At 45.0% G+C, this 230,686-nt stretch carries 217 protein-coding genes, 1 tRNA gene and 3 pseudogenes (2 of these 221 cut by a window edge); 100 read left to right on the forward strand and 121 right to left on the reverse strand.

Features of this window, described 5'->3' with window-relative positions:
* Nucleotides 1-608 carry the 3' portion of a mechanosensitive ion channel family protein gene (locus tag QH73_RS08175; RefSeq protein WP_039716811.1) on the forward strand. It extends 199 nt beyond the left edge of the window, so only the last 608 of its 807 coding nucleotides appear in the window; its start codon lies off the left edge, out of view; the stop codon is at nucleotides 606-608.
* Between the two features lie 39 nt (nucleotides 609-647).
* Here QH73_RS08175 and hisB read toward each other — a convergent pair whose 3' ends face one another.
* The 4 genes and pseudogenes from hisB to QH73_RS08195 form a co-directional block, all read right to left on the reverse strand.
* Nucleotides 648-1,280, reverse strand: coding sequence for an imidazoleglycerol-phosphate dehydratase HisB (hisB, locus tag QH73_RS08180; protein ID WP_039716810.1), 633 nt, complete (start codon nucleotides 1,278-1,280; stop codon nucleotides 648-650).
* Nucleotides 1,281-1,481: 201 nt separating this feature from the next.
* Nucleotides 1,482-3,221, reverse strand: coding sequence for an SLBB domain-containing protein (locus tag QH73_RS08185; protein WP_039716809.1), 1,740 nt, complete (start codon nucleotides 3,219-3,221; stop codon nucleotides 1,482-1,484).
* Nucleotides 3,222-3,521: 300 nt separating this feature from the next.
* The gene (locus QH73_RS08190; RefSeq protein ID WP_132866822.1) at nucleotides 3,522-5,579 is read right to left on the reverse strand and encodes a sensor histidine kinase; all 2,058 of its coding nucleotides are present in this window, start codon (nucleotides 5,577-5,579) and stop codon (nucleotides 3,522-3,524) included.
* A gap of 8 nt (nucleotides 5,580-5,587) precedes the next feature.
* Nucleotides 5,588-6,136, reverse strand: a pseudogene (locus QH73_RS08195) (YdeI/OmpD-associated family protein).
* Between the two features lie 167 nt (nucleotides 6,137-6,303).
* On the opposite strand from QH73_RS08195, the gene QH73_RS08200 reads away from it, so the two are divergent.
* From QH73_RS08200 to QH73_RS08210, 3 genes are all read left to right on the forward strand, one after another.
* Complete coding sequence (locus QH73_RS08200) at nucleotides 6,304-6,528, forward strand: hypothetical protein (protein WP_039716808.1); 225 nt, start codon at nucleotides 6,304-6,306, stop codon at nucleotides 6,526-6,528.
* A gap of 38 nt (nucleotides 6,529-6,566) precedes the next feature.
* Nucleotides 6,567-8,741, forward strand: a complete 2,175-nt coding sequence (ppk1, locus tag QH73_RS08205; RefSeq protein ID WP_039716807.1) for a polyphosphate kinase 1 — start codon at nucleotides 6,567-6,569, stop codon at nucleotides 8,739-8,741.
* Between the two features lie 162 nt (nucleotides 8,742-8,903).
* Nucleotides 8,904-9,314, forward strand: a complete 411-nt coding sequence (locus tag QH73_RS08210; protein ID WP_039716806.1) for a response regulator transcription factor — start codon at nucleotides 8,904-8,906, stop codon at nucleotides 9,312-9,314.
* A 114-nt stretch (nucleotides 9,315-9,428) separates the two neighbouring features.
* Here the strand turns inward: QH73_RS08210 and QH73_RS08215 are convergent, their stop codons facing one another.
* From QH73_RS08215 to nfi, 4 genes are all read right to left on the reverse strand, one after another.
* A complete protein-coding gene (locus QH73_RS08215) occupies nucleotides 9,429-9,611 on the reverse strand; it encodes a hypothetical protein (protein WP_039716805.1) in 183 nt (60 codons plus the stop codon).
* Between the two features lie 79 nt (nucleotides 9,612-9,690).
* Entirely contained in the window at nucleotides 9,691-10,200 is a 510-nt protein-coding gene (locus QH73_RS08220) for a hypothetical protein (RefSeq protein WP_039716804.1), read from the reverse strand.
* Nucleotides 10,201-10,304: 104 nt separating this feature from the next.
* Complete coding sequence (locus tag QH73_RS08225) at nucleotides 10,305-12,452, reverse strand: cation:proton antiporter (protein ID WP_039716803.1); 2,148 nt, start codon at nucleotides 12,450-12,452, stop codon at nucleotides 10,305-10,307.
* 126 nt (nucleotides 12,453-12,578) lie between these two features.
* Entirely contained in the window at nucleotides 12,579-13,247 is a 669-nt protein-coding gene (gene nfi, locus QH73_RS08230) for a deoxyribonuclease V (RefSeq protein ID WP_039716802.1), read from the reverse strand.
* A 250-nt stretch (nucleotides 13,248-13,497) separates the two neighbouring features.
* Between nfi and QH73_RS08235 the strand changes: the two genes are divergently transcribed.
* Both QH73_RS08235 and QH73_RS08240 read left to right on the forward strand, forming a co-directional pair.
* On the forward strand, nucleotides 13,498-14,316 hold the full coding sequence (locus QH73_RS08235; RefSeq protein ID WP_039716801.1) for a prohibitin family protein: 819 nt from the start codon (nucleotides 13,498-13,500) through the stop codon (nucleotides 14,314-14,316).
* A gap of 543 nt (nucleotides 14,317-14,859) precedes the next feature.
* Nucleotides 14,860-15,732: a sulfurtransferase gene (locus QH73_RS08240; protein WP_039716800.1), complete on the forward strand. Its 873-nt coding sequence runs from the start codon at nucleotides 14,860-14,862 to the stop codon at nucleotides 15,730-15,732.
* A 106-nt stretch (nucleotides 15,733-15,838) separates the two neighbouring features.
* Here QH73_RS08240 and QH73_RS08245 read toward each other — a convergent pair whose 3' ends face one another.
* Nucleotides 15,839-16,324: a gamma-glutamylcyclotransferase gene (locus QH73_RS08245; RefSeq protein ID WP_236146972.1), complete on the reverse strand. Its 486-nt coding sequence runs from the start codon at nucleotides 16,322-16,324 to the stop codon at nucleotides 15,839-15,841.
* A 332-nt stretch (nucleotides 16,325-16,656) separates the two neighbouring features.
* Complete coding sequence (gene sbcC / locus QH73_RS08250) at nucleotides 16,657-19,683, reverse strand: exonuclease subunit SbcC (protein WP_039716798.1); 3,027 nt, start codon at nucleotides 19,681-19,683, stop codon at nucleotides 16,657-16,659.
* A gap of 413 nt (nucleotides 19,684-20,096) precedes the next feature.
* Here sbcC and QH73_RS08255 point away from each other — a divergent pair, with 413 nt between their 5' ends.
* The 3 genes from QH73_RS08255 to QH73_RS08265 all read left to right on the forward strand — a co-directional run bounded on the left by QH73_RS08255 (nucleotide 20,097) and on the right by QH73_RS08265 (nucleotide 22,280).
* Nucleotides 20,097-20,735 (forward strand): DJ-1/PfpI family protein, encoded by a 639-nt coding sequence (locus QH73_RS08255; protein WP_052290189.1) that lies wholly within the window; start codon nucleotides 20,097-20,099, stop codon nucleotides 20,733-20,735.
* Between the two features lie 440 nt (nucleotides 20,736-21,175).
* The gene (locus tag QH73_RS08260; RefSeq protein ID WP_039716797.1) at nucleotides 21,176-22,117 is read left to right on the forward strand and encodes an ABC transporter ATP-binding protein; all 942 of its coding nucleotides are present in this window, start codon (nucleotides 21,176-21,178) and stop codon (nucleotides 22,115-22,117) included.
* Nucleotides 22,118-22,142: 25 nt separating this feature from the next.
* Complete coding sequence (locus QH73_RS08265) at nucleotides 22,143-22,280, forward strand: hypothetical protein (RefSeq protein WP_165587642.1); 138 nt, start codon at nucleotides 22,143-22,145, stop codon at nucleotides 22,278-22,280.
* 23 nt (nucleotides 22,281-22,303) lie between these two features.
* On the opposite strand, the gene lysS is transcribed toward QH73_RS08265, so the two are convergent.
* The 4 genes from lysS to QH73_RS08285 are packed head-to-tail and all read right to left on the reverse strand — an operon-like array spanning nucleotide 22,304 to nucleotide 25,124.
* Nucleotides 22,304-23,809 (reverse strand): lysine--tRNA ligase, encoded by a 1,506-nt coding sequence (lysS, locus tag QH73_RS08270; RefSeq protein ID WP_039716796.1) that lies wholly within the window; start codon nucleotides 23,807-23,809, stop codon nucleotides 22,304-22,306.
* Nucleotides 23,810-23,811: 2 nt separating this feature from the next.
* On the reverse strand, nucleotides 23,812-23,955 hold the full coding sequence (locus QH73_RS08275) for a hypothetical protein (RefSeq protein WP_165587643.1): 144 nt from the start codon (nucleotides 23,953-23,955) through the stop codon (nucleotides 23,812-23,814).
* A gap of 3 nt (nucleotides 23,956-23,958) precedes the next feature.
* Nucleotides 23,959-24,933, reverse strand: coding sequence for a M48 family metallopeptidase (locus QH73_RS08280; RefSeq protein ID WP_039716795.1), 975 nt, complete (start codon nucleotides 24,931-24,933; stop codon nucleotides 23,959-23,961).
* A 44-nt stretch (nucleotides 24,934-24,977) separates the two neighbouring features.
* On the reverse strand, nucleotides 24,978-25,124 hold the full coding sequence (locus QH73_RS08285) for a hypothetical protein (protein ID WP_165587644.1): 147 nt from the start codon (nucleotides 25,122-25,124) through the stop codon (nucleotides 24,978-24,980).
* Between the two features lie 151 nt (nucleotides 25,125-25,275).
* On the opposite strand from QH73_RS08285, the gene QH73_RS08290 reads away from it, so the two are divergent.
* The 4 genes from QH73_RS08290 (at nucleotide 25,276) to QH73_RS08305 (ending at nucleotide 29,016) form a co-directional block, all read left to right on the forward strand.
* Entirely contained in the window at nucleotides 25,276-26,853 is a 1,578-nt protein-coding gene (locus QH73_RS08290; RefSeq protein ID WP_039716794.1) for a helicase C-terminal domain-containing protein, read from the forward strand.
* A 230-nt stretch (nucleotides 26,854-27,083) separates the two neighbouring features.
* Nucleotides 27,084-27,299 (forward strand): DUF2839 domain-containing protein, encoded by a 216-nt coding sequence (locus tag QH73_RS08295; protein WP_039716793.1) that lies wholly within the window; start codon nucleotides 27,084-27,086, stop codon nucleotides 27,297-27,299.
* A gap of 436 nt (nucleotides 27,300-27,735) precedes the next feature.
* Nucleotides 27,736-28,080 carry a DUF1815 family protein gene (locus tag QH73_RS08300; RefSeq protein ID WP_039716792.1) on the forward strand — a complete coding sequence of 115 codons (345 nt, stop codon included), beginning with the start codon at nucleotides 27,736-27,738 and terminating at the stop codon, nucleotides 28,078-28,080.
* 159 nt (nucleotides 28,081-28,239) lie between these two features.
* On the forward strand, nucleotides 28,240-29,016 hold the full coding sequence (locus QH73_RS08305) for an MBL fold metallo-hydrolase (protein WP_039716791.1): 777 nt from the start codon (nucleotides 28,240-28,242) through the stop codon (nucleotides 29,014-29,016).
* A gap of 99 nt (nucleotides 29,017-29,115) precedes the next feature.
* On the opposite strand, the gene ftsZ is transcribed toward QH73_RS08305, so the two are convergent.
* Together ftsZ and QH73_RS08315 are read right to left on the reverse strand one after the other, a co-directional pair.
* A complete protein-coding gene (gene ftsZ / locus QH73_RS08310) occupies nucleotides 29,116-30,381 on the reverse strand; it encodes a cell division protein FtsZ (RefSeq protein WP_039716790.1) in 1,266 nt (421 codons plus the stop codon).
* Between the two features lie 918 nt (nucleotides 30,382-31,299).
* Nucleotides 31,300-32,130 (reverse strand): cell division protein FtsQ/DivIB, encoded by an 831-nt coding sequence (locus QH73_RS08315; RefSeq protein WP_052290277.1) that lies wholly within the window; start codon nucleotides 32,128-32,130, stop codon nucleotides 31,300-31,302.
* A 204-nt stretch (nucleotides 32,131-32,334) separates the two neighbouring features.
* Between QH73_RS08315 and aroC the strand changes: the two genes are divergently transcribed.
* Complete coding sequence (gene aroC, locus QH73_RS08320; RefSeq protein ID WP_039716788.1) at nucleotides 32,335-33,426, forward strand: chorismate synthase; 1,092 nt, start codon at nucleotides 32,335-32,337, stop codon at nucleotides 33,424-33,426.
* A gap of 69 nt (nucleotides 33,427-33,495) precedes the next feature.
* On the opposite strand, the gene QH73_RS08325 is transcribed toward aroC, so the two are convergent.
* Both QH73_RS08325 and QH73_RS27740 read right to left on the reverse strand, forming a co-directional pair.
* Entirely contained in the window at nucleotides 33,496-34,065 is a 570-nt protein-coding gene (locus QH73_RS08325; protein WP_236146944.1) for a vitamin K epoxide reductase family protein, read from the reverse strand.
* 2 nt (nucleotides 34,066-34,067) lie between these two features.
* Nucleotides 34,068-34,301, reverse strand: coding sequence for an alpha/beta fold hydrolase (locus QH73_RS27740; RefSeq protein ID WP_201278050.1), 234 nt, complete (start codon nucleotides 34,299-34,301; stop codon nucleotides 34,068-34,070).
* A gap of 100 nt (nucleotides 34,302-34,401) precedes the next feature.
* On the opposite strand from QH73_RS27740, the gene QH73_RS08335 reads away from it, so the two are divergent.
* Genes QH73_RS08335 through QH73_RS08345 form a run of 3 tightly spaced genes read left to right on the forward strand, consistent with a single transcriptional unit; the run spans nucleotide 34,402 to nucleotide 47,329 of the window.
* Nucleotides 34,402-37,947, forward strand: coding sequence for a non-ribosomal peptide synthetase (locus tag QH73_RS08335; protein ID WP_039716786.1), 3,546 nt, complete (start codon nucleotides 34,402-34,404; stop codon nucleotides 37,945-37,947).
* On the forward strand, nucleotides 37,944-43,061 hold the full coding sequence (locus tag QH73_RS08340; RefSeq protein WP_039716785.1) for a non-ribosomal peptide synthetase: 5,118 nt from the start codon (nucleotides 37,944-37,946) through the stop codon (nucleotides 43,059-43,061). The genes QH73_RS08335 and QH73_RS08340 overlap by 4 nt, the downstream gene beginning before the upstream one ends.
* Complete coding sequence (locus tag QH73_RS08345; protein ID WP_039716784.1) at nucleotides 43,058-47,329, forward strand: non-ribosomal peptide synthetase; 4,272 nt, start codon at nucleotides 43,058-43,060, stop codon at nucleotides 47,327-47,329. The genes QH73_RS08340 and QH73_RS08345 overlap by 4 nt, the downstream gene beginning before the upstream one ends.
* Before the next feature lie 123 nt (nucleotides 47,330-47,452).
* On the opposite strand, the gene QH73_RS08350 is transcribed toward QH73_RS08345, so the two are convergent.
* Nucleotides 47,453-48,274 (reverse strand): hypothetical protein, encoded by an 822-nt coding sequence (locus tag QH73_RS08350; protein ID WP_236146946.1) that lies wholly within the window; start codon nucleotides 48,272-48,274, stop codon nucleotides 47,453-47,455.
* On the opposite strand from QH73_RS08350, the gene QH73_RS28095 reads away from it, so the two are divergent.
* The 5 genes from QH73_RS28095 to QH73_RS08370 all read left to right on the forward strand — a co-directional run bounded on the left by QH73_RS28095 (nucleotide 48,275) and on the right by QH73_RS08370 (nucleotide 53,650).
* Nucleotides 48,275-48,430, forward strand: a complete 156-nt coding sequence (locus QH73_RS28095) for a hypothetical protein (protein WP_236146947.1) — start codon at nucleotides 48,275-48,277, stop codon at nucleotides 48,428-48,430.
* A 555-nt stretch (nucleotides 48,431-48,985) separates the two neighbouring features.
* Nucleotides 48,986-49,642, forward strand: coding sequence for a Crp/Fnr family transcriptional regulator (locus QH73_RS08355; RefSeq protein ID WP_039716782.1), 657 nt, complete (start codon nucleotides 48,986-48,988; stop codon nucleotides 49,640-49,642).
* A gap of 319 nt (nucleotides 49,643-49,961) precedes the next feature.
* On the forward strand, nucleotides 49,962-51,107 hold the full coding sequence (locus QH73_RS08360; RefSeq protein ID WP_309476474.1) for an IS4 family transposase: 1,146 nt from the start codon (nucleotides 49,962-49,964) through the stop codon (nucleotides 51,105-51,107).
* 286 nt (nucleotides 51,108-51,393) lie between these two features.
* Nucleotides 51,394-52,155 carry a sigma-70 family RNA polymerase sigma factor gene (locus QH73_RS08365; RefSeq protein ID WP_039716781.1) on the forward strand — a complete coding sequence of 254 codons (762 nt, stop codon included), beginning with the start codon at nucleotides 51,394-51,396 and terminating at the stop codon, nucleotides 52,153-52,155.
* 37 nt (nucleotides 52,156-52,192) lie between these two features.
* Complete coding sequence (locus tag QH73_RS08370) at nucleotides 52,193-53,650, forward strand: glycoside hydrolase family 140 protein (protein WP_132866824.1); 1,458 nt, start codon at nucleotides 52,193-52,195, stop codon at nucleotides 53,648-53,650.
* Between the two features lie 552 nt (nucleotides 53,651-54,202).
* On the opposite strand, the gene QH73_RS08375 is transcribed toward QH73_RS08370, so the two are convergent.
* The 5 genes from QH73_RS08375 to QH73_RS08395 form a co-directional block, all read right to left on the reverse strand.
* Nucleotides 54,203-54,604 carry a pentapeptide repeat-containing protein gene (locus tag QH73_RS08375; protein WP_236146948.1) on the reverse strand — a complete coding sequence of 134 codons (402 nt, stop codon included), beginning with the start codon at nucleotides 54,602-54,604 and terminating at the stop codon, nucleotides 54,203-54,205.
* A gap of 81 nt (nucleotides 54,605-54,685) precedes the next feature.
* Nucleotides 54,686-55,342 (reverse strand): fasciclin domain-containing protein, encoded by a 657-nt coding sequence (locus QH73_RS08380; protein ID WP_039716779.1) that lies wholly within the window; start codon nucleotides 55,340-55,342, stop codon nucleotides 54,686-54,688.
* A 59-nt stretch (nucleotides 55,343-55,401) separates the two neighbouring features.
* The gene (locus tag QH73_RS08385; RefSeq protein ID WP_039716778.1) at nucleotides 55,402-56,028 is read right to left on the reverse strand and encodes an SAM-dependent methyltransferase; all 627 of its coding nucleotides are present in this window, start codon (nucleotides 56,026-56,028) and stop codon (nucleotides 55,402-55,404) included.
* A gap of 28 nt (nucleotides 56,029-56,056) precedes the next feature.
* Entirely contained in the window at nucleotides 56,057-56,266 is a 210-nt protein-coding gene (locus QH73_RS27745; RefSeq protein WP_201278051.1) for a hypothetical protein, read from the reverse strand.
* 75 nt (nucleotides 56,267-56,341) lie between these two features.
* Nucleotides 56,342-57,103, reverse strand: coding sequence for a hypothetical protein (locus tag QH73_RS08395; RefSeq protein ID WP_039716777.1), 762 nt, complete (start codon nucleotides 57,101-57,103; stop codon nucleotides 56,342-56,344).
* Nucleotides 57,104-57,481: 378 nt separating this feature from the next.
* On the opposite strand from QH73_RS08395, the gene QH73_RS28705 reads away from it, so the two are divergent.
* Nucleotides 57,482-57,616, forward strand: coding sequence for a hypothetical protein (locus tag QH73_RS28705; RefSeq protein WP_286194074.1), 135 nt, complete (start codon nucleotides 57,482-57,484; stop codon nucleotides 57,614-57,616).
* 4 nt (nucleotides 57,617-57,620) lie between these two features.
* On the opposite strand, the gene QH73_RS08400 is transcribed toward QH73_RS28705, so the two are convergent.
* Entirely contained in the window at nucleotides 57,621-58,910 is a 1,290-nt protein-coding gene (locus QH73_RS08400; protein WP_039716776.1) for a sensor histidine kinase, read from the reverse strand.
* 62 nt (nucleotides 58,911-58,972) lie between these two features.
* A complete protein-coding gene (gene rppA, locus QH73_RS08405) occupies nucleotides 58,973-59,671 on the reverse strand; it encodes a two-component system response regulator RppA (RefSeq protein WP_039716775.1) in 699 nt (232 codons plus the stop codon).
* 224 nt (nucleotides 59,672-59,895) lie between these two features.
* Between rppA and QH73_RS08410 the strand changes: the two genes are divergently transcribed.
* Nucleotides 59,896-60,495 (forward strand): hypothetical protein, encoded by a 600-nt coding sequence (locus tag QH73_RS08410; protein ID WP_039716774.1) that lies wholly within the window; start codon nucleotides 59,896-59,898, stop codon nucleotides 60,493-60,495.
* A 303-nt stretch (nucleotides 60,496-60,798) separates the two neighbouring features.
* On the opposite strand, the gene QH73_RS08415 is transcribed toward QH73_RS08410, so the two are convergent.
* From QH73_RS08415 to QH73_RS08435, 5 genes are all read right to left on the reverse strand, one after another.
* On the reverse strand, nucleotides 60,799-60,954 hold the full coding sequence (locus tag QH73_RS08415; RefSeq protein WP_165587645.1) for a hypothetical protein: 156 nt from the start codon (nucleotides 60,952-60,954) through the stop codon (nucleotides 60,799-60,801).
* Nucleotides 60,955-61,035: 81 nt separating this feature from the next.
* On the reverse strand, nucleotides 61,036-61,470 hold the full coding sequence (locus QH73_RS08420; protein ID WP_039717705.1) for an SRPBCC domain-containing protein: 435 nt from the start codon (nucleotides 61,468-61,470) through the stop codon (nucleotides 61,036-61,038).
* 90 nt (nucleotides 61,471-61,560) lie between these two features.
* Nucleotides 61,561-62,844 carry a ferredoxin reductase family protein gene (locus tag QH73_RS08425; protein WP_165587646.1) on the reverse strand — a complete coding sequence of 428 codons (1,284 nt, stop codon included), beginning with the start codon at nucleotides 62,842-62,844 and terminating at the stop codon, nucleotides 61,561-61,563.
* A 13-nt stretch (nucleotides 62,845-62,857) separates the two neighbouring features.
* Nucleotides 62,858-63,109, reverse strand: a complete 252-nt coding sequence (locus QH73_RS08430) for a hypothetical protein (protein WP_039716773.1) — start codon at nucleotides 63,107-63,109, stop codon at nucleotides 62,858-62,860.
* 112 nt (nucleotides 63,110-63,221) lie between these two features.
* Nucleotides 63,222-63,575 (reverse strand): phage holin family protein, encoded by a 354-nt coding sequence (locus QH73_RS08435; RefSeq protein ID WP_039716772.1) that lies wholly within the window; start codon nucleotides 63,573-63,575, stop codon nucleotides 63,222-63,224.
* 1,701 nt (nucleotides 63,576-65,276) lie between these two features.
* Between QH73_RS08435 and pqqE the strand changes: the two genes are divergently transcribed.
* The 3 genes from pqqE to QH73_RS08450 all read left to right on the forward strand — a co-directional run bounded on the left by pqqE (nucleotide 65,277) and on the right by QH73_RS08450 (nucleotide 67,991).
* Nucleotides 65,277-66,482, forward strand: coding sequence for a pyrroloquinoline quinone biosynthesis protein PqqE (pqqE, locus tag QH73_RS08440; RefSeq protein ID WP_309476463.1), 1,206 nt, complete (start codon nucleotides 65,277-65,279; stop codon nucleotides 66,480-66,482).
* Nucleotides 66,483-66,957: 475 nt separating this feature from the next.
* Nucleotides 66,958-67,320, forward strand: coding sequence for a hypothetical protein (locus QH73_RS08445; RefSeq protein WP_132866826.1), 363 nt, complete (start codon nucleotides 66,958-66,960; stop codon nucleotides 67,318-67,320).
* Between the two features lie 47 nt (nucleotides 67,321-67,367).
* Nucleotides 67,368-67,991 carry an exopolysaccharide biosynthesis protein gene (locus tag QH73_RS08450; protein WP_039716771.1) on the forward strand — a complete coding sequence of 208 codons (624 nt, stop codon included), beginning with the start codon at nucleotides 67,368-67,370 and terminating at the stop codon, nucleotides 67,989-67,991.
* A gap of 255 nt (nucleotides 67,992-68,246) precedes the next feature.
* Here the strand turns inward: QH73_RS08450 and QH73_RS28100 are convergent, their stop codons facing one another.
* On the reverse strand, nucleotides 68,247-68,321 hold the full coding sequence (locus QH73_RS28100; protein WP_236146974.1) for a hypothetical protein: 75 nt from the start codon (nucleotides 68,319-68,321) through the stop codon (nucleotides 68,247-68,249).
* Between the two features lie 77 nt (nucleotides 68,322-68,398).
* Here QH73_RS28100 and QH73_RS08460 point away from each other — a divergent pair, with 77 nt between their 5' ends.
* Both QH73_RS08460 and QH73_RS29135 read left to right on the forward strand, forming a co-directional pair.
* Nucleotides 68,399-68,638, forward strand: a complete 240-nt coding sequence (locus QH73_RS08460) for an FAD-dependent oxidoreductase (protein WP_132866946.1) — start codon at nucleotides 68,399-68,401, stop codon at nucleotides 68,636-68,638.
* The gene (locus QH73_RS29135) at nucleotides 68,628-68,867 is read left to right on the forward strand and encodes a hypothetical protein (RefSeq protein ID WP_165587647.1); all 240 of its coding nucleotides are present in this window, start codon (nucleotides 68,628-68,630) and stop codon (nucleotides 68,865-68,867) included. The genes QH73_RS08460 and QH73_RS29135 overlap by 11 nt, the downstream gene beginning before the upstream one ends.
* A gap of 266 nt (nucleotides 68,868-69,133) precedes the next feature.
* Here the strand turns inward: QH73_RS29135 and QH73_RS08470 are convergent, their stop codons facing one another.
* Together QH73_RS08470 and QH73_RS08475 are read right to left on the reverse strand one after the other, a co-directional pair.
* Nucleotides 69,134-69,517, reverse strand: coding sequence for a hypothetical protein (locus tag QH73_RS08470; protein WP_039716768.1), 384 nt, complete (start codon nucleotides 69,515-69,517; stop codon nucleotides 69,134-69,136).
* Nucleotides 69,489-70,076: a Panacea domain-containing protein gene (locus QH73_RS08475; RefSeq protein WP_039716767.1), complete on the reverse strand. Its 588-nt coding sequence runs from the start codon at nucleotides 70,074-70,076 to the stop codon at nucleotides 69,489-69,491. Before QH73_RS08475 ends, QH73_RS08470 begins: the two co-directional genes overlap by 29 nt.
* 456 nt (nucleotides 70,077-70,532) lie before the next feature.
* Here QH73_RS08475 and QH73_RS08480 point away from each other — a divergent pair, with 456 nt between their 5' ends.
* The 6 genes from QH73_RS08480 (at nucleotide 70,533) to QH73_RS08505 (ending at nucleotide 76,115) form a co-directional block, all read left to right on the forward strand.
* Nucleotides 70,533-71,237 carry a hypothetical protein gene (locus QH73_RS08480; RefSeq protein ID WP_039716766.1) on the forward strand — a complete coding sequence of 235 codons (705 nt, stop codon included), beginning with the start codon at nucleotides 70,533-70,535 and terminating at the stop codon, nucleotides 71,235-71,237.
* A gap of 268 nt (nucleotides 71,238-71,505) precedes the next feature.
* Entirely contained in the window at nucleotides 71,506-72,240 is a 735-nt protein-coding gene (locus QH73_RS08485) for a hypothetical protein (protein WP_039716765.1), read from the forward strand.
* A gap of 291 nt (nucleotides 72,241-72,531) precedes the next feature.
* Nucleotides 72,532-72,708 carry a hypothetical protein gene (locus QH73_RS08490; RefSeq protein WP_165587648.1) on the forward strand — a complete coding sequence of 59 codons (177 nt, stop codon included), beginning with the start codon at nucleotides 72,532-72,534 and terminating at the stop codon, nucleotides 72,706-72,708.
* Nucleotides 72,708-75,281, forward strand: a complete 2,574-nt coding sequence (locus tag QH73_RS08495; RefSeq protein ID WP_052290186.1) for a DUF3854 domain-containing protein — start codon at nucleotides 72,708-72,710, stop codon at nucleotides 75,279-75,281. Before QH73_RS08490 ends, QH73_RS08495 begins: the two co-directional genes overlap by 1 nt.
* Complete coding sequence (locus QH73_RS08500; RefSeq protein ID WP_039716764.1) at nucleotides 75,274-75,501, forward strand: helix-turn-helix domain-containing protein; 228 nt, start codon at nucleotides 75,274-75,276, stop codon at nucleotides 75,499-75,501. Before QH73_RS08495 ends, QH73_RS08500 begins: the two co-directional genes overlap by 8 nt.
* 203 nt (nucleotides 75,502-75,704) lie before the next feature.
* Nucleotides 75,705-76,115, forward strand: coding sequence for a hypothetical protein (locus tag QH73_RS08505; RefSeq protein WP_132866827.1), 411 nt, complete (start codon nucleotides 75,705-75,707; stop codon nucleotides 76,113-76,115).
* Here the strand turns inward: QH73_RS08505 and QH73_RS08510 are convergent.
* From QH73_RS08510 to QH73_RS08520, 3 genes are all read right to left on the reverse strand, one after another.
* Nucleotides 76,101-77,231: a site-specific integrase gene (locus tag QH73_RS08510; RefSeq protein WP_039716762.1), complete on the reverse strand. Its 1,131-nt coding sequence runs from the start codon at nucleotides 77,229-77,231 to the stop codon at nucleotides 76,101-76,103. The two genes, QH73_RS08505 and QH73_RS08510, sit on opposite strands and share 15 nt — an antisense overlap.
* A gap of 134 nt (nucleotides 77,232-77,365) precedes the next feature.
* Nucleotides 77,366-77,438, reverse strand: a tRNA-Phe gene (locus tag QH73_RS08515).
* Between the two features lie 80 nt (nucleotides 77,439-77,518).
* Nucleotides 77,519-78,376: a metal ABC transporter permease gene (locus QH73_RS08520; protein ID WP_039716761.1), complete on the reverse strand. Its 858-nt coding sequence runs from the start codon at nucleotides 78,374-78,376 to the stop codon at nucleotides 77,519-77,521.
* Nucleotides 78,377-78,646: 270 nt separating this feature from the next.
* Here QH73_RS08520 and QH73_RS28110 point away from each other — a divergent pair, with 270 nt between their 5' ends.
* Nucleotides 78,647-78,910, forward strand: a complete 264-nt coding sequence (locus QH73_RS28110) for an ArsR/SmtB family transcription factor (RefSeq protein WP_236146975.1) — start codon at nucleotides 78,647-78,649, stop codon at nucleotides 78,908-78,910.
* Nucleotides 78,911-78,919: 9 nt separating this feature from the next.
* Here QH73_RS28110 and QH73_RS08530 read toward each other — a convergent pair whose 3' ends face one another.
* Entirely contained in the window at nucleotides 78,920-80,071 is a 1,152-nt protein-coding gene (locus tag QH73_RS08530) for a PucR family transcriptional regulator (RefSeq protein WP_236146949.1), read from the reverse strand.
* 356 nt (nucleotides 80,072-80,427) lie between these two features.
* On the opposite strand from QH73_RS08530, the gene QH73_RS08535 reads away from it, so the two are divergent.
* The 9 genes from QH73_RS08535 (at nucleotide 80,428) to QH73_RS08575 (ending at nucleotide 90,595) form a co-directional block, all read left to right on the forward strand.
* Entirely contained in the window at nucleotides 80,428-81,531 is a 1,104-nt protein-coding gene (locus QH73_RS08535; protein WP_039716758.1) for a glycosyltransferase family 4 protein, read from the forward strand.
* A gap of 340 nt (nucleotides 81,532-81,871) precedes the next feature.
* Nucleotides 81,872-82,891: a glycosyltransferase family 9 protein gene (locus QH73_RS08540; RefSeq protein WP_039716757.1), complete on the forward strand. Its 1,020-nt coding sequence runs from the start codon at nucleotides 81,872-81,874 to the stop codon at nucleotides 82,889-82,891.
* A 28-nt stretch (nucleotides 82,892-82,919) separates the two neighbouring features.
* Nucleotides 82,920-83,402: a glycosyltransferase family 9 protein gene (locus QH73_RS08545; RefSeq protein ID WP_039716756.1), complete on the forward strand. Its 483-nt coding sequence runs from the start codon at nucleotides 82,920-82,922 to the stop codon at nucleotides 83,400-83,402.
* A 95-nt stretch (nucleotides 83,403-83,497) separates the two neighbouring features.
* Nucleotides 83,498-84,454 (forward strand): glycosyltransferase, encoded by a 957-nt coding sequence (locus tag QH73_RS08550; protein ID WP_039716755.1) that lies wholly within the window; start codon nucleotides 83,498-83,500, stop codon nucleotides 84,452-84,454.
* Between the two features lie 91 nt (nucleotides 84,455-84,545).
* Nucleotides 84,546-86,447 (forward strand): glycosyltransferase, encoded by a 1,902-nt coding sequence (locus QH73_RS08555; protein ID WP_039716754.1) that lies wholly within the window; start codon nucleotides 84,546-84,548, stop codon nucleotides 86,445-86,447.
* A 24-nt stretch (nucleotides 86,448-86,471) separates the two neighbouring features.
* On the forward strand, nucleotides 86,472-87,221 hold the full coding sequence (locus tag QH73_RS08560; RefSeq protein ID WP_236146950.1) for an SDR family oxidoreductase: 750 nt from the start codon (nucleotides 86,472-86,474) through the stop codon (nucleotides 87,219-87,221).
* Between the two features lie 75 nt (nucleotides 87,222-87,296).
* Nucleotides 87,297-87,884: a D-glycero-alpha-D-manno-heptose-1,7-bisphosphate 7-phosphatase gene (locus QH73_RS08565; protein WP_039716752.1), complete on the forward strand. Its 588-nt coding sequence runs from the start codon at nucleotides 87,297-87,299 to the stop codon at nucleotides 87,882-87,884.
* Nucleotides 87,885-87,989: 105 nt separating this feature from the next.
* Entirely contained in the window at nucleotides 87,990-89,453 is a 1,464-nt protein-coding gene (rfaE2, locus tag QH73_RS08570) for a D-glycero-beta-D-manno-heptose 1-phosphate adenylyltransferase (RefSeq protein ID WP_039716751.1), read from the forward strand.
* A gap of 32 nt (nucleotides 89,454-89,485) precedes the next feature.
* Nucleotides 89,486-90,595, forward strand: coding sequence for a glycosyltransferase family 9 protein (locus tag QH73_RS08575; RefSeq protein WP_039716750.1), 1,110 nt, complete (start codon nucleotides 89,486-89,488; stop codon nucleotides 90,593-90,595).
* Here QH73_RS08575 and QH73_RS08580 read toward each other — a convergent pair.
* Nucleotides 90,567-91,433 carry a DUF4351 domain-containing protein gene (locus QH73_RS08580; protein WP_039716749.1) on the reverse strand — a complete coding sequence of 289 codons (867 nt, stop codon included), beginning with the start codon at nucleotides 91,431-91,433 and terminating at the stop codon, nucleotides 90,567-90,569. The genes QH73_RS08575 and QH73_RS08580 overlap by 29 nt on opposite strands.
* Before the next feature lie 21 nt (nucleotides 91,434-91,454).
* Between QH73_RS08580 and QH73_RS08585 the strand changes: the two genes are divergently transcribed.
* From QH73_RS08585 to QH73_RS28710, 3 genes are all read left to right on the forward strand, one after another.
* Nucleotides 91,455-92,276: a glycosyltransferase family A protein gene (locus tag QH73_RS08585; RefSeq protein ID WP_039716748.1), complete on the forward strand. Its 822-nt coding sequence runs from the start codon at nucleotides 91,455-91,457 to the stop codon at nucleotides 92,274-92,276.
* Between the two features lie 5 nt (nucleotides 92,277-92,281).
* Nucleotides 92,282-94,696 (forward strand): glycosyltransferase family 9 protein, encoded by a 2,415-nt coding sequence (locus tag QH73_RS08590; protein ID WP_039716747.1) that lies wholly within the window; start codon nucleotides 92,282-92,284, stop codon nucleotides 94,694-94,696.
* Nucleotides 94,697-94,939: 243 nt separating this feature from the next.
* Nucleotides 94,940-95,074, forward strand: coding sequence for a response regulator (locus QH73_RS28710; protein ID WP_286194075.1), 135 nt, complete (start codon nucleotides 94,940-94,942; stop codon nucleotides 95,072-95,074).
* A 23-nt stretch (nucleotides 95,075-95,097) separates the two neighbouring features.
* On the opposite strand, the gene QH73_RS08595 is transcribed toward QH73_RS28710, so the two are convergent.
* A complete protein-coding gene (locus QH73_RS08595; protein WP_039716746.1) occupies nucleotides 95,098-95,493 on the reverse strand; it encodes a CAAD domain-containing protein in 396 nt (131 codons plus the stop codon).
* A 694-nt stretch (nucleotides 95,494-96,187) separates the two neighbouring features.
* Here QH73_RS08595 and aqpZ point away from each other — a divergent pair.
* Nucleotides 96,188-96,967 carry an aquaporin Z gene (gene aqpZ / locus QH73_RS08600; protein ID WP_039716745.1) on the forward strand — a complete coding sequence of 260 codons (780 nt, stop codon included), beginning with the start codon at nucleotides 96,188-96,190 and terminating at the stop codon, nucleotides 96,965-96,967.
* 86 nt (nucleotides 96,968-97,053) lie between these two features.
* Here the strand turns inward: aqpZ and QH73_RS08605 are convergent.
* Nucleotides 97,054-97,305 (reverse strand): annotated as a pseudogene (locus QH73_RS08605) (DUF1830 domain-containing protein); the annotation flags it as partial.
* Between the two features lie 190 nt (nucleotides 97,306-97,495).
* The gene (locus tag QH73_RS08610) at nucleotides 97,496-98,359 is read right to left on the reverse strand and encodes a hypothetical protein (RefSeq protein WP_039716743.1); all 864 of its coding nucleotides are present in this window, start codon (nucleotides 98,357-98,359) and stop codon (nucleotides 97,496-97,498) included.
* A gap of 436 nt (nucleotides 98,360-98,795) precedes the next feature.
* On the opposite strand from QH73_RS08610, the gene QH73_RS08615 reads away from it, so the two are divergent.
* Nucleotides 98,796-100,496, forward strand: a complete 1,701-nt coding sequence (locus QH73_RS08615; protein ID WP_309476464.1) for a B12-binding domain-containing radical SAM protein — start codon at nucleotides 98,796-98,798, stop codon at nucleotides 100,494-100,496.
* 79 nt (nucleotides 100,497-100,575) lie between these two features.
* On the opposite strand, the gene QH73_RS08620 is transcribed toward QH73_RS08615, so the two are convergent.
* The 5 genes from QH73_RS08620 to QH73_RS08640 form a co-directional block, all read right to left on the reverse strand.
* The gene (locus tag QH73_RS08620; protein ID WP_039716741.1) at nucleotides 100,576-101,220 is read right to left on the reverse strand and encodes a helix-turn-helix transcriptional regulator; all 645 of its coding nucleotides are present in this window, start codon (nucleotides 101,218-101,220) and stop codon (nucleotides 100,576-100,578) included.
* 59 nt (nucleotides 101,221-101,279) lie between these two features.
* The gene (locus QH73_RS08625) at nucleotides 101,280-101,747 is read right to left on the reverse strand and encodes a hypothetical protein (RefSeq protein ID WP_039716740.1); all 468 of its coding nucleotides are present in this window, start codon (nucleotides 101,745-101,747) and stop codon (nucleotides 101,280-101,282) included.
* A 191-nt stretch (nucleotides 101,748-101,938) separates the two neighbouring features.
* The gene (locus QH73_RS08630; RefSeq protein ID WP_039716739.1) at nucleotides 101,939-102,550 is read right to left on the reverse strand and encodes a superoxide dismutase; all 612 of its coding nucleotides are present in this window, start codon (nucleotides 102,548-102,550) and stop codon (nucleotides 101,939-101,941) included.
* A 267-nt stretch (nucleotides 102,551-102,817) separates the two neighbouring features.
* Complete coding sequence (locus QH73_RS08635; RefSeq protein WP_039716738.1) at nucleotides 102,818-103,579, reverse strand: phosphatase PAP2 family protein; 762 nt, start codon at nucleotides 103,577-103,579, stop codon at nucleotides 102,818-102,820.
* Between the two features lie 176 nt (nucleotides 103,580-103,755).
* Nucleotides 103,756-104,634 (reverse strand): phosphate/phosphite/phosphonate ABC transporter substrate-binding protein, encoded by an 879-nt coding sequence (locus QH73_RS08640; RefSeq protein WP_039717702.1) that lies wholly within the window; start codon nucleotides 104,632-104,634, stop codon nucleotides 103,756-103,758.
* A 146-nt stretch (nucleotides 104,635-104,780) separates the two neighbouring features.
* Between QH73_RS08640 and QH73_RS08645 the strand changes: the two genes are divergently transcribed.
* Nucleotides 104,781-105,683, forward strand: a complete 903-nt coding sequence (locus tag QH73_RS08645) for a c-type heme family protein (protein ID WP_039716737.1) — start codon at nucleotides 104,781-104,783, stop codon at nucleotides 105,681-105,683.
* Nucleotides 105,684-105,963: 280 nt separating this feature from the next.
* Here QH73_RS08645 and QH73_RS08650 read toward each other — a convergent pair whose 3' ends face one another.
* The 3 genes from QH73_RS08650 to QH73_RS08660 form a co-directional block, all read right to left on the reverse strand.
* The gene (locus QH73_RS08650; RefSeq protein ID WP_039716736.1) at nucleotides 105,964-106,302 is read right to left on the reverse strand and encodes a Mo-dependent nitrogenase C-terminal domain-containing protein; all 339 of its coding nucleotides are present in this window, start codon (nucleotides 106,300-106,302) and stop codon (nucleotides 105,964-105,966) included.
* 662 nt (nucleotides 106,303-106,964) lie between these two features.
* Nucleotides 106,965-107,201, reverse strand: a complete 237-nt coding sequence (locus QH73_RS08655; RefSeq protein WP_039716735.1) for a DUF4327 family protein — start codon at nucleotides 107,199-107,201, stop codon at nucleotides 106,965-106,967.
* Nucleotides 107,202-107,210: 9 nt separating this feature from the next.
* Nucleotides 107,211-107,507, reverse strand: a complete 297-nt coding sequence (locus QH73_RS08660) for a hypothetical protein (protein ID WP_015154263.1) — start codon at nucleotides 107,505-107,507, stop codon at nucleotides 107,211-107,213.
* A gap of 211 nt (nucleotides 107,508-107,718) precedes the next feature.
* Between QH73_RS08660 and QH73_RS08665 the strand changes: the two genes are divergently transcribed.
* Nucleotides 107,719-108,057 carry a hypothetical protein gene (locus QH73_RS08665; protein ID WP_309476465.1) on the forward strand — a complete coding sequence of 113 codons (339 nt, stop codon included), beginning with the start codon at nucleotides 107,719-107,721 and terminating at the stop codon, nucleotides 108,055-108,057.
* A gap of 32 nt (nucleotides 108,058-108,089) precedes the next feature.
* Here QH73_RS08665 and QH73_RS08670 read toward each other — a convergent pair whose 3' ends face one another.
* Together QH73_RS08670 and QH73_RS08675 are read right to left on the reverse strand one after the other, a co-directional pair.
* The gene (locus QH73_RS08670; protein ID WP_039716734.1) at nucleotides 108,090-108,770 is read right to left on the reverse strand and encodes a response regulator; all 681 of its coding nucleotides are present in this window, start codon (nucleotides 108,768-108,770) and stop codon (nucleotides 108,090-108,092) included.
* A 2-nt stretch (nucleotides 108,771-108,772) separates the two neighbouring features.
* Complete coding sequence (locus QH73_RS08675) at nucleotides 108,773-110,500, reverse strand: ATP-binding protein (protein ID WP_236146952.1); 1,728 nt, start codon at nucleotides 110,498-110,500, stop codon at nucleotides 108,773-108,775.
* On the opposite strand from QH73_RS08675, the gene QH73_RS08680 reads away from it, so the two are divergent.
* Nucleotides 110,501-111,946, forward strand: coding sequence for a bifunctional orotidine-5'-phosphate decarboxylase/orotate phosphoribosyltransferase (locus QH73_RS08680; RefSeq protein ID WP_039716733.1), 1,446 nt, complete (start codon nucleotides 110,501-110,503; stop codon nucleotides 111,944-111,946).
* Nucleotides 111,947-112,116: 170 nt separating this feature from the next.
* The gene (locus tag QH73_RS08685) at nucleotides 112,117-115,827 is read left to right on the forward strand and encodes a PAS domain S-box protein (protein WP_052290184.1); all 3,711 of its coding nucleotides are present in this window, start codon (nucleotides 112,117-112,119) and stop codon (nucleotides 115,825-115,827) included.
* Here QH73_RS08685 and QH73_RS28715 read toward each other — a convergent pair.
* Entirely contained in the window at nucleotides 115,815-115,943 is a 129-nt protein-coding gene (locus tag QH73_RS28715; RefSeq protein ID WP_286194077.1) for a hypothetical protein, read from the reverse strand. The two genes, QH73_RS08685 and QH73_RS28715, sit on opposite strands and share 13 nt — an antisense overlap.
* Before the next feature lie 190 nt (nucleotides 115,944-116,133).
* Nucleotides 116,134-117,225, reverse strand: coding sequence for an aldo/keto reductase (locus QH73_RS08690; RefSeq protein ID WP_201278052.1), 1,092 nt, complete (start codon nucleotides 117,223-117,225; stop codon nucleotides 116,134-116,136).
* A gap of 283 nt (nucleotides 117,226-117,508) precedes the next feature.
* Between QH73_RS08690 and QH73_RS08695 the strand changes: the two genes are divergently transcribed.
* Complete coding sequence (locus QH73_RS08695) at nucleotides 117,509-118,405, forward strand: LysR family transcriptional regulator (RefSeq protein WP_039716731.1); 897 nt, start codon at nucleotides 117,509-117,511, stop codon at nucleotides 118,403-118,405.
* Here QH73_RS08695 and QH73_RS08700 read toward each other — a convergent pair.
* A complete protein-coding gene (locus QH73_RS08700) occupies nucleotides 118,394-119,314 on the reverse strand; it encodes an SDR family NAD(P)-dependent oxidoreductase (RefSeq protein ID WP_039716730.1) in 921 nt (306 codons plus the stop codon). The two genes, QH73_RS08695 and QH73_RS08700, sit on opposite strands and share 12 nt — an antisense overlap.
* 182 nt (nucleotides 119,315-119,496) lie before the next feature.
* Here QH73_RS08700 and QH73_RS08705 point away from each other — a divergent pair, with 182 nt between their 5' ends.
* A complete protein-coding gene (locus QH73_RS08705) occupies nucleotides 119,497-120,384 on the forward strand; it encodes a LysR family transcriptional regulator (protein ID WP_039716729.1) in 888 nt (295 codons plus the stop codon).
* Between the two features lie 87 nt (nucleotides 120,385-120,471).
* On the opposite strand, the gene metH is transcribed toward QH73_RS08705, so the two are convergent.
* Nucleotides 120,472-124,008: a methionine synthase gene (gene metH / locus QH73_RS08710; RefSeq protein WP_039716728.1), complete on the reverse strand. Its 3,537-nt coding sequence runs from the start codon at nucleotides 124,006-124,008 to the stop codon at nucleotides 120,472-120,474.
* 139 nt (nucleotides 124,009-124,147) lie between these two features.
* On the opposite strand from metH, the gene QH73_RS08715 reads away from it, so the two are divergent.
* Together QH73_RS08715 and QH73_RS08720 are read left to right on the forward strand one after the other, a co-directional pair.
* Nucleotides 124,148-124,360: a hypothetical protein gene (locus tag QH73_RS08715; protein ID WP_132866832.1), complete on the forward strand. Its 213-nt coding sequence runs from the start codon at nucleotides 124,148-124,150 to the stop codon at nucleotides 124,358-124,360.
* Nucleotides 124,347-125,123 (forward strand): class I SAM-dependent methyltransferase, encoded by a 777-nt coding sequence (locus QH73_RS08720; protein ID WP_039716727.1) that lies wholly within the window; start codon nucleotides 124,347-124,349, stop codon nucleotides 125,121-125,123. Before QH73_RS08715 ends, QH73_RS08720 begins: the two co-directional genes overlap by 14 nt.
* Before the next feature lie 73 nt (nucleotides 125,124-125,196).
* Here QH73_RS08720 and QH73_RS08725 read toward each other — a convergent pair whose 3' ends face one another.
* The gene (locus QH73_RS08725) at nucleotides 125,197-126,417 is read right to left on the reverse strand and encodes a hypothetical protein (RefSeq protein WP_132866833.1); all 1,221 of its coding nucleotides are present in this window, start codon (nucleotides 126,415-126,417) and stop codon (nucleotides 125,197-125,199) included.
* A 386-nt stretch (nucleotides 126,418-126,803) separates the two neighbouring features.
* Here QH73_RS08725 and QH73_RS08730 point away from each other — a divergent pair, with 386 nt between their 5' ends.
* From QH73_RS08730 to QH73_RS08740, 3 genes are all read left to right on the forward strand, one after another.
* The gene (locus tag QH73_RS08730) at nucleotides 126,804-128,156 is read left to right on the forward strand and encodes a DUF8173 domain-containing protein (protein ID WP_039717698.1); all 1,353 of its coding nucleotides are present in this window, start codon (nucleotides 126,804-126,806) and stop codon (nucleotides 128,154-128,156) included.
* 229 nt (nucleotides 128,157-128,385) lie between these two features.
* Nucleotides 128,386-130,191, forward strand: a complete 1,806-nt coding sequence (modB, locus tag QH73_RS08735) for a molybdate ABC transporter permease subunit (protein WP_039716725.1) — start codon at nucleotides 128,386-128,388, stop codon at nucleotides 130,189-130,191.
* 121 nt (nucleotides 130,192-130,312) lie between these two features.
* The gene (locus QH73_RS08740; RefSeq protein WP_039716724.1) at nucleotides 130,313-130,666 is read left to right on the forward strand and encodes a tRNA-binding protein; all 354 of its coding nucleotides are present in this window, start codon (nucleotides 130,313-130,315) and stop codon (nucleotides 130,664-130,666) included.
* A gap of 33 nt (nucleotides 130,667-130,699) precedes the next feature.
* Here the strand turns inward: QH73_RS08740 and QH73_RS08745 are convergent, their stop codons facing one another.
* Nucleotides 130,700-130,927, reverse strand: a complete 228-nt coding sequence (locus tag QH73_RS08745) for a MerR family transcriptional regulator (RefSeq protein ID WP_039716723.1) — start codon at nucleotides 130,925-130,927, stop codon at nucleotides 130,700-130,702.
* Nucleotides 130,928-131,052: 125 nt separating this feature from the next.
* On the opposite strand from QH73_RS08745, the gene thrB reads away from it, so the two are divergent.
* Nucleotides 131,053-131,973, forward strand: coding sequence for a homoserine kinase (gene thrB, locus QH73_RS08750; protein ID WP_039716722.1), 921 nt, complete (start codon nucleotides 131,053-131,055; stop codon nucleotides 131,971-131,973).
* Between the two features lie 691 nt (nucleotides 131,974-132,664).
* Here thrB and QH73_RS08755 read toward each other — a convergent pair.
* From QH73_RS08755 to psaB, 3 genes are all read right to left on the reverse strand, one after another.
* Entirely contained in the window at nucleotides 132,665-132,805 is a 141-nt protein-coding gene (locus QH73_RS08755; RefSeq protein WP_015154278.1) for a photosystem I reaction center subunit IX, read from the reverse strand.
* Between the two features lie 72 nt (nucleotides 132,806-132,877).
* Nucleotides 132,878-133,501 carry a Photosystem I reaction center subunit III gene (locus tag QH73_RS08760; RefSeq protein WP_309476466.1) on the reverse strand — a complete coding sequence of 208 codons (624 nt, stop codon included), beginning with the start codon at nucleotides 133,499-133,501 and terminating at the stop codon, nucleotides 132,878-132,880.
* Between the two features lie 282 nt (nucleotides 133,502-133,783).
* Nucleotides 133,784-136,009: a photosystem I core protein PsaB gene (gene psaB, locus QH73_RS08765; protein ID WP_039716720.1), complete on the reverse strand. Its 2,226-nt coding sequence runs from the start codon at nucleotides 136,007-136,009 to the stop codon at nucleotides 133,784-133,786.
* A gap of 701 nt (nucleotides 136,010-136,710) precedes the next feature.
* Here psaB and QH73_RS08770 point away from each other — a divergent pair.
* Nucleotides 136,711-137,064 carry a tetratricopeptide repeat protein gene (locus QH73_RS08770; protein WP_052290183.1) on the forward strand — a complete coding sequence of 118 codons (354 nt, stop codon included), beginning with the start codon at nucleotides 136,711-136,713 and terminating at the stop codon, nucleotides 137,062-137,064.
* Here QH73_RS08770 and QH73_RS08775 read toward each other — a convergent pair.
* Nucleotides 137,018-137,308, reverse strand: a complete 291-nt coding sequence (locus QH73_RS08775) for a hypothetical protein (RefSeq protein WP_132866835.1) — start codon at nucleotides 137,306-137,308, stop codon at nucleotides 137,018-137,020. The two genes, QH73_RS08770 and QH73_RS08775, sit on opposite strands and share 47 nt — an antisense overlap.
* Before the next feature lie 52 nt (nucleotides 137,309-137,360).
* Here QH73_RS08775 and QH73_RS08780 point away from each other — a divergent pair, with 52 nt between their 5' ends.
* The 4 genes from QH73_RS08780 (at nucleotide 137,361) to QH73_RS08795 (ending at nucleotide 141,145) form a co-directional block, all read left to right on the forward strand.
* The gene (locus tag QH73_RS08780) at nucleotides 137,361-138,032 is read left to right on the forward strand and encodes a hypothetical protein (RefSeq protein WP_039717696.1); all 672 of its coding nucleotides are present in this window, start codon (nucleotides 137,361-137,363) and stop codon (nucleotides 138,030-138,032) included.
* Nucleotides 138,029-138,682 carry a hypothetical protein gene (locus QH73_RS08785; RefSeq protein WP_039716719.1) on the forward strand — a complete coding sequence of 218 codons (654 nt, stop codon included), beginning with the start codon at nucleotides 138,029-138,031 and terminating at the stop codon, nucleotides 138,680-138,682. Before QH73_RS08780 ends, QH73_RS08785 begins: the two co-directional genes overlap by 4 nt.
* Nucleotides 138,683-138,821: 139 nt before the next feature.
* Nucleotides 138,822-139,202: a hypothetical protein gene (locus QH73_RS08790; RefSeq protein ID WP_039716718.1), complete on the forward strand. Its 381-nt coding sequence runs from the start codon at nucleotides 138,822-138,824 to the stop codon at nucleotides 139,200-139,202.
* 107 nt (nucleotides 139,203-139,309) lie between these two features.
* Nucleotides 139,310-141,145 (forward strand): ABC transporter ATP-binding protein, encoded by a 1,836-nt coding sequence (locus tag QH73_RS08795; protein WP_039716717.1) that lies wholly within the window; start codon nucleotides 139,310-139,312, stop codon nucleotides 141,143-141,145.
* A 179-nt stretch (nucleotides 141,146-141,324) separates the two neighbouring features.
* Here the strand turns inward: QH73_RS08795 and QH73_RS08800 are convergent, their stop codons facing one another.
* From QH73_RS08800 to QH73_RS08810, 3 genes are read right to left on the reverse strand one after another with little or no spacing between them, the layout of a single operon-like run.
* The gene (locus tag QH73_RS08800) at nucleotides 141,325-141,831 is read right to left on the reverse strand and encodes a hypothetical protein (RefSeq protein ID WP_052290182.1); all 507 of its coding nucleotides are present in this window, start codon (nucleotides 141,829-141,831) and stop codon (nucleotides 141,325-141,327) included.
* A complete protein-coding gene (locus QH73_RS08805) occupies nucleotides 141,825-142,472 on the reverse strand; it encodes a ParA family protein (RefSeq protein WP_039716716.1) in 648 nt (215 codons plus the stop codon). Before QH73_RS08805 ends, QH73_RS08800 begins: the two co-directional genes overlap by 7 nt.
* 48 nt (nucleotides 142,473-142,520) lie before the next feature.
* Nucleotides 142,521-144,527: a serine/threonine-protein kinase gene (locus QH73_RS08810; RefSeq protein WP_039716715.1), complete on the reverse strand. Its 2,007-nt coding sequence runs from the start codon at nucleotides 144,525-144,527 to the stop codon at nucleotides 142,521-142,523.
* Between the two features lie 396 nt (nucleotides 144,528-144,923).
* Here QH73_RS08810 and QH73_RS08815 point away from each other — a divergent pair, with 396 nt between their 5' ends.
* Complete coding sequence (locus tag QH73_RS08815) at nucleotides 144,924-145,274, forward strand: type II toxin-antitoxin system HicB family antitoxin (protein WP_236146953.1); 351 nt, start codon at nucleotides 144,924-144,926, stop codon at nucleotides 145,272-145,274.
* Between the two features lies 1 nt (nucleotide 145,275).
* Here the strand turns inward: QH73_RS08815 and QH73_RS08820 are convergent, their stop codons facing one another.
* The 11 genes from QH73_RS08820 to QH73_RS08870 all read right to left on the reverse strand — a co-directional run bounded on the left by QH73_RS08820 (nucleotide 145,276) and on the right by QH73_RS08870 (nucleotide 153,847).
* Entirely contained in the window at nucleotides 145,276-145,683 is a 408-nt protein-coding gene (locus QH73_RS08820) for a PIN domain-containing protein (protein ID WP_039716714.1), read from the reverse strand.
* The gene (locus tag QH73_RS08825; RefSeq protein WP_039716713.1) at nucleotides 145,680-145,943 is read right to left on the reverse strand and encodes a DUF2281 domain-containing protein; all 264 of its coding nucleotides are present in this window, start codon (nucleotides 145,941-145,943) and stop codon (nucleotides 145,680-145,682) included. The genes QH73_RS08820 and QH73_RS08825 overlap by 4 nt, the downstream gene beginning before the upstream one ends.
* Before the next feature lie 12 nt (nucleotides 145,944-145,955).
* On the reverse strand, nucleotides 145,956-146,876 hold the full coding sequence (locus QH73_RS08830) for an NAD(+) kinase (protein ID WP_039716712.1): 921 nt from the start codon (nucleotides 146,874-146,876) through the stop codon (nucleotides 145,956-145,958).
* A 4-nt stretch (nucleotides 146,877-146,880) separates the two neighbouring features.
* Entirely contained in the window at nucleotides 146,881-147,186 is a 306-nt protein-coding gene (nuoK, locus tag QH73_RS08835; protein WP_015154291.1) for an NADH-quinone oxidoreductase subunit NuoK, read from the reverse strand.
* 28 nt (nucleotides 147,187-147,214) lie between these two features.
* A complete protein-coding gene (locus QH73_RS08840; protein ID WP_039716711.1) occupies nucleotides 147,215-147,862 on the reverse strand; it encodes an NADH-quinone oxidoreductase subunit J in 648 nt (215 codons plus the stop codon).
* Nucleotides 147,863-147,935: 73 nt separating this feature from the next.
* Nucleotides 147,936-148,532 carry an NAD(P)H-quinone oxidoreductase subunit I gene (gene ndhI, locus QH73_RS08845; RefSeq protein ID WP_039716710.1) on the reverse strand — a complete coding sequence of 199 codons (597 nt, stop codon included), beginning with the start codon at nucleotides 148,530-148,532 and terminating at the stop codon, nucleotides 147,936-147,938.
* A 74-nt stretch (nucleotides 148,533-148,606) separates the two neighbouring features.
* Entirely contained in the window at nucleotides 148,607-149,725 is a 1,119-nt protein-coding gene (gene nuoH / locus QH73_RS08850) for an NADH-quinone oxidoreductase subunit NuoH (protein WP_039716709.1), read from the reverse strand.
* A gap of 307 nt (nucleotides 149,726-150,032) precedes the next feature.
* Nucleotides 150,033-151,172, reverse strand: a complete 1,140-nt coding sequence (locus QH73_RS08855) for a citrate synthase (protein ID WP_015154295.1) — start codon at nucleotides 151,170-151,172, stop codon at nucleotides 150,033-150,035.
* 91 nt (nucleotides 151,173-151,263) lie between these two features.
* A complete protein-coding gene (gene sixA / locus QH73_RS08860; RefSeq protein WP_039716708.1) occupies nucleotides 151,264-151,800 on the reverse strand; it encodes a phosphohistidine phosphatase SixA in 537 nt (178 codons plus the stop codon).
* A 51-nt stretch (nucleotides 151,801-151,851) separates the two neighbouring features.
* Nucleotides 151,852-153,138 carry a DHH family phosphoesterase gene (locus QH73_RS08865; RefSeq protein ID WP_039716707.1) on the reverse strand — a complete coding sequence of 429 codons (1,287 nt, stop codon included), beginning with the start codon at nucleotides 153,136-153,138 and terminating at the stop codon, nucleotides 151,852-151,854.
* A 211-nt stretch (nucleotides 153,139-153,349) separates the two neighbouring features.
* Complete coding sequence (locus QH73_RS08870; protein ID WP_015154299.1) at nucleotides 153,350-153,847, reverse strand: HNH endonuclease; 498 nt, start codon at nucleotides 153,845-153,847, stop codon at nucleotides 153,350-153,352.
* Nucleotides 153,848-154,143: 296 nt separating this feature from the next.
* Here QH73_RS08870 and alr point away from each other — a divergent pair, with 296 nt between their 5' ends.
* A complete protein-coding gene (gene alr / locus QH73_RS08875) occupies nucleotides 154,144-155,361 on the forward strand; it encodes an alanine racemase (RefSeq protein WP_039716706.1) in 1,218 nt (405 codons plus the stop codon).
* Nucleotides 155,362-155,421: 60 nt separating this feature from the next.
* Here the strand turns inward: alr and QH73_RS08880 are convergent, their stop codons facing one another.
* The 7 genes from QH73_RS08880 to fabZ form a co-directional block, all read right to left on the reverse strand.
* On the reverse strand, nucleotides 155,422-156,702 hold the full coding sequence (locus QH73_RS08880) for a glycosyltransferase family 4 protein (RefSeq protein WP_039716705.1): 1,281 nt from the start codon (nucleotides 156,700-156,702) through the stop codon (nucleotides 155,422-155,424).
* A 694-nt stretch (nucleotides 156,703-157,396) separates the two neighbouring features.
* Complete coding sequence (locus QH73_RS08885; protein WP_015154302.1) at nucleotides 157,397-157,894, reverse strand: RNA recognition motif domain-containing protein; 498 nt, start codon at nucleotides 157,892-157,894, stop codon at nucleotides 157,397-157,399.
* Nucleotides 157,895-158,493: 599 nt separating this feature from the next.
* Nucleotides 158,494-158,763 carry a hypothetical protein gene (locus QH73_RS08890; protein WP_132866836.1) on the reverse strand — a complete coding sequence of 90 codons (270 nt, stop codon included), beginning with the start codon at nucleotides 158,761-158,763 and terminating at the stop codon, nucleotides 158,494-158,496.
* Complete coding sequence (locus QH73_RS08895; protein WP_052290181.1) at nucleotides 158,741-160,936, reverse strand: M48 family metallopeptidase; 2,196 nt, start codon at nucleotides 160,934-160,936, stop codon at nucleotides 158,741-158,743. The genes QH73_RS08890 and QH73_RS08895 overlap by 23 nt, the downstream gene beginning before the upstream one ends.
* Nucleotides 160,937-161,112: 176 nt before the next feature.
* The gene (gene lpxB / locus QH73_RS08900) at nucleotides 161,113-162,312 is read right to left on the reverse strand and encodes a lipid-A-disaccharide synthase (RefSeq protein WP_039716704.1); all 1,200 of its coding nucleotides are present in this window, start codon (nucleotides 162,310-162,312) and stop codon (nucleotides 161,113-161,115) included.
* Between the two features lie 88 nt (nucleotides 162,313-162,400).
* Nucleotides 162,401-163,234, reverse strand: coding sequence for an acyl-ACP--UDP-N-acetylglucosamine O-acyltransferase (gene lpxA / locus QH73_RS08905; protein WP_039716703.1), 834 nt, complete (start codon nucleotides 163,232-163,234; stop codon nucleotides 162,401-162,403).
* A 161-nt stretch (nucleotides 163,235-163,395) separates the two neighbouring features.
* On the reverse strand, nucleotides 163,396-163,932 hold the full coding sequence (fabZ, locus tag QH73_RS08910) for a 3-hydroxyacyl-ACP dehydratase FabZ (protein ID WP_039716702.1): 537 nt from the start codon (nucleotides 163,930-163,932) through the stop codon (nucleotides 163,396-163,398).
* On the opposite strand from fabZ, the gene QH73_RS08915 reads away from it, so the two are divergent.
* Entirely contained in the window at nucleotides 163,931-164,113 is a 183-nt protein-coding gene (locus QH73_RS08915; protein ID WP_132866837.1) for a hypothetical protein, read from the forward strand. The genes fabZ and QH73_RS08915 overlap by 2 nt on opposite strands.
* Here QH73_RS08915 and lpxC read toward each other — a convergent pair.
* From lpxC to purC, 3 genes are all read right to left on the reverse strand, one after another.
* A complete protein-coding gene (lpxC, locus tag QH73_RS08920) occupies nucleotides 164,074-165,090 on the reverse strand; it encodes a UDP-3-O-acyl-N-acetylglucosamine deacetylase (RefSeq protein ID WP_236146955.1) in 1,017 nt (338 codons plus the stop codon). The two genes, QH73_RS08915 and lpxC, sit on opposite strands and share 40 nt — an antisense overlap.
* 5 nt (nucleotides 165,091-165,095) lie before the next feature.
* Nucleotides 165,096-167,732 (reverse strand): BamA/TamA family outer membrane protein, encoded by a 2,637-nt coding sequence (locus tag QH73_RS08925; protein WP_039716700.1) that lies wholly within the window; start codon nucleotides 167,730-167,732, stop codon nucleotides 165,096-165,098.
* Nucleotides 167,733-167,881: 149 nt separating this feature from the next.
* On the reverse strand, nucleotides 167,882-168,631 hold the full coding sequence (purC, locus tag QH73_RS08930; RefSeq protein ID WP_039716699.1) for a phosphoribosylaminoimidazolesuccinocarboxamide synthase: 750 nt from the start codon (nucleotides 168,629-168,631) through the stop codon (nucleotides 167,882-167,884).
* Nucleotides 168,632-169,013: 382 nt separating this feature from the next.
* Between purC and QH73_RS08935 the strand changes: the two genes are divergently transcribed.
* Nucleotides 169,014-170,795: a polysaccharide deacetylase family protein gene (locus QH73_RS08935; RefSeq protein ID WP_039716698.1), complete on the forward strand. Its 1,782-nt coding sequence runs from the start codon at nucleotides 169,014-169,016 to the stop codon at nucleotides 170,793-170,795.
* 186 nt (nucleotides 170,796-170,981) lie between these two features.
* Here the strand turns inward: QH73_RS08935 and QH73_RS08940 are convergent, their stop codons facing one another.
* From QH73_RS08940 to QH73_RS08960, 5 genes are all read right to left on the reverse strand, one after another.
* On the reverse strand, nucleotides 170,982-171,656 hold the full coding sequence (locus QH73_RS08940; protein WP_181245383.1) for a vWA domain-containing protein: 675 nt from the start codon (nucleotides 171,654-171,656) through the stop codon (nucleotides 170,982-170,984).
* Nucleotides 171,657-171,888: 232 nt separating this feature from the next.
* A complete protein-coding gene (locus tag QH73_RS08945; protein WP_039716697.1) occupies nucleotides 171,889-172,740 on the reverse strand; it encodes an SWIM zinc finger family protein in 852 nt (283 codons plus the stop codon).
* 47 nt (nucleotides 172,741-172,787) lie between these two features.
* Complete coding sequence (locus tag QH73_RS08950) at nucleotides 172,788-176,027, reverse strand: sll1366 family intein-prone helicase (protein WP_039716696.1); 3,240 nt, start codon at nucleotides 176,025-176,027, stop codon at nucleotides 172,788-172,790.
* Between the two features lie 242 nt (nucleotides 176,028-176,269).
* A complete protein-coding gene (locus QH73_RS08955) occupies nucleotides 176,270-176,791 on the reverse strand; it encodes a GNAT family N-acetyltransferase (protein ID WP_052290180.1) in 522 nt (173 codons plus the stop codon).
* On the reverse strand, nucleotides 176,781-177,065 hold the full coding sequence (locus tag QH73_RS08960) for a type II toxin-antitoxin system TacA family antitoxin (RefSeq protein ID WP_039716695.1): 285 nt from the start codon (nucleotides 177,063-177,065) through the stop codon (nucleotides 176,781-176,783). Before QH73_RS08960 ends, QH73_RS08955 begins: the two co-directional genes overlap by 11 nt.
* Nucleotides 177,066-177,315: 250 nt before the next feature.
* Here QH73_RS08960 and QH73_RS08965 point away from each other — a divergent pair, with 250 nt between their 5' ends.
* Nucleotides 177,316-177,597 (forward strand): BrnT family toxin, encoded by a 282-nt coding sequence (locus QH73_RS08965; protein ID WP_039716694.1) that lies wholly within the window; start codon nucleotides 177,316-177,318, stop codon nucleotides 177,595-177,597.
* The gene (locus QH73_RS08970) at nucleotides 177,566-177,808 is read left to right on the forward strand and encodes a hypothetical protein (RefSeq protein ID WP_132866839.1); all 243 of its coding nucleotides are present in this window, start codon (nucleotides 177,566-177,568) and stop codon (nucleotides 177,806-177,808) included. Before QH73_RS08965 ends, QH73_RS08970 begins: the two co-directional genes overlap by 32 nt.
* 164 nt (nucleotides 177,809-177,972) lie before the next feature.
* On the opposite strand, the gene QH73_RS08975 is transcribed toward QH73_RS08970, so the two are convergent.
* From QH73_RS08975 to QH73_RS09010, 8 genes are all read right to left on the reverse strand, one after another.
* Entirely contained in the window at nucleotides 177,973-178,461 is a 489-nt protein-coding gene (locus QH73_RS08975) for a PIN domain-containing protein (RefSeq protein WP_039716692.1), read from the reverse strand.
* Complete coding sequence (locus tag QH73_RS08980; protein ID WP_039716691.1) at nucleotides 178,461-178,742, reverse strand: UPF0175 family protein; 282 nt, start codon at nucleotides 178,740-178,742, stop codon at nucleotides 178,461-178,463. Before QH73_RS08980 ends, QH73_RS08975 begins: the two co-directional genes overlap by 1 nt.
* A gap of 118 nt (nucleotides 178,743-178,860) precedes the next feature.
* Entirely contained in the window at nucleotides 178,861-179,073 is a 213-nt protein-coding gene (locus tag QH73_RS08985; protein WP_132866840.1) for a hypothetical protein, read from the reverse strand.
* Nucleotides 179,070-179,459 (reverse strand): type II toxin-antitoxin system VapC family toxin, encoded by a 390-nt coding sequence (locus QH73_RS08990; RefSeq protein ID WP_039716690.1) that lies wholly within the window; start codon nucleotides 179,457-179,459, stop codon nucleotides 179,070-179,072. Before QH73_RS08990 ends, QH73_RS08985 begins: the two co-directional genes overlap by 4 nt.
* Entirely contained in the window at nucleotides 179,449-179,676 is a 228-nt protein-coding gene (locus QH73_RS08995) for a hypothetical protein (protein ID WP_039716689.1), read from the reverse strand. The genes QH73_RS08990 and QH73_RS08995 overlap by 11 nt, the downstream gene beginning before the upstream one ends.
* A 237-nt stretch (nucleotides 179,677-179,913) precedes the next feature.
* The gene (locus tag QH73_RS09000) at nucleotides 179,914-180,312 is read right to left on the reverse strand and encodes a helix-turn-helix domain-containing protein (RefSeq protein ID WP_039716688.1); all 399 of its coding nucleotides are present in this window, start codon (nucleotides 180,310-180,312) and stop codon (nucleotides 179,914-179,916) included.
* On the reverse strand, nucleotides 180,296-180,595 hold the full coding sequence (locus QH73_RS09005) for a type II toxin-antitoxin system HigB family toxin (protein ID WP_039716687.1): 300 nt from the start codon (nucleotides 180,593-180,595) through the stop codon (nucleotides 180,296-180,298). Before QH73_RS09005 ends, QH73_RS09000 begins: the two co-directional genes overlap by 17 nt.
* 101 nt (nucleotides 180,596-180,696) lie before the next feature.
* Complete coding sequence (locus tag QH73_RS09010) at nucleotides 180,697-180,888, reverse strand: hypothetical protein (protein ID WP_132866841.1); 192 nt, start codon at nucleotides 180,886-180,888, stop codon at nucleotides 180,697-180,699.
* A gap of 270 nt (nucleotides 180,889-181,158) precedes the next feature.
* Here QH73_RS09010 and QH73_RS09015 point away from each other — a divergent pair, with 270 nt between their 5' ends.
* The 3 genes from QH73_RS09015 (at nucleotide 181,159) to QH73_RS09025 (ending at nucleotide 183,443) form a co-directional block, all read left to right on the forward strand.
* Nucleotides 181,159-181,716, forward strand: a complete 558-nt coding sequence (locus QH73_RS09015) for a type IV pilin-like G/H family protein (protein ID WP_039717690.1) — start codon at nucleotides 181,159-181,161, stop codon at nucleotides 181,714-181,716.
* Between the two features lie 361 nt (nucleotides 181,717-182,077).
* Nucleotides 182,078-182,602, forward strand: a complete 525-nt coding sequence (locus tag QH73_RS09020) for a type IV pilin-like G/H family protein (RefSeq protein ID WP_052290178.1) — start codon at nucleotides 182,078-182,080, stop codon at nucleotides 182,600-182,602.
* A gap of 40 nt (nucleotides 182,603-182,642) precedes the next feature.
* The gene (locus QH73_RS09025; protein WP_039716686.1) at nucleotides 182,643-183,443 is read left to right on the forward strand and encodes a hypothetical protein; all 801 of its coding nucleotides are present in this window, start codon (nucleotides 182,643-182,645) and stop codon (nucleotides 183,441-183,443) included.
* 1 nt (nucleotide 183,444) lies between these two features.
* Here the strand turns inward: QH73_RS09025 and QH73_RS09030 are convergent, their stop codons facing one another.
* Entirely contained in the window at nucleotides 183,445-183,834 is a 390-nt protein-coding gene (locus tag QH73_RS09030) for a tetratricopeptide repeat protein (protein ID WP_039717688.1), read from the reverse strand.
* Between the two features lie 252 nt (nucleotides 183,835-184,086).
* Between QH73_RS09030 and QH73_RS09035 the strand changes: the two genes are divergently transcribed.
* From QH73_RS09035 to QH73_RS09050, 4 genes and pseudogenes are all read left to right on the forward strand, one after another.
* Complete coding sequence (locus QH73_RS09035; protein WP_039716685.1) at nucleotides 184,087-184,344, forward strand: nucleotidyltransferase family protein; 258 nt, start codon at nucleotides 184,087-184,089, stop codon at nucleotides 184,342-184,344.
* 38 nt (nucleotides 184,345-184,382) lie between these two features.
* Nucleotides 184,383-184,775 (forward strand): annotated as a pseudogene (locus QH73_RS29315) (HepT-like ribonuclease domain-containing protein).
* Nucleotides 184,776-184,800: 25 nt separating this feature from the next.
* Nucleotides 184,801-185,361: a Uma2 family endonuclease gene (locus QH73_RS09045; protein ID WP_132866843.1), complete on the forward strand. Its 561-nt coding sequence runs from the start codon at nucleotides 184,801-184,803 to the stop codon at nucleotides 185,359-185,361.
* A 326-nt stretch (nucleotides 185,362-185,687) separates the two neighbouring features.
* Complete coding sequence (locus tag QH73_RS09050) at nucleotides 185,688-185,906, forward strand: DUF4327 family protein (RefSeq protein WP_015154334.1); 219 nt, start codon at nucleotides 185,688-185,690, stop codon at nucleotides 185,904-185,906.
* An 89-nt stretch (nucleotides 185,907-185,995) separates the two neighbouring features.
* On the opposite strand, the gene QH73_RS09055 is transcribed toward QH73_RS09050, so the two are convergent.
* From QH73_RS09055 to QH73_RS09070, 4 genes are all read right to left on the reverse strand, one after another.
* Complete coding sequence (locus QH73_RS09055; RefSeq protein ID WP_052290177.1) at nucleotides 185,996-187,267, reverse strand: protein kinase domain-containing protein; 1,272 nt, start codon at nucleotides 187,265-187,267, stop codon at nucleotides 185,996-185,998.
* Nucleotides 187,268-187,271: 4 nt separating this feature from the next.
* Nucleotides 187,272-189,326, reverse strand: a complete 2,055-nt coding sequence (locus tag QH73_RS09060) for a serine/threonine phosphatase (RefSeq protein WP_039716682.1) — start codon at nucleotides 189,324-189,326, stop codon at nucleotides 187,272-187,274.
* Between the two features lie 401 nt (nucleotides 189,327-189,727).
* Nucleotides 189,728-190,327, reverse strand: coding sequence for a pseudouridine synthase (locus QH73_RS09065; protein ID WP_039716681.1), 600 nt, complete (start codon nucleotides 190,325-190,327; stop codon nucleotides 189,728-189,730).
* A 92-nt stretch (nucleotides 190,328-190,419) separates the two neighbouring features.
* Nucleotides 190,420-190,893, reverse strand: a complete 474-nt coding sequence (locus tag QH73_RS09070; RefSeq protein ID WP_052290176.1) for a DUF1824 family protein — start codon at nucleotides 190,891-190,893, stop codon at nucleotides 190,420-190,422.
* A 783-nt stretch (nucleotides 190,894-191,676) separates the two neighbouring features.
* Between QH73_RS09070 and QH73_RS09075 the strand changes: the two genes are divergently transcribed.
* The 3 genes from QH73_RS09075 to QH73_RS09085 all read left to right on the forward strand — a co-directional run bounded on the left by QH73_RS09075 (nucleotide 191,677) and on the right by QH73_RS09085 (nucleotide 196,299).
* Nucleotides 191,677-192,768: a glycosyltransferase gene (locus tag QH73_RS09075; protein WP_039716680.1), complete on the forward strand. Its 1,092-nt coding sequence runs from the start codon at nucleotides 191,677-191,679 to the stop codon at nucleotides 192,766-192,768.
* A 39-nt stretch (nucleotides 192,769-192,807) separates the two neighbouring features.
* A complete protein-coding gene (locus QH73_RS09080; RefSeq protein ID WP_039716679.1) occupies nucleotides 192,808-195,048 on the forward strand; it encodes a GumC family protein in 2,241 nt (746 codons plus the stop codon).
* Nucleotides 195,049-195,162: 114 nt separating this feature from the next.
* On the forward strand, nucleotides 195,163-196,299 hold the full coding sequence (locus QH73_RS09085) for a glycosyltransferase (protein ID WP_039716678.1): 1,137 nt from the start codon (nucleotides 195,163-195,165) through the stop codon (nucleotides 196,297-196,299).
* Nucleotides 196,300-196,362: 63 nt separating this feature from the next.
* On the opposite strand, the gene QH73_RS28720 is transcribed toward QH73_RS09085, so the two are convergent.
* From QH73_RS28720 to QH73_RS09125, 8 genes are all read right to left on the reverse strand, one after another.
* The gene (locus QH73_RS28720; RefSeq protein WP_286194078.1) at nucleotides 196,363-196,485 is read right to left on the reverse strand and encodes a hypothetical protein; all 123 of its coding nucleotides are present in this window, start codon (nucleotides 196,483-196,485) and stop codon (nucleotides 196,363-196,365) included.
* On the reverse strand, nucleotides 196,463-199,288 hold the full coding sequence (locus QH73_RS09090; protein WP_132866845.1) for a hybrid sensor histidine kinase/response regulator: 2,826 nt from the start codon (nucleotides 199,286-199,288) through the stop codon (nucleotides 196,463-196,465). The genes QH73_RS28720 and QH73_RS09090 overlap by 23 nt, the downstream gene beginning before the upstream one ends.
* Before the next feature lie 123 nt (nucleotides 199,289-199,411).
* Nucleotides 199,412-202,435, reverse strand: coding sequence for a methyl-accepting chemotaxis protein (locus QH73_RS09095; protein WP_201278054.1), 3,024 nt, complete (start codon nucleotides 202,433-202,435; stop codon nucleotides 199,412-199,414).
* Between the two features lie 59 nt (nucleotides 202,436-202,494).
* Nucleotides 202,495-202,971 (reverse strand): chemotaxis protein CheW, encoded by a 477-nt coding sequence (locus tag QH73_RS09100; protein ID WP_039716675.1) that lies wholly within the window; start codon nucleotides 202,969-202,971, stop codon nucleotides 202,495-202,497.
* Nucleotides 202,972-203,376: 405 nt separating this feature from the next.
* Nucleotides 203,377-204,069 (reverse strand): TIGR00266 family protein, encoded by a 693-nt coding sequence (locus QH73_RS09110; protein ID WP_201278055.1) that lies wholly within the window; start codon nucleotides 204,067-204,069, stop codon nucleotides 203,377-203,379.
* A gap of 60 nt (nucleotides 204,070-204,129) precedes the next feature.
* Nucleotides 204,130-204,807, reverse strand: a complete 678-nt coding sequence (locus QH73_RS09115; protein WP_039716673.1) for a TIGR00266 family protein — start codon at nucleotides 204,805-204,807, stop codon at nucleotides 204,130-204,132.
* Nucleotides 204,808-204,864: 57 nt separating this feature from the next.
* Nucleotides 204,865-205,527, reverse strand: coding sequence for a TIGR00266 family protein (locus QH73_RS09120; protein WP_039716672.1), 663 nt, complete (start codon nucleotides 205,525-205,527; stop codon nucleotides 204,865-204,867).
* Between the two features lie 171 nt (nucleotides 205,528-205,698).
* The gene (locus tag QH73_RS09125; protein ID WP_132866849.1) at nucleotides 205,699-206,634 is read right to left on the reverse strand and encodes an alpha/beta fold hydrolase; all 936 of its coding nucleotides are present in this window, start codon (nucleotides 206,632-206,634) and stop codon (nucleotides 205,699-205,701) included.
* 758 nt (nucleotides 206,635-207,392) lie between these two features.
* Between QH73_RS09125 and QH73_RS09130 the strand changes: the two genes are divergently transcribed.
* The 3 genes from QH73_RS09130 to QH73_RS09140 are packed head-to-tail and all read left to right on the forward strand — an operon-like array spanning nucleotide 207,393 to nucleotide 208,925.
* Nucleotides 207,393-207,725 carry a DUF6883 domain-containing protein gene (locus QH73_RS09130; protein ID WP_039716669.1) on the forward strand — a complete coding sequence of 111 codons (333 nt, stop codon included), beginning with the start codon at nucleotides 207,393-207,395 and terminating at the stop codon, nucleotides 207,723-207,725.
* Nucleotides 207,726-207,744: 19 nt separating this feature from the next.
* The gene (locus tag QH73_RS09135) at nucleotides 207,745-207,990 is read left to right on the forward strand and encodes a DUF4926 domain-containing protein (RefSeq protein ID WP_132866850.1); all 246 of its coding nucleotides are present in this window, start codon (nucleotides 207,745-207,747) and stop codon (nucleotides 207,988-207,990) included.
* On the forward strand, nucleotides 207,987-208,925 hold the full coding sequence (locus QH73_RS09140; protein ID WP_039716668.1) for a shikimate dehydrogenase: 939 nt from the start codon (nucleotides 207,987-207,989) through the stop codon (nucleotides 208,923-208,925). The genes QH73_RS09135 and QH73_RS09140 overlap by 4 nt, the downstream gene beginning before the upstream one ends.
* Before the next feature lie 31 nt (nucleotides 208,926-208,956).
* Here the strand turns inward: QH73_RS09140 and QH73_RS09145 are convergent, their stop codons facing one another.
* Both QH73_RS09145 and QH73_RS09150 read right to left on the reverse strand, forming a co-directional pair.
* Complete coding sequence (locus QH73_RS09145) at nucleotides 208,957-209,442, reverse strand: hypothetical protein (protein ID WP_132866852.1); 486 nt, start codon at nucleotides 209,440-209,442, stop codon at nucleotides 208,957-208,959.
* A 268-nt stretch (nucleotides 209,443-209,710) separates the two neighbouring features.
* The gene (locus QH73_RS09150; RefSeq protein ID WP_039716666.1) at nucleotides 209,711-209,923 is read right to left on the reverse strand and encodes a hypothetical protein; all 213 of its coding nucleotides are present in this window, start codon (nucleotides 209,921-209,923) and stop codon (nucleotides 209,711-209,713) included.
* Nucleotides 209,924-210,254: 331 nt separating this feature from the next.
* Between QH73_RS09150 and tnpA the strand changes: the two genes are divergently transcribed.
* Complete coding sequence (gene tnpA, locus QH73_RS09155) at nucleotides 210,255-210,698, forward strand: IS200/IS605 family transposase (protein ID WP_039711384.1); 444 nt, start codon at nucleotides 210,255-210,257, stop codon at nucleotides 210,696-210,698.
* Here tnpA and QH73_RS09160 read toward each other — a convergent pair.
* From QH73_RS09160 to QH73_RS09170, 3 genes are all read right to left on the reverse strand, one after another.
* A complete protein-coding gene (locus QH73_RS09160; RefSeq protein WP_132866854.1) occupies nucleotides 210,656-211,936 on the reverse strand; it encodes a TonB-dependent receptor in 1,281 nt (426 codons plus the stop codon). The two genes, tnpA and QH73_RS09160, sit on opposite strands and share 43 nt — an antisense overlap.
* A gap of 15 nt (nucleotides 211,937-211,951) precedes the next feature.
* A complete protein-coding gene (locus QH73_RS09165) occupies nucleotides 211,952-213,292 on the reverse strand; it encodes a TonB-dependent receptor plug domain-containing protein (RefSeq protein ID WP_063777348.1) in 1,341 nt (446 codons plus the stop codon).
* 243 nt (nucleotides 213,293-213,535) lie between these two features.
* The gene (locus tag QH73_RS09170) at nucleotides 213,536-215,020 is read right to left on the reverse strand and encodes a CIA30 family protein (protein ID WP_039716664.1); all 1,485 of its coding nucleotides are present in this window, start codon (nucleotides 215,018-215,020) and stop codon (nucleotides 213,536-213,538) included.
* Between the two features lie 158 nt (nucleotides 215,021-215,178).
* Between QH73_RS09170 and QH73_RS09175 the strand changes: the two genes are divergently transcribed.
* A complete protein-coding gene (locus QH73_RS09175) occupies nucleotides 215,179-215,928 on the forward strand; it encodes a DUF3598 family protein (protein WP_039716663.1) in 750 nt (249 codons plus the stop codon).
* Between the two features lie 2 nt (nucleotides 215,929-215,930).
* Here QH73_RS09175 and QH73_RS09180 read toward each other — a convergent pair whose 3' ends face one another.
* Nucleotides 215,931-216,767, reverse strand: coding sequence for an SDR family oxidoreductase (locus tag QH73_RS09180; protein WP_039716662.1), 837 nt, complete (start codon nucleotides 216,765-216,767; stop codon nucleotides 215,931-215,933).
* Nucleotides 216,768-216,845: 78 nt separating this feature from the next.
* Here QH73_RS09180 and QH73_RS09185 point away from each other — a divergent pair, with 78 nt between their 5' ends.
* The 7 genes from QH73_RS09185 to QH73_RS09220 all read left to right on the forward strand — a co-directional run bounded on the left by QH73_RS09185 (nucleotide 216,846) and on the right by QH73_RS09220 (nucleotide 224,347).
* A complete protein-coding gene (locus tag QH73_RS09185) occupies nucleotides 216,846-217,739 on the forward strand; it encodes an alpha/beta fold hydrolase (protein ID WP_039717685.1) in 894 nt (297 codons plus the stop codon).
* Nucleotides 217,740-217,968: 229 nt separating this feature from the next.
* Entirely contained in the window at nucleotides 217,969-218,634 is a 666-nt protein-coding gene (locus QH73_RS09190; RefSeq protein ID WP_201278056.1) for a DUF502 domain-containing protein, read from the forward strand.
* A gap of 115 nt (nucleotides 218,635-218,749) precedes the next feature.
* Nucleotides 218,750-219,421 (forward strand): transcription antitermination factor NusB, encoded by a 672-nt coding sequence (gene nusB, locus QH73_RS09200; protein WP_201278097.1) that lies wholly within the window; start codon nucleotides 218,750-218,752, stop codon nucleotides 219,419-219,421.
* A gap of 51 nt (nucleotides 219,422-219,472) precedes the next feature.
* Complete coding sequence (ftsY, locus tag QH73_RS09205; protein WP_039716660.1) at nucleotides 219,473-221,095, forward strand: signal recognition particle-docking protein FtsY; 1,623 nt, start codon at nucleotides 219,473-219,475, stop codon at nucleotides 221,093-221,095.
* A gap of 227 nt (nucleotides 221,096-221,322) precedes the next feature.
* On the forward strand, nucleotides 221,323-222,237 hold the full coding sequence (locus tag QH73_RS09210) for an IS982 family transposase (RefSeq protein WP_039711688.1): 915 nt from the start codon (nucleotides 221,323-221,325) through the stop codon (nucleotides 222,235-222,237).
* A gap of 300 nt (nucleotides 222,238-222,537) precedes the next feature.
* Nucleotides 222,538-223,935 carry a PP2C family protein-serine/threonine phosphatase gene (locus tag QH73_RS09215; protein WP_039716658.1) on the forward strand — a complete coding sequence of 466 codons (1,398 nt, stop codon included), beginning with the start codon at nucleotides 222,538-222,540 and terminating at the stop codon, nucleotides 223,933-223,935.
* 229 nt (nucleotides 223,936-224,164) lie between these two features.
* Nucleotides 224,165-224,347, forward strand: coding sequence for a hypothetical protein (locus QH73_RS09220; protein ID WP_039717683.1), 183 nt, complete (start codon nucleotides 224,165-224,167; stop codon nucleotides 224,345-224,347).
* A gap of 170 nt (nucleotides 224,348-224,517) precedes the next feature.
* Here the strand turns inward: QH73_RS09220 and QH73_RS09225 are convergent, their stop codons facing one another.
* Nucleotides 224,518-224,676: an Asl3888 family RNA-binding protein gene (locus QH73_RS09225; protein ID WP_165587649.1), complete on the reverse strand. Its 159-nt coding sequence runs from the start codon at nucleotides 224,674-224,676 to the stop codon at nucleotides 224,518-224,520.
* A gap of 426 nt (nucleotides 224,677-225,102) precedes the next feature.
* On the opposite strand from QH73_RS09225, the gene QH73_RS09230 reads away from it, so the two are divergent.
* The gene (locus tag QH73_RS09230) at nucleotides 225,103-225,594 is read left to right on the forward strand and encodes an NUDIX hydrolase (RefSeq protein WP_015154364.1); all 492 of its coding nucleotides are present in this window, start codon (nucleotides 225,103-225,105) and stop codon (nucleotides 225,592-225,594) included.
* Between the two features lie 105 nt (nucleotides 225,595-225,699).
* On the opposite strand, the gene ilvN is transcribed toward QH73_RS09230, so the two are convergent.
* Nucleotides 225,700-226,224: an acetolactate synthase small subunit gene (gene ilvN / locus QH73_RS09235; RefSeq protein ID WP_039716657.1), complete on the reverse strand. Its 525-nt coding sequence runs from the start codon at nucleotides 226,222-226,224 to the stop codon at nucleotides 225,700-225,702.
* 570 nt (nucleotides 226,225-226,794) lie between these two features.
* On the opposite strand from ilvN, the gene QH73_RS09240 reads away from it, so the two are divergent.
* Nucleotides 226,795-227,133: a phospholipid-binding protein gene (locus QH73_RS09240; RefSeq protein WP_039716656.1), complete on the forward strand. Its 339-nt coding sequence runs from the start codon at nucleotides 226,795-226,797 to the stop codon at nucleotides 227,131-227,133.
* Nucleotides 227,134-227,190: 57 nt separating this feature from the next.
* On the opposite strand, the gene QH73_RS09245 is transcribed toward QH73_RS09240, so the two are convergent.
* On the reverse strand, nucleotides 227,191-228,132 hold the full coding sequence (locus QH73_RS09245) for an alpha/beta fold hydrolase (RefSeq protein ID WP_039716655.1): 942 nt from the start codon (nucleotides 228,130-228,132) through the stop codon (nucleotides 227,191-227,193).
* A gap of 356 nt (nucleotides 228,133-228,488) precedes the next feature.
* On the opposite strand from QH73_RS09245, the gene infC reads away from it, so the two are divergent.
* The 3 genes from infC to QH73_RS09260 form a co-directional block, all read left to right on the forward strand.
* Complete coding sequence (infC, locus tag QH73_RS09250) at nucleotides 228,489-229,025, forward strand: translation initiation factor IF-3 (protein ID WP_015154368.1); 537 nt, start codon at nucleotides 228,489-228,491, stop codon at nucleotides 229,023-229,025.
* A gap of 368 nt (nucleotides 229,026-229,393) precedes the next feature.
* Nucleotides 229,394-230,293, forward strand: coding sequence for a DMT family transporter (locus tag QH73_RS09255; protein ID WP_052290175.1), 900 nt, complete (start codon nucleotides 229,394-229,396; stop codon nucleotides 230,291-230,293).
* A 5-nt stretch (nucleotides 230,294-230,298) separates the two neighbouring features.
* Nucleotides 230,299-230,686 carry the 5' portion of a class I SAM-dependent methyltransferase gene (locus tag QH73_RS09260; protein ID WP_039716654.1) on the forward strand. Its footprint extends 443 nt past the window's final position, so only the first 388 of its 831 coding nucleotides appear in the window; its start codon is at nucleotides 230,299-230,301; the stop codon falls past the right edge of the window.

Consider the following 230,686-nt stretch of genomic DNA (forward strand, 5'->3'; position numbering starts at 1 on the left):
TAAATATTATTTTAGTCGTGGCAATTCTGGGCTTTTTTGGCATTGAAACCACCTCTTTTGCGGCTTTACTAGCGGCGGCTGGTGTGGCGATTGGTGCAGCTTGGAGCGGACTGTTAGCGAATTTTGCCGCAGGCGCGTTTCTCATGATTCTGCGACCCTTCAAGGTAGGTGACTTTATTGCTGCTGGCGGCGTGACGGGAACCGTGCAGGAAATTGGCTTGTTTGCCACTACAATCAACACTCTAGACAACGTACACACGGTTGTAGGCAACAACAAAATCTTTTCCGACAATATTCAAAACTTTTCGGCAAATACTTATCGTCGCGTCGATCTAGTGGCTCAACTCAACCACAACACAGATCATAATGCCGCGATCGCCATGTTAAAAGAACGGCTGAGTCGAATTCCCAACGTCCTCTCTAATCCTGCCCCAGATGTAGAAATCTTAGAATTTAATTTAGCGGGTCCCGTGTTAGCGGTACGTCCTTACTGCAACAATGCCGACTACTGGCAGGTTTATTTTGATACCAACCGCCTGATCCGCGACAGCTTTGGCGAAGCTGGATTTTCTGCCCCAGAACAACTTTACGCGATTCGGAATAATTAGAAATTTGTAGAGACGTTACACGTAACGTCTCTACAATAATTACAACACGCCCTTGGAACTAGGGATATTACCAGCTCGACGCGGATCGATTTCTACAGCCATGCGGAGCGATCGCGCCAAAGCTTTAAAAGTTGCTTCAATAATATGGTGAGAGTTAATCCCATCGAGTTGACGAATATGCAGCGTCATTTGACTGTGGTTAACCAGCGCTACAAAGAATTCCCGCACCAGTTGAGTATCGTAGGTTCCGACTCGTTGGGTGGGAATTTGCAGTCCATAACTGAGATGGGGACGACCGGAAAAATCTAAAGCAACCTGAATTAATGCCTCATCCAGGGGGGCGAGAAAATGCCCAAAGCGGATGATACCCTTGCGATCGCCTAAAGCTTGGTGAAAAGCTTGTCCCAGGGTAATTCCTACATCTTCATTCGTGTGGTGGTCGTCAATTTCAATATCGCCTGTCGCCTTGACTTCCAAATCGAATAGTCCGTGGGAAGCTATTTGATGCAGCATGTGGTCTAAAAATGGGATTCCCGTCGCCGCAGTGCATTTACCCGTTCCATCTAAATTCAGCGTGACTTGGACATCGGTTTCGCCTGTAGTCCGGCGGACAGAAGCAGTCCGTGCGGCAAATGTGAGTTCGTTAATTGAGGGGCGATCGCTAATCTGCATGACTGAAATTTAGGGAGTAGGGAGCGGGAAGTCAATGAAATTCAAATTAGATTCAATTTTTACTTATTTCATCTTACTGTTAATAGCTCTAGCCATTCATTATGTTTAGCGTTGTTGGGTAAATATTGCTACTACCAAAACAAATAGGGTGCGATGTCAGCGCACCCTACCCGCGATCGAACTAAACGTTATCTCAAAACGTTATCTCAATATATTCACGATTCCTAGCACCGGACTTAAGACGGGACCAAATACAGCGCCAATTGCGTCACCAACCCCCGCCGCACTATTACGTCTGACGACGATAATATCGTTGTCACGCATAGTTGGGTTATTTTCGTCGTTGATTCCTTTAGAAAAATCAAGCTTGACTCGGCGACTCGTGACCGTACCGTCAGGATTGAGACGAATTAAATCTGCCGAACCCCTTCTAGCACGGGCGTTATCAAATCCTCCTGCTGTTAACAGCGCTTGGTTAAGCGGTGTATTAGGCTGCAAGTTGACGAGTCCTGGTGTTTTGACTTCTCCCACAACGCTAACTTGAATTGTCGCTGGAGAAAAACTGGCATCTGCTAAGGCAGTAGCATCTGCTGGGCTGATATTTGTTGCCGTTGAAACGACAACAGTGTCACCTTCTTGAACGATCGTGTCTTGGTTGGGATCTCCTTGTAGCAATTTCCAGAAACTCACGGTCATCTTTTGTTCGCCGCCATTTCTGGTCGGACGACGGATTTGAATGTTTCGCACGTCAGCCGCACTTGTAATTCCGCCAGCCAGCTGAATCGCCCGCGATACTGTGGGCAAACCGCCACCAGCACCGCCGCCACCGTCAATCGCTCCGCCTCCACCTCCTTGGGTGTTACCTGGGGTAGTTGCAGCCGCAGCCGCAGTTCCACCCCCAATAATTACGTAAGAACCAGGACGGTTAACTTCACCTACAACTGTGACGGTACGGGGACGGTTGGAAGCCATAGCAAAGCTAGCATTAGAAAAGGCACGAATATCTGCCATATTCACTTCAGTCGCCGTAGGTACGAAGACGGTATCGCCATCCCGTAAAGTGATGTCTTGTGGCAAAGTACCTTTTCTCACCAGTTCCATCAGATCCAGATTAATAATTCGCTCTGGTCCGAGTCCCTGCTTGCGCTTGAGCTGCACTTGCCTCAAATCGGCTGCGAGGGTGACTCCTTCTGCTAAAGTCAACGCGCCAACAATCGTAGGATACTGTACCCCTGGATTATCGCCTGCACCACCTTGCAAACCCACGGTGTACGAGCCAGGACGGACAACTTCACCCGCAATCACAACGTTAATTGGGCGTGGGGAAATTAGACTTACTGTGACTAGAGGACGTTTTAAGTAGCGAGAGTATTTTGCCGCGATCGCATCTGCTGCTTCTGCCTGGGTTAGCCCCAAAATGTCTACAGGTCCAACTAGAGGCAAGAACAACTGACCACCAGGGGGAATCTGATAATCTCCGGTATATTCCGGCACTTCAAACACGTTAATGCGGATGCGATCGCCACCCCCAAGAGCATAATCTACTGGTGTTTGGACGGGTTGGTTGGCTGCTGGAGCTGTCGCCGGAGCGTTTGCTGGAGCCACGTTGGGGAGTGGAGCTGCGTTATTTCCTGGCGCTACCGGGCTAGTGGTTGGAGCCGTATTGTTGCTTGGCGCTACTGGAGTAGTGGTTGGAGCCGTATTATTACTAGGTGCTACATTTGGTTGAGGTACGGGCTTGGTTGTCGGTAAAGACGGACGAGCAGGTGCTGGGCGAGTGGGACTGGTTGTTTCTTGCGCTTTTATTGGCGCTGGGCAAGCCATCGCCACTAGAGCAAAAAGCGTTAAACCTGCAACTGGCTTGGTAATTGCTTTAGACATACGTGTAGATTTCTGTGTGGAAATATAGGCAATTTCTTGCTGTTTTCTAGACTTCACCATTTTATGTTTTGTTGCCAGATATGGAATTTACTAGATATTCAGTATAAGTATGCAAGATCGACATGAGCGAACTTGAGAGTGGATTATGCCACACTTAGGCAAGCTTTGTAAAACTTCATTTAACGTTAGAAAAAAAACCTATAAAAAATACGCTCTTACTAGCTGAGCCAAGGAGTAGTGGCGATCGTACAGCAGAAAGCAGGGCAACAGTTACCAAGTCACAAGTCACAAGTCAGAATTCAACCCTACACCCTACACCCTACACCCCACACCCCATTCTTCACTGATAACTGTTAACTGTTAACTGACCAGAGGAATCGCAACAATAAATTTAGTTCCCATACCAACTTGAGTTTCAAACCAAATTTCTCCCTGGTGAGTTTCGACAGCTTTTTTTACAATTGCTAATCCTAAACCCGTTCCCGCAATATTGCCTACATTTGTAGCACGATGAAACGAGTCAAATAAATTCTCCCGGTCTGAGGCAGGAATGCCAATGCCTCGATCGCGAACTTGAAAGATAATTTGGTTTGGCTCCCAGATCAAATCAAAATTAACTTCAGTTGCACTTGGAGAATATTTAATTGCATTGGATAGTAAATTAGTTAAAATGTGTCGCAATAGTTTTTCATCTAGCCGTACGATTTCTGCTTTTCCTTGAGAATGAAATACAATTTCATGGGTTTTTGTTATGAGTTGAACTTCTTCAACCAAACTCCGACACCACTGAAATAAATCTATTGGAGTGACTTGACATTCGAGTTTTCCCGCTTCGGCTTTACCCATCACTAGCACGTCATTTAATAGAGATGTCATGTGCTTAACCTGAGTTTGAATTCGCTGTAAATGATGGCGCTTTTTCTCTTCGTGCCAAATTGCACCGTAGTCTTCGAGTAGTTCGGCAGAGGATAAAATTGCCGTTAAAGGGGTGCGAAATTCGTGAAAAGTCATGCTGACGAAACGAGATTTAAGTTCGCTCAGCTCTTTTTCTTTCACCAAAGCTTGCTCGACTTCTAAATTTTTCGTAGTAATTTCAGTAAAAGATATTTGTAATTGAGCTGCCATTCGATTAAATGAGTCAGAGAGTACAGCTAGTTCGTCAATGTTTTCTACAGATTGACGGTTCAAATTAGTATGCGTAAACTCTCCGATCGCAGCTTGTTGCGCTAATACCTGACTGGCTCGACTTAAGCGTCGAATTGGAATTGTAATCCAGCGAGATGTAAGCGTACTCAATGCAGTTGTGATAATTAAAGCTGTCAAACATAACACGGCTGTCGTGCGGTTATTATCGTGAATGTCTTGCATGAAATCTGATTCAGGCAAGACGATCGCTATTAACCAATTCAAGCCATAGTTATCTTTCCAAGGTTTAATGCAAACAAATTGCCGCACTCCTTTAATTTTTAGCTCGAAATGTTGTTCGGTTTGAATTCCGTTTAGATTGTTGAATTTTTTGAGCAAAAACTCTGTAGTTTGTTTGATTACTGGATCGGAACTATCGACTGCATGTATTCTTCGTGCTTGGCGATCGACGATCGCAAACGGTCGATCGGAACTAGAACTAGCTACTAATAAACCATTCTGTTCGATAATGAAAATTTGTTCCGACGAACTGACTGGCAATTCATGTAAATAATCGCTAATTTGTGACAGAATCAGATCGACTCCAATCACGCCAATAAATTTCTGTTGGCGATCGCGTACGGGATAGCTAGAAGAAATTGATAAAACTTCGGGTTTATCTCGCCATTGATAAATCGAACTCCACACGGGTTTACCTGCTTTGGCTGCATCAGCATACCAACCCTCCTGTTGCACTGGTTCAATATGACCAATAATTTTCTTTAAACTTTGGCGATTTCCTCGATTGTCTGTGGTGTAAATAGATTGGCGACTAGGTGCTGTTTTCAGAGTTTCATTGATGAGTAAATGACCGTTATTGAGACGTTCCACACCAATAAATTCACCTTGGATGTTGGCATAGTTAATATAACCAACATTGAATACCTGCATTTGTTTCCAGAAGTAATGTCCGGTGCGCTCGAAGTCTTTTAAATCGAGCAAACCTAATTCAACTGCATCTAAATTGATTTGATTAATTTGTTTGGGAATTGCAAAGTAAGCAGAGAGACGATCTTGAATGCGATCGCCAGCTTTATCTATTAAGCGATCGGCAAGGCGATCGACTGCTTGCTGACCGTTTTTGAAAGAAAAATAGCCAACTAATCCAACTGTTGCCATAATATGCAGCATAAACGGCACTGCCAATACTAACTGCATAGGCATTCTTCTAGATGCTGGATGAGATAGTTCGTTTGTGGTTCTCTGCCACCCAAAGTATGAAAGCAGTTTCATGGATAAAATTATGCTAGTTCTAGCTTATTATTCCCCATGTCATCTGGACGTTTTGCACTAGCTATCCAAAATAATATATTCTTTTTTACCGTGTTACTAAAAGCTGCAAAGTATTTGTTAGCAACTTCATTTTCTGCGAGTGCTTGCTGTAAGTCTATTGGAACAATTAATTCTTCAATAGCATCTAAAGTATTCCACGAACCGTCTTGTTTTGCTGCTATAATTTGTGCTAAACCAGCTTCAGTCATTAAATCTTGTTTTGTCAATTCTTGAATATATTGCTTATTTAATTTTGACCATACACTTTTTGGTTTTCGAGGTGTAAATATTTGTCGGTAGCATTCTTTATCTAAAGATTGTACTTTACTATCAATCCAGCCAAAGCATAGAGCTTCTTTTACTGCTTCACTATATCAAATACTAGGCTTACCACTTTTGACTCTATAGTAGATTAGCCAAATACCATTAGAGCTATTATGGTCTTTTTCTAACCATTCTCGCCAAGCTTAACGGTCTTTTTCATAAAGGGTTTCCATTTCGCGATCGAAGTTTGGCATGTATTTGGTATCTCCCATAAATAAAAACCGAGCGCAAAAAAATATAAAAAAACTATGCAGTTAAAAGTTTAATAAAATAATTGCATAAAAGCGATCGCCTCTACGCACTACCATCTCAACAGAGTTAAAAATTTATTACCATTTGGTTAAATTACAATTAAAATCTTATGAATAGTGAAGAACTAGCGCGCTACATCGAAAACACAGATGGTATAACTAAACCCTGGCTGCTACTGCAATTGCGCCTGAAGAAGCTACAAGAACGATCGCACCTACTCACCCCAGAGGAATATGCTAAAGAGTTGGCAGACATACACCAAGGATTGATGAATCTGGGAGAATGGTGGCGGGGGATAGAGGACGAGGCGTTCGGAGTTGACTATCCTCTGTAGAGTAGCACCACCATTCTAGCTTTGCAGCCAAAACTTCTATGCCTAGAACTAAAAAAACAACCACTACAAAAGAAATTGCTACTGAAATTCATCTCACAGATCCGCAGTACTACTTCAACCGCGAGTTAAGCTGGTTGGAGTTTAATAATAGAGTTTTACATGAAGCTTGCGACCCACGATCGCCTTTACTAGAACGATTGAAGTTCTTGGCAATCTTCAGCTCTAACTTAGACGAATTCTTTATGGTGCGGGTAGCAGCTTTACGCCAGCAACTAGCTGCTAAAGTCAGCAAACTCAGTCCTGACGGACGCACCCCAGAAGAACAGCTAGAAGCAATTGCTCAACGCCTGCGTCCCTTGGTATCGCAACAACACCGCCATTTCGAGCAAGTCCTCAGACCTGCCTTAGCCCGAGAGGGAATCTATATTTTAGATTACATGGACTTGAACCAGGAACAGCGGACGTACCTGGAACATTACTTTGACGAACAAATATTTCCCGTCCTCACCCCTCTAGCTGTAGATCCGAGTCACCCCTTTCCCCACATTTCCAACCTCAGCTTGAATTTAGCCGTGGTGATGAAAAATCCAGTGACGGAAGAAGAATTATTTGCACGGGTGAAAGTGCCAAAAGTCTTACCGCGATTTTTGCCGCTTCCAGAAGAACTGCGGGTACAACACCATGACAAACCCGCGCATTGGACGGGAGTACCTCTAGAACAAGCGATCGCCCATAACTTAGAATCCTTGTTTCCAGGGATGAATATTTTAGAATATCACCTGTTTCGGATTACCCGCGACGCTGACATAGAACTGGAAGAGGACGAAGCCGACGATTTATTATTGGCGATCGAACAAGAACTGCGCAAGCGCCGTATTGGTGGATCGACAGTCCGACTGGAAATTCAGTCTCAAATGCCAGACTTGGTACGTAATAGACTGTTACGAGAACTCGATTTAGAAGAAAGAGCAGTTTACGAAATTGATGGCATATTGGGACTAGGAGATTTAATGTCATTTATGGCATTACCGCTACCAGAACTGAAAGATCCGCCTTGGAAATCCGTCGTTCCTCCACGCTTGCAACGCCTCAGTCCTGCTTTAGCAGATACCGAAGAAGGAACCGATTTTTTCAGCCTGATTCGAGAAAAGGATGCTTTAGTTCATCACCCATATCATTCTTTTTCCTCCACCGTACTGCGGTTTATTAGTAGTGCCGCTCACGACCCGGATGTTTTAGCGATTAAAATGACGCTGTATCGCACCTCTGGCGATTCCCCTATTCTTAACGCTTTGATCGCCGCCGCTGAAAACGGTAAACAAGTTGCAGTTTTAATGGAACTCAAAGCGCGGTTTGACGAAGAGAATAACATTTACTGGGCGCGACGGTTAGAAAAAGCTGGAGTTCACGTAGTCTATGGCGTTGTCGGATTGAAAACTCACTCGAAAATCGTTATGGTCGTGCGGCGGGAAACAGATCGCATCCGACGTTACGTCCATATCGGCACGGGTAACTATAATCCCAAAACAGCCAGAATTTATACTGATATGGGACTGTTTAGCTGTCGGGAGGAATTGGGAGCCGATCTGACAGACTTATTTAATTACTTAACTGGATATTCGCGCCAACAATCATATCGCAAGCTATTGGTTGCACCAGTTAATTTGCGCGATCGCATGGTGGCTTTAATTCAGCGCGAAATCGAGTGCTGTAGAAATGGTGGTACTGGTCGGATCGTAGCGAAGATGAATGCTTTGGTCGATCCGCAAATTATTGCTACCCTCTACGAAGCCTCTCGCGCTGGCGTGCAAATCGATTTAATTATTCGAGGAATGTGCTGTTTGCTACCTGGACTTAAGGAAGTAAGCGAGAATATTCGTGTTATAAGTATCGTTGGGCGCTTTTTAGAACACTCCCGTATTTTCTATTTCCACAACAATGGGGAAGAAGAGATTTATATCGGCAGTGCTGATTGGATGCCACGCAATCTCGATCGCAGGGTTGAGGCTGTCACCCCAATTGACGATCGCCATCTTGCCAAAGATTTACAAGAAATTCTCGGAGTCATGCTTGCCGATAATCGCCAAGCTTGGGACTTACAGCCTGACGGACATTACATTCAGCGCCGTCCTGCCGCTAATACTCCCCAATCGAGTTCTCAGAAAATATTTATGGAAATGGCTCTCAACCCAGGAACAACAAGCGAGCAGTGAGTAGCGATCGACAACTAACAACCAACAACTATCAACCATTAACTATCAATAGTCCTCCCTACATTCCATCGTAAGGCAGAGGTGACTTTACCTCGAACAAAAATATACTGTGAAAATCAATAGTATACGCTCGTCCGTCCTGGTAATCTTATTCGGTTTAAAATGCTGATGTTATCTTGCGAACCTTCCATTGTCAGAGTCTTGGTTGTAGACGATCACGAACTTACTCGTCTCACTCTGAAGCTAGCGATCGCTCACCAGGAAAATTTAGAACTAGTAGGATTAGCCAGTAACGGCAAAGAAGCTATAGAAATGACGCAGCGCTTTCATCCAGATGCGGTTGTGCTTGACTTGCAAATGCCAGTTATGGATGGTTGGAGTGCCGCTGCCAAGATTAAAGATATGCAGCCAGAGACTCAAATTATTGCCTATTCTTCTGTAGAAGATCCAAAACTTCACGATCGTCAAGCAATTGCCTGCTTTGATGCAGTTTGTAGGAAAGATATTGCCACTCCAGAATTGATGAATATTATTAAAGAATTAAAACAACAACAAGAAATAAATCGCTCGTAAACAATGGTTTGAACAAGATGAGTTCGTAGTGGGCAATACGATTTGTTAGCACTGGAAAGCGATTCTAGAAATCGGCTTCCGGTGCTTTTCCTTTAGAGCGCAGGAAATAATAGATTAGTTAGTCGCGTTGTCAGGAAAAGTGCGCTTAAATTCATCAAGTAAGTCGTCCATTTCTTCTAAAGCTTGATTGACATCTATTCTTAGCGTGCCTAAGTTAGGTTGTTCTAACAAGCGCAACAATGATTCGCGTTTTTCTTCAAGTACGACAATTCTTGCTTTCAAAGTTTCAATATCCATCGTTGAGTCCTTGTTTGATTCTGCCCTTATTGTAGTAGAAATCAAAAGTTAAAAGTCAAAAGTTATAACAGATCGCTGTTCACTCCTCACTATTATTGGATTCACCAGATTCTAGTCGTTTAGCAGTAAAGGCAATTTCTCTAGCTGTCTCACCTATGCTGAGTTTACCCGCAATCTTTTCTGGTTGAATCTGACTAGAAATCGCGATCGCATTTACAACTGCTGCTACAGGTCGGCGACAAATTGTCGCTAAAGGAACATTGCCAGTGAACTGCAAGGTGCGATCGCTTAGTTTTCCTGTGAGAGTCGGTCTTTTTTCTCCAACTCTAGCCTTGTGTGAGCTACTTTCTGCTAATAATAAAGACCCGTTTAAGTAAATACCAGATTGCTGTATGTCTAACACTAAGTTTGATAGCTCTAGACAATCAGGCAAATTTTGGTCGAGAGACAACAGATAACGTCCTTGAATTGATGGCTGTGCTTTCAGATTAGCCTCCCCGTAGGCAGAAACAACTTTAAACAACAGTAAAACCGAACCAATTGCAATACCGTAAAAAGCTAAAGATTTGAGGTTGAAGTGATTTTTCATGAACGATGGTAATTGTAATTGGTAATTGGATTGTAATTAGTAATTGGGTGGTGCGTGGTGCGTGAATCGCCTCTGGCTCCTGTTCGCTGATAACTGATAACTGTTCACTGATAACTGATAACATCAAGGTGAGAACTGACTTGACTGTGGCGACGGGCAATTAGCAGGGAAGATTGACACTGGATGGCTAATTCATCTGTATATCTGCCAAGAGTTTGTCGTTCGATTCCCCAGGCGCGACTCATGCCAACTATGGTTAAATCGACATGGGCTGATGCTTCTACGACTGCTAAAATCGGTTCGGAAGTTTCTTTTGGTTGAATTATAGAAATGCGATCGCGCATTTTCTGGGGCAGTTGTTGCATAACATTACGTAACTCGTAACTGAACTCGCTTGTTGCTGGTGTTGCTGGTGTTGCTTGCAGCACTGACAAAGATGCCGTGTCGCAATTCGCTAGCAGGCGCAGAGCCATGACTAACGCTAGGTCATCGTGAATATTGCCAATATAAGGCACTAGCAGCGATTCTAAGTTTTGTTTGCCGCGATCGATGTATACTGCTACGTCTACTGGAGCAAGACTGAGAATTTGACCGACACGTCCACCTAAACGATTGTTACTAAAAGCCGGACGATGCCAACCGACGACAATTAAACTAACGCTGTCAAGTTTGGCAATCTCGGTTGTAGCTCTAGCAACGTCGTTGCTGACGCGAACGATGGGATGAATTAGAGAACGAATTGACGGTGGTTCTAGAGTTTGGATCGATTCTTCTAGCTGTTGGTAGCGCTCTTGAATTAACCTGTCAGCGGCTTCTGGCGTACTTTGGAAGGCGTAGTCTTCTTCAATTTCGATCAAACTGAGCGGATGGACGATCGCAGCAGACGATTGCCCGCCAGCGATCGCTGCTGCTAATTGCAACAGTCCTTGTTGAGTACTGGGATTTGCTACTGGGACTAAAATTCTATACGCTGGAGTTACAGGCTCTATATCACCTGCTTGTTGTGGTTCTGGTTCTACCAAATCTAATTTAATCAGTCGTTTTGGATACGTCCATTCCAGCAATGGTGAGGTCATAAACGTTGTCACCAATGCCATAATCACCAACATGGTAAATAGTAAAGGCGAGATCACGCCTAGACTCAAACCAATGTTAAGGACGATCAACTCTGTCAAGCCACGGGTATTCATCAACCAACCCAAGGCTGATGCTTCCCGCTTATCGATGCCACTGACACGCGCCGCTACATAAGTACCGATGTACTTTCCCGCGATCGCCACTACTAGAACCAATAAACACAACAGCCATAATTCCGGGCGGTTGAGCAAACCAATTTGGGTTCTGATCCCGCTGTAGGCAAAAAAGACGGGGAGTAAAAAGATTAAAACGAAGTCTTCTGTCTTTTGGGCAATCTCCCGCACCAGATCGTGATCTTTGGGCATGACTGCACCGACTAAGAACGCCCCAAAAATCAAGTGAATGCCAATGACTTCGGTAATTAAAGCAGAGATCACCACCCCCATGTAAATGCAAGCTAAGAGAAATTGCGTCAAACGTCCGGTACGATGAAACAGTTTGGCAATATACCGTAAACACCAGCGCCCTGCTGTCACCATCAAGCCTATGTAGACGATCGCCGCGATAATTGTCGGAATAGCCTTGACAAAATCACCCTCTTTTGCGACTGCGATCGCCACTGCCAAAACGCACCAAGCCGTGACATCATCCACTGCCGCACACGTTAGCGCTAACGTACCCAAGCGCGATCGCTGCAAGTTATTCTCGGTAATAATCCGCGCTAAGACTGGAAATGCCGTAATTGACATTGCTGCGCCCAGAAACAGGGCAAAGGCAGTGAAGGAAACACTCCCATCAGATACTAAGGGATAAAGAATTATGGCTGAGAGCGTCCCCAAAGAAAAAGGCACTAAAATACTGACGTGAGAAGTAAGGATCGCTATATCTAACTGTCCGCTCAAGTATTTAGGATTTAGCTCTAAGCCAATTAAAAACATGAAAAAGATCAGTCCGATCTGAGACAGCACGTTTAGGTAAGGAAGCGTTTCAGATGGAAACAATGCTGCGGCAAGATCTGGGGCAATTAAACCAAATAGCGAGGGACCAAGCATAATTCCCGCAACGATTTCACCAATGACTAATGGTTGCTTGATCCAGCGACATCCCATTCCCACAATCCGCGAGAGTGCTATGACGATCAGCACTTCAATTAAAACGAGAATAACTGCGTGCATAACTTCCTCCAGCAGCAGATGCCCATATGATGATCTTTTAATCATCTCTGTAGTGTCAACCAATTTTAGATTTTGAATTTTAGATTTTGGATTAACTTTGCGATCGCAACTCAGTAGAGGCGCGGTTTACTGCTTTGCCGAGGCTAATTTGTCGGCAATGCGGGTAGTTTCTGGCAGACGATATTTTGGCGTACATTGCAAAACATAATCGATCGCAGTCATTAAGCTGACTCGATGCCCGCTAGAAATATATAGTGGTTTTGTCCCAGTTCTGGTTCTAAGCACTGCACCAATAGTTTCTCCTTTATCAGTTAATAGTTGCCAACTACCTCGTGCTGCTGGGACTTCTTGATGTTTGCCAATCAGTAAAGACTTGGCTACGCCTATAGTTGGTATATCCACAATTAGCCCTAAATGACAAGCGATCCCGAATCGGCGTGGATGGGCAATTCCTTGACCGTCACACAAGATAATGTCTGGTGTAATGTTAATTTTTTCCAAGGCATCAAGAACGGCAGGAACTTCCCGAAATGATAAGAATCCTGGGATATAGGGAAAACTTGTCGGACGACGCGCGATCGCTGTTTCTTGCAGTTGCAAACTCGGAAAGCTCAGCACGGCAACCGCAGCTCGACTTATCGTACCATTTGCCTCAAAACCCATATCTACGCCTGCAACATACCGTACCGGGGTCTGAATGCGATCTGTAGTAATAATTTCACCTCGTAATTTTTCTTGAATTGCGATCGCTTCTGCTGTAGTTAAAGCCCAAGTATGGCGTTGGTTAATTTTCATGAATCAGTTATCAGTTATCAGTTATCAGTTATCAGTTATCAGTTATCAGCGAATCGCGATCCAGGGATAGGCTTATCTTAAGATTTTTAGCAATTTTCCCCAGATTATATTATTTGAGTGCTTAATACAATTAAAGCTAAACAGTAGAAATTAGCAATGAATGATTGGTATTTAATAACTGAATTAATAAGTAGACAGCAACTTGACTTTTTACCTAACCACTAGCCACTAGCCACTAGCCACTAATTTTATGAGAAACAGCGATTATCTTAAAACAAGTTTACCTTTTGCTGGCGGGATCGTTCTATTGATCGTGGCATTTATCTTTCGCCCTTTTGCGATCGTTAATGCAGGAGAAAGAGGTGTAATGATGCAATTTGGCAAAGTTCAAGAGGGGATTTTAGATGAAGGATTGCACCTAATTATGCCTTTTGTCACCACAGTTAAAAATTTGAGCGTGCGGGTTCAGAAAAATAGTTTTAATGCTGATGCTGCTTCTAAAGACTTGCAAAAAGTTACCACGGAATTAGCTGTTAACTGGCACATCGATCCCGCGCAAGTCAATAAAATTTTTCAACGAGTCGGAGATGAAGAACGAATCGTTGACGGTATCATCACCCCAGCCGTCTCTGAAGTTCTCAAAGCGGCAACTGCAAAAAAAACTGCGGAAGAAATTATTACCAAAAGAACAGAATTGAAGGCAGAAATTGACGAGGCTCTAAAATCTCGTTTAGGAGATTATGGAGTCATGGTAGACGACGTTTCTCTAGTGAATTTTTCCTTCTCGCCAGAGTTTAGTAAAGCTATTGAGTCAAAACAAATTGCCGAACAAGAAGCCAAGCAAGCCGATTTTGTTGCCTTAAAAGCGACAAAAGAAGCACAAGCAGAAGTTAACCGCGCTAAAGGACAAGCAGAAGCGCAAAGATTGCAGCGACTCACTTTGACTCCAGAAATATTGCAAAAACAAGCAATTGAAAAATGGGATGGGCGTTTTCCTACAGTCATGAGCGGCAACAGTAGTCTACCTTTAATAAATATCAATCCTGCCGATCTAAATAATAAAAAATAATTACGAGCGATCGGTTGTTCAAGAGTGGCTGGTGGCTGGTGACTAGTGGTTGGAATATTTTCTAGCTACCAGCGTTGACTAGCCACCCTCTACTGATAACTGATAACTGTTACTTAAATGTTTCGCTTGCATTCATAATATCTCTTGTACTCTTAGTCTAAAATCTCTCAAGCGAGACACTTTTTATACAAATTTTTTTTGCTGAAGTGGCTGTAAGCTCTTACGCTAGTCATTTGTATTTAAAAATCACAGAAAAACATTTATACTTAACTTTCTTGTGTTCTACGTAAAATGAATGCCTATTCCTAAAGATATAAGCCAGCTGGTATAGTGAGACACTTTTTATTTGTGCTAACTACCTTAATACTAGTTAGTGGATAGAACGTTCTATTTAATAGCACCAGTCTTGGTGGAATGCATTAGTTACTGGGTGCGGGTGCTGACTGTTAAGCCCCGCTTGCCCATTTCACTTGACTGTGGTGCTTCAGAGTGAGTCCGTAAGTCCGTAAGATTGTCCAAATCAAATAGGAATAAGGCAAAACAATGAAACCGCTGATTTCCCCAGAAGAACTTGCGACTTTAGTGCAGCAGGAGCCAATAGCGATCGTTGACACTCGCGCTTCAGAAGAGTACGCAATTGCCCATGTTCCTGGTGCAGTCAATATTCGCGAGATTTTTACTTATTTAGCTGCCTCTACACCCGAAGGATTGAATAGCCTGCACGCGGAATTTGCCAAACTTTTAGGCGCAGCTGGTATTTCAGGTAGAGAAAAGATTGTCATCTACGAAGAGGCAATGAATAAAGGCTTTGGACAATCTTGTCGAGGATACTTTCTGCTGAAGTATTTTGGTTGTCAGCAAGTATCTGTATTGCATGGCGGTTATCAAGCTTGGTTAAAGATGGGGTTGCCGACAACTGCTGAAGTTCCTACACCAGAACCAACAACGTTTGTGATGGACATCGATCCGGCAATTATGGTGACTACAGAACAGATGTTGCAATCTTTGGACGACCCAGCCATTATCAAGTTAGACGTGCGCGATCGTGATGAGTGGATGGGTGACAGTTCTTCTCCCTATGGTGTAGATTTCTGCCCCCGCAAAGGTAGGATTCCCGGTGCGGTTTGGATTGAGTGGTATGACTTCATGGTTCCCAACGCTGAAATTCCTACATTTCGTTCTAAAGAAGAAATTTTAGCGATGTGCGAGAAGGTGGGCATTACTCCAGAGTCAACGGTATATGTCTACTGTTTTAAAGGTTCTCGCGCCTCCAACACCTTAATTGCCCTTCAAGAAGCGGGAATTAAAAACGTGAGAAACTATTTTGCTTCTTGGAATGAATGGTCTCGCGATCCATCTTTGCCAATTGAGACAGGCAAACCAGTTATCAGTTATCAGTTAACAGTTAACAGTTAATAGTTATTAGTGGCTAGTGACTGGTGACTGGTGACTAGAAAAGAGTTCAACCATTAGCTACTAACCACTAGCCACTAGCCACCAGCCACTCACCAATTACCAATTATTAATTATTAATTACCAATTGCCTTTGCAGTTGGTACATACGGTTGAATAATTGCCAGCAATACTGTTCTGATAAGCCGCAGGTCACTGCACCTCTGAGAACTACATCAAAATACCAGTCGTTCGGGGGCATTTCTGTTGTTAGTTTATTCACGACAACGTATGTCCTCACGCCTTTGTAGATACGTTCTCGGCTGTGGACGCTGATTCTTTCGTGACGATACCAATTTTCGGAGACTCCCTCACGGCGATCGAGGGCTTGGCTGAGGCGCTTTGGTAGCATGTACAATACCCCTTCTACACTGGCTGTTTCATCGGGGACGACATCCAATACACCAGAGTTTCGCAACGGAGAGTAAGAATAAAAGCCCAACCTGTAACCTTTGAGAGTCGCAGGACCGATCGCATATATGTGAGTTTTTTCACCGAGCGATCGCTTTAAATCTACCGGACACATACAAGAGCCGTAAGCAAAATAGTAAAACATCGGTTCGCGTTGATGTTGCTGACTCACATAAGCATTACCGATCGCGTTCTTACCGATAGTTTCATCAGTGCTTGCTACTTGCAACTGTCCTAGCCTGCTCATAAGCTCATGATATTACTTGCTATTAGCATCATCTTATCAGACTCTCTGGCTTAAAGCAACGTATCTTGATAGTCTAACCGTAGATTAGTCATCAGTTGTCAGTTATCAGTTATCGTAGGGGCGGGTTTAGCAAATAGATTGACAGTCAAAGCTATAAATTTTTGCTCAAAATCCGCCCGTACAAAAGTCAGTTATCAGTTAATTCTGACTTACGACTTACGACTTACGACTTACATTGACAAACTCAACTGCGAGCCATTTTGCGTTTTGACAACTTCGATCCGGGCTTGGAAAGCTTCTTTGAAATAGGGCATGTGCGTTACTGCGAGAATGCAGGAAAAGTCAGCCGCAATCGCGTTTACTGCGGCAATTAGGCGATCGCATCCTTCTTGGTCTTGCGTGCCAAAACCTTCATCGACGATCAACAATTGTAAAGATGCTCCTGCTCTTTGGGCTAACAATCTCGCTAGCGCTAGTCTAATGGCAAAGTTAATCCGAAATGCCTCGCCGCCAGAGTAAGTTTCGTAAGGTCTGGTTCCCCGTGCATCGGCAATTAAGATATCTAAGGTGTCGATCGTTTTGGCATTTTTTTTCGCCGCGCGTCCGCTACGTCCGGTTTTTTGAGTAATAAATTGGACGTGCAACTGGTTGGCAGACAGTCGCGCTAACAATTGATTGGTTTCGGCTTCGAGTTGAGGGAGTAGATTTTCAATCATCAGCGCTTGAATGCCATTTTTGCCAAACGCCTGCCCTAATTCTTGATAAACTCGCTGTTGCCGACGAGCGACTTGGAGCTGTTGCTGCTGTTGTTCGTGTTGAGCCTGCATCGCAGCTAATTGTTGAGATTGCTGCTGCAAGCGTCCTAACTGGCTGAGGCGATCGTCGAGTTGGCGGCGACGAAACGCCAATTGCGATTCTAAAGTTTGACTTTCCGTTGTCGTGTTGGGAGACTGTTCTAGTTTTTGAATTACTTCTTCAATCTGAACGGCAATAACTTGGCGTTCGGCGGTTCTGGCTTGTACTGCTGCCGCTAAATCACGCGATCGCTGCTCTAGTTGAGGATATTGTTCTTGAGCCGAGAGCAGTTGTTGATAGCTCAATTGCCATGCTTGGGCTTGTCGAATTGCCGTTCTGAGGGCGCTGTGTCGATCTGGATCGTAACCGATCCGATCAATCCGACTGGCGATCGCGGCGATTTGTTTGGCACATTCAGACTCAACTTGGTATTGCTCAATTTGCTGAGACAGATCGTCAATTTGCGTTCTCATCTCCGGTTGTCGGGCGATAATTTGTGCCTGTCGCTTTTGAGCATCTTTAATTTGTGCTTGTCGCACTTCTGCCCATCGTAATTTATCAACTTCGCTCCGCGCTAAAGCATGGCTTTCTTCGCTGTAGTTGAGTTGTTGAAGTTGGGAATTGAGTTGATTTAATTCTGTTTGTAAATCGGCGGCGTAGTCTCCCTGAGCTAGCGATCGCTCTAGGTGTTGTTTTTCTGCTGCAATTTGTTCCAAGCGACTTTGCAACTCATCGCTAGCAGATAGTTGCGCGATCACCTGTCCCCGTTGCTCTCGTAAAGCATCGTATTGGGTAAGTTTCTGCGCGACTTCCCGATATCGTCGTCGCAGTTCTTGAATTTCAGTTTCCGTGACTACCAGCTGTTCTCGGACAACTATAAATTGTTCTTCAGTATCCCTTTTCTGTTCTTTAGTTTTGTCTACCACGCGATTCCAATGATGTTCGTCCAAAGGACGCTCGCACAAGGGACACACCGCATCCGGTACGGAGAGCATCTGAATTTTTTGCTCGACTTCTCCTAATTGCTTTTCAAATTCTCGTTGTTGCTCTTGCAGGCGTTCGAGAAAATGGCGGCGTTCCTGTCCTTTTTCCCGTACCCGTTCGATATAGACTTTATCTTTCTCTAGCTGCTCGATTTGGACTGCTACTTCTGTCGCGGTTTGTTGTAACTGTGACTGAGTCGATTGCTGCTGGCTCAAGGTAATTTGTTGCGTTTCCAGTTCTTCTAGTTTCGCAGTTAACCGCGCTTGGACTTTATCAATTTGAGCTTGCAGGGTATTACGCCGCTGGATTAAAGGAGAGACTTGGAGTTGCAGCCGATCTAAATTTGCCAAGCGATCGCGGGCGGCGGCGAGTTGTAAGACTCCTGCTTCTACTTCCGCCGATTTGCTCAGAGCTTGTTGGGTTTCCTGTTCTTGCTGCTGTAAAATAACGAGTTGACCTTCAGCACGTTGTAATTGGCGCTGAAGTTCGTTAACTTGTTGTACGAGTTGCTGCTGTAATTGAGTCCGTTGTTGTTGGGCGTGGGTATATTCCTGAAATTTGGCGCTGAATTCTTCTTCCTGCCCCAAGAGATTTTGGTAATGTTGGTATCCGGCTTTAATTTCTGACTCTCGATCTAAAATCTCTGCTACAGCTGCCAGTTGAGACTCGATCGCTAAATGCTCTTGTTGGAGGCGATCGCGATCTGCCGTTAAATTTTGAGATTGCTGTTTGAGGAAACTTAATTGTTGTTCCCAGTTTTGTTGTTGGCTGCGGATGACTTGTAAGCTTTTGAGTTGAATCTCGTCAAAAGCTTGTTCTTGCTGCAACTGGTTGACTTGAGCTTCAATTTCTGCTAGCTGAGTGGCGATCGCTTCTTGCTGTTGTAATTGGGTGGCGATCGATTGCAAAGTCTGCTCTAGTTGATCGGCTTGAGCGCGAAAAGATTTCGACAGATCTTTTGCCCGTTCTTCTAGTTCGTCATAACGATGCAGTTTGAGTAACTCCGCCAAAATTTCTTTGCGCTCGTTTGGGCGCTTGAGCATGAATTCATCAGCTCGTCCCTGACGCAAGTAAGCTGAGTTAATAAATGTTTCGTAGTCCAGCTTAACGTGTTCTAAAATTAATGACTGAGTGGCTCGGACTCCCTTTTCAGTCAGCGAGCGAAAACCTTGTGGCGTTTCAACTTGAAACTCTAGGGAACTGCTTTGTCCTCGGTAACGGGTACGAATCACGCGATATTTGTGGCGATCGCTGTAAAACAGAAAATCAACCCGTACTTCTTTTGCTCCAGAATGAATGATATCATCTTCGGCGACAGCACGACTCTGACCCCAAACCGCCCAGGTAATCGCTTCCAGTAGAGACGATTTACCCGCGCCATTCGAGCCACATATACAGGCAATATGTAGTCCGCTAAAATCAAGAGTCGTCTCGCGATAACTGAGGAAGTTTTTGAGTATAAGTTGGACTGGAATCATTTAGGCTACTGCACCACACCCTCGATCTAGAAATAACAGTACAGATGCACTGTCACCTAGTTTATTGTAGTAAAAATTAGTCATTAGTAAGTCGTAAGTCGTAAGTCGTAAGTCGGAAATAACTGACAACTGATAACTGGTCACTGCTGGTTATTAGTTATCGGTTATGACACCAACCTACGTCTTATGTTGTAGTAAAAGCAAATACCTCATAGTTCATGACGATTAGAGAGATGCACAACTTGTTTTTACTTTACCTAAGTCAAGCACGCTAACAGATCGCGGATAATAAACGAAAAAAGCAGTCAGAAGTCACAAGTCAAAAGTCAAAAGTTAAAATTTGAGACCGATCGCTTGCCACGAAAGACAAATGACAAATGACCGATGACCGATGACAAAGGAGGACTAAACCAATGACGGCGAAAAAAATTTTGATGCTGGTTGGTGACTATGTAGAAGATTATGAAGTCATGGTTCCATTCCAGGCGCTACAGATGGTAGGGCATACAGTTCATGCTGTTTGTCCTGATAAAAAAGTTGGGGAAAAGGTACGCACGGCGATCCACGATTTTGAAGGCGACCAAACTTACAGCGAGAAGCCGGGACATAACTTTGCCTTAAATGCCTCCTTCGACGAGGTTAAAGCCGAAAACTACGACGCTTTAGTTATACCAGGTGGAAGAGCGCCAGAATATATCCGCCTCAATCAAAAAGTTTTGGATATCACACGCCACTTTGCCCAAACCAACAAACCAATTGCGGCAATTTGTCACGGCTTACAAGTCTTAGCAGCCGCCGATGTTTTACAAGGTAAGAGTTGCACTGCATACCCAGCCTGTGGACCCGATGTAATGAAGACTGGTGGTTTATACGTTCACATACCTCCAGATGAGGCAATGGTGGATGGAAATCTAGTTACAGCACCCGCATGGCTCGCTCATCCTAACTGGTTAGCAGAATTTCTCAAGTTGTTGGGAACCAAAATCGAGCATTTATCAGGGAGCAGGGAGCAGGGAACAGGGAGCAGGGAGCAGTTATCGAGTAAAAGTTAGTAGGTAAAAGTTGGGGATTCTAACTCTCACTAACAAAGTTAAAGAATGATTCTTAGTTCGTGGGAAGTGTCGATCGCGATTCTTGAATAGCAAAAATTGAGCAGTAACAGCGTTATTTATAGCCTCACAATGGAAAAAGCTCCTGGGAGTCTTGCCGTGTTTCGACCCCAAGAGCTTTTTCTTTAATACCACTCCTCACACACAACTTTAGTTTAGGCTACTCCTCTAGGGGAAAACAGTAGCGAGTGACACTTTGCAAATTGGTTATCAGTTATCAGTTATCAGCGATCGGTTAACCGTCAACCGTCTTCACGTAGCTTGCTTCCCCGAAGGGGTAGTGTAGCGCAGTGTTTACCGTCAACCGTCAACCGTCAACCAATGACCAATGACCAATGACCATTTTTACAGTACCCTAGAGCAGCACCATACAACAGCTTGACATGAGTGCTAATGCAATTCGGACTACTCAACTGTGTCGAAGTTTTGGTAGTGTCACGGCTTTGGACAACTTATCGCTGGAAGTCCCTCAAGGAATTGTGTTTGGCTTTTTGGGGGCGAATGGTTCTGGTAAAACTACGACAATTAGGCTTCTACTAGGAATTTTAGAGCCAACGGCTGGTCAAGCTGAAGTGCTGGGTTTTGATTGCCGTACCCATTCCCATGCTATTCGCCAGCGCACGGGTGCTTTGTTGGAACACCCAGGACTTTACGAACGACTCAGTGCAGAAGATAACTTAGAATTTTATGCCCGAGCTTGGCGCATTCCTACAGCCAAAAGGCGATCGCGGATTCAAGAATTACTTTCACACATGGGTTTGTGGCAGCGCCGCCATCAAAGAGTAGGAGAATGGAGTCGGGGCATGAAACAAAAACTCGCGATCGCTAGGGCGATGTTACATTCTCCCCCGTTAATCTTTCTCGACGAACCCACCATCGGACTCGATCCCGTCGCTGCTGCTGCTTTGCGCGACAACATTCAGGAAATGGTAGCGCGAGAAGGAGTGACAGTATTCTTAACGACTCATAACTTGGCAGAAGCCGAAAAATTGTGTCAGCAAGTCGGCGTGATTCGTCAAGGTAAACTTTTAGCAGTGGGACATCCCGATGAATTGCGATCGCAAGCTGGCAATCCCAAACTAGAAATTATCGGACGTGGATTTACAGCAAATGCGATCGATTGGTTAGAGTCTCAACCGCTCATTGCTGAGATTGACATTTCTAAAATTAACAATGAGAGCGATCGCTTAACTATTTCCCTACATCAATTCATCAGTGCTGCTCCCATCGTCAAAATGTTAGTCCAAGCTGGAGTAGAAGTAGAAGAAGTCCGCAAACTCAGCCCTACGCTGGAAGAGGTTTTCTTAAGCTTGATGGAACAGTAGAGGAGCGAGGAGTGAGGCGCGAGGAGTGAGGGGAAGAAGAGAGCTGAGGGAGCTGAGGAGGCTGAGGGAGCTGAGGGAGAGTCGCGGAGAAAGAAATTTAAAATCTCCTACACCCCACACCCCACACCCTACACCCGATTTACCACTAGCCACCAGCCACTAGCCACTGGTTCCACTAACCACTCCCTATTCACTCGCTTCTGGTTTGAGCAAAGGAAAGGCGATCGCATCCCGAATACTGGCACAATCAGTTAAGAGCATCACCAGGCGATCGATCCCGATGCCGACACCGCCCGTAGGTGGCAAGCCATACTCTAAAGCTGTGAGAAAGTCTTCGTCTACTCCGTGAGCTTCTAAATCTCCGGCTGCTTTACGGGCTGCTTGAGCTTCTAATCGCTGTCTTTGATCGATCGGATCGCTCAACTCAGAAAATCCGTTGGCGGTTTCGCGCCCAGCGACAAATAATTCAAATCGCTCTACTAAACCAGGTTTCGAGCGGTGAGGCTTGGAAAGCGGCGAAATTTCCACTGGATAATCAATAACATATGTAGGTTGAATCAGTGTTGCTTCACAAGTTTGTTCAAACGTCTCATTCAAGAGTTTGCCAATCGAAGCACATTCCTCAACCGCTTGAATTCCTGCTTGTTTCGCCGCCGCCTTTGCTTCGTCTAAACTTGAGAAAGCGTTGAAGTCTAACCCTGTTTTCTCCTGTACGAGAGCGTGCATCGTAACCCTGCGCCACGGGGGTGTGAGATCGATCGCCTCACCTTGATAAGTAATTTGCAGCGTGCCTAAGACTTCCTGCGTCACGGTAGTAATGATATTTTCTACCAATTGCATAACGTCGTGATAATCGGCGTAGGCTTGGTAAATTTCAATCGAAGTAAATTCTGGGTTGTGGCGGGTAGAAACGCCCTCGTTACGAAAAATTCGCCCCAATTCAAAGACTTTCTCAAATCCACCCACAACCAACCGCTTGAGATGAAGCTCTGTGGCAATCCGCAGATACAAATCTATCTCTAGGGTGTTGTGATGCGTGATGAAGGGACGAGCATCAGCCCCGCCTGCTTCTGCTTGTAGTACAGGAGTTTCAATTTCAATAAAACCCTGCTGCTCCAAAAAGCGGCGAATGCCTGCCGTAATTTGAGCGCGACGGCGAAAAGTTTGTCGGACTTCTGGATTGACGATTAAATCTACGTAGCGCTGACGATAGCGCTTAGCTACATCAGTCAAGCCATGCCACTTATCAGGTAAGGGAAGTAAAGATTTGGTAAGAATAGCGTATTGGTTAACAAAAACCGATAATTCGCCCTTTTCCGTGCGTTTGATCGTCCCTTTTGCGCCCAAGATGTCCCCTGCGTCTGTCAGTTGCTTCAGATGGTTGAAGGCATCTGAATCGATTTCTGCCATCGCAGTATCGATTCTTTTTTTATCTAGATATAACTGGATCGTGCCAGTCTCATCTTGCAAGCCGAAGAAAGCCAGTTTGCCAAAAACGCGGCGCGCGATGATTCTCCCTGCGATCGCTACTTCTATTTCTACCTCTTCCCCACTGGGTAAGTCGGCATACTTTTCTTGTAATTGAGCTGCATGGTGGGTAGATTCCCAACGATAAGCATAGGGGTTTAAACCCAACTGCCGCAACTGCTCGACTTTCTCTAACCGCGTGGCACGGATATCTTCTTCTGCCATGACTACTTTCCTAAAGGGAACGCACTGATAAAGGGACGCAATCTTTGATTATAAAGAATTTGTCCTTGGTAGTTGGTAGTTGACGGTTGACGGTTGACGGTTGACGGTTGACGGTTGACGCTCCTCTGCTCTCTTCTTCCCCTCACTCCTCACTCCTCACCCCTCTTCTTGATTCGATCGATCTCGCGTTGTAGTTCTTCAATTTGACGGCGTAAATCCTCTGTTGCGGCAGATGGGGATGATTCGGGTTGTACGTTAACTGCGTTTTGGGCAGGCGATCGCGAATAATTTCCTTGGCGAATTTGACCATATTCAGCAGAATTTGCCCATTGTTGCAGATAAGTTATCCGTTCTACCGCAAACGGGTGCGTCAGAAACAAATTTTGGGGAAAGTTATTGTAAAGCAAAAATTTATAAACTTGGTTCAAGCTATCTTGGTCGAGTTCTTGAAATCTTTCTGCTTGTCGGATAAACTCGTCTAAGCTGCATTCGTGACCGTACTGAATGCTACCTCCAGCTAGCTTCATCATCGTTTGCATGACTGGTTTAAGATCGTCCATCACCATCAAGGCTGCTCGATCGGCTGATAACTCGGCTTTCCGCTTCCATTCGTAGAAGGCAAATACCAATCCACTACTGACTAAATTTCCCAACCCTAGAGTTCTAGCTCCAATATAGTTAGCCGTGGAAATCACCCAAGTTGCCATTTGGATCAAAATTGTATGACCGCATTTGAGGTGACCTAATTCGTGTGCTATCACTGTGCGAATTTCTGTAGGAGTCAACAGATCCAACAGTCCAGTGTTGAGAACGATATTAGGCTCCTCCTGACCGAGAGCATAGGCATTGACGACGGGAGTTTGAGACACGAACAAAATAGGTTCTGGAGAAATATCCAAATCGCGAACGCATTCGCGAAAAATTTGGTAGAGGCTAGAATACTGGCGCGCTCCCACTTGAATGCTGTTGCCCATGTGATAGACCATTTGGGGGCGTTCGTAGAAAAATTTGATGAATTGTGTCGCTACCAAATCAAAACCTGGTAAACTCCGTAAGGCTTGTTCCGCTTGACGATCGAGCGGATGGCGAAAAGTTTCGCAAGAAATGTCTGGATAAGTTGGCATAGTAAGAAGTCAAAAGTTAAAAGTCAAAAGTCAAAACTGAGGAGTCAGGAGTCGAGGAAGAAAGCAGAGGAAGCTCCAGGTGCAGAGGGGCAGAGGGGCTTCAGGTGCAGAGGAGAAATATTACTACTCGCACCACTCACTACACTCCACACTTCCCACACTTCCCACACCACGCACCACTCACTCCTCACTCCTCGCTCCTCAAAAGTTAGTAAAATATAAAGACTCTGAGGGTTAAACCTCCAAGCCAGTCGTTGGAGAACAGACAACAAGTAGCTAACAAATACATAATAGGACTGGAATCGGGATGATAACTTCGCGCTAGGTAGAGAATAGAAGTCAGTGATTGAAGTAGAAGTACATTATTCCCTGCATAACTTCCTGCGATCGCAGGCAGAAGCTGCATGGTCGCATCATTTGACGATGGCGCGACTCGTAGCTAGAGCTTTGCGGCTCGGACGTAGTGCTTTGATTCAGGTGGGTGCTGGTTGCGGCTATCAGGGACGTTATCGCCTGAGCTATCTAGCGCCAGCTCTACTTTGGCAATCTCCGGCGGTGATAGTAGCAACAGAGGAAGTGCAACAGCGTCTCTTGCGAGTAGAAATTCCGCCTCTACAGCAATGGCTGCAAACGAATAAAAGTATTATCGTCGGCGATCGCTGGATTCATCCCGATTTTCAAGGTATTTTACTCATTACCCCTGCGGCTTGGCTGCAAGCTCAATGGGCGGGAACGGGCGATTTTCCCCCCAACATTCCGACACTAATTGATGGAGTGGACGATCTAGAAGACTGGGCGCGATCGCAACTAACTGTTAGCATTCATCCTGGTAACTGGGACGAATTGATGCTAGCTTATCCCGATCGGGCAGAAGTCATTCGGGAGGCGCGAGTCCAACTGACAAAAGCCGTTTTCCAACACCCAGCTAACCCCTACGAGAGCTATCTCATCTCCCCAGGGGAGCAAGAGATTTTGACGGAGCTATTTACTAGACTAGGAGACCAGGGAGCAGGGAGCAGGGAGCAGAGGGAGCAGAGGAGCAGGGGAGCAGAGGGAGCAACTACCAATTATCAATTACCTAAAAACTGGTATTTATTCCAACAGCGATCGCAAACACCAGACTGCTTGTTGTGGATGAGTCTAAACCGCTCTCAAGGCTTATTTTCACTCTACTGCGCTCCCGCAGAGGTGGCTTCGGCTCTTGCACCAATTTGGACTCGACAGCCTGTAGTCTTCATGGGTAGTGCCTTAGATCGAGAAACAGAGGCTACGACTTATCGCAAGCGCTTGGGTTTACCAGAAGAACTTACTTGTTTGAAATTTGCTGGCGATCGCCACAACGAATCAATTCAACTCTACACGCCAGAACGTTTTCCTTTACCCAATACCCCCCAATATCAACCCGCTTTGATGCGAGAAATTTATGCTTCGATTGGTGTGACAGTATCGCCAGGATTAACGATGATTTTAGTTGGCGATTTGCCTTTAAAACAGCAAATCGGGGCGCAATTAGCCGCAGAGTTTGGTTCGCGGGTACAGGTAGAAAAAACGAGTTTGGATGAGAATAGCATTCTCGTCAGCGGTTGGGATTTTTGGCAGCAGCATCAAGGTATCTTGCCAGTACCGCAACTCACAATTATTACAACATTACCCATACCATCTCTAGAGCATCCAATTGTGGCGGGTCGAGTCGAATACTATAAGCGATCGCGTCAAGACTGGTTTGCTCTTTATCTATTACCTGCGGCTTTAAATCAATTACAACGAGCGATCGCGCCTATGCGCGATCGTCAAGGAGTCGTAGCTTTACTAGATAGTCGCGTATTACACCGCAGTTACGGACAGCAGGTACTTGCAGCTCTCAGCCCTTCGGCTAGATGTAATTATTTAGATGCTAGTTTGTTTGCGAAAGAGGAGTGAGGAGCGAGGAGCGAGGAGTGAGGGAAAGAGAGTGGTGCGGGGTGTGGGAAGTGTGGGAAGTGTGGGAGGACACAAGGGAGAATTTTTGAGAGCGCTCTCCCTTGTCTTCCTACTCCCTGCTCTCTTGTCTTCCTTGTCCTCCCCCTCACTCCTCGCTCCTCACTCCTAACCCCTCTTTCTACGGTATGATTCAGAAATAAGGGGTTTATAGCTTTGGATGGAAGTGGATTATGGGAGAAGCAAAGCGTCGTAAAGCTGCCTTGGGAGATAAGTATGGTCAAGAAGCACAAATCTTTCCCTGGCTTCCCGTGAGTAAGAGTCAAGCACAGAAACTTACGCAGTGGAGTACTCGCATTAGTTGGATTGGTATTGGACTATTAGTTGCTTCCTGGGTCACAATTCGATTTATTGGACCCGCCTTTGGTTGGTGGCAAACTGTTGATTAGGATACAAATAGTAACTCACTCCTGAGACCGAGGAGTGAAACAACTGAATTCAGAGATATTAAGAGGACAGCTAGAGTATTCAGCTAGATCGAGCTAAATACTTAAGTTGTCCTTATAGTTTTCATAATTTATTCCTTTACGATTGAGAGCGAAGTCTTGCCTAGTTTCTAACATCTATTGCGTCTATTTTTCAGAAGTTGCAGGCATAAATCTTTAGATAATTCAATCTGGAATTTTTCTAAAACAGATTGTTTCAATACTGTAGGAGCGGCGCTTTTACTGTAACCTGTTCGGTACGTCTAGGAGGCAGATGAATTCGATCGCAAAGAAATGTTACAATTTCTCATCGCGATCGCCAAAATGCAGCGAAAATCTAAAGAAATTCTAAAGAAAACGAAAAAGGTTTACAATTAGATGTGGTGTTTGGAGGAAAAAAGTGTTTCTGAGATTGGCAGAGCAACACCGACAATACGTCCAAGATCTGGTAATGAACCTCCAAGCCTTGGCGATTGTACTAGAGCGGCGGGGATATCCTGCCTCTTGTTATACTTGCGGCGGACAAATGAGCAGTGCCTCATTTATGGTCAGTTTGGCAGATAATCATCTGATTCGGTTTTTGGTGTCCGATTACGGTATTACCTGGACTGAAATGAGAGACGATCGCGAACTCATGAAGTTGGAAGGTGCAGAGGCAATTAGTCAGTTACAAGAACTGGCTAATTTAGTCAAAAACTCTATCTCACCCAGTGAGTCGCCTAAGTTGATAACAAAGCGAGCGTAAGGAATTCGGAATTCGGAATTCTGAATTAACTAGTCAGAGATCGTAGTGGGAATTAGCTAACGGTTGAGGGTTGCCAGTTATTAATTATTGATTGTGAGTTGACAGCGTTTAATAACTGATAACTGATAACTGACAACTGACAACTGATAACTATTAAGTATGAAACTGACTAGAATCGATTTAAATAGCTGGTTATTAGAAATTGCTGGGCTGAGAGTGCTGATCGATCCGTGGCTGGTCGATCCGTTAGTTTTTTATGGGCAACCTTGGCTATTTTCCGCTTCTCATCTCCAGCCACTTGTTTACACGCCAGCTACATTACCAAAAATAGATTTAATTTTAATTTCTCAAGGTTTGGACGATCATTGTCACAAGCCCACGTTAGAAAAATTAGATCGTCAAATTCCGGTGGTAGCTTCGCCTACAGCAGCAAAAATCGTCAAGAGCTTGGGTTATACTGCCGTTTGTTCTCTTACACCGGGACAAACTGAGATTCTTGGTGCTTTAAATATCACCGCCGTTACAGGCGCGCCAGTTCAAGGTCAAGTAGAAAATGGCTATTTTCTCAAAGACGTGGAGAGTGGGGAGACAGTTTACTATGAGCCTCACTGGTTCCAGTCCGAGAAAGTTACAGCTCAATTTCAAGGTACGGTAGATGTAGCGATCGCCCCAATTATCGGACAGGTATTTCCACTGCTGGGACAGGTGATTATGGGATCGACAGAGGCAATGCATTTGATTCAAACTTTGCATCCCCGCGTTTTCGTTCCTACATCTTTAGGCGAGATCGAAGCTCGGGGAATTTTGCCGATGTTAATTCGATCGATTGGTAGTGTAGAAGAATTTAGCGATCGCTTAGCAGCTTCTGGCTTGAAAACTCAATTACTTCTACCTGCTGCTGGGGAAACTTTGGCGATCGAACCAATTAAATTGTAGATGTAGTTTCCTGAAACGCTACGCCGATAAGGGCGCACAGTTGTGCGCCCCTACCAAGAAGAATATATTCGATCCATAGAAAAGCAATCGCGATTTCCATCAACGTGAAGGTCGCCGCCGTTGCAAAAACTCGGGAATATCCAAGCCAGGTTTTTCTTTGTTGTCATTAGCTGATGGGGTTGACGGCGCTGGTGCTGTTGGGGATTTTTTAGCAATTGGTATACCTGGAGTCGGGGTAGTTGGTTGAGCATCAGCCTGATTGAACCCGGTAGCAATGACAGTGATTTTCATTTCTCCTTGTAGTTTGTCATCAATCACTGCACCAAAAATGATGTTGGCATTGGGATCGACAACTTCATAAATCGTATCTGCTGCCATATTCACCTCATGCAACGTCATATCGCTCCCACCAGTAATATTGATGACGACTCCTTTTGCTCCTTCAATTGACGACTCCAGTAAAGGAGAAGAAATAGCTGCGTTTGCTGCTTCTTTAGCACGGGTTTTACCAGAGCCGGTGCCGATCCCCATTAGTGCCGATCCTGCATCTGCCATGACTGCTTTCACGTCGGCAAAATCTACATTCACTAACCCAGGGATCGTGATAATATCGGAGATTCCTTGTACCCCTTGACGTAGAACTTCATCAGCAGTCAGAAACGCATCTCGCAACGCGGTCTGCTCGGAGATCACCGATAGCAGTTTATCGTTGGGGATCAAAATCATCGTATCAACTCGGTCTTTCAGTGCGTCTATCCCTTGGTGGGCTTGGTTAGCACGGCGACGACCTTCAAAACCAAAAGGACGGGTGACAACGCCTACAGTTAAAATACCCTTTTCCTTGGCGATTTCCGCCACAGTTGGTGCCGCACCTGTACCAGTACCGCCTCCCATCCCAGCAGTGATAAATACTAGGTCTGCTTCTCCTATAGCGTTAGCAATTTCATCTCGCGACTCCTCTGCCGCTTTCTCTCCCATTGCTGGATTGCCACCTGCTCCTAGTCCTCGCGTCAGCTTTTGTCCGATCTGTAGCTTTCTAGGTGCGGCGCTATGGGTCAGCGCCTGGGCATCAGTATTAATTGACCAAAACTCTACACCAGTCACCCCACTCTCAATCATGCGATTGACAGCATTGCCACCACCGCCACCGACACCGATAACTTTGATATTCGCTACCCGACTCGGAAGAATATTGCTATCGCTCAAGTTGTCCTCCCCAGTAGCAACTTCCCTGATGTAGTTTTGTCCGAGATGCAGCCCTGTACTGTTGAAGTCCCCAGTCGAATTCATGCCTGATGGAAAACTCGACCGCCCTGGAGATTGGGAGGCTTTAAGGGTAACGTCTATTTTACTGTTAAGTGTCATTGGAATCTAGGTGTATACGAACAACTTTTTTTAAGCGTGACGATTTGGATAAGAGTTTACTATAGGTTCGTTTTCCTATGGCTTATCCTCAGCAATTTCAGTTAAGGCATCGATGCTAACCTAACTTTGGCAGCGAACGGGCGAGCCTACTGCTGTTTTAAAGAGATTAGATAATTGGATGCACTATAGTTAACTTGAAATTGTTCTGTATAAACTGCTCGATGTGATACAAAGCAATTGCGACTGCTGATTTCTCGCTGCAAAGTTGTTTTAACTGAGGCTGCGGCAATTGTTGGCATCTTTAAAGCTGTCTCCTTTGTCTAGAACAAATGGTAAATAACACCGTATATTTTTACGCGATCGGGCAATAAACCGAATGCAATGCTTGTATTTCTTAATTTTTTAACAAAATCGAAGTTTTTTTCGGAGATTTTGCTGATATCAGCGAATTTTTCCTTACCTTTTTGCCAAAAAATCCAGCTATTCCACCGCGATCGCGGTGGAATGACTGAACTCTAGCCAGTAAAATCAATCTTTTTCATACTTGCCCCCTATCTGATCGATACATTTTGTGACAGCGAACGAATAAACTCGCGAATGACATCAGTTTTGGTTCTTTGGTGCTTTTTGCAGTATTGCTCCAATATAGACATCTCTGTGGTGGGAATTCTAATACTTAAGTGATTTTCTGACATAGGTGCTGCAACTTGCGCTACTCCGCAAGCAAGGTAATGCCTGCACCCATCTATATTCAAGCGTGATTCTACTGACAAGTTGCACTCAGCTTATTGATGATTCCAATTTACCTCAGTAGAATTACAGAGGATGTCTAAATATATTTAAGTTGTTTATACATATTTCATACATGTTTAAAAAACTTCTAATATATAGCATCAAATCATCTCATAAAAGTGGGAATTACTGTGGATTACTTTTGATTATTTTTGGATTTGTCGGTACGCTCTGGACTGAGCTTTCCTCAGGCTCTTTTTGATACATTTGTACTAAAGGAGCGGCAGGATTTTTCAAGTCTATATAGGCAATTTGGCGAGAATTAATTTGAGTTGAAATCGGACTCATTTGAGCCAAAACATGAAGTTGTTTGGTTAATCGTTCGCTATAAGGACCGAGGTGGACGGTTCCTATTTCAGTTTTGAGAACGAGATTGCGTGGATCTTGACAATCAATTTCCAAAACTTCAATCCCGCTTTGACCGATTTTTTGATAAAGGGAACTCCAGTAGGGGCGATAAGTTTCTGGCGAACCCAAAACTTTTAACTGAGGCTTGAGACGCTGCCGGACTTGGGCAGGGTAAGATTCAAATGGAATCCACGCACCCTGCGAGTCGAGAAAGCCAACAGATGCTTTGGAGTCGGGAGTAGAACTATTGGGAATCAAACGGGCGATCGCTACAGCTACGGGCGTGCGTTCTTGCACTTGGACGATTAAACTAGGAGGAAAGAGTCGGCGAGCCACCTTAGCATCGGCAATCGGAGGGTAGGACTCTAAAGTTTGAGCGATCGCCATTGGCGAAATTTGCAGCAGCGATTGAGGATATGCTAGGGCTAGGCGCGAAACAATAACTGGCTTAGACAACAAACTGTTACCTTCAATCGCCACTTGCCGATTGTCGCGTAACACCCAATTAGGTCGTGTCATTGCCCAAACTGTAATAGCCAAAAGCCCTGATAGAGATAGTGTCTGCCAAATAGCCTTTAGTACCTGCCCAAAATCGCGATCTCGTCTCATTTCGCTCTCCCCGTCAACTCGCGCTGACATATTAGCGCAAGTTAGTGAGTAGTGAGTAGTGGCTAGTGGCTAGCATCTGAGTTCTTCATCTAGTCACCAGTCACCAGCCACTAATCACCGATCGCTGATAAGTGAAAAAAATCTCCTACATCTAAAGCTTCAGAATGTGATACAAAAATCAACAGTTCCTCACAACACAGCATCATGGGCAATACCTTCGGACATTTATTTCGGGTGACGACTTTTGGCGAATCGCACGGTGGCGGTGTGGGAGTCGTCATTGATGGATGTCCGCCACGCTTGGAGATTTCCGTGGAGGAAATTCAGTGGGAACTCGATCGCAGGCGACCAGGGCAAAGTAAAATTACCACACCCCGTAAAGAGGCTGATAGCTGCGAAATTTTGTCGGGGATATTTGAGGGAAAAACACTAGGGACCCCAATCTCGATTTTGGTGCGCAACAAAGATACCCGTCCCCAAGATTATGACGAGATGCAACAAAAGTATCGCCCTTCCCATGCCGATGCTACTTATGATGCTAAATACGGGATTCGTAACTGGCAAGGCGGGGGACGTTCTTCAGCTAGAGAGACAATTGGCAGAGTTGCAGCAGGGGCGATCGCTAAAAAAATCTTACATCAAGTTGCTGGGGTAGAAGTTGTTGCTTATGTTAAGCGCATCAAAGATTTAGAAGGCGTTATCGATCCCAGCAGCGTAACTCTAGAACAGGTAGAAAGTAACATTGTCCGCTGTCCCGATCCCGAATGTGCCGATCGCATGATTGAATCGATCGAGCAGATTGGCAGACAAGGCGATTCTGTTGGTGGTGTTGTCGAGTGCGTGGCGCGAAACGTACCGAAAGGTTTGGGTTCCCCAGTATTTGACAAACTAGAAGCAGATTTAGCTAAAGCTGTCATGTCTTTACCCGCTACCAAAGGCTTTGAAATTGGCTCTGGGTTTGCAGGAACTCTGATGACAGGTAGCGAACACAACGACGAATACTATACAGATGAAAATGGAGAAATTCGCACTGTTACCAACCGTTCTGGTGGGGTACAAGGAGGAATTTCTAACGGCGAGAATATTATTTTACGAATTGCTTTTAAACCAACAGCGACAATTCGCAAAGAACAAAAGACAGTCACAAATGCTGGGGAAGAGACACTATTAGCAGCCAAAGGTAGACACGATCCCTGCGTGTTGCCCAGAGCTGTACCGATGGTAGAGGCAATGGTAGCTTTGGTACTATGCGATCACTTACTGCGACATCAAGGTCAATGTAGCGTATTAAGTTAACAAAAGTCAAAGGTCAAAAGTCAAAAGTCAAAATCAACCACTCACAAATGACCAATGACCAATGACCAACTACCGCGTATTACTTGCCTTTACATCCTCGCGACGACCGAGTAGAGTTCGAGTTGCAGCCATAACTTCTGGTGCGGCAAGTATTATCGATACCAGCGAACAAAATGTTGCCACCTGGCAATATTCGCACAATGCTTTGTTCTCGCTCCATTCTTCCCGCGCTAGTTCGAGCGAAAGGACTCCATCGAATAAGAGTTTAACACCCATTGCGATCGGTAGTAGAGGATTGCGTCTGGCGCGGTCTATACCCCCAGCAGAAGCTATCCAGGCTGTGAGGGCGTAATTAAGTGTCATCAGGGGTCCATCGGGCGAATTGAAGCGACTGTAGGCATAATTAGAAGCATCTACGCGGTCTGCATCAAAAAGCTGTTGTCCTGGAGGATCGGGTAGGTGGCTGACGATTCCAGTTTGGTAGAGTGTAACGAGTTGTCCCATTGCACCACCCAGCGTAGATAAACCAATAATCCAGCGCCGACGAGTCATATCGGGGCTTTGTCCTTGACGCAGTTCTTGACTTAGTTGTTGTGGTTCCATACGGACGCAATCCTCAGCAAATAAATTGCTTCCCATTCTCAGCAAGCAACTTGGTGCGTACCACATACCATAGAGGTAGTTATCATCAGATATTCTGGGAACAAACGACAGAATCTAAGTATGGTCATGCCACCCATGCTGTGTCCCAGCAAAATCGCCCGTTTGTCTCCCGCTAGAGATAAAACTGCTTCTAAGTCACGCGCATATTTGAAGAAGCTTAGCAATATTAGATTTGAGCGCGTATTTTTGCAGTCATGGTAGCTTTTGTTCAAGAAGCTGCATGAAATAGCTCTATCTCTATCTCAGTGCAGATAAATTGTATACTCCATCTTTGTTAGATAGAGTCAGCCGATCGCGCAGGCAGATTCGTCAATGACTTCAATAGGATCGCTCGATAACATTTCTGAGGAAGTCTTTGTTTTTCCGGCATCGTTTGCACAACAACGGCTTTGGTTTCTCGATCGCCTATTTCCTGCTACTTCGTTTTATAATGTGCCGACGACGGTTCGTCTATCGGGCGTGCTTGATTTAAAAGCGTTAGAAGAAAGCTTTAATGAAATTGTCCGCCGTCACGAAATATTGCGTACCAACTTCGGAGTGCAAGAGGGGCAACCCGTACAACTAATTACGCCCCATTCAAAGGTATTCCTGAAGATATCCGATTTACAGCAGTTGCCGGCAAGCGAACGGGAAGCAGCAGCGCAACAGGCGATCGCGCGGGAGATCCAGCAGCCTTTTAACCTGGATCGGGGTTCTCTGCTGCGAGTAATGCTGCTACAACTAGACGAGTCAGAGTATGTTTTGGTCATCAATCTGCACCACATCGTTTTTGATGAGTGGTCGATCGCGATCCTAATTCGAGAACTAGAATTGCTCTACTCTGCTTTTAGTAGGGGTAAACCTTCCCCTTTGCCCGAACTGTCAATTCAATATGCTGACTTTGCCCACTGGCAACGACAATGGTTGCAAGGGGAAGTGCTAGAATCGCAACTATCTTACTGGCGATCGCAGTTGCAGAATTTATCCGTTCTAGAGGTCGAGAGCAATCGTTGCCGTCCAAAAGAACGAGGCGATCGGGGAGCAATTGAGTTAATAGAGTTACCACAAGACTTATCTCAAGCACTTTTGGCACTGAGTCATCAAGAAGGCGTAACGCTGTTCATGACATTACTAGCAGCGTTCCAAGTATTGTTATATCGCTATACAGGGCAGACCGATATAGCTGTAGGATCGCCAATCGCCAATCGCAATCGGCGGGAATTGGAGGATTTAATCGGCTTTTTTGCTAATAGTTTAGTTCTACGCACCGATCTATCAGGTAATCCCAGCTTTCGCGAGTTGCTGGCGAGAGTGCGACAGGTGACGGTAGAAGCCTACGCTCATCAAGATTTACCCTTTGAGAAGTTAGTAGAAGAGTTGCATCCAGAACGTCAAGGAAGCCGCAACCCATTGTTTCAAGTGGTATTTGCGCTGCAAAACGCACCTATAGAACAGCTAACGCTACCTAAACTCTCGCTCTCTTCCTTCAAAGTGGAAACAACAACCGCTCGGTTCGATCTAGAGTTTTATCTATGGGAGTGCGCCGAAAACTTTAGGAGTTTGTGGGGTGACGGGTGGCAGCAGTCGGAGGGATTGCGTGGTGTTTTAGTTTACAACACCGAGCTGTTTGAGCCAAGTGCGATCGCGCGGATGCTCACTCATTTCCAAACGTTATTAACCGGAGTCGTTACCGATCCCGACACAAATTTAGCAGATCTACCGATTTTGAGCGCCGCAGAGCAGCATCAATTAGTAGAGTGGAATCAAACTGGACGTAGTTATCCAGAGCGCTGCATTCACCAATTGTTTGAACTTCAGGTAAAACAAAGTCCAAATGCGATTGCAGTTAGCTTTGGAGAGCGGCAATATACTTATCATGAGTTGAATAGTGGTAGCAACCAACTAGCGCATTATTTGCGAAAACTAGGTGTAGGTTGCGAAACTCTGGTAGGTATCTGCATGGAACCTTCTCCAATGGCGATCGCTTCTTTACTAGGTATCCTCAAAGCCGGAGCAGCTTACGTTCCTCTAGATCCTACCTATCCCCCCGATCGCTTGCAGTTCATGGTGGAGGATGCTCAAGTATCTGTGCTGGTGACGCAACAAGCATTAGCCCCCCTTTTTAAGCTCAGTTGGGGAGATCGGAATTTAAAGATTGTTTGTTTGGAAAAGGATTGGGAAGCGATCGCACTTGAAAGCGAGCAGAACCCAAGCGATCGAACAACCGTAGATAACCTTGCCTACGTAATTTATACTTCTGGCTCCACGGGAACCCCAAAGGGCGTAGCAGTATCCCATCGAGCCGTAAATAGATTAGTATGCAACACCAACTACATCACCTTAGAACCTGGGGATAAAGTCGCTCAATGTGCCAATCTGTCATTTGATGCAGCAACCTTTGAGATTTGGGGCGCACTGCTAAATGGAGCGCAATTAGTGGGGTGCGATCGCGAAGTCATGCTTTCTCCCCAAAAGTTTGCCCAAGAGATTCGACAACAGGAAATTAGCATCCTATTTTTGACAACTGCCTTATTCAATCACATGGCGCGGGAAGTACCTGACTGTTTTCGTTTGCTGCGCTACTTGCTATTTGGGGGTGAAGCAGTTGATGTCAGGTGGGTCAAAGCAGTCAAGCAGCACGGCGCACCCGCACATTTGCTGCACGTATATGGACCGACTGAAAACACTACATTTACTTCCTGGTATGAAGTGCAAGACGTACCAGAAGCAGCAACATCAATTCCGATTGGTCGTCCTGTTGCTAACACTCAAATTTACCTACTAGATGCCCACCTAAAACCCGTACCTATTGGCGTTACAGGAGAAATTTACATTGGTGGCGATGGATTAGCAAAAGAATATTTGAATCGTCCTCAGTTGACGGATGAACGGTTTGTCTGTAAGAGTCGGGAGTCGGGAGTCGTAGGGGCGGTTTTTTTTGAAGATCCCTGTGAAAATCAAAGATTTCTGCAATTAAACCCGCCCGTACAGGAGTCGGGGAACAGAGCAGAGGAGCAGAGGAGCAGAGGAGCAGGGGAGAGTAATAACCAACCACCAACTACCAACTACCAACTACCAATTACCAATCGCCTCTACAAAACCGGAGATCTCGCCCGCTATCTTCCTGATGGCAATCTCGAATTTGTTGGTCGTACTGACGCGCAAATTAAGTTGCGAGGTTTTCGGATTGAGTTGGGCGAGATTGAAACAGTCTTGAAGCAGTATCCAAGTGTAGAAGAAACTGTTGTTGTGGTGCGGGAGGATGGGAGTAGCGATCGCCGTTTGGTTGCTTACATCGTTCTCAACACGAAGAGATCCCCCCAACCCCCCTTAAAAAGGGGGGCTAGCGAATTTTCTCCTTCGCAAGGCGGACTAGGGGGGATCGGGGCAAATGAATTCCCTCCTTCTCAAAGGGGACTAGGGGGGATCGGCGATCTGCGAAGCTTCCTCAAAACAAAACTGCCAAATTACATGATGCCTTCCGCTTTTGTAGTCTTGAAGGCTTTGCCTCTAACACCTAACGGCAAAGTAGATCGGCAGGCACTTCCCTCACCCGATTTTACTTCTGTCGATCTACCAACTCTTGCACCGCGAACGTCGGTTGAAGCTCAGTTAGCGCAGCTTTGGGCGGAAACGTTGGGGCGACAAGTAGGTATAAGCGACGATTTTTTTGAGTTGGGCGGACATTCGCTCTTAGCTACACAATTAGTTTCGAGAATACGCGATCGCCTTGGGGTAGAAGTGCCACTGGGAGTTCTATTTGAAACACCAACGATTGTAGCGATCGCGCAATATATTGATACGATCCGTGGCGCAGATCGGTTACAAACGTCTGAGGCTGAGACATCCGCTCAAAATCGCGAGGAGGTGGAATTTTGACAAGTATTGAGTTCTTAGCCTACCTCCGCTCTTTAGATATTCAGCTTTTCGTTGAGGGAGAAAGCTTGCGCTGTAACGCTCCTGAAGGGGTATTATCCCCCCAGTTACGTGCAAAAATTGTCGATCGCAAATCTGAGCTGATCGCCTTGCTGCACCAAGCAAATGCTCAAATCGATCGCTCTCCCCAGTTGGTAAGAATATCGCGCGATTGCTCTCTACCTCTGTCATTCGCTCAGCAGCGATTGTGGTTTTTGGATCGCTTAGTACCTAACAACCCTTTTTACAACATACCTTTTTCAGTTCGGCTGCAAGGGAAACTTGACTATGTGGCTTTAAAACAGGCTTTTGGGGCGATCGTCGATCGTCACGAAGCCTTGCGTACCAACTTCGTCAAGCTGGACGGGCAACCCGTTCAGATCGTTGCTGAAAAAGTCAATTTATCTCTGCCTGTTGTGGATTTGCGGCATTTACCCCCAAACGAACGACAACTCACAGCCCAGCAAATCGCTACAGAAGAAGCCCAACAGCCATTTAACCTAGCGACCGATCTGCTACTGCGAGTGAAATTGTTGCAGTTAGATGCAGCTGAATACGTCCTGTTGCTGAATCTACACCACATTGTTGCCGATGGTTGGTCGCTGGGGGTACTGGTGCGAGAACTGGGATTACTCTACACTGCTAAGAGTGAAAGCAAACCTTACCCATTACCAGAATTGCCGATCCAGTATGCCGATTTTGCCTATTGGCAACGGCAATGGCTGCAAGGGCAAGTATTGGAGTCTCAACTGTCCTACTGGCGATCGCATCTGGCAGATCTACCGATTCTGAATCTTCCCACCGATAGAACTCGCCCTGCCGTACAAACCTATCACGGTGCAACACAAAGCCTAAAGTTACCAAAAACTCTCACCCAGTCCCTAGAAGCCCTAAGTCAGCAAGCAAGCGTAACTCTGTTTATGACCTTGCTAGCAGCATTTCAAACGTTGCTACATCGCTATACCGGACAAGAAGATATTGCCGTTGGATCGCCCATAGCTAACCGCAAGCATAGCCAAATAGAGCCATTAATTGGCTTTTTTGTCAATAGCCTAGTGCTGCGCGTCGATCTCTCCAACAATCCCACTTTTCGAGAGCTACTGGAACGAGTGCGACAAGTGACATTAGGAGCCTATGCCCATCAAGACTTACCTTTTGAGAAGTTAGTAGAAGAGTTGCACCCAGAGCGAGACTTGAGCCGCAACCCTTTGTTTCAAGTCGTCTTTGCGCTTCAGAATGCCCCGATGCAACCCTTAGAGTTACCTGGGTTAACGTTGAACCCATTGAAGTTTGACGTGACTACCACGCGATTCGATCTAGAGTTGCATTTGTGGGAGTGCGATCGCGGGTTGAATAGTTTGTGGGAAGGATCGGTAGATGGACTGAGCGGTTTCGTAGCATACAACACCGATCTATTTGATGCATCCACGATCGCTCGAATGCTAGCTCACTTCCAAATCTTGTTAGAAGGCATAGTTACCAATCCCGATACACGCATTGCCAACTTACCCCTATTGAGCGCAGCAGAATACCATCAATTGTTGGTGGAATGGAATCAAACTAGCTGCGATTATCCAGAACGGTGCATTCATCAGTTATTTCAGGCACAAGCAGCGCAATCGCCCGATGCTGTTGCTGTTGTTTTTGCCGACGAGCAACTAACTTACCAGCAATTGGATCGACGTGCCAATCAATTAGCGCACTATTTACAACAATTAGGCGTGACTTCTGAATCCCTAGTAGGAATTTGTAGCGATCGCTCCCTAGAAATGGTAGTAGGTATACTGGGCATTTGGAAAGCAGGCGGAGCTTATATTCCCCTCGATCCAAATTATCCCAGCGATCGCCTAAAGTTCATGCTTGACGATACTCAAGTGGCGATCGTGCTAACCCAGAGTTCTTTAGCCCCCCTTTTGAAGGGGGGTTGGGGGGATCGGACTGAGCCTGGAAACGAAGAACCAGAATTAGCCCCCCTTTTGAAGGGGGGTTGGGGGGATCGTCTAATCTGCCTAGATACTGACTGGGAAACCATCGCCACCCACAGCGATGAAACACCCAACATCAGCGTAACAACAAATAACCTAGCTTACGTCATCTACACCTCTGGCTCGACCGGAAAACCGAAAGGAGTTTTAGTAGAGCATCGAGGACTATGTAACGTCGTCCAAGCTCAAATTCAAATATTCAAACTACAACCAAAAAATCGGATTCTACAATTTAGCTCCCTCAGTTTTGATGCGTCTGTCTTTGAAATGTTACTAGCGTTTGGAGTTGGCGCTAGCCTTTACATCCCTCCTAAAACAGCCCATTTACCAGGAGCCGAACTAATTCAATTCTTACAAGACAAGGCGATCGATACTACTATTCTCCCCCCTGCGGTTCTAGCAGTTTTACCAGCAGCAGAACTGCCCACTCTTCAAACAGTAATTTCTGGCGGTGAAGCTGTTAAACGCGAAATTGTGCAGCAATGGGCTGTAGGTCGTCGCTTTTTTAACGCCTATGGACCAACAGAAGCAACAATCTGGGCGACAGTTGCTCAGTTAGGTGCTACTGATAATAATGACAACAAGCCATCCATTGGTCGTCCCATTTCTAACACCCAAATCTATCTTTTAGACTCTCACCTCCAGCCCGTACCAATTGGAGTCGTTGGCGAATTGTACATTAGCGGTGATGGGTTAGCACGGGGCTATTTAAATCGTCCCCAGTTGACGGATGAACGGTTTGTCTGTTTAGGGAGCAGGGAGGACAATTCAATTCACAATTCACAATTGATAATTCACAATTACCAACAACCAACTCCCAACTCCCGACTCCCGACTCCCGACTCCCGTTTATATAAAACCGGAGATCTCGCCCGCTATCTTCCCGATGGCAATCTTGAATTTGTCGATCGCATTGATAATCAGGTAAAAATTCGGGGATTTCGGATTGAATTAGGCGAAATAGAAACACTACTGCTGCAACACCCAACAGTCCGAGAGGCTGTGGCGATCGCCCATGAGAATGCTACAGATAAGCGTATAGTCGCCTACATCGTACCGCAAGACAGAGATTCCCATAGATTCACTACTAGCGATCGCCAAAATTTTTCTTCCCCGACTCCCGACTCTCTTGTACGGGCGCACAGCCGTGCGCCCCTACCGATTCCCCCTCTAGAACAGCAGTTGCAGCACGAGCAAGTTAAGCAATGGCAAAATCTTTACGACCAGACTTATCATCAGCCTGCGACAAACAGCGATGCTACTTTCAACATCGTAGGCTGGAATAGTAGCTATACGAATCGACCCATTCCAAAAAAGCAAATGCAACAATGGGTGAGCGATCGCACTCAGCAGATTTTGAGTTTGCAGCCTCAGCGGGTATTAGAAATTGGTTGCGGTACGGGTTTATTGCTGTTTCAAATTGCGCCACACTGTACTGGGTATTGGGGAACTGATTTCTCATCTGCATCCATTGAATACATCGAGCAACAGTTGGCAACTCAACCATTGCCTCAAGTAAAGTTACTTCAGAGGATGGCGACTGACTTTGAAGGTCTAGAGGCAAATAGCTTTGATGCAGTGATTCTCAATTCGGTCGTGCAGTACTTTCCTAGCGTAGATTATCTCCTGCAAGTGCTGGAACAAGCAATTCACACTGTTGCCCCTGGTGGCTTTGTCTTTATTGGCGATGTACGAAGTCTCCCCTTGTTGTCAGCTTTTCATGCTGCGGTTCAATTGGAGCGGGCAGATAATACCGTAAGTCGAGAGCATCTGCAACAGCAGGTACAGACGGCGATATTTCAGGAGACGGAACTGGCGATCGATCCTGCTTTCTTTCACGCTTTGAAACAGCATTTGGAACGGATCGGTCACATCCAAATTCAGCTCACACGCGGTCGATATTGTAATGAATTAACTCAGTTTCGCTACAACGTAATTTTACATATTGAATCAAATTGCTCCTCTTCTCATGGGCAGTTAGAAGGATCTCATTGTCCCCCTTTTCAAGGGGGGTTGGGGGGATCTTCATGCCCACCTTTCCAAGGGGGGTTGGGGGGATCTCATTGCCCTCCCCAAGAAGAGTTAGCAAGATCTTTATGCCCCCCTTTCCAAGGGGGGTTGGGGGGATCTTCATGCCCGCCTTCCCAAGAAGGGTTAGGGAGATCGTCCCAACTGAATTGGACTCAAGACAATTTAAACCTTGCCCAGGTGCGCGAGCATTTAGTTAAAACTCAGCCAGCAGTACTCAAGATTACAGGAATTCCAAATGCCCGTGTCGTAGGAGCAGTCAAAACGGCTCAATGGCTAGAAGAAGCAACGCAAGCACCCAAAACCGCAGGCAAAATGCGCGAAGCATTAGAACAAGTAGCATCATCGGGTATTGAACCGGAAGATTGGTGGGATTTAGCGGCAGAACTGTCTTACACTGTTGACGTGAGTTGGTCAAATGCAGATAGTACGGGATGTTATGATGCTATCTTCCAGCATCAATCCGCCACAAAAAATAGTGCGTTATTGCCTTTTCAACAGCAGGTGAATCCAACTCGTCCTTGGAAAACTTACGCTAACGATCCTTTACAGACACAGTTTGCTCGTCACCTGATTTCCCAACTGCGAAGTGACTTAGAGCAAAACTTACCCCAGTACATGATACCTTCTGCCTTTGTAGTATTAGAAGCACTACCCCTGACACCGAATGGCAAAGTCAACCGTCGCGCCCTTCCTGCACCAGAGTTGATAAAACAATGGGGGGCTGACGATACACCGCGATCGCCCATCGAGCAGAAACTTGCGAATATTTGGGCTGAACTGCTAGGACTCAAGCTTGTAGGACTGCATGACAACTTCTTCCAGTTAGGGGGGCATTCGCTGCTAGCAACTCAACTAACTTCCCGTATCCGCGATGTATTCGGTGTAGAGTTACCTTTACGCAGCGTGTTTGAGTCACCCCAAGTCGCCCAACTTGCCAAAGCGATCGCCCATTTACAGAGCAACCAGCCGCAACAAACGCCCCAGATTGTTCCTCTTTCTCGCGACGCTCATCGTCGCCTGCGATCGTCCCTCAACCGCGATAAAGAGGAAGGCGATCGTTGAATACCAATCCTGTCTCGCACGCTGAATTTGTCTTTCCGGCATCGTTCGCCCAGCAGCGATTGTGGTTTCTTCACGCCTTAGCGCCTGGAAATCCCTTCTACAACATCTCGGCTGCGATTCGCTTGCACGGACACCTCAACATTACTGCCTTAGAGCAAACATTTAACGAAATCGTGCGCCGTCACGAAGCTTTACGAACAAGATTTGAAATGTCAGATGGACAACTGCATCAAGTTGTGGTAGACAGTGTGAGTGTACCTCTCGCTATTGTAGACTTACGTACTTTACCTGCAAGCGATCGCGAAGCAGCCGCAAGACAACAGGCGATCGCGCAATCTCAGCGCCCCTTCAACCTGAGCGCAGATTTGCTGTTACGGTTGACAATCTTTCAATTAGATGCATCTGAATACATCCTACTATTGAATCTGCACCACATTATTGCCGATGGTTGGTCGATCGGCGTGCTGGTGCAAGAACTCGGCACGCTCTACACTGCCTTTAGTAGTAATAAATCTTCTCCTCTAGCAGATTTGCCCATTCAATATGCTGACTTTGCCCACTGGCAGCAGGAGTGGTTGCAAGGGGAAGTGTTGGAGTCGCAACTGTCCTACTGGCGATCGCAGTTAACCGATCTTTCGGTTTTAAATCTTCCCACTGACAGAGCGCGCTCAGCAATTCAAAACTACCGAGGTGCGACACAAAATTTTCAGCTATCAAAAAATCTCACTCAGTCCCTAGAAGCTTTCAGTCAGCAATCAGGTGTTACCCTGTTCATGACTTTGTTGGCAGCATTTCAAACATTGTTATATCGTTATACGGGACAAGAAGATATTGCCGTTGGATCGCCCATAGCTAACCGTAACCGCCCCGAAATAGAGCCATTAATTGGCTTTTTTGTCAATAGTCTAGTGCTGCGAACACATTTATCAGGCAACCCTACTTTTCAAGAATTACTGGGACGAGTGCGGGAAGTGACGCTAGGAGCCTATGCACATCAAGATTTACCCTTCGAGAAGTTAGTGGAGGAGTTGCACCCAGAACGCGACTTGAGCCGCCATCCTCTATTTTCTGTGGCGATCGCACTGCAAAATACGCCGATTACAGCTTTAGAATTACCTGGACTCGCTTTAAGTCAGTTTGAGTTTGACAACGGTACGAGCAGATTAGATTTAGAATTTCATTTATGGCAAACTCCAGCAGGATTGCAAGGGCAGATAATTTACAGTACCGATCTATTCGATCGCAGTACGATCGTCCGAATGCTAGGACATTTTCAAACCTTACTCGAAGGAATTGTTGCCAATCCAAATCAACGACTGGTAGACTTACCAATTTTGACAGCAGCAGAACGGCAGCAGCTATTAGTGGAATGGAATCTTACTCAGCAAGATTACCCGTCGCAGTGCATTCATCAATTATTTGAAGCTCAGGCAGATAAAACGCCAAACGCGATCGCTGTTGTCTATAAAGACGAGCAATTAACTTACCAAGAATTGAACTACCGTAGCAACCAACTTGCAAGCTATTTGCAAAAACTTGGAGTTGCGCCAGAAGTCAAAGTTGGTATTTGCGTAGAGCGATCGCTGTTAATGATGGTGGGCATTTTAGGCATTCTGAAAGCTGAAGGAGCCTATGTCCCTTTAGATCCTACCTACCCCTCAGAACGTCTCAAGTTCATGTTAGAGGATGCCCAAATAACTATCCTACTAACACAACAATCCTTAGCCCCCCTTTTGAAGGGGGGTTGGGGGGATCTTCAATCCTTAGCCCCCTCTTCGGAGGATTGGGGGGATCTTCAATCCTTAGCCCCCTCTTCGGGGGGTTGGGGGGATCTTCAATCCTTAGCCCCCTCTTCGGAGGATTGGGGGGATCTTCAATCCTTAGCCCCCCTTTTGAAGGGGGGTTGGGGGGATCTTCAACCACTCTACCTCGATCGCGATTGGGAAATCGTTGCTCAACAGAGCGGGGAAAACATAAACAGTGGTGTAACTGTTGCCAATCTTGCCTATATAATTTACACTTCAGGCTCGACCGGACAACCCAAAGGAGTTTTAGTCGAACATCGCGGACTGTGCAATCTAGCTCAAGCTCAAATCCAAACCTTCGACCTAAAATCAGAGCATCGAATTCTCCAATTTGCCTCCCTGAGCTTTGATGCTTCTGTCTTCGAGATTGTCATGGCATGGGCAGTAGGAGCAACCCTATATCTAGTGCCAGAAGCAGCACGTCTAGGATCGGAGTTGATTTCGTATCTCAAAGATCGTGCCATCACTCATGCTACCCTTCCGCCTGCCGTACTGAAGACTTTATCACCCACTCAATTGCCAGCCCTGCAAACTCTGATTTCTGCTGGAGAAACTTGTTCGCCGGAAATTGCAGCCCGTTGGGCAAGCGATCGCCATTTCTTCAATGCATACGGGCTGACGGAAACAACTGTTTGGTCTACGATTGCCCAAGTCAGCGATCGTAAAGGTACAACTATCGGTCGGGCGATCGCCAACACTCAAATCTACATCCTCGATGCCCATCTCCAACCCCAACCCATCGGTATTCCAGGTGAAATATACATTGGCGGAGTCGGTTTAGCAAGAGGCTATTTGAATCGTCCTGATTTGACTGCTGAACGGTTTATCTATGGAAATCATAGGGGCGCACAGCTGTGCGTCCCTACTCCTGACCATCGGCTGTACAAAACCGGAGATCTTGCCCGTTACCTAAGCGATGGTAATCTTGAATACCTTGGACGCATCGATCGCCAAGTGAAAATTCGCGGCTACCGCATTGAATTGGGAGAAATTGAAAGCCTGCTATTACAACACTCAGCAGTAGAAGAAGCTGTAGTTTTGGCACAGGAAGATCGGTCGAGCAACTATCGTTTAGTTGCTTATATTGTTCCTAATATAGAGACTAATTTATCAAATTCAAAATCCAAGTTGCGCTGGAAGCGCACCAAAGGTGCGACCCAAAATCCAAAATCGGACGAGTTGCGCTGCTTTCTCAAGCAAAAATTACCAGACTACTCGATCCCTTCAGCTTTTGTAGTGCTGCCATCCCTACCACTAACTCCTAATGGTAAAGTGGATCGAAATGCCTTAATGAAGTCTAATATCAGTAGTCCAGAGCGTCTTTTTGTTACTCCTAAAACTGCTACTGAAGCAACCTTAACAACACTTTGGGCAAATATCCTGAAGCTTGAGCAAGTGGGTATTGAGGACAACTTTTTTGAATTAGGTGGAAATTCCCTGCTGGCAGTCCAGTTATTGGAGCAGGTAGAGCGGCAATTCGAGCAAAAACTACCATTGTCCGATCTCTTTGGTGCGCCAACTGTTGAGCAATTCGCGCCGCTGATTCAGAAATGGGAAAAGCCTAAACGTAATTCTAAGCGATCGCTCCTTGTGCCACTCCAGCCTCTAGGTTTTAAACCGCCATTCTTCTGTATTCACCCAATTTTCGGTGTTGTTCTGCCATACCACGAGTTGGCGCATCATTTAGGAACCGAACAGCCATTCTACGGACTGCAACCTTTTGGGATGGACGGTTTACACCCACCATTAACCAGCATTGAGGAGATGGCAACTGGCTACATCGAGGCAGTGCGTCAAGTTCAACCGCATGGTCCTTATCAGCTAGGTGGTTGGTCTTTTGGCGGCTTAGTTGCCTATGAGATGGCGCAACAGTTACACCAAGCAGGAGAGCAAGTGAGTCTTTTGGCAATATTAGATACGATCGCTCCTATTTCTAGCAATCGAGTTTCCTGGGGCGATGGTTTGAAATTTCTCCTGACAACCGTACCTGCTTCTATTTATCCTTTTGTTTTAGAATACTGGTCGCTGCTTCGCGATCGCCTGGCGCATTCTAGAAACGATAATAGCGATCGCCTACGCACTTCAAATCCAATTTCTACAATGAAAAAAATTCTGACTCCGCACGCATGGCTATCTTCCCTAGAACGAACAACTATTAGCCATCTCCTTCCACGATCGGCTGTTTTACGAATGCTGGACGAGTTAACCATTCATCGACTGATGAAGATTTTTTCTGCCAATAGCCGAGCTACCTTGAAGTATACACCTCGACCTTACCCTCAAGCGATCGCCCTATTTAGAACTACCGAATTGCAAAAAAAATCTCACGACCCAACTTTAGGTTGGAGTCAATTGGTAAGATCGGGCGTGCAAGTTCACCACATTTCTGGTAACCACTTGACTATGCTGCAAAAGCCTCACGTCCGAGTGCTTGCCGAACACTTACGCAGATATCTGGCATAACGCCAAACGAGATAAACGAGTAGCTCTGTCTATGCTGCTGAGTGATGTTGACTTTCCCCAGTCTATATCGATCGTCACGGTTGGGAGAAGCGATCGCGCAAGAGATTAAGTCAAACGATCTCGCTAGAATCGCCCGTGTCCGATGTCCTTGAGCGCCGCCAGAGCAGCCCGATCCTTATCCATTTCCCAATCTCCATGAATACTAAACATGCTGAAGAACAGAACGTTGTGGAGTTTCTTTCGCCGAGCGTAGGCAGCCATGTCCCGCAGCCACAACGCTCGCGCCTCTCGCCCGTGCTTCCCTTTCCACTCTCCGTCTGAGCCGCCTGGGTTGAACCAGTTCGGGTCCGACCCACACTCGCTAATCGCCACCGGCTTGTTGACACCGAACTCCGCCATCCATTTGCGCAGTGTCGCGATCGCATCTTCCCTGAGCTGACCCCCGTACATGTGAGTGCCGATGAGATCGGCATATTTCCCAATACCTGCCTTGAGGAGAGCGCGGTTGTATTGGGTGTTCGGTCTGGTCGCGGGTGCAGACTCGACGAGTATTCCTGGGTCTACCCGCTTGATTGCCTCGTAACAGGCTTTCTGCATACGGACGACGGTTTCGGGTGTCTCGGGACCTCGCTTGGCATCTCGACCGCGAATATCTGGTTCGTTATCCACTATGTAGTAGCGCACCGTATCTTTCCAATGGTGAGCCACTTGACCGCATTTCCAGGCATAGTTCTTCGTCCACTGGACGGGATCGTATCCGGCGACATCGAGTTCCCACCTGAAAGCGATGACCATGTGAAGGGCTAACCCTTTAGCCAAGTGTTCTTGAATCACTACGTCACGCCGAGAGAAATCGCACGGCTCACCCTCCCGCTCGCACTTCATCTTATCTGCTCCGGTGCGGACGGCGGTGAGACCAAGGGCAGAGATCCGCTTTGACACCATTTGGCTGAACTCCTGAGAGTCATCGTACCCAGTGCCGTCGTTCACGCCGAAGATGACGTTCCTGTCTCCTCGCTGCGGCACGTCGGTCTTCAAGTCGGCGCAGGCGAAAGAAACTGGCAGAATCGCACTCAGGATGAACGCACAGCAGAGGAATAAGAGCTTCGGATGTTTCATTGGATAAATATATGACTTCTACCTACTGACGATTTTCTGCTTGACTTTTGAAGCAACTACATTAGATAGTCTCGAATTTTCGCAAACAAGTTAGAGCTATTTTTTCGATTTTGCAAGCGAAACTTTTTCTGAAAAAGAACTACCGATTGAGCGCAACGGATGAGATAGCAATTCCAAAAATTTGAGAGCCTTACCCTAGAGAAGCCCATATGATTTGTCAATCTAGTCAAGTCGAGAATAAAATTTTGTGAAGTAGGAACGTGCAATTCAATACTAAACGTTTTTTTAAACCTCTATCTAAAGAAAGAAATTTTGATTCGGTATCTGAAGTAGCTTGCGTGACTTGAGCGAATATAACTATTCTTTGGATGAATTTCATAGCTACGCTCTCGGTTAGTTCGTTGATACTTTGCCGATGTGAAGTGACGAGTTCCGCTCGGTCTGTTTGTCGCATCTGAGGCGGTGTACCAACAAGTCTAGCTGTAGCGGCTGCTAGTCGCGAATGAGTTGACCAAAAAGCTCAATTGATGGAGTTTTATGCAACAGTCAAATCCGCTCGTTGGCTTAGTCACTCCACCGCTCCAACAGCAATGGAAGCGTCGCGCGCAGCTCCCAGAACACCGCGAAGTTTTATGGCGGATTGAATCAGGTGTCGTCTGTAGTATGACTTGGACTGCTGAAGGCGAGCTAGTTTGCTTGGGCTATTGGGGCGTGGGAGATGTTGTGGGACATCGATTGTCACGAGTGCGACCTTACGAAATCCACTGCCTCACAGATGTCGTCATCAGTTGCTGTCCCTACACTCAGCGAGCGCATTTCACCGATGCCATCATTCACCAGCAGCAGCAAACCGAAGAACTCCTGAGCATCGTTCATCTCAATCCCCTGTCTCAGAAGTTGTGGCAGCTACTACTGTGGTTGAGTCAGAAATTCGGTTGCGACGTGGAAAACGGTCGCTTGCTCGATCTGCCGCTGACCCATCAGCAGTTGGCTCAGACGCTGGGGACGAATCGGGTCACGGTGACCACAATCCTCCAGCGGTTAGAAGCAGAGGGAAAAATACATCGGCAGCAACGGCGGCTCGTTGTCGCATGGCAGGAAAACCTCGCTCGTCAGTCAAAAGACGTGCAATCTAGAGAGCGAGCAAACAGGGTACGCCATCGGGCTAACATCATCACGAGCGATCGCTCCTGAACTTTCCCGTACCTGCGTGCAATTGACAAGCTTTTAGTATGAGTAGAGAATAAGCCAAAAGCAAAGATGCCGGAAGTTCAGATTCAGAGCGCTTGTAACATTTGCTAAGAGCGCTCGACGTGCGAGAGCGATCGTTGCGGTCGAGAATCTCTCAAGCTAGTCAATACTTCTCGGTTAAGGACAAAACTGGTAAATTACAGGATGTAATAACCTTTTCATTCCCTGCCCGATGCAACTACGAGAATTCACCCTGATTAGTCCCACGATTGGAGCAGGACAAGTGTTCAAAGCGATTGAAACTGTCATTCCTATCGAGTTAATTCATCAGACAATCGCTAAGAGTCATTGCCAAAGTCAACGACAACGGAAACTGCCTGCTCACTTGGTCGTGTGCTTAGTCATCGCCTTCAGCTTTTGGTCGAAAGCAGCGATGCGAGAGGTGCTCAAGAACTTGGTGGATGGGCTCAGTGTGCAATGGACACGCTTAGCGCAGTATTGGAAAGTGCCCAACAGTGCCTCAATCAGTGAGGCACGAGCCAAGTTGGGATGCCAGGTGATGCGGCAGTTATTTGAGCAAGTGGTGCGACCGTTAGCCACAGCAGAAACACCTGGGGCATTTCTAGGCGGGTTGCGATTGATGGCAGTGGATGGCACATTGCTGGATATCCCAGACAGCAAAGCCAATGCACGGGTGTTTGGCTATCCCGGAACTCGCTTTGGTCATCAGGCGGCATTTCCCAAAGTGCGACTGGTACTGTTAATTGAAGCAGGAACGCATTTGATTACTGATGCGCTTATCTGCCCGTATCGCATGGGGGAACGACGACGGGCACTGCGACTGCTGCGAGCGATTGGCACAGGAATGCTGCTGATGTGGGACCGAGGACTGCATTCGTTTGCAATGGTGCAAGCAACCGTGGCACGGGGAGGACATTACTTGGGACGAGTGCCTGCCAATGTCAAGTTTGAAGTCGAGCAAGTGCTCTCGGATGGCTCCTATCTCAGTTGGATTTATCCAGACCGGAAATCAAAGAAAAAAGGAGCAACCCGAATGCAAGTGCGGGTGATTGAGTACACCATTGACAATGCCCAACAACCTGAACAGCAACAAAGTTACCGACTGATTACCAGCTTGCTCGACCGGCAACAGTTTCCTGCCCTGTTGTTAGCCGAGCAATATCATCAACGGTGGCAAGTGGAAACGACGATAGATGAAGTCAAAACGCATTTACTTGGACGCAAGGTGCCGATTCGTTCGCTCAAGCCCCGTGAGGTGGTGCAGGAGGTTTACGGGTTATTGCTCGGGCATTGGGCAGTGCGTTCGTTAATGGTGCAAGCGGCACAACTAGAAGGTATCTCACCGTTGTGCTTGAGCTTTACTGGCACGTTGCACGTTTTGCGTCGAGCCGTAGCTAAATTTCAAGTGGTCTCCCCTGATGAACTTCCCCTTTTTGGAGTTGGTTGATGCGCGAGATTCTCGATGCTCAAATTCCACCCCCTCAAGGCAGAGTCAATCCGAGAGTGGTCAAAAAGCCCAGGTCAAAGTTTCCTGCCAAGAAGCGACATCATCTCGAGCGGGAAACCCAACGACCGCAACTTATTTTTGCGATTCCCAACTCTGCTTAAGGCTTAACCGAGAAGTATTGTCAAGCTAGTTGCTGCAAAAGATGGAGCGCATGACCGAGAACTTTCCCGGCTCGACTCAAATTTCTGCGGTGGTCGCTCGATAACGTTCGCGGTTGAGGTGTTTTATGGTGGTGACTCGGACTAACGTCTACTCTGATGAGATCGAGCTGTTGATTTCTTACTATCAAAAGCCTTCGCTCTGGTTACGCAATCGACTGGTGAGAAGGCACGCTGGTTTAGTACGCCAGATGGCGCGTCAACTGTACCGTCGCTCTCCCGAGCCGTATGAAGATTTAGAGCAGATTGGATACTTCGGTTTGATTCGCGCGATCGAGCGCTTTAATCCCGATCGAAGATATGCTTTTAGTTCTTTTGCAATTCCTTATATTCGCGGTGAAATTTTGCATTTTATCCGCGATCGCGCCGGAGTGGTGAAAATCCCCCGGCGCTGGCAAGAGCTTCACGCTCGCGGGCAAAAAGTCCGCCAACAATTAGCTTCTTCTCTCGGTCGTCTTCCGACGGATTTAGAGATTGCCCGCTCGCTGCGCGTCTCGCTGTCAGAATGGAGAGAAAGCCAATTAGCCATCCAAAATTGCCGTGTCTTCAGTTTAGATAGTACGTTGGTTCGAGAGTCAGATGGTCAGCTTCAACTAGCCGATACCATAGCAGAGCGACGTTCTTGCACTTTACAACCAGAAGAAGAGCGACACCAATTGCGATTCGCTATGAACCAATTGGAAGAAAATACTCGCAAGGCAGTTGAATTAGTCTTCCTCCAGGAATTTTCTCGCAAAAAAGCAGCTCAATTCCTTGGTGTGAGTCCGATGACTGTCACTAGATATCTGCAAAAAGGCAAACAACAGTTGTTTGAGCTGTTACAACCCTAGAATTTTTCCCTCGACCAAAATCAGGGGCTAGAAAACTATGAGACGTTTTTTGCTTTGGATGTTACCTCTGGCTGTCTGTTTCCTCTTACCGAGTTGCAATACTGTCATGGCAGGAGCGCGAACGAGTAAATTGAGTCAACTGCGTGTCAGTCACAACGGTCGATTTTTGGTGAAAGAGGATGGTTCGCCTTTCTTTTGGCTGGGCGATACGTCGTGGGCAATTCTTCAGAAGGCAACGCGCGAGGACGCGCCAAATCAACCTTCCGTGTTACGCTATCTCGAAGATCGTGCCGCCAAGAGATTCAACGTGATTCAGTGTCGTTTGGTTAGGAACGCCGAGAGTACAAATGCTTACGGTCAGGCGGCGTTTATCCAAGGCAACTTTGCTCGACCTCAGATTGCTAACGGTGCTAACAACGATTATTGGGACATGGCTGACTGGTTCGTCTCTCAGGCTGAAGCGCACGGACTCTATCTGGCTCTGCTGCCGATTTGGGCTAACAACGTGCCGAATCACGACCCAATAGTTCAGAACCCTGTGATTGCTTATCGCTACGGACATTTCCTTGGCAACCGTTGGCGGCATAAATCGCACTTGATTTGGGTGATGGGCGGAGATCCAGTCCGCGAGCGGGACGTTGACAATCCAGAACGGCTGAGAATGACCCGCGCCATAGCCGAGGGAATTGCGGATGGCGCGAACGGTGACACGCGATTTGACGGGCAAGCCGACTACAGCACGACATTGATGACTTACCACCCTCGCGGTGGCGGTCGCTCGTCTTCGCGTCATCTGCACCAGGAAAAGTGGCTCGACTTTAACATGATTCAAACCACAACTTCTTTCGAGTTTCGTAACTACAAAACGATCGCCGTGGACTATGCAAAAGAACCGCCGAAGCCAACGCTGGATGCCGAAGTTGCATACGAAAATTCACTTTCTCTGAGCAGGAATGCGCCACCGGACAAGCGAATCCAGCCTTGGCACGTTCGCAAAGCCGCATATTGGGCTGTATTTGCGGGTGGTTTCGGTCATACTTACGGTCATCGCAGCTTTATTGGTTGGGTTCGCGAAGGCGAACAGCTGGGGAGAGGTGCGGACATCCCGTGGTTCAAATCTCTCGACGCGCCAGGTGCGGCTCAAATGACGTATCTACGCAATCTGATGGAGTCGCAACCGTTTTTGACGCGGGTTCCGGCGCAAGAATTGATTGCTGACGGGCAAGCCGAGCAACCCAACCATATTCAGGCGACGCGGAATGCTGATGGCAGCTATGTCATGCTCTATTTGCCAACTGGCAATGCTGTCACAATACAAATGGAGCAAATCTCGGGCAAGCAGGTGAAAGCACGCTGGTTCAACCCACGTCAAGGGACTTGGCAGGCGATCGGCGAATTCGCTGCGGCTGGCACGAAACGCTTTATTCCGCCATCCCACGGTCGCGATCGCGACTGGATACTGGTACTAGAGCGCAATGGCACTAAGATCAGATGAAAAGCTTACTGCCTAAGTGTTGCTGACTTTTGTATCTTTACGTGGTAGGTGGATGAGTTAAGGAAACAGCAGACAGTTAGATGCTAATTACGGGTGCGATAGTAACGCAGAAGTGAGCCAGAATTTTGTTTGAGGTAGAACAAGCTTCTAAGTTCGTGAAACACTGATTGACGAAACTTAATCGTCTGTATCATAACTTTAGTAAAAGGATACAGTACCCCATTGGCGATCGCTCAAATATGAACCCCAGCGCCGCCAGTACGCTTGACGAGTACGGTTTTCTGCCAATCTTTTTTCTTCTGCGGTCATGATTTTTACTCCATGAACTCGATTAAAAATAAGGCAAAATTCAAAGGGAGCAGGGAGCAGGGACGAGTAGGGAGTAGGGAACCTCTGCTTGAAAGTATAGGATTGAGACAAGGACTGCTGCATGTCTCGTTGCGAGCAATCAAGGGCATAATTATTTGTTATAAGGTGTGCTTGTTTCCCCCAACATAACAATTTTTTTGTAGGTCGCTGCTCCCTACTCCCTACTCCCTATATTTAGTCAAATCAATTATTCCTAACTGCTCCATCAGGCATGACTGTATTATCAAATTCTGCTTGTTGGAAATTTGCTCTGCTAATATTAGCTTTGGTGAGATTTGCTCCTTCTAAATCTGCTCTCTGAAGGCTGGCTTGTTGTAAATTTGCCGATTGTAAATTTGCCTTTTCTAAATCGGCACGAATCAGATTAGCACCTTGAAGATTTGCGCCTTGTAAGTTAGCTTCATCTAAATCGGCTCCCTGTAAATTGACTCCACTTAGGTTGTATCCAGAACATTGTTTAGTTTGTAGTAATCGTTTAATTTCTGGAGATTGCGCTTGACTTTTGACTTGAGCGATCGCTGGTGATATTTTACCAATAGTAAAACCAGCAGCCAACATCAAAACAATTGGTGTTACAGATCGCAAATTTTGTATTTATATTGACTTTTTCATGACAAATATTCAGCTTTTGACCTTTGACTTTTGACTTTTGACATTACTAACGCTCTAGATATTAAAGTTGGGGGGTAAGATAACGCGATCGACAATGTGAACTACGCCATTGCTAGCGGGAATATCTGCCTGCGTCACGGTGGCATCATTCACTCTCACTCGATTGGCGGTTTGCTCAACCTGAACGTTGACATTCGCACCTTCTACTGTTTTCACGTCTCCCGATTGCAGTTGGTCAGCACTCACTTGACCAGGAACGACATGGTAAAAAAGAATCTGAGCCAATTGTTGGCGATTTTCTGGTTGTAGCAGGCGTTGCCGAGTTTCTGCGGGAAGGGCATTGAAAGCATCATCCGAGGGTGCGAACACCGTATATGGACCCTGAAGTTCTAAAACTTCATTAGCATCTGTTTCATCAATGACAGAGGCAAGGGTTTTCAGCGAAGGATTCGCTTGTACTACATCAACCACATGGTTATCAGCTGCCTCTGCTTGCCCAGCAGAAGGGGTTGTAGTTCCTGGCGTAGCTGGTGTTGGTTCGGCTGGGGATGTTGTAGCACCTGGAGATGGCTCAGTCGCGGTCGGAGCAGTACCAGGAGGTGTCTGTGCTGTCTGTTGAGGTTCGCAAGCAGCGATGACGGGCAGAATCATTAGACCTGCTGCAAGTCCAGCTAATTTTTTGATGGGATTAGTTTGATTTTGAACGTTCATTTGTTATTCTCCGTTGCGTGAATTAATTGTCATTTGTCGTTGGTTGTACCTGCACCACTTTAAGAGCGCGAGTTTTCTGAAACTTTCTCTGGTACAGTCCACAAGTAGATCGTGCTGCCATTTATCTGTTCGACTCTTTCGGGCTTCCAGTCACCCATGTCATAGTTGTGAGAAACAATACGAGTACCTGGTTTGAGTTCTTGCAACAGCTTCGGTCGCAGCTTGAGATTAATCCTCGGTAGCAGGTAAAGGGTAACTACCGTAGCACTGCTCAAATCTGTCTGAAACAAATCTTGTTGGCGAAACTCTACCAAGTCTGTCACTCCAGCTTCTTTTGCGTTAGTATTTGCTTCTTGAATCCGCCTGGGATTAATGTCTATACCCACACCCCGCGCACCATACTTTCGTGCGGCTGTAATAACTAGCCTTCCATCGCCACTACCAAGGTCGTAAACAACATCGTGGCGATTGACTTTAGCAATTTCTAGCATTCGCTCTACAACAGGCTGAGGTGTCGGGACGTAAGGGACATCCAGTTGTCGTTGCAGAACTCGAATGCCTGGATTGGACTTAGACTCGGTTTGGGGTTCCGTACCAAACCGACGCTGCTGGCTGCATCCGACAAATACTAAGCTACTAATACTGACACCAATGGCGAGTAGCCGTAGTATCTGTCGTTGCTGCATACGATAATTTTCCTCCAAGCGCGATCGATTAACTACAACAGGATAAATTTACAATTTTGCTGGGGGTGCGGGAGAAGCAACGCGATCGCGTCTTGCCCGACCAAGCGAGCTTAGTACGTTGTCGCAAATCGCCGATTCTAGTTGTACTCTGCGCTTGGGCAAAGCTAGGGAAAATAGGAATAGCGATCGCGCCCAAAATGTCTATTAAGGCTAAACTGAAGAATGCTCCTTGCTTCATAGCTGTTCGCTTCTAATATCCTGCTTCTAGCTTTAAGAACAAAAATGATGCAAATATGACAGCAGTAGATAGTTGTTACAGTCCTTCAAAGTTATAACCAACACCGATACTCAGTCCCACACTAGTACTGTCAAAGAAGCCGACATTCACACCAGCATTTGCTGTGAGTCGATCGCCGATAGGTACGTCAGCACCAGCAGTTACCATTGGTCCTACATCGCTGTTGTCTCCTGTGGCGATCGCTAAACCTCCTCCTACGTAAGGTGCAAAACTAGAGATTGCTTCTGTCGCTGCTCCTGTAGGTTGCACGGTAAAGTCATAAGTAATTGGAATCAGAAAGGTAGTATCGTCCCCAAATACGACAGCAGGACGGGCAGAGACAGCTTCCGTGAATCCGATTTTACTGATAACTGTGAAGTTCCCGATACCCAAAGCCGTGTCGCCACCGCCCAGACCGATGTTACCGCCAACTCCCACATAGCTGGAACCACCACGAGTAGCTCTACCTGGTTCAATTGCACCTGGAGTGGGTTGAGTTGGTGTAGTCTGAGTTGGTGTAGTTGCAGGTGGTTCTGTAGTTGGGGTAGTCGGTTGAGTGCTGGGATATGTCGGCTCAGTAGTAGGAGTTGTGGGTTGAGTCGTAGGATAAGTAGGGTCAACTTGAGCTACTACAGAATTTGCAGGTTCATTTCTCAGTGCAGCCGCTGAAGTTGAAACTTTCGTGTCTTCTGCGTTGTTACTAAGGGTCTGAGCTTGAGCTGACAGTTCGCCTGCCAATACAGCTACGGTGGCGATCGCGATGATAGTAGAAATCTGCTTAATAGGTTTGGTGTTCACGAGCGTTCCCTCAAATGTTTCTAGAAGTAGCTAACAGTGCCATTAACTATGGCAACTGGTTGGAAAATTCCCTGACTTTTTGTTTAGCTATCTTTAGCATCACGAACAAAAATGATGAGAAAATGACAACAAAAGATAAATATTTCAGTTTTAAGAATATTTGATGAGCTATGAAATGAGGAGTGTGAAGCGCTAATCTTATTTTTAAGTTTTGACTTGTCTTTGCCAGAAAAAATCTCTAACACCAGATATATGTCTTTAGAGACGCGAGGATAATTTGTGTTTACTTCTCGCTCAGATTCGACCACAGTAACATCCAAGCTCGATTCTTTATCAGCAGAATTAAACTTGTAGCAATTCTGTCTACTTGAAACACCTGTGGTTCCTCTACGAGCTAACAATTCAACCAAAATTACCCCGACGGTGTTGCATACTGGGCGCACGCTGAGTTTCGTATTCGGCGCAATTCTCGCTCCCCTGTTGGGCTTGTACGAGCGAGACTACGATCGTTAGGTATCTAAGCTAGTGGTAGTTGAATTTGAAAAGTAGAACCCTGCTCGTAAACACTTTTCACGTTAATTTCACCGCCGTGAGCGCGAACGATCTGAGAGGCGATCGCTAGCCCCAATCCAAAACCGCCAGTTTTACGCGATCGCTTCAGATCGACGCGATAAAAGCGATCGAAAATATGAGGTAAATCCGATTGGGGAATGCCAATGCCGCTATCCTCAACTTGAATTACAGCTTGATGAAAACGAGTAAACAGTCGTAACTGCACGCTCCCGCCAGCTGGCGTGTACTTAAAAGCGTTACTCAACAAATTCACGACGGCTTGTTGTAGTAATTCCGGCTCTACTTTCGCTTTGACTGTATGTTGAGGTAATTGAGTGTCAAAATTCACATCTTGGTTTGCGATCTCACAAGTGTAGTTATTTGCTAATTCTTTTAGCCAGCTTGTCAAATCAACCTCTACTAAAGACTGAGGCGTTAATTGCCCTTCATGCCTTGCGAGAAATAACAACTGAGAGATCAAAGCCTCCATCGACTTCGCCACTTTGACAATCTTCTCAAATCGTAGCCGCTGTTGAGATGGATCGCTCGATTTGGAAATCACTCCAACCTGAGCATTGCTCATCACCGCTGCTAGTGGCGCACGTAATTCGTGGGAAGCGTCAGACGTAAAGCGTTGGAGTTGGTCGTAGCTGTCTCGAATCGGTTGCATTGCTAACCCTGCCAACAGCCAACCAGCTAAGCCGACAATTCCTATAGTCGCTGGTAATATCAGCAATAAAACTAATCTTAATTGGGCTAGCTCCTGTTGTGTAGGTGCGAGTGGAATGGCAACTTGTAGATAACCAATTAACAACTCGCTTTGGTAAACAGGCAAAGTCACCTGGCGCAGCCAGACAGAAGTAGGTGCTGTCTGGGTGTCCTTGCTCACAGTTTCTAGTGTAGAAAATCCAGGCGATACAGTTAGCTCAGATGGGGGTGTCGTACCGAAAAACTGTACGAGTTGCCTTTGAGAGTTGTACCACCGCGCGTAGACAACATCCGTCCCAATCGGTGGGGTGTTAGTTCCTACCAGCGGTACATTTTCTAAATTTACTTGCTTTGTCAGTCGGTTATACTCAGCGTTCACCGCCATGACGCTAGTTTTTTTGTAAAGTAGGCGATCGAGATCCTCCAACTCATCTAAAATCGTCAGGTAGTAAATCACCCCTGCAAACACGACTAAAATACCACCCATCGTCACGGTAAACCACAGAGCAATATTGGTACGACTGCGATTAAACCTGCGGTTAAACATCAAGAGTGGTGAGTGGTGCGTGGTGCGTGGGAAGTGGGGAGTCGGGAGTGGGAAATTTTGACTTACGACTTACGACTTACGACTTGCTCAATGGTAGGTTTAAAGCGATAACCCATACCATATATGGTTTCAATCCAGTCGGCGGCACTGACTAATTGCAGGCGTTGGCGCAGCCGTCGTATCAGTGCAGTCACGGCATTGCTTTCAGGTTCCGAACCCCATTCCCACAATGCTTGTTCGATTTGGTCGCGACTGAGGACGTGGTTAGGATGACGCAGAAAATACTCTAGTAAATGAAATTCCCTTGGAGCCAATTCTATCGCGATTCCATCTCGTTCCAAAACTAGGGTGTCAAGATGAAGTTGTAAATCTGCCAGTCGCAAAATGTCTCCCTGCCACATGGGCGATCGCCTCCCCAATGCTCGCACTCGTGCCAAAAGTTCTAAAATATCTATCGGTTTAACCAGATAATCGTCCGCCCCTGCATCTAAGCCCGTAATTTTATCTGGAGTCGTGTCTTTAGCTGTTAACATCAGTACGGGGGAGGTTTTGCCCATTTGCCGATACTGACGACATAGCGATACCCCACTGACTTCTGGCAGCATCCAGTCTAAAATTAGTAAATCATAATCTTTTTGAGACAGCAGCCATTGCGCCATTGCCCCATCATCAACGCCATCGACAATGTGTCCGGCTTCAGTCAGGGCAGTTTGCAGTGGTTCTAACTGTTCGCTGTCGTCTTCCACCAATAAAATTCTCATAATCCCAGCCTGCGATCGCGTGTTCTGGAGTTAACTATTTTCTGATTATCTTTAAACTAGGAAATATCAACCGATCGGCATATCCCCCACCAGTCAGATTCTCAAGTGTATCTATTGAGCAAATGTCAAATAAGAAGTCGGAAGTCAGAAGTATTTCACTAACTACTGGCAAATGACCAATGACAGCTATAACGAAAGATCTAATAGACCATTAAGGATTACATATGTTCCATTGGCTGCTGAAATTTCCTGCTTTACCGCTGAAATATTTGCTACCTTTACCACTACTCTTAATTGCTTTTGGACTTTTTGGCGAGCAACTCACAAATCGAGTTTTAAGTCTTTCCTTCGTAGGACTAGATAAGCTACAAGCTGAAAATCCCCATCTCCAAGTACAGCTACCAGTTAAAGCAACAGTGGTTACAGCTGAAATTGAGAGAGAATTAGATTTCACCGAAGTTGAGATTGAAACTACCAAATCGCCAGTGAAAAAACTGAGATTTGAGTTTCCGAATGTAGATGCGATCGCTTTACAAACTATACTTGCTCGTGAATTAAATCTCTCTTCTAGAGCAAAAAAGTTACAATCTGGTACGCAAATTCAGGGACAGTTTAAATTCAACATTCAAGGGGTTTTAGCCCAGATCGACAAACGACAGGGGATGACTAAGGTGGAAATCGTCACGATTGATTCTGCCATGAAAAATTTAGAATTGGAGTTTCCGGTTACAGATATCGAGCGGTTAAAAGATACTATTGCTGAGGAATTAGGGCTATCTCGTCAAGAAATTATAATGTTAGTCAGCTATCGAGTCATTAACTAGTGGAGTTCCAGATAGTTTCCAGTTTCAGGATGAGATTTTATGTCCTTAATTGGATTGTATAACTGAGTAAGGCTGGGAATAGTTTTTAGGTAAAAATCTCGCTAAGGTATCTAACTTAAATCGAAGCATACCAAGATTAAATTTATTAAGCCAATAATAGCTAGCAATTTTTCTAGCTAGTGAAAGCGACGACTAGAGCGATTTTTGGATGTAAATTTTGCAGTCATAATAATTGCAGCAAATTTTTTAAGACTCCCATGAGGAGAGACTTGAGATCGCAGCTCGTACTTGCGCCTTTCTATTTCAGCTATTGGCAATCCAAGTTTCTACATTTTTATTTTCAGAATTACTCCCTTGTTCTGAGCTAGGACGATATTGCAACCAGGCAAATAAAGCTGCACTAGCAACTAGTATCAAGGCAATTCCAGTCACTAGCTGAAGCATGATGCTGTAACGCATAAGACAATAAGAAATGGAGAAGAGGAATGAACTTAGGGCAAACTAAAATTTTCTTTGTTATAAAGCCAAGGGTCAGATTTATTAAAACTGCTCGGCTTGCCTTTTTAAAGCAATATTCATGGCTTCAAAGCCGTACCGCGTGTTTCGATCGAGTTGGCGCGCTAATAAAGGAGTGAGTAATCCCTGGAAAACTTCTCTTTGAATAAAGTGGGTACGATTGCCTCCTACGGGATCGATAGTAAAAATATGTTCGCCATCAAACAAACCTGGGATGAACAAATGTCCTAGCCAGCGTAACTCGCGATTCGGTTCTGCTTTAAGAATCTTTGGTCTAAAAGTTAACTGTGTTGACCCAGGAGGCTGAATAACGACTTCCAACTGTTCTCCTTCTACGGCTTTTCCACTAATTCGATGGATAAAAGGATTCCATTGAGAAAAATGGGTAAAATCAGTGAGAATTTTCCAAGTTTTTTCAGCAGATGCTTGAATTTCGATGTCAGTGTAAATCTCTTTCATGCTGCCAAACACCATTTATTTGAGGTATTAAACGAGATTGTAATGTTCCATATGAACGTGGGTTACGGGTACATCCAAATCGTGTAATGCTTACTCGACTCGATCCATCATTTTTGGTGCAGCGCAAATAAAATAATTGCGCGTAGCTGGACGCTTGGGAATGTAGCGACTGAGTAGTTCTTTGTCCACATATCCTGATTCTCCCGACCAATTATCCGGCGGTTCTCTCAAAACGTGAATAACTGTTAGATCTAATCTGTTTTTAAGTGCGTTGATTTCTTCGCGATAGGTAATATCCTCCCATGTCTTGCTGGAATAGATTAAAGTCATTGGTCGTTCGTCATCGCGATCGGCGAGAGTCAGGAGTATGCTGTAAATTGGTGTGATGCCAATTCCACCAGCAATGAAGACAAATCCTGCTGTATTTTCGTAGCGATCGCTCGTAAACACGCCATAGGGACCATCGAGAAAGGCTTTCGTGCCAGGTTTCACGTCCTTAATTGTTTTGGTAAAATCTCCTAATGCCTTAATCCCAAACTCAATGCGATCGGGCGTTTCTGCACTCGAAGCAAACGAGAATGGGTGTTCCCGCATCCGAAACGGCGAAATTTCCAAAGCGATCCAGGCAAATTGACCTGGCTGAAAACGCAATCCTTCATGTCCTCTCGGACGCAGTACCAAATTCCAAACATCACCCCGTTGGGGAACGACTGTTTCCACCAAATAAGGTTTTTTCTGCATGAAGTAAGGTTTGACTAGACGGACGTAAACCAACAGCCACAACGCAAAAACTGCAATCCCACTCCAGAGAACTCCTTTCCAGAACAAGCTTAGGTAGTAGCTAACACCTAAAGCGTGTGCCAAACCAAAACCAATGGCAAGAACTGCCATGATGCTGTGAAGAATGCGCCAATTTTCGTATTGGATGTTTAACTGCTTGCGCCAAATTGAAGTTACGACCAGTATTATCAGTGCCAGCGTCCCGAGAACAGCAAACCTAGCTCGCCAAGGTGCTTGGAAAAAACTCAACAGTTGCAGCGTCTCGTCGGTTCTAATCACCAGAAGAATTAACGGATGCAGAATAATAAAGACGAATGCAGCTAAAGAGATATAGCGGTGGAACTGGAGGATCAGATCGATCCCGTAAGAAGCTTCGATCTGATTGATGCGGGCAGTTAAGGCGAACTGAAGCGCCATCATTGCCAAACCCAGAAAGCCGAGGGCAACGGAAAACTCCGTCCAAAAACTGCGAGCGTCGTTGGGTGTGGGAGGATATAACAGCAGGATCAGTAGGGGTAAAACGGTGAGCAATAGATACAGCCCGATCCAAGATGCCCCGATCGCTACAGGATTTCTCATCAATAAGCTTCGCATAAGGATTTAACTTCTAATTTTGCTGTTGAGATGAAGCTTGCAATCTACGGTTGATTTCTTCCCAGTTCACCACATTCCACCAGTTATTTAAATTCTTGTCTAGGTGAAGCGACAGGACGAGATTGCCCAGTAGTGGCGATGTTTGTGAAATAGTTTGTGAAGTGCTTTGAGATGTATTTGCGATCGGAGGATTATTTGGTTGTGCGTGCAGTAATGGTTGACCAATAGCTAGCACGATTGTCAGTAAAAATCCAGCAAAAAACAATTGTTTACTTTGAGTCGCGAGCGAATTCTCATAAGCCTTGTTTAAAAATCTAGTAATCTTTATTTTGTAAAAACTTCAGTTTTATCAATTTTGAATTCTCTGTTATCTTGCTCTAAATAATTGGTGGTACGATTGCCATGAGGATAGAGTTAATAACTGCTAGAGCCAGCGAACCCATTGTAGAACTCCAAAAGCCATAACGTAGGCGAAAACCTGGCACTATAGCCGCAGCTAATCCAAAAATAATGGAATTTAAAACAAACAAAAATAACCCTAATGTAATCAGAATAAATGGTAAGGCAAGAATAGTTAGCACGGGTAGTAAAATAGCATTCAAAATGCCAAAAACAGCGGCAGCTATTGCTGCTTTGCCAAGGCTATCAATCTCAATTCCCAAAAAAGGTAATCGAGCGATAATTAAAAAACTAATAGTCGTAACTAACCAACTGAGAATGAGGCTTGTCATAAGCAATACTCCCGATCTTTCTTATATGCTTTTTAAATCAAAGAGTGGTAGATAAATAGCAATCTGAGTTCATGATTCAATTTTTAATTACTAAATATTTAGCACTCACATACTAAATGCAAATCATTGTTTGCCCGCACTCTGGTAAGAAATCAACTACAGCTAATACATAGATATAGCGATTCTATTTGAGTCATGAACCGATCGTTGTGGTGGTTGACTGTTAACAGTTGACAGTTAACCGTTAACCGTTAACCGTCAACCGTCAACAAGCAATATCCCAGATTCACAAATCATTTAGGCTCGCTATATTTGGTCAGTTTAGAGTTGAGGCTGTTAAAAAAATGACGAGCGGCTAATTATTAATTGAATAATTGGTAATTTTCAATTATTTACAACCGCCGTCATACAACTAAGTGCAAATTACCGCCAGCCACTTAATTACAGCGTTAAAACTGTAACAGCTACTCTTAGTGTGTAGCTAAATTGTGATGAGAAAATGACAAAAAAAAGGCGATCGGGAAACGATGGATAGAAGCGAGATGATTCAAAATCAATCAAGGAGACAATTCTATCTTTGGGATGAAAGTTTTGCTAATGTTGCAAATATTTGTTAGATTGGATTTAGCTAGATTGCCAGCCCTAACTATTTTTAAGAACGAATTGCAGAGCCGAGTCGCTAATGAATGCGATTCGCAGCAACCGGAAGCTGGGTAAAGATTTATGTATTCAGAAGATGTATTTAAATATCAAAAATTAGCAATAGCAGAAACTCACTTCACATCGATAGTTATTAGTGAAGTAGATTCGGAGCGAGTCAAAACTGAAAAAGTTGAGAACAAACCTATAGTTGCTAATCTCTCTTTAGGTATTGTACTTTTGAGTTGCATTATCTGCTTTATCATGCTGTCTAAGTCATGGGCGGCTACACAGGAAGATCTAGAAGATATTATCGAGAGTTCTAGTTTTTCTCAGTCCCCTTGTAGGAAGTGTCGATTCTTCTCCAATAATCCTTTTTTAAAATGTACAGTACACCCAACCATTGTGCTAACCAAAGAAGCTAACAACTGCACTGATTACAATTCACACAGCCGATTTCAGAAGTGAAAATCTGTAATTTTTTAGTTGCTTAAAATTTGACTAAATTTTGAAATGATTGTTGAATCTAGAGGAAATAGTTGATGGGTAGCTTTCAATTAAAAATTACCCATCACTACAAACAACTAAGTGCAATTTGTTGCTAGCTAGCTTGGTTGCAGTACTGTCACTGCAACTAATTACTAGTATGAAAGCAAAATGTGATGAGAAAATGACAAATGACTAATTAAGCCGTAAGCAAAAAGTTATCAACTACCGATTCCTTGCAAATGACTAATGACAACCTTGCTGGAAAAGCTAACGCTAGAAAAATAAGTGAATGAGAGATAACTTGCTCGGCTAAAGCAAGTAGGCGCTACACTCTCTACTGTGGGATATATTTATTAGCTTGAAAACCAATTGTGACTGAAAAATGACAAACAGTTAGTAGGCAGTAATAGATAATATGTAGTTAGCAATTTTCAAGAGTTGTTTTATCGCTTTTATCGGATGCGATCGCGCTATGAATTACGTACTACCTATGTCAAATAGCTAGGAGATTGCGAAATAGAGAATTTGAGTCAACAGTTCAGCTGATTTCACTACCGAACTAGGAGATTTACAGTGATTTGGGACAAAACCGATCGCTCGACACCAGACAAGCAAAGCAGTCGAGACAAAGGAGAAGAATTGATGTCAGAACTCTTACCCGTCAAGACAACAGATAGACCTTTTACTCTGATTGCAGAGTTAACCTATCGCTGTCCCCTGAGTTGTCCCTACTGCTCCAATCCACTCAACTATAATGACTCGTCTTATCGCCGGGAACTTGCTACTGAGGATTGGGTGCGAACGATCCAACAAGCACGAAGTTTAGGCGTGTGGCAATTGGGTTTTTCTGGCGGCGAGCCGTTAGTGCGGCAAGATTTAGAAGTCTTAGTTAAAGCAGCCGCGCAAGTTGAGCTGTATACGACTTTGGTTACTGCTGGTACGTTATTCACATCCAAGCGAGCTAGCCAGCTTTGTCGTGCTGGACTCAACCACGTCCAAATTAGCATTCAAGATAGTCGCGCTACTGAATCTGACTATATTGCTGGTACTCGTTGTTTCGAGCAAAAACTGGATGCAGCCAGAGTCGTCAAGGATTTAGGTTTACCGTTGACGCTGAATTTCGTTCTGCATCGGCAAAACATCGATCGCTTGGAGGAGATGTTGGAGTTGTGTCAGAGATTACAAGCAGATCGGGTAGAACTGGCACATACTCAATACTACGGCTGGGCTTTGCAGAATCGTGCTGCTTTACTACCAACGCCTGGGCAATTAGAACGAGCTGTGCAGATTGTCGCAGCTGCCAAACAGCGCCGCATCTGCCCAATGGGGATTTTGCACGTCATTCCAGATTATTACGAAGATTATCCCAAACCCTGCATGGGTGGTTGGGGTCGTCGTGCCTTGGTTATTGCTCCAAATGGGGATGCAATGCCTTGTCAAGCTGCCAGTTCCATCCCTGGTATGGAGTTTGCTAACGTCCGCGATCGCGATTTAGATTGGATTTGGTTTGAATCGTCGGCTTTCAATCGCTTTCGGGGTACGGATTGGATGAGCGAACCGTGTCGTAGTTGCGATCGCGCTCAAATTGACTTTGGTGGTTGCCGCTGCCAAGCATTTCTTTTCACAAACAACGCTGCGGCAACCGATCCAGTCTGCCAGCTGTCACCCCATCATGACTTGGTAGTGACAGCCAGAGAAGAGGCATTAGAACAATCTCTGCCTTTGGTGGTACATCGCTCGTCGGTGACAGGAGCTACTTTTACTAAAAACATTGAGTAGGCAGCTATACGTACTATTATTTCGATAACTAGGGTGGAAATTGCAGCTTTGCTAAAACTGTTGATTTTCCCACTAACAGGTAAGCTGTAATTAAATTTTGATAAGTTGATTTTACTGATTTTATTACTAATTATCACACTAAATTAAATGCAAATTGTCATTAAGTAATATTTAATCAAAAACCCGATCGAACATCAGCCTACAACTAAAATGCGATGAGAAAATGACACAAAAATAGTATTTTTAAACTAATTTTATTGACTCTTGGATTTTTTCTAATTTATATCTTCTGGTAGAGCGGAGCGTTTGACAAACAAAACTAATAGTAGAGATATGACTTTCTATCTGGCGTCAGATCTACAGGTGTATTAGCTTTCTAGGCGAGCGAGCTTGAGTTACTCTACGCCGACTTTTATCGAATAGAAAAATTTGCTCGAAGGAATCTCACAGTCACTTGAGTGCTGGAGGAAAATTTATGTCTTCAGATGCTTTTTTGAAAAATTTGTTGTCTCAGAAAAATAACACGAAACAAATTATTGTTAGCGAGGCAAAACACAATAATATCAAAACAGATAACGTTGCAATTAATCATCCTTCCGAAGTGTCGTTAGCAATTGTTTTCTTTAGCGGTTTAGTTTGTTTTTTGATGTATTCAAAAAGGTGGAGAACTACTAGAGAAAATGTAGAAGACTTATCAGAAATTACTTCTTCTCACATACCCTGTAAAAGATGTCGCTTTTTTTCTAACAATCCTTATCTGAAGTGTGCCGTACAGCCAATCATAACGATGACCAAAGAAGCGATTGACTGTGCGGAGTTTAGACCTAAGATTACATAATTTGTTGGAATCAAATCTTTTTGTTCGCTCGACCTAAACTTTAGCTTATGGCTCGTCTTTCTACGGAATTGCATCATTTCTTTTTAGCAGCAGAACGTCCACCCCAAGTTACATTGGCAGAGCTGCTGCTAATCGCGGGGGAAAGAACTTTTGGTTTTTTGTTCGTTTTGCTCTCCCTACCTTCAGCTTTGCCAGTTCCTGCACCTGGCTACTCGATTCCCTTTGGTTTACTAATCTTCCTGTTGGCTATTCAATTGGCAATCGGAGCTAAGCGTCCTTGGCTACCACAGAGGTTAGTTCATCGTCCGATTTCGTTAGAGAAAGTTCGAGCTATTCTAGATCGAGGTCTTTCTTGGTTAAGGCGGATTGAAACAGTGTCCCGTCCTCGTCTGACCTATGTTTGTACTAGTTCTCTAGGAAGAATTGTCATTGGCAGCGCGATCGCTTTAATGGCTATCTCAATGATGATTCCAATTCCTGGAACAAACACCTTACCTGCCATCGGCATTTTTGTTACTGGTTTTGGTTTACTTGATGATGATGGCGCTATTAGTCTAGGTGGTTTAGTGCTTTGCTTAGTGGCAGCTATTCTCACTACGTCGATTTTAATTTCCCTATATATAGGTGGCTACAATTTGCTCGAATGGCTCAAAGCTTGGTTTAGCACTTAGTCAGCATTAAATTTATCTGCACTGGCGAATTTGTGGACTCCTGTTGAAAAAAGACGATCGCTATTTGCGATAGAAGCAGGATCGAGAAACTTTTCTACTAACTGATAATTCTGCCCCAGATCGAATTTTCTGAAACCATCCCAGTTTGAGCGGAAAATTGCGAATTTATTTAAGGAGTTCGCGCTGTATAATAACTTGGCGTTGCTGATGTTAATCGAATCCAAGAGCGTCCATCAATATAGATGCCTTAGTAACTTAAAAGCGAGTGTCATCAGAAAAAATGCCAATATGTCCCTCAGGATGAATTTGTCCCGATAGGTCAGTCACCATAAAGGTACTACCATGATTGATAGTTAAAATTGGTTATCCAACACTGATTCGCATAATTTGTATTATCTGTAGAGGCGATCGCTTGCCGATCTTATGACTGGAATACCGATCGGTGGGCAAAAGGTGGTTACTGCTACTTTGCACCAGGACAACTAGATCGCTTCAACCCTCATCTCACATTACCAGGTGGTCGAGTTTTCTTTGCCGGAGAACATACAGCCCCCGTCGAGTATCGCGGTTATATGGAAGGCGCTGTTCGCAGTGGAATTCGGGCGGCACAGCAAATCCTTAACATAGGAGCTAGGAGTGAGGAGTGAGGAAAGATGGACAGAATCTCTCTCTTCCTTGCTGAACGGATTAATGTCCTCCTCAGATAAACCCTTTGGTAGTTTAATCTTCATTAAAGCAAAAGGATTCGTTTCGATTGCGCCTTCTTCCATTGCCCAGTTACAGCAAGCTTTAATTTGGGTAAGGCAACGCTTTGCTGCTTACACCATTTTTACACCAGTTTTTTACCCAAGGATACCCAAAAAGTACCGACAGTAGTACATAACTACTAAAAACTAGCAACTATAGTAAAGGCTGAAATCCTTTCAGATTGTTGAACTGCTTGTTGTTGTTAAATGCCAGGAACCAGAATTGAACTGGTGACACGAGGATTTTCAGTCCGATGGGGAATAAGCTATAAGCATTGTATATCAAGGCTCTTACAGGTTCTTATTTAAAGCTTGCCTAAATTTTGACCTAAAATTGCAGCTCAATCTAGTAGCAAACTTCATAGAAAATGAGATTCATTACAAGATATCTAAGAGCTAACTGTCTAAGATATCTCTAATAACATTCTTCAGATCTTGGTCGGCGGGACGTTTTGCAAATTGCTCATGACTGTAAATCCATACAAGTTTGATAATGTATGTAGTTGTATTGACTAAATACATTAACCTAATTTGCCCAGACGCACCTTTGGAAACCTTGAATTCTAGCTTGTGAAATGTCCATTCTTCAGGTAAATGAATTTTTCCAGGCAGAGGTTCATTACGAGAATTTGTTGGATACTGATCTTCAATTAAATCTTCCAAGATTTTATCAACACACTCAACAAAACCATTAGTAGTTTTATGAGCCTTTGCGAGTTTTTTGAAGGAACGATTAAAATTTTCAGAGTCTTCAATCGAGAAGGGAGTTGAGCCAGCCACGTACTTCTCCTTTGCGAATGCGAGTTGAGGATTCCGAAGTCAAAGCATCCTCCAAAACTTTTGACATCACTGGCTCATATGCAGGATTGTCACGCTCTATCGCATCTAACTTCTGCTGCCCTAATGCTTTCATATCCTCAATAAGAATTGGCTCAGTTGACCTTGCGTCAGATGGTAACCCTTTACGAGCTTTCTTCCAAGGAAACTCCACATGAGTCATATCACTAAGTCGATAAGCATGGTAACCACCGAAATTTTCCCAAACTTCTTCTAAAAGCTTCTTCGTTCCCTCAGAAATCTGTAACAGGGAATCTATGCTTGGAATAGGTAATTGATTAGCTTCAAACTCACTGTAGAACCTGTAAGCAGGAGGACATACAGGACCATATCTCCATGCTTGCATTTCGTCACCAAACAGTGGCTCGTCGTATAACGCTAAATGCAGGCTTTGTGTGTAATACAGAAGCTTTTGAACCTTCATATTGGTCATTTCAGCTTCTATACCATCCTCGTAAGCTCTCACAATGAAGTAGCGAGCCACATTGAAACAATCAATCATAGCTCAGACCCACAAACCAAAATAGACTGTATATCGTAGCAGATTTTAAGGCAAGCGTACACATACTATTGTAGTCCAACTTGTAAATATAGTACAAAATTACTGTATTTATTGCAACACCAGCACAACTTAGCTTCTTATAATTCCTGTTTTTCTCAGTAGATTTAGATATTACATCAAATCAAAACATCTAAGATAACGCTCAGATATTTCTACAATTTAAAAAAAATTTTGGCGGGTAATTAAGTCGTCGGGGTCGTCAGAATCTATCCAAAGTCATATCTAGACTAAGTTACAGGTCGTCAGAAGGGTCGTCAGAAGGGTCGTCAGAAGGGTCGTCAGAAGGGTCGTCAGAAGGGTCGTCAGAGATTTATTTTCCAGCACGGGTTGAGGAGCCGTGGGAATGAGCGCGTATATGCTTGACTTAGCAACTATGCAAAAAAGCTATAACTCGCTATGTCTAAAAAAATCATCCTTAAGGGAACCACCGAGCAGCTCAAGCCAGTAATCACGCAGATTCTAGCCATACACCAGATGCTAGAAGGTTTGGATCTTGGGGCTGGCAGCGACCGCGACAGCGAAGCCTACCCAGAGCGGCGATACCGACCCCAAATTAGGCTGCATTTCCTGCAAGACACGGATTTTGACAAGAGATCTAACGCTCCAGGCTATCATGGCGAGCGTAGAGTACCAGGGCGGCTTACCTGGCGCTTGATGAACGAAACCAGCGAGACAATTACTCTGGGCGAGCTAACTCGCATAGGGCAGCAAATCAAGCAAATTTTCGGCGCTAACAGCGGCTATGTCTGGCAAAAGGGCAAGGAAATATACACTTACGCCGATTGGGACAAGGGTTATCAGATGCAAATCCTCGCCCGAAGTGCCAGCCAAGCTCAGGATTTAGTGAGCAAAATATTGAGCTTGCAGGGGCATACCCCAACGTGGAAGTACATGACAAAGGGTGAAAATCTTGACCAGCCATCGCGCTATCCTGAAACACCTGTAACCAAACTAATTCTGGGCAAAAGCGTAACTATGCCTAAAACTCGTCCTAATGTCGAAGTACGCTTTGCTTATGCTGATGCAAGGATACATAAGCTTCTGGAGCCAGTTGTCATTTACGATCGGACGAACAAGAAAGTCGGCGCGTTGGTACGGTGAGAAGGAAAAAGTATTACAAAAAGGTTTAAGCGTTTTGTAATATTTTTTCGCTAGATTCCTACTCCAAACTACGCTTCATTCCTGAGTACGCTAAGAAACACTTAAGGCAGTCACTAAGACAGCCCAAATGCCTTCTAGAGCTAGTTAAGGCATAGAAACATCAATTTTCGCTATCAATACAAAAAAAAGCCCATCTTGCAAGAAGATGGGACAAAATCTTGTTGGGCTGTCTCCGCTCAACAAAATAACTACAAACTCACCCTATCCTATGAGCAAAGATTCTGTGATAACTACTCTCATTTATCTGATAGCAGAATTGCCACCTCAACCCCCTGTTAAGCTAAATGATGATGAACGAACACTTTTTCTAATTCACCAATTTCGCTGTAAAGCTTTGTCTCTATTTTTGCGGTGGATTCGGTTAGGGGAGCCACAATCTGAATTACTCTTGCTTCCAGAGATGCACGCTTATGAGCCATTTGCCAGATTTGTAGACTCTCTTTTGACGCTGGCAATACAAGTGCATCCTAGATCGGATGATGGCTTAATCCGTTCTTTTGGTTCACCAGTATTATTATGGTATGCCTGTATTAGTCTCCTCATCCGAGACAGCTTTGTGCAAGCCTTAACGGGCTATCCACAATTCAGGTTTAAGAAAGAAGCAATTAAAAATGCTCGGAATGGCTTAAAGGCTCTTTACGAGCTAGAGCTTTTTCGTAAACTGGAGCCTTCCAAGCGAAGAACAACACCTACATTATCTGGTGATGTAGCAAAACACCCTGGTGGCGAATTGACTTCGTGGTTACTTCTGCAAGCGGGTAAAATTGCTGCTACCGACACTGATTTTCAAAAACGCTATTACTACCCCTGCTTGCGAGCGTTTAAAAAAATTATAAGCACAGCAAATGAAAGCGGAAATTTTCAGATGAATTGGATTGACTCAGATCGTCAGCTTGCTTCGACAAAGCAATCCAAAAAGCGAAAGCTGCCTGTAAAAGATTGAGTATTTATAATTCTCAATTATGAAGAATTGGGAATTATGCCGCCGAATTCGCACAGGAGCCTTTCTTGATCTACTCTAAAAACAGCCCTAAAGGGCAACAAAGCAACCAAAAAAAAATGCCTGGAGTTCTTATCAGGTGGTTGCCTCGCGCTTAACCGGATACCCCTATCCGGAAGCTATCAACAAACCCCATCAAAGCCTAACCCAGGACAACAAAACAACTTACTGTTAGGCTAGCAGGATTTGAGGCGATCGCGATCGGGATATTCAGGCGGAAAGGAGAAACCGCCAATGAAACAGTTTAGACTTCCCTGTCTCACTTCCATAATTGAGACGCTGGAATACTTCCAAAATTTTGAGTCAAAAGTGAAGGCAACTGCAATTGCTCTTTACGCGGCAGAGTTAGATATTAACAAGCTACACTTCTACGCAATCGCACACTACGCTGGCTTGCTAGGAGGTGTGTAATGATAGCAGCCCTACAACAAGCTACTCAAAACACTCTCTATGCACGGCATCACCAAGAATGTCTAAAAAAACGTGGCTTGAGCCTTGAGTGGGTTTTGGTCAATTGTCATTCAGTTACGGCTCACGAGGCATCGCAGCAGTTAGGCTATACGGCTCAATCAAACGGCATTTGGTTGAAAGGCTGCAATTATCAAGGTCAATACAAGCCTGATAAACCTTGGAAAGCGGAAGATGACAAGAAAGCGCCTAAGTACCGCTCCCCGCTGGGTGAGTATGACGCAATGCTACCGAGTCACCCTAGCAACCCGCATTACTGGAATGATATTGCGGCACTGAAGCAGCAAGCCTATCAGATTGATGGACATCCCTGTTTACTTCTAACTGAAGGATTCTTTAAGGCAATCGCGGGTTGTGCCAACGGCATTCCCACTATTGCTTTACTAGGTGTAGAGATGGGGTTAACTAGCAGTAGCGATGACATCCAAGGCAGACGCTATCTAGTACCAACCCTAGAACGCTATGCTAAAGCTGGGTTTGGCTTTATCATTGCTTTTGATGCCGACTGTGCCACAAATAAGGCTGTCATCTCAGCTCAGCGCAAGCTAGCACATAAACTCAAGAAGTTTCAAATTCCAGTTTACAGTGCCACTGGACTTTGGACGGTGGCAGAGGGTAAGGGTATGGACGATTACATCCAGAACCACGGCGGCGATCGCTTCCTTAGAGAAGTGATGGGCAAGGTTGTAGATACTGAGATTTGGGAGAAACAACTCGCTTCACTAGACGAGCGCGACAGTCTTAGAACCCAGAAAAAGCCACCAGCGGATATAGTAGGGCGGGAGATCGGTGAAGATTACCGCAAACGGCTGCTATGGAGCGACCAGCACAAGGGCTGGATGCAATACGGACTAGAGCGCGATGGCGTTTGGACGGCAGTAAGTGACGAGTATGTAGGGTCGGTCGTCAACAAAATCTTAGAATCTAAAGGCATTGTTGGGTATGGCAGTGCTAGCTATGTCTTCAATGTTATTGCCCAGATGCGCTGGCAATTATTTGAGCGGGAATGGCACGAGCGATCGGCTGGCGAAATTCTACCGTTTGCCGATGGAGTCTTGGAACCAGCAACGGGACAGTTTCACAAACACGCTCCAGGGTATCGCCTTACCTGGTGCTTACCGCGTCCTTACAATGCCGTAACCACCGATTGGACAAAGATTAGAAACTGGCTGGAAGAAGCGACGGGCGGCGATCGGCAGCATCAAGAAATCCTGCTGTGCTTCTTAGCAGCAATCTTGCGTGGCAGGGCTGACCTACATAAGTTTTTGCATCTGATTGGCGTTGGTGGCACGGGTAAATCTACGCTCACTCGGCTCGCAGAAGCTTTGATTGGCTCCCAAAACTGCTGGAATGGCAGCCTTCAAGACTTAGAGGATAAACACGAGGTAGCAAGGATAATTGGCAAGCGCCTAGTGATTCTGCCCGATCAAGACAAGGTAACGGGTCGTTTGTCCAACTTTAAACGCTTGACGGGTCAAGACACATTAAGCGGACGGCGGTTGTATAAGGATGGGCTAAACTTCCGCTTTCCAGGTATGGTAATTGTCACGAGTAACGCTCCTATCTTCCATGCTGACGGCGGTAGTTGGTTGACGCGGCGGATAGTCATGCTGCCTTTTGACCGCAAACCAGCAGCGGATAAGGTGAGGGACTTAGAAGCAGAGTTTGAGCCAGAGCTACCAGCTTTGACTAACTATCTGCTTTCTATCCCTAACGATGAAATTACTCGTGTCCTACGGCGCATCGGCAAGGATGAAGTCAACCCTACCTTGTGGCAATCTAAAATTCGCACCGACTCAATCGCAGCGTGGCTCAATGAATGGCTAATTCACGACCCAACTGCCAAAACCCAAATAGGCAGCGATCGCCATCAGTGGGCAGACAAAGAATATGACCCACACGACTCTACATTGTTTGGCTCGTACAATCACTACTGCCGCATTAGCGGACTTCAGCCAAAAGGCAAGAATAACTTCAGCGCCGATTTAATTGAGCTATGCCAGCAAACTCTAGGATGGAGTGATATTCAGTCGGTGCGTGACGGACAAGGACGGCGGGTCATTTGTGGATTAAAGCTGCGGGCTGATGGGAATACTACGCCAACAGTAGAAGAAAATCTGACGGCTGACGACCTATCTGACGACCTATCTGACGACCTATCTGACGACCTGAAGCTTAACAATAGCAAGGATTCTGACGACCCTGACGACCTATTGACTTCAAAACTTAGTGAAAAAGAAGCAGTAAAAAATTCAATTCCCGATCGCGATACATCCAAGACTTTTATCAACCCGATCGCTCAGAAATTTAAAAGGGGCGATTGCGTCCAATACATCGGCACGCAACCTCAGTTTCAGCAGATGTGCAACGCACCATTGGTTATCAATAGGGTAGATCCTGGATACGGCGTAGCGGACTGCCGTAAACCAGATGGCAGTTTTACTACATGGATACCACTTGCAGACTTGCAACGGGTTAATAGTGCGTGTGAGACTCTAGGAGGCAGCCATGCCTAGAACTAGAAGCCAGCAAACATCGTGTTGGGTAGATAGCGCCACGGCAGCTCAAGCTCTGGGAATATCGCCAAGACATTTAAGAAAGCTGCGATCACAGGGACTATTCAAGCTCGGCAAGCACTATCGGATTCCAAGCAGCCCGCTAGCAGCCCGACCAACTTATCTATGGCATGTAGAGCGGTGCGGTCAAGCTCTAGAAATCCCAATGGAAAAAAGATGATTGGCGGCGATGACCGTCAACTGTCTCTGGCGCTTTCAGCGCCAGTATAGCATATCCAATTGTGTGTATAGATGGACGCAAGAATTCTTTTTACTTTTCCGTTTGTGTGTATAGATGGACGCAAGAATTCTTTTTACTTTTCCGTTTGTGTGTATAGATGGAGAGTGTTATTATCCATTTATACTCATAATTGGAAACTAGGTATGTTGGATAAGGATAGGCGAATTTCAGAGCGTTCCTTGGAAAACCTCAAACTAGGCGCTCAAGCCCGTTACCAAGGTAAAATCAGGCAAAACTTTACCATCTTACCTCAGACGCTGGAATGGCTCAAGAAAGGGGGTAACGCCAGCCAGCGGGTTGACGAGCTAGTGGCAGCCGCTAAGAATGACGATTTAAAGTCCAATTATACATACGAAAGGAAAGAACGAGAAAATCTAAATTCCGATAGTGTGTATAATCAGGTAAACGATTTGAAGGTAGAATTGGAGCAGATGAAAATCAACCAAGCTCAGGCAGCCAATATCCTTCAGGAAGCACTCAAGCTCAAAGCTAATGCTGGTGGAGCAATTAAGGAACAAATCAAGCAGGTTTTAGGGTTACTAGGAGAGTCTTGAATTATCGGTCAAGGGTGGTAATGGGCGATCGCTTCTCATCATCAGCGCATCAAAAGCCCGTTGATGATGGCGATCGCTAATCCAATGATGATACAGATCGGTGTGAATCTGGACGCTATGACCCATCTGCTGAGCAGCTAAACAAACGTCTAGCCCAAACTCCAGCGTTCTGATTGCCCAGCAATGGCGCAAGTCGTAGAGATGAAATGGTAGCCCAGCATTGCGACGGAAATATTGAGAACACCGCTCCCCTAGTTCGCTGTTATTCCTACCCGTAACCGCTGGAATTCTAGGCGATCGCAGGTCAAAGCTGTCAACCCATTCTGGGTAGCAAGCCCATACCCGCCGAGAACCAGTTTTTCCATCCAGTACGCCGAGAATGTAACCACCAGATTCTAAATCTTTGGTATCTAGATGAAACACTTCATGAGGTCTCAGTCCAAAGGTGGCAATTATTCCATAAGTCCAGCGCCAAGCATCATTACTAATACACCCAAACCATTTAGCAATCCAGCGATCTTCAGGTAAGTCTCGCGGTGCTACCCGCTTAGGGCTGTAGCTTCCCGCCATCGGTTTGGAATTGAATTCAATTTCTGCAAACTTAGCCAAGGCTTGCAATACCATACAGTATCGCTTGCGGCTCTTAGTATCAGGAGCTGTAGACAATATTGTTGTAGTTAACAACTGGGCTGTCAGCTCCTGATCGGACGGTAACTGCTTTAACACTAGCCAGTAGTCTTTTTTCCAGGTTGTTTCTGTCTTTGGTGTCCGAGCGCGACAATCAAAATAGTGTTGCTCAAATTTAGCAATCCAGTCCCTGACTAGCGGTTGAGATTTAGGCAGTTCATGCTTTAGATATGACTGCCAAGAGAATTCCTTACAGTCCAATAACGCTCCAACTTTGCGCGCTTCAGCCTCAGCTAGGGATATTCCAGATGGGTTGGTATGGAACCCTAGAGCAAGGCGCTGTTGAAATGGCTTAGTTTTTTCCGTATCAAGTTTAGGCGGAAACGTTGCTCTCAAATACAAGCGATTTCCTTTTGCCTCTATTGTTACTCCTACCTTGGCAGCCCTTAGCCGTCCGTTAGCTTGATTCAACCTTCCCTGAATGTCCACTTGCCTAAATCTTGCCTAAAACTTCGAGTACATTTAAGCCTATTTATGTATGTTTGGGTATATCTCAAAAACAAGGAATCGGCTGAAACTATCATTTTCTGGTAGTTTTAGCCGATTAATTTCCATGATAAAAATGCCAGGAACCAGAATTGAACTGGTGACACGAGGATTTTCAGTCCTCTGCTCTACCAACTGAGCTATCCCGGCGAAGTTGATGCGTCAATTTTTGGCGCTTTATTAAAGTAGCAAACTTATCAGATCTTCGCAAGGGTTGAGTGCAAAATTCCTCATGCAGTTTTCCAAATGAGCTTTACCCAACTGAAAATGAATGTAAATAGTAAGAATTGGACGAGAACGATACTAGGACCAGAAGCAAAGTTGAGTAGACCCGATAACATGATGCCGATAATGCTGCTAACAACACCAAGCATCACGGAAATGACTAAAAAGCGGGTAAAATGGTGACTCACAAGCTTGGCAGTAGCGGCAGGAATGACCAAAAAAGCATTCACTAATAGCACGCCTACAGCCTTAATTGCTACAGCTACAGCCAGTGACAGCAAGACAACAAAAGCGTAGCGATAGAGGCGCACGGGGATACCCTGCACCTGTGCCACTGTAGGGTTAAGAGTCAAGAGAATCTGCTGACGCAGGGTAGGTAGTAAGAAAATAATGCTACTGATTAGCACCAAAGAGGTCAAAATTAGATCTGTGGTATCGATCGCCAGAATATCTCCAAATAAAACTCCCATGAGATTGCCACGATATCCCTGGATCAGGCTGCTGAGGATGACACCTATTGCTAATGCACCTGATAGTACTACACTTAATACGCTGTCACTCGACAAATTTGTTTGGTCGATCAGATAGAGGACGATTAAGCCGAATGCTAGGGTAAAAGGGAGTAGCATCCAGGTAGGATTTAACTGGAGTAAGACCCCTAAAGCAACACCTACCAAAGCTGCATGACCTACAGCATGACTGAAAAAAGATAACTGTCGCAAGGTGACGAAGCTACCCAGGAAACCGCCAAGGATACCCATTAATATCGCACCGGCGATCGCCCTTTGCATGAAGGGAAACTGAAGCAGTTCGAGTAGGTTATTAACTCCAGCAATAGCAAGCCAGCTAAACTCTAAAATCATTGAACCAACTTATTCTTAAACAGAGCATATCCTAGACCGCGCTATAGTTGGGCTATATAGTTGGGCTATACTTAGGGTGTCTGAAGATTTAATCCAGCAAACACAGTCTTTTATTATCACCCAATGTCAGTTTACTCTGCTTCCGATCGGGCTAAACCAAACTCTACCTCAGAGGCGGATCGTCTTCAGTGCCATCCACCGCACCCTGTAGACGTGGATGGAGTTAATCATCTACAAAGCCACGTCCTCAAAACTGAGAAGGCGCAGCGGATGGCTGAATTTTTTAGCCTCTTAGGAGATGCCAATCGGCTACGAATTCTTTCATTATTGGCACAAAAAGAACTCTGTGTCTGCGACTTAGCCGCCACTCTAGACATGACTGAATCGGCTGTTTCCCATCAGTTGCGAACATTACGTGCTATGCGGTTGGTGAGTTACCGCAAGCAGGGACGCAATGTTTTTTACAATCTTCAAGATAGTCACGTTCTCAATCTCTATCAATCTGTTGCCGAACACTTGGATGAGGAAATCTAATTGAGATTGCTAGATCGAGTTGCGATCGCAACTCGATTGAAGCTTACGTAATAGCAACGCTAACCGAATTTGTACTGCATCATCAAAACGCCGTGGGTCGAGACCGATTAACGAAGCTATTTTATCAAGACGATAATTCAAAGTATTGCGGTGAATTAAAAGCTGCTTGGCTGTAGCTGAAGGGCTACAATCACGGGCAAAAAACGTTTCTACGGTTGTTAACAGTTCCGATTCGCAATCGAGTGGAGATAGTAAATGCGTCGCTAATTCAATCTTGGTTTGTTCGTCAGCTACGCCAATAAATGCAGCAATTCCCAGACGATCTAAACAATAAACGCGATCGCAACCATTAAAGCGATGACCGAGTGAAAGTGCCATCCGCGCATCTTGATACGATCGCGCTAAACCAAGAATACCAGGATGATAGCGACCGATACCAATACTAATTGCTGCCCCTGTATCGCTGCGCAAATGCATTAGTAGAGCATCTCCTGCACGTTTAAGTGCTGCTAGATTTGTCCATAAAGCATTTAATGAGTCTGTATTATTTCCTCGTTCTGCCCAACTCCCAAGATTTTTGGTATTGCTAGCTTTTAAAACTACCAATTCGCCGTTACCTAAATCGGCACAGATCGTATCATCTGGTAAGTGAAAAAAGTTGACTATGCTGCCGATCGCATATTGCGTGCGACGGCGTTGTTGCACCGTAGCTTTTTCTAAATTCTTACCGTCTGATTCACCTGCTGAAGGTTTTAATACGTATTGAGCAGCATCGATCAAAATTACCGCTCGCGGAGGTGATAAATCTAGCCCTAATAGCTTTGCCTGCCTTAAAATTTCTGTTTCATCGATAATTTGACCGTGTAACAGATGATTGACAAACTGGTTCTTCAACGCTTGTTGGTTAGGTCGATGGTTCAGTACAGTAGCTTGATTGACGATCAATTCAACTAAAACTTTTGCTAGGCGCGGTGAAATTGTTTCACCATTAAATTGATTTCCAATTGCAATTTCGCCTACTTCGGTTTTGAGGTGTAAGGGGATTCGCAAATAGGAAGTTTCTTGTTGTTCATTAAAATGAAAAGTTTTGCCGATCTCCTCGCATTTACTACTAGCAACAATAATATTATTACTATTGACTACTACTACTTGAACTGACAAAAGTTCTGCTATCTTGCTCGTGATCAAACGAGCAACCTGAGTAAATTGGGTAGTATGAGTAAAAGATGTATACATCAATTTACGTTGCATTGAAATCGAATTTTAATAAAACTTTTATACTTTTAGAGTAGCGAAACCAAGATTTAAAATTATGCACTTTTACCGCTTAAGAATAGCCATTGCTCCTCTAGCTTACTTCTGTCTAAAGATATAATTTCTTGTATATTTTTTGGTATTTTAATTTACTAAAACTTCCTTACTTAAGTTCCAACAACAACGAAATATGCGATAAATACATTGTTAGTATTTAAATAATAAATTGAGTCAAATAATAATTGATAAATGACAAACGACTAATGCAAGTAGTCATTTATACAGATGCAAAGGGAATTGGTGGTGCAGAGATTAGCTTAAGCCACTTAGTTACTAGCGTTTCAGATCGAATTGAGGTGACAGTCATGGGTACGTCTGAGCTTGTCGTGGAAGCGATCGCCCGACAACGCCCTCAAACCGCGAAAATAGTCTTACCTAACACACCAATTCGTTCGCTGTTGGCTCATCTGACAGCTTTATTACAACTACGTCCTGACATAGTGCATGTTAATCTCTGTACGCCTTGGGCGGGAGCAATGGGTTTAGCTGCCGCTTTAATCTTACCTGGGGCGCGAGTCGTGCGAGTCGATCAACTCCCACTACGGACAACGGACTTACTGACTTGGTGGCGGACGCGAGTACTTTCGTTACGAGTTGACGCTCATGTTGCTGTTGGTGCAGCGAGTGCGCGGTTAATGGAAGATTTTTACGCCCTCGGTCGTAATTCAGTGGTTTCCGTTCCTAATTGCGTTCCCGATTTGGCTGAGGAACCTCAACTCTCAACCGTTCGCCCTGAAGGAAAAGTAACAATCGGTAGCATCGGGCGGCTGGATGCAATGAAAGGACATGACGTATTGTTACGAGCGATCGCATCTGTTGATGGGGTGCAACTAGTCATTCTGGGTGAAGGGGACGAACGGGCAAATTTAGAGCAATTGGCGATGGAACTAGGAATCAGCGATCGCGTTAATTTACTCGGTTGGGTAGAAAATCCGCGTGCATATCTACCACAATTCGATCTCGTTGCTCAACCGTCGCGATCGGAAGGTTTTCCTCTAGCAATTGTAGAAGCGATGTTGGCTGCACGTCCTGTGGTTGCCAGTCGCGTCGGTAGCGTAGCTGAAGCTGTTGTTGACGGCGAAACAGGGTTTTTAGTTAATAAAAATGATGTTGTAGGGCTAGCATCGGCACTACGACAGTTAAGGGACGATCCTCAATTGCGCTGCCGTTTTGGTCAAAGAGGGCGAGAAATTGCCAAAGCTAATTTTACAGTCAAGCAGATGAGCGATCGCTACGAACTACTGTGGCGCGAATTATTAGCTCGACCTCAAGCACCTAGATTATTTGTTCCTCGTCCGAAAGATTAATTGAGCTTGATAATATTGTCATTTGTCATTTGTCATTTGTCATTCGGGAGGGGTGTAGGGCTGGCATGGCTCACCTTAGAAAAGCACGGTCTAAGATTGCTGTTTTCACAGATTGCTACACTTGTCTAAGTATGAACAAACACTTCATGTTTTGCATAAGATGAACACTTTTATGCAAGGTTGAATCTTCCTATAGGAAGAAGAAAAAAGATTGTTTATCTTAATTGTGCAATTGCACAATTTTTTAGTGAACAAAACAGTAATTATTTGGACAACTGCCTAATGAAAAAATCTAGACTACTTGCCTAAGATAGTTGGACAAAAGTAGGCGAGTCAGTCTATGAGTTACAGCCATCGACTCCCAAAAGTATCGCAAGTGGCGATCGCCCGTTGCTTACCAGGACTAGGCGATCTACTATGCATTGTTCCGGCGTTGAGGGCTTTACGTGCTGCGTTACCTGAAGCACGTATTACACTGATTGGTTTACCTAACTCTCAAAGCTTTGTAAAGCGATTCAACCGCTATATAGATGCTTGGCTGGAGTTTCCAGGTTATCCAGGGATTCCTGAAGGATGGCGATCGCCCCAACAGACTCAGGCATTTTTGACTCAGATGCAAGCGCAAGCCTTCGATCTAGTCATTCAAATGCACGGTAGCGGTATTGTGAGTAATTCGTTCGCAGTATTACTAGGAGCGAAACTAAATACAGGCTTTTTCTTGCCAGGATATTACTGCCCCGATCCAGAATGGTTTTTACCCTATCCAGATCGAGTTCCAGAAGTAAGACGGCATCTACGTTTGATGGAATTTTTAGGAATTCCCTTACAGGGCGAACAAATAGAATTTCCGCTTTGGGAATCTGACTGGTGGGAATTACAACAAATATCTGCGGTGCATGACTTACAACCTCAGCGCTATATTTGCATTCATCCAGGTGCAAGTATAAGCGATCGCCGTTGGTCGCCACGTCAATTTGCCCTTGTCGCCGATGCATTAGCTCAACAAGGGTTTGCGATCGTTCTCACCGGAACCGTAGCAGAAACAGGTTTAACTGAAGCGGTTGCCGAGGCTATGAATACCCCTGCAATTAACCTCGCAGGACGCACCAGTTTAGGCGCATTAGGGGCATTACTCCAACAGGCTGCACTATTGGTATGCAACGATACCGGAGTCTCGCATTTAGCCTCTGCTTTACAAGTTAAGAGCGTAGTCATATTTTCTAATTCCGATCCCGATCGCTGGGGACCTCTAGATCGCGATCGCCATCGAATTGTTTTTGCTAGCAATGAAGGTGCGATCGCATCTGTCTTAACTCAAGCAAAAGACCTCTTACAACAAAAGTCAAAAGTTAAAAGTTAAAAGTCAAAAATATGTAACGGCTTAGTGTATGCAAATTAACTGGCAACAGGTGCAGCGTTTACTCGTGATTTTTGTCGGAGATCTAGAAACAGAGTCAACTTTTTTACAAGGTGAATTACAGAAAATCCGAGAAACATCAACGGACGCAGAGATTACTTTATTACTTCCTAGAAGTCAGGAGACAGAAAAGGACAAAGGGACAAGGGAGAGGGGGGAGACAAGAGAGAGGGGGGAGACAAGGGAGCTTTTCTTCCCCGACTCCCGACTCCCGACCCCCGACTCCCGCTTGGTCGATCGCACCATCACCCACACCACAACTTGGCAAGATCCAGCTAAAGAAAAAGAATTAGTCGAGAATCTACGTCAATTTGGCTTTGAGGCAGTAACTATCTTAACCAAAAACAATGAATCTCCTTATCCCTTTGCTTATCTAGCCTATTTAGCCGGAATCCCGATTCGCGTAGGGCGATCGCGAGAATTTGGCGGCGGCGTTCTTTCAGTTAACAGTTAACAGTTAACAGTTAGCAGTTAACAGTTCACGGTAACCAACTACCAATCTCCAAATAATTAATTTTGACTTTTAACTTTTGACTTTTAACTTTTTTTATGCGAATTCTCACTTGGCACGTTCACGGTAGCTACTTGTACTACCTAACTCAAGCAAATCATGATTTTTATTTACCGGTGAAACCAGACAAATCAGAAGGCTACGGCGGACGTTTACCTGGTTTTCCGTGGGGGGACAACGTGCGAGATATTCCAGCTGAAGAAGTACGAAATCTTGAATTTGACTGCATTTTATTTCAGTCGCGCAAAAACTACTTACAAGACCAATACGAGATTCTATCCGAATCGCAGCAACGACTACCTCGCATTTATTTAGAACACGACCCGCCTCAAGAACATCCGACGAATACCAAACATATAGTTGACGATCGCGAGGTGTTATTAATTCACGTCACTCATTTCAATCAGTTGATGTGGGATAACGGGCGATCGCCGACTCGCGTTATCGATCATGGCGTAGTCATTCCTAGCAACGTGCAATATACAGGAGAAATTGCTAAGGGATTAGTAGTTGCCAACGGCTTAGGCAAACGAGGACGGCGTTTAGGTGCAGATATTTTCGAGCGCGTGCGTCAGTCCGTCCCGTTAGATTTAGTGGGGATGGATGCAGAGTCTCTAGGTGGACTAGGAGAAGTTCCCCACGCCCAGCTAGCTCAATTTACCGCAAAATATCGTTTTTTCTTCCATCCAGTCCGCTATACCAGTTTGGGGTTAGCAGTATGCGAAGCGATGATGGTAGGGCTACCCATTGTTGGTTTGGCAACCACAGAATTAGCCACAGTGGTAGAAAACGGAATTTCCGGTTACATCGACACCGATCTCGATCGCTTAATTGAGCAAATGCGATCGTTGATTGCCAATGCCGATTTAGCTCATTACCTCAGTGCAGGGGCGAGACAACAAGCTCAAAAACGCTTCAACATCAACCGATTCAGCCGCGACTGGGACGAAGCCTTTTTCTCGGTCGTTGGGCGATCGTTGTCAGCCGCCGCCTGAAAAGACAAGGGGGACAAGGGAGACAAGGAAGAATAATCACCGTCAACCGCCAACTGTCAACTGTCAACTGTCAACCAACGATCAATGACTAATGACTAAAAGAATTGCCCTAATTAGCGAACACGCCACCCCGTTAGGAATTTTTGGAGGGGTTGATAGTGGTGGTCAGAATGTTTATGTCGGTCAGGTAGCAAAACACTTGGCAGCAATTGGTTATAGCGTTGATGTATTCACGCGCCGCGATCGCCCCCAATTACCAGAGGTGGTGGAGTGGCATTGTGGAGTCAGAATTATTCACGTTAGCGCAGGTAAACCGGAGGTGTTGCCTAAAGAGGCGTTACTACCGCACATGGAAGAATTCACTGCCAATGCGATCGCTTTTATGGATCGTCAGTGGCGCTATGACCTGATCCATGCCAATTTCTGGATGTCAGCTTTAGTTGCAGCAGAAATTAAGCGCCAACGGGGAATTCCCTTTGTGGTTACATTTCATGCATTGGGACGGGTACGGCGTTTGTATCAAGGTAATGCCGATCGATTTCCCGACGAACGCTTTGCGATCGAAGATCGGATTATCCGCGAAGCCGATCGCATCATTGCTGAGTGTCCCCAAGATCGAGAAGATTTACTTACCCTTTATCAAGCCGATCCCCAAAAAATTGAGGTGATTCCTTGCGGTTTCGATCGCTCGGAGTTCTGGCAGATCGATCGCTTCCAAGCACGATTGAGTCTAGGTATACCCCAACAGGAACGGCTCGTACTGCAACTCGGTCGTTTAGTTCCCCGTAAAGGTGTGGACAATGCGATCCGAGGGTTTGCGCGTTTGGTCGAGCAACATGGAATTGCGGCACGTTTACTAATTGTGGGGGGCGAGTCCGTTCATCCCGATCCGCAAATTACGCCTGAGATCGGTCGCTTAAATGCGCTCGCATCTACCTTGGGAATTGGCGATCGCGTCACGTTTATCGGTCATCGAGGGCGCGAGGTACTGAAATATTTTTACAGTGCGGCGGATGTGTTCGTGACAACTCCTTGGTACGAACCGTTTGGCATTACCCCTTTAGAAGCGATGGCTTGCGGTACGCCCGTCATCGGCTCGAATGTGGGAGGGATTAAATTTACAGTTAAAGATGGAGAGACGGGATATTTAATTGCACCCAACGAACCGGAAATATTAGGCGATCGTCTGGCATTTTTGTTCCAAAACCACTCTTTGTTACACCTTTTAGGCAAACAGGCACTCCGTCACGTCGAACGTTGCTTCACCTGGCAAAAAGTTACTAGTGAGATTGCCGCACTCTACGAAACGATTTTAGCAGGTAGCAAATTGGTTGGTAATTCTATGCATGAATTGGCAGCGATCGAAAGTAGTTTTGATGCAGCAATTCAAGCTTTTCAAGCATCTAAAGCCACCCTGAGTGAAGGAATTCTCGCAGCAGCCAAGCAATTAAGCCACTGCTTTGCCCAAGGGGGAAAAGTCTTAATCTGCGGTAACGGTGGCAGTGCGGCTGAAGCACAGCATCTTGCTGCCGAATTCGTCGGTCGTTTTCGCTGTCCCTATCGGGCAGGACTCCCCGCGATCGCGCTGACGGCTGATAGTGCCATTCTGACTGCATGGTCGAATGATGTAGGATATGACGACATTTTCGCCCGACAGGTGAAAACCTTTGCTCAACCTGGAGATATATTGCTCGGTATTAGTACCAGTGGGCGATCGCGTAATGTCATCAACGCTTTCCAAGCAGCACGCCAGCAAAATCTCAGTTGCATTGCCCTCCTTGGTGGTAACGGTGGCGAACTGGTAGGACTTGCAGATATTGCCATTCGCGTTCCTGCCAACGATCCGCAACGAATTCAAGAGGTTCAATTGTTGGTCGTACATTTATTGTGCGAACTGGTAGAGGAACAACTATTAACCGTTCCACAAGCGTCAGACAGCAGGGAGCAGGGAGTAGTTATCAGTTATCAGTTATCAGTGACTAGTGACCAATGACCAACGATCGATGACCAATGACCAATGACTAATAAAAAGGACAGAATTATGCAAAATTTAACTGCAAAAGTCGCACTAGTTACAGGTGGCGCACGCGGATTAGGTGAAGCAATTTGTCATATCTTAGCTGATGCTGGAATTGTTACCATTATTGCTGATGTTCGCCTTGAATTAGCAGAAAAGGTTGCTCAAAGCTTACGCAACAACGGCAAAGAAGCAATGGCAGTTGCACTTGATGTTACCAACGCTGCAGAAATTGAAACAGCCATTGAAAAAATTGTGGATCGATATGGAAAAATAGACGTTTTAGTTAATAACGCAGGCATAGATTTAACCGTCCCAATTGAAGAAATGCCCGTTCAAGAATGGGAGCGTATTCTTAATGTGAATTTAACGGGACCATTTATTATGTCTAAAGCCGTTTTTACCCCAATGAGAGAACAGGGAGGCGGTTTTATTATTAATATCACTTCGACGGCGGCTAAACGAGCATGGGCAAACGCATCAGCTTACCATGCTAGTAAATGGGGATTATTAGGCTTTTCTCATGCCCTACATGTTGAAGGTAGACCGCACAATATTAAAGTGACTGCTGTGGTCGCTGGTGGGATGCGAACCCCTTTCTTAACCGAACGTTTTCCCGATCTCGATTTAAGCACATTGCAAGATCCAAAAAACGTTGCTCAAACAGTTTTATATCTATTAATGCAACCAAACGATACGGTAATTCCAGAAATCATGGTTTTACCAATGAAAGAAAGTTCTTGGCCCTAATTTGATTTTAGATTTTAGAGTAAGTCTACTTCTGCCCACTGCTCCCTACTCCCTACTCCCTGCTCCCTACTAAATATGAAAGCGGTTTTTTTGGATAAAGATGGTACTTTAATTGAAGATGTTCCTTACAATATCGATCCAGATAAAATTCGACTTTGTGCAGGTGCATTAGAAGCAGTGCAAAGTTTAGCTGCCGCTGGCTACCAAATTTCGATCGTTACAAATCAATCTGGTATAGCACGCGGCTACTTTCCAGAAACCGCTCTCATAAATGTAGAAAAACATTTGCGGCAATTATTAGCGGCTGTTGGCGTTTCTCTAGCTGGTTTTTATTACTGTCCTCATCATCCGCAAGGAGTTGTAACAGAATTTGCAATTGATTGCGATTGTCGTAAACCTAACCCCGGCTTGCTGAAAAAAGCAGCAAAGGAACACTCAATCAAATTACATCAATCTTGGATAATTGGTGACATTTTAAATGATGTCGAAGCAGGGAATCTAGTAGGTTGTCGCACAATTTTAATTGACAACGGTAACGAAACCGAATGGCAACTATCGCGATCGCGATTACCCAACTTTATCGTAAATAACTTACTGGAAGCTGCTGCCGTAATTATGGCAAGCGATCGCTCGCCTCCACAGAAAACACACACCTATTCTTAACATTCTTCATACTTAAATCGCAAAATTCCTTTGCGCCTACTCTTCGAGAACGCTCCGCGTATGCGTCTTTGCGTGACACAAAAACAAAACTATGGAATATAAATTATGATTGCCCAACAATATCTCAATAAATGGACAAACTTGCACGTTCTTGTGATTGGCGAGGCAATGTTAGACTGTTACTTAGAAGGAACCTCTAACCGCCTTTGCCGAGAAGCACCCGTTCCCATCGTCGATATCAGTAGCTTGAAAGACGTACCTGGAGGTGCAGCAAATACAGCAGCAAATCTCGCTCGTTTAGGAGCAAGGGTATCATTCCTATCAGTTATAGGCAATGATGAAGAAGGCGATCGCTTAAAACAAACTCTTCAAGAACGAGGAATTTCCACGCATAATTTAATCGCCTCTACCCAAAGGCAAACTTTACTCAAACAACGCATTTCCTCTGATTCTCAATTACTCTTAAGGTGCGATCGCGGTAGTATAGAAATCATCGATTCTCAAATTGAAAATCAACTCATCGAAAACTTAAGCCGTCTTTATTCAACTTGTGACGCAATTGTAGTTTCAGATTACGCTGGTGGGATTCTCACACCAAGAATCATTCAAACAATAGCTCAACTTCAAACACAATATCCTCGGACTATAGTTGTTGATTCTAAACAATTGAAAAATTTTAAATTTATTAATATCACTGCAATTAAACCCAACTATCAACAAGCTATTCAACTATTAGGTATCTCAGCTTTAAAAGGAAAAGAACGAATTCAACAGATCGCAGACAGGGGAGAAAAACTACTCGATTTCATCAACACTCAACTCGTCGCAGTCACCCTAGATGCCGAAGGAGCCATCATTTTTGAGCGTAACAATCCTCCCTACATTATTCCTTCCCATCCCATGTCCAACAGCCAAGCAACAGGCGCAGGAGATACATTCGTAAGTGGCTTAACCCTTGCCTTAGCTGCAGGTGCAGAAGGAAAGCTTGCCGCATCAATCGCAGCTGCAACAGCAGCAATTGTGGTAACTCAACCAGGTACGACGACTTGTAGCTTATCAGCATTACACCAGTCTCTTTCCGATAATAAAAAACTAGTTGTCAGCCGCGATTCGCTAGTAACTACGATCCAAGAACACCGTAACTGGAAACACCAAATTGTTTTTACCAATGGATGTTTCGATCTTCTACATCTCGGACATGTCACCTATTTAAAACAAGCAAAACAATTAGGAGATGTTCTGATTGTTGGTGTTAACTCAGATGAGAGTATTCGCCAGTTAAAAGGTGCAAATCGTCCTGTAAATTGTTTGAGCGATCGCTTGGCAATTCTCTCGGCTTTAGAAAGCGTCGATTATGTTATTCCTTTTGCCGAATCAACTCCTAGCGAACTGATTAAAATTATCCGTCCTGATATTTACGTCAAAGGAGGAGACTACACCCCAGAAATGCTACCCGAAGTTCCTCTAATAGAAGAACTAGGCGGCGAAGTCAAAATCTTACCTTACGTCAGCAACATTTCTACAACTGCAATAGTTAACCGCATCTATCAAACCTTCGTTAACAGTTAACAGTTATCAGTTATCGGTGAATTTAAATTCTAATGGAAAATCAACAGTTTTGGCATAACGCCAAAAGAATTCTCTGTGTCAGACTAGACACGATTGGCGATGTGATTATGACAACTCCCGCTATTCGTGCCTTAAAAACTTCCGATTGCGATCGCCATATTACCTTAATGACTTCTTCAGCGGGTGCTGTAGTTGCACCACTTTTACCAGATATAGATGACTTAATTGTTTACGATTCTCCCTGGTTAAAAGCAACTGTAACCCGTCAAAATAGCGATCCTGAATATGCCATTATCTCCGAACTGAGAGCAAGAAATTTTGATGCAGCAGTCATTTTTACAGTTTACAGTCAAAGTCCTCTACCTACTGCCTTTCTGTGCTACATGGCAGGTATTCCACTGCGATTAGCGCATTGTCATGAAAATCCTTATCAATTACTAACCAATTGGATTAAAGATCCAGAACCAGAAAATTTCACTCGTCACGAAGTTCAACGTCAACTCGACTTAGTAGCCAGTGTTGGTAGTACAGTTGAAGATAAACGCTTGAGAGTACAGATATCAGAAATTGCGAGAAAAAACATTCAAAACTTACTTGAGGAAATCGGAATTAATTTCAGCCAACCTTGGATTATTATGCATCCAGGTGCAACAGCAATTTCTCGTCGCTATCCTCCAGAAAGTTTTGCGATCGCGGCACGTAAATTAGTGGAAGACTATAATATTCAAGTTATTTTTACAGGTATAGAATCAGAAATAGAACTCGTTGAATCAATTCGCTTGCAGATGCGATCGCCTTCTTTTTGCCTCGTGAATAAACTGAATTTATCCCAACTTGCTGCATTATTAGAAAAAGCACATTTATTAATCTCTAATAATACTGCACCCGTACATATTGCTGCCGCAGTCGGTACACCAGTTGTCGATCTTTATGCTTTAACTAACCCGCAACATACCCCTTGGGAAGTTCTCAATCGTGTCATTTTTCACGACGTTCCTTGCCGAATTTGTTATAAAAGCATTTGTCCTGAAGGACATTACCACTGCTTGCGTTTAGTCGAACCTGAAAGAGTCGTAAATGCAGCATTAGAACTATTGCAGGTTCGTCAGCCAGCTATGCCTGTTCGCGCAACCAATTTGTGAGAGCGGTAACATCTGTAAAATCAAGGAGGGCTTCTGCTAATGCTTCCAACTGAGGAATAGTTAATGTCTGAATTTGTGCCTCAATTTCGGGAGGAATACTACCAAGTCGCCGTCTTAACTGACGCAAAACTAGCGTAGCTTCTCCTTGTTGTAATCCTTGTTGTAATCCTTGTTGTAATCCTTGTTGTCGTCCTTCTTCTAGTCCTTCCGCCAAAATGACTTGGTAAAAAGCAGATTCACGCATGATTTCTCTCCTGAACAACTGTTGGATTAAATTTGTGTCAAATCTCAAACCCGCTAAAATTCCCGTACAAACTGAGAGATCTTGCTGTTGAGTGGGTGCTTCAATCTCAGCTATCTGTTGAGCAACTTGAGCCAACAGAGTTTGAGGTGAATCGGCTTGAGTCAAGGGTGCAAAGGGTAATAAACCTGGGTTAGTCAGAAACAAAGCGGGGTTTTGTTCCCATAGGCGAATGATTCGATAGCGGTGTCTAGTGTTTGTATCTTCATAATAGTCAACTCTAGCGAGTTCTGAAGTTGCCTGTTGTAAAAAAATCACAACCTGCTCAATGTCGCAGTTATATTGCCGTTTTAGTCTGACATAATAATCCAGCATTCGGAAAGAGAAAGGAGGAGTTGAATAAGGGAGAGTTTGAAATTCTAAGTGCAGGAGGCAATTAGCGGTTTGAATAAAGGTAACAGCATCAGCTCGAATGGGTTCGGGAGTCAACTCAGTTTTGAGAACTTGAATTTCCTCAGTGTCAATCTCAAGTAACCATCGGACAAAATCAGCAGGATATTCTTCAGCTAAATATTTACAGGCGTTGTCGTAACTCAATTTTCTGTTCGGAGCTAAATTGTGACAAAAGATGATTATAAAACAATTGATGTTTTAATTCCAACCTGCGATCGCCCAGCAGCTTTAGCGGTAACTTTAGCTAGTCTTTGCGCCCAAACTTATCGAGATTTTCGGGTAATTATTTCCGATCAAACTGAAAATCAAGATATATTTGAAACTCGGGAAGTACGAGCAGTAATGCGAGTGCTTGAAGTCCACGGACATTTAGTCAAAACTTACAAAAATTTACCTCGCCGTGGCATTGCAGAACAACGCCAATTTTTATTAAACAAAGCAACTGCTTCTTATGTCATCTTTTTAGATGATGATGTGTTTTTAGAATCTTATGTCGTACAAAATTTACTTACAGCTATCCAAGAGGAAAAATGCGGTTTTGTAGGAAATGCATTTATCGGGCTTAGTTTTATTCACGATATTCGTCCCCACGAACAAAATATTGAGTTTTGGGACACACCAGTAACGCCAGAAGTCGTGAAATCTGAAACGCCAGCTTGGGAACGTTGGCGCTTGCACAATGCAGCAAATCTATATCATATTCAACAGCGCTTTGACATTACCAGCGATCGCCCGCGTAAATATCGTATAGCCTGGGCAAGCGGTTGTGCCATCTACGATCGCCAAAAATTATTAGATGTCGGCGGATACAACTTTTGGCAAGAACTTCCTCCCCATGCTTGCGGCGAGGACGTGTTAGTACAGTTGCGGCTGATGGCAAAATATGGCGGTTGCGGTTTACTTCCTTCAGGAGCATATCACCAAGAATTACCAACCACAATTAGCGATCGCAGCGTTGACGCACCACATTTATTACCTATTTATTAGTCAAAGTGAAACGAATTCTATTTATTGAATTATTGGGAGGAATTGGGGATTTAATTATCGCGCTACCTGCGATTAAAGCTTTGGCATTGTCCCATCCTCAAGCACGGATCGCGTTGCTGACTTTTCCTCCCGGTGGCGAACTGTTACAAAGCGATCGCCTTATACATGAAGTCATTTTTGCCCAGCGAGGAGCAGCGCGTCAATCGGTCGAGCAGATTCTCACGCAACAGAATTTCGATCTGATTGTTTCTGATGTCAATTATGATGGCATCGCCGAGCTAATTCACAATAGCGGCACTAAACGCACGGTGACGAATTTATGGCGTAACCCGCCCGATAATCAATTCATAAGCGATCGCTTTTGTCAAGTTTTGTTTGAAGAGGGTTTAATTGCAACTGCTGGACTACGCCACGGAAGATCCCCCCAACCCCCCTTAAAAAGGGGGGCAATTGGATCTTCACATGCCTCCAGTAGTGGAGCAGAGAAGCGGCTTTCTCCCCCCTTGCTGAAGGAGGCAATTGGCTCTTCCCAACCTGACTCCAGTAGTGGAGCAGAGAAGCGGCTTTCTCCCCCCTTAAAAAGGGGGGTTGGGGGGGATCTAATTCACCTGCTAGAGAGTGAAATAGCCACAGCTCGACAAATATTTGGAGCCGCATACCGTCCATTGGTCTTTCTAATTCCCGATTCAGCAATGTCAATCAAGCGGTGGTCAACACAGAATTTCATTACTGTCGGCAAAGCCTTACAACAGAAATATAACGCCACCATTGTTGTTGCTGGAGGTGACGATGAAGATATGGTGCGGCAGATTGGGGCAGAAATTGGCAAGACAGCACGAATTTGGCAACGGGGAACCCTGCGGGAACTCGCAGCTGGTTTATCCCAAGCAGATTTAGCGATCGCAGTTGATACTGGACCCGCTCACATTGCTGCTGCCCTTAACGTGCCTACCATTACTATCTTCGGTCCTGCTTGGCACGAACGCTATGGGCAACCTACACCTCATATTAACTTGCAGGGTTATCCCCAATGTTCCGAACGAGTCATTCGCAACTTTACCGAACAAAGCTGTTGGTACAGTGGTGTTTGTCCTTTCGATTGGCACTCCTGTACGGAGGATATATCTGTTGAATCGGTTTTGGCAGCGGCGGCGAAATTCTTGGATTGGCAGGAAGGTCTTGACGATCCCCCCCTGCCCCCCTTCAAAAGGGGGGAGTTAGAAGCGGTGCGAGATACTGCTACCGCCCTGCTTCCACCAGAGACGCGAGCAACTGCTATCCCCCCTTCGCCTCCACTAGAAGCGCAAGAAACTACTGCCCCCTCACCTCCACCACAGACACGAGAAACTATTGCCTCCCTTAAAAAGGGGGGTTGGGGGGATCTCCGCAACATCCTAGTCATGCGCCTAGATAATATTGGTGATGTTATTATGACTAGTCCTGTCCTGCGGACGATTAAAGAAAATCTCCCCGCAGCCAAATTAACCTTAATGGCAAGCCCAGCCGGGGCATTAACACAACCTCTGCTGCCGTGGTTGGATGAAGTCTTACCCTGGCGAGTTCTGTGGCAAGATTTAGGGCGATTGGACTTCGATCCGGCGCGAGAATGGAAGCTGATTGAAACTTTGAGCCAACGTCAATTTGATGCGGTAATTATTCTGACTAGTTTTAGCCAAAGCCCTCACCCAGCTGCTTTAATTTGCTATTTAGCCGGAATTAGACTGCGTTTAGGGGAGTCGAAGGAGTCGGGACAAGGAATATTAACGGATTGGGTTGACCCCATACCGGATGAAATTCACCAAGTAGAGCGGAATTTGCGCTTAATTGAAGCAGTTGGGTTTCAAGTGCGCGATCGCCATCTCTGCTTGCACGTTCCTCAAACCATAACCGCAGCAATCCCAAATTCTTACATCTTGCTCAATCCCTGGACGACTTGCCAATCTCGCAACTACGACGATTGCCGCTTTGCAATAGCAGCCCGTCAATTATCTCAAATGACGAGTTTACCGATTGTCGTCACGGGAACCGATAAGGAGCGCGATCGCGCCCGTCCCTTACTCGATATTTTAGGTGACGCGATCGATCTGATTGGTGCGACTAGTCTCGCTGAATTTACTGCCCTGATTGCCAATGCCCGTTTGGTTCTCACCAATAACACATCCACCATGCATATTGCTGATGCTACCAACACTCCAAGCGTCATTCTCTTTGCTGGTACTGAACTCGAATCTCAATGGCAACCCCGCCATACTCCTGTTAAACTCCTTCGCCGTTCCACAGTTTGCAGTCCCTGCTATGCCTTCACCTGTCCCTACAACATGGAATGCTTAGACATTTCTCCAGAGGAGGTGATTGCAGCTGGATTGGAAATGCTCGATCGAAACAATTCAAAAGTTAAAAGTCAAAATTTTAGAAGGTAAAAGAACCTACTATAGCAGTCCTACTTGAGTTATAAACTTATCGTTATGGTGGTTGACAGTTAACTGTTAACCGTCAACCGTCATCCGTCTTCACGGAGTGTAGCGAGCGCGTTTACCGTCAAGCCGCATCTTAGTTTAAAAAATCAAATATGAATCCTATAGATCCCTAAAAACTACAAAATTCTATCTTATGGAGGATAGTATGAAATAAATTATATCTGTGTCCTATTTGTCTGGACTTATGTGCCTTTCGCTATAGCTTTTATTGATTCAAGCGATCGCCAACTTGCAAGGCAAGCAGGATTTGGGCTGCATTTGCCAAAACCTGTAGAACCAGAGCAGTTAGTGCAGGCGATCGCCGTTGTGTGCGATCGATAGTCAGCAGACATCGATCCGATCGTTTATTCAAAAAGTGACTGTAATTTACTTGCCAGTTCCTCTCTATTAGATTTTGTCCGCAGATATCGATAGATAAACCACACCGAATAGAAAATTCCGATTAGTTGAAACGTCGGTGCTAATAGTGGAATGCTGTTGAGAGCAGCCAAGACTGCAAACAACACTCTCACTGCAATCAAGCCAAGCAAAATCAAAAGGATGTTTGTAATTGGTTGTTTGTATTGTTGCCAGAAGCTACCAACGTGTTTCGGTAGTTCCGTAAAAAAAGCAACTATATTGTTACCGATCTGCCGTCCCTGCATTTGAAGTTGTTTTGCAGTCGATGATGTTGTTAGAGATGTAGATTCTGATGCTTCTCTAACTTCTGAAGTGTCGGTCATGTATTCTGTCTGTTGCATGATTTGCCTACTTATTACTTATGATATTTATGTTCAACGCACGCTCGTACTGCTGCATCTGATGCAATATATCCATTAAGCTAACTGATAACTAAGCTTGCTGTTTCTACCGTAAGTTATGTGTTTTTTCTACCTTCCTCACACTGAGAAATTAATAGAAGTATTCTGAGCGATCGTCCGTTGGCATCAGATATTCGAGTTGTTTCTGCTACTGGTTCTGTTTGAGTCAAATTAACTTTTAACGTCCCCTGGAATAGAATGCCTGGATTGATGAAAAGCTAAATGCTCGATCTCGCTTGCTAGATTACTGTAATCAATCCCGACATATTGAGAAGTTGTAGGCAGACTTATAATTCAGATTGAATCTTTCCCGTTTGTTAAAATGGCTAGAAGCGGCTACTGCATTCATTAGTACTACTTTTGGCTCATCTCTTTTGATAGATAAAACTCACTTTCAATAAGTGTAAAGTGTGTTCAATTCAAGTGTAGAGCGTACGGAAACAGGTATGTTATCTGTCTTCTAACTTATGAATGCAATGTGAGGTAGGGCAATACTCTAGCTACTTTGCACATAGCATAAAACGATACAATTCAAACTCGTTTTCGATCGGGAAGAAGCTTCACTTCTCAGTCAAAAGTTTGTCTTTATCTGTTGCGTAAAAAACTTTTTACTCACTGTAAGGAATAGATGAACATGGCACTTACAAAAAGGTGCGTTGCAGAGTTTATTGGGACTTTCTGGCTGGTTCTCGGCGGTTGTGGTAGTGCAACGATCGCAGCAGCGTTTACGGCAGATGCAGCAAAACTAGGTGAGGGGACAGCATTTCCACTAGGGATTGGACTAGTAGGTGTATCCATCGCTTTTGGTTTGACGGTACTGACGATCGCATATGCATTAGGACACGTTGCTGATTGCCATCTCAACCCAGCAGTAACTTTCGGACTCTGGGCTGGCAAGCGATTTCCTGGTTCTGAACTACTACCATATATCATTGCCCAAGTCATAGGTGCGATCGCGGGCGCGGGAGTTGTTTATCTAATTGCTAGCGGTAAGGCGGGCTTCACTCTCACAGGCTCAAACCCATTGGCAACAAACGGTTTCGGTACACATTCACCCAGTGGTTATTCTTTAGCAGCTTGCTTCTTAACAGAAGTCATAATGACTTTCATGTTCTTGATGGTGATTTTAGGGGCAACAGATCGCCGCGCTCCCCAAGGTTTTGCTCCCATTGCTATTGGTTTAGCACTGACCTTAATTCATCTAATTAGTATTCCTGTAACTAATACCTCAGTCAACCCTGCTCGCAGCACGGGTCCAGCACTTTTTGCTGGCTTGGAGCATATTGCTCAACTTTGGTTGTTTTGGCTAGCTCCAATTTTAGGGGCAGTCCTAGCAGGTTTTTTCTACTCTAGTTTCTTTGCCGAGTCAAGGAAAGAGCGAATACCTGCCGAGCCAATTAAAACATTGCGCTGAATAACTATTTGAGTGTTGTTGAATCTCTGAAGCTGAATAAAGGGTGCAGGGTACCGCGCCCTTTATCGATTTGAGAATAGCTATGTATTGACTTGTAGTTGTTCGCAAAGAATGGTGTCAGCAGGAATAGCGCTAGCTATCTTGGCACTATGGATCTCTAACTGCGCTTCTGGGATTGCCTCAAATAGCAAGTGCTGACCGGGAAATACAACTCGCTCCAAGTACCAGTGAGGAATATTCGTAATCCGTGCAATTTGAATTCCACTTGTTGCATTCTTATAGTTGCACAAAATGCGCTCTTGGTACTCATCAGGTAAGGAGTCTACGATCTGAGCCATAGTTTTGCCTCCTGGCAACAGCGCCAAAACAAATTTGACATATGCTAACGTAAACTACCTGCGAGAAGATCGTAGGCTTCCTACTTCACCGGCTTTTGCTCAAACGTGGACGTGAAAAATCCACGCTTGAAACTTACATAGCCTCCATAGGCAGGGGGGCTAGTTCCTAACGCCAATGCGTCAAAATCTGCTACTCCAGTGGAGGAGGATTGTTTCTGAGAACTTCTGGAGATGCTGTTGTCATGTTGAAGTATTTCCATTCTCGCGTAACATACTTGGCTTTGCCGATCGCAGCATCTGCATTTCTTTCGCCACTGGACGAACAAACATTTGACCAGTAATCGGCTCCAGCTAAAGCAAGATATCGCGCGAGATCGCGATCGTCTGGCTGACTGGGGTTATCCAGAATTAATCTGGCTCTAAACGTTGTAAACACACCTGCGACATCGTTTGGATCTATTCCTGTTCTGTTTCTGGACCAAAAATGAAAATTATATCCATTGCCCGCTGTGACTGAGATAGTGCCTTGCGGCTCCTGCCGAATATCCGCAGGAATAGTGATGCCTCCTGCAAAGTCTTCCCTAAATGCAGCTCCTACAGGAATAGAACTCTGCAAAGCCAACCATCGGTTGTTACTTTTTTGTAGTAGATAGGTGTGAATCTCTCCTATCTCGACACGAGTATTTACAGATGGATTGCCCTCGGCAGCTTCGTTGACGATACCCCATCCAATTAATGCTTGCAATTCTCCAGGATTGTTACCTAATTTGACTCTTGGAGTTTGCGACCAGTCATATGATGCTGGTACTCCGCGCATCTTACCTTCATGCTGACCCTGCATATCGCTGATAATTAACTCTACCGAATTTTCATCGAGATTATCTGGATTTGCTTGCACGAGCGTTTGATGTAAGCTGCTCTTCTCGATCGCATTAACCTTAATCGCTGTAGCATGTGCTGTTACGATCTGAGCTGCTGATATGAAAAGTGCTAGTAGTAAACCAAATATTAATAATAATAGAGAGCGACGACCAAACGAATAAATTTTCAGCATTGGCAGGACAATTAATTTGTGCTTTCAGTATGTTCTTTGATATGTCGAGAGTTGTCGATATAAATAAGTTCAGGTATTTAATAGGGTGGTTAAGTTAGAAAAAGTCAGTTTTCAGATCGTTGTCCGTATTGCTTAATTGCCGATAAAACTTACTTGAAAAGAGGGTGTTTTAACGGCATTCGTTTGCTGCGACAAGAGTTGATGCGTAAATTAGAAAAACATCAACTTCCAGTATGCTTTCCAGTCTCTTCTACCCATACCAGCGATCTGTTGCGATTCATCTCCGGTAATATACAAATTGATTGAAGCGGGTTACATTGTTTTTGATTAGCTATTTATCTTTTACCAAATCATAGAGAACAATATAATTTTAGGTCTTAAAATTAGATATAGATAATTCTAAATTGTTCCCGCACCCTTGGAAGGACGTACGGCTGTGCGTTCTTTCAAATATCACTACATGAATTACCCAACCCTCGACTCCCGTACGGGCGGGTTAACAAACCCGCCCCTACCGACTCCCCACTCCCGTACGTCCGTATTTTCTGCCGAACGCCTACTATTTAACCCAACAACTCCAGAACCCGATGCGATCCCCGCTATCTTCGCCTTTCCTAACGAATACACCGTGGGAATTACCAGCTTGGGATATCAAGTCGTATGGGCAACTTTGGCAATGCGTGCTGATGTTGATGTCAGGCGCTTATTTACTGATATATCCGAACCACTACCACGTCAGCCTGAATTAGTCGGCTTTTCTTGTTCGTGGGAATTGGATTATGTGAATATTCTGAGTCTATTAGAATCTCTCTCCATTCCAATTCATGCCAGCGATCGCACTGACAGCGATCCCCTAGTATTTGGTGGTGGCCCTGTTTTGACAGCTAACCCCGAACCCTTCGCAGAATTTTTTGACGTTATTTTGTTGGGAGATGGAGAAAATTTATTAGGAGATTTTATTTCGGCTTACAAACAAGTTCGGACAGCCGATAGAAAAACTAAATTACATCACCTAGCACAAATACCAGGAATCTATATTCCCAGCTTGTACGAGGTGACGTATGAAGATCCTACAGGCTGTATCCAATCCATTCAACCAATTGCACCAGATATTCCTCATCAGATAGAAAAGCAAACTTATCGAGGTAATACTTTATCTGCTTCTACGGTTGTGACTGAAAAAGCAGCCTGGGAAAATATTTTTATGGTGGAAGTGGTACGCAGTTGTCCTGAAATGTGCCGCTTTTGTCTGGCTAGCTATCTCACTCTACCTTTTCGCACGGCAAGTTTGGCAGGTTCTCTGATTCCCGCGATCGAACGAGGACTGACAGTTACAAACAGGATAGGATTATTGGGGGCATCCGTTACCCAACATCCAGAATTTAATGATTTATTAGCTTATTTAAGTCAACCAAAATACGATGATGTCCGTTTGAGCATTGCCTCGGTGCGGACAAATACTGTCACGGTAGAACTAGCAAAGACTTTAGCAAAAAGAGACACGCGATCGCTCACCATTGCTGTAGAAAGCGGTTCGGAACGGTTGCGTCAAATTATTAACAAAAAACTGCATAACGATGAGATCGTCCAAGCGGCGGTGAATGCCAAAGCGGGAGGATTGAGCAGTTTAAAACTTTACGGTATGGTGGGCATTCCTGGGGAAGAACCGGAAGACCTGGAAGAAACAGTTAGAATGATGCGATCGCTCAAAAAAGCTGCCCCAGGATTGAGATTATCTTTTGGATGCAGTACATTTGTCCCCAAAGCACACACACCGTTTCAGTGGTATGGAGTCAATCCCCAAGCCGAGAAGCGCTTGCAATATTTACAGAAACACCTCAAACCCCAAGGGATTGATTTTCGTCCCGAAAGCTATAATTGGTCGGTGATTCAGGCTTTAATATCGAGAGGCGATCGCCGTTTGTCCCGCCTGTTGGAATTGACGCGAAACTACGGTGACAGTCTCGGTAGCTATCGTCGCGCTTTTAAAGAGTTACGCGGACAAATACCCGATTTAGAATTTTACGTATTTCGTGATTGGTCGCACGAACAAGTCTTACCCTGGAGTCACCTGCAAGCACCTTTGTCACAGGCAACTTTATTGAAACATTTGGCAGTATCAGGGAGCAGCAAGTAGGGGCGCACCGCTGTGCGCCCGTAATATTGGGTAGGGGCGCACAGCGGTGCGCCCGTACAAATGATTCGTTCGTATCGTGTCAGTTACAACTAGAAATGCGGTAAGCACAACGGCGATCGCCACTTAAAATATGCTCGACTCGTTCGACGTTAACATCAGAGCCAAGCAGAGTTTCAAAGACTTGCAATTCCGAACTGCATAACTGCGAGCAACTTTTGGCAGCAGCGCAAATCGAACAATGGTTTTCCGCCAGTACTAAGACTCCTGGTGACTCTTCTATTGTCTCTGCCATATATCCTTCTTGAGTCCGCAGTTGAGCCAAAATTGCCACTCGTTCTCGCCAGTTTTGAGCGTGTTGCATCTGCGCCGAGTATGTTTGAATTTGAGCTTGGGTACGTTCGCCAATTAAAACTTTTAACCCAGCTTCGCCAAATACTTTGCGGACTCCTTCAATTAATTTCACCACCAGATCGGCGTGATGGTTGGGAAAAAGCGCGTTGGCTTTCTCTGTTAATTGCCAAAACTTGACTGGACGACCAACCGCTTGCTTTTGCTCGCTATAAGTGACTAATTGCTCATCTTGAAGAGTCTGCATATGTTGGCGGATTGCCATAGGTGAAACCTGCAACTTAACTGCTAAATCCACAGCCGTTTGCGAGCCGTGCATTTTGATGACAGATAAAATCTGATTTTTGACCCTTACCCGCTCGATCGCATCATTCATGCCAGGTAGATAGGCTTACTGGGCTATCAAACCTAGATTAACGCAAATTTTAAATTAGCTTAAGAAATGCTGGGATAGTTATGTGCTATCCATCCCAACAATAAGCCCAACCATGCTACTGCTGTTGTAAATGCGATCGCCCCTAGTTTTTGCCAATACCTCAGCGCGATCGCCGTCATTACATAAGAATTAATCGTTGCCACTAGACCAATTGCTAACCAGTGATAGGGCAACAAGCTCGATTTTGCCTGCTGGACGAGGTAGGCGATCGCCGTACCCACTAATCCCGTCAAGGCGATCGATCCGTTTTGTCGATACCGACTGCTAGCTACACCGACTAAGTTTGCTAGCTGCCAGTGATAGAACAGAATTCCTATAGACCAAAAGCCCAAATTAATCTTGAGACTGGCAAGACAGAATCCTACCACTGTATAGAGAATAACTGCGATTACACCGAGAGAAATGATTTTTCGATGAGAAAAAATGCGATCGCAGCTTCTACGCTCTACGAAATCAGCTGGAACCATAGAGACATCCGAGCGATATGAGATTTTAGATTTTACAAGCGATTTATTCCCCCTTTTTAAGGGGAGGACACTTACGTGGGCGGGTTTCCCGACTTGAGGAGCGAGTGCGTTGCGGGGGTATCCCCCGTTGTAGCAACTCGCGTTAAAGTGTCCGTGGGCTAGGGGGGATCTTTTCTACCTAACTAGCTACATTATGGCGCTGTCGATAGACGATTGTTGACCTCACTCCAGTTGACTGTATTCCACCACTGCTTGAGGTACTCGGCGCGACGGTTTTGATATTTAAGGTAGTATGCATGTTCCCAAACATCATTACACATGATGGGGAAGTGTCCGTCCGTCCAAGGATTATCTTGATTGGGCGTACTGACAATCTCATACTTGCCACCAGCCGAGCGGACTAGCCACACAAAGCCACTACCAAAGCGCTTCGTACCAGCATCGTTAAACTGAGTTTTGAAGTTTTCAAAATCACCAAAATTATCATTGATGACTTGGGCGATCGCACCTGTAGGTTCCCCGCCAGCATTAGGAGCCATCAATGTCCAAAAGATCGAGTGATTGAAATGTCCGCCACCATTATTGCGAACAGGGGTACGAACTGCTTCCGGTAATGAATTCAGGTCGCGAATCAATTCGTCAATACTTTTGCTCTGTAAATCTGGTTGCGATTGCAGTGCTGTATTTAAATTGTTTACGTAAGTTCCATGATGCAGATCGTGGTGAATCTGCATGGTTTGGGTGTCTATGTAAGGTTCTAAAGCGTCGTTTGCGTAAGGTAGAGATTGCAGTTCAAAAGCCATAAACTCTTTTTTCCTCTTAACTAGAGGTTTCGATAGACTAATATATCAAAACTTTCGATAGAAAAATCTATCAAAATATGACAATTACTGTGAGCAAGTGCTAACTATCACAACCAAAACGTAACAATCTTGGCGATCGCCTTTCCTGTCTCAAAGGTTAGAGATTGTCAGTTGTCAGTTATCAGTGACCAGTTATCAGTTATCAGTTATCAGTTATCAGGGAGCGCACGAGCAGTTAATTCCGACTTACGACTTACGACTTAAGACTTACGACTTCTCCCCGCTTTCTTCGAGTAGTAAGGTAGTTTCATTTTTTGGCTGTTCGGTGTGAGGAGCGATCGCCGCAGTCCGCTTTAGTCTGACGAGAAAGCTAACTCCAATTGCCCAAGCGACTGAAACCATCCATCCGGCTAAAATGTCGCTGGGAAAATGAACGCCCAAGTACAGTCGCGTCCAAGCGATCGCGATCGCATATACACTTCCGCCAATTAATACCAACAAACACCAACGACTACCCCAAGTCAAAATAACGAGAGCAGCTACCAATGTCATGCTATTCATGGCATGACCGCTAGGAAACCCAAAATCAAGTTCTGGCGCGGGTGATGTCCACAGATCGGGACGAACTCGATGCATTAACAGCTTGACTGCACGGTTGATAATGGCGCTTCCTATTACAGTAGTTAGCAAATAAATGAGAGATCGCCATCTTCGTCGCAACAACATTACCAACACGATCGCACTAATAACGGGAAACAAAATAGTACTCGAACCAAACTGAGTCAGCGCTACGGCTATACTATCTAGCTGCGGTTGTGCTGTAGCGTGAATCCCCAGTAATATGAGCGTATCCCAGATGAATCCACCTTCATCCCATACTTCTTCTGCTAATAAGCCAAACACCTGTAAAGGCAAGTAAACTCCAATCGCTAGCAAAAGTAGCGATCGCCAATGAGAAACTAGCACTCGCTTACCAAAGTTCAGAAAAGCTGGCAGCAATTGCTTGAGATCGGATTTAAATAATTGCATTACAGTCTGTTAGTAATAGGTCATCGATCGCCGCAAGGTATACGGCAGTAGCGGTGCTGAAGCGATCGTATGGTATACCAACAGACAGAACTTCTCTCTAAAAGAGTAATTCTGCGTGAGTTCTAAAACTCCATTTCCCACTACTCACCGATCGCGACTCACTTCCCAACTACCATTCACCCTTTAAACAACCGTGCAGGTTTTAATTGGGCGCTTCCTGGTTGCAGTTCGTAAGGAAAAATGCTTTTGACACGCTCGACTACAGAAATCATATAACGATAGTCTGGAATCGAACCTGTAGGAACGTAACCTGTTTCTTGCGCTAAAACGGAAGCAGCTTCGCTTAAAACTTGACGAATAAATTCTTGGCGATTGCGTTCGATAGTTGGCGAAATTAAAACAGATCCCAATGGAACGCTGTGCGGATCGGTGTATAAAACGCGAAAAGAAATTTGAGGAAACTGCGTCTTATAAACATTAAATTCTCTTTGAGAAAGCGCCCCGGCATCGGCTTTACCTTCAGCTACCAAACTCAATATAGTTTTTGGTGTAGGTGCTAATAAAATTTCTGCTAAAGTTAAACCATACAGATTATAAATAGGTAAATAAAATCCTGTTGCCGAACCAGGTTGACCCAAGGCTACTGTTTTATTTGCTAAGTCTTTTAGAGATCGAATGGGGCTGTTTTCTTGAACAACCAAAATCGAGCGTAAGTTTTGCACTCCTTCCAAGGTAAACAGGGGACGGTACTGTTGCTGGGTGATGGCGATCGCCGCTAAGCCTGGAGGCGCAAACACCAACGACCAAGAGCGATTGCGAATCCGTTCTAGGGCTTTATTCTCATTAAAGGCAGGCTCTAGCCTCACCAACGAACCAGTTTTCTCGCCTAAGTAATTGATCAAGCGATCGTACTGGCTGAGAGTCTGTTGACCTTCAGAGTAGCTAACTGTACCAATAATTAATTCTTCTCCCTCACCTTGTAGCGATCGCGAACCACAAGCTGCTAAGAAAAATAATTGAAGTAAAAAGAGACGACGCGAATATCTGGAATTCATTTTCGCCCAGCTGTAGTTAATAGTATTGCTGGATCGTTGAGGTGCGGTCTCCATTCAGGGAAAAGATGAAATTAATTTATAATTTTAAGTAGCATTATATACACTTCTTCTACCATCGTAAAATAAATCTCTACTTACAAGCCAAAATGTTAAAAAATCTTAAGCTTACTGCCAAATTTAGCTTAATGTTGGTCGTAGTTTTCATCGGTGGGATTATCATCAGTGGCGCGGCACTCTCCAAGGTACTCGAACAGAGAGCGGAAAGGGAAGTCACTTCTCAAGCAGCAATTCTGATCAAGGCGATGAATGCTGTTAGAGCATATACCAACGATCGCATCAATCCCCTGCTTGCACCTAAGCTCGAAACCGAACCAGTATTTATTCCTGAAACGGTACCAGCTTACTCCGCTACGGAAGTCTTTGAAAACTTACGTAAAAACGAAGAGTATCGCAACTTTTTCTATAAAGAAGCCACGCTCAATCCTACCAACCTACGCGATAAAGCTGATGCTTTTGAAGCTAAAATTGTCGAGCGTTTTCGCAACGAATCGAATACTAAAGAAATTTCTGGTTTTCGCAATTTACCAGGCGGAGAAGTCTTTTACATTGCTCGACCATTAGCAATACCTAAAGAAAGTTGTTTGCGGTGTCACTCTACCCCAGAAGCAGCACCTAAAAGCCAAATTGCTACCTATGGCTCGGAGTGGGGTTTTGGTTGGAAACTGCACGAAATTGTAGCAGCACAGATTATTTCTGTACCTTCGAGCGAGATCTTTGAGAGTTCTAGACGCTCTTTATCTCTAGTTATGGGAATATTGTTTGGAATTTTTGCGATCGTCGTGCTGTGGCTCAACTTCTTCTTAAAACGATCTGTAATTCAGCCGATTAAGAGAATGTCTAGAACCGCAGAGCGAGTTAGCACCGGAGAGATGAGTGCAGATTTCGAGCAGAATTCTAACGATGAAATCGGTATCCTTGCAGCTTCTTTCAACCGCATGAAATCGAGTTTAGAGATTGCCATGAAGTTACTCAGCCAACAAACGCGATAAACAGTTGTCAGTTGTCAGTTATCAGTTATCAGTTGTCGGTTGTCAGGGAATTCTGAATTCTGGCCGATCCATTACCAATTCTCAGGTAGGATCACCAGATCGATATGATGATATTGTTCTACTAGGCGATCGCAAATTTGAGGCGAATGCTGCTCTAGAAACTAAAACTAATAGCGATAACTGGTTGTACAGCGAGATCCTGTATCTCTACACTGATAACTGTGTACAGGCGTTACATGTAACATCTCTGATAACTGTCAACTGTTAACTGTTAACTGATTCAGCAGTATGCTTGAATGTCTTCACCGCAGCAGTCGGCAAGGTAACATAAAGCACGAAATCTCAAACCGACCAATTGCTCGTAGAGAGGGTTGAGTTTACATAGAGGCGGAATGTGTCCTATTTTACGACCGAATAGAATAATATCTCGCTCGAAAGGACATTGAGCTGGAATTGTTTTGGCAATCAATTTTGCAACTCGGGGGTGAGCAATCTCAAAAGTATCTAACTTTTGTTTCAAAGACTTCATGGGAGATAATGTAAGTGCGATCGATGGACGAGACTTGTAGGAAATGCTTGCTTCTACTACAAGAGAAATTAAATTGACAACCTGAATCATATGTAAGCTACCTTCCTCACGCTCTTCTTGATGTATGGCGTTAAAAATACAAAGACATTGCCTAATGGCGATTCACTTCTGGCAAATTGGCACGCAGAATTAGAAAGCGCGATCGCTAACTTTTCTCCCTCAAAATTGCGTTGAATTGATAGAGAAAACTTATTTGCTTTCCTAATTCAAAAATAGCAAATTATCTTTGTGGTGGCAGCGTTTTAGCAGGATCGATTGCTAATGCAGCTTATTGTGATTTCATATATATAATCTAGCTATCTAAAACATAAGCACACAGTACCTCAAGAAGTAAGTTTTTCACGACCTGAGCTGGTTTTATTCTTACTTAAGCTAGAGTGCATTAGCCTGACTTTTCTAATAATTTCTAGCAATATAGCGGCTCTAAAACAATTGTGAAAATACCGTTCATCTGTCTGTGACATACTAACTGTGCTTTCACAAATGACAAATGACTCAAATAGACACGTTACATATAGTAGGGTGCGCTAGCCTTTGGCGTAACGCACCCTACGTATACTTCTATATTTAGTAAATCATTTGATTATAAATGCATAAAATCTGACGCTCGGCGTTTGGAACTGGGGAATATAGATCGAGAGTAATTTCCTCCCTTTACCCTGCGATCGCCTTCCTAGTCCCTTACCATTCGTTTAATCATTTTCCCAGCGTTCGCAATCGAGGAGATCGGCAATGCGATCGCGCAAGTTGTACTCGTGTTTTTCCAATTCTCGCTCAAAAGCCGTCCAATCTCTAACTGGGATGTACTCGCAGAGGACGTACATTGGTTGTCTGCGGCTAATAATTCCTTTTTGTACTAAATGTAAGACTTCGTGTTTGATAACATCCAAAGAATATTCAACTGGTGAGAGTAGTGCATTTACAGACATGATTTTCGCTCAAAAACTACTAGCAATTCTCGGCATCACTGAATCTAAATTCGGTAAGCCCATACCCCAGACTGCGGCTGGATGACCTACACAGCGTTGACCCATTGCCCACAAGTAAGCATTTGGATGATTTTCCTGTATCCACCGCACAATGTATTTAAGCTGCTTGTCTGTTAACTGTTCCGGTACTTCTGGCAAACATTCAGTAATGACGGCAATCTGGCGTAAAGTAGCACCCGCCTGAAACCGATCGCCTGCAAAACACCATTGCTTGATGAGTTGATAAACCTGTTCCGTTGTATCCACAGCTACTGTCTGAAACCCCTAATTCTGTTAAGCATTAATACAGTATTGCTAGATACAGTTTGGGGAAAACTACCCAGTGGATACTTGTAGGCTACATTCTTCACCAAAAAAATAGCCACCTGGATATCCACTTGATAGAGGTGTAAATCAAGCTATCCAGTCTAGTGTGATTAAGTTAACAAATTTGCTATTAAATAAAAAACACCTGTTCGTGACTCAATTTTTGCATCAATTGTGCGATCGCAAGCAACCTTGCCGGGTCATGATTCTCGGTAGACTTGTCGCAACAGTCCAACGTGTGAGCCGCTACTGTCTCGAACAAATGGTAGAAGTCTTACCTTACTACGGGGTTCCTACTGGTGAGGAGATAACTCTATTCGATCCAGACATCCTCATAATATGTCTGCCTGCGCCAGAACAACTCTATCTTCAGATAGACAAGCCTTTTATTTTGTGGTCTGAACTAGAGGCAAATTGCCAGATGCCGATTGTGTCTAATCCGGCAGAATTAGCAAAGATGTTGCGGCAAACACTACAAGATTTTAATTGAAGATGCCATGTGTATAATTTAATTTACGTGATTTAAATTAGTCCTTCGCGCACGGCTAAAGCTGCTGCCTGAACGCGATCGTCAACGCTCAATTTATTGAGGATCATCCGCACGTAAGACTTGACCGTGCCAAGGGAAAGAAATAGTTGTTGGGCAATCTCTTGGTTCGAGCGTCCTTCAGCAATTAGTTTGAGAACTTCTCGTTCGCGGCTGCTGAGAACTGGAACAGGTGAGATGGTGGGGTGCTGTTCTTTAGCGGGAATTACCGGACTAGGCTTGAGCATTCTTGCCACTTTGCGGGCTATTTGCGGGTCGAGATAAGCGCCACCAGTTTGAATTAACTGAATTACAGCTAGCAGTTGTTCCCATTCGATTGTTTTGAGACAATAGCCATCAGCACCTGCGGCTAACATGCCCATGACTTGAGTATCATTATCAAAAGCACTTAAGGCGAGTATTCGCGTCGTGGGGCGATCGCTTTTGATCTGTTGAGTTGCCGCGATCCCATCCATCACGGGCAGATCGATATCCATTAATACGACATCTGGTTCTAACTCGGCAGCTAATTGAACTGCTACCATGCCATCACCAGCTTCTCCCACGACACAAAAATCGGGTTCGAGGGCAAACTGTCCTTTCATCCCTCGACGCATCAAAGCATGATCTTCGACTAATAAAATTCGTACCGCACCCTCTACCTGAGACCCACTCATTACTAGTTTCCGACTCCTCCGACTCCTGACTCCCGTACGGGCGGGTTTGGAACCTCGCCCCTGCCGACTCCCGACTCCCGTACGGGCAGGTTTGGAAACCCGCTCCTGCCGACTCCCGCTTCCCCATCGAATGCCAAGGAAACTGGCAGAGTAAACCAAAAGGTACTGCCTTCACCTAAGAGACTATCCACTTCGATCGTACCTCCGTGAGCAACGACGATCTGACGGCAGAGATATAGACCCAATCCTGCACCACCCCGCCTACCTCTCCCCTGGATAAAGCGATGAAAGAGTTTGTCTTTTTCGTAGGGTGGAACTCCAGGACCTCGATCGCGAACGGAGACTTTAATGCGATCGCCTCCTAACAAACAGACTTCGATTGTAATCTCTTTATCTGGTGGGCTGACCCGTGCGGCATTATCTAATAAGTTTTGCACCACTCGTTGAATTTCTAACCGATCGCCGTAGACTGTAGGGAGTGAGGCAGCGATATAAATAGTGGGAGTACGCTGGCGATCGTGAATCTGACAAATTAGCTCCACAGCCTGAGAGCAAATCTTTGCCCAGTCTAAGGGTTCCCAGTTTAAGTGCTGTCCGCCACCAGCTTCATAACGAGATACATCCAGCAAATTATCTACCAATTTCAGCAATTGCTCGTTCGATTGGCGATATTCTTCTAGAATTTCTCTCCAAGTCTCATCGACAGAACCAAAAGCCCCATTCAACATCGGGCGCAACGTGTTACGAGTGGCGAGTAAAGGCGTGCGCAAGTCATGAGAGAGGGCAGAGATCAGATCTTCTAGCTGTTGGTTACGCATTTGACTGTATTCTTGACGCTGACGAATTTCTGCTGCCATCTCATCGAGTACGCTAGCCAACCGTCCGATCTCATCTGATGTAGTATAACCGAGCCGAATTTCCAGCTTACCAGCCCGCCAAGCTTGACTGACTTGAGTTAGATGGCGTAGGGGAATTTCTACCCGCTTGCGTAACAACCATAAATTCCAGCTAACTCCAACACTAGCTATGAAGACGTTGAAGACTTCCAGCGCTGCTTTGATCTGGCTAATTTGCTGCAATTGCTGCTGGCGTTGAGACAGGATTTTTTCTTCATGCTGCAACATAGTTTTGACAACATCGCGCATGGGATCGAATAAAATCTTTCCAGGTAGATAAGTCTTACTCGCAGTACCAGCTATGACACTTTGCACAAAACTATCCTGCCAAATTGTATGAATTGATTCAATTATTTGGAGCTGCTCTAGTTGGCCTTGATCTCCTTTTGTCAATGTTTTTAAAGATTTAAAACTACTATGAAAAGCATTATTAGCGCGATCGTAATTATCGAGTAATTCTTTATCTTTAGTAATTAAATAGCCTCGAATCGAAGTCTGTTGATCTAAAGCATGACTCAAAAGCTGTTCCGTTTTCTGTTCTACCAGTAAAGAATGAGTCACCCAACTAAAAGCTTGCTGATGGAGATTTTCTACTAGTAGATTCAGACAACCTTGTACGATAAGGAATAGAATCAGTAGCAAACAACTGAGATACAGAGGAGCAAACAATCTATTCTTCAGCGAAAATTGTCTCAATCGCGATCGCCATTTTTTGAAAACTGACATGAGAGACATTAGTAAAAGAAGTCGTAAGTCGTAAATCGTAAGTCGTAAGTCGAAATTAACTGCTCGTGCGCTCCCTGCTCCCTGCTCCCTGCTCCCTACTAACTGCATATGACATTTTTCGATAAATTAAACGCTGCGATCGCCCGCAATCAGAGTTTATTGTTTCTCGGACTCGATCCAAATCCTGAAATGATGCCTCGCCAAAATTCAAATCGGTCTGAGAAGAGTATTATCGGCGATTTGGGGGACTGGTTGCAATTTGTCATCGCCCAAACGACAGATTTAATTTGCGCCTATAAGCCGACTTTGGGCTTTTATCAGGCTTTAGGTGTCCCTGGTATGGAGTTGCTAGAACGGACGCTCAAAGCCATTCCTGACGACATACCAATTATTTTGGATGCCAAACACAGCGACCTCAACACTAGTACAATTTTTGCCCAAACAGTATTTGAGCGCTGGCAGGTAGATGCTGTCACCCTCAGTCCTTACCCTGGGCAAGATTGCATCGCACCATTTTTAGTTTATCCAGGCAAGGGAGTATTTATATTGTGCTGTACTTCTAATCCTGGGGCGATCGCATTACAGCAATATCCTTCGCCTGAATCTCCCTTTTACTTACAAATAGTCAAAGAAGCGAAAATCTGGGGGACTCCCGAACAAGTCTGTTTAGAAGTTGGAACCACTTCCCCTGACGTACTAGCCAAAATTCGAGCCATTACTCCCGAAAGAACGATTATGGCTCGGAGTATTTGGGCGCAAGTCAGTAATTTACCTCAACTATTAGCCGCCGGCTTAAATTCCAACGGGAGCGGATTACTCGTTCCCATACCTCAAGACGTTTTGAGCCAAGACAACCCAGCTAGTCAGATTCAAGCTTTGCGGCAAGAAGTAGAGCAAGCTAGAACCGCAGTTGTTAAAAGTGCTTCTCAGTGTGATGTGTGGTTTCCCAATGTTTGTTTGTTGCAACAACACCCCCACACCCAATTGATTTTGCAACTCTACGATCTTGGCTGCATTATCTTTGGTAACTACGTACAGGCATCGGGAGCAGAATTTCCTTACTATATCGATCTACGCACGATTATTTCTAATCCCCAGGTGTTCGAGCAAGTTCTTAACGCTTATGCAGAAATCTTACAAACTCTAAACTTCGATCGCATTGCTGGAATTCCCTACGGTTCCTTACCCACCGCGACAGGGTTGGCATTGCGGATGAATTACCCGATGATTTTTCCCCGCAAGGAAGTTAAAGCCCACGGGACGAGGCGAGCGATCGAAGGGTATTTTCAGCCAGGGGAGACAGTTGTAGTTGTTGACGATATTCTGATTAGCGGTAAAAGCGCGCTGGAAGGAGCAGGAAAGTTAAAATCGGCGGGTTTAAATGTGGAAGATATTGTTGTATTTATCGACCATGAAGAAGGGGTAAAAGATCGGCTCAAAGATAACGGCTATCGCGCTCATGCCGTACTGAGAATTTCTGAAATTACCCAAACTTTATACGAAGCGGGCAAAATTGATGACGTGCAGTACCAAACTTTAACTAGCAAGCCTTGACTACAAATTAATCTTCACTTACAGTCGCAAAAATATATCATCTATCTTAAGATAGATGTTTTTCATAGTATGTAAGTACTTTGATGGATTAGGACTTGACGATCGCGTGTTAGGGGTAGTCGATTCGGTTGCTCAAGCCAGCTCAAAAAATACGCAGCGGAAGTAGTTTTGTGTCTCAGATTTTAAACGTGTTTGAGGGCGATCGCTTACAACAAGTTTCTGCTCCAGAAACAACCCCAGGCATGGTACTGCAACTGGCGGATGGCACGATCGCCGCTTGTAACCCTAGAGCCGCAGAGATTTTGGGCTATACTACCGAGCAATTAATTGGTGCAACTACGTTCGCTCCGCTTTGGCAGAGCGTTCATGAAGATGGTTCGCCGTTTGAGCTAGAAGAATATCCAGCGATCGCGGCTTGGAGATCGAGACAGCCTGTAACAAATGTTGTCATGGGCTTTTATCGTCCAGATGGAAAATTAGCGTGGCTGAAGTTAGATGCACAGCCCTTATTTCAAGCTAATGAATCCGTACCATATTCCGTAGTGACAACGATTTGGGATGTCACGCCAGAACAACAATTGACGACCGGGCGATCGCTCCTAGATCGAGAGGCACTCAACCCACAACTGATTGAACTAGAATCGATTTATACCACTGCCCCAATTGGTTTGTGCTTCGTCGATTCAGGCTTACGGTTCGTTCGCATCAATCGATACTTAGCAGATATCAACGGTTTACCGATTTCAGCACACATTGGGCGCACTTTGCGGGAGATTTTGCCAGAACAGGCAGATGAGTTAGAGCCATTGTATCGGCAGGCGATCGCCTCTGGCGAACCCAGGCTAAATCTTGAGTTTCATGGCATTAATCGCGCCCAACCAGGAGTCAAGCGGGATTGGATCGTCAGCTTAAACCCATTGAAGCAGGCAGACGGACGGGTGCTTGGTGTCAATGTCATGGTGCAGGAAGTGACGGAGCGCCAGCGTTTGGAGCAAGATTTGCGCGAAGCAAATCAGCGAATCGTTACTGCTTGGGAAAGCATGACCGATGCTTATTTGGCGCTCGATCGCGAGTGGCGGATTACCTACGTCAATCAGGCAGCAAGTCAATTGGTAAAACAATTGACGAACCTAGAACCCGAAGCATTTTTGGGTAAAACGCAATGGGAAATTTTTCCTTGGACAATCGGTCAAGTTGTCGAGCAGCAATATCGACGGGCGATGACAGAACGGGTGGCGGTACATTTTGAAGTTTTGTACGAGCCGACCGGGAATTGGTTTGAAGCTCATGCCTATCCCTCGGTGGAGGGTTTGGGAGTCTATTTTCGCGAAATTAGCGATCGCAAACAAGCTGAAATAGACTTGCGCGACAGCGAGCATCGATATCGCATGTTGTTCGAGACAATTGACGAAGGTTTCTGTGTTTGCGAAATGTTATTTGACGAGAACGGCAAACCAATCGATTACCGTTTCCTCGAAATCAATCCAGCATTTGAAAAGATGACGGGACTCCAGCAAGCAGTGGGCAAAACAGCACGGCAACTCGTACCAAATCTCGAAGCCTCTTGGTTTGAGATGTACGGTAAAGTGGCACTGACAGGCGAAACCGTGCGGTTTGAAAATTGCTCTGAAGCAATGAATCGGTGGTTCGATGTCAACGCCTTCCGCATTGGTGAAGCTCAAGATCGCAGGTTTGCCATTCTATTCACCAACATCAGCGATCGCAAACATGCCGAAGCAGCTCTACAGTCGAGCGAGGAGCGCCTGCGGCTGGCGCTAGAAGCTTCTAAACAGGGGATGTGGTTCTGGGATTTAGAGAGCGATACTTTGGCCTGGACAACTCAGTGTAAAGCATTGTTTGGTCTGGCAGCAGACGCGAAAGTCACTTACTCGGTGTTTCTGAATGCGCTACATCCAAGCGATCGCCAGCGAACGCATGAAGCTGTTACTCAAGCGATTGACAATCGCGTTGACTATGACGTTGAGTATCGAACTCAATGGGCAGATGGTACGGTACGCTGGATTGCTGCTAAGGGACGCTGCACGTATAACGCAGCTGGACAGGCGATTTATATGATGGGAGTGGCGTTAGATATCGACGAGCGCAAGCAGGCAGAACTGTCACTCCAAGAGCGTCACGCCAGATTGAATTTGCTTTACGAAACAACCAATGGGCTACTTTCAGCAGAGCAACCTCTCAACTTCATCAGCAGCTTGTTTGACAAACTCTCTCTCCAACTAGATTTACAGTATTACTTCAACTTCATGGTTGAGGAACGCCATAACCGTCAGATGCTACGCTTGCAATCCTATGCAGGAATTTCCACAGCAGCAGCAGCAGCAATTGAGTGGCTGGAATTTGGTCAAGGGATCTGTGGCTTAGTGGCACAAGAATGTCAGCAAATTGTCGTAAATAACGTCCAGCAGTCTACCTTGCCAAATGCCTATATTGTCCGTTCGCTGAGCATCACAGCGTATGTAAGCCAGCCCCTAATCGTGCGGGGACGGCTATTAGGCACGCTCTCCTTCGCTAGCAGCACCCGCACCAGCTTCACCTCAGAAGAGATTGCCCTGATGAAAGCCGCCACCGATCAAATTGCTGTGGCGATCGAACGCGCCCATTTAATCGATTCGTTGCAGCAGCAAGCCCAACAATTGATTCAAACCAATCGCCTTAAAGACGAATTTTTGGCAGTGCTGTCTCATGAATTGCGATCGCCCCTCAACCCCATTTTGGGCTGGGTTAAGCTTTTACAAACGCGCAAATTTGATGAAATCAAGACCGCTGAAGCATTAGCTACAATCGAACGCAACGCTCAATTACAAGTCCAACTGATTGAAGACCTGCTCGATATTTCTCGCTTCATGCGCGGCAAAATCGCGTTCACTGCCGCTCCCGTCAGTCTTGCTTACGTCATTTCATCCGCTTTGGAAACTGTGAGACTGGCAGCCGAAGCAAAAAACATTCAACTGCAAGTCATGCTTGCATCACCCACATTGCAAGTCTTCGGCGATGTTACCCGCTTGCAGCAAGTCGTATGGAACCTGCTATCCAACGGCATCAAATTCACTCCCCACGGCGGGCGAGTCGAGATCTCGCTCAAAGAGGTAGGGAGCAGGGAGCAGGGAGCTGAGGGAAGAGAGCTGAGGGAGAAAAAACACGTCCCACTCTCTTTCCCGACTCCCGACTCCCCAAAATTTGCCCAAATCCAAGTCACAGACACGGGTAAGGGTATTAGTCCCGAATTTTTGCCATATGTTTTTGAGTATTTCCGCCAAGAAGACGGCTCTACTACGCGCAAATTTGGTGGCTTAGGGCTGGGGCTGGCGATCGCCAAACAAATCGTCGAAATGCACGGTGGCACAATTAGCGCAGATAGTCAAGGTGAAGGACGAGGCACAACCTGCACTGTTCAAATTCCTCTGATGCAAAATCCACGCATCCTATCAGATGCGATCGCAGAACCCGCTTCCCAAATAATTAACTCTATTTCTCTCGCTAACGTGCGAGTTCTGCTCGTCGATGATGATGCCGATACGTGCAAATTTCTCAGCACTGTTCTAGAAGAAAATGATGCGATCGTGACTACCGCCACCTCTGCCGCAGAAGCATTACAAATCCTCGAACGATCGCGCCCCGATCTTCTTCTCAGCGATATTGGAATGCCAGAAACAGACGGCTACGAGCTAATTCGTACGATTCGCTCTTCGTCATCAGTGCCAGCGATTCCTGCCATTGCGCTAACGGCTTATGCTCAAGATGTAGATCGGGAGCGGGCGATCGCCGCCGGATTTCAGCGTCATTTTGCCAAACCCCTTGATGTAGAAGCAGTAATATCTTCGATCGCTGAATTAGTGCAACAGAAGACTCACAAGTTCTGAACTTGTCCCACAACTTCTAGTTCGCCTTGTCGATTGGTTCGCACTACAACGGCTCCACCTGACTGCGGACTGATGCCGCTGAGTTCGCCGATATTGGCGAAATGCGACATCATCATTAATTAGGACTTACACATGCCAGTAAAGCATCTGATAGGGATTCTCATTATGATGGAATACATTCGTAGGGGCGCTTTCTCTGTGCGCCCCTACAGATCTTGTATCTCACCCAATTAAAAAAGGCTATGAGAGATTCTTCGCTGCACCCAGAATGACAACATAACATTCAAGTGCGTAACTCCTGACAAGTTATCCAATTGGACGTGGATTTGGCAGGCGTACCAATCCAGCAAACTGCTTACCTGGATACCAAGGGGTTTGAGTCAGTTTGTCAAAACCAGGAATGCTCTCCATGTGCTTCACCATGCGATCGCGCATTGCTCGATCGGGTAGTTCTCCTCGCATTGCCCCCATATTCTCGGCAACATGATTTGGGTTTGTCGTTGCCGGAATTGCACAAGTGACAGCAGGATGAGAAATCGCATACTTGAGGAAAAATTGCGCCCAATTCTCACAGTCAATCTCGCGGGCGAAATCGGGCAAGGGTCGCCCTCTAACCAATTCAAATAGACGCGCCTTTTCAAACGGCATATTGGCTAAAACTGCCGTTCCTCGCTCTGCTGCTGCTGGTAGAATCCTCTCTTGCGCTGCACGTTGAGCGATCGAGTAACGGACTTGCACGAAGTCTAAATCGCCATTCTCGATCCATCGTTCCATTGCGGCAAAATACACTGGTTCGTGATGGGTAATTCCCAAGTAGCGGATTCTGCCTTCTTGCTTCCATGCCCGTAGCAAAGGGACGATGACATCAACATTCACGAGGCTGTGAACCTGCATGACATCGAGGCGATCGCGAGACAATCGTTGCATCGATTGCTCTAATTGTCGCTGCGCTTGAGAGCGATCGCCCAAAAATTCGCCAGTTGCCCAGATTTTATTCGCAATGAATAGATCGTCGGTCATGCCAAACTTCTGAGCAAATTCACCTATATTCACCTCTGACAGACCGTAGAGTGGTGAGACATCGATTATACGTCCACCTGCATCCCAAAAGCAGCGCATAACTTGCTGAAGATTATCGCGCGATCGCTCTGGCTTGACATCAAACGCCATGAAGGTTCCCAAGCCGATCGCGGGGATTCTCTCTTGCGTGCGCGGGATCTCTTTGGTAATCAGTTGCGAGGACTGTTTTGAGTTAGGTTTCGTTTGACTTTTGGCTTGTCCACCATGAAAAACTAAAGGTGTGAGGGCAGTGGTTACAGCACCAAGTCCCATGATTTTAATTGCCGTGCGACGGGGAATTGCTGGATGAGAATCAGCTGAATGCATATTTCGTGTCATGAATACTCTCTAAAAAATCGTTCAACGCAGACAAAAACTAAAATCAATCGCTCCCTATGCAAAGATCTCAATGCAAAAATAGCCAGCTTAAATAATTTGTAAATCGCAGAAGTTGACAGTTAACCGTTAACTGTCAACTGTTAACCATTAACTGTTCACCACCACAAAGACAAGTTCATGACTCAAATTGAATCGCTATATTTCATATTAGAAGCAAGTTAAAAGATTGCTATTTCAGATTAGATATGGCGTAATAATTTATAGTTATTACAATCAAACTGATATGGAGTTCCGCCAACTCAAATATTTTGTCGCGGTGGCTGAAGAACTACATTTCGGTCGGGCATCTGAGACATTGCACTTGAGCCAACCTGCATTAAGCAAACAAATTCAAGCGTTGGAAAATAGCTTAGAAATTCAATTATTGGAACGCACCAAACACTGGGTAAAGTTAACTCCAGCCGGACAGAAATTTCTCGAAACAGCACGCCGAGTTCTACGTGAGGTAGAAGAAGGCATACAAGTTACAAGACAGGTAGCTGACGGGCAAAGCGGACGGGTGAGGATTGGCTTGACTGAAGCAACGCTGTTTAGCCTTGCGCCAAAAATTTTCAGCACGTACCGAGAGCGTTATCCGCAGGTTGATTTGATCTTAAGTAGTGGTGGAACGGAAGCCCATGTCGAGCAATTACGCACTCACCAAATTGATGTTGGGCTTGTTTATCTGCCGATCCGCGAACCGTCTCTTGCCATCTATCCGTTATATGAAGAGACATACATCGCTGCACTGTCAGCATCCCATCCGCTGGCTAGACAAAAACAACTATCCATAGCATCACTTGCCGACCAACCCCTGGTTGGATATCCGCGATCGCTTGCTCCTGTGCTGTATGCTGATTTTATTAAATGCTGCGAACGAGCGGGGTTTGTTCCCAACATCGTGCAAGAGGCTGCACTCGCTCAAACTCGCTTGGGATTAGCAGCCGCCGGAGTTGGCATTGCATTTGTGCTTGCCGATTTACAAAACTTGAGCGCGAAAGGAGTGGTTTACCGACCTTTATCCGATGATTTTCCTAAGTTAAAATTGGCTGTAGCGTGGCGACAGAACGAATCTTCACCTGTCGTACAAGAGTTTATTAAGGTAATTAGAGCAATAGTATTGTCACAGCTATCCGCGTAATCCTGCAACGATTCCACCATCAACCAGTAATGTATTACCAGTAATATAGGCAGAATCATCTGATGCTAACCACAGCACGGGCTTAGCAATTTCTTCAGGTTGAGCGATTCGCTTGAGTCCAGCAATCGATTCGTCTACTCGCTTGCGTCCTTCTGGAGTCTTGCCACCTGGAGTATCGCGAAATAATCTAGTATCTGTAACTCCAGGTGCAACTTCAACAACGCGAATGCCTGCTTGCCCATATTCCATTGCTGCGGCTTGAGTTAAACCCAGCATTCCGTGTTTGCTGGCAGCATAATGCGACATATTCGGACGAGTGGCAACCTGATGGATCGATGAAGTGTTGATGATGACACCGCTTTTGTTACGCATCATGTGCGGAATCTCGTACTTCATCGACAACCAAACACCTTTAAGGTTGGTGTCTATCACCTCATCCCATTCTTGCTCTGAGATTTCGTGCAATGGCTTTCGAGGCGCAATTCCAGCGTTATTAAAAGCAATATCGAGACGACCGTAGGTATTGACAACTTTTTCGACAAAAGCTGCTACTTCATTTGCTTTTTGTACGTCAGCGCGGACATACACAGCTTTACCGCCCTCTTTTTGGATTTCTGCTACGATTTCGCGCCCTAATGCTTCCCGTCTTCCGCAAAAGCCGACAGCAGCCCCTTCACGCGCAAAAGCGATCGCGGCTGCACGACCGATTCCAGAAGTTGCCCCCGTAATTAAGACAACTTTTCCCGCAAAGCGATCGCCAGAACTAGAGCGTTGAGGTGTAGATTCATCCACTTTCTGAGCAGAAACTCTTTTATTTGTCAATCCCACAGTAGCAGCTCCAGCAACGCTGGCAATTCCCGTTTGAATGAGTTGACGACGGCTAGGCGATCGCGTGTTGTTGCGTTTCATGAACTACCTCGGCAATTTGGCAAGTCAAAACATCTGCGATAGCTCAAGTGTAGATTCATGCTTAAAATATTGACAATAGCTTTTTTAAACACCAGTATCGTGCAAAAATAGCAATAATAAAATAGCACCCAGCACTTTAACTTTTGACTTTTAACTTTTGACTTTTAACTTTTGACTTGCTGATGCATCGCCTCCAAGATCTAGAAGTTTTCGTGCAAGTTGTAAAAAGCGGTAACTTTGCCAAAGCTGCGGCAGAATTGCAACTTAATCCTTCAGCAATTAGTCGCCGCATTAGCCATCTCGAAGACCATTTAGGCGTGCGGTTATTTCATCGCACTACCCGAAACCTCAGCTTAACAGAAGTAGGCGATCGCTATCTCAAGCGCTGTTTGAGCATTTTGGCAGAACTTGAGGAAGCAGAACGCGAAGCTAAGCAACATAGCGAAGCACCCCAAGGAACCCTGCACGTCAGTTGTTCTACTTTATTTGCGCATCAATGTATTCTCACCCTTCTGCCTCAATTTCTGGAACAATACCCCCAGGTAAAGATCGAACTGATTTTGACTGATGATATCGCCGATCTTGTGGACGAAGGAATTGACGTAGCAATTCGGATTGGCGAGTTAGCTAATTCTGCTTTAATGACTAGAAAACTGGTATGCGATCGCCGGATTATCTGCGCTTCACCGCAATATCTCGATCTCTATGGTACGCCAATGAGTCCTGACGATCTCGCCCATCATAATTGTCTCAGCTTAAACGTTCGGAAAACCACCCTGAACCAGTGGCGGTTTCGAGATGCATCTGGGTTGAGAGAAATCGACGTGCGAGGAAATTTTGCCGTTAACAGTGGTGAAGCACTTTACAAAGCTGTCATAGCAGGATTGGGGATCGGTCGCGTGACTGAATTTCTCTCTAGTCAAGATTTATCATCGGGTCGGTTGGTACGTTTACTTACCGACTATGAAGATGAGAATGAAGTGGGAATTTATACTGTATTTCCCACGAACCGTTATTTGTTACCTAAGGTTCAATGTTTTGTGGAATTTCTCGTCAACAGTTTTGCTTAGATCCAATTGAAATCCTTTCTGTCGCATCAGAGGGAACGGGGAATGAACAACAGGCAATAGAAAAAACTGTTGCCCGTTCCCTTGAATTTAAGCACTAAAGTATTTTGCGACTGGGTGATAGGTCACAATGGCAGTGGTAGATTGTTCGGGATAAAGTTGCTCGCTTTCATCCATATACAAATCGATCCGTTTTGTATCTAACAAATCCAGTTGCTTGTATTGATCCTGAATATTCGGACACGCAGGATAACCAAAGCTGTAGCGCGAACCGCGATAGCGTTGCGCCAGCATATCTCGAATGTTATCCGGTTCTTCAGCCTCAAATCCCAATTCGCGCCTGATTCTGGCGTGCGTCCACTCTGCTAAAGCTTCCGCCAATTGCACCGCTAACCCGTGGAAGTAGAGATAATCTGTATACTGGTTGGCTGCAAATAGCTTTTGAGCGTATTCTGTAGCAATGTGTCCTACTGTCACCGCTTGCATGGGAAAGACATCAATAATTCCCGACTCCTTCGGCGCGAAGAAATCGGCAATACACAGACGGCGCAAGGATTTTTGTCTGGGAAACTCGAATGTCGTTACCTGTTGGGAATGGTTTTGTGGATCGTATACACATAATGTATTTCCTTCTGATTGACAGGGGAAGTACCCATAAATCACTTGTGGGTGCAAGAGATTTTCAGCGACAATCTTTTGCTTCCAATCTTCTAGAATTGGATAGACTTTCTCATTCAAGAAAGCCTGATATTCTTCCTTAGATTGTTCCTTTGGCTTGCGAAATTGCCATTGTCCGGCAATTAAAGCCTGTAAATCTAAATGCCAGAAGATTTCATTCCAAGGAATATCTTGCGGTTGCAGCAGTTTTGTCCCCCAGAAAGGCGGTGTCGGACGTTCTATGTCTACTGCTACTGCTTCGGATCTCTTGGTATCAATTTCGGTAGGTACGGGCGCACTGCTGTGCGCCCGTACAGGGGATTCCATAGCAGGTTCTTTGTGTCCGTTCCCGTTTACTTCCGCGTCAGCCGATTCACCCAAAAAGCCTTTAAGATCGTCCCATTGACTTGTAGCCTTCGCTGGCATTAATTTATCCATGAAATGCAAATCTGAAAAAGCATCTTTGCCGTAAACGACTTTACCTTTGTAAGTGTTTTGGCAATCTTCATAGACAAACTTAGGTGTTAGCGCCGCACCACCTAAAATTACCGGAACGGTAATTCCTTTTTCGTTGAATGTCGCCAAGTTCTCTTTCATGAAGGCGGTGGATTTTACCAACAAGCCACTCATGGCAATACAATCAGCCTTGTGCTGTTCGTAAGCATTGATGATATTTTCTACAGGCTGCTTAATTCCCAGGTTAATCACCTTGTAGCCGTTGTTGGACAGGATGATATCTACCAAATTCTTGCCGATGTCGTGGACATCACCCTTCACCGTAGCAATAATAAAGGTTCCTTTGGCGCTGTTACCACCTTCCGACTTTTCCATGTGGGGTTCGAGATAAGCCACGGCTGCTTTCATCGTCTCCGCCGACTGCAACACGAACGGGAGTTGCATTTGTCCCGAACCAAACAGTTCGCCGACAACTTTCATGCCATCAAGTAGATAGACATTGATAATATCCAAAGGTGGATATTGCTTCATGGCTTCGGCTAAGGCTTGTTCTAAACCAATCCGTTCGCCGTCGATGATGTGACGTTTGAGGCGTTCTTCAATCGGAAGATTTTCATCTACACCTTTATCGCGCTTCGTTGTTACCCCTTCAAATAGCGTCGTCAACTCAGTTAAGGGGTCGTAAACGCAGACATCACCTTCAAATTTGCGATCGTCGTAAATCAGCTGACGGCAAATTTCTTGATGTTTTTCCTCAATCTTTGCCAATGGTAAAATTTTACTTGCACTGACGATCGCCCCATCCATGCCTACCTGCATTGCTTCGTGTAGGAACATGGAATTGAGTACGATCCGCGCTGCTGGATTCAAACCAAAGGAAACGTTGGAAACACCCAACATAATATGACAGCCTGGTAATTCCTGACGAATGCGACGCACCGCTTCAATTGTCGCCTTACCATTTTTTCTATCTTCTTCAATCCCCGTCGAAATTGGTAAACAAAGCGTATCAAAAAAGATTTCGCGGGCAGGAATGCCGTATTCTACTGCTTGTCTGTAGGCACGCTGGGCAATTTCAAACTTTTTATCTGCCGTCCGTGCCATCCCGTCTTCATCAATCGTACCAATGACGACACCAGCGCCATACCTTTTCGCCAATTCCAAAACTTTGAGGAATCTTTCTTCCCCATCTTCATAGTTGGTGGAGTTGAGGATGCATTTACCCCCAGCTACCTTTAATCCCGCCTCCATCTTTTGCCATTCTGTAGAGTCTAGCATCAAAGGTAGAGTGACATTATTCACCAAACGGGACACTAATTCGTGCATATCCCGTTCGCCATCTCGTCCTACATAATCCACGTTAACATCGAGGACGTGCGCGCCTTCTTTAACCTGCGCCCTTGCCATCGATACTAATCCATCCCAATCTTCTGCGTTGAGTAAATCGCGGCACTTTTTAGAACCACTGGCGTTTAAGCGTTCCCCGACTATGAGGAAAGAGTTATCTTGCTCGTAGGGTTGAGTGCTATAAATCGATGCTGCTGCGGGTTCTAGTTGCGGATTTCTCACCCCTGGTTTTAATTCTTTAGCAATTTCAGCCAGTTGTTGAATGTGTGCTGGACGTGTCCCACAGCAACCCCCGATTACTTGGACACCCAAATCTTCCACAAAATGCATCAAATGCATCCGCAATTCTGTCGGTGTAAGACGATAATGCGCTTGTCCGCCGACGTTTTCCGGTAAACCCGCGTTAGGAATACAGGAAACGATAAAAGGCGAATGTTCAGACAAATATTTAATGTGTGGTTTCATCAAGTCTGGACCCGTGGCGCAGTTCAGACCGAGAATGTCAATTTTATAGGGTTCTAGAATTGTTAGCGCGGCGTTGATTTCCGTTCCAACTAGCATCGTCCCCATCGATTCCATCGTTACAGAAACCATTAAGGGACGGCGTTCGCCTTTTTTAGCAAACACTTCTTCGATCGCATTCAAGGCTGCTTTAATTTGCAGTACGTCTTGACACGTCTCGACAATGAATAGATCGACACCACCATCATACAAGGCTTCGGCTTGTTCGACGTAAGCCGTTTTCATCGTGTCGAAGTCGATGTGTCCCAAAGTTGGCAGTTTGGTTCCAGGTCCCATCGAACCCGCTACAAAGCGTGGTTTTTCTGGGGTAGAAAATTCTGCGGCTACTCGCTTGGCAAGTTCTGCTGCGGTTTTATTTAAATAATAGGCTTTATCCGCTAAGTCATACTCTGCTAAAACGATGGATGTCCCGCCAAAGGTATCGGTTTCCACCACGTCCGCACCAGCAGCGAAGAAGTCGCGATGCACTTTTGCCACTGCTTCGGGATTAGTATGGACGAGATATTCATTACAGCCTTCGTACTGGGAACCGCCGAAATCCTCAGCCGTCAAGTTTTGCGATTGTAAATTCGTCCCCATCGCGCCGTCAAATACAATTACTGGGCGTTCTGGGCTATGCAGTCGAGATAGAAACAAACTATTCATGTGCCACGCTACTTAGCAGAGTTAGGAATGATATTTGGACTACAGTTTAGATAATTTAAGATTTTCTTACCTGTTATCTATTTTGCCGACTTTCTGAAATTTTCCAAGCGATTGCAGAATTTTTATCTAGGAGCGAGGAGTGAGGAGTGAGGGAATAAGGGGGACAAGGGGGAGAAGAGAGAGTCGCGGAGCTGAGGGAGCTGAGGGAGCTGAGGGAGCTGAGGGAGAAAATACTCGTTACTCTTTACTGGTAACTGTCAACTGTCAACTGTCAACTGTCTTCACGCAGTGTAGCGTAGCGTCTACCGTCAACTGTCAACTACCAATTACCCATTACCATGTCCATTTATAATGTTATCGGCAAGTCTTATTCGCAATTTCGGTTTCCAGATCGCCGGATTGTAGATTTCATCCTGAGTGTCCTCCAGTTGCCTCCTGGTAGTACGATCGCCGATATTGGTGCGGGTACGGGAGGATATAGTCGGGCGATCGCAGAACGAGGATTTTTAGTCTATGCTGTCGAACCTTCTGAGGTGATGCGTTCTCAGGCTATACCTCATGCTCAAATGAAGTGGGTTGATGGATGTGCAGAGGCAATTCCTTTACCCGATAATTCAGTTGATGCAGCGATTTGTATTTTGTCTTTACATCATTTTACAGATTTAGAAGCTGCTTTGTTGGAAATACATCGAGTTGTCAGGACGGGGGCGACCGCTTTTTTTACTTATGATTCTCAAGCTAGAAAAGATTTTTGGTTGGATGATTATTTTCCGTTTCTTTGGGAATATGATGAAGACTCATTTTTCCCCCTGGAATATATTGTATCGTTTATTCAAACTCATCTTAAAAAGACAGTAGATATCTACCGTTTTCCTTTACCACCAGATTTAACAGATTTGTTTCTTGCCGCAGGTTGGCAGCAACCAAAAATGTATTTAAATTCTGAAATTCGGGCGAGTATGTCAGCTTTTGCTTTAACCGATCCTCAGTTGGTGGAGACGGGTGTGAAGCAACTAGAAGCAGATTTAGCAAGTGGTGAATGGCAGATAAAATATGGCAAATATTTAGAATTTACAGAATTTGATGTTGGTTATCGAATTATAGTTGCTAAATGACAATTACAGAAAACAGATAGGAGGGTAGGCATGGTTCACCCTCCAATTAAATTCTACCGATAGAATACAACTGTTATATACTTGAGTATGTCGGAAAATAGTTAAAAGTTACTGCTTTCTCTTTTACTGCATGACAAACATTTTCGGTGAGAGACCTGTTGTTATGAATTTCTTGCAACACCCCTTTACGGGTTTTACTGCCAACCAACAGAAACCATAATTCTGTGAACTGCCATAAGTGCATAGAATTTGAATGGGCAGCAATATTACGTAATTTTCTTATTTGATCTATGGTAGAAGCAGCTGCATAACTTTGAGCTAACCACAGGGATAAGGGGTGTTTCCATTGTTGCAAGAATTGTTGCACTAACAGTCGGTCAGCCTGACTAATTTTATCGCTACGTTCAACGGTGTAGTATAAATTAGTATTAGGTCTATTTTCTTGCTGCAAGCTAAATTTTGTAAAAGTTTGCCACTGCTGAGATAACAAGATTCGTAGATCTCCTAGCGTGTATTCTCCATCAACGATTAGATTAATGCTTCCTAGCAGAATAGAAGCCTTTTCAAAAAAACTAACAGAGGTATTTTTAGTTAACAAGAACTGATAAAGTTGCTTGAAAAAAGGATTAACAATTTCTCTTTCTGCTACTAATCCCAAGGGATGTCCTGCATCGGAATAATCGGCAGAAGTGGTGAACTCTTCTGTCTTTATCATTTTGTAATATCTGTAGGCGTTGCGTAAATCTCTTTGGCTAGCTGGGTGCAAGCAATTCCACGCTACAAGTCCTAGCTTGGACTTAACTTGTTTCTCGGCATTTTCTAAAGAAATAGTTTGTGGAAACTGACTTTGTGCGTCTTCAAGTTTTAAAATTTTCTTCTTTTGTTTCTCAACCAAAAACTCATGCTCTTTGAGTTGATTTTGCAAATGCAACAATTTATCTTCTTGCTCTAGCGATAAAATTTTATTTTGACGAAAAATCTCTAGTTCTTGCTTGAGTATTTCGACCTGTTCATTTTGTTGCTCGATAACGGCTGCTTGTTCCAAAAGCAGCCGATCTTTATCTGCTATTTCTAGAGCATTTATAGCAGCTTTGATTAAATTAAACTCATATGGTTGAGAAACATCTACTTGTTTAGAGACTTCTCTTCTTTTTCCGCGTAAACCGATTTTTTTACCTTTTTCTACTGCTAAAATTTCTCCACGTTCGTTTCTAATTCTGAGTTCTTGAGTTGATGCATTGTCAACCACGCAACACGTATATCTGCATTTATTGTAGTAAAATTCAGCTGCCATCTTAATTTTTTGGAAAGTCAGAACATGAATTTAGGCAAGTTCGCTCGGAGCGGCGATCGCTCTCATATAGCTCTTACTCCATCTAATAGAGAATATATGCTAACTAGCCAACCAATAGTTAATTTTCTTGTATAATTTTCATCAAAAAATATTATGAACTTGTGAAGAAAAAATTAAAATAAAATAGGTAAACGTTGAGGTAAAAAAGCACGGTCATCTTAACTTGTAATTAATGACACCTATGGCAAAAATCTAGCGCGATCGCGCTCCAACTTTCCAGATCGAACGGCTATCCTCACAACTTCCTCAACTTTGTTATCTAACTTAAGAGTGAGACAAATACCTTCATAAGAGTGAAGACAGATGGAGATGGAGCCGCGAGCCTAATGAACAGCAGCAAAGGCTGGCACTTTGCCACAAAACAACTGATTCAATTTCTCTGCGCTTTGGTACTGCTATCGGTGCTATTCTTCGTTACACCAAGTTGGGCAAAGGATGCCGCGAGTGGCAAGCAAGTCACGATCGCTGCTGAACAAATTATTCATGATGACGTGTATTTGGCTGGGGAGACAATCTTGCTGAATGGTACTGTCAAAGGCGATGCGGTTTTGGCAGCGAAACAAATTACCCTGAATGGCAGGGTTGAAGGCGACTTAATTGCAGCAGGACAAGTTATTACAATTAATGGCAGTGTAGGCGATGATGCGCGACTGGCTGGACAGGTGTTAATTCTCCAGCCAAAAGCACGGATAGCAGACGATGCGATCGCGGCTGGTTTCAGTTGGGAAAATCAAACTGGCAGTAATATAGGTGGCGACTTAACTATCTTTGCTAACCAAGCTTTGTTAGCTGGAAGTATAAAACACGATGCGATCGCGGCAACAAATGCCTTGGAACTGAGGGGAAGCGTCGGCAGAAATATGCAAGCCACAGCAGTAGGCGATCCCCAGTTGGTTGAAATTCCCTTTGTGCCTAAACCCCCCGTAACAGTAGCGCCAGTTAAACCAGGTTTCACCCTGACAGACACAGCACAAGTTGGTGGCAAAGTCAATTATAAATCTGCGACTACGGCTCAAATTAGCCCAAGAGCAAAGATTGGGGGTGGAGTTGTAGGAGAAGCATTAGAACAACATCAAATTGCACCTACATCAAATCCAGTTAGGGAAGCAATTTGGCAGATTCAGCGCCTATTGGCTTTACTCTTCGTTGGTTGGTTGTTGCTGCGATTTGTCCCCACTTGGACGCACAATTTAGCTACAAGAGTCAAAGCTAAACCGTTATCGAATTTAGGTTGGGGGATACTAGCATTTGTGGCAGTTGGAGTAGGTACGATCGCGATCGCCACTGTAACTGTTATACTTTCTATTCTTTTAGCGATCGCTCTACCTAGTCTCGTTCCACCAGTCTTGGGATTGGGAATAGTCGCGAATCTTGCTCTCGCAGTCAGCTTTATCGCTTTTGCCAGTTTTGTGCCGCAGATTGTCTTTAGCTTATTAGCCGGAAGCTGGCTATTGCAAAAATTACAACCTAGTACTCCCATACAACCCCCAGTACGACAATTTGTAGCGCTGGGGATTGGTTTATTAGGATTTGTTCTGCTGACAACTGTTCCCGTACTAGGGGCGATCGTCACCCTCATTGCAATCTTTGTCAGCCTCGGCGCACTCGCACAACACGTTACCAGTCGTAAGCCACAAGAGGCAATTGTTAACCACAAATTCCCAATCGCCAACCATTAAATCCTTGTTCTGGCGATCGCGCGATCTATTGCTTTCTATCCTAAGCTTGAGTTACATGTAGCAAATAGGACTGCTACATATATTTTAGTTAGCTTACAATCCTCAAATCACAACCGAGTTGCGATCGCTGCAAAGAAATAGGTGTCACTCCAAAATAGATATTAAGACCCTATTTGACTTCGTGCAAAGATGCAAAGAGAATCGCCAAACTTACGCCAGAGAAAGATAAATGTTCAATGACATTTCCCCTCTATGGATTTCTCTAAAAACCTCCTTAATTGCCACAACTATTACTTTCTTTCTCGGAATTATCGCCGCCTATTGGATGCTAGGGTATCGAGGTAAGTGGCGATCGATAATTGAGGGAATATTTATCTTGCCTCTCATTTTACCACCAACAGTAGTAGGTTTTTTATTACTAGTACTATTTGGAAAATACGGCATACTAGGACAATTTTTAGCCGCTTTTAATCTCAATATTGTCTTCACCTGGTATGCAGCCGTCATCACCGCTACAGTAGTAGCCTTTCCATTAATGTACAAGACTACCTTGGGAGCATTTGAACAAATCGACGCAAATTTAATTCGTGTAGCAAGAACATTAGGTGCTTCTGAATGGACTGTTTTCTGGCGTGTCAGCTTTCCTTTAGCAATTCCTGGAATTATTAGTGGTGCGACGCTAGCTTTTGCCCGCGCGTTAGGAGAATTTGGTGCAACATTAATGTTAGCAGGTAATATCCCAGGACAAACGCAAACTATTCCGATGGCTATTTACTTCTCAGTTGAAGGCGGATCGATGCAAGAAGCTTGGGGATGGGTGCTAGTCATCATCATGATTTCTCTGTCTGGGATTGTAGCAGTCAATTTTTGGCAAGAAACGAGAAGACATTCGGGAGTCGGTAGGGGTGGGTTTCCAAACCCTCCCGTACAGGAGTCGGGAACTGGGGAGCAAATACCAATTACCGAATCAAAATTATTTGTAAATATTCAAAAACAATTAGCAGAATTCGATCTGAATGTAACTTTTAGTAATGACGATCGCCCATTAGGACTTTTGGGAGCTTCTGGCGCAGGTAAAAGTATGATTTTGCGCTGTCTGGCAGGGATTGAAACGCCTAATGCTGGTAAAATTGAGTTAAATGGGCGGGTGCTGTTTGATTCTCAACGCCAAATTAATCTTCCCACACGCGATCGCAAAATTGGTTTTCTTTTTCAGAACTATGCTTTATTTCCTCACCTAACAGTAGGACAAAATATTGCCTTCGGTTTACCAAAAGCTACGCCAAAAAAACAAATTATCCAAGTCGTAGAAACTCAACTTGTATCAATGCAACTACATGGTTGTGCTAATCGTTATCCCCATCAACTTTCCGGCGGACAACAACAGCGAGTCGCTTTAGCACGGGCTTTAGCCAGTCAACCAGAAGCATTGTTATTGGACGAACCGTTTTCAGCTTTAGATACTCATTTACGCAGTCAATTAGAACAGCAATTAATTTCTATTCTGTCTAATTATCAAGGTGTAACTCTGTTTGTCAGCCATAATTTAGAAGAAGCTTATCGAGTTTGTCAAAATTTATTGGTCATGGAAAAAGGAATTGCGATCGCTAGCGGTTCCAAATACGATATATTTGAACGTCCTCAAACTTACAGCGTAGCTCAATTAACTGGATGTAAAAACTTTTCTCGTGCCGAGATTGCTGTTGATGGAATGGTAAAAGCAACAGATTGGGGAGTAGAGTTACAGGTTACAGAATCTATTTCCGAACAATTAAAATATGTAGGAATTCGCGCCCATCAAATTATTTTCACGACTGACTCAAACCGCGAAAATACTTTTCCTTGTTTTTTAGCTCAAACTAGCGAAACTCCCCATCGTATGACTGTATATCTCAAGTTGTACCAACAGCCAACAAACCCCAGCGATTATCACCTGCAAGCAGAAGTTTTTAAGGAAAAGTGGGAGATTCTGAAAGGGCGATCGTTTCCCTGGTATATTAGGCTAGATCCAATGCGGCTAATTTTAATGACGTAAATGCGATCGCATGTGGCAGGATGCGTTAACAACGCACCCTACGAAAATCTTAAATGCGATCGCATGTGGCAGGATGCGTTAACAACGCACCCTACGAACATCTATTCTGTGAATTGAGTTTATGTTTGATGATTCAGCGATCGCAGAAATTTCTTTTGATGATTTTCTCAAAGTCGATATGCGAGTTGGGACAATTATTGCTGTTGAAGATAACTTGAAAGCGCGAAACCCTGCTTATATATTGACAATAGACTTTGGCGAGTTGGGACAAAAAATGAGTTCGGCACAAATTACTGATAACTATTCTAAAGCCGAACTCATCGGCAAGCAAATTATTGCTGTCGTTAACTTCCCAGCGAAAAGAGTAGCAGGCGTTAAGTCAGAAGTATTGGTATTAGGAGCAGTACCTAATGACAAAGGAGTGGTTTTATTAGAGCTAAACTTACCTGTAGAAAACGGAACTCGAATTAGCTAACAGCAATTTTTGCTACTGAAAATTACTTTTTAGTCAGGAAAACCCTAAATCTTTCAGAGCCAAAATCCGATTTAATCTAGGTAATTGGCTAGCACAGTAGTAGCGATAGCTGATAAACTGGTCTACTTGGATTGGTTTTAAAAGCCCCATTTCGTCATAGAGACGTAGCGCTTTGATGAATACACGAATAAGTTTAGTAAAGTCACCAATTTTGAACAGCAAATCTGCGTTTATAGCGTTTCCTATACAGGTGAAATACATTCGTAGGGGCGCATAGATGTGCGCCCCTACAGATCTATGTACCCGATCCAATTGAGAATAGCTATAACTGTTAACTATTTCTAGTACACACCCTCCTTTAAGGGCATCAAGAGTAAATTATTTCAATGTCCGAATCTCATATTACCGTCACCGTTCCTGCTACCACGGCAAATCTAGGACCAGGATTTGATTGTATTGGTGCAGCATTAACTGTATACAATCGGTTCGAGTTTTCCCGCTCGGAAGTAGGCAAACTGAGCATCACAGTTACAGGTACAGAAGCCGCCAAAGTTAAGACAGATGAGAATAATTTACTGTACCAGGCTTTTTTGAGACTGTATCAACACATTAAGCAATCGCCGCCAGCAGTAGCAATTGAAATTGAATTAGGCGTACCTTTGGCGCGGGGTTTGGGGAGTTCGGCTACTGCAATCGTTGGTGGTTTGGTAGGTGCAAATCAATTAGCAGGTACGCCTTTAAGTCAAGCTGAGGTGATGAATTTAGCGATCGCAATGGAAGGACATCCTGATAATGTCGTACCAGCCTTGCTAGGTGGCTGTCGGCTAGCGGCTAGCGACATCACGTCAAATTGGCAAATTTGCGATATCCCGTGGCAAGAAAATGTCGTACCAGTCGTTGCAATTCCTAATTTTGAGCTATCGACATCTGAAGCGCGGCGGGTTTTACCGACTCAGGTGAGTCGCGCCGATGCAATTTTTAATACAGCACATTTAGGACTACTACTGCGGGGTTTAGCAACAGGTAATGGAGAATGGATCGGTGCAGCTTTGCAAGATCGACTGCATCAACCATACCGTCAAGGATTGATTGCAGGTTATGAAGCCTTACAAAATGCCGCTTTAGCTGCTGGAGCCTACGGGATGGTTATTAGCGGCGCGGGACCAACTTTACTAGCATTGACGGAAACCGCACAGGCGACGGCTGTAGCAACTGCAATGCAGTCAGCTTGGCAACAACAAGGAATCGATGCTGAAGTGCGATCGCTGGCGCTCGACACTCAAGGGGCAACTACCAACCCTGTTTGATTCGTGAAATTCAGATGTAGGGTGGACAATGCCCACCCCAATACTTCTCGGTGAGGATACATAGCCCTTGAAGATCCCCCAACCCCCTTAAAAAGGGGGCAAGAGTTCCCCCCTTAAAAAGGGGGGTTAGGGGGGATCGAATCAAAACCTACGAAGTATTGTTGCCCACCCTACCAGAAAAGCGCCTACAATTGATTGAGTTAGTAATAGTAGTATCCATAATAATTAGCTTTTATCAACTCAATCTTTTGCTTTATCAAGATATTATAATTTAAGCGATCGCTCTCGAAGATCGCACTATATATTTCACTTATATTAGTTAGCAAAACTAATTTAAAATATTGCTAATTCAAGCTAAATATTCAATAGAAGAACATCTGTATTTTTCAACTCAATTAGTGTTTAAAATTGTAACAAAACCTGATATCTTTCTATTCTTTATTGATACTCTAAAATGAAAGGGAAAAATTTGTTGCCTGGGTTTTAATTTATCATTCCTCAGTGATAAATTAAATCCTGCCTCTACTAACCTAGAGGCATTTTTATTGTAGTTGCAGACAATTTTATTCCTAACAAAAACTCAACCTCTAATAGTATAGAGGTCAAATCTTCAAATACTATTATTTTGCTTTTATAGTAGGGCAGCAAATTTCCACCCTACTAATGACAAATGACCAATGACAAATAACGATTAAGGAGTAGGCTTAAAATAGGTGCCATACTGCAAACCTGGAAACCAAATTTGCAACATAATTAGCACTACCGAAAGAGCAACCATTGTAAAAGTTGCCATCACGGGGGCAAGAGTGAGATATTTAAACACATGTTGCATGGCTATTTTCCTAATTGAGACTTTGAAGAGTGCAGAACAAAATTTTGAATTATTTCAACTCAATTAATTCGGCTACCGTGGTGAGATTGGAATTTCCTCATCTCTAGCAGTTAAGTCACCACTCAAGAATTCTTGCAGCGCTAAAAGAGGCCAAAGAACAGCTTTCGTTATGGACTGTAATGCCAGCGGTAAATCGATAAAAATTTCTTTCATTTCAGGGTCGCTGGCTGATTTAGTAGCACGGAGATAAGAGCGACCGCTCCAGCCGATAAAACCAGCCACGTACAAAAATAGACCAATGGGAGCTAAAACATCAGTAGCTCTATCTAAGCGATCGAGTGGCAAATGAGGTAAACCATCTGAACCGCAAAGTTCGTATTTTGCGTAAGCCTTAAATGGCTTATTGAAGTAATAAGTATCAGGAGCATTTTTCATCCGCGCCTGAAAAGCTGGCGATTTGCTACAAGGTACGAGAGTGCTGTTAGCCGCTGAAGCCGTAGGAATTGTACTGCCCCAAATTACAAAGGCGATCGCTAGTGCAAATAATAACCGCCTCATGTTAATTCCAGTGTCTGTGTTTTCACTTTTTATGAACTGCATAGCATCATTAATGGTTATTTCTAGAGGCGCGATCGCTCTTTTGTAGAGGCGATCGTCATTGTCTTTGGCAAGTATCCTAACAGACTCAAAATTCAATCTAATCTGATTTGATAAAAATTAAATTGTCCTGACTACAAGATAAAAAACGTTTTGTATTTTATAACTTTACATATTATTTTTCAAGGTTCAAATCCTGACTGCAAAAGAATTTTAGAAATGCGAATCATCTCATAAACTTTTTTTGTAGCTTCATTTATGAAGAAAAAATCTCAACTCATCTAGTTATTTTCGTTTTCTTTACAACGCCAGCCGGGATGCGATCGCTCGCGAACAACAGATATTTTTATGTAGGGTGGGAAATACCCACCCTACGCTCGATTAACCAAACTTACCAGCAGTCGAAGCAATCACGAAAGCAGCATAAGTGAGGACGTAGCCAACTGCAAAGTGAGCTAACCCCACAACGCGAGCTTGAACGATGGATAGAGCCACGGGCTTGTCTTTCCAGCGAATCAGGTTCGCAAGAGGTGTCCGTTCGTGCGCCCAGACCAAAGTTTCGATCAATTCTTGCCAGTAACCGCGCCAAGAAATCAGGAACATGAAACCAGTTGCCCAGACTAAGTGTCCCAACAGGAACATCCAAGACCAGACAGACAGGTTATTCATGCCATAGGGGTTATAGCCGTTAATCAACTGAGCTGAATACAGCCACAGGTAATCGCGCAACCAACCCATGAGGTATGTCGAAGACTCGTTGAACTGAGCCACGTTACCTTGCCAAATTCCTAAGTGCTTCCAGTGCCAGTAGAACGTCACCCACCCAATCGTGTTCAGCATCCAGAATGCAGCCAGGTAGAAGGAGTCCCAAGCAGAGATATCGCAAGTGCCACCCCGACCGGGACCATCACAAGGGAAGGCATAGCCAAAGTCTTTCTTGTCTGGCATCAGCTTGGAACCGCGGGCATCTAAAGCGCCTTTGACTAATACCAACGTGGTTGTGTGTAAAGCGAGGGCAAATGCGTGGTGTACCAAGAAGTCACCAGGACCAATCGTCAAGAACAAAGAGTTCGTACCAGCATTGATCGCACCTAACCAACCAGGCAACCAGACGTTACCGTGATTGGGCCAAGCTGTTGTAGCGATACTATCTGGGTTAGACAACAGAGTATCGAAGCCGTACAAAACCTTACCGTGGGAAGCCTGAATGAACTGGGCGAACACGGGTTCGATTAGAATTTGCTTTTCGGGAGTACCGAAGGCAACGACGACATCGTTATGAACGTAAAGCCCTAGAGTATGGAAACCCAAGAAGAGCGATACCCAAGACAGGTGAGAGATAATCGCCTCTTTGTGCTTCAGGACACGTTCTAATACGTTGCCCTTATTTTGCTCTGGATCGTAGTCCCGTACCCAGAAGATCGCTCCGTGGGCAAAAGCCCCCAGCATGATGAATCCAGCAATGTACTGGTGATGCGTGTATAACGCTGCCTGAGTCGTGTAGTCCTGCGCCATGAATGCGTAGGGAGGCAGGGAATACATGTGTTGTGCCACCAGCGAGGTGATGACCCCTAAGCAAGCCAAGTGCCAGCCGAGCTGGAAGTGGAGAGAGTTATTGTAGGTGTCGTAAATGCCTTGGTGAGGCATGTTGAACGGACCTTCTACCGGAACGCCAAAGAAGTTCTTGGCATTCATCATCTCTTTGATGCTGTGACCGATACCGAAGTTGGTACGGTACATGTGTCCGGCAACGATGAACAATACCGCGATCGCCAAATGATGGTGAGCGATATCCGTCAGCCATAAAGACTGAGTTTGAGGGTGGAAGCCACCTAAAAAGGTCAAGATAGCCGTCCCCGCACCCTGAGAGGTTCCAAATACATGATTGGCAGTGTCAGGGTTAGCAGCATAAGCCGCCCATTTCCCCGTAAAGAAGGGCGTTAGACCTTCTGGATGGGGTGGTGTAGTCAGAAAGTTATTCCAACCGACGTGCTGCCCGCGAGCCTCGGGAATAGCAACGTGAACCAGGTGTCCAGTCCAAGCTAAGGAGCTAACGCCAAACAATCCCGCTAGGTGATGGTTGAGGCGAGACTCCGCACTCTTAAACCAGGCAAGTCCTGGGCGGAATTTGGGCTGTAAGTGCAACCAGCCAGCTAGTAAGAATACCGAAGCTAGCAAGAGTAAAAACACCGAACCCATATAGAGGTCGTGGTTTGTCCGCATCCCGATCGTGTACCACCAGTGATAAACACCGGAGTAGGAAATATCGACGGGATAGCTTGCCCCACCTTGGGTAAAAGCATCAACTGCGGCTTTACCGAATTGAGGGTCCCAAATTGCGTGAGCAATGGGACGGACGTGCAGTGGATCTTTTGTCCACTGCTCAAAATTTCCTTGCCAAGCTACGTGGAAGAGAAGGCTGGATGCCCAAAGAAAGATGATGGCAATGTGACCGAAGTGTGTAGCAAAAATCTTTTGATAAAGATTTTCCTCGGTCATTCCATCATGACTTTCAAAGTCGTGGGCGGTAGCAATCCCATACCATATCCGACGAGTGGTCGGGTCTTGTGCGAGATCTTGGCTAAATTTGGGAAATTTAGTTGCCATTTACTTTACTAAATCCTCCAATTAGCTAATCCGTTGTTATTAATGTGAATTAGCAAAATAGTACAGACAAACGAAATCTCCCTCGGCATGAAGCCGAAGAGAAACTACTGTAATTAAATTCACTAGATACCGTATTGAGGTGTAGTTTTAATAGCGCAATTCAATCGCTAGATGCAACAAAACTAACTTATTGCGAACAAAAATTCGCTCAGTCCTTGTGCATTCGCACATAGAAGCATTATTAAATTATTTAGCGATTTATTAAGGCTAGTAAAGCGCTTTTCAAATTATGAAATTGCTTTTAGATTTATAAATTGAAGCGACCTAGCTAAATCTGTCAAACCTTAATTCTGTTAAGCCTTTGCTGTTAACTCATAACTCCAGAGTGATGTTGCATTTGTTTAAGCAACCTTCTTAATTTGGCACTTTATGTTATGCCGCAGTGAGTTAACAACTCACGAGTGATTTATCAATTATATCCATAAATAATTCTAATATGCGATCGTTAGAATGCGTTCTAAACGCTCTCTAGATAATTGAGTGAGGGCAGGTGGGCATTGCCCACCCTACGAAGAAAAATATAAATAATTCTAATCTGCTTCTCATGCGAGATCGCCAATACACATTCTATATCCTCTCTACATCACAAAGTTCAGTTTTATGAGTTAAATTGAGCATCCTAACTGTAGGCTGGTGTAGCAATGTATCATCAAAAATTCGAGCTAGCTAAGAATTATCTGCAAAAACTTCTTCAGCTAGCAGCAGATTATAAATATGGCGATGCTTCTTTAGCATATTGTAAAACTCTTTTGGCTTTACAAGATACTGAAACTGCACAATTAGAACTCAGACAGCATGTCAAAATTTGGAACCATCCAGAAGCATATATTTTATTAGGTAGAATTTTAATTCAACGAGATAATCTTCAAGAAGCACGAAATTATTTAGAGACGATAATTACTAGAGTCAAAGGCTCTACACATTTTCACTACAAACGCAATCGTCGCTTTATTGGGCAAGCAGAAAAGATATTGAGGGAAATTTGTAAGTCGTAAGTCGTAAGTTGGAATAAACTAATAACTGATAGCCGATCGCCGATCGATGACCAATAACTCTTCCTTTGGGTGTAAGCGAGTCAAAGAGAGCGATTTTAAGATTTAAGAGACGGCGATCGCAAAAATTTAAGTAGAACACTAAGCGACTGTAAGTCGCACCCACACAGAAAAAACCTGCCTCCGCAGGTTCAAAAACATTAGAATTCTCAGTCCGCGCAGGCGGACTTTGTTTGTGTGGTTCCACGAATTCTATTCGCCAGAACCTATGATTAGATGTCAGTTTACCCTACCTCATGATGAGCAGAAAGATTGGATTTTGGTTGCTGTGGCTAGGATTTATTACTTACGCTTTTGGGTTTGCGCCCCCCGATCGACCAGATACACTGGAATTAATTACAAATCTTTCTACAGGCAAGTGGGCGGGGATTAATCCTTTAGTTGTCTCCCTATTTAATCTGATGGGAGTTTTTCCGCTAATTTACAGTTGCTTGCTGTTTACTGACGGTAGAGGACAAAAGATTCCTGCCTGGATATTTGCAACTCTATCAATGGGTGTAGGCGCATTTGCTTTATTGCCTTATTTGGCATTGCGTCAATCAAATCCAACATTTCCTGGTCAGAAAAATCTGTTTCTCAAATTATTAGATGCGCGGCTAACTGGTGTTGTTTTAAGTATAGTTGCGATCGCATTGGTTGTATATGGTTTGGCTCAAGGAGATTGGGCAGATTTTATCCAGCAGTGGCAGACTAGCCGTTTTATTCATGTCATGAGTTTGGATTTTTGCTTATTGTGTGTTTTATTCCCTGCTTTACTGGGGGATGATATGGCACGCAGAGGTATGAATAATTCGGTGATTTTTTGGCTGACGGCGTTAATTCCTTTATTTGGCTCTTTAGTTTATTTATGCGTGCGTCCACCTCTACCAGAAGATAGTTCGGCAGTAGCGAGTCAGCAGGTAGTAACATGAATAGAAAAATTGCTTTATGGGCGATTTGGGCGAGTTTTCTCGCCTATGTATTGTTTCTTGCCCCACCAATTCACTGGCAAGAAAATTTGGATTTGTTGATGAAAATATTGACGTTTCAGTGGACAAGTGTAAACCCAGTTATTCTATCTTTGTTTTCCTTAATTGGCGTTTGCATTGCTCTCTACAGTTGCGTGCTATTCTTCGATGGTAGGATGCAGAAATTACCGTTTTATCCTTTTGCGATCGCCTCTATAGGCACGGGGGTAATTGGTTTAATTCCTTATTTGGCTCTAAGGGAAGCAAATCAAGAGTTTAGAGGGCAGAAAGATACTTTTTTGCAGGTGTTAGATTCCCGCATTACAGGGTTATCTCTGACTTTATTTACTTTGAGTTTATTGGGGTTTGGAATTATTTTTGGTGACTGGGGAAATTATCTTCAGCAATTTCTAAGCGATCGCTTTATCAATGGCATGAGTTTAGCATTTTGCCTATTTTGCCTGTTATTCCCCACAGTCCTCGGTGATGACATGGCGCGGCGCGGATATTACAGCAATTCTCAGTTATTTTGGCTGGTTACCCTCATGCCATTACTCGGTCCCCTTGCCTACCTCTGCTGGCGACCACCCATTAAAGCAGGGAGCAGTTACTAGTGACTAGTGGCTGGTGACTAGAAAAGAGTCTGGTTCCACTAGTCACCAGCCACCAGCCACTCTCTACTTACCAGCAACCAACAACACATATAGTTCATGTGTACCATATAAGAAGTAGTTATCGGGAGAACGATGAGTTATGGCAGTGGCAGAATTGCGAAAGAATGGGATGATGGCGCATCTTCTAGATGCCCTAGACGCAGGTGAGGATATCGGACACTACGGTAGGTTGGTGTTTGCAATGGTGGCGCGTCATTTTTTAAGCGAAGAAGAATTAATTAACTACCTGACTAAAGATAAAGACTGTAGTGAAACAGAAGCACGCAGCCTTTACCACCAGGTGCAAGCCAAAGACTACAATCCACCCAAACGGGAACGGATATTAGAATGGCAACAGCACCAAGATTTTCCGATTTGCCCCAATGCTGACGATCCTGATGCAGGTAATGTGTATAAGGATCTACAATTTCCAGAACACGTCTACGAACATATTTCAGAGTACTACGAACACAAACATTAGAGGCGCTAGGGGCTAGAGTCAAGGCGAATGAGAACAACTCTTTTACCTTTCACCTTTGACTCTTTCCCGACTCCCGACTCCCAACTCCCAACTCCCGTCCTTCAAAAATGCCAAAGCCACGAAACATCCTGCGAAGACTGCTAGCACAATTGAAACAAGGATCGCAGGTGTTTCAGTATACGGGAAAGGCAGTAGGATTAGTTTGGCAGACAAGTCGCGCCCTAACTTTTGTTTTGGCGATTGTCACCGTAGTAGCGGGTTTACTCCCAGCCGCGATCGCCTATGTGGGTAAATTGATCGTAGATGGTGTAGTTTTAGCTCATCAGTCAGGGTTAGAACGCGATCGCCTAATTACACTAGGATACTTGGGAATTGAGGCGGTTTTAGTCGCATTACTAGCAGGAAGTCAGAGAGGATTGACTATATCTCAATCTCTATTGCGAGTCTTGCTGGGACAAAAAGTCAATCTATTAATTTTGCAGAAGGCGTTAACTTTAGATCTCGTTCATTTTGAAGACTCAGAATTTTACGACAAGATGACTCGGGCGAGAAGAGAAGCTTCTAGTCGTCCGTTATCTTTAGTCAGTAGCACGTTTAGTATTGTCCAAAATGCGATTTCTCTTGTAACCTATGGCGGCTTGCTGCTACAGTTTTCTTTTTGGGCAGTCATAGTATTGTTGTTGTCAGCCGTACCTGCATTTGTTGCTGAGACGCGGTTTGCTGGGCAAGCTTTTCGCTTATTTCGTTGGCGTGCGCCGGAAACCAGGGAACAGACTTATTTAGAAACTCTGATCGCCCGCGAAGACTTTGCGAAGGAAGTGAAGTTATATCAGTTGGGGGCGATGTTGTTAGAACGTTATCGTTCGACCTTCAATCGGTTATATGGGGAAGATCGAGATTTAACTCTACGGCGCGGTGTGTGGGGATATTTATTAAGTTTGTTAAGTACGGCGACGTTTTATTTTGCCTATGCTTGGATAGTTATGGAAGCGATCGCCGGACGACTTTCACTTGGCGATATGACAATGTATTTAATGGTTTTTCGCCAAGGACAAACGAGTTTTTCTAGTACTTTAACTAGTATTGGCGGAATGTATGAAGACAATCTTTATTTATCTAATTTATACGAATTTTTAGAACAACCTATTGCTCTACCTAAAGGCAAAGCTACCCAAGGGTTAATCCCTGGTGATGGCATTCGATTTGAAAATGTCTCGTTTATTTATCCTGGTAGTAATAAACTTGCTTTGAACAATGTTTCGTTTCGGATTCGACCAGGAGAGAAACTGGCAATAGTTGGTGAAAACGGCTCTGGCAAAACGACTTTAATTAAATTACTAACTCGATTATACAATCCAGATAAAGGGAAAATTTTACTCGATGGTTTAGACTTGCAAGCGTGGGATCTAGGAGTTTTACAAAGACGAATTGGAGTCATATTCCAAGACTTTATCCGCTACCAATTTACTGTAGGTGAAAATATTGGTGTTGGTGATGTTACCCGCATTGAAGATAGAGATTTGTGGCAAGTAGCAGCAGACAAAGGAATGGCGCTACCTGTCATCGAACAGTTACCAGAAAGCTTTCAAACACAATTAGGTAAATGGTTTCGCGGCGGACAAGAATTATCGGGAGGACAGTGGCAGAAAATAGCTTTGTCTCGCGCTTTTATGCGAAATAAAGCTGATATTTTAGTTTTAGACGAACCAACAGCCGCTATGGATGCGGAAGCAGAGTTTCAAATTTTTGAACGCTTGCGATCGCTAACTCAAAATCAGATGGCAATTCTGATCTCCCACCGCTTTTCTACCGTGAGAATGGCAGACAAAATCATGGTTTTATCTGGGGGAAAAGTGGTAGAACAGGGAACCCACGAAGAATTATTGCAGGCAGGAGGACGTTATGCTCATCTATTTCGCCTGCAAGCAGCGGGATATCAATGAGCAAGTCAAAAGTTAAAAGTTAAAAGTCAAAACATGTATTGTACTAAATTCGCTCTCCGTTAGCCCCCCTTATCAAGGGGGGTTGGGGGATCTTCTGTGGCGTAGTCTCAAAGAACTGGTATTTAGAATTTCTATAGGAAACAAGCATACATTCTGTCTCCTGTCTCCTGTCTCCTTTTTCAATCAAACCAACCAATATCTTTATCTGAAAACGCAGATGATGACATGTCAGGTAAGGCGTAAGTTTGCACTGGTCTAGCTAAGGCAGAACTAACGGGTTTAGTAGCAGGTTTGGCAGCGGGTTTAGAGGCAGGCTTGGAGCTAGATTTAGAGTTAGTTTCTGTCAGTTTCAAAATCGTTTCTTTGGCTTGGTCGAGTTCTGCTTGCAACTTTTCAACTTTTTCAACTAAAGCTTTTTGGTCTTGGAGTTGCGATCGCAAATCTTCATTCTCTGTTTGGGCTGCTTCGAGCGCTGCTTGTATGTCTTTCACTGTGGTTTCCAGTTCGGCTTTAGTGGGACTGGTACGACGATGATTTGTGGCAGATTCAGAATTTGCAGATTCAGAATTTGTCTCTTCTGACGTGGGTTCCTCCACAACCAGTTTCGCTTCTACCGTAATCTCCTGCGGTTCGGCAGACTTTTGCGCCTCTTCTTTCAATAAATCGGATAGATTTTTTCTCACCATAACTTCCTCCAATCCCTCTCCATTTCGTCGGCGACTTTACGGTAATCTAATTGTGCCTCTTTCGCGTGCTTTCCTCGCCACTGGACGATTGGCACGCCATCTAAAGCTGCTCGTTCGTGGGCTTTATAGGCGCGGATGACAGTCTTGCAAGCTGGAATACCAAGTTCTTTAAGGGTGTTTTGAGCTGCTTGCGCGTCCGTCCAACTGCGAGGATCGACTCGCGTTAGAAGGACGCGATGGGCTACCCCTGATGGTACGACTGCACGTCTGACTGTCTCAACTAGGATAGCTAAATCCATCGGTGCTGGCGGCGTTGGTAACAATAAATAATCTGCCGCTGCGATCGCTGCTGCTAACGATTCTGAGTTGAGCGCTGGTGGCGTATCGACGACGACGAGTTCGTATTCCTCTATTTGCTTCAATTTACCCAATAGTAAGGGATCGGTTTCCTGTACTAAATCGAAATCCATTTTCTGTTCGCCGCGATCGACCCACCAAGAAAAACTGCCTTGAACGTCGGCATCGACCGCTAAGACTTTGTAATGCTCGGCAAGAATTCCTGCCAAAGCCATACTTGTTGTGGTTTTACCCACGCCACCTTTACCATTCGCCACAACAATTATCTTGGGTTGCCGAGCCATTGCGCATCTTTCTAAGGACAAGAATAGATTACCAAATCCGCGTCCCTATTACGGCGATAGATGCCAAAAAGCGATTGTCTTGTCTGCACTACCACTAACTAAAGTTTGTCCATCTCGGCTGAATGCAACCGACCAAACCGGAGCTGAATGTCCTCTTAGGGTAGCTAGCGTCTCTCCTGTAATCAAGTTCCATACCCGAATTGTCTTGTCATCGCTACCTGTCGCAATTTTTTGACCGTCTGGGCTGAAGGCGACAAAATTGACATCAGCTGAATGTCCCGTCAAGGTGCGTATTTCTCGTCCCGTATTGGGATTCCAAATTTTGATCGAGCGATCGTCACTGACGCTTGCCAGTTCTTGACCAGTCGGACTAAAGGCGAGAGAATTAACATCGCCTGTATGCCCTCTGAGGGTGAAAATTTCCTGTCCTGTATGGAAATTCCAGATTTTAATTGTTCTATCTGTACTACTGCTGGCAAGCTTTAAAACATCTGGGCTAATGGCAACGGACAAAACTTCAGCAGCATGACCCCTCAAAGTCCGAAGTTCCTCTCCTGTCTTGAGGTTCCAGATTTTAATTGTTTTGTCATAACTCCCACTAGCAAATTTTTGACCGTCGGGGCTAATGGCAACGGTATCAACATAGCTAGCATGACCCTTGAGGCTACGAAGTTCCCGTCCCGTATTCAAGTTCCAAACTTTGACTGTATTATCTTTACTGCCACTGACTAGAGTTTGACTATCTGGGCTAATAGCGACAGAGTAAACCCAGTTGGTATGACCTTTAAGGGTGTTGAGTTCTCGGCGATCGCTAAAATTCCAAATTTTAATCGTTTTGTCGTCGCTACCACTAGCAAACTTCTGTCCGTCTGGACTGAAATCAATCGTATTAACTTCCCCAGTATGCCCTGCGATCGTAGAGATTCGGTTGAGATACCAATAACCATATCCCACCAATCCTAATAGCAGGATGATACCCCCTGCTAGCAGTCTCTTCTGCAACCGTTGGGGAGGAACAAGCGTGGGCGGCGGGTGAGTGCGATCGCGCTGCAGTCGCTTTCCCGTACTCGATAGCTGTTCTGTAGGGGTAGAATCTGCCCTAATGCTACCAATCTCGCTTGACGGTAGTTGGGTTTCGATTGTTGCTGGGTCAACAGATAACTGGATGCGATCGCTGAAGTCTCGCAGAACTTCATCTGCGTGTTGATAGCGCTGAAGAAAGTCCTTTTGCAGCAGCTTATCTAGAACTCGCTCTAGTTTGTGACTAATTGGCGTTTTGAGATATTGTCGCCAGTCTGTCACCCAGCTATAGCCTTTTTCCGTCCACAGTTGAGATGGATGGATTTGCGTTAGCAGATAAAAGCAAGTGACACCTAAACTGTAGAGATCGCTGGCTGGGTAGGCATCCCCAATATTCATTTGTTCCAGCGAGGCGTAACCAAAGGAGCCGATGCTTGTTCCTGGACTAGCGATCGCCGTTGCCGATAATTGCTTGGAAATGCCAAAATCAATCAGAACTGGTTTACCGTCACTCTGACGACGAATAATGTTTTCTGGCTTGAGATCCCGATGAATCACATGATGGGCGTGGATAAACTGGAGAACTGGCAATAAGTCACTCAATAGTTGCCAAATTTGTTCCTCGCTAAATATTCCGTGTTGCTCGACTTCCTGCTGTAAAGTTTGCCCTACAATCAATTGCTGTACCAAATACAGGTAGTTATCCTGTTCAAAATAGGCGTACAAGGCAGGAATCTGCGGATGTTCCCCTAACTGTTGCAAGCGCTGTGCCTCTTCCTGAAACAGCTCATTTGCCTTTTGCCAAGCTCTGGTTCCTGGAAATTGCGATACCAATTGCTTGACAACACAGGGTTCGTTGAGTTTGTCTGTATCTTCTGCCAAAAAAGTTCTGCCAAACCCGCCGCTACCTAACTGGCGGACGATCTGATAGCGATAGCGCAGCAGCGGCTGGATTTCTTTGCCGCAACTGTGGCAGAAGGGCGTTCCTTTGGGGTTCAAAGGCTTCTGGCAACTAGGGTTGAGGCAGTAACTCATATTCAGCCGCTAATCAACCGTGAAATATTACAATCGGTCGTTCCTCTAAATTATTTATACCGCTTATTTATCCCGCTCTCAGCAGAGCGATCGCCCTTGCAGCCCGAGACACTTTTTTAGCCGCTCAACTCAGCGCTTATTTTCACTCATGTTCGTTTTCGTTAAGATATACCGTGTTGTTCTAATGAATTGTCCGCCAATTTGTATATGGTAACATTTCTTTTTACTAGCGATTATTTTAATCCAAAAAAGATAGATGAAGCCTATCTCGCTCAAGCTACATGTTTGCAAAAATCAGGTTTTTCTACTTTCCCAATTTCTTTATAATTATTAAGTTTTGGTTTAGCAAAAATTACTTCATTACAACCAAACTCACAAGTAATCTATCAAGTTTGGATGCTTTCATCTTCTGATTATAAGTTGTTAATTAAAGATTACGTCAAATCTCTCAAAACTTTCATTGGCTCAATTATTGAAACCCCCTCAGATTCTATTATCGATTTTTCTATATTTATGAAACAAATGCGACAATTTACAGGAATTATCGAACGGGAAGGAAATAGATACGTTTCTTTGTGTCCAGAGTTATATATTGCTATTCAAGGTAGTACAGTTGAGGAGGCAAGAAATAACTTAGTTGAAGCATTAGAATTATTCTTTGAAACTGCCGATCCTACTGAAATCGAAACTCGTTCTCAGGGCGAAGTTTTAGAGCAGGCAACTGTCTACCTTAAGTTTAATTTTTAAGTCAAGTCGGACGAACACAAATAACTTGAATGCTTTTAGTCCGGTAAATCGACTTTTCAGGCTTTTCATAAGTTATAAATTCTACTGCACCCGCTGATACTGCTGCGGCAACGTGTAGCGCATCCGTAGCTCCTAATTCTGACTGAGTAGATTCCTGGTAAGCTACTTCAATAATCTGTTCTACATCAGTAGCCCAGTGAGCTACCGCATCAAAATAAACATTGTAAAACTCCACCTCTTCTATACGTTGGTTGTAAATTGCTTTCGGCAAAACTTCTAATTTGAGAAACAAGCTAGAGACAAACTCTCTGTTTGGATCTATCAGGACTTGTAACGCCCTAACTGTACCAATTTCTGTACCACGAGCCGCAGCAATAAGTACTCCTGCGTCAATAAAGGTGCGAATCATTCTAATTCTTGGTATCCTCCTCGCCGTTCGGCAACTTCTCGATCGATGTCTTCATCTGTTAGCAAAGGCGCACCACTATTGATAATCTTTGTACGAATTTGTTTTAGCTTCTCTCCTAGATCAAGCTTAGGTTCTGGTGAAATAGGATGTTGAGAAGTAGAAGTTCGCCAAGATAGAAACTCTACAAAGTCAAAAACTTCTTGTTGTTTGTCTGGAGGAAGCGATCGCCATTTTTCTAGAAGTATTTGCTCTACTGTCATCACCCTATCCTCTTAATTCCGATGATTATTAGTGTATTGAATTCTCGCTCCTGCCCACTGTAATTTCTCGCGTAAAGTTTGGTAATAAGAATAGTTTTCTCGCAGAATAATGAATTTAGCGTCACAATCTGCCATTTGAATATCAACTCGCTGTCCGGGCCAAATTGCAGTTGCTAAAACGCTATCCATCCATAATTTAGTATTCAATTCGTAATCGCCCAAAGCCCACACGCTGACGACGGAACCAGGTGGTAAAACAATCGGTCGGCTGGAAAGGCTCATCGGACAGATGGGAGTCACGGTAATCGCTTTCATCCCATCGTGAATAATCGGTCCATTGGCGGAAACGGTATAGCCTGTGGAACCAGTGGGAGTCGCAATAATTAACCCATCACCCTGATATTGATCGACCACTTCCCCGTCAATTTCCATTTCTAGAATAGAGGTGATCGAGCGGTCGGCAGATGCGGGTTTAATACACATTTCATTTAATGCTAAAAAGCGATCGCTAACTCTTTCGATGTTGGTGCGATCGCCTTCATAAAGTCCCGCTTGTAACATCATCCGCCGCTGAACCGCGTATCTATCCTCCAGCAACCGATCCCAGACTTGTTCTGAATCTTTAAAACTCTCAAATGATTCGGTTAAAAAACCTAAATTTCCACCTACATTGACAGCCAAAATAGGGATTCCCTCAGCAGCTAAGTGCCTTGCAGCTGTGAGTACCGTGCCATCACCCCCTAAGACTATTGCCAAATCTATAGGCTGGATAGCTGAAGCGAGAAATACTGGATAAGGATTATCTTTGGAGCCGCTTGGACCCATCAGTATTCTACAGCCACGGTCTTCTAACTGCTGGGCGCAAATTTCTGCCCAGCGGCGACTGAGGGAATCTCCTGCTTTATGAGCGATAATGACTTGCTTTAACTGCACTCAACTACCACTTTAGTAGATTGAATTGCTCCATATCGATTGTGTCTCGGTTACGATAAATCGCTAACACAATTGCTAATCCTACAGCTGCTTCAGCCGCAGCAACGGTAATGACAAATACAGTAAAAACCTGACCCTTGATTGCTTGTGAATCTAGAAAGTTAGAAAATGCCATCAAGTTTAAATTTACGGCATTGAGTAGCAATTCAATTGACATCAATACGCGGATGGCGTTGCGACTGGTAATCAAGCCGTAGATCCCAATACAAAATAGGGCGGCGGCGAGAATGAGAAAGTACTGGAGTTGCATTTATTTCTTGGCTTGCGAGTATCTAAATCTAAGAGTTGCCTTTGGCTTGCTTGTCTTTACTTAAATTGCTGGTGCGATCGCCCGACACAGTAATAAGTTCGCGCGGACGTTCTGGCAATGTCAATACGGGTTGCTCTTTACGTGGCGAAATTGTTTGTTCTGGCAAAAATTCCCGTCGTGCCAAAATAATCGCCCCTACCATTGCCATTAATAACAAAACTGAAGCTAGTTCAAACGGTAGCAAGAAGTCGCTAAAGAAATGTTGTCCAATCGAGACGATGGAATTATTACCAGGGGTCACGCCAGTAGAATATACCCAAGGCGTTGCCAGCACCATCGTACTTAACAGCGCGAATAATCCCAAACTGACGATCGCAGTTAATGTCGGGCGTACCCAAGCATTCCGCAGTGGGGCAAAATCCTCGCGCTTATTCACCAACATAATCGCGAATAGGATCAGTACGTTCACCGCTCCGACGTAAATCAGCACCTGAGCCGTGGCAACAAAATCAGCATTCAGCAACAAGTACATTCCCGCAATACTGATAAATACCCCTGCCAATAAAAAAGCAGAGTAGACGATATTGGACAGCAGCACCACTCCCAAGGCTGCCCCAATCATCATCGCTGCTAAGATGCCAAACGAAACAATCTGTACCCCTTGTGCTATATTCACAACTCTTTATCCTTTGTCATTTGTCACTTGTTGGTTGACAGTTGACAGTTAACCGTTAACTGTCAACTATTAACTATTGAGCAGTTGTCTGCTCTTCTTGCTTGACAATTTCTTCTGGTAGCATACCAGCTCGTTTGGCATCTGCTGGCAGATCGTGCGGTTCGAGTACGCCTTTGGGCAAGTAAACGAGTTCCCGCAGTGGCGTAACCATCGGATCTTGGGTAACTTTATACGGTAAGCGACCTAGAGCTACGTTATCGTAGTTGAGTTCGTGGCGATCGTAGGTACAGAGGTCGTATTCTTCTGTCATGGATAGACAGTTTGTCGGGCAGTATTCCACGCAGTTACCGCAGAAAATACAAACGCCAAAATCAATACTGTAGTGGTTGAGTTTTTTCTTTTTCGATGGTTTGTCAAATTCCCAATCGACTACAGGTAGGTTAATCGGACAAACACGAACGCACACCTCACAAGCAATACACTTATCAAATTCAAAGTGAATTCTGCCGCGAAAGCGTTCCGAGGGAATCAGTCTTTCGTAGGGGTACTGGACTGTAATCGGTCGCCGCTGCATGTGGTCGAAGGTTACTGCTAGCCCTTGACCGATATAGCGAGCTGCTTGAACTGATTCTTTGGCATAATCGCCAATTTGCTTGAGAAATTTCAACATGATTGCGTGTCTCTCTCTTTTTAAGCTATTAGCTATTAGCTGTTAGCAATTAGCTAGTCGCTAATTGCCGGTTGCTACCCGCCGAAGGCGAAAGGAAAAGCTAACTTCAGTGCAGCGGTCAAAAGTAAATTAACTAGACTGACAGGCAGCAAAAACTTCCACCCTAAGTCTAATAGCTGGTCGATCCTGACGCGGGGTACTGTCCAGCGCAGTAGGATGGCAATAAAGACGAGGAAATAAGCTTTGAGTAGCGTCATAGTGATGCCTAAAGATGCATCGACGACTTGCAACCAAGAACTATCTCTGCTCACTCCCACCCAGCCAGCGAGAATATCGAGGGGAATGGGAAATTCCCAACCACCGAGGTATAAAACGGCTACCATCAGGGCAGAAAGGACGAGGTTAACATAGGAACCCAAGTAGAACAAACCGAATTTCATGCCAGCATATTCGGTTTGATATCCCGCCACCAGTTCTTCTTCTGCTTCTGGCAAGTCAAAAGGCATCCGTTCGCATTCTGCTAAAGCCGCAATCCAGAAAATAACAAAACCAAGCGGCTGTCGCCACACGTTCCAACCCAAAATGCCGTAGCCTGATTGCTGTTCTACAATGTCGATGGTGCTAAGGCTGTTAGACATCATGACAACAGCTAATACTGATAAAGCCAGGGGAACTTCGTAGCTAATGGACTGCGCTGCTGCTCGTAAGCCTCCGAGTAGGGAGTATTTGTTATTGGAGGAATAGCCTGCCATCAGCAAACCAATCGGCTGAATACTCGACAATGAAATCCATAAGAAAACTCCCATCCCTACATTAGTAATTACCAAGTTCTGTCCGAACGGCACGATTAAATAAGACAGAAACACGGGAATGACAACAATGATGGGTCCGAGGGTAAATAGTAGCGAATCTGATTTGGCTGGAACCACATCTTCCTTGAAGACCAGTTTCAGTCCGTCAGCTACAGGAGCTAGTAAACCAAATGGACCGATATATTCAGGACCAATTCGCTGTTGCGCGGCAGCAGAAATTTTCCGCTCCAACCACACGCATACCAACACTCCCACTGTCGAGCCAATAATCATTAAAATCATCGGCAGTGGCATCCAGATGACTTTGGCTACATCTGCTGGTAGTCCCAAATCCATCAGGGTTTCAATAAAAGTACCTTGCAGGTCTATTCCTGAATTCATGCTTTGCGCTTGGTAAGAAGTAAGCAGTGAGTAGTGAGTAGTGAGTAGTGAGTAGTGAGTAGTGCAAACACTAAACTCATTCCTCACTCTTTACTCCTCTTCATGAAGATTTTTTTAACATTCCACTGCCTAGTATATCGTTCGCTGGCTCACAGCAAAGCAGAGTACTTGAGAAGTTGTACTTATACTTGTATTCGAGGTTTGTCTATATGTTAGGTAGTTGGTGAGTGGATAGTGGCTGGTGGCTAGTGGAACTAGCTTTTTATATCTACTCACCAGTCACTAGCCACTAGTCACTCCTCACGACTCACTGTCTCAAATGAACTGGAGTATAAGAGACATCATGATGACCGTTGTAGACTTGGGTGGGGCGATAAATGCGGTTTTGGACGAGCTGCTCCTTCCAGTGAGCTAGCCAACCTGCTACGCGGGCGATCGCAAATACGGGTGTAAATAAGTCCGTAGGGATACCCATTTTCCTATACACCAAACCAGAGTAAAAGTCAACGTTAGGATAAATTCCTTTTCCGCCCAGTTTTTCTGCTACGGCATGTTCTAACTCTACGGCGATGTCATAGTATTTGTCGTAGCCGAATTTTTCAAATAACTGCTCTGCCAATTTTTGTAAAATGGTTGCTCGCGGGTCTTTCACCTTGTAGACTCGATGACCGAAGCCCATGATCTTAGCTTTGCGCTGCATACAGTCCTCTAAGTAAGGACGGACATTTTCTACCGAGCCAATTTCTTCTAGCATCGTAATCACTTCCTCATTGGCTCCTCCATGTAGCGGTCCGCCGAGAGTTCCCACGGCTGAAGCAACTACGGCGTAAGGATCCGTTAGGGTTGAAGCCGTTACCCGCGCCGAGAACGTGGAAGCATTCATCGTGTGTTCGGCGTGGAGAATTAAACAAACATCAAAGATCCGTGCAGCTAATGGGTCTGGTTCCCGTTCGTTGAGCATGTAGAGAAAGTTTGCGGAGTAATCCAAGCCGTCATGGGGGCGCACGGGATCGTTGCCATTCCGCATCAACTGAAACGCTGCGATCATCGTTGGTACGGTTGCTAACAGCCGCACGACGGCATCTCTAACGTATACGGGGTTTTCTAAGTCGCGTTTAGAATAGAACAAGCCTAATGCCGCTGCTGAAGCTTGTAGCGCATCCATCGGATGACCGCTCTCAGGAAAGCTTTTCATCATATCCCGAATGCGATACTTAATTCGCCGATGATGTCTCACCTCATGCTCGAACTCCTCTAACTCTTGCTGAGTTGGAAGTTCGCCCCAAATTAAGAGGTAGGCAGTTTCTAAAAAGTTACTTTTTTCGGCTAACTCTTCAATGCGGATGCCGCGATACTCCAGTATCCCTTGTTGTCCGTTGACAAAGCTGATACCGGATTGGGCGGCAGGGATGCCTTCTAGACCTGGTCTAAATTCGCAAACGGACATAGCTACACTGGCTGCATAGAAAAGACAATACTCAAGCTAACTTACCAAAAACTTGCCTTGTGTAGTTAGTTTTACCAGAATTATATGCTATCTAGAGCAGAAACTTCGGTGGAGCCAGCCAAAACAGTTGACTTCGACCCACGGGAGAGTTGTCTTTTGGTAAGTTAACTCCAATAATACCTGCTTTTTTCAGAACTAGGGCAGCAGCGTTATCATCCAGAGAATTTTCAGCAAATGCTGACTCTTGTTTGAGTTTTCCCCAAATCAGCATTTCTACCCATTGTCCCAAATCTGGTTCGTGACCGACTAAAGCTAGTTGAGTATCAGTAGCCAGCATTTGCTTTTGTTCTAGCCAGCTCAACCACAGGCAAAAATCTCCTTCTGGAGATAGATAGCTAGATTCTTCAATTTGAGGACTCAATCCACAAGATTGCAAAATCTCTGCTGTTTGCCTTGCTCTAGCTAGGGGACTGGTCAAAATTAGCTCGAATCGCAAGCCGAGTTCGTAGAGGCGTTTTGCTACTTTTTGAGTTTTTTCCCGCCCTTTAGCTGTCAATTCCCGTTTTTCATCCTCCACAGCGGGACTTCTTTCTTCGGCAATACCGTGACGGATAAAATATAGTTCCACAATAGATGAATGTTGACGGTTAACAGTTGACAGTTGACGGTCAACTGTCAACTACTCAGTTTGAATCGGACTATCTTGTGGGTTGACCAGTCGTTGAAGCTTCTGCTTGATTTGAGCGTCGAAGACTTCCCATTTCATTTTGGCGTACGCAGAAATTTCGTTACTCCCAGATAAGAAGCCCATCGGAATTTCAAAGCCACCCGCGCCGCTCCGTCCGCCACCGAAGAAACGTCCTTGATTGTCTTGTCCGAAAGCTTCTTTGAGGAATTCGTCGGGGTCGAGGGTGAGTTTGGTGGTACGTAGCGACCCGATGACAACTTCTAGTTCTTCATCTTCGTCGTGAACGATACCATAAACAACAGCCGTGTGGACGTTTTCTTCTGTGACTAAAAAGTCAGCTGCTTGAGGAATAGCATCGCGGTCGTCATAACGTAGGTATCCCACACCTGCAATAGAAAAGTTATTTTGAACTATACGATTTTTCAGCGATCGCTCGATCACATCCATCACCCGTTTGGAGCGATTGGTCTGCAATACGGCTTTGAGCAATTGGTAATCGTAAAATCGACTTAAAAAGCCTGCTGCCTGAAAATCCTCTTCTTGCGCTTGCATCAAGCTGCTGGTGTCGGAACGCAAGCCGTGCATCAAGGCAGTGGCGCATTTAACGTGTTGTCCGACGCTACTATCGAGTACCAGTAACCCTGTTTGCAAGTACTGGGTCAAAATTGTGGCTGTGGCGCGGACGTTGGGACGAATATCGGCAAACTCTGGCTTGAGTTCTCCTTGCAGGCTGTGATGGTCGATGACCGATATGAGTGGCAAACCTGCTTCTAAAACGAGCGAGAGCAGTTGACTTGTCGTTCCCTGGTTATCAACTAGCACGTAACCTTTATAACCAGATAAGTCTTTGCTTTTAGCTGTTTGAACTGGGAGGCGCTGCGCTGGTAGTCCCGTTAGTTTGACTAAAGCAATATTCTCTTGATGGCTCAAGGTTCCGGCATAAACGATGTCGCACTGCAGGTCGTATTGCTGCGCGATGAGTTGGTACGCCCACGCCGACGAAAGAGCATCGGGGTCGGGGAAGTCTTGCAATAAGACTAAATGTCGTTCGTGCTGATGTCGCTCTAAAACTTGCCGCAATGCTTCCACTTTTGACGTGGAGGAACCATTATTATTGCGTCCTACTGGTTGATTTCCAGAATCGCCGGTCAAGGGAGCGAGAGATGGTTCTTGGGTTGCAACCGCAGGTCCCATATCTGTCTCAACTTCTTCAACAGAAGACTCGCTATTGTGAGTGGAAGGCAGACTACTAAGCTGCTTGAACGAGTTCAAGGGCATAAATACTATCGTATGCGTGTGAAGCGAAAATTGTGGTCAAAAATGTTACTATTACTCGATAAACTGTATTAGCCTCATCGCACGGTGACTGCAATTTTTTACTGCAATTATTTTAGGCATCAACAGCTATGCTACTCAATCCGGCTCTAGGATGAAATACAAATTCTATTTCTCATCATAGCTTTAGAGCAACTATTCAGCCAGAGGTTGATTAAAGACCGATGACATACTTTTGCCACTCATCATGCAGCCCGCTCTTGAGATGCTTGGTGACCTCAAAGTAGAGGCTGCTGTAGGGCTTGCGCGGGGGATGGCGCAGATGCATGTGTGCCTCAGATGGAGTGCGGCTGCCTTTCTTGACGTTGCAGCGGACGCACGCAGTAACGATGTTTTCCCAAGTATCCATCCCGCCACGCGATCGCGGTAGAACGTGGTCTAACGTTAAATCCTCCCCGATGTAGCCGCAGTATTGACAACTGTGACTGTCTCGATGGAGGATATTACGTCTGGTAAGGGGAATTTCTTTGTAAGGGACGCGAACGTAGTGACGCAGGCGGATGACAGTCGGCAAGGGAAACTCGGCGTAAATGACTTTGCCGTTGTGTTCGACTTGCTCCGCTTTGCCTTTAATTAGCAATACAATTGCCCGTCGCCAGCTCGTGATGTTAATCGGCTCGTAAGAGGCGTTCAGGACTAAGACCTTAGCCATTGAGTATCGCAGCAGCCAACTTTTTTACAAGATATTAACATAATTACTCAGATTTGCGTCATTTGTCATTAGTCATTAGTTGACGGTTGACGGTTGACGGTTGACGGTTGACGGTTGAGCGTAAGTAACTGGAGCCGCGAGCGATGGGAAAAATAAAGAACAAAATTGTACTATCTTGTGCTAAAGCAAATATTTGCCTATATTAGACCTGCTTTGTAAGTCGTAAGTCGTAAGTCGTAACTCGTAAGTCAGATTAACTGATAACTGATAACTGATAACTAAATAGAGGAGTGGGGATGCTGAGTCAGGAACAGAGTGAGAAGACGGTTTTTAGTAATGATGTCGTGGGTGGATTGCGTCAAAGAGCCTGGGTAGAAATCAATTTAGGTGCTTTAGCCTATAACGTGCGGCAACTCAAGGGCTTGCTAGCGGCTAAAACAGCGTTAATGGCAGTTGTGAAGGCAGATGCTTACGGTCATGGAGCGGTGACGGTGGCACGTACAGCTTTGAATGCTGGAGCAAATTGGTTGGGAGTGGCAACTATACCGGAAGGAATTGAACTGCGCCAAGCAGGAATTGACGCGCCGATTCTGATTTTAGGTGCAACGCATACGCCAGAACAGTTAAAGGCGATCGCCCACTGGCAACTTCAACCGACGCTGTGCGACCCCAAACAAGCTTTGGTCTTCTCTGAAACTTTGGCTGCGACTACGGGTGGTAATTTACCAGTCCATGTCAAACTCGATACCGGGATGTCTCGCCTTGGACCCCTGTGGGAACAAGCAACAGAATTCGTACAGCTAGTACATTCTTTACCTCACTTACAAATTGCTAGTATTTACTCTCACTTGGCGACGGCAGAAAACCCAGACCGCAGGATCATGCAGCAACAACAGCAGCGATTTGAAACTGCGATCGCGCAGGTTCAAGCGGCTGGTAATCCTCTCCCATTGCTGCATTTAGCTAACTCTGCGGCTACTTTGACTAGCCCCGATCTACATTACGATTTGGTACGTGTGGGATTGGCAATGTATGGACTCTACCCAGCAGAGCATCTCAGCAGTTCTGTCCGGTTGAAGCCCGTGCTGCAAGTTAAAGCGCGAATTACACAGGTAAAAACTATTCCCCCTAACACAGGCGTGAGCTACGGACATCATTTTGTCAGCGATCGCGAACTCCGCTTGGCTGTAGTAGGAATTGGTTATGCCGATGGCGTACCGCGCAATCTCTCTAACCGCATGGATGCCCTGATTTGCGGTCGGCGCGTCCCCCAAATTGGTGCTATTACTATGGATCAGTTAATGCTAGATGTGACGGGAATTCCAGATGTAGCAGTCGGAGAAGTCGTAACTCTCCTCGGACGAGAAGGTAAAGAACAAATAACTGCTGATGATTGGGCAGCAGTTTTAAAAACAATTTCTTGGGAAATTCTCTGCGGCTTTAAGCACCGTCTGCCTCGGGTTGCAGTAAATCGGGAGTCGGGAGTCGGGAGTTGGGAGTCGGACAAAGAGTGACGAGTGATGAGTGGTAGTTGCGAGGAAATCATCCACGCACCACTCACCACGCACCACTCTCTACGCGCTCACAGCTTTTTTCTTCGTGGGTACGACGGTTGATGTTTCTGTCATCAGTTTGGTGTAAAGCTCGCCTAGTTGTTTGGCGACTCCTTCCCAACTAAACATATCTTCTACCCGTTGTCTTGCTGCTTTGCCGAGGCGATTTCGGAAGGCAGTATCGCTCAAGATTCGGTCAATGGCAACAGCAAAGGCTGCATCATCTTTGGGTGGAGCGAGTAAGCCAGTTTCTTCTGGGACGACGGTAAATTGCAGTCCGCCGACATCGCTAGCCACCACTGGCGTACCGCTAGCCATCGCTTCAATGGCAACTAGACCAAATGGTTCGTAGTGACTGGGAACGACACAAACATCGGCAGCAGCGTAATAAACAGGTAGATCGACATCACCTAGCCGTCCGGGGAAGGAGGTGAAATCGCTCATCCCTAATTCTTTGACAATACCTTCAATGCGATCGCGCTCGATGCCATCGCTTTGTCCTGGGCGGCTACCACCACCGATAATCAGTTTGATGTCTTCTTTGCCACGCAATTGCAACTGGGCAACTGCCCGCACTAAAGTCTCAATTCCCTTGCGTTCGTCAAATCGTCCAACATAAAACACAACTTTGCTTTCTGGGGAAATTCCTAGCTGTTGTCTGGCAATTTTGCTGTCAATCGCGCCAAAGCGATGAATATCTGTACCGCAAGGAATAATGTCAATATTACCTTTGGGAGAGACATGCGATCGCATGTGTTCTTTTTCTTGTGGGCTAGTGGCAACAATCCGCTCGGCTGTTTCTAGTACCCTTTTTTCGACTTCCAGCCGCTTCGAGGCAATCAGCGGTACGGTTGCAACTGACTTATATTTAATTGCGCCTAAAGAGTGATAGGTGTGGACTTGTTTGATGGATTGGGCTTTCTTCAATTCCATGCCCACCCAGCTAGAAATCCAGTAGTTGGTATGCACTAGAGGATATCGATAACCAGTTTGCTGTTGATACTGGAGGAATGCTTCGACAAACTCCGAGGCATAACCAAAAATATTGTCCCTCGGAACGAATTCCTCAGGACCAGCAGTTAAGCGAATTGTCCGACAATTCTCGCTATGTTCGACGATTTTTGCTTGTTCTGCACTTGCTTTGCGGGTAAACATATCAACCTGCCATCCCAGTTTACCCAATGCTTCACCCACTTGGCGGACATAAACGTTCTGTCCTCCAGCTTCTTCTTTGCCAATCTCAATCGCAGGGTCGCCGTGGACTGAAATTAGGGCAATTCGCTTTTGATTTTTATTGTTCATAGCTTTGTGGCTATTGAATTTGCACCGTAACAGGGGTGAATGTAAGGAGACTTTACAAAGGCTTCTGTCTTTACCCCTAAAGTTTATTAAGTTTAATTTACAGAATACCACATGCGATCGCATCCTCTAGGCGGATGAATTGCCATCTATACAAGTCTTCCTTAGGGATTATCCGCTCCAAAAGATAGATTTTTACTGTAACTTTTTGTTGATAATAGTTAGGTATGTCAAAAATCATTTAAGAAGTATTTCAATAACTGTAAGCTCTGTTTCTATCTGAAATACAGCTTCAATTAGCTATTGTTTGCAGGAGCTAATTTACATCAAGTGCTTAGATGAAATAAAGTATAAAAACTGATAAGTACGCGAACGCAACTTCCTTTTGATTTGTATAATATTTAACTCTAACCATAAGTTTATTTTTTATCTAGTATTTAAAAATATAATTAAATACACTCAATACCCAAATTTTCTATCTCCCTCTGGAGCGATCGCGCAGCACACTTTTACCTAGAAGATTCTGAGGCAAGGTTGAGTTCATTTCGCAGTCACTCAAACAACTAAAACACCCACTCAGAGAGTATAGGGAGAGAGTAGGAGTGCAGATGAGAAACAGCTGACAACTATTCGCTAATCGTCAACCGCTAATTGCAAACAATCCTTGACTCCCAACACCTAACCCTCAATCAAATGCCTATCCATTAGTAGTTTGAGCTGCCAACATCTGTTTCAGCTTTTCTAGTTCAGAAGCCCAACGAGGATCGGGACGAATTCCCTCAGCATCAGACGAGCCTGTAGAAGTTCCAGCAGAACCACCACGACGAGGTTTTTTTCCACTACGCTTATTGCCACCGCTTTTTTCTGCGTTGCTGCTAACAGGAGCATCTCCAGTATTAGCACTACTAGCAACAGGGGCTTGGTCTTCTTCTTCTTGACCTTTGTTACGAGGCAACGCCTTCTCAATCTTTAGTGGCGTTTCCTTAAACATATAGCCGTTATATTTCTCGATGATTTCGTCTGCTTGCTCGTCATTATTGACAGTAACAAAACCAAAACCACGGCACTTTCCGGTCTTGCGGTCTTTAATGACTTTCGTAGTCACATTACTACCCGCATCAGCAAAAACTGCTTGCAACTCTTGCCGATCGACTTCATCTTTTGGCAAATTACCAATGTATAAACGGACTGGCATGAAATGTACCTCTCAACTTGGATGCAATTAAGGTTGTTAACAAAATTTCTGACAGGAGGGTGAGGTGAATAGTGGCAAGAATCGCCGCAAACCGTCGTCAACTAACTTTTGCCTTAAACTGTCAACTTCTAAAATCCAATTCATTGTATTGGCAAAGACTGATAAGTTTATCATGCTACGGTACGATCTAAAAGCTTGACTGCGCAGTTTTGGCGGTTAGATCGCAACGGCGTTTGACTCCTGATGATATTTCCGCTCGCCTGGAAAGTTGACACCATCTTCTAAAATATCACGGTTGACACTATAGATATTGTTTTCAAAATAGATTTGTGCTTATTGTCAGTTTTTTAACTTCGGATCGGGCTATTGAGTACAGAAATACGATACCTGTCTCACTGACTCCTGAAATAAAAACCAGCCTGTGGCTGGTCTAGCTGTTGCTGTGTTGGAAGGAGAAAAACCTGACCCAAACTAACCGAAGCATAAGACGCTATTTCGCTTTAACTTTCAGCTGGGTCTGGACTTTAGTTGTTTATGTAAATAAATGTAACATATTAAACTGAATTGCTGCAATTAATCTTTACATTATTGGTCATTGGTCATTGGTAGTTGGTAAGTCGTAAGTCGTAAGTCGTAAGTCGTAAAGAGGGTGTGGGGTGTGGGGGAGCCAGCGCCGTGCGGGGGTGTCCCCCGTTGAGGCGACTGGCGTTGTGGGGTGTAGTGGAGAGAATTCGGAATTCGGAATTAATGCGTGAATGCGTGAATTGTCTTGCTCCCTCAGCTCCCTCAGCTCCCTCAGCTCCCTCAGCTCTCTTCCCCTGCTCCCTGCTCCCTGCTCCCTGACAACTAATAACTGCCTCCCTTGACAATCACGTAAACGCCCCAGATAGTAGCAGCGATCGCCAGTGCGATCGACCAACTCTGATGGCTGCTGTTACTGGTTTTACCAGCTTGAGTGCGCAAAGTTTCAATATCGATCCAAGCCGTAGCTCCACGGCGGAACCAGCCTGTTAAGATAACATGCCTTCCAATTAAATCGGTAGGGTCGGTAGAGGGTCTAAGCAAAAGGCAGCCGAGGGGCCCCAGCCAAGAAGCATGATGCAGCTTGACTAAGCCAGTTGGTAAGTGCAGCAGTAAATCTTGTCCGAACCAGTTGCCAATACCGCGCCGTCCTAACAACTTACCTTGGAGGCGGAGAGACTGCGGGACAACTGGTAATAAATAGGGATTAGACAACAGCTCGGCAAGATTGGGACGATTTAGTAAGCTGGTAGACTTCGTTTCGGGAAATAAAGCATTTAGCCGCAGAAAAATACCGAGGCTTAAGCCAATCGCCAAGCTACCGCGCACGATCCACCAGTCGCCCCACATCCATGCTAAGTAAGGATTACCTAACCAGTAGCCACCAATCCATCCCATCAGCCACATAAAACTGCTAAAAGCAGCACCGAGGAGAATTCCCAAGTAAGGAGCAACTTGTAATAGCAGTGAGTCGTTACCAGTTGTCAGTTGACGGTTGACAGTAAACGCTGGCGCTACACCACTCCTGCAAGGAAGCAAGCTACGTGAAGATAGTTGTTTTTCTCCCCCAGCTCCCCCAGCTCCCTCAGCTCTCTTCAGCGACTCCCGACTCACTTGTAAATTTAATTCAGTCTCCAAGCGCCAGTTATGGGCAATTCGATTCAGCCGTTGGAGGCGATCGCCAACTGAGGGATGAGTTTGGTTGATGTTGAGCCAGTAGCGCAAAGGATTTGTGCAGTCCCAGGCTAAAGCTGCCTCTAATTCGGGTAATGAATGTAGATTGCTCAGGGCGATCGCTTGTTTGTAACTGATAATTGTGAGTAAGTCCCAACCTTCTAGCAACCAACTGGTATGTCCTTGCTGTTGAATATTTTGAGCCACACCACGGGCAATTTTGAGTATGGCGCGACTGAGGGCGTTAGGATTGCCAGTTAATTCTGCGGCAAGGCGATCGCTGTAGTATATGCGTAACTGAGAGAGCCAAAACGCAGGTAAACGCAGAAGCAACCACAGTCCATAAGCAAAGTTAGCGGCGATCGCGATAAAGGCTTGTAGAGTTTTATTCGATATTTTGTTGCCCCACTCCGATAACTGGGAATAGGTTATGTAGGGTAACTGAGTAACTAATATAAATTGAGATAAAACGATAAAATCCCTATTAGCTATCTGCCCTAATTGTGTTGCGTAGATAGCGGCAATTTCATCATCTGCGAGTTGCTCTAGCAGAGCTTGACTTACGACTATTCTTGCCGTGCGGCGCAGGTTGCCATAAGTGAAAATAAGAGGCACGGCTGTAGGTAGCACGCGCAACTGAGGTAAACGATAGTGGTGCTGGCGACAAGAGCGCTGTAGCAGCCTGCTAGCTTCTGGGCTAGAAATTTCCAAAGTTTCCAGAGATAGGTGTTGAAGCCCGTACCACCATCTCAGTAACCCATCTATCAACCAAGGAGACAGGGCTAGCAACAGCACTAACACGCATACGATCTTGGTAGTATGGTCGTGATAGAACGGCTGAAACGGTTCTAGGTAGGGGAGTTTTACCAATAAATCGTTAGTCAATCCCATCGCTAACTCAATGAGTTGTTGGATCGACCAAAATAGAGCGATCGCACTACCGCACTGTAATAACCAAAATGGAATTAAATTAACAGTTGGTAATGGCTGCCAGCGCTGCGCTCGTTGTGCTTGCTTTAGTTGGAGAAGAGTGGCTGGTGACTGGTGGCTGGTGGTTAGAATTGTTCCCTCTGCTCCTAGTCTCATAGTCTCCTCTGCCCTTCTGCTGAGAAACTCCTTCAGCTCTTCGAGCTGGAGATTGCTGCTTTGTGCTAAGAGTCGGCAAAGGGAGAGCAGGTATTCAATATTGCTACTAGGAGTTGCTGGCTGAGTTTGTTGCTCGGCGATGGAAATATTTTCTGCCTGACAGAGGATTTCTAAATGAGCGATCGCCCCTTGATAGTCTTCTTGTTGCAGTGCTGTTTTTGTTGCCTCTAGCAACATTTCAGGATCGCCAGTCATAGCCATAAACCATAAACTTTCTTGCTTTCACCGATCGCCAATACCTTATCGCCACCGATTCTGGCACAACCAGCTAGATATGAGTAGAAAGTGAGTTGCGAATAGCGAAGAAAAGAGTGTGGGGACAAGTCACAAGTCACAAGTCAAAACCATCTAGCCACCAGCCACCAGCCACTAGCCACTCACCAGACTCCCGACTCCCGACTCCTGGCTAACAACATTTGCAATATCTCTGTAGCAGCACGATCGCCTACACCTGTTTCTCCTAGAAGCGATCGCATTTGCTGATAGTCTGTTAAAACTTGCTGGCGGCGGGTTGGGTTGAGGAGCAATTCTAAAGCTTGTTGGGTAATATTTTCTGGCGTGGCTCGATCTTGAAGTAACTCAGGGACGATTTCGCGATTGACAACTAAGTTCGGTGGCGAGATCAAGGGTAAGTTAATCTTAAGGAAATTGCGGGCGATCCACGCTGTAAACCGACTGACGCGATAAATTACAACTTGCGGCACGTCTAACAAGGCAATTTCTAGATTTACCGTGCCAGACTTAGTAATTGCTAAGTCAGATGCTGCGATCGCCTCTAAAGTTTGACCGGAAAGTATAGTTGCTTGTAAGCCGTAATCTTTTACTGCTTGGGCGATCGGTTGGCGATAGATTTCTAAAGATAGGGGAATCCAAAAACGTACTTGTGGTAGTTTTGCCTGAATTGCTTTTGCTGCTTGAAACATTGCTGGCAGCAGATATTTTAATTCTTGGTGACGAGAGGCAGGAATTAACGCTATGCTCAAAGCCTCTGGTGCAATACCTAGCTTAGCCCTTGCTACTTCGCGACTAGGTGCTGTCTGCACGCGATCGAGTAGAGGATGCCCTACCCAAGTAACTGACATGCCCAAGCGTTTAAAATAACTGGCTTCTGCGGGAAATATTGCCAACAACCGATCCGTCATCTTGACTAAGCGATCGATTTCTCCCCGATTAGACCACCAGACCCACATTTGGGGAGCAATAAAATACACGATTGGAACTTGGGGAAAAGTTCGCCGGATGTAGCTGCCTAAAGCCAAATTGGGTCCGGCATAGTCTATGAGTACGACAAGATCGGGTGGATGTTGTTGGAGATACTGTTTAGTTTGGCTTTGAATTTTGAGGGTAGGTAAGACAAATGGGATTGCTTCCCAGACAGTACCAACAGAACCAATGCTGGCAGTATTAGCCAAAAGACGAGCGCCAGCTGCTGCCATGCGATCGCCTCCCAAGGCAACAATTTCTAGAGGCAGATTGCGATCGCGGCTTTGACGGTGCAATGCTTCTACAAGTAAAGCTCCTTGAAGATCGCCCGAAACTTCGCCCGTACTAATGAAAATTCTGTAGTCATTTGTCATTTGTCATTTGTCATTCGATCGGTTATTAGTTGTTGGTTATTAATTATTAATTACGTTTTGACTTTTGACTTTTGACTTTTGACTTTGCCTAACATATTTCCTCGTCACCGTTGGGCAATTGTCGCCCGGGAATGGAACCGCGCCTGGGTTTCATTTGGGACATTCGCAAAAATTGCAATAGATGTTGTACGTGTTCGTTATCTGCTATTAGCTCTAATTGTTCCAAAGCTTGACTGAGAGTGAGATCGGAACGATAAAGAATCCGAAAAGCTTTTTTCAGAGAACCATAGACTTGCCCTTGTTCTGCTTGGGCAATCCCGGCGCGTTTAATGCCTACAATGTTCAGCGATCGCACTCGGGCGGGATTGCCTTCTACTAACATATAGGGTGGCACGTCCCTAGCGATACGACTCATTCCACCCACCATTGCTAGTTTTCCGATATGCACGAATTGATGTACGCCCAAAACTCCGCTGATGGTGGCACGCGATTCAATGTGGATGTGTCCGGCTAGAGCTACGCCATTCGCGATCGTCACAGAGTCTTCAATGATACAGTTATGACCTACATGAGCATAAGCCATTAATAAGTTATTGTTGCCGATAATCGTGGCTTCTCCGGTAAGAGTGGCGCGGTTGATGGTGACGTACTCGCGGATACGATTGCCGTCACCAATTTTTACCATTGAGGAACCGCCATCGTACTTAAGGTCTTGTGGTTCTAGCCCAATTGCCGCTCCCGGAAAAATTTGATTTCTCGCCCCAATTTCTGTTGGTCCCTCCAACACAACATGAGCGCCAATGGTAGTTTCGGGACCAACTTTGACTTCCCGACCAATAACCGCGTAGGGACCTACCTCTACAGTCGGGTGTAGTTCTGCCCCTGGATGGATTGCAGCAGTATGATGAATGAGTGTTTTCAAGGATGCATCTCCAATCGAGGCGCTAGAAAATCAGTTGTCAGTTATCAGTTGTCAGTTATCAGTTGTCAGTTGTCAATGAGTAGTGCGTGGTGCGAAAATCTCTTCTGACTTTTGACTTTTGACTTTTGACTTCTGACTTCTGACTTCTGAGTTCTGCCGAATTACTCTACAAGGGAAAAGAGTAATTCGCCTTCTGCTGCCAGTTGACCGTCAACTTCAGCACGGGCTTGCATTCTCCCAAAACGACGACGCTTTACCCACAACAGTTCCACTGTCATCACCAACTGATCTCCTGGAGTTACTTGTCGCCGAAACCTAACTTTATCCATGCCAGCAAACACAAACAAATTGCCGTCCATTTCCTGCATTTGAGTTAACACAACTCCACCGACTTGTGCCATAGCTTCTACAATCAAAACTCCAGGCATCAATGGTCTTTGGGGAAAATGCCCCTGAAAATGAGGTTCGTTGAAAGTCACGTTTTTGATCCCAACAGCTTTCTTTCCTGGGATGTACTCAATAATTCTGTCTACCAGGGCAAAAGGATAGCGATGAGGCAAAAGTGCATGAATTTGCTCGACTGTGAGGGTTGTTTTCTCTGGGGTAGGAGTAACTTCAGTTTGGCGATCGAGGTGCTGAAGATTAGCATCATCGCTAGCAGGAGAATCTGGGGAATTGACTTGGATCAGGGATGACATGGCTGAATTTCTCAAAGATCGGGGCTGTGAAGGGAGCAGGGAGCAGGGAGCAGGGAGCAGGGGAGTGACTGGTGGCTGGTGGCTAGTGACTAGAATTACCCCCTTGTCTTTCTTGTCTCCTGTCTCTGTCTCCTGTCTCCTTCATGATTTCATTTTTTGCTCCAACAGTTGGGCAAGTTGAACGTGTAGTTTGTGGCTTGCTTTATAAGCAAGGAAATGAGCGTTGGGGAATGTCCCCAGTAAGCACAAATCTCCTACTAAATCTAAAATTTTATGACGTGCTGGTTCATTTGCAAATCTCAATGGTGGATTCAGCCATGTTTGGGGGGTACAAACAATAGCATTTTCAAGACTTCCACCTTTAATTAACCCCTGCGATCGCAAGAATTCGATCTGGGTTGCCAAACCGAAAGTGCGTGCGGGGGCAATTTCTGCCGCAAATGTAGATGTATTATACGTCCAACTATGCCACTGATTGCCGATCGCCGCAGTCTCGAAGTCAATTCCGTAAGTAAAGCGGGTTTCTGGGGCGGGCAAAGCTGCGACAAATGTATCGCCTTCGCGTACCCAAACGGGTTCTAATAGCTGGGGGACAATAGTAGGCGCTGGCAGAGGCGATCGCCCAACTTTGGCGATCGCCTCTGCCCAAATCCGAGCCGAACCGTCTAACAACGGCACTTCTGCCGCGTCAATTTCAATTCTGGCATTATCGACTCCGCTTCCTGCTAGGGCTGCCAGCAAATGTTCTACAGTGCGAACGGATGCTGCTCCAGCTTCGAGTTGCGTCGACAGTACGGTTTGACCAACCGCTCCAACGCGAGCAGGAATTATTGGTTGAGTTGGCAAATCGACCCGCACGAAGTAGCGCCCTTCCCCCGCTGCGGCGGGTAAAATGCGAACTTGGCTAGTCTCGCCACTATGCAATCCGACTCCCGATTGGCTTATCGTTCCTGCGAGCGTGTGCTGTGAGGAGTGAGGGGAATTCAAAATTCGGAATTTAGAGCAGAGCGGAAGTTTCTCCTCTGCTCCCCTACCTCCTTGTTCCCCTTGTCCTCCTTGTCTCCCTTGCTTTTCCCTTACTCCTCGCTCCTCACTCCTCACTCCTTCCATCTTGTCTACCTTGTCCCCTTGTCCTCCTGTTTTCTGTCTCCTATCCATAATCCCTAGAATTTCTCCCCAATGCCAAACTGAATGCGGCTGTCACCGTCGCTGTTCAAGCCGTAGTCTAGGCGCAGGGGTCCCAAGGGAGAATTGACTCGCACGCCTACACCGTAACCGACTCCCGTACCTGGTTTATCGAGTAGAACTGCTGGTTCTCCAGGTACGTTACCCGCCGTACCTAAATCGGAGCCGAAATCGACAAATAGAGCGCCACCGACAACCGAGAAAATTGGGAAGCGATACTCGGCTGTAGCAGTGACAAAACTGCGTCCGCTGCCCAGCTCTCCTTCTCCATAACCCCGTACTGAGTTACTACCACCAATGGAAAAGGCTTCGTAGGGAGGTAGATCGCCAATGACCGTTCCAGCTTGAATATTAAAAGCTAAAGTTTCCGGTCCTTCATTGAAGCTAGTAAAGTTGACCGGAATGTATTGACTGTAGCTACCCCGCAATCGATTCAGAAGAATGCTGCCGCTACCAATGGGAATCGATTGCTCTACGCCTAATCGCAGGAAAGAACCGTCAGTAGGTGTCGTGATGTTATTTCGGAGATCGCGTACTGCTCCTAGCTGTACGGTCAGCAAATCGTCTGAACCGTCATCAGAAAAACTCAAGGGAATATCTTCTCTACCGTTAAATCTGCCTTCTGGCGTAACTTCACCATCATCATCGCGGATGGAAACGCGCTGATATTGCAATCCTGCGGATGCCGTCCATTCCGACCGAGCTAAGGGATTGCGAGACAACGGACGGGTAAAGGTAACGCCGCCACCTTGTCGCCGCACGCGGGGACGCACGCCATCATCGGGGTCGCCTACCTCGATATTCTCGTCATCTCCATCAAAAATGAGCGAAATCGATCGCCGCTGGAATAAGTTGACTGTATAGGAAGTTCTGTAGGGGTCGCCCGCAATCCAGGGGTCGGTGAACCGGAGATCGAACAGCAACTCGCTCCGTTCCGTACCAACCTGCAACTCTGCCCCTAATTTTTGGTTATTGCCACCTAAATTGTTTTGCTGAAAGCTGACTGCTCCAAATAAGCCACTGGCAGAACTAATACCACCGCTCAATCCCAAACTACCGCTGCGGCGTTCGTCCACGTTCAGCACGACAATCACTTTACGGGGGTCTTGACCGGGGTTGAGGGCAACGTTTACGTCTTCAAATATCCCCAGTCCGTAAACCCGTTGCAGGTCGCTTTGAACCACGTTGCGATTGAATACGTTATTGGGCTTCAGGGCGAGTTCTCGCGTGATGATAAAATCTCGCGTCCGACCGCGAATTGGTTTGCCTTCGTCGTCGGTCGCTTCGCCTTCCCGCACGAAACGGACTTGGATATCTTCAACAACTCCTTCCGATACTTGAAGCGTGACTGTGCCGTCGGGTGCAACTTGGGGTGCGGCGATCACTTGTGCCAAGACGTAACCGTTTTTCTGATACCACTGGTTGAGCTGCTTAATGCCTTCCTGCAAGCGGCGGAAGTTGAGAATGTTGCCGTACTGCGGCTTAAAAGTCTCCTCAACTAATTTGGGAGGCAAGACGGACGGAACATTTGTACCAGGGTTAGCTTCGATTTGAACTCGCCCAAGGGTTGGGTTAGGTTGCACGATATAGGCAACCCGCACGCCTAAGGGTGTATCTTCCGGTATAGCCCGGACATTGGCGAAAAAGCCTGTCGCAAAAATGGCGTTGATATCTTCTTGTAATTGCGATCGCGTCGTCGTTCGCCCTGGAGCGGTACGAATTGCTCGGTAAACTTCGTTTTGTAATTCTTCAGTCAAAGTACCAGTTTCGCTACTCACAGCGACTTCTGCGACAAGAACTCTAGGTTCTGCCGCTTCAGGTTGAGTTTCTGGTGTGGGTTGAGTTTCTCCTGGCGTTCCTGGCTGAGTTGGCGTAGGTGGTAGAGCGTCTGTTGGCGGTTGGGTTTGTTCTGGTGCTGGAGTGGATGGAGGAATAGGTGGATTTGGTTGATTGGGAACGCTTCCTGGTGCAGGTGCGCCGTTAGGAGTCACGGGAACTTGAATGCGATTGGGCGTTTCTTGCTGCGGTAGAGATTCCGTACCTGGAGCTGGTTGCACTGGTACTGTTGGCGGTGTGGCTGGTTCCGTCGTTGGTGCGGCAGGATTATCAGAATCCGGTGCTGGTTGACGATCGCGGTTAATCGGAATTTCAATTCCTCTGGGGGTCTCGTCCTGCGAGTCGAGTTGGGCGATCGCTCGCGTTTTGAGCGCCGCTGCGCCATGCTCGCTCGGATGGCGATCGTTACGATTTGTACTTGGTTTTTTTGTACTTGGTTTTAAAGAAAAGCTTTCTTTAGCTACTAATTTTTTTGCTGCTAATTTTGGTGTTGCTATTACAGCCTGTTCTCCCTTCAAGCTGGCGATTAATACTTGACGGGAAGAAGTGAGAGAATTCGGAATACCCTTGCGGGGAGGCAAGCTACGGAATTCGGAATTCGGAATTTGGACAATCTTAGAATTATTTTTGACTTTTAACTTTTGACTTTTAAATTGCTTCTCCTGTCCTGTTATAGCCCGATCGGCAGGAGCCGCATAAGTTGCTGGCATTTGCACCAGCATGACTTGCCGAAAGCTCGCGATCGCCGCGATCGCCACCCATACACGAAATAAACGCATTTTGTTTCACCTATTTAGCACGTCCGCACACCAATAAAAGTTTGTCATTCGTCATTTGTCATTTGTCATTCGGTAGTTGACGGTTTACGGTTGACGGTTGTTTTTTGCTCCCTCAGCTCCCTCAGCCCCCTCAGCTCCCTCAGCTCTCCCTACTCCCTACTCCCGTCTCCCTCATTAGCTTGAGCTAGCACGCGACGCAGTACCTCTTGGTAAGCGGTTTCGACATTGCCTAAGTCGCGACGGAAACGGTCTTTATCCATGACTCGCCGATTGGGGTCTGTTTCAGCTACGTCCCATAAGCGACAAGTATCGGGGCTAATTTCATCACCCAGTCGTAACTGTCCCTGAGCATCGTAACCAAACTCTAGCTTGAAGTCTACTAGGGTCAGATCGCAACGCTGGAAAAATTCGCCTAGATAGCGATTAATTTGGAGCGCCATTTGTTGTAATTGGTTGACTTGTTCTGGAGTTGCTAGCTCTAGCAGAAAGAGGCGATCGCTCGTCAATAAGGGATCTCCTAAACTATCGTTTTTGTAATAAAACTCTACCAACGGCTGTTTCAAAACTGTCCCTAGAGGTAATCCTGTTTGTTGACAGAGACTCCCTGCGGCAATGTTCCTGACGACCACCTCTAACGGCAAGATTTGCAATCGCCTGACGCGCATTTGATTAGCGCTGATGCTTTCCAGCCAGTGTGTCGGAATGCCTTGCTTTTCTAAATACTGAAACAACACGGTGGAGATGGTGCAGTTAATCTCTCCTTTGCCGACAATACTGCCTCGCTTTTGAGCATTAAAAGCAGTGGCATCGTCTTTGAAATGTGCCAGTAATATTTCTGGCTCTGTTGTCGTGTAAACAATTTTTGCTTTACCTTCGTAGAGCAGCGATCGTGCAACCATTTCAGGATTACTCTTGATTAGCGTTCTAGCTTGCCAGGTACAGGCTTAATCATTTTAGCCACTATTGGACACTTAAATGAGGAGTCAGGGAATAGAGTTGTTGGTTGGAAGTTGACGGCGATCGGTGACTAGTGGCTGGTGGCTGGTGACTAGAATTGCTCCCTTGTCTCCCTTGTCTCCCTTGTCCTCTTCCCTCCTGTCTCTATATTCCTGTCAGCATTTGCAGTAACTTAAAGCTGCCTTAGCTGGAACTTAAGCAGTAGATATTAGACTTTTAAAGCATTGTTATTAGGGTGTAATTGTCTCGCTTTTGAGCGTGGCTTACACTTGGCTAACACTTTATTGGCTCAGAATCTAAGAGTTTCCGTTTTTGTAAATACCCATGCTGCCAACTCGCCTATATCTGTTTTTTGCTGCTCAATATTTCAGCTGCGTGCTGACTTTTCCCGTGCTACTTTTTGCGATTGAAGCTCAAGCGCAAGATAAGCAAAACAATTCCTCAACACCAGCGCCGTCTTTAAGTCATTGTCCGCAAGCTTCACCTTACGGTACTGAACTTACTAGTTTGGCAACTCAGTTGCTTCAGACGACAAATTGGACAGAGGATAAAACCAAACTCTTTGAGTTCCTTAGCTTGAAGTTGGGACCCCAATTAGCTGCCTATTTCAACTCCAGCCCTTACCCCAATATCAACGAAAGGGCAAAATTGGCAAAGGTTCCGATCTTGATGTATCACGACATCTTACCCAAAAAACAAGTCTTTTTTGATGTCACACCCCAAGAATTCGAGCAGCATCTTCAATTTATTAAACAACACGGTTTTACCCCCATCAGTTACGACCAACTCGTGATTCATCTGCGGACGGGTTTACCCTTGCCAGAAAAGCCGATTATGTTAACGTTTGATGACGGCTACGGGGGACATTACGAATACGTTTATCCGTTGCTGAAAAAATATGGCTATCCAGCCGTGTTTTCTATTTATACTTTTGGGGTAGGCAACAACGTCGGTAGAAGCCATGTCAGTTGGGAACAACTGAAAGAAATGGCAGCCGATCCTTTAATTACTATTGCCGCTCACAGCGTCACCCATCCCGAAGATTTGCGCCGCCTGTCCGACGACAAACTCCAAATGGAAGTGACTGAATCTAAACAGATTTTGGAAAATAAGCTAGATATACCGATCCGCTATTTTACGTATCCGGCTGGGAGATATAACCAAAAAGTTGCCGCAGCAGTCAAGCAAGCTGGTTATCTATCAGCGCTGACGATGAACGACAACGACGAACGCTTTGCTGGCGACTCGGAAAGTTTACTTGCCATCGATCGCTTCGGTCAATCTAATTTAACACGGGCGATCGCCAACCCAGAATCTAGCATTCTCTCTCAAGCTTCAGGTGGCATGAAAATTCCCAACTGGGGGGGAGAATTCGATTTTTCTGCCAATGTCACCTTCAACAAAACCACCATCGATCGCACCTACTTGTTATTAATCTCTGGTGGTAGACCAATGACGATCCATGCGAAAAGCCGCTACCAAGTACCAGAGATTTTAGCCGATACTGCCGCAGTTGCGGGCGTGGATGGGGGCTTTTTCTCGCTCAAAGTCATCAATTCCAATATCATGATCGGTCCCGTACTGAGTCAAAAAGCGAATCATTTTGTCCCTGGTAATGCGAGTGAGAATCTTAGGCTTGCAGGTAGACCGTTAGTATTAATTGGTACTCAAGCAGTTAAATATATTCCCTTCGATCCCTTCTTACACAACACGCTAGAAGGAATTCAGGCGGAGATGCCAGACGTAACAGATGCTTTTGTCGCTGCTGCTTGGCTGGTAAAAGACGGACAACCGCGATCGCGAGAGTCTTTTGGTAACTTATTTGGTTTTGATGCCGCGCGTCGTCGGGCTTTCTGGGGAATAAACCAGGCAGGACAGCCCACAATTGGCGTGGCTCCGAGAAATGTCGATGCTGTCAAGCTGGGTGCAGTATTAGCTAAAGCTGGGTTGCGAGATGCGGTGATGCTCGATTCTGGCGACAGTTCCTCTCTTGCTTACAAGGGTGAATTATTAGTCCCTTACACTCCTCGACCCGTGCCTCACGTCGTCGCCTTGCTGCCACCAGACGGAGACGAGAAAGCTAATTGTTTGGTGGTAAAACGTTGAAAGAGGGGCGACAAAAGGTAGACATCCCATCCACTGAAACTGTGCCTTGGAAGATCCCCCCAACCCCCCTTTTTAAGGGGGGCAACAGAGGGGTAGATCTATACGTAAAGAGAAACAGAACAGAATGGCAAGGTTTGACAGCGATCGCAACAGACAAATATTGGTCACTGGTCACTGGTCACTGATTTAGACTACGCCCCAACCAGGTGGCGGGAGAGCAACTTGATCTTCTGGTTTGGATTGAGAAACCCGCTGCATACTTGCCGATAGCCAGATAAACAGCTCTTTGAAGTTTAATCCTTGTAACTTTAAGGGGCTGCGGACAACAATTTGGCTCAAGCGCGTCATGTTGGCTGATTCTACCCCTACAGCAAAGAAAGCGACTCGCTTACCTGCCTCATCGTCGCGAATCCGCTGGGTGGCTTGGTCGATGATACTGTCTGGCTCTCCTTGCGGTTCGCCATCCGTGATCAAAAACACCCAAGGACGATAATAATTCACGCCATTACTACGATATTGACCTTTACGGGCTTCGATCATATCTAGCCCTTGGAGAATTGCCCCACCCATGTGAGTTAAACCTTGAGCTGATAGGCTAGGCGGTTCAAATATGTCAGCAGTGACGAAATCCTGAGCTACTTTCACGTCACTACCAAACGTGACGATCGCCACTTCAACCCGCTTGCGCGCTAAGTTATCTTGGTTGAGTTCCTCTTTGAAAGTGCGTAAACCCTCATTGAGAGCGTCAATAGCTACTCCCTGCATGGAGCCAGAAGTATCTAACAGCAGGACGCACGGACAGCGCGGTTCTGGATTTTCGGCAAATTCCACCGCATCTTCAAGTTTCAAAGCTTCAGCCATAGTTGAGCGAGAAAATAAACAACATTAAGATTTAAGACCTTAGTTTATTAAACGACGCGATCGCCATATATTCCACCCATTGTCAGTTATTAGAGAGCAGAGAGCAGGGAGCAGGGAGCAGGGAAAAGACTGTCGTGTCTGGGATGCAGGGAAAGAAGTTGGCAGTTGGAATTAACTGTGAATTGTGTATCCTCCTTGTCTCCCTCACTCCTCGCCCCTCACTCCTCACTCCTCATCCAGTACTCATCGCTGCGATCGCGGCTTGTTGGCTGGCTTGTTGGTAAATGTCAGTTAAGTATTTTTGTACCATTCCAGATGCAGTGGCATCACCTCGATCTCCTTCATCAGTCTCTAATTCTGCTACGGGAATTTCTCCTAAGACATCTAAAACCGTTTCGCCGCTGAGTGACGGTGCTATGACTACTAACGATGGGTCGAGGGATTCGTTGTATTGCCAAAATGAGGCAGTCGGGAGTCGGGAGCCGGGAGTGGCAGAGTGGGAGTCGGGAAATTTTGACTTTTGACTTTTAACTTTTGACTTTTCTTCTTGACTACGAAATTCTCTCAAAGAAGTAAGAACCTCATCCTTAGTGCGTCCCCGTAGTTGGAACAGAACAAACGGATCTTCGCTGAAGCGATCGCCTAGTTGATAGTAGACTGCGGCGACATGTTTGCAAGGGTTGGCTTTGTCAGGACAAGAACAGCGACTTTTGACTTCTGATAGGGTAAAAGGAAACAATGATAAACCATTGGCAGTAAAAACTTCTTCAATATTTTGCGGCATTTCTCCTGCTAGTAATTTGGCTGCATAAACCGCTTTTTGGGACATGGTTTCTACAACATATCCCCACTGTTCGTCATCAAATTTTTCTAAATATAGTGAAACTTTGTATGGTTCTGGGTCTGTACCTTGCACCCGTGCTAATACTTGAGAGCCTTCAAATTTGATACTTAAAATATTTCCTTGTCGTGCATAAGTCCGACCGCGTTCTAACCGTTTTTTAAACCGATAGGAATCTAATAGATCTAACCAGCGTTGCGACCACCATTCTCGACTAGCTTGAAAGCTTTGGCTCGTTGTCATTCTGCTTCCTCCTATCTTCCTTAATGCTAAATGCGTTTTAACGCACCCTATGACTGCTCTTCGTCTTCTTCAATAACAGCATTGCGTTCTAGCACGAGTAATTGTCGCAATTGATCTGTATCTAATTCAGTCAACCAATTTTCACCTGCACCTACTACTTGCTCTGCTAAGGCTTTTTTACTTTCAATCATGTCGTTAATTTTCTCTTCCAACGTCCCCGTACACACAAATTTGTGAACTTGAACATTGCGAGTTTGTCCGATCCGAAATACCCGATCTGTGGCTTGATTTTCTACGGCTGGATTCCACCAGCGATCGAAGTGAAATACATGATTTGCCCGTGTTAAATTTAATCCAGTTCCCCCGGCTTTGAGAGATAAAATCATCACGGGTGGTCCTTGCGGATCGTGCTGGAAGCGATCGATCATTTCCTCTCTTTGTTTCTTGGAAGTACTACCATAGAGGAAAAATATTTCTCGACCTAACTTTTGTTCTAAATGCGGTTTTAACAATTTTCCCCATTCTGCAAATTGAGTGAAAATTAAAGCGCGATCGCCTTCTGAAATCGCTTCTTCTAACATCTCTTGTAGCCGAATGAGTTTGCTCGATCGCTGCGGTTCTTTGAGTGTTGTTTCTTTTAAGAATTGCCCGGGATGATTGCACAGTTGCTTTAATTTCACCAACAAAGCTAAAATCATTCCTCGGCGTTGAATTCCATCAGCAGCATCAATTTCAGCTAAGGATGTTTCAACTAATTGTTCGTACAGTTTTGCCTGTTCGGGAGATAAACCACAAAATTCAGTCATCTCCTGTTTTTCAGGCAAATCTTGAATAATACTGCGATCGCTCTTGAGTCGCCGCAAAATAAAAGGCTGAACTAGCGATCGCAATGTTTTTAAAGAAGCCGCATCGCCATATTTCTCAATTGGAATTGCAAATCGTCGTTGAAAGAATTGCCGTTGTCCTAAATAACCAGGATTGATAAAATCTAGAATTGACCACAATTCTTGCAATCTATTTTCTACCGGCGTACCCGTCAAAGCAAAGCGAAATTGGGCTTCTAACTGACGCACTGCTTGAGATTGCTTAGCTTCAGAATTTTTGATATTTTGCGCTTCATCTAAAACAATCCCTTGCCAAGAAACACTTTGGTGAGTTTTTACATCGCGCTGTATCAAAGCATAGCTGGTAATAACTAAATCCTTACCTGTGACAGTTTGCTCAAATGTCTTGCCTTTTGGTCTTTTATCGCCGTGATACATGAAAACTTTTAACTGCGGAGCAAATTTTCTCACCTCCCGTTCCCAGTTCCCCAATACAGAAGTAGGACAAACTAGTAAAGTTGGTTTTTCTAATGCTTTTTGTTGCTTGAGATTAAGTAGAAAAGCGATGAACTGGATCGTTTTTCCCAGTCCCATATCGTCCGCCAGACACGCACCTAAGCCCCAGCGTTCGAGGAAACTCAACCACCCCGCACCCCGTGCTTGATAGGGGCGCAATTCGCCGCGAAAGCCCTCTGGCGTGGCTAAAGGCGCGATCGCTTGGTTATCTGTCAGCGCTGTCATTAATTCTTGTAGCGCCCCCGATGCTTCAAAACTGACGACAGGAAGCTTTTCAATCGTCTGCGTGTCGCCCGTACTCAATCGCAAAGCATCTTCCAGACTTAAATTCAACTTATCTTTACGCGCTGTAAAGAAAGCTTGGGCGGTTTTGATATCTTGGGGACGCAATTCCACCCACTCACCATTAATTTCTACGAGGGGGCTATTTAACTTCACCAAGCGATCGAATTCTGCTTTCGATAAAGTTTGCCCGCCGATCGCCAATTCCCATTTAAAATTCAGTAAGCTTTGCAATCCCAAGCGATCGCTTTTTTTCGGAGTCGTAGCACTAATTTTTAATCCTAAACGATTTGCCCAACCCTCGCGCTCTAAACTAGAGGGTAAAATCACACCCAAACCGCTATCCTCAAATCGCCATACGACTGATTTAATAAATTCGTATGCTTGTAGGGGATTGAGGCTACAAGATTGAGGAAATGGTTGTTCTAAACTGGGTGCAATTAGAGGATAAAGTCTTGAAGCTAATCCTAAACCCCTTAGTAAAGTTTCCTGCGGTTGCGAAATCGTGCGCTCGCGATATTCTAAGTTAGTAACTGAATGCTGCCAAATTGTGGCTGCATCAATGATAAATTCGGGCGTGTCTACTGCTTGTAGATAGTAACTTAGAGTCCAATTATTCTTACCTTCAGTTGGAGGAGATAACTGGAAACAAGTCCGAAATAGACTTCGCCCTTCTAATTGATATTGGATTGGTGCAGTCCAAGCTTTGACGATCGCTTCTAGGCGTTCTAATTGTGCTGGTTCTGCTGGTATTTTTGCGTCAGCAGTTAAACTTTGCAACCATTCTTTAAGAGGTGAAGGTACGGTTGGTAAAGAATTATTTTGCACATTTTGCTGCGCGTTCGCTCTGACTTGTGCGTCAATTGTACTGTTGAGAAAATCTAAGATTAATTCTTGTGGCGGCGATGGAAATTTGATTTTTAGGGGCGCACAGCCGTGCGCCCCTAAAATTGTTGTATTCTGATAAGAACAACAAATCGCAGGCATTGCTTTAGCAAACTTTGCCAACCGTGAGGAATCGATCGCACTGTCGAGGAGCGATTGCCAACGAGCAATAATGTTGTTAGGATCGTGATTTTCTTGGCTTAAAGTAGGAACAAATTTGCCTCGACTGAGTAAATCTAAACTCCATCGCGCTACTTGCGACCAAAAACGTAAATCGCCTCCTATCCATGAGTTTTCTGGGCGATCGACGGCTAAAGGTAGTGATGTTAAAAAGGCGATCGCTTCTTGCGGTTTTAGATAAAACCCTTCAACTTCCCACGGATATAAAACTTGAGTTTTTGTGATTTCTTGCTCGTCGGTTTCTTCAGCGATTGGAACAGAATACAGCGGACGAACCAAGATTGTTTTCTGTTGCTGAGTTTCTATGCTTGGTAAAGCAATAGTTTGGCTTAAAGTTGGTAGGTCAATTGGTAAGATTTCGCTATTTTTCGGCGATCGCCCCTGCTTTTGCTCGGATAGAGATAAAGATTTAGGAATGGCAATATCTGAGCCACGCCACCATTCTAATAGTTCGTGAGCTGTCATTGCTAAAGGGTGAACGGGAACGTCTGTAGCCGAGTTTATCTCGATATCTCCTACTAAAGAACGCCAAACTTCACCCCAAACAAATAGATAGCTTTGCTGTTCTTTTTCGATCCAATTACAGTGTAAAATTGCCATATGTTCGACGAGTCAATCTGCACCAAGCTGATGAATTGTATTTTAGGCTGAATAACTTATTTTAGAAGAAATATAATTATTTTTGTGGTGACGCGATCGCAGAAACCTGATGGAGCATTATCATAGCTTAGCGGAGTTCTCGGACTCCTGCACTTACCCACTCTACCAAGAGGCAATCGCATTTGAAACCCGCGCTTGTCGGGTTTTGCCTGTATAGAATTCAATTCGCCCACTTTCTCTTCTCAATCAAACCCCCTCAAAATAGTCTCTATTGGTAGAAAGAGCGATCGCTCGTTATCTTGAAAGGGAATAAACTCGTGCTTAAGATAAAATGCCTTTGCTATCAAATCTAGGACATCAACTCTCACTGCATATATGCCTATTTCCTGAGAGGCTCGCACGGCACGGAATAAGGCATTTACTAAAAGTTCTCTACCCAAACCTTGTTCTTGCACCGCTCTATCTACAGCTAACTTACCTATCAATACTGCGGGAATCGGATAAGCAGGTATTTGACGCTTGAACTCATTTGACACAGATTCATATTCTATGACACTGGAGCTGATGGTGTAGTAGCCATCAACTTTCAACCCTCCACATGTAGAGACTGCTACAAAAGTTTTAGCTATTCCCTTCAAATGATTTTGTCGGGCATATTTTTTCAAATATTCGTTTAATACGGGATAACCGCAATCAAAGGAATCTCTTTGGTACTTCTTATCTATGGGCAAAAAATTCCATCGCCTCTCGACATCACTCTCCATACTTTTCTCTATATCGAGCGATCGCAGATTTCAGCTTTCCCTTCAGTGCGGGTGGATTTTCCATCACTGACATAAATAGATCGCGATCGCGGTCTGATAGTACTAGCCTTTCATGAGAGTCTACATCCTGTTTAGCAGCTGGTAGAACGTGCAATAAGGTGTAGGCACTTACAGAAACTCCTTTTAGGGTAGCTGCACGCTCCAATAGCTCCTTTTGTTCTTGAGTTACCCGCAGATCGATTCTGTTATCTTTTATTCTGGTTTTGTCTGACATAGCGATGACTTAGCTCAGCTTCGCTTGCAATTATGTTCTTTATACGGACATTGTACACACAGAAGTCATGAGCGATCGCATCCCGGCTACACCAAAGGGCGATCGCATTTCCGCTTCACTAACAGGCGATCGCACTCCTACTTCACCACAAGGTGCAATTTGTTTTTTACATTAGCGTTGTCTGACATAATTAGTCTGGAGTGTTAAACCCGATTTAACACGAAATGGTGTTGAGGAATTCAGTTTTTAGATGATTGAGGGCTTTGAGTGGGATGAAAACAAGGCGCAGCAGAATTTAGTTAAGCATAATATCTCGTTTGTAGAAGCCACAACAGTATTTCTCGACTCACTTTCGATCTCGATTGACGATCCCAACCATTCGCAGAGCGAACAGAGATATATAATTATCGGCTCTTCCAACCGAGGACGGCTGTTGGTTGTCGTATTCGTCGATCGGGGGGACAATATTCGTATCATCAGCGCCCGAAGAGCTACAGGTTATGAACGCAGAACCTACGAAGAAAGTACCTAAACCTTCCCAAGATGAAAAGACTAACTCAGATTTAGACCTACGTGATGAGTACGATTTTCGAGGTGGAGTGCGAGGCAAGTATACACATCGGTTGGCAAGAGGCATCCAACGAAACATGGTTCCAGAACATGCGCGAGAAACATGGGATGCAGAGCAAGCCGTTTATGGGGAACTCATCTCTCGACCTGAGAGCAGGGCAGAAGAAGACTGAGTTACTGGACTAAGCATCGTTATTCTTGTGCAAGCGATCGCACTTCCACTTTACCAACAGGCGATCGCGTTTCTACTTCACTAAAGGGCGATCGCATTTCTACTCTACCAACAGGCGATCGCGCTATTAAAAAATCGCTTTTCTAAAGTTGTAGTTCAGACGAATTATGGTTGCTCGTCCTTTTGGTACTGCTGCAAAAGAGACTGAATCAATTTTGGTGAAACTCGAAATGTGGTTTGTTGCAACCGCTCAATTGCAGTAGAAAAATCAATTCTTCTTTTCTCTGCCGCAGAGCCAAGAATACCCAGCAAGCCAACAATCTCTAGCTCGAACTGGGCTGCTATGCGTCTTGCTGCCAAGTCATCTAACAAAATTAAATCTGCTTTCAGTTCAAGAGCTAGGGTAATGGCTTCCTGCTCTCCCAAATCTAACTGATTCAAGGCTGGATTAATTTCACCTGTAATGGCTTGCACCTCCAGCCATTCTGGAGGCTGTGCTGTCCACTCTCGAACAACTAGGGGTGCAGCAGGTGCTAATAACTCATCGCGTACTTTTGGAGGAATAATCACTCGATTAAATAACTGCGGTAAAACTTCAACTTCTTCAATCAGTAGTAAGTAGCACAGAGGCGAGGTATCCGAAACAACAATCATTACCGTTTTAGCTGCCCCTCTTGCTCTAGCCTCCGCATGGTTTGTATATCTTGTTCAAAGTCAGCCTCATCGTAGTGCAGGTATACACCCTTTTCTTTGAGAAACGCATCGACCTCTAAACGAGTAGACATCCCCAGCAATTCCCGCACTTTTCCAGCACTAATAGAGCCTTCTTGATAAGCTGCGATCGCCAGCATTTCTAGTAATTTCCGTTCTAAATTGCCCCATTTTGTCTCTAAAGAATGGGCGACATCATCCGGTAAAGCAATTTGAATTTGCATAAGTTTCTAGTGTGATGATTGTCTCAATATTGTATTGCGTTAGCTAAAGAACCGCATTCTCTTTACAGCAATTCTCGATCGCATATATAACACTGTAGGGGCGCACAGCTGTGCGTCCCTACAGTTTGTGTATTTCACCCAATTGAAAACCGCTATCGATACATCCCACAAGCGATCGCATCCCGACTCTACTAAAGGGCGATCGCACTTCCACTTTACCAACAGGCGATCGCATCCTCACTTCACCGAAGGGCGATCGCATTTCTGCTCTACCAACAGGCGATCGCATCCCGACTCTACTAAAGGGCGATCGTGCCTTGCAATTTCTCACCAAGCGATTATTTGAAGGTTTTCAACTTCTTGAAAGTGAGCATCGCGTGTAACTAATGTCAAATTATACTGAAGCGCAAGTGCTGCAATCCAGATATCGTTTTCAGGTAATGGTCTGCCTTTAAGCCGCAATTTATTCTTAACTTCTCCGTAATAACGAGCGGTTTGTATATTACATCCAAGTACAGCAGTAGTGGCTACCAACTCATCAATCCGTTCTAAATTCTCTTTTGAGCGGCTCGATCGTCTTGCACCATAATACAGCTCGCCAATGGCAATACTCGAAACAAAGACTTCATTTGCTCGTGCAAGATTGCTTTTGACCGCTACATCATCGGCAAAGAGTGCAATGATGATGTTAGTGTCCAGCAGATATTTACCACTCACTGGTGTCAACCTGCTCGCAGTCTTGTTCGATAGCTTCCCGCATTAGGTGTATGTCGTCCGTTGGTAGTGCGCCTGCAAAACGCAGTAGTTGCTGACCTGGAACACCTTGAATTTTTGAACCTGCTAAAGCACGCGCATATTCAAGCACTTGCTGCTGTAAATTCTCAGGCATATCTTTCAATTGCTCAACCACGCAATCCAGAATAGATGTATTCATCTTGCTCTCCTACCCAACATCCTATGCATATTCTAATGAGTTAGTTTTGACGCGATCGCATCCCTACTGCACCCAGAGACGATCGCATTTCTACTTCCCCATCAGGCGATCGCATTTCTACTTCCCCATCAGGCGATCGCATTTCTACTACATCAACAGGTGCGATTGCACCTTTGCTACAAACGATCGCTCGGGCGATCGCATTCCCACTTCCTACCTTTAGGTGGCAGAGTATTATCAGAGGAATAGGCTAGGTGAGACTTTAAATTGCTCACCCAAGATTTTTGCTTGAGCTTTGCTAATCGCTCGTTTACCATTAACAATTTCTGAAACTACACCACTAGAGCCAATTATCCCGACTAAATCGGCTTGCCGCATTCCACTTGCTGCCATTATGTGTTGCAGGACTTCATGAGGTTTCGACTCTGGAATCGGGTGATGTTCGGACTCATACAATTCCACCAGTGTCACTAGCAGCTTGTAAAGAGTTCGTTCTTCCACTGTGCGATTCTTAGTAAAATGCAATTGCTCTGTTAGGGCAAGCATCCGCTCGTATTCCGCTTCCGTTTCAATCACTTTTGGAGCAGCTTGGGCAAGTAGGTTACTATAGGTTGTTGCATCAAAAGTAGGGGTCATTTTTCCATTTGTCTTTGTCATACTCGGCGTGTGTGAGAAAGTATTTGTAATAAATCGTGCCGTCTTCGTAATCGATTCCTACAATTAAGCGATAGGCATTTCCTTTAATGTTAAACACGGTAAAGTTGCCGACTGCTTCCGCATCTCGATAAATAGCTCGAACATCTTCCAAACTGCTCCACTTCGCACTTTTCACCGTAGCGTACCAGGCTTCAATTTGCTTGCTGACATCGGGGTACTGAGCAACATCAGCCCGCAGTCGGCTAATAGCAATCAAGTGCATCTTTATTTCAAGAAATGAGAAATTTTTCTAACTTCAGTTGATACCGCTTCTATCCTCCCAAAATGAGAGGATTTCGGCAATCCAAGTTTCCCATGTCAGATTTATGGCGTAAACACCAACAGGCGATCGCATTCCTCCTCACCACTAGGCGATCGCATCCCGACTCTACCAACAGGCGATCGCATCCCGACTCTACCAACAGGCGATCGCATTTCTACTTCACCACAAGGCGATCGCATTTCTACTTCACCACAAGGCGATCGCATTTCCACTTTACCAACAGGCGATCGCATTCCTCCTCACCACTAGGCGATCGCGTTTGAAACCCGCGAAGGCGGGTTTTGTCTGTGTAGACGCGAATTCTATTCGCCCCTCTACGTAAAATTCACGCAATCTAGAATAAAGTTATATTAAAACAATATGAAGTTTTCACCTTCTCGGCTAAAACTGTGTATAAGCACTGAATTTTGAAAATAGGTGACATGATCTGATTTGGGCGAGGGTAAGTTACTTGTAACAAGGCAATGAGCCACACACTTCACCCCCTAAAGGAGACTACTCTCATGAAATCCGAATTGAAAGCTAAATTACTGCAAAACCTGCTGAAGAACAAAAAGCAAAATGCAGGTTTCACTTTAATCGAACTCCTCGTTGTTGTCATCATCATCGGTATTCTGTCCTCGATTGCATTACCTTCTTTCCTTAGCCAATCTGCTAAAGCTCGTGCATCGGAAGCCAAAACAAATCTTGGTGCGATGAACCGAGCACAGCAAACTTACTATCTAGAGAATCAGGCGTTTGTTGAGGATACTGTTGCTGGTGATGGTAGTGCTATTGCAGCATTAGGTATTGGTATTAAAGACTCTAATAACTTTGCTTATAGAGTAACTGCCACTACTGTTACAACTGATGTTATAAACAGAGCTAGGTCTAAAAATAAAGATCTCAAGGGTCATGTTGGTGGTGTTTTTAGCACAGGTGGACAAACCCCAACAGTCTTATGCGAGGCTAATACTGCTGCTGAAGAAGCGGTTGCAGGTGCTGACACAGCCGCCGATCCTGCACTTGCTGGTGCTGTACCTACATGTGATGCTGCTACTTCAAAGCAAGTTGGAGGTTAATTAGGTCTGCTAAACTCAAATTAATCTTTTTACTTGAGGTGGGGAGAGTTTTTCTTCCCCCTCTTTTTATTTTGCAGTAAAATTTATTTATCAACAAATACAACTATAGATGTTCGTATTTAAAAGTTATACTAGTATTTAAAAGTCATACTAGCTTTTTACGTCACTTAGAAATGTAAACTTTCTAGTAGAGTTAGTCTGTCATTTCTCTCGCACATCAATTAAAACAATTAGTAATAACTTAGCAATTTTATGAATATTATAAATTTTCAGCATTTCAGTATATAAACTAATTTTTATCTGGGTAAACTATGCTTGACTATACATAATTCCATACTTCAAGTACAAGGTATTTACTTAAGTGAAAAACAAATTTATAGCTCTGCAATTATTTCTAAAAATTAGTAACAAGCAAAATTCGGGCTTTACTCTAATTGAGTTACTTGTCGTTATTATAATTATTGGAATTTTATCAGCTATAGCTTTGCCTTCTTTTCTCAACCAAACCGTTAAAGCTCGACAATCAGAAGCCAAAAATAATATTGGTGCGATGAACCGCTCTCAGCAAGCATACTATTTTGAAAATCAGGAGTTTGCTGAGGATACTGCTGGCGGTGCTACCGCTATTAATAAACTAGGTATTGGTATTAAAAATAGTGTTAACTATAGATACGCAGCTACATCTATTACAGCGATAGATGCAGATGTGACGAATAAAGCACAAGCGCAACAGGCTAATTTAAAAGGATACGCTGGTGGTGTATTCACATCAGTAGGATTGACTCAAGTAATCCTATGCGAAGTCACTACTCCTAATCTCGGATTACCAGGAAACCCAGTTAGCGCTAATGCTTGTGACGCTTCTAACCAAATTAGAATACAATAACAAATAAACTTGAAATCACAGATAATGTTATCAGGTAAATATGGCTAGCATATTTCGCCAGAATTTAAATCAAGTTCTTGGTACATCCGTAGTCATTCTACTATGTATAGCAGCAGTTAGGGCTATTCAAGTACCTCAACTAAACCGATTAACTAATAAGACAAATACTGTATCGTTAGCAGACCTTCAAAGAGAAATAAAGTCAGAAAAGTTACAACTCATGACAATGGGTAAATTACCTAGCTTTGGTTTTAGTAACTTAGTTGCTGATTGGACATTTCTCAACTTCCTTCAATACTTTGGAGCTGAAGCCGACCGCGCAAAAACTGATTATGCTCTTAGCCCCGAATATTTTGAAGTGATTTTAAAGCACGATCCATATTTTTTAGATGCTTATCGTTTCCTTTCTAGCAGCACAACTCTATATGCAGGAATGCCAGAGCGAACTATAGCTTTGATGAACCAAGGCTTAAAGTATCTTTCTCCAAAACTTCCATCTCAGTCTTATTACATCTGGCGTTATAAAGGAACAGACGAGTTATTATTTTTAGGAAATCCTCAAGCAGCTAAGCAATCCTTTAAAATAGCAGCACAGTGGGCGAATACTTATTCTGATGTTGAAAGTAAAAATGTAGCAGCAATTTCTCAACGCACGGCTCAATTTATTGAGAAAAATCCGTTGAGTAAATCAGCTCAAATTAGTGCTTGGACAATGGTTTTAAATAACGCATTTGACAATCGCGCCCGCAAGTTAGCAATCCATCATATTCAAGCCTTGGGAGGCAAAGTACTCATGACACCAGGAGGTGAGTTAAAAGTTGAACTTCCAAAGAAAGATTAAATTAGCGATCGCTCTTTTTAATTTGCTGTTTTAACTTGACTAACAACTTTTTATATTCCTGGTTGGTAGAATCCAGTTGAATTAGCTTTTCTAAAGATTGGATTGCAGTTTTAAAATTTTGCATTTGAATCCTTACTTCTACCAATCCTTCAAGTGCAACTTTGTTATCTGGTTCTTGTTTCAAAACTATTTCATACTCTTTTTCTTGTAGCTTTAGCTGAGAATTGAGCAATGGCTTCGATGATTCCACATCCACAATTGCTTGTTGAGAAGTTTCTTGAGTTTGTTTCATTGCAGTGTTGATGGCGTATGCCACTCCAGATATCATAGAGCCACCAAATGCAACAATCGATATAATTGCAACTATCCGTTCAATTTTCTTTCTAGACATACAAGCATGGGTAAAAGATAGCTCTAAATTACCCACTTTGCATGTAAGAGAGATCGCCTCCATTACTAGTTATTACCAAAAGTTTTTAGTTAAGTAGATTTAGCAACTTGACATAGCTATTTAACGCTACCTCTGTGGGTTACTCAAGCGCAATTTCACGGAGAGATCTAATTCACTTACCAATTAACAAAGTCTTAATTCAGTAAATCTACGGGAAGAGGCTTCAATACTTAATACTTGTTTAAGAAAAAGATGTATTTTACTAGAGAACGCGCGATCGCACTCTGCTACAATGTACGAGTTTTTGGTTCGGTAGCGCGGGGGGAAGCTTTAGAAAACAGCGATATCGATCTGTTAATCAATGTAGCAGAAAACCACAGCCGTTGGTTTCCTGGCGACTTATTAGCCGATCTGGAAGATTTGTTAGGCTATAAGGTTGATATCGTTATAGAAAATGGGCTGCATCAGCTAATTCGAGAACAGGTTCTCCAAGAAGCAGTGCCACTATGACCAATGACCGAGTTTATCTAAAATAGATCGGCGATTGTATAGAGCGAATCAGAGACTACACAGCCTCAGGAAGAGAAGCATTTTTCACTAACACAATGATACAAGATGCTACTCTTCGTCGCTTACAAACCTTGGCAGAATCGACACAACGCCTTTCTGAGGATTTGAAAGCAAAGGCAACCGAGATTGAGTAGCGCAGTATTTCAGGCTTCAGAAATATTCTAGTACATGACTATTTGAGTGGCATTGACCTCAAGATTATTGGGGATGTTATCGAGCAGGATCTACTAGATCTAGAGGAGAAAATTAAGACGATTTTGCAGCACAATGTGGCGATCGCCTTTTTAACTTCATTTGCTAGAACAATCTGGATTCTTGCTGGTATAAGATCGATGTTGATGATAGATTTGAACAAAATGCATTGTCTGTAGATCTACAGATATGAACAGCAGCCTGATGATAAATTCATTAAAACTCTCGGATGCAGAGTTCGATCGCATCGTTCGAGCTAATCCAGAGTGGAATTTTGAACAAACGGCAGCAGGAGATTTAATTGTTGTGCCACCCACAGGAGGAACATCTAGTCGGAAAAACTTGAACCTGACTCAACAATTAGGCAATTGGGTAGAAGCAAACTTGAATTTGGGAGAAGGGTTTGATTCCAACGTCTTGTTCGTGCTGCCAAATGGTGCAAAACGTTCTCCTGATGCTTCTTGGGTAGAAAGACGGCGCTGGGAGGCTTTGAGCCAACAACAGCAAGATGGTTACGTTCCCCTATGTCCTGACTTTGTCGTCGAGTTACGCTCCCCTACCGATGCTCTGGAAGAGCTGCAAATTAAAATGCAGGAATATATGGATAATGGTGCGCGTTTGGGTTGGTTAATTAATCCCCAAGATCGCCAAGTTGAAATTTACCATCTGGGACAACCAGTAGAAGTTTTGCTAGCTCCTTTAACTTTATCCGGTGAAGATGTGCTGCCAGGTTTCGTATTAAATTTACAGCGAATTTTTGTCTAACTCTGGGGCGATCGCCTAGTACTAATTAACCGTACTGCATCAAAGAGCGGCAATTATTGTTATGATATTTTACATAGCTAAGAACAACCGATCGCTTCCAGCGTCTAATGTCACTTCCCTGCATTCCAGTTACTCATCTGGCACAGTAGTAATTCCCGAACCAATAACAATTGTCAAGGTACTTGCCAAATCATTTGTGGTAGAGTACAAGAGTAGAGAATTGCTTCTGCGCCGAAGAAAAACTCCACGCATCGGTGTTAATCAAAATTCGGAAGCGTTTCAGGTTAGGTATTTAGCAAACTCAATTGAAAATCTAAGTAAAACTTATGGCTCAGCCTGTTATTCACCCAATGGTGAAGTTCCAGCACCAGATCCGTTCGCTCGTAGAATCCAAAATTGTCAGACCAACAGATAGTATCTGGAAAATTGCCCTCGTATTTGGTAATGAATGGTCTTATTGGAAACAGGAATTAACGGATTTTGGCTTTTCCATGCAAGATCCCGTCAGCGAACTGCTATCGGTAGAAGCTTGGGACGAAGAATAGATCTGTCCGCATTAAATAAAATTTGCCCTCAGACTATCAGGTCTGAGGCGCATACAAACAAAGCCTACCTGCGCAGGCTACTTTACTATTTAGTCTGCACCAGCGGGCTTATTTTGTGCGTGCAAATTTCTAGAGCGGTGACACTCGCTCAGTGCTAATGCCAGTTCTTTAGCCGTGGCGTAGCGATCGCTAGGTTTAGTCTCTGTCACCCTTGTAATGACTGCCTGCAATTCGGGAGTCACATTTGGTATACCATCTAATTGAAATTGATAGCCTTTACTACTAGAGCGATAAAATTTATACGGCGCTTCGCCTGTTAACAAAAAAATTAAAGTAGGTCCGATCGCGTAAAGGTCAGACTGAATTAATGGGTGTCCGCGTTCTTGTTCGGGGGCGCAATATCCCTCAGCCCCAATCCGCGTCACAAAAGCGGTTCCACCCGTTTTCACAGCGCCAAAATCTAGCACTACAATCCGATTATCGAGCGATCGCAACATCAAATTAGCGGGTTTAATATCGCGGTGAATTAGCGGTGGCTCTTGGCTGTGAATGTAGTCTAAAATTTCACACGCTTGCAGCATCCAATCAATCGCTTTGGCTGAGGTGACAGGACCGTATTTATAAATTATCTGCTCTAAATTTTGACCGTGAATCAGCTCCATCGCCAAGTATTTCTTCCCATCTTCGACGAAAAAATCGTAATATTTGGGAATTCCGACATGGTTTAGATGCTTTAAGGCATTAGCTTCCCGTTCAAACAGTTCTTGTGCCTTGGCAACCTTGGCAATTTCAGCATTCATTTCCTTCAGGACGAGTAATTGGGGCTGAGGCTGACGAGTTGAATTATTTCCCAAATGCTGTTTCTGGCTGGGATTCCAAGCAAGATATGTCGTTCCCATTCCCCCCTGTCCTAAAATACGTAACACCTGATACTGGTGAATCGTCTGCTGTACTGAAAGGGGCTGACCGCAGTGAATGCAGAATAGGTTCTGTGGCGAATTACCGCTATGAGTGCAAGTCTTCTCTCTGGCTTTGGTACTGGGAGGTTGAAATTGAAACTTGAGAGTAGGACCACCTTTTGCTAGTTGAATTATCGACCCATCAGCGATCGCGCTTTGCGAGACTAACACACCATCCAGAAAAGTCCCGTTCGTCCCCTGATTGATCAGCTGCCAAACATGACTCGATGAATCTTCTCCATTTTGCCGCTGGAGCAGTAAATGATGGCGGGAAACTAGGGGATCTGCCAAAACTACATCGTTGTCGGGGGCGCGACCGATACGAATAATTGACGCATCCTCGAATTGCCATTGTTGCAGGGGCTGAGATTGTTGTGGATGTAGCAGGTATAGCGTAACCACACGATTAATGCTCCAACTTCGGGCGCACTTTCAACCGTACTAAGACAACGGTAATATTGTCATGCCCGTTGTACTGATTAGCTAATTCAATCAATTCGCTGACACCTCGCTCTAAGCTAGCACCTGAGTTAAGTAGTGGTTCGATATGGGTTTCCCAATGTTGCTCTAGTAGCCCATTATCTGAAACTCCATCTGATACTAATATCAACAGAGTGTCTTCATTCAATTCCACAAAGCTGACATCAGGATTGACATAATTTTCGTCCCTGGGACCCAAAGCTTGCGTCAGTTGGTAGGCATCAGGACGGGCATAGGCGATCGCTGGTTCCACACCCCGCAGAATCTCTCGCTGTCCCACTTCATGATCCAAAGTAACTTGCTCTAACCCGCGCTTGCGGCTGAAGCTGTAGAGACGGCTATCGCCAACGTGAGCTACAGTCATTTGGTTGTTGCGGACGAGAACGAGTACCAAAGTCGTTCCCATCCGTCCGACACCCGAACGGGCATCCTGCTGGTTGAGGTCAAAAATTCCTTGATTGGCAATGCGGATTGCCTCGCGGATAGAAGCTTCATTGGGTAAAGCTTGGTACGGTTGCCAATTGGCGTGAAAGTATTCTTGTAGCTTCTTCACGGCTAATGCACTGGCTACCTCACCGCCAGCGTGTCCGCCCATGCCATCACAAAGAATATAAATACCTTGTGCCTCAATCGTGCGATCGTTGGGAAACACGTATTTATCGACTTTGGTGATGATACCAAAACAATCCTCGTTATGATGCCTTTGACGACCGACATCAGTGTTACCCGCATCCTCGATCCCAACCAAATGCATTGGCAGTACTAGAGTGGGTAACTCCTCGCTTTTCATAAAATTCTCTTGAGATTCGTTCATCTGAATAACAGTTGGTGCAGCAGAGTTATTTAAAGTTACTCCAACTTTTCCTCGATCGGCAGCTGCCTCCTGTGTATTCAATACTGAAGGAGAATAAGGTGCGTCGATCGCCTCTAATTGTAATTCACTGCTCGTAGCTTGCAGGCGCGATTGTAGCTCATCTGTTGTCTGGATGTCGCCCGCAGTTAAATCTAACAGTAACTCTACCAAGGACCCAAATTTAGTGCGTTGAGACTCTTGAAATAACTGCTGCCAAATCTGCCCCAAATCTTGCAAGCTTAAATTTCCTTGATTTTGCTCGGGATACAAGCGTTGCAATCCGAAATTTCCAGTCGCATCCACGCGCAAGTTAGATAGCTCCAATAGACTTTGGCGACAATGCCAAGGCTCCAGTTCGTGCCACAGCCGTACCATATCCTCAAACCACTGCATAATCTGCATTGGAGTCGTACCACGTTCGTGCCACATCTGCATCATGTCTTGCCAATCAGAGCGATCGGCAATCAGAATCACTTGCTGGTTTCCCTGCTGCCAAGCATCGTGGATTTTCGGTAGCTTTTGACTAGATTTCTCACCAAATTTAGAGTTGAGGGCAACATAGGTTTTGGCGATCGCCGGAATTGATTGTGCCACCATCACGTTTGCGCCTGCTTCTAGGGGCGACAGTTGAAATGGCTGGCAGTCGAGGACTCTCACTTGCGCCTCTGCGCGATCGCTCGGATTCAAAGGCATTTCCAACGGATCGAGCAACTGATAGCGCTGCTGTAAATCTAAATAAGCTCCTGCTGGTAAAGCAGAAGTGGTGAGGCGTGAGTCGTGAGTCGTGAGTGAGAGAGCCAAGGGAGCAGGTGGAGCAGTTCCCTCTGACTTCTGCTGAGACACTCTGCTGGGGAGCGATTCTACAATTTTTGGTTCTCCTGCTACGTCCAGCGCTTCTACGACTTCTGAGTTGCTGACAGGCGAACCTTCCTGCGGCTCTACAACTCCCATCACGATCGCCCACCACACTGTCCCCGTTTGAGCGCCGCAGTTATGGCACAATTTTGCATTTAAAGCCACCTGAGTTCCGCACTCAGGACAAAACTTGAAGGTTAGGGGAGTTCCACAACCTTGACAAAACTTGTTGGTATTAGCATTTTCGCTCTGACACTGGGGGCAAATCAGCATCTTTAACTTCCTTGTCTTCCCAATTTTAGGAGCAGTTTTAACCCTGATGACGGCAGAAAACTGGCTACCCATCCAAGTCGTCACAAGTCACTTTTCCCTACTCAGGAATCGTTCGAGCTATAGATAATAGCAGGATATACCCAAGTAGAGCTACGAGGCTTAAAAAATCAATACTTTGTTCAGCTTAGCAGTTATCAGTTGTCAGTTATCAGTTGTCAGTTATCAGTTGTCAGTTATCAGTCAAAACAGGAGATAGAAGCCAATAAATCTTCTGAAGCCCCTGGAGACTCCGATCGCTCCCGATAGCTCTCTTCCCCCTACTCCCTCCCGTACGGGCGGGTTTATCCGCAGAACTCTTGGTTATAGTACAGGTAGGTTCTAAAAACCCGCCCCTACACGACTTACGACTTACGACTTATCCCTACGCTTTTTAAGAGTAATTCTAGCTCTGGGGCAGTTAAGTCGCGCCATTGTCCGGGTGGCAGATCTCCTAGATATAGGTGAGCGATCGCCACTCTGATTAAGCGTAAGGTGGGAAATCCTACTTTAGCTGTCATCCGCCTTACCTGACGGTTTTTACCTTCTGTCAGGACTAGTTCTAACCATGCTGTAGGCACGCTTTTGCGATCGCGAATTGGCGGATCTCTTGGTGGTAAGGTTGGTTCGGGTTCTAGCAGCTTAACTTTGGCTGGTCGAGTTCGATAATTTTCAATTATCACTCCTTGTTCTAATTGCTGAATCGCTGATGCATCTGGAATTCGTTCTACTTGCGCCCAATAAGTGCGGCTATGTCCAAATTTAGGATCGGCAAGTCGATGTTGAAGTTGTCCGCGATCGGTTAGTAGCATCAACCCCTCGCTATCCCAGTCTAGGCGACCGACGGGATAGACTTTGGGAATGGGAATGTAATCTTTGAGCGTGCGCCGCTCTTTTGCGCCATCGCTAAACTGGCTCAACACCCCGTATGGTTTATTAAACAAAATGTATCGGTATTTACCCATTGTAGAGGGGATAAGTCGTAAGTCGTAAGCCCTAAGTCGTAAGTCGGGAATGAGTGGTGCGTGGTTTTTCTCCCCAGCTAGGCGACTCTCCCTCAGCTCTCTTCCTCCCTGCTCCCTACTCCCTGCTCCCTGCTCCCTACTAGTTCAAACAAATCCAACGGCAAATAACCGTAAGTACCGTTGACTGATTCCTCTACCAATGAATGATAGGATAATAGTACGCCGCGATACGTACCTGTATAGGAGTCGAGGTAGTACGTCTGTCTTTGTCCGTTGAATTTAATATAAACTGGAGCGATCGCCGCAGCTAAATCGGTAGGAGCGATCGCAATTGAATATCCTAGAGCTTTAGCATAAGATGCTAATGCTGCTAGCCCCTGCTCTGGCGTGTCGGCACAAATTCCGCAGTTGACGAAATCTGCTTGTGTGCTTAGTAGTACTAATGCTTGTTGCAACTGGGCAGCTTCTGCTGCCGATTCTACAGGTTTAACTTCCAAACAACTGAAAGTTTCCAGTAATTTTTGGGCTGTGGCGATCGCGAAACGATCCGAAAGTGGCTGAGACATAAGCAGCGATGCATGAGATGCATGAAATAACGCCTGAAACTCTGCTTGTTGCCATAGTAGAACAGTCTATGCCAAGCAACATGGGGGAACAATTTGCCGCCTGAAGCAAGTTCTAAAGAATAGGCAAGCTGATTCCAAACTATTTTCAAAATATTGTCCAGAACTAGACCTATAATCGATTGGTCGAGGCTAAACTCTTGCCGATTGCGAATTTTATTTAAAGTTTAGTTTCTCATCCTAGCATACGGAAAGTCATAATTTACTGGCTTTTCCAACTTAGCGCGAGCTATTACCTCAGTTGAGTTCGCTTGATGTCAACGATTCTACCCAACTATCGATTTGATTTGGATTGACCGAAAAATATGAGCAAAGCATAAACCTCGATTTTAGTTTCAGTAATTCTGCCAATACGTTGTGAATCCTGTATTCAATGCAACTAATTCCTCTGTGAATGCGTCAACTTCAATTGAATGCAGAACGCGAACTGCGATTCTCTCTCGGATAAGATTCATTTTTTGCTAGTGCTTCCATCGATCAATTATTTAAAGTTTAGGTAAATTTTCTCGGCTAGGTACGCGATTCTATCAGTTCTCGATAACAAGTTGAGTATAATAATTTCTGTTTACATACATTTTCAGTGTATCTACGCAAATGCCAGCTCCTAGCAACAATTACGATCTCTGGAGACATAGTTATTTGTACGTTCGCGGATTTAACAGATGAATTGCGATAATGCCTGTTCCTAAAGTTTGACTCTACTAAATAAACTTCTATTATTTTTTCATGAAGATAGCCCTAGTTCACGATTATCTAACGCAAAGAGGTGGCGCAGAGCGAGTCTTTGAACTGCTTTGTCAACGCTATCCCGAGGCAGACATCTTTACTTCTGTATACGATCCCGAACAAACTGTCGATTTAGGTAACCGTATAGTTCACACGACAGGATTACAAAAAATTCCAGGTGCGGCAAAATATTTCCGAATGCTGGCTCCTCTCTATTTCCCTGCTTTTCGCTCTTTAGATTTACAGGATTACGACCTCATTATTAGTAGCAGTAGTAGCTTCGCTAAAGCTGTGAAGAAGAGAAAGGGAGCGCAACACATCTGCTTTTGCCATAACGTGACTCGGTTTTTGTGGGATACAAAAACTTACTTGAGAGAGTATGGGGACTATCATTATTTCTATCCGTTAATTGAAATGATCTTTCGCAAAATGCGAGAGGTTGACCGAATTTATGCTCAAGAACCCGACCTTTATATTGCTAACTCTAGTATCGTAGCTCGACGAATTAACCAGCACTATGGCAAACCAGCACTGGTGATTAACTACCCAATTAATAGCGGTAACTTTACTTTTTCTAATGACAAGGAAAACTTTTATTTAGCTTCAGCTCGCCTGATCAGTTACAAACGAATAGACGTAATTGTGGAAGCTTTTAACTGGCTGGGGTTACCTTTATTCATCATCGGCGATGGACCAGAACGTCAACGTTTAGAGTCAAAAGCGCTGAAAAACGTCAGATTTTTAGGACACGTCAGCGATGCCGAACGAAAATATTTGATGTCAAAAGCTTGCTCTGTAGTTGTCGCGGCTTTAGAAGATTATGGACTAGTACCAGTAGAAGCAAATGCCAGCGGTACGCCCGTGATTGCCTATGGCGCGGGAGGAGTCATAGATACTCAAATTCCAGGGCATACAGGAGTATTCTTTTATAGACAATCGCCAGATGCAATCCAAAATGCTTTGCTTGCTGCCAAAGAAATTCAGTGGGATTACGGCAAAATTCGCCATCACGCCCTGAGTCATTTTTCAGAACAAGCCTTTTTTAGCAAAGTTGAACGGGCGATCGCCGATACGGTGAGTAGCATTGCATAAGTTCATTAGGATCGTTGTAGACTGTTTGGAGTGCTAGGCATGGTAAGAGTAAATGAAAGTAATATGCCCATGATCGTCGAAGAATCAGACGGTGGATACGGGCAGTTGTTAGCAGTTTTGATGCGCCGTCGCTACTGGCTGCTGGGGGTTATGGGAGCGGTGTTGACAATTGCCACTGTGTTTACCTTAATCTCCAAGCCTACATATCAGAGCGAGATGCAGTTGCTGATCGAGCCGAATTATCAGGGGAAGAAAGATGGCACAACCCCGCGACAAGGCGAGCAGTATGCTGATTCTGGAGTCACGATTGACGACTATGCCACGCAAATTAATGTCATGCGTAGTTCGCTGCTGATTCAAAGGGCAGTCGATATTCTCCGCTCCGAATATCCTACGCTTACAGTGGCGGAGGTGAAGAAAAACTTAGTATTAAAACAAGTTGTTGAAGAAAAAGCCAATACCAAGATCGTCGAGGCGACTTATACAGCAAACGATCCGATTAAAGCACAAAAAGTTCTGAAAGCCGTCCATACAGTTTATCAAATTTATAACCGCGAACAACAAGAGCAGAGATTGAAAAAGGGTTTGAAGTTTATTAACGAACAAATCCCTGCCGTGACGAAAACAGTCGATCAAGCGGAAAACAAGTTAGAAGAGTTTCGCAAAAACAATAACCTGATCGATCCAGAACAACAAGCGGCAACGGTCAACAACTCGTTAAACGCGATCGCCCAGGAGCGTGAAGTCATCCGCGCTCAGTATAATGACCTCCAGGCACGCTACGGTCAACTGCAACAGCAACTCGCTCGTTCTCCGCAACAAGCGCTAGTTGCTTCCCGCTTGAGCCAATCATCTCGCTATCAAACGCTACTCAACGAGTTGCAGAGAACGGAACTCGCCCTATCACAGCGGCGGGTTGTCTTCACAGATGAAGACCCCAACGTGAAAAAATTACTCGAACAACGGCAAAACCTGCTGAGCATGATGAAGCAGGAAGGCGGACGAGTTCTAGGTGAGGGACAAGCATCCCAAGCAGCAGCAGCTGGTAATGCGGCAGATGGTATTCTCCAGCAAGGACAATTAGGAGCGCTCGACCTCAACCTTGCAGGTCAACTGATCGAAGTACAGACAAATATGAACGCGATGCGGGCGCGGGATAACAGTCTAGCGCAAACGCAACAGAAGCTACGTAGCGATCTCAAGCGCTTCCCAGTACTATTGGCAGAATACAACCGTCTAGTTCCCTTCGTCCAAATTAACCGCGATAAACTCCAGCAGCTATTGAGAGCGCAGCAAGAATTAAGTTTAGAAATTGCTAGAGGTGGATTTGACTGGCAAGCTTTGGAAGAACCACGTCTAGGATTGAAAGTCGGTCCCAACTTGAAGCTGAACTTGTTGTTGGGTCTAGTTGCGGGGTTGATGCTGGGTAGCTTAGCCGCCTTTCTGCGCGATGCTGTCGATGATTCCGTTCACAGTTCCGAAGACTTGGAGAGACAGTTTGAGCTGCCATTGTTGGGCATGACTCCAGAAATGCCCAGAGGCAGAGTGGCACAGCCAGAAGTCAGTTTACCCTTTGGCAAGCCGCTTCACCTGTCGCCCTGGACGGTACAAGTACGAAATTGGCCCCCATCTTGGGAATCGCTGGATTTGATTTATCGCAATCTCCAGTTGATGAACGAAATGGCTGCATTCAAATCTTTGGTGGTGACTTCCGCCGTAGCAGGTGAAGGTAAATCTACTTTAGCCTTGGGTCTAGCTTTAAGTGCGGCGCGGCTGCACCAGCGGGTATTATTGATCGATACCGACTTGCGCCGTCCGAGTTTACATCAAATCCTGAATCTCCCCAACGATTACGGACTGTCTACTCTGTTAAGTAGCGATGCCACGCTGCCGATGCATAATGCAATTCAGTCTTCTGGCTCCTACATAGACATTTTGACTGCCGGACCCCAGCCAGAAGACCCAGCCAACCTACTCAGCTCGCAACGGATGCGAGAGCTGATGGCAGGATTCGAGCAAAACTACGATTTGATTTTACTCGACGCTCCACCGTTACTGGGTATGGTAGATGCCATGATTGCCGCTTCTTGCTGTACTGGTGTCGTGCTAGTTTCTCGCGTTGGCATGGTCAAGAAGACAGAATTGGTACAAGCCAACGCCATGTTGAGAAAGCTCAACGTAATTGGAGTGGTGGCAAATGGCGTGAGTAACGTTTCTTACGGCTATGGAGCCTACTCTAGAGAACAAGGAGTCGAGCTGAAAAAAGTCTGGGGAAGTTAGGTCATGGGTAGTGGGGAAGTCAAAAGTCAAAAGTCAAAAGTCAAAATGACTAGCAATAAGTGAGTGATGACTAATGACCAACTACCAACTACCAACTATCCATAACCAATTCGTATGAAAATCCTATTCCTAGATCAAAGTGGTAAGCCAGGAGGAGCGGAGCTTTGTCTGTTGGATATTGCTAAACCATATCGCGATCGCTGTTTGGTTGGTTTGTTCGCCGATGGTGGGTTTAAAGATTTACTCCAACAGCACGAAATTCCGGTGCAGGTGCTAACTGGGCGATCGCTACAAGTGAGTAAAGACAGTGGGTTGCTCCAAGGCGCGAGTAGCCTCGGTCAGTTGCTGCCTTTGATTACCCGCGTTGCCAAAATTGCCCGCGAATATGACATCATCTATGCCAATACGCAAAAAGCACTGGTGGTAGGAGCGATCGCATCCCTACTCAGTCGCCGCCCTTTGGTCTATCATCTACATGACATTCTCTCAACTGAGCATTTTAGCCGCACCAACTTGCGTTTAGCTGTAACTTTGGCAAATCGCGCCTCGTTGGTCATTGCTAACTCCCAGGCAAGTCAAAAAGCTTTCCTCGCCGCAGGGGGAAATCCCAAACTCGTTCGTGTTGTCTACAACGGATTTGCGCCCCAGTTGTATCGACAGGAAAATTCTGTAGCTCAGACAAGGCAGGAATTGGGACTAGAAGGCAAGTTTGTTGTCGGACACTTCAGCCGACTTGCACCGTGGAAAGGACAGCATGTGCTTCTAGAAGCGCTAACGCAGTGTCCGCCAGAAGTGACAGCAATATTTGTTGGAGATGCCTTATTTGGCGAACAGGACTACAAGCAACAATTACACCAACAAGTTGCGGAGCTAGGATTAGAACAAAGAGTCCAATTCTTAGGCTTTCGTAGCGATGTAGTGTCATTAATGGCAGCCTGTGATTTAGTTGCCCATACATCCATTGCTGCCGAACCCTTCGGGCGCGTTATTGTCGAAGCCATGCTTTGCGGTCGTCCGGTGGTAGCTACCCAGGCAGGGGGCGCAGTAGAACTAGTAGAAACGGGAAAAACGGGTTGGCTCGTACCGCTAGGAGATGCAACACAGTTAGCAGAAGTGATTAATACTTGTCGGCAGCAACCTGAATTAGCTGGTGCGATCGCCCATCAAGCTCAAATTTCAGCCAGTCAAAGGTTTGAATTGAATGAGATAAATCGGCAAATCGAGCAGCTTTTGGAGTCAGTTAACAGTTAACAGTTAACAGTTATCAGTTATCAGTTGTCAGTTATCAGTTGTCAGGGAATAGTAGGGGCGAGTTTAGCAAGCATATTCACGGCTAGTGACAATAAATTTTTGTCCAAAACCCGCTCCTACAGAAATCGGGGAATTTTGAATGCGTGAATTTTGAATTGCTGCCTCAGCTTTCTTCTCCCCCTCCATTTATCAAGCGCTCCAGCGTTTCTGACAATTGCTGCTTGTCGTAAGGCTTGCAGAAAAAGGCAGTTGCACCCAAGTTTAAAGCCAGTTGGCGTTCTTTAATGCCACTGCGAGAAGTCAACATGACAATGGGTAACTGTTGGAAAGCTGGATTCGATTTCACCCTAGCCAAGAAACCGTACCCATCAAGCCGAGGCATATCGATATCGCAAACTACAGCGGCAATTTGAGAACCGCTCATCAACTTTTCTAAAGCATCCAGTCCGTCTTTGCCCTGTTCGACTCGATATCCGGCTTTTTCTAACGTCAAAGATAAGAGGCGGCGGACATTAATCGAGTCATCGACGACTAAAATTGTCGGGCGTTGGTTTTGTAGTTCTGCCGCTGCACGATGGCGATCTTCTGGCTCTAAGCTGGCAGGGTGTTGGCTAGTGGCAATCCAGTAAAGTAACTCTGGGGTGTTGACCAAGGGAACAACTTTACCATCGCCTAAAATCGTACAGCCGTTGAAGCCAGGAGGCATGGGAATGTTACCTTCGACCGGACGGATGGCAACTTCCTGTTCGCCCCAACAACGGTCTACTTGCAACCCAACCCAATCGCTACCATTAGCAATTAATAATACTGTTGGGGCGCTCATTAGGGGCTGAGTTCTTTCTTCGTTAGCGTTTTGCAGGCGACGAAATTTCAGCCAATCGCCCAGATAAATCAGCGGGACTGAGTATTCTTTCCAGTGCAGTTGTGGTTTATCTTCGATTGTAGATATTTGTTCTACATCGAGCAGGAGCATTTCTTCGATCGCCGTGGTGGGAAAAGCCAGTAATATCCCTCGACTTTCCACCAATAGCACCCGTGCCACCGATAATGTGAGAGGAACGCCGATCGTAAATGTCGTACCTACTCCTGCCTTGGTTTCTACTTTAATGTCACCGCGCACTTGACGCAAGTTCGTGCGGACGACATCCATCCCAACACCGCGACCGGATAAGGAAGTGACTTCATCGGCAGTACTGAAACCAGGCTCGAAAATCAAAGTTAAAACTTCTTCATCGCTAGCATTGGCGATCGCCTCTCGATCGAGTCCTAGATGTTGCGCCCGCTGTCTGACCTTATCAAGAGCAATTCCCTGCCCATCATCTTTGAAAATAATCAGGGCTTGATTGCCTCGATATGTTGCTTCAATTGAAATCGTCCCTTGTTCCGGCTTACCGCTAGCTTTGCGAGTTTCAGGATCTTCTATACCATGATCGAAGGCATTACGCAACAAATGCATCAGCGGGTTGCCCAGGGCTTCTAAAATACTGCGATCGATCGGGGTATCGCCGCCTTGAATTTTGAGTTCGACATTTTTCCCGTGCTGTAAAGCCAATTCTCGCAAGGCTCTAGGAAACCGCCCGACTAGATCGGCAAACGGACGCATTCGCAGTTGGTTGATGCAAAATTGCAGTTGTTTTGCCGTGCGGTTGAGGTCGCCAACAATTTGTTCTGTCTCCTGCAAGCACAGATCGATGTCTCCGCTCACTTCTTGCAATTGCACGACATTTGCCATTACCTCCGTCGAAGCCTCGTCTGCTGCCTCATCTAGATTATTACCACTATCTAGTGAGGACATTGGCTGAGGCGATCGCGGGGTTGTTTCCTGTCGCAATTGGCTGCTGTCAGGAGAAAAGGCAACTTCCGATAGAAAAGATGATGTCGTGGGTAAAGCTGATGGAAATGAAGATGGTGGCAGTGTTGCAGTCCGACGACGATGATGGGATTGTTGCAGCGATCGCACTTTCCGTTCCAGAATTTTAACGGAGTTGCGCAACCTTTCTATTTGTAGGTCGAGTCCGCTGCGTTCTATGGTCAACTCCCCAAACAGATCGTTGAGTTGCTCTAGCTGTTTGAGCGGCACCCTAACGGTATTTTCCTGCGTCTCCTTCAGTTCGGCTGGCGGCGCGAGTTCGAGTGGAGATGATAATCTGGCAGGACTAGCAGCCGTAACAGCAGTCGAATCGGCAGCGCTAGCATTCAAGCTAGCAACTTCCTCGACAACACCATCTAAACTGAGTGTCGAGGGTAAACCCTGTAATTGTCCCGCCATAATTGCGGCTTGCGATCGCCGCCATGCCTGCAAAGCCGCCTGGGCGATCTCTTCCTCCCGTGCGGGTTGAGTTGCTAATAGCTGTTTTACGGAGCTACACAAACTATTAAACTCTGGTAGCTCTAGGACTTCCCCCAGATCGCTTAAATCTTGGGCGATCGTCGCGATTTCTGCACCCAAGTTAGACTTATCCTCTTGCGCCAAAATTGTTTCTAGCTGCTGCAAATAAGCATCAACTTCCGATTCAAACAGCATTTGGATCGTTTCTAGACCCTGCTGCGATGACAGAGGTGTAACCGTTTCCTGTTCTTCCCTTGGTTCTCCCAGTATTTGTTGCAACTGCTCGAATAGCGGTTGAACTTGACTTGTCTGCCATTGCTCGTCCACAACATTTGTCTGGCGATTTGTCGTGACGACGTGGCGCAAACAATCCACAGCACTCAACAGCAACCTTTCCACTTCCAGCTGAATCTGCTTCTGAGTTCTGATGACTTTAAAAAAGTTTTCCAGGCGATGAGCTAAATGACTCAGAGTTGAAAATTCCATCATTGCAGCTCCACCCTTAATCGAGTGTGCCGATCGCAGCATGGCATCAACTTCTTGCCGTGTCAGTTCCGCACGACTGCTAACTCCAATTAACTTTGACTCGATCGCATCCAAATGGTCTTGGGCTTCTTCTAAAAACTGGAGCTGAATTTCACGTTCTTTATCCTGAGACATTTTGGTGAGGAGTGGTTACTAGTTGAGTGGTCATTTGTCATTTGTCATTCGTCATTTGTAAGTAGCCAGGAGTCAGGCAATTTTGACTTTTGAATTTTGACTTTTGAATTTTGAATTGCTACCTCAGCTCTCTTCTCCCTTAACTGTCTCATCCTCGTCAACTGTCTCAGCATCCTTAGCTGTTTCAGCGCTCCCCACTATCTCAGCTTTCTTCCTTCCCAGCTCCCGCATTTCGTCGCCAACTTTAAACTTGCCAACTGAAACTTGCAGTTGTTGGGCAACTTCTACGGTGCGTTGTAGAGAATTGGAAATTTGACGGGAGTATTCGGAAGATCCTGCCGATACGCCAGCAATTTCTTGCATCAATTCCGTAACCATTTGTGCTGTCTCGACTTGGGAAATCGTGGCACGCGAAATGGATTGCACCAACTGATAAATTTGATGCGATTCTTCTAAAATTCGTCCCAAACTTTGTTTGGAATCTTCCACAAAATTCGCGCCTGCGATCGCCTGCTGGTTGCCTATTTCCATCGTCCGCACGACATGGCTCGTTTCCATTTGAATATTCTCGACAATTTGTTCGATTTCCTGGGTGGCTGCGGCTGATTTGGCGGCGAGTTGCCCGATTTCTTCTGCCACGACGGTAAATCCCCGTCCGGCTTCTCCGGCGCGTCCGGCTTCGATGCTAGCATTGATTGCTAAAACATTGGTTTGCAGGGCGATGTGATTGATTAAGGCTACAACTTTCGAGATCTGCTGAGTCGATTCACCTAACTGCTTGGCTTGCATCGCGGTTGTCGTGACTGTATCCCGCAAGCTCAAAATACTCTGTACCGTGCGATCCATTGCCTTGCCACCAGTCTCTGCCGTGCTAAAAGCAATGCTAGCAACTTCGGCGGCGCGATCGGCGCTAGCTGCTACAGCTTGAATCGAATGAGTCATGCGCTGTACTGAGTCTAGGGTGCGATCGATATCCTGGGCTTGTTTGAGTGCTTCGTCGGCGAGTTGGCGGATTGCGCCTGCGTTTTCGTCTACCGAAATATTCACTTGCGTTGCCGCTTTTTTCACCTGCACGACTAATTGTCTGAGGCTTTCGATAATGGCGTTAAAAAATTCTGCTACCGTGCCGATTTCTCCGGTGGTTGTGTTTGCCCTGACTGTCAAATCTCCCCTTGCCGTGCCTTCAATTTGTGCTAACAGTTGTACGAGTTTTTGCTGCAAAATTTCTTTTTGTTGTCTTTGGTCGAGGGAAATAGTTTCAGCTTTTTGGCGAGAGGCTTCTACCTGTTCTAAAAGATGAGCTTGATCGAGGGCAAAGCCAATTTGAGTTGCTAACTGGGTAAATAAATCGATATCCGCTTGCTGCCAGATCCGCGATTTAGAACACTGATGGGCAATGAGTAAACCTAACAATTCGCGATCGCGAATCAGCGGCGCAACCAATGTAGCCTTGACTTCAAATTTTTCTAACTGTTTGACATGACAAGCTGCAAGTCCGGCTTGATAAATATTGTCGATCGCCCGCACTCTACCTTCGCGATATTGTTGGGCATAACCTTCGCGAAAGCAGCTATCATCTATTGTTTGCCCGACTAACTGTTGCCAACCAGGGGCTACTGACTCGGCAATAATTTTTCCCTGCCAGTCAGGATCGAAGCAATAGACAACAACGCGCTCTGTTTTCAGGACGCGCCGCACTTCCCGCACGGCAGTAACTAAAATATCTTGAAAGTTGAGCGACTGCCGAATTTGCAAAGTTAGATCGGTGAGTAAATTGGCTCTTTCGACAGTATTTTGCTGTTGTTCGAGTTGAGTTTGCAGTTGTTCCGCCATGCGGTTGATATTTGCCGCTAATACCCCGACTTCATCTTCGCCTGTCACCGGAACGCGAGTGTCGAGTCTGCCTTGTCCTAGTTTGCGAACGGCGCGAGAAACGGTGACAATCGGGCGCAGGGCGCGGTTGACCAAAATTGTCGCGATCGCCGCCGCTAGTAATGTTGTTAGTCCCGTTGCTCCCATAAAAGTGAGCAGCAATCCGCCGCGAATGTCGGCAAATAGCTCGGCACTAGGCTGGGCGATCGCCACTCCCCAGTTCAGTTTGGCTAATTCTTTAATTGCTGGTAACGGCGCGTAAGATAGCAAATATTCTTGCTGTTGCTGGCGATTGATATCGTATGTACTACCCAGGGCTGATGATTTTTGCAGTTGTGTGACTACCTGGGGAAAAATGGCTTTGACATCTTTACCCAAGTATTCGGGATACGATGCTGGGGCAATGAAGATCGTACCGCGCTCGTTGAAAGCCAGGAACTCCTCAATCTGCAAGCCAGGAATATTTTTGGTCAGTTGCCGATCTTGCTGTTGCACGCTGCGATCGAAATACCCTACAGGGGTGCGGGTACGGACTACGCCAATGGTTTGCCCCGTGTCTGGATCTTTCACTGGTGCAGCGGTGAAAATCGAGTACTGTCCCGTGGCGATGGATTTACGCGGCGGCGTAATGACTGGGCGATCGCCCTTGAGTGCTGCCTGAAAGTAATCGATTTTGTTGTAGTTCTCAATCACATCTCCAGACGATTGCATCACGACATCGCCGTCTAGATCCAGCAGGATGATACTGTCGTAGCCTTGACCGTTCTTAATGTATTGGTCTAAAAATGCTTGTCTTTCTGCTTCTGGTAGCGATCGCCGAATATAAGGGCGATTGAATAGCGTCATGCTTGCCAGGGTTTGTACGTCCTGGTAGCGTCCGACCAGAAATCGATCTAAGCGATCGGCGAAAGATGCAACTCGCACTTGCTGTTGCTGTCTGATATTCTGAGTAATATTACTACTGGTGAGGTGATAGGCGGTTGCTCCTAAAAGAACGATCGGAATCGTGCTAACCGCGATCGCCCCAAGCGTAGCTTTGGCTCTCAAGCCGATCCGCTGCCACCACCACGAACGCGACTTGGAGGGAGGACGCTTGACTGAGTTAACGCCGTGAGGCACTGTAGTTTGTCCGGCGGCGATCGTCAGTGGGTTAGTATGACTTTTGGTTAAACCAGACTCCGGCTCTTGGCTGCGATCTGCTTGACGATTCGTACTAGTTTTGCGATCTTCTCCTGCCGTGTCTTGCCTCGGTTCTTTCTTAGAGCGTATATTCATAAACTCAGCGTCTCCAGTAAGAGCAATTCCGCCAAACACCAATCATTTCAACATCAAAGCTATTTCCTGTACAGAGCGGGGGCAAGTAAAATTGCTTCTGCATTGACTACGAGTATTAACTCTTGTTCCTGGACGATACAGCCATGAAGGAAAGGAATTAATGCTGATGTTACCAGCTCTTTTGAGGATTGAACCAAGTCTGGAGTAAAGTATTTTACGCCGTTGACTTCTGGTACGAGTAACCCCAAAGTCATTTGCTGGGCTTGAATTAAAATGACGTTATATTGCGAGATATTATGGTCGAGCGGCTGCAAGCTGAGGATCTGAGCCAAATCGACTACCCACAATACCCGATTGCGGTGGTTCAGCAAACCGACTACACACTCAGGCATATTGGGCATAGGGGTGATTCTCCGTGCGGGTATCATTAATACCTCTTGCACGTACTCCATTGCCAAAATAGCAGGAATTTGTTCTGCCAGATAAAATTTTAAATATCTTTCACCTGGACGGGTTTCTATTTCTGCTGGATTCATTTGCGATCGCAACTAACTTGGCTGAGCTTAGCCTAACCGAAGACCTAACGATTTTGGCATTTAGCATAACACCCTCAGTCTTTTTGGGGACAAAATTTATAATTCATTAAGAGTGGCTAGTGGCTAGTGGCTAGTGGCTAGTAGTAGGTAGGGTGTGGGGTGTGGGGTGTGGGGTGTGGGGTGTGGGGTGTGGGGTGTNNNGTGTGGGGTGTGGGGTGTGGGGTGTGGGGTGTGGGGTGTGGGGTGTGGGGTGTGGGGTGTGGGGTGTGGGGTGTGGGGTGTGGGAAGTGTGGGAGGTGCGGGGTGTAGTGGATTGTTAACTGGTTACTGGTCACCGGTCACTGGTTACTGGTCACTAGCCACTAGCCACTAGTCACTGATAACTGCTCCCGACTCCCCCACAGTTTAATCGCTACTCTTAGTGGGACGAAAAGCGTCTAAAAAATTGAGTAAATTATACATTTGACGAGATTGAATCCAAAGCTTGCCTTTACCTCGGAAGCGACAAACCAATCCTTCCCCGCCTAAAAGTCCCGTTCTCAGATTCCTAAATGATAGACCGCCGATCGTTTCTACGTGATAACTGAGTGAATCTTCAAAAGCAACCACGTAACCCGTATCCACCACATAATCTCCCTCTACGGGAATCTCAATAATCGCACCGTAGGAGCTAAACCACAGATCGCCCTTACCAGTAACTCGTAACAAAAATAAAGACTCACCGCTAAAAAAACCTCGAAATCCTTGAAATGAAGGATCGATTTCCACTGTATGACTTGCTGCCACAAATCCCGAAGATTGCAGCATTAAACCGTTACCATCTAGATAATAATGCTGAATATCTCCTGGCACTCCAGGGGAAAGAAATAACTGTCCGGCTCGTCCTTCAGCGGTAAATTCGCTCATAAATAAAGACTCGCCTCCTACCATTCTGCCTATTCCTTTCATCAATCCCCCTTTCATTTTGGACTTCATTTTTATCCAAGAGTCCATCGCCGCCATTGCTCCAGATTCAACCAATACAGTTTCATTTGCCCTCAAATCGAGTTGCAAAGAAGCATAAGCAGGAGAATGTTCAATTTTATAAGTGATATTCATAATTGGTAAGAGGTAAGAAGTTACTGATAACTGATAACTGATAACTGATAACTGATTCCCTCATTTTGCAGGTAATTGCGAGCCAACTAATTGACCGAAGGCATTAGCGTTATGCGTTTGACAAAATAATCTACCTTTTCCTTGAAACCGACAGGCTAATCCTTCTCCACCTAAAAATGCTCCGATTAAACTAGAGCCGACTTTTGTAATGCTGAAATTTAAGCTTTTTTCAAAAGCTACAATATGCCCAGTGTCAACGATATACTCGCCATCCACATAAATTTCGTAGATTGCTCCAAAAGATGTCAAGAGAACTTGACCGGAACCACCTATATCTAACCAAAAAATTGATTCTCCAGAGAAGAACGATCGAAATCCTTGAAACCCGACGTTAATATCGACATTTGCTTCGCTAGCTAAATAAGAAGTCGCTTGAACGACTAGCCCAACGGGTGTCATTTGATAAGTCAAAATATCACCCATTAATTTAGGGGCTAAAAAGACTTCACCGTCATGTGTGGGAGAACGAAATATACTCAAAAACAAAGACTCTCCCGCTACCATCCGTTTGAGTCCGCCCAAGATTCCACCACTTTTTCCTTGTCTGAGGGCAGTACTAGCATTGATATAACTACTCATAGCAATCATACTGCCTGCTTCCGCCACTAACTCCTCGCCAGCACTCATCGTGATATGAGCGATCGCGCTATCGGGTTGATGTAAGATATCTATGTTCATAGAAGTCAAAAGTTAAAATTCAAAACTGATAACTGATAACTGATAACTGCCAACTGACTATTTAACTTGCGATCGCAAATATCTAACTAATCCATCAATACTGCGAGATTGTAAATAAATATCGCCTGTACCAGAAAGACGATTGACTAATCCTTCGCCAGAGGTGACGGAACCAACTAAGCCACCAGCTAATCCAATGCTCATTTTAAGTTTTGGTTCGTAGGCAACTAAGTGTCCGCTATCGACAACAAATTCTCCTTGAATCTGCTTTTTTGTAATCCCGCCATAGCAGCCAAAAAATGCCCTACCACTACCACTGAGTTTCAGTTTAAATAATCCTTCTCCTGCCAACCAACTTTTAATTCCCGCCCATTGTAAGCCCATTTTCACTCCTGCACTATGGGCAACAAATGCCCCTGGTTGCAAGCAAATATCTCCCTGACTCAAATCGATTCTGCCAATATCGCCAATCGTTGATTGGGTTAAAACTAATCTCAGAGATTGTTGAGTTCGATTGGTAAAAGTATTCACGAATAACGATTCGCCACCCAAAAACTTTTTCAGTAAGGCAGGAATTAAACCACCAGAAAATTTAGTTTGGATTGATAACTGGGCATCCATGCTTGTCATTGCCCCAGCTTCAGCAGTAATACTCTCCCCAGGATCGAGCGTGACGAAAATAGCAGCAAAGGCTGGTTTGTAGCGAATATCGTATTTCAAAGCCCTAATTCCTACTCTCGATAATGCACTTAATATGGAGCAGGAAATGAGCGATCGTCCAGATTTTTTGAAGAATTAATAAGATTTTGCTAAATTATTTACGATCTGTGCTGATGGTTAATGCACAAAATCCAAAATTGGTAGGGTGCGTTGATTAACGCACCCTACCCATTACGCACAAATCGACAGAATCCAATCTTTCAGCAATGAATTTACCTGTTCGGGAACTTCATCATGGGGACAGTGACCTGCTTTCAGAAAGTATTCTTGTAATTGTGGATAGTATTGACGAAACTTTGGACTGCGCCCTCTAGCATTCATCCACGGGTCGCCCTCACCCCACAATAACAGCAACGGGCAAGTCAATTGTTGTAGCAATATATCAACTTTTTCCCCTTGAGGAGTGCTGAAAACTGAAGCAAATACATCCACTGCACCAGGATCGCACGCCGGACGATAAATGTCTTCTACTAACTGGTCTGTAATGGCACTTTTATCAAGATAGACTTTCTCTAGAGTTTGTCGGATCACCCACGGTTGGCGAATGTATTGAAATAACAGAAACCGCGCCCAAGGCTGCTGAAACATCCACTTCGTCACGTCGCCAAATAATTTTTGCCATAAGTCCGGTTGGCGTGGTGGTTGAACTTCAGTTTGCACTGATTCTGATTCAATGCTGGGTTGTTCTTCGCTAAAAGGACCAGCACTATTCAGTAATACTAACCCTGCTGCGGCATCTGGACGCTGGGCAGCAACGCATAAACTCGCATATCCACCTAATGAATTACCCGCTAGTACCGCAGGTTGTCCGATAACTTCGGTGATAAAATCATGCAGTTGGTCGCGCCACAAGTCGCCACTATATTGCAGTTTAGCTTTAGCAGAGCGTCCGAAACCAATCAGATCGATCGCGTAAACTTGAAAATCGTTTTGCAGTTCGGCAATATTCTTGCGCCAGTGGTCGGTAGAAGCACCAAATCCATGTACTAATAGTAGAGGTGGACGCTGAGGGTAAAGCGTTCCCGCTTTGACATAGTAAATCGAATGCCCGCGCCACTGCCAGTACTTACCAGAAACCGAGGTTGTAGAAGCTGTTGTTTGCACGATCGCGTTTTGTTAAGTTACATTACCAATTTTAATCTAGCCATCAGTTGCTAGTGAGGGCGGCTTTTACCATATTTGAATGCGGGAAGCAGGCTAATCTCGGTCACCCTACTAAGAATTTTCTGGTTTTATCTAGGAATTCCTCTAGCAGATATAAGTAAAATAATTAGGCAGAAATTGAGAAAATAATAAATCATTCTATTCAAAAAAATAATAGAATAAGGAACCCAGACTGTGCTTTCTACTCCTTCTTCCCATAAATTATTTTTAGATACTAATTGTTGAATAAAGTTATAATTGCCAAGACTATCGCCGCGATCGTTCCAGTTTATTAATAAAGCTACAATCTGAAATAATAAAATTAATGCGATCGCTACCAAAAAAGTTTTTTTAGGAATGTATTTTTCATGGCTCCATAATGCAGAAATTAAGAGAATCAACCACATTATCGGTAATATCTAGCCAAAATAAAAAACTTCAAAAATCTGTACCCATCCATTTGAGGTGTAAAGGAAGAGAATTTGACTGATAGCTATGTATACTAAGTAAAGAATAACAGCATAATACAAAGAGATGTGAAAAAATCCATCGCATCCTCGATCTATTTGTAAGTTTCAATATAGTGTTAAGTGCATTATAAACTTTATACTATTAACTCATGGCTCCGGTTTTTTGACAAAATATCTATTTCTTGTCTGTTACTTACCAGCAATAAAATTAGTTAGTAGTCGAGTTTTACTTGAAAGCTGTAAAGACAGGCGATGCAAATTCCGAACGCAGAAAACGCAGTAGTCGATATTCGTAAACTACGAGACTACTGCCTGAGTTTAGAACATGAAAAAGGAAAACATAAAGCTCGACTCTTTTTATCAGCGTTAGGTATAACAGCCGACAACGCTGAAGAATTACGTCAACTTCTTTTGGAAGCTGTCAAGATACACAAAGCTCAATTGGGACGGCAAGATGAATTTGGACAACGCTACACTCTCGATTTTCCACTTGAATGGCAGAATAGAAGTGCGATCGTTCGGAGTGGTTGGATCGTTGAACCTGATTCCAAGATTCCAAAATTAACAACCTGCTACCCTCTATAGTGCTTGGAGGCGACACGAAATGACCGCAAACACAGTTAAATTACTAGATGTAGTAGCACTAACCGTCGATCTTCCTGAGTATAGGTTGTGGCGCGGGCAAGTCGGTACAGTGGTTGAAATATTGGCTAATGGTGCTGCTTATGAAGTGGAATTCAGCGATCGCAATGGGCGCACTTACGAATCAATTGGACTGCGCCCAAATCAGATTATGGTGTTACACTTCGAGCCAGCGTCCCCTTACCTTACTCCCCATTCTCCCACTTGATAACAGGTAAAACAAAACTACTTGGCGTAATCGGACATCCGGTGGAACATTCTCTTTCACCCGCGATGCACAACGCCGCGATCGCCCATTTAGGATTAGATTATGTCTATCTCCCCTTACCCGTAAAACCAGAAGATTTAGCTGCTGCACTCCAAGGTTTTGCGGCAATTGGCTTAGTCGGTTTTAACGCCACCATTCCTCACAAACAGGCGATTTTACCCTTTCTATCAGAAGTCTCTCCCGTAGCGCAAGCAGTAGGCGCAGTCAATACTGTTTGGCGCACAGATAGCGGATGGGCGGGAACTAATACTGACGTGGAAGGATTTCTCGCACCACTGGAAAAGTCAAAAGTCAAAAGTCAAAAGTCAAAAGTTGAAACTAACTCACCAACTACCAACCACCAATTACCCATTACCGACTCCCGACTCCCGACTCCTGACTCCCGACTCTCCACAGCGGTCATTCTCGGTAATGGTGGCGCAGCTAGGGCTGTCGTAGCGGGTTGCTCTCAACTAGGTTGCGCAGAAATTTGTGTCGTAGGGCGTAATGAGGTAAAGTTACAGGAGTTTTACACGAGTTGGGATAATTCTCAAGTTCAAGCTAATTTGCAAGTTTATACTTGGGATAAGCTACCGGATTTAATTGCCCGTGCCGATTTACTGGTGAATACAACGCCCATCGGTATGTATCCTCATGTCGATCGATCGCCTTTGAGTCTAGCTGAGATGGCAGTGTTAAAACAAGGTGCGATCGCCTACGATTTAATTTATACTCCTCGTCCAACCTTATTTTTAAAACAAGCACAACAACAAGGTGCGATGACTATTGATGGCTTAGAAATGCTAGTACAACAAGGCGCAGCTGCTTTACACATCTGGTTACAGCAGCTCGTTCCTGTAGAGATTATGCGCCAAGCACTGCAACAACAACTGTAAAAAAACTTTGACAACTACTTGCAACTCACTTTTAAACAGCTTCAAAAGTAGCTCGTTTCATACCCTTAGCATACAAGTGCATAAATAAATTCTGATTTTGCCAATCTTCATCAAATTCAATCTCTATTTTCATGTCAGGATCTATTGGTCTAAATTTAGTTGGGGTAAAAGAATAAATTGGGAAGTCAAAGTTAGGTACGTTTATTGTTAGGCGATTTTGCTTAAAAGCCAGCGACCAAATAGTACTAGTTTTTCGATTAATCAGAGTGATTGGTTCGGGTTCTATTTTCAGATTACCAAGTAGATTTTCTACCTGAATAAACTTAATCGTCAGGCAAACTGGCTTGTGAAAGACTTCGCTTACCAGCTTTTTTTGATCTAAATTAAGTTTTTGCCAACCACTACCCCAAGATGCTATCAGATCGTTTTCATTTTCTACCTGTCCTTGCAAACTACTTAAGTGAGACATGAAAAATTGTTTAAGACCTGTCATGATTCTGCTTACATAGATTGCCAATTAAAAAATAAAACTATATTGTTCTATTTCGCAACCAGCTTGAGGGAGAAAAACAATTCAAATTAGCAGTAGCTATTACAACATTAACTACTGAGTTAAAAATGTTACGTCAAATTTTAGTAATATCTATGTATTGTAATTTGCTATCAAATAATATCGTTCAACTATCTATAGATTTTATAGTTAGGCGAGCAATGCCTACCCTACTCACTGGCTTTAAAAAAATAGTTATGTGGGCATTGCCCACCGTACTCGCTACTCGCTAACTTTAAAAAAGGGAATTGTTAGAAATCTGACACTCAATCCATGCTGAATATAAGTCTTCTTCTATGGCTCCTCGCTTACCAATAATTTCAGTATCATGCACTAATACTTTAAGCGTTGTTATATAAACGCCATTGAGTATTTGGTGTCCGTAACCGATTACCCTACCCATCTGTCCCGTATTCTGATGAACTACATAGTCTCCTACGTCGAACATAATTTTCTCGCTCGATCGAAGTACATAGAAACTGTATCATAGCCGCGATCGCCACAAGTTACTAATAAGATAATTTCAGTCTTATAGCTGAGTTTGCTAATACTTGTGACAGAGTTTAATGTCAATCCACTATGTTTATTTGAATACAAAAAAGAGCGATTTTTTTATTAAAATTAGTACCAGGTCGGCGTATCTGTTAATTTTTATGAAAACTGTTGGCTTAAATGAGGCTAGAAGCGTACGTGAGTACGCTCTAAGTTTTACCAGCCAATCGAGTATTTAATCTCTGCGGGTCAAATTCCCCGCCGCTCTGCGGCGTAAAATGTGAGGAATGAGCGAATATATTCATAAAAGTCATAACGTTACGGTGTTGCTTTACCATTTGGTGTTTCCCGCAAAGTATAGACGAGCTGTGTTCGACGAACAGGTAGATGCAGTTTTGAGGGAGGTGTGTTTAGAGATTGAGAAACGCTATGAAATCAAGTTTGTCGAAATTGGTGTGGACAAAGACCATGTGCATTTCTTAGTACAGTCAGTGCCAACTTATAGTGTGACCAAGCTGGTAACAATGCTCAAAAGTCTCACAGCCAGAGAAGTATTTAAACGCTGTCCGCAAGTGAAACAACAGCTGTGGGGCGGCGAGTTTTGGAGTGATGGGTATTTTGCGAGTACAGTTGGAAAACATGGTGATGAAGGGATGATTGCCAGGTATGTGAAAAAACAGGGGAATGACTATCTCAAATTGCATCGAGATGAGCAATTATCTCTCTTTTGATTCTGATACCCCGTCCGCTTGCGGCGGGGTAGTTCATTGCTAACAGTTCTCCGTCTAGCGGCAGAATAAGCCGAATCGTTAGCTTGAATTTGGGAAACAATCGGGAAATATTGATTGTCGAACAAGTTTTCTACTCCTATTTGTAAAGTTCCAGCATCTCCTAGTTGAATACTGCTGATGTAGTCTACAGTTGAGTAACTCTCTACTTCCCTTCTGCCAAAAGCAACGCTGTCACCAAAAACATCGCGATCGCCAGAAAATAGTGCTTGGAAACGATTGCGCCAACCTGGAGAAGTTTCATTCTCGACATAAGCTATAACCTTTAAAGGTGGAATCCGAAAACTATCCAAAGCTGTATACTCTCCATCATCAGCCAGATCGATTTCACCCCCTTGTAAAGTAACGGAACCACCAAGTTGCCAGCGATCGCTCGGTTGCACGTATACAGCAGCTTCTACACCATAAATCCGTTCTGGGGCGCGGAGTACGGTTCCTGGTGCAGTAAAGGTCGTACCTAACTCTGACTCGTTATAGAAAGCAGATAAAGACCCTTGGATCGTCTCCCACTGTCCGCGCAAACCAATTTCATAACTATCAACCCGCTGTGGTTCTGGATTGAGTGACTCGACATCGAATCCTAGCTGAGCATTTCTTAAAACTAAGCCGATATCTGCTAGCGAAAAGCCTTGGGCGAAATTCGCAAATACGTTGATTTCGTCAGTCAGAAAAAACACCGTACCGATATTGAACAGCGTTGCGTCAAAATTGAGATCGCCGCCAGGAATCACCGTATCGGGGTTGGCTAAAGTCGTGAAGTCATCGACGCTGACATCGGCATTTTCGTAGCGCACGCCGCCATTGATGATAAAGCGCTCGCTCACATCCCAGGTTAACTGCGCAAATAAACCCAAACTATTGAGTTCTAGCGGTGGTGTCCAAGTTCGTTCGCCTGTAGCGAGAAAATCTAAACCTCCACTGGCTTCAAAAGCAGCGCGATCGAAGGTTGTCACGGGTTGGACGGTATCTTCGTTAAAGTAGTCTACACCCCATAACAGCCTTGCTGCCCCTTTGTTAAATAGAGGCGTTTCAATTTGCAAGCGTCCGCCAAACCTTTCCGATTCCACCCGCGATTGATAAATTTGGTTGCCCAAGTTGCTGAAATTTCTGCCGTCAAATGGAAAGAACTCAGTCAGGTAGTCTCGATAGTACAACTGAGCCTGCACGTTGCTACCCAACAAGTTTTCGTGGCTGTACTATAAATTTAGCAGCGTGTTTCGAGTACCTGGAAGTTCGTCTAAGTTCAATCCTTCCAAAGTGCGGGCTTTTTGTCTGCCTGGTAGCAAATTGACGCTAGGCTCGGTAGTAAAGTCTGTATCTTGGCTGTCGTCGAAGTGGTTGAACGTCAACTGAAGGCGCTGTTGCTCGTCTAAATTCACGCCTAACTTACCAAAAAAGTTGAGTGTCTCAGCATCAGAAAAACCACCTTGGGCATTCGGATCGGGAGGAATGCGATCGCCCTCAGCATCAAAAAAACCGCCTGTAGTCGTCAGCGAACCACTCACGGCAAAATCGAAATTATCCTCAGTTCCAGAAATTGCATGTTGCAGGTTATAACCTAAACTATCGCCTGATAAATCTCCCAAAGCTCCACTTATGCCAATTTGACTCTGAGAAGCTAACCTCTCCTCGCTCGCCGTGCGCGTGATGATATTGATGACACCACCCGTTCCGCCATCTCCATAAATCGCACTGGGTCCCCTTACTACTTCAATTCGTTCGATTGCCGAAGGATCGATCGTGCGCAAATCGCGCTGAGCATTTCGCGAAGTCGATTGCGGCACACCATCAATCAAAACTTGCACGTTGCGCCCCCGTAGAGTTTGCCCAAAGTTACTGCTGCTTTGAGTTGGAACTGCTAAGCCAGGAACTAACTTACCGAGAATTTCCCCTACATTTTGGGACAGTCTTGTTTGTTGTTCAATTTGTTCGCGATTAATTATCGTCACCGATCGCGGTACGTCCTGCGGTTCTTCTGCCGTCCGCGTTGCCGTCACGGTAATTTCCTGTGCTGGCTCGCCTTCTGTAGTCGCTTCTGACTCTGCTGGGGTTTGCGCTGTTGGTGCGGCGGTTACAGGCGCAACGGTGACAACCAAGCCGTTTTGACTTGGTACAACTTCTGCTGTGGGTGTTGCTGTCTCTCCCACGAGTTGAACTCTGACACGATTAGCATCAATTTGAGTCACTGTAACGAGACTGATTCCCTGGGCTGGGTTTTCTGCCCGATAATCTCCCTCTGGTAACGCCAGCCTTGCTTGAGGGATGTCTGCTATCCAATTATTATCGTCAATCGTGGGCGTAGCTGCTGGCAATTGCTGTCCGCCTGCCGTTTCCAGGATGAGTTCCAGCCCTTGAGGAGTCGAATTCAGTCTTACACCCGTTACCTCGATTACCTTCTCTGCATCGCTACGCTGCTCTTGGGGCGCGTTTTGAGTATAAGTGGATACTGATGTAAGTTGCGCTTGAGCGATCGCGGGGACGAACGTGGCGATCGCGCTGACTAAGCTTAGTACAGACAGTAATTGCAAATTTGACACAATAACTCCTCACTCACAAATCATCATGCGACTTGCTAATTTACTCCTATGGAGAGATGCAAGATTCGATTTCGCGTTATTTTGAAGTAAATACTCGCTTTTTAGTCAGTAAATTTACTGAAACCAATTTTCAATAATACTACTCAAGTAATAAAAATCAGCAAGAAAATTTCTCAATAAAATTCCCCCCTTTTTAAGGGGGGTTAGGAGGGATCGAGATCTCAAACTTCCAGCGCGTAACTCTCAATCGCGCTTTAAACGAGCCAACAAATTCTGCCAATTAGCAGCAAAAGCACCGTAGTTCGGATCGGCTTTGACTTCAAAAGTCAAGTTAGCATCCTGGGGTTGCTCCACGACTCGAACGCAGAGTTCCGCAATCGAATCGCGGCTGACTTTACCTTTAATATTATCTCCCTGGTCGAAAACCAAAGGCTGTATCCCAGGTTCTTCTGTCAGCGCACACGGTCTGATAATTGTATAAGGAACGCCACTTTCTCTCACAGCTTCTTCACCACGCCATTTCCAAGTTAGAATTCCTCCCAATTGGTTATTTAAACGCACGGCTGGCGGTTCTTCCTCTAAATTAATTCCTGGGCGATTGGGACGAGTGACACCAGCAGAACTGACTAAAATAAACTGAGGTTTTGCACTACCGTACGCGCCAATTGACTCGACTTGCAAAGCAAATCCACCAGGAGAAAACTGCGGATTGAGTTCGCCGTTGTATTCAAATTTGCTCAACATTAACTGCAACGAGCGAATTTTGCTAGTATCGATCGCTGGAGCATCTGATATTGTTTTTGCCCGAAATACGGCTGTTAATTGGTTAAATGGAATTCGTACCGTTATCCACTCGTTAGCGACGGTATCAAAAGAATAGGAATAAGCCATTCCATCCCAACTCGATTCCGTGCGGAGGAAAAACTTGTAGCGCTTACCGTCTCCCCTAACTCGCAGTGTCACGCCTTCGTAGCCGGATAAATCTAATGGCGAAGTGAAATTTTTCGTCCTGACAGAAGCAAAGCCGCCAGAGTTGGCTGTAGAAACATTACCCGTAAATAAAGCCGTACCTTCAATAAAGCGGATCTCGCTTTGACTGACACCACCCATGACGACATCATCAACAGCACCCCAAATTTGCTGTAATTGAGGAGTTGGTTGAGTAAAATCAAAGACGATTTTTTCGCCACTGGGGTTCTGTTGCCAATATTGAGTCGCCGCTTGGACTAAATTTTTTACTCCCAAATATTCCACCCGTTCTGGAGTATCGCCGACGATTTCGGGTTGATAGAACTTCACGCCTTGATTGTATTTTTCTCTATCTGGGGTATCGCCGCCCACTGGTTGCACCCGCACCGCCGTACAGCAAATGACAACGCGGACGTTTGCCATCATTTCTGGTGTCAGGGTTTCTGGCTGGGTAATGTCGCCGACATAGATTTCTACATCACCCAAAATCGATCTTGCTTTATCTTTGTCTCGAACGAGCGATCGCACCTGATATCCTCTTTCTAGCAACCGTTGTACGACTCGCTTACCTACACCACCCGTTGCGCCAGCGACTAGGATAACTCCCACTTGCTTACCTCCAGATAAATAATTTTCGGGTTTGTCAGCCACACCTGGGAGTATCTGTTTTAACCAACTCCAGCCAGGAATCGCCTCGAAATAGGCTAAAGTGCGGATGAATCTACCTGCATCCCAGCCAGCACGATTTTTTTCTGTCATAGCTTGTTCCTAGTCAGATCGCGAGCAGCTATCTCTATTTTGGTAACAAATCGCGCCGAGATGATTCAGCCTTTGGTACAAATCTTGAATGGAGTAGGGCGATCGCGGTATTTGTATGAGGATGAAGACTGTAATTACACAGCAACAAGAGTTCAATTATGCCTATAGACATTCAAGAACAAAACTGGAATAACTTTTGCGATCGCCATTTACATGATTGGCATGGAATTTGGACGAGTTATTCTGCTCAAGGAGAGGTCAAAGATTCGTTTCAAAGTTTGAGAAGTTTTCGCGCTAACTCAGAAAAAACTCAAATTACACATACAAATCGATATATTTATGCAGATGGTAACATCGAGGAAAAAACTTGGCAGTTACAAAAGCCATTTCTTAGATCGATCTTTTTTCCTCAAGGTGCTGGTACTTTTCATGCTGAGAAACTAGTAGCCGACTCTTTTTTTGCAGTAGAATTCTTTTTCATTCACAAAAACTTACGCCATAGCGCGATCGCTGCTTATGCTAATGGCAAGAATTTGACGGGAATATGGAGTATTCGTGAAGACTCCACAGGCTTTCCCAGTCAACATTGGTCTAGCAATCTCGATCTAGTCTCGGAAAGAAGTCTGAGTGAAAATTGGACGGGAACTTCAGTGACAATGACACCCGATCTAAAAGTTTCACCTGCGGTTCCAGCTAATTTAAATTGGCAGATAGAAGGGAATGAATTGTTCTTCTTTCCTGACGAGATTTCTTTAAGTTGTCCCAAGCAAGTTGAGTTGGGAAAACAAATTGCGCTCGCTGCTACTTGGTTAGTTCATTCAAGTTATATGCAACAAATTACAATTGAATATAACGAATTAGGAGGCTTTCAAAGCTTGAAATTTGCGGAATTTACCTGTGAAGTATAGTCCTAAATCAAAACTTCTGGGTGAATAAAACTGTATCCTGCGGTTTTGAGTTTTCGATTCGATACCCTGGCATTGTAAGGACGGGTTTCCGATAACTCAGGATTCCACAACACTTGAGGTAGGTTATGGCGATCGCACAAATTTTGCAATAAATTGCGAGACAATGGCGGTTCATCGTCTACCAAATTATAAATTCCCTCTAATTGCCGTTCTGCGGCAAAGGCGATCGCACTGACAATATCATCAAGGTGAATCCAATTCGTATAGGTTTTCCCGTTCCCTGGACGAGTCGTACCAAATGCACGACTGAAGATTTTTGTCAATTCCCGCCCTTCACCGTAAATTCCTCCCAGGCGTAAGATACAGACTTTCAATTTGTCACTCGCAGCGCAGAGCAATACTTCTTCTGTCTCTGCCAAAACTTGTCCGTTCTGATTCGCTGGCGTTAAAGGTGATTCTTCGTCTACCCATGCCCCATTTTTATCGCCGTAAACAGAATAACTCCCCGTATAAATAATTTGTTTAACAGCAGTTTGTGGCAAAACTTGAATTAAATTCTTGGCGGTTTGTAGGTAAGTAGATTCGTAGCTATTGGCTGCAAAAGATTTAGGCGCAATACTCAGAATGACAATATCTCGATCTTGGATAGCTGGCAAAAGAGTAGCTATATCATCTCCTTTAGCTATGACAACTTGCTGAGCTAATTGTTCTAACTCGCTTATCCGTGCTTGAGTTGTTGTGGTTGCGGTAATCTGATACTTACCATCCTGCTGCCAATGACGCGCGATCGCCTTACCGACATAACCACAGCCTAGAATTGCTACCTTTACAGTTTGCATTTTACCTCTCTAGAAAGTCAAAAATCAAAAGTCAAAAGTCAAAATGCCGAAATCAAGCGCGTTCAAAATCAAACTGACATGAATCAATTTCAGCCCCCTGGCTTTGGAAAACAGGCGATCGCCACCTCTTTAGGATCGATGACTTACTACACCCAGGTAGCCGCACCTTGGCTATCCTCATCCAGTTATGAATTACCTCGCCTAGTCTTTCTACACTGCTTTGGTGGCGGTGCTTCAGCTTACGAATGGTCTAAAGTTTACCCTGCATTTGCCAGCGAATACCAGATTCTTGCAGCCGACTTAATTGGTTGGGGCGAATCAGCGCATCCCGTACGAGAATATCAAATTGCCGACTATCTCACTACAATCGCTGAATTTATTCAAGCTTGCCATCCTCCCGTCAAGGTAGTTGCCTCTTCTTTAACAGCAGCATTAGTCATTCGCCTTGCCGTTCAGCGTCCCGAATTATTTCAATCACTCTTTCTCGTTTGTCCCTCTGGGTTTGACGACTTCGGCGAAGGTGCGGGACGCAGACTACCGCTACAGTTAATTAGTACGCCCTTACTCGATCGCCTAATTTATGCTCTGGGTGCAGAAAACGAAGTTTCCGTGCGTAACTTTCTCCAACAATTTCTCTTTGCCAAACCAGAACGAGTCACGCCAGAAATGGTAGCAGCCTATCTCGCTTCTGCCCAAAAACCCAACGCCGAATACGCCGCTCTTGCTTTTCTCAAGGCTAATCTCTATTTTGACTTGGCTTTGTACGTACCGCAGCTAACCGTACCCACAGCGATCTTATGGGGAGAACAAGCACAATTTACCAAAATAGGCTTAGGCAGACGCTTAGCAAAGCTGAATCCGCGATCGATTATTGCATTTGAGGCGATCGCCCATGCTGGCGTTCTACCGCATCTAGAAACCCCAGAAATCGCGATTGGCTTGTTACAGAAGTATTTATCAGTTAACAGTTAACAGTTATCAGTTACCAGCGATCGCGTATCAACCGTCAACAGTCAACAGTCAGCCGTCAACTACCAACTACCAACGACCACTTGCAATATTTATTTACAGAGTCAACAAAATATCATAGAGATATGCCTATTTATAAAATTGCTTCCCCCCAATTAGGGAAAAACCGAAAAAGAGGCTTACTAAAGTCAACAGCCAGACAAAGGAGAGTCAGCAGCTTGTGCTTGAAAGGTTGAAACAGGATCTAAAAAATGACCTGATTGCAGGATTATTGGTCGTCATTCCCTTAGCTACGACAATCTGGCTGACGATCGCCGTTGCTAGTTGGACGATCGAATTTCTGACACGGATTCCCAAACAACTGAATCCGTTAGATGAAATGAATCCCTTCCTGGTGAATCTCATTAACTTAGCAGTAGGTCTAACAGTACCGCTGCTGTGCATTTTAGCGATCGGCTTAATGGCACGCAATATCGCCGGACGCTGGCTGCTCGATGTCGGAGAACAATTATTACAAGCCATTCCCCTAGCAGGAGCAGTCTACAAAACCTTAAAACAATTGCTCGAAACCCTGCTCAAAGATTCTAATGGGAAGTTTCGCCGCGTTATTCTAATAGAGTATCCTCGGCGGGGTGTATGGGCGATCGCCTTTGTCACTGGGATTATGAGTCATGAAATTCAATCTCACATGAATCGTCCCATGCTGAGCGTATTTATTCCCACAACCCCCAACCCAACCACCGGATGGTATGCCATTGTTCCAGCAGACGAAGCGATCGACCTATCTATGTCCGTTGAAGATGCCTTTAAAGTCATTATCTCTGGTGGTATTGTTTCCCCCAATGCGCCCTTACCCCCACTTTTGCTAGATCGCCAAGGACAAGCGATTAATCAGTGACAGTTATCAGTTATCAGTTGTCAGTTATCAGTTGTCAGTAACCGCCGAGCAACTACCAACTACCAACTACCAACTACCAACCACCAACTACCAACTACCAATTACCCTTCCAATAATGAAAGCACGAAGTATTGCTCGCGAATTGGCTCTGCTTAGTTTGAGCCAACTGCCTAATTCCTCAGAAAAATTGGAAGCGCAACAACTATCTAATTTGTTAGTTGCAGCCGTCAGAACTTTGACAACGGAAGTAGAAGATGCTCTAGAGACGGCTTCTGGAGAAGTTCAGCGGGCAAACGATCGCCTCTTGACGAGCGAAACCCGTGCTAACGATGTCCAAACAGCCAGAGCTATGTTGCAGGATGGGATTCAATTGACTCAAAGTGCAATTAATCGCCTTGCTACAGCCATGCAACTACCAGAAATGATTCAATCAGCCACGGCAGCAGAACCAAATTTTGATGTCCGCCGTTACGCGCTAACACTTATAAATACAGTCAATCAAAACCGAGCTGAAATTGATGAAATTTTAGAACAGGCTTTAGTAGACTGGCAATTAAATCGACTGGCGCGGATCGATCGCGATATCCTGCGGATTGCAGTAGCCGAAATTGAGTTTTTAGGTTTTCAAGATCGGGTTAGTGTGGCGATCGATGAAGCAGTAGAACTCGCAAAGCGGTACAGTGGAGACGAAGGATACAAATTTATCAACGGCGTTTTGCGCCGCGTCACCGATCGCTTGAAACAAAAAGCAGTCGGAAGTCGGAAGTCGGAAGTCAGAAGTAACTGATAACTGATAACTGATAACTGATAACTGATAACTGATAACTGATAACTGACAATGCCTTTTAACTGGTTCCGCCGCAAACACGATGAATCTTCTACCCCACAAGAGGAGCAACCTGCTACTCCAGCACCGGAGCAGCCAGCAGATGTATCCCAGGAACAACCGGCTCCAGATGCAGCAGTAGATTACCTCAGCTTTGCCAAAGCAGCTTATAAAAGTATTCAAGAAAGGCAGCAGGCTCCTGAGAAGGGAGTTGAGGAAGCTGAGGGAGCTGAGGGAGCTGAGGAGGCTGAGGTTGTAGAAGAAGCGGCTGCCGAGTTAGCGGAATCTGAAGCAGAGTCTTCGACTCCACAAGTGGAGCCACTTGTCAATATAGAAGAACCAGTTACAGCAGAATCGATCGCAACTGAGGAAATAGCCACAATAGAAGCATCAGCGATCGCAGAGGAAACTACCACAGCAGAAACACCAATAGAGACAACTGCACCAGAGGAAACAACACCAGAGGAAACAGCGAGCGTACCTTTTTGGGCAAGAGCAGAAGCAGATCGTCAGGCAAGGTTGGAGAGGCTAAAGGCAACTGCGATCGAGGAACCAGAACCAGAAGTATTACAGCCAGTTGCGGCAACAGAAGTTACACCTACAGCCGATACTGACTTAGCTCCTGACTTTGCTTTTGATGAAGGATTTTTGTGGTCGGCGGAGGTTCTGGCGGCGCAAGGACGGCGACCGGAAGATATTTCGCTAGAAGAGATTACTTGGTTGAAAAAGCTACGGCAGGGTTTAGGCAAAACGCGCCGTAATATTGTCAACCAGTTAAAATCAATTGTCGGTCAAGGACCGCTGAACCAAGCAGCAGTGATGGAAATTGAAGCCCTGCTGTTGCAAGCTGATGTTGGGGTAGAGGCGACGGATTACATCATCGAAGCCTTGCAAAATCAGATCAAGCAAGCAGCCTTACCCCCAGATGCCGCGATCGCTTATCTGAAAAAGATTCTCCGAGATATGCTCGATCGCCCCCTGCAAAATTGCAGCTCTGTTTTTGTTCCAGAAAAAGATCAACTCAATATTTGGTTAATTACCGGAGTCAATGGGGCAGGTAAGACCACAACTATCGGTAAACTTGCCCATATCGCTCAAAAATCCGGCTACAACTGCTTAATTGGGGCAGCAGATACTTTCCGCGCCGCTGCCGTGGAACAAGTGAAGGTATGGGGCGCAAGGAGCAATGTCGAAGTGATTGCCAACCCTGGTAAAAATACCGATCCAGCCGCAGTAGTATTTGATGCGATCGCTGCCGCACAAGCACGCCACACGGAATTACTGCTTGTCGATACGGCTGGAAGATTGCAAAACAAGAAAAACTTGATGGACGAACTGAGTAAAATTCGCCGCATCGTCGATAAAAAAGCCTCTGATGCCCGTGTAGAATCCCTACTAGTTCTCGATGCTACCCTGGGACAAAACGGCTTGCGACAGGCAGAAGTGTTTGCCCAAGCCGCTCAACTCAGTGGTGTCGTCTTAACTAAACTTGATGGTACGGCTAAGGGGGGCGTGGCTTTAGCAGTCGTGCAGCAACTCAATCTCCCAATTCGCTTCATCGGCGCTGGAGAAGGCATTGAAGATCTGCGTCCTTTTTCTAGCTACGAATTTGTAGAAGCACTGATCGGAACGTAACTAGGGGCTAGGGGAAGAAAGAGAAAACTAAGGGACAAGGAAGACAAGGAAGAATTCACCTGTTCGTTCCCTACTCCCTACTCCCTCTAAATTCAGTAATACTTCGACAGCAATTGTATTGAATTTTAAGTTAAGATATCTCAACTTAACGTGAGTTCGACGGTGGGAGATGAGCCAAAAAGAAAAAAGAGACCTATGCTCAAAATACACAGCGCTCGGCCTCAGTTATGAATAGCACCATTGTATCTCGCCTAGATGTGACGCAAATTTTTTGTGAGGTAGACGACTTCTATCAAACCTTTGAACGACATTGGCAGCAACAGATGCTATTGACGGCAAGTTGTGGAGAACGCTTGTGTCGCTCTCGTTTAAGTCTGAGTGAGGTGATGACGATAGTAATTGCTTTTCATGGCTCGGGATATCGTACTTTTAAAGAATTCTACACGCTACAAGTCCTACCAGGCTGGCGTCAAGCTTTTCCTCATCTAGTCAGCTATACTCGTTTTGTCGAATTGATGCCTTGGTCGTTGATGCTGTTATGCTGCTTTGTACAGACCCGTAAGGGAGAAGTCACTGGCATTTCATTCATTGATTCAACTCCGATTGAGGTGTGTCATCCAAAACGTTCTAGAAGCCATCGTGTGTTTGAAGGCATGGTGGGTTGGAGCAAAAATTCGGTCGGGTGGCACTATGGGTTTAAGCTGCACCTAATTATCAATGACCGAGGCGAGTTGCTAGCTTTTAAGCTGACCCCTGGCAATGTAGATGACCGCAAGCCTGTGCCGGACTTAACCCAAGACCTAATTGGTAAGCTATTTGGCGATCGTGGTTATATATCTCAGGAATTGTTTGAGCAACTCTATCAGCAAGGCTTGGAGTTAATTACACGGCGTAAGAAGAAGATGAAGCAACAGTTGGTCAAGTTGATCGACAAAATTCTCTTACGTAAGCGAGCCTTAATTGAAACAGTTTATGACCAACTGAAGAACATTTCTCAAATCGAGCATTCCCGACATAGAAGCATCTGGAATTTCCTGGTCAACTTGTTAGCTGGATTAACAGCTTATACTTATTTGCCCCGAAAACCTTCTCTCGATTTAGAACCCAAAGGCTTACCTGCTCTTCCTCCTGCTGTCTTTTAACCCCGTCGAACTCACGTCAACTTAACACTATCGATCCTGCCTATGCGTAGAAGCCCACAAAATGCAGCAACTGCGTATTTTTAGTAAAATCCAAAATTAAAATTAAAATTTTTTCAGCAACTTTGTTGTCAAAGAATCTATACTAACAGGAGCAAAAGGGGGTAAAACACACTTTTTTTAGTGTACCTGTAGGTATATCCTTCAAAAGACATTGCTAAACTACTTAGCTATTGGTTCTATGACTCTTATTGCCTAACTTGATGGCTCACGACTACTCTCTAACATAATAAAACTAAACCCGTGTCTGTGCCTCAACCGCCCTTCCAACCCACCGATCGAACTAGCAGCGCCGCTACTGATGTTAACCCAGTTGTAGCGCTCAAAGAACTAGTGGCGCGCCTGTATCGGGAACAGAATAAGGTACAAGATTTGCTAAGTTCCTTGGGATTTGCCCTCAGGAGCTTCAATAATTTGAATCAGTTTCTCGAACTAATTCCGTTAATAGCAACACGGGTAACGGATGCTGACGGTGGGGTATTGTTCCTCTACAAATCTAACGGTCAGGTGAGCTTGGAAAAGCTACATTGCCAAGATATTCACCAACGCAAACAAATCCGTAAAGCTTTAGAAACAGCCACGAGTGCCGTCACCACTGCACTTGCAACAGCCCAAATCGTTCCTGCTACGGCAACTTTAGATGCTCAAGTCAGCCATCACTTAGGATCGCAAATACAGTTATTTGGTACGACAATTTTAGTCAAGCAGGCAGAACGAGGAAGATTATACGTCTTTAGCAGCGATCCCGAATATACTTGGACGGAAACCAGACAGAAGTTAGTCCGACTTGTTGCCGACCAAACAGCAGTAGCAATTGAAAATGACGAACTCAAAGTAGAACTACGCAAAAAAGAGCGTCTAGACCGCGAGTTAGAAATTGGAGCAGAAATTCAATTACGACTTTTACCTCGCCAATGTCCTAACGTCCCTGGGGTATCTCTAGCGGCGAGATGTCAGCCAGCCAACCGCGTTGGCGGAGATTACTACGACTTCATCCCAATCGAACGCAACTTGAGTCAAGCAGACGGCAAAAGTAGCAATCCCGATAGTTGCTGGGGCTTAGTAATTGGTGATGTGATGGGCAAAGGGGTTCCAGCCGGACTCATCATGACTATGACGCGGGGAATGTTGCGCGCTGAGGCATTAAACGAACATTCTCCAGCTCGAATTTTGCAGCATTTGAATCGGGTCATGTATACCGATTTAGAAAATTCCCATCGTTTTGTCACTTTATTCTATTCAGAATACAACCCACAGACGCGCAGGCTGACTTACAGCAATGCAGCCCATCATCCGCCCTTATTATGGCAAGCAGCTACAAAAACAGTGAAGCGCTTAGATACTTTAGAGGGCATGTTGATCGGGCTTGAAGCTCATAGCAATTACGAAGATGCTCAAGTCCAGTTAGATCCAGGAGACACAATTATTTACTATACAGACGGGTTTACTGATGCTGCCAATCAAAGAGGCGATCGCTTTGACGAAGAAAGGCTAGAACGCGAATTTAAATTTGCTTGTCGTCACTGTCAAGACCCCCAAGCAATTCTCGAATATCTTTTCGCTCAAGTTCACAAATTCATCAGTGGCGCAACTAACCAAAATAGAGACGATATGACATTAGTAGTCATGCGAATCAACTAGTAGTTGGTAGTCGCTCAGCAAAGTCGTAATTCGTAAGTCGTAATTCGTAAGTCGTAAGTGAGAATCAACTGATAACTGGTCACTACAAATTCTATGTGTTACGACAGTCATGAACTTATGCTGCCTTTAGAAGGCAAATACTCAGCTAGGAGATTGACTCGTTATGGTTGTCGGTTCAGTTCTTCCACTCACTACTTGGTTTTCCCACTACACTCAAGTTTTGAGTTCTATATCTCAAATACTTTGGCACTTGCCTTGGCATAGTCCGCTAGCTCAAAGTATCAAAGATCCAGATCTGCTAGGTCAATGGCAGAAAGCTTTCGATCACTTTATCCAAACAGGGCAAGTATGGGCTTTGCTAATCGGGATTTTTATTGGCTTTTTAGTCAAAAGCATGACTAGCTTTGGTTAACAGTTAACAGTTAGCAGTTATCAGTTATCAGTCACAACTAAGCTTTCTGTAAAGAACAAAAACCTGATTTTTACTGATAACCTCGATTACTGACACAGTGTAAAAGTGTAAAAATGTTACATGTAACGTCTTTACACTGGTCACTGATAACTGATAACTGTTAACTGGTCTTAGTTACTAGCTGCTGTATCCTCATCTTCCTCAGCTTGAGGTTGAGGTTGATTTCTACGATTCTGCATCCGACCCGTAGTTGCACGTTTACGAAACTTACGGGCATATGCCTGATTCCGTAGCGCCTTTTCTTTTTTTTGGTTACGGCGCTTAGCCATGTTCACCTCATTATTTGTAGACAACAAAACACCACCCCTAGAGTTCCTAGAGGCGATTGGACTCACCGACATCAGCGGTATTTTCCCAGCTTAGCGGATTAATGTCATAAGTATAAACCAATCGGACTGTAGTAGTCAGCTAATTCCAACTTAGCACGCGCGATCGCTAACGGCGTTAGCAGTAGGCAGAAGCGATCGCCACCATTTGCATTAAGAAACATTAATGAATCTCAATAGTTAATGTCGGAAAAAAGCTATAGCTAAATACAGCTCTGGGCATAGTTTTGAGTTGTAGATCGATAAATGATAAGATGAAATTAAACTATATTAAGACATTATCAAAAGCTGGGATAGACTATCTGTCTGAGGTTTCACCGAATTTTTTCAGCATATGAAAATTTATAAATTTTAACTAACGGTTAAATAGTGATTTTTTCTAGTTTTAAGGCGATCGCCCAACCCCTACGCCGCTGGTGGCGATTTATTCAAACTGTCATCGGCATCATATTTCGTCATCCCGTCCCAGGCACGAGTATTATTCCCATCTTGCCTGATGGTCGTATCGTTTTGATTCGCCGTCGTGATAATGGGCTGTGGTCGCTACCAGGAGGGATGGTAGATTGGGGTGAGGATGTGGCTACGGCAGTCAAACGAGAATTAGCCGAGGAAACGGGGCTGGATTTAGTCAAAATTCGGCGACTGGTAGGAGTTTATTCCGCACCCGATCGCGATCCCCGCATCCATTCGATTTGTATTGTAGTTGAGGCAGATGTCACAGGCAGGATGAAAGTCCGCGATCCATTAGAAGTGATGGAAGTTCGTGCATTTCCTCCTGGTGCTTTACCTCCCGGTCAACTTGCTCACGACCACAGCCAACAATTGCAGGACTATTTTGCAGGATTGACGACTTTAGCCTAGCTATAGTCAAAAGTCAAAAGTTAAAAGTCAAACTTATCATGCCACTAGCTACCAGCAACTAACCTCTAGCCCCTGATAACTGATAACTGATAACTGATAACTGACTTACGAAACTTTCGCCTCGACTTGAGACTTGAGATATTCCGTATTGACTCCCGACTCTCGCACGAGGGCAATTTTACCTGTACGGGCGACCTCTCGCAGTCCAAACTTTTGTAATAACTGCACGATCGCGACAATCTTACCAGGGTCGCCGACAACCTCTAAGGTAAGGGAGTCTTCAGCCACATCAACCACTCTGGCGCGAAAGATCTGAGCAATTTCAATCACTTCCGAGCGATTAGAGCTGGTAGCACTCACTTTAATCAACATCAATTCCCGCTCGACACAAGGAACTTCAGTGATATCTTGGACTTTGAGGACGTGGACGAGCTTATATAACTGCTTGGTCAGCTGTTCGATGACGCGATCGTCCCCAGGGACTACCATTGTAATTCGAGAGACTCCGTTTTGCTCCGCTTGACCGACAGCAAGGCTTTCAATGTTAAAGCCACGACGGGCAAATAAACCCGCAATGCGGGTTAGTACCCCCGCTTCATCTTCCACTAGAACTGAAAGGGTGTGTTTCATGTTTAATGGTTGATGGTTGATGGTTGATGGTTGATAGTCGATGGTTTACGGTTGCGACTCACTGCTCCCTGCTTCCTATCTGATAACTAAATTCAATCTGTTCAGCCTTATATTCTATCTCGATCTATCTCGTCTTTCGCTCTCGTAGCGGTTTTCATTTGGGGAAAACACACGATCGCGGGCGCACAACTGTGCGCCCCTACAAATGTCACGCACGCAGTCGAGAATTGCTATCAACAAATTTTTTCCTAGCTGAAAAAAATGCATGTGTTGTTGCAGGAGTTAAGCACTGAAAGCTAGAGATCTCGATTCCTCTTGCCCTCCTTGAAAAAGGAAATTCAAAGCCTCCTTTTTAAGGGTTTAGGGAATTGCCGAGTAGATAGTGAGGCTTATGGCGCGATTCTAGGTTAAAAATTAACGAAAAAAATTAAATTTAACTTAATTAAACTTCAATTCGTGAGTTTACTCTTAAGATTATCAACTTGTGACTATATCTTCTTTCAGATAGGTGTGGCGATCGCTACGCAAACTTACACTGAGAGCAGTTAATTACTGAAGGAGAAAAAATTTATGGGTTGGTTACAAAGACTGTTTGGCATGGAAAAACCGCAAAACGCTCAAGTTAATCCTACGCCACAGGCTGCTGCTGCCACTGAATCAGTTCCTCCCGAGCGTCTAGGATTGAATGGAGAATACGATCAGAGTGGTTTAGCTAAGCGTGTTGCTTTGGCATTTGATGAAGACCAAAGCTTAACTGACGTTGATACTCTCTACGTAGCTCAAACGGGCAGTACCGTGGTTTTAAAAGGTAAGGTTCCCAGCCAAGATATTTTGCAAAAAATGGTTTCTGTTGCCAGAAACGTTCAAGGCGCAACTGACGTAACTACCGATCAAGTCAGTATCGGATAAAAACTGATGGCTGATTGTTAATGGTTAATGGCGATACAAACAATTAACCATTAACAACTAATTATTAACTTTGTATAGAGCAAGATCGGGACGGGCAAGGAAAGAGTCTATCCAGTCCAAGACTGCTTGGTTGACTTCTTCAGGACACTCATCATGAGCGAAATGTCCTGCATTCTCTAAAATTAGAAGCTGCACGTTAGGATTGTAAGCAGCAAACTTGGGGGCGAAAGCGGGTGGAATCATGCGGTCTTGCTGTCCCCAAATCAGTAGGATAGGAATGTTTAGATTTGACAAGATGCTCTTGACTGAAGGATCGAATTGAGAATCCAACATAGCTTTTAGCGTGGCATAGAAAGCTTGTGCCGAACCTCGGTCTTGAGCTGGTCCCAACAAAATATCTACTAATTCATCAGTTACGGCTTCAGAATTAGCATAAGCAATGCCAGCCCAACGCTTTACCACTTGGGGGCGGCGGACAATGCGAAAAATGGTTTTAATTAATAGGGGTGAGGTGAAGAGATTTTCGATCGCGGCGATCGCAGGACGTAAAATCTTAGGTATGGCTTCCTGTCGGATCGATAGATCGGGAAGGCTAAGCATCACGATACCCTGCACCATATCGGGATGCATAGCTGCCGCTCTCAGCGACACTAGCGATCCGATAGAATTTCCAACTAAGACGACTGGATGCTGAATAAACGTGCGCCAGAAATCGTAGACTTGTTCTACCCACAGTTCTACCTTATAGCTCACTGGAGCTTTTTCCGACGCACCAAAGCCTAACATATCCACCGCATAAACTGTGTGCTGTTCCCCTAGCACGGCTAAGTTTTGTCGCCAATGACCGATTGACGTGCCAAAGCCATGCAGTAAAATTATCGGTGTTGTCTGCGGCTGGGGTTGTTCTGGGCGAATAAAAGTATAGCGAGTCTGCCAGCCACGCCAAATCCAGTCTCTTTGACTGCCAACCCGTTGCTGCCAGTGTAATAAGGTGTCCACGCTTGTTTTGGTCAAGTTGAATAAAGTTATAAAATCTCTAAATTATTTTAACAATTGAGATGTTTTGATGGGAGGCGATCGCGTCTATCCTGAGAAGTTAAGGTGAGCTTAACAAATGCATGGCGATCGGAGTTCGCAAATAGAGGAATTTCCCTACCCCTAACCAGCAGAAAAAAGTGTTATCGTGAATTGCAAGTACCAAGAAAGCCTGCTGTTTGCAATGGATTGAAGACTCTAAATTTCCGTTCCCGAAAGCCGAGTGGTTGGTGTGAAGGTATACATAGTTGTCTTAGTCTAATAGTTGCTCAAGCTGGATTCATCCCAGTTATCTAACAAACAGTTGCTAATAATCCTATATGCCTGTGATTGAAAAAAGAAGACCCACAAAAGATTTACCCCAAATTAACGAACGCATTCGCTTCCCTAAGATTCGAGTCATCGATACCGATGGCAGTCAGATGGGAATTTTAACTCCCTACGAAGCACTGCAAATCGCAGAGGAAAAAGAATTAGACCTGGTTCTCCTCAGCGATAAAGCTGACCCGCCTGTGTGCCGAATTATGGATTACGGCAAGTATAAATTCGAGCAGGAGAAGAAGGCACGGGAAGCTCGGAAGAAGCAGCATACGGCTGACGTGAAAGAAGTGAAGATGCGCTACAAGATTGAGGAACATGACTATCGAGTGCGCGTCAATCAAGCCGAACGCTTCTTGAAAGATGGCGATAAGGTGAAAGCAACTGTGATGTTCCGAGGTCGGGAAATTCAACACAGCGATTTGGCAGAAACCTTACTCAAGCGTATGGCAACGGATCTGCAAGAGGTGGGAGAGCTACAACAAGCGCCGAAGAAGGAAGGGCGCAATATGATGATGTTGATTTCTCCGAAGAAATAGATCCCCCCAACCCCCCTTTTTAAGGGGGGCTTTTGATTTGCGATCGCATTTTCGTTTTAGCATGGGACGCAGGCGCAAGATAGAGATTATGAGTTCGCTATGGTAGTTTGTGGAATGAGTGTTTAGAAATACTCCAAACAGGAAAAATATAAGCTCGTAAATTCTAAACGGCATATATTGAAAAATTCCTAGAAAAAATTTTATTTTTTGTTATTGCAGACATAATCAATAATCCGCTCTAGCAGAAAAACGTAAAATGTCACTGTACTAGGACAAATCTACTAAATCCGTACCTTCCGCGATCGCTTTTTACTGGCTAAACCTGAAAGTATTCCCTGTGGTGCGCCAAGAAAGAGGAAGTTGCAAGGGTGAAACAAAATCAAAAAATTCGCGGCATCGATCCTGAATTATTGGGATCGATCTATGGCTTTGTGGGCGTATTTGGCTTTAGCTTGACACTACCAGCAACTCGCGCCGCCGTCACCGATTTCGACCCCAATTTTGTTGGTTTAGGAAGGGCGATTGTCGCAGCATTTTTGGCAATGTTGGTTTTACGAACAACTCGTCAACCCTTACCCAAGCGCCGTTACTGGAAAAGTATAGCGATTGTCGCTGCCGGAGTCGTTTTAGGATTTCCCCTACTCTCAGCTTGGGCAATGCAACAGCTACCAGCTGCCCACGGCGGAGTTGTTCTAGGACTGATGCCTTTAGCAACGGCATTAGCAGGTGCATGGCGATTAGGGGAACGCCCCAGTTTCGGTTTCTGGATTGCTAGTATTGCTGGTAGTATTACTGTTGTACTATTCGCGATCGCTTCGGGTGCAGGACAAATGCACTGGGCAGATGCGATCTTACTCGTTGCAGGTTTAGCTGCTGCTGTGAGTTATGCCGAAGGCGGACGTTTGGCAAGAGATTTAGGCGGCTGGCAGGTGATTTGTTGGGCATTAGTATTTACAGCACCAATATTAATCATACCAAGCGCGATCGCAGTTTATCAACATGGTTTAATAGCTTCCCCTTCAGCTTGGATGGGGTTTGCTTATGTCAGTATTGTCAGTCAATTGCTTGCCTTTTTCCCTTGGTATCGCGGACTAGCTTTAGGTGGTGTTGCTAGAGTCGGGCAGATTCAACTTTTACAACCATTTTTGACAATTTTCACCTCAGCAATCTTACTTGGCGAGACAATTACACCTCTAACTCTAGGTGCTGCAACTATGGTATTGATAACAGTGGCATTAGGTAAAAAGGCAACAATTCGCAGGAAGTAGGTAAGATGAGAGAAGCCCAGCCTAGAGATCGCAAACAACAAGTTACATTTGGGTTCAATCTTGCTGCCCCAGGTTACGATTCACCAGCACTGAGATTTCTTCCAGCCTGTGCAAATCGTGTAGTAGAAATAGCAAACTTACAGCCAGGACAACGAGTTTTAGATATTGCCACAGGAACCGGAACAGCCGCGATCGCATCTGCTCGAAAAGTCGGCTCGAAAGGTCAAGTTGTCGGCATAGATTTATCTCAAAATATGCTAGAACAAGCACGACAAAAGATTGCTAATACAGATTTAAATAATATTAACCTCCGACAAGAGGACGCAGAAAAATTTAGCTTCGGCGATAACAGTTTCGACACTGCAATTTGTGCTTCTGGCATCTTTTTCTTAT

This window comes from Scytonema millei VB511283, from assembly GCF_000817735.3.
Taxonomy (GTDB): domain Bacteria; phylum Cyanobacteriota; class Cyanobacteriia; order Cyanobacteriales; family Chroococcidiopsidaceae; genus Chroococcidiopsis; species Chroococcidiopsis millei_B.

What these genes read in the sequence shown, in the direction of transcription:
- hisB (WP_039716810.1), bottom strand. Translation starts at nt 1,280, where the DNA reads ATGCAGATTAGCGATCGCCCCTCAATTAACGAACTCACATTTGCCGCA.
- QH73_RS08185 (WP_039716809.1), bottom strand. Translation starts at nt 3,221, where the DNA reads ATGGTGAAGTCTAGAAAACAGCAAGAAATTGCCTATATTTCCACACAG.
- QH73_RS08190 (WP_132866822.1), bottom strand. Translation starts at nt 5,579, where the DNA reads ATGAAACTGCTTTCATACTTTGGGTGGCAGAGAACCACAAACGAACTA.
- QH73_RS08200 (WP_039716808.1), top strand. Translation starts at nt 6,304, where the DNA reads ATGAATAGTGAAGAACTAGCGCGCTACATCGAAAACACAGATGGTATA.
- ppk1 (WP_039716807.1), top strand. Translation starts at nt 6,567, where the DNA reads ATGCCTAGAACTAAAAAAACAACCACTACAAAAGAAATTGCTACTGAA.
- QH73_RS08210 (WP_039716806.1), top strand. Translation starts at nt 8,904, where the DNA reads ATGCTGATGTTATCTTGCGAACCTTCCATTGTCAGAGTCTTGGTTGTA.
- QH73_RS08215 (WP_039716805.1), bottom strand. Translation starts at nt 9,611, where the DNA reads ATGGATATTGAAACTTTGAAAGCAAGAATTGTCGTACTTGAAGAAAAA.
- QH73_RS08220 (WP_039716804.1), bottom strand. Translation starts at nt 10,200, where the DNA reads ATGAAAAATCACTTCAACCTCAAATCTTTAGCTTTTTACGGTATTGCA.
- QH73_RS08225 (WP_039716803.1), bottom strand. Translation starts at nt 12,452, where the DNA reads ATGCACGCAGTTATTCTCGTTTTAATTGAAGTGCTGATCGTCATAGCA.
- nfi (WP_039716802.1), bottom strand. Translation starts at nt 13,247, where the DNA reads ATGAAAATTAACCAACGCCATACTTGGGCTTTAACTACAGCAGAAGCG.
- QH73_RS08235 (WP_039716801.1), top strand. Translation starts at nt 13,498, where the DNA reads ATGAGAAACAGCGATTATCTTAAAACAAGTTTACCTTTTGCTGGCGGG.
- QH73_RS08240 (WP_039716800.1), top strand. Translation starts at nt 14,860, where the DNA reads ATGAAACCGCTGATTTCCCCAGAAGAACTTGCGACTTTAGTGCAGCAG.
- QH73_RS08245 (WP_236146972.1), bottom strand. Translation starts at nt 16,324, where the DNA reads ATGTTTTACTATTTTGCTTACGGCTCTTGTATGTGTCCGGTAGATTTA.
- sbcC (WP_039716798.1), bottom strand. Translation starts at nt 19,683, where the DNA reads ATGATTCCAGTCCAACTTATACTCAAAAACTTCCTCAGTTATCGCGAG.
- QH73_RS08255 (WP_052290189.1), top strand. Translation starts at nt 20,097, where the DNA reads ATGACGGCGAAAAAAATTTTGATGCTGGTTGGTGACTATGTAGAAGAT.
- QH73_RS08260 (WP_039716797.1), top strand. Translation starts at nt 21,176, where the DNA reads ATGAGTGCTAATGCAATTCGGACTACTCAACTGTGTCGAAGTTTTGGT.
- lysS (WP_039716796.1), bottom strand. Translation starts at nt 23,809, where the DNA reads ATGGCAGAAGAAGATATCCGTGCCACGCGGTTAGAGAAAGTCGAGCAG.
- QH73_RS08280 (WP_039716795.1), bottom strand. Translation starts at nt 24,933, where the DNA reads ATGCCAACTTATCCAGACATTTCTTGCGAAACTTTTCGCCATCCGCTC.
- QH73_RS08295 (WP_039716793.1), top strand. Translation starts at nt 27,084, where the DNA reads ATGGGAGAAGCAAAGCGTCGTAAAGCTGCCTTGGGAGATAAGTATGGT.
- QH73_RS08305 (WP_039716791.1), top strand. Translation starts at nt 28,240, where the DNA reads ATGAAACTGACTAGAATCGATTTAAATAGCTGGTTATTAGAAATTGCT.
- ftsZ (WP_039716790.1), bottom strand. Translation starts at nt 30,381, where the DNA reads ATGACACTTAACAGTAAAATAGACGTTACCCTTAAAGCCTCCCAATCT.
- QH73_RS08315 (WP_052290277.1), bottom strand. Translation starts at nt 32,130, where the DNA reads ATGAGACGAGATCGCGATTTTGGGCAGGTACTAAAGGCTATTTGGCAG.
- aroC (WP_039716788.1), top strand. Translation starts at nt 32,335, where the DNA reads ATGGGCAATACCTTCGGACATTTATTTCGGGTGACGACTTTTGGCGAA.
- QH73_RS08325 (WP_236146944.1), bottom strand. Translation starts at nt 34,065, where the DNA reads ATGGGAAGCAATTTATTTGCTGAGGATTGCGTCCGTATGGAACCACAA.
- QH73_RS08335 (WP_039716786.1), top strand. Translation starts at nt 34,402, where the DNA reads ATGACTTCAATAGGATCGCTCGATAACATTTCTGAGGAAGTCTTTGTT.
- QH73_RS08350 (WP_236146946.1), bottom strand. Translation starts at nt 48,274, where the DNA reads ATGGTGTCAAAGCGGATCTCTGCCCTTGGTCTCACCGCCGTCCGCACC.
- QH73_RS08355 (WP_039716782.1), top strand. Translation starts at nt 48,986, where the DNA reads ATGCAACAGTCAAATCCGCTCGTTGGCTTAGTCACTCCACCGCTCCAA.
- QH73_RS08365 (WP_039716781.1), top strand. Translation starts at nt 51,394, where the DNA reads ATGGTGGTGACTCGGACTAACGTCTACTCTGATGAGATCGAGCTGTTG.
- QH73_RS08370 (WP_132866824.1), top strand. Translation starts at nt 52,193, where the DNA reads ATGAGACGTTTTTTGCTTTGGATGTTACCTCTGGCTGTCTGTTTCCTC.
- QH73_RS08380 (WP_039716779.1), bottom strand. Translation starts at nt 55,342, where the DNA reads ATGAACGTTCAAAATCAAACTAATCCCATCAAAAAATTAGCTGGACTT.
- QH73_RS08385 (WP_039716778.1), bottom strand. Translation starts at nt 56,028, where the DNA reads ATGCAGCAACGACAGATACTACGGCTACTCGCCATTGGTGTCAGTATT.
- QH73_RS27745 (WP_201278051.1), bottom strand. Translation starts at nt 56,266, where the DNA reads ATGAAGCAAGGAGCATTCTTCAGTTTAGCCTTAATAGACATTTTGGGC.
- QH73_RS08400 (WP_039716776.1), bottom strand. Translation starts at nt 58,910, where the DNA reads ATGTTTAACCGCAGGTTTAATCGCAGTCGTACCAATATTGCTCTGTGG.
- rppA (WP_039716775.1), bottom strand. Translation starts at nt 59,671, where the DNA reads ATGAGAATTTTATTGGTGGAAGACGACAGCGAACAGTTAGAACCACTG.
- QH73_RS08410 (WP_039716774.1), top strand. Translation starts at nt 59,896, where the DNA reads ATGTTCCATTGGCTGCTGAAATTTCCTGCTTTACCGCTGAAATATTTG.
- QH73_RS08415 (WP_165587645.1), bottom strand. Translation starts at nt 60,954, where the DNA reads ATGCGTTACAGCATCATGCTTCAGCTAGTGACTGGAATTGCCTTGATA.
- QH73_RS08420 (WP_039717705.1), bottom strand. Translation starts at nt 61,470, where the DNA reads ATGAAAGAGATTTACACTGACATCGAAATTCAAGCATCTGCTGAAAAA.
- QH73_RS08425 (WP_165587646.1), bottom strand. Translation starts at nt 62,844, where the DNA reads ATGCGAAGCTTATTGATGAGAAATCCTGTAGCGATCGGGGCATCTTGG.
- QH73_RS08435 (WP_039716772.1), bottom strand. Translation starts at nt 63,575, where the DNA reads ATGACAAGCCTCATTCTCAGTTGGTTAGTTACGACTATTAGTTTTTTA.
- QH73_RS08445 (WP_132866826.1), top strand. Translation starts at nt 66,958, where the DNA reads ATGTCTTCAGATGCTTTTTTGAAAAATTTGTTGTCTCAGAAAAATAAC.
- QH73_RS08450 (WP_039716771.1), top strand. Translation starts at nt 67,368, where the DNA reads ATGGCTCGTCTTTCTACGGAATTGCATCATTTCTTTTTAGCAGCAGAA.
- QH73_RS08475 (WP_039716767.1), bottom strand. Translation starts at nt 70,076, where the DNA reads ATGATTGATTGTTTCAATGTGGCTCGCTACTTCATTGTGAGAGCTTAC.
- QH73_RS08480 (WP_039716766.1), top strand. Translation starts at nt 70,533, where the DNA reads ATGTCTAAAAAAATCATCCTTAAGGGAACCACCGAGCAGCTCAAGCCA.
- QH73_RS08485 (WP_039716765.1), top strand. Translation starts at nt 71,506, where the DNA reads ATGAGCAAAGATTCTGTGATAACTACTCTCATTTATCTGATAGCAGAA.
- QH73_RS08490 (WP_165587648.1), top strand. Translation starts at nt 72,532, where the DNA reads ATGAAACAGTTTAGACTTCCCTGTCTCACTTCCATAATTGAGACGCTG.
- QH73_RS08495 (WP_052290186.1), top strand. Translation starts at nt 72,708, where the DNA reads ATGATAGCAGCCCTACAACAAGCTACTCAAAACACTCTCTATGCACGG.
- QH73_RS08500 (WP_039716764.1), top strand. Translation starts at nt 75,274, where the DNA reads ATGCCTAGAACTAGAAGCCAGCAAACATCGTGTTGGGTAGATAGCGCC.
- QH73_RS08505 (WP_132866827.1), top strand. Translation starts at nt 75,705, where the DNA reads ATGTTGGATAAGGATAGGCGAATTTCAGAGCGTTCCTTGGAAAACCTC.
- QH73_RS08520 (WP_039716761.1), bottom strand. Translation starts at nt 78,376, where the DNA reads ATGATTTTAGAGTTTAGCTGGCTTGCTATTGCTGGAGTTAATAACCTA.
- QH73_RS28110 (WP_236146975.1), top strand. Translation starts at nt 78,647, where the DNA reads ATGGCTGAATTTTTTAGCCTCTTAGGAGATGCCAATCGGCTACGAATT.
- QH73_RS08535 (WP_039716758.1), top strand. Translation starts at nt 80,428, where the DNA reads ATGCAAGTAGTCATTTATACAGATGCAAAGGGAATTGGTGGTGCAGAG.
- QH73_RS08540 (WP_039716757.1), top strand. Translation starts at nt 81,872, where the DNA reads ATGAGTTACAGCCATCGACTCCCAAAAGTATCGCAAGTGGCGATCGCC.
- QH73_RS08545 (WP_039716756.1), top strand. Translation starts at nt 82,920, where the DNA reads ATGCAAATTAACTGGCAACAGGTGCAGCGTTTACTCGTGATTTTTGTC.
- QH73_RS08550 (WP_039716755.1), top strand. Translation starts at nt 83,498, where the DNA reads ATGCGAATTCTCACTTGGCACGTTCACGGTAGCTACTTGTACTACCTA.
- QH73_RS08555 (WP_039716754.1), top strand. Translation starts at nt 84,546, where the DNA reads ATGACTAAAAGAATTGCCCTAATTAGCGAACACGCCACCCCGTTAGGA.
- QH73_RS08560 (WP_236146950.1), top strand. Translation starts at nt 86,472, where the DNA reads ATGACTAATAAAAAGGACAGAATTATGCAAAATTTAACTGCAAAAGTC.
- QH73_RS08565 (WP_039716752.1), top strand. Translation starts at nt 87,297, where the DNA reads ATGAAAGCGGTTTTTTTGGATAAAGATGGTACTTTAATTGAAGATGTT.
- rfaE2 (WP_039716751.1), top strand. Translation starts at nt 87,990, where the DNA reads ATGATTGCCCAACAATATCTCAATAAATGGACAAACTTGCACGTTCTT.
- QH73_RS08575 (WP_039716750.1), top strand. Translation starts at nt 89,486, where the DNA reads ATGGAAAATCAACAGTTTTGGCATAACGCCAAAAGAATTCTCTGTGTC.
- QH73_RS08595 (WP_039716746.1), bottom strand. Translation starts at nt 95,493, where the DNA reads ATGCAACAGACAGAATACATGACCGACACTTCAGAAGTTAGAGAAGCA.
- aqpZ (WP_039716745.1), top strand. Translation starts at nt 96,188, where the DNA reads ATGGCACTTACAAAAAGGTGCGTTGCAGAGTTTATTGGGACTTTCTGG.
- QH73_RS08610 (WP_039716743.1), bottom strand. Translation starts at nt 98,359, where the DNA reads ATGCTGAAAATTTATTCGTTTGGTCGTCGCTCTCTATTATTATTAATA.
- QH73_RS08620 (WP_039716741.1), bottom strand. Translation starts at nt 101,220, where the DNA reads ATGAATGATGCGATCGAGCGGGTAAGGGTCAAAAATCAGATTTTATCT.
- QH73_RS08625 (WP_039716740.1), bottom strand. Translation starts at nt 101,747, where the DNA reads ATGGTTCCAGCTGATTTCGTAGAGCGTAGAAGCTGCGATCGCATTTTT.
- QH73_RS08630 (WP_039716739.1), bottom strand. Translation starts at nt 102,550, where the DNA reads ATGGCTTTTGAACTGCAATCTCTACCTTACGCAAACGACGCTTTAGAA.
- QH73_RS08635 (WP_039716738.1), bottom strand. Translation starts at nt 103,579, where the DNA reads ATGCAATTATTTAAATCCGATCTCAAGCAATTGCTGCCAGCTTTTCTG.
- QH73_RS08640 (WP_039717702.1), bottom strand. Translation starts at nt 104,634, where the DNA reads ATGAATTCCAGATATTCGCGTCGTCTCTTTTTACTTCAATTATTTTTC.
- QH73_RS08645 (WP_039716737.1), top strand. Translation starts at nt 104,781, where the DNA reads ATGTTAAAAAATCTTAAGCTTACTGCCAAATTTAGCTTAATGTTGGTC.
- QH73_RS08650 (WP_039716736.1), bottom strand. Translation starts at nt 106,302, where the DNA reads ATGATTCAGGTTGTCAATTTAATTTCTCTTGTAGTAGAAGCAAGCATT.
- QH73_RS08655 (WP_039716735.1), bottom strand. Translation starts at nt 107,201, where the DNA reads ATGTCTGTAAATGCACTACTCTCACCAGTTGAATATTCTTTGGATGTT.
- QH73_RS08670 (WP_039716734.1), bottom strand. Translation starts at nt 108,770, where the DNA reads ATGAGTGGGTCTCAGGTAGAGGGTGCGGTACGAATTTTATTAGTCGAA.
- QH73_RS08675 (WP_236146952.1), bottom strand. Translation starts at nt 110,500, where the DNA reads ATGCAGTTAGTAGGGAGCAGGGAGCAGGGAGCAGGGAGCGCACGAGCA.
- QH73_RS08680 (WP_039716733.1), top strand. Translation starts at nt 110,501, where the DNA reads ATGACATTTTTCGATAAATTAAACGCTGCGATCGCCCGCAATCAGAGT.
- QH73_RS28715 (WP_286194077.1), bottom strand. Translation starts at nt 115,943, where the DNA reads ATGATGATGTCGCATTTCGCCAATATCGGCGAACTCAGCGGCATCAGT.
- QH73_RS08690 (WP_201278052.1), bottom strand. Translation starts at nt 117,225, where the DNA reads ATGACACGAAATATGCATTCAGCTGATTCTCATCCAGCAATTCCCCGT.
- QH73_RS08695 (WP_039716731.1), top strand. Translation starts at nt 117,509, where the DNA reads ATGGAGTTCCGCCAACTCAAATATTTTGTCGCGGTGGCTGAAGAACTA.
- QH73_RS08700 (WP_039716730.1), bottom strand. Translation starts at nt 119,314, where the DNA reads ATGAAACGCAACAACACGCGATCGCCTAGCCGTCGTCAACTCATTCAA.
- QH73_RS08705 (WP_039716729.1), top strand. Translation starts at nt 119,497, where the DNA reads ATGCATCGCCTCCAAGATCTAGAAGTTTTCGTGCAAGTTGTAAAAAGC.
- metH (WP_039716728.1), bottom strand. Translation starts at nt 124,008, where the DNA reads ATGAATAGTTTGTTTCTATCTCGACTGCATAGCCCAGAACGCCCAGTA.
- QH73_RS08720 (WP_039716727.1), top strand. Translation starts at nt 124,347, where the DNA reads ATGTCCATTTATAATGTTATCGGCAAGTCTTATTCGCAATTTCGGTTT.
- QH73_RS08725 (WP_132866833.1), bottom strand. Translation starts at nt 126,417, where the DNA reads ATGGCAGCTGAATTTTACTACAATAAATGCAGATATACGTGTTGCGTG.
- QH73_RS08730 (WP_039717698.1), top strand. Translation starts at nt 126,804, where the DNA reads ATGAACAGCAGCAAAGGCTGGCACTTTGCCACAAAACAACTGATTCAA.
- modB (WP_039716725.1), top strand. Translation starts at nt 128,386, where the DNA reads ATGTTCAATGACATTTCCCCTCTATGGATTTCTCTAAAAACCTCCTTA.
- QH73_RS08740 (WP_039716724.1), top strand. Translation starts at nt 130,313, where the DNA reads ATGTTTGATGATTCAGCGATCGCAGAAATTTCTTTTGATGATTTTCTC.
- QH73_RS08745 (WP_039716723.1), bottom strand. Translation starts at nt 130,927, where the DNA reads ATGTATTTCACCTGTATAGGAAACGCTATAAACGCAGATTTGCTGTTC.
- thrB (WP_039716722.1), top strand. Translation starts at nt 131,053, where the DNA reads ATGTCCGAATCTCATATTACCGTCACCGTTCCTGCTACCACGGCAAAT.
- QH73_RS08755 (WP_015154278.1), bottom strand. Translation starts at nt 132,805, where the DNA reads ATGCAACATGTGTTTAAATATCTCACTCTTGCCCCCGTGATGGCAACT.
- psaB (WP_039716720.1), bottom strand. Translation starts at nt 136,009, where the DNA reads ATGGCAACTAAATTTCCCAAATTTAGCCAAGATCTCGCACAAGACCCG.
- QH73_RS08770 (WP_052290183.1), top strand. Translation starts at nt 136,711, where the DNA reads ATGTATCATCAAAAATTCGAGCTAGCTAAGAATTATCTGCAAAAACTT.
- QH73_RS08780 (WP_039717696.1), top strand. Translation starts at nt 137,361, where the DNA reads ATGAGCAGAAAGATTGGATTTTGGTTGCTGTGGCTAGGATTTATTACT.
- QH73_RS08785 (WP_039716719.1), top strand. Translation starts at nt 138,029, where the DNA reads ATGAATAGAAAAATTGCTTTATGGGCGATTTGGGCGAGTTTTCTCGCC.
- QH73_RS08790 (WP_039716718.1), top strand. Translation starts at nt 138,822, where the DNA reads ATGGCAGTGGCAGAATTGCGAAAGAATGGGATGATGGCGCATCTTCTA.
- QH73_RS08795 (WP_039716717.1), top strand. Translation starts at nt 139,310, where the DNA reads ATGCCAAAGCCACGAAACATCCTGCGAAGACTGCTAGCACAATTGAAA.
- QH73_RS08800 (WP_052290182.1), bottom strand. Translation starts at nt 141,831, where the DNA reads ATGGTGAGAAAAAATCTATCCGATTTATTGAAAGAAGAGGCGCAAAAG.
- QH73_RS08805 (WP_039716716.1), bottom strand. Translation starts at nt 142,472, where the DNA reads ATGGCTCGGCAACCCAAGATAATTGTTGTGGCGAATGGTAAAGGTGGC.
- QH73_RS08810 (WP_039716715.1), bottom strand. Translation starts at nt 144,527, where the DNA reads ATGAGTTACTGCCTCAACCCTAGTTGCCAGAAGCCTTTGAACCCCAAA.
- QH73_RS08815 (WP_236146953.1), top strand. Translation starts at nt 144,924, where the DNA reads ATGCTTTCATCTTCTGATTATAAGTTGTTAATTAAAGATTACGTCAAA.
- QH73_RS08820 (WP_039716714.1), bottom strand. Translation starts at nt 145,683, where the DNA reads ATGATTCGCACCTTTATTGACGCAGGAGTACTTATTGCTGCGGCTCGT.
- QH73_RS08825 (WP_039716713.1), bottom strand. Translation starts at nt 145,943, where the DNA reads ATGACAGTAGAGCAAATACTTCTAGAAAAATGGCGATCGCTTCCTCCA.
- nuoK (WP_015154291.1), bottom strand. Translation starts at nt 147,186, where the DNA reads ATGCAACTCCAGTACTTTCTCATTCTCGCCGCCGCCCTATTTTGTATT.
- ndhI (WP_039716710.1), bottom strand. Translation starts at nt 148,532, where the DNA reads ATGTTGAAATTTCTCAAGCAAATTGGCGATTATGCCAAAGAATCAGTT.
- nuoH (WP_039716709.1), bottom strand. Translation starts at nt 149,725, where the DNA reads ATGAATTCAGGAATAGACCTGCAAGGTACTTTTATTGAAACCCTGATG.
- QH73_RS08855 (WP_015154295.1), bottom strand. Translation starts at nt 151,172, where the DNA reads ATGTCCGTTTGCGAATTTAGACCAGGTCTAGAAGGCATCCCTGCCGCC.
- QH73_RS08865 (WP_039716707.1), bottom strand. Translation starts at nt 153,138, where the DNA reads ATGCCCTTGAACTCGTTCAAGCAGCTTAGTAGTCTGCCTTCCACTCAC.
- QH73_RS08870 (WP_015154299.1), bottom strand. Translation starts at nt 153,847, where the DNA reads ATGGCTAAGGTCTTAGTCCTGAACGCCTCTTACGAGCCGATTAACATC.
- alr (WP_039716706.1), top strand. Translation starts at nt 154,144, where the DNA reads ATGCTGAGTCAGGAACAGAGTGAGAAGACGGTTTTTAGTAATGATGTC.
- QH73_RS08880 (WP_039716705.1), bottom strand. Translation starts at nt 156,702, where the DNA reads ATGAACAATAAAAATCAAAAGCGAATTGCCCTAATTTCAGTCCACGGC.
- QH73_RS08885 (WP_015154302.1), bottom strand. Translation starts at nt 157,894, where the DNA reads ATGCCAGTCCGTTTATACATTGGTAATTTGCCAAAAGATGAAGTCGAT.
- QH73_RS08895 (WP_052290181.1), bottom strand. Translation starts at nt 160,936, where the DNA reads ATGGCTATGACTGGCGATCCTGAAATGTTGCTAGAGGCAACAAAAACA.
- lpxB (WP_039716704.1), bottom strand. Translation starts at nt 162,312, where the DNA reads ATGACAAATGACTACAGAATTTTCATTAGTACGGGCGAAGTTTCGGGC.
- QH73_RS08915 (WP_132866837.1), top strand. Translation starts at nt 163,931, where the DNA reads ATGGCTGAATTTCTCAAAGATCGGGGCTGTGAAGGGAGCAGGGAGCAG.
- fabZ (WP_039716702.1), bottom strand. Translation starts at nt 163,932, where the DNA reads ATGTCATCCCTGATCCAAGTCAATTCCCCAGATTCTCCTGCTAGCGAT.
- lpxC (WP_236146955.1), bottom strand. Translation starts at nt 165,090, where the DNA reads ATGGATAGGAGACAGAAAACAGGAGGACAAGGGGACAAGGTAGACAAG.
- QH73_RS08925 (WP_039716700.1), bottom strand. Translation starts at nt 167,732, where the DNA reads ATGCGTTTATTTCGTGTATGGGTGGCGATCGCGGCGATCGCGAGCTTT.
- purC (WP_039716699.1), bottom strand. Translation starts at nt 168,631, where the DNA reads ATGGTTGCACGATCGCTGCTCTACGAAGGTAAAGCAAAAATTGTTTAC.
- QH73_RS08935 (WP_039716698.1), top strand. Translation starts at nt 169,014, where the DNA reads ATGCTGCCAACTCGCCTATATCTGTTTTTTGCTGCTCAATATTTCAGC.
- QH73_RS08940 (WP_181245383.1), bottom strand. Translation starts at nt 171,656, where the DNA reads ATGGCTGAAGCTTTGAAACTTGAAGATGCGGTGGAATTTGCCGAAAAT.
- QH73_RS08945 (WP_039716697.1), bottom strand. Translation starts at nt 172,740, where the DNA reads ATGACAACGAGCCAAAGCTTTCAAGCTAGTCGAGAATGGTGGTCGCAA.
- QH73_RS08950 (WP_039716696.1), bottom strand. Translation starts at nt 176,027, where the DNA reads ATGGCAATTTTACACTGTAATTGGATCGAAAAAGAACAGCAAAGCTAT.
- QH73_RS08955 (WP_052290180.1), bottom strand. Translation starts at nt 176,791, where the DNA reads ATGGAGAGTGATGTCGAGAGGCGATGGAATTTTTTGCCCATAGATAAG.
- QH73_RS08960 (WP_039716695.1), bottom strand. Translation starts at nt 177,065, where the DNA reads ATGTCAGACAAAACCAGAATAAAAGATAACAGAATCGATCTGCGGGTA.
- QH73_RS08965 (WP_039716694.1), top strand. Translation starts at nt 177,316, where the DNA reads ATGATTGAGGGCTTTGAGTGGGATGAAAACAAGGCGCAGCAGAATTTA.
- QH73_RS08970 (WP_132866839.1), top strand. Translation starts at nt 177,566, where the DNA reads ATGAACGCAGAACCTACGAAGAAAGTACCTAAACCTTCCCAAGATGAA.
- QH73_RS08975 (WP_039716692.1), bottom strand. Translation starts at nt 178,461, where the DNA reads ATGATTGTTGTTTCGGATACCTCGCCTCTGTGCTACTTACTACTGATT.
- QH73_RS08980 (WP_039716691.1), bottom strand. Translation starts at nt 178,742, where the DNA reads ATGCAAATTCAAATTGCTTTACCGGATGATGTCGCCCATTCTTTAGAG.
- QH73_RS08995 (WP_039716689.1), bottom strand. Translation starts at nt 179,676, where the DNA reads ATGAATACATCTATTCTGGATTGCGTGGTTGAGCAATTGAAAGATATG.
- QH73_RS09000 (WP_039716688.1), bottom strand. Translation starts at nt 180,312, where the DNA reads ATGACCCCTACTTTTGATGCAACAACCTATAGTAACCTACTTGCCCAA.
- QH73_RS09005 (WP_039716687.1), bottom strand. Translation starts at nt 180,595, where the DNA reads ATGCACTTGATTGCTATTAGCCGACTGCGGGCTGATGTTGCTCAGTAC.
- QH73_RS09010 (WP_132866841.1), bottom strand. Translation starts at nt 180,888, where the DNA reads ATGCGATCGCCTGTTGGTAAAGTGGAAATGCGATCGCCTTGTGGTGAA.
- QH73_RS09015 (WP_039717690.1), top strand. Translation starts at nt 181,159, where the DNA reads ATGAAATCCGAATTGAAAGCTAAATTACTGCAAAACCTGCTGAAGAAC.
- QH73_RS09025 (WP_039716686.1), top strand. Translation starts at nt 182,643, where the DNA reads ATGGCTAGCATATTTCGCCAGAATTTAAATCAAGTTCTTGGTACATCC.
- QH73_RS09030 (WP_039717688.1), bottom strand. Translation starts at nt 183,834, where the DNA reads ATGTCTAGAAAGAAAATTGAACGGATAGTTGCAATTATATCGATTGTT.
- QH73_RS09035 (WP_039716685.1), top strand. Translation starts at nt 184,087, where the DNA reads ATGTATTTTACTAGAGAACGCGCGATCGCACTCTGCTACAATGTACGA.
- QH73_RS09045 (WP_132866843.1), top strand. Translation starts at nt 184,801, where the DNA reads ATGATAAATTCATTAAAACTCTCGGATGCAGAGTTCGATCGCATCGTT.
- QH73_RS09050 (WP_015154334.1), top strand. Translation starts at nt 185,688, where the DNA reads ATGGCTCAGCCTGTTATTCACCCAATGGTGAAGTTCCAGCACCAGATC.
- QH73_RS09060 (WP_039716682.1), bottom strand. Translation starts at nt 189,326, where the DNA reads ATGCTGATTTGCCCCCAGTGTCAGAGCGAAAATGCTAATACCAACAAG.
- QH73_RS09065 (WP_039716681.1), bottom strand. Translation starts at nt 190,327, where the DNA reads ATGGGTAAATACCGATACATTTTGTTTAATAAACCATACGGGGTGTTG.
- QH73_RS09070 (WP_052290176.1), bottom strand. Translation starts at nt 190,893, where the DNA reads ATGTCTCAGCCACTTTCGGATCGTTTCGCGATCGCCACAGCCCAAAAA.
- QH73_RS09075 (WP_039716680.1), top strand. Translation starts at nt 191,677, where the DNA reads ATGAAGATAGCCCTAGTTCACGATTATCTAACGCAAAGAGGTGGCGCA.
- QH73_RS09080 (WP_039716679.1), top strand. Translation starts at nt 192,808, where the DNA reads ATGGTAAGAGTAAATGAAAGTAATATGCCCATGATCGTCGAAGAATCA.
- QH73_RS09085 (WP_039716678.1), top strand. Translation starts at nt 195,163, where the DNA reads ATGAAAATCCTATTCCTAGATCAAAGTGGTAAGCCAGGAGGAGCGGAG.
- QH73_RS28720 (WP_286194078.1), bottom strand. Translation starts at nt 196,485, where the DNA reads ATGGAGGGGGAGAAGAAAGCTGAGGCAGCAATTCAAAATTCACGCATT.
- QH73_RS09090 (WP_132866845.1), bottom strand. Translation starts at nt 199,288, where the DNA reads ATGTCTCAGGATAAAGAACGTGAAATTCAGCTCCAGTTTTTAGAAGAA.
- QH73_RS09095 (WP_201278054.1), bottom strand. Translation starts at nt 202,435, where the DNA reads ATGAATATACGCTCTAAGAAAGAACCGAGGCAAGACACGGCAGGAGAA.
- QH73_RS09100 (WP_039716675.1), bottom strand. Translation starts at nt 202,971, where the DNA reads ATGAATCCAGCAGAAATAGAAACCCGTCCAGGTGAAAGATATTTAAAA.
- QH73_RS09110 (WP_201278055.1), bottom strand. Translation starts at nt 204,069, where the DNA reads ATGAATATCACTTATAAAATTGAACATTCTCCTGCTTATGCTTCTTTG.
- QH73_RS09115 (WP_039716673.1), bottom strand. Translation starts at nt 204,807, where the DNA reads ATGAACATAGATATCTTACATCAACCCGATAGCGCGATCGCTCATATC.
- QH73_RS09130 (WP_039716669.1), top strand. Translation starts at nt 207,393, where the DNA reads ATGCAAATTCCGAACGCAGAAAACGCAGTAGTCGATATTCGTAAACTA.
- QH73_RS09135 (WP_132866850.1), top strand. Translation starts at nt 207,745, where the DNA reads ATGACCGCAAACACAGTTAAATTACTAGATGTAGTAGCACTAACCGTC.
- QH73_RS09150 (WP_039716666.1), bottom strand. Translation starts at nt 209,923, where the DNA reads ATGTTCGACGTAGGAGACTATGTAGTTCATCAGAATACGGGACAGATG.
- tnpA (WP_039711384.1), top strand. Translation starts at nt 210,255, where the DNA reads ATGAGCGAATATATTCATAAAAGTCATAACGTTACGGTGTTGCTTTAC.
- QH73_RS09170 (WP_039716664.1), bottom strand. Translation starts at nt 215,020, where the DNA reads ATGACAGAAAAAAATCGTGCTGGCTGGGATGCAGGTAGATTCATCCGC.
- QH73_RS09175 (WP_039716663.1), top strand. Translation starts at nt 215,179, where the DNA reads ATGCCTATAGACATTCAAGAACAAAACTGGAATAACTTTTGCGATCGC.
- QH73_RS09180 (WP_039716662.1), bottom strand. Translation starts at nt 216,767, where the DNA reads ATGCAAACTGTAAAGGTAGCAATTCTAGGCTGTGGTTATGTCGGTAAG.
- QH73_RS09185 (WP_039717685.1), top strand. Translation starts at nt 216,846, where the DNA reads ATGAATCAATTTCAGCCCCCTGGCTTTGGAAAACAGGCGATCGCCACC.
- nusB (WP_201278097.1), top strand. Translation starts at nt 218,750, where the DNA reads ATGAAAGCACGAAGTATTGCTCGCGAATTGGCTCTGCTTAGTTTGAGC.
- ftsY (WP_039716660.1), top strand. Translation starts at nt 219,473, where the DNA reads ATGCCTTTTAACTGGTTCCGCCGCAAACACGATGAATCTTCTACCCCA.
- QH73_RS09210 (WP_039711688.1), top strand. Translation starts at nt 221,323, where the DNA reads ATGAATAGCACCATTGTATCTCGCCTAGATGTGACGCAAATTTTTTGT.
- QH73_RS09225 (WP_165587649.1), bottom strand. Translation starts at nt 224,676, where the DNA reads ATGGCTAAGCGCCGTAACCAAAAAAAAGAAAAGGCGCTACGGAATCAG.
- ilvN (WP_039716657.1), bottom strand. Translation starts at nt 226,224, where the DNA reads ATGAAACACACCCTTTCAGTTCTAGTGGAAGATGAAGCGGGGGTACTA.
- QH73_RS09240 (WP_039716656.1), top strand. Translation starts at nt 226,795, where the DNA reads ATGGGTTGGTTACAAAGACTGTTTGGCATGGAAAAACCGCAAAACGCT.
- infC (WP_015154368.1), top strand. Translation starts at nt 228,489, where the DNA reads ATGCCTGTGATTGAAAAAAGAAGACCCACAAAAGATTTACCCCAAATT.